Genomic DNA, 171,272 nt, shown 5'->3' on the forward strand with positions numbered 1-171,272 from the left:
GCAAGAGATGCTTTAAAAGAATTATACAAGCACAAAACCATTAACGTTTTGGGAAGTGCCAACAGGGTAGAATAAAAAAAGGGGCTCAATGAGCCCCTTTTCTATGAAAAAAACACTACCTTTGCGCCCTATTTGGATTTAATACCATAGGAGCAAAATGCAGAAAATTAGAAACATCGCGATTATCGCACACGTTGACCACGGAAAAACAACTTTGGTTGACAAGATGATCTTTCAAGGAAACCTTTTCAGAGAAAAAGAAAACACGGGAGATTTAATCCTTGACAACAATGACTTAGAAAGAGAGAGAGGAATTACCATTCTGGCAAAGAACGTTTCAGTTCATTACAAAGATTACAAGATAAATATTATTGATACCCCCGGACATGCCGACTTTGGTGGAGAAGTGGAGCGGGTATTAAATATGGCTGACGGAGTTTTATTGTTAGTTGATGCTTTCGAGGGAACGATGCCGCAAACACGCTTTGTGCTTCAAAAAGCTCTCGCGTTAGGTAAAAAACCGATTGTAGTTGTAAACAAAGTTGACAAAACAAATTGCCGCCCGGACTTCGTGTACGAGCAAGTGTTCGACTTGATGTTCTCGTTGGATGCCACCGAAGAACAATTGGATTTCACGGTTGTTTACGGTAGCGCGAAACAAGGTTGGATGTCCACGGATTGGCGCAAACCGACAACAGACATCACTTCATTGCTGGACGCTATCATCAAAGATATTCCCGCCCCGAAAGTACAGGAAGGGACACCCCAAATGTTAATCACTTCTTTGGAGTATTCTTCATACGTGGGACGGATTGCCATCGGTAAATTAACCCGGGGCACGTTGAAATCCGGTATGCCCGTCACGCTTTGCAAAAGAGACGGCGTCACCAAAATAAAAACCCGTATTAAAGATCTGATGACCTTCGAAGGGATGGGCAAACAGAAAGTGGAAGAAGTTGAATGTGGAGAAATTTGTGCACTCGTGGGAATCGAAGGCTTTGAGATCGGGGACACCATCGCGGACTTCGAGAACCCGGAAGCTCTTGCACCCATCGCCATTGACGAACCGACCATGAGTATGTTGTTCACGATCAATGACTCGCCATTCTTCGGACGGGACGGAAAATTCGTGACTTCCCGCCATATCAAAGACCGTTTAGACCGGGAATTGGAAAAAAACCTTGCTTTACGAATTGAGCCGGGGCAATCAGCCGATTCATTTATTGTATTCGGGCGAGGCGTCCTTCATTTGAGCGTATTGATCGAAACCATGCGCCGCGAAGGTTATGAATTACAAGTCGGACAACCGAAAGTAATCATCAAGGAAATCAACGGCGTGAAATGTGAACCCGTGGAAGAATTAACCATCGACCTCCCGGAAGAGGTTTCCGGTAAAGCCATCGAGATGGTCAACCGCCGCAAAGGAACCATGACAAACATGGAACACCGTGACGAACGGGTACACCTGACTTTTGATATCCCTTCCAGAGGCATCATCGGTTTAAGAAGTAACTTGCTGACCGCTACCGCGGGAGAAGCTGTCATGGCACATCGTCTGAAAGGTTTCGAGCCCTACGCCGGAGATATCGAGATGCGCATCAACGGGTCGCTGATTGCCATGGAAACAGGAGATTCATTTGCCTACGCGATCAACAAATTGCAGGATAGAGGTAAATTCTTCATTACCCCGGGCGACGAAGTATATGCCGGACAAGTAATCGGCGAAAGTTCACGTCAAGACGATATTGTTATCAACGTCTGCAAATCCAAGAAATTAACGAATATGCGTGCCAGCGGTTCGGACGAGAAAACGAACATCGCTCCCCCGGTATTATTCAGCTTGGAAGAAGCACTGGAATATATCAAAGAAGACGAATACGTGGAAGTCACCCCTAAAGCCATGCGTCTTCGCAAGATTTACTTGGACGAAAACGAACGTAAAAGAAGAAGTAAAACGATAGAATAGTTCATAAGGTTTATAAAGTATATAAGTTTTTTCAGTAAGATGCTTGTGGCGGTAAAGACTTTATGAACTTTATAAACCTTATAATTTTACAAACCCACATATGTTGACAAACATCCGTCTGCAATGCCAACAATTGATAAATTCACGATTCGAAACACCGAAAGAACTCGTGACATGGATGGGTGCGATACAAGCTCAAAACTACCCGATGGTAAAATGGGCTATCGGAATAAGACTAAAATCAGGTTCTTTATCTGTCGTTGAAGAGGCTCTACAAAAAGGAGAAATCATCCGTACCCATGTCATGCGTCCCACGTGGCACATTGTCGCGGCAGAAGATTTACGCTGGATGCTGAAACTATGCAAACAACGTAATATAGCAGCATTCAAGTCATGGTGCAGCCAAATAAATATCGGCGAGAAAGAATATCAAAAATGTAAACAGGACATAGAGAAAATTCTTGAAGGCAAGAGCCTAACCAAGGAAGAACTGGAGAAAACTCTTGTGCAAATGAGCCATAGCGGTAATCCCATATTCTTGAAATATTGTTTGAACCGCTCTGAATCGGAAGGTATCATTTGCAGCGGTGTTGATAGGAAACAAAAACCGACTTACGCTCTCTTGGAAGAACGTATTCCCCCCGTAAAAGAGCTACACAAAGAAGAAGCTCTGGCTAAATTAGCTACCTATTATTTCAGAAGCCATTCTCCTGCCAGCCTAGAAGATTTCACTTGGTGGTCCGGTTTGCTCATCTCGGAAGCCAAACAAGCGATAGAAACCATCAAATCGGAGTTGCACGTGGAAAAATACGGCTCTTTCGAGTTACACGTGCATGAATCCTGCTCTAACGCACCTTCCATGCGACCACAACTTCATCTCTTGCCTTCCTATGACGAATACCTCATCAGCTATAAAGAGCGAGGCACAGTGATAGACCCCGTTCACCACCCGAAAGCATTCTCTAACAATGGCATATTCTATCCCGTCATCTTGTATAACGGCAGAATTGTCGGGAATTGGAAAAAGATTGCTCAAAGAAGCCAGATAAAAATAGAAACCACTTTCTTTGAACGTCAACCGAAAATCGAAAAAGCATTGCTTGAGGATGCAATTGAAAGATACCGGGAATTCTACAACACACGGGAATAAGTGCAATTTCACGTGATTGATATCTAAAATTAATTTCATACCTTTACAGAAATATAATTACGTACTAAACCACAAGGCCATGAAAACAGAAAAGGAATCTTCCGATAATGACATCATTGCTTCCACGGAAAAGAAGCTGCGGAATGTACGCACGTGTCTGTATATATTAATCTTGGCCGCAATCGCTAAATTTGCCATGACGGACTTCTACGAGTCCAGTTTCCGCACGTGGCTCAACGTCGCAATACTATTTCTAATCGTTTTCCTTGTACTTGCCGTCGAGAAAGGATTGCGCAAAAAACTCCGTGCAGAAAAAAAGAAAGCAGAGAACAGTGCATACGAACACTCCTCTCTATAATCTCGGCACGGTAAACCAGAACGTGGAACCTCGTCCCTCTTCCGATTTTACACCAATCTGCCCTTTCCATTTCTCCACGATAGTGGAACATATTGAAAGTCCCAGTCCCGTACCTTGTTTGAAAGAATCCAATTTCACGAAACGCTGAAAGATAGACTCCTGTTTCTCCCGCGGTATTCCGGTACCTGTATCCTCGACAAAGAAATACACGTCATTCTCCCGGACTTCATACCCGAAATAAATATGTCCTTTCGCGGTAAATTTCAAGGCATTATTCAAATAATTACATATCACTTGACTCAACCGGTTTTTATCGACAAACAAAAACTGCAATCCGGTATGTTTACTCACAAACTCAACATTCACATTTTCCCTGACTTTCATCTTATACAATGCCTCGATGCCCGACAAAAGTAACTCCAAATCCACTTTCTCCGGGACAAAATCCAACACTCCGGCTTCAATTTTCGACAGATCGAGAATATCGTTTATCAACTGCAACAATAAATCCGTGTTCGTCCGTATCAACTTGATATACTCGTCCCTCTCCTCTTTTTCCACCTCCTCGTCCGTGGTAAGCAACTCGGAAAAACCGACGATAGCATTCAAGGGAGTCCGTATCTCGTGCGACATATTGGCAATAAAAGCAGATTTCAAACGGTCGGACTCTTCGGCCTTCGCCCTCGCCTCCACCAGTACCGTATTATCAATCCAAACCATCATATACCCGAGAGTATTATCAACCTCATCTTTCAGTTCTTTCACGTGAACCGTGAAATAACAGGAAGAAACCCGACGGGAATAAATCCCGTACGCCTCTTTCCATGCCTTGGGTGAGAACACGTAATCCATTACCAGTTGTCCCGTTCCGTCCAGCACTTTCCAACGCTCATCGGAAAGGAAACGAAGAGAATAGAGAGATAGTCCCAACAAGTCTTTTTTGTTCATGATTCCCGTCGCCTCGAGGAAACACTCGTTCACTTCCTGCAAAACCCCTTTAGCGTCAAAAAGGCATATCGCCAAGGATGTATTGCGATAAAGATAACCGAAACGCAATTCACTCTCTTTTTGAAGTATTTCCGAACGATAGTGGGACATGCCAATGCATAAAACATGCGACAACGTGCTGAGATACAATTTATCCTGTTCCGTCCACACCTTCTTTTCCCGCACGAAATCGACACCCACGAATCCCCATGTACGATTGTTCGAATGTAAAGGAGCCACGAGAATAGACTGAATACCCTGATTCGCCAGTATCTGCCACTCCTCCTCCGGTATGCTTCCGCGGGTAGCCTCTAAATCATCCACGGCAAGCAACTCATTCTGCCATACCATGGAATAAAAATTTCCCGAGTTTGCCAAAAGTATATGTTGCAAGTATTCTTTTTGAGGTTCAATACCTTCCGCCACAATCTCGTACGTGTTGTCACAATATTGCCCGGAACGGTCCAGTTCGAATATATACGCCCGGTCGGCATTATATTCCTCCAACATCCGTAACAACATTTGATTCACCGCTTCAGCTTCGGTTTTCTCCTGTAAAAAAGTTTCCAGCGTCTCCGAAACATGAAGCTGGTTCTCCAAAGAACTCTTCAAACTCTCGCTTAACTTCCGTTGCCACTTCAAATAGTTCTTTGTCCGGTAAAAATAGAAACCGATCATTACCGCCAAGACAAAAACCAACGAACCGATCAACGCATTTAGCAGTACTCTCCTGTTCTCTTCCCAGAAAGAAAGAGGAACGTTGAAATAAGTTACCGGTTCTCCCACGACTGCCGGATCCAAGTTATACTTCACGACCAAACTCTTGTTCAGATGCGCCCCGAAATCATCACTGGCATTGTGTAACGGTATATCTTCCGGCTCAGCCCCATGCAACAGTTCGACGGCAATTCCGGCTAACCGTTGCCCGTAATTCATGGACGAATAATAATAACCACCTATAAAATCGTCGCCTTTCCCGCCCCAATCGGAAAGAGAAAACACAGGCTGCCCCACCAGCGCGAGAATGTTGTCGTTCATTCTCTCGAAATCATTCGTCTGTCCGGTAACATCCTGCAACCATGACGCGTACACGATACCCGTGTGTTCCGGTAATTGTCGTAAACGCCGCAACAAAGAATCCGTCGTGAGGAAACGACCGTCCAACGGTATATAATTCAATTCCGGATGCTCTCCCGGGATAAACTTCTGGGCAAGTAAAGAGGCAAATATCCCGTAAAAACAATTATCCCCGATAAGGGCAACATTCTTCGTATCCGGGAACAATCGTTTCATCATATGTATCGTCTTATTCACCCCCACGCGCTCCGTCAATCCTGTCGCGTTATACCGCTTGCACAAATCGGCCGTTGCCACGAAATCATTCGCGGACAAATGTTGTTTGTCACAGTAACGGTCAAAATCCATTCCCCAATCCTTGACCCCGCCAAGCAGTACTTTTACATCCCCCCATTCCCCGGAATAGGCTTTCCGGTAAGCCATCCAAGCCCCGTCGGCTATCAGTACGACAATTTTAGGAGGACGGGAAGCATGATTCCGAATAATCATCCTCATCCTCTCCAACCATATTTCAGAGGAAGAAAACCTGTCGCAATTCAGATACTCGCTATACACTTTAACCCTTCCTTCCACTCTTCCCACCTCGTCACGAAAAGTATTCTCTATCATCTTCGGCCAAGGATAGCGACTACTATACGAACTAATCAATAGAATATATTCATCCTCTTTTTCTTTCTGTTCACCAAAAAGATTCACCGTGAATAACAGGCATAAAACAATAACAATATTTCTCATATTGTAATCCTGATTTGAGATCCGTAATCCACATCGTCCGTGAAAGCTTGATTAAAATTATACTTCCCGGCATAAATCAATGCCGCCCGGATTGTTCCCCCGTGAGTGAACACGCAGACACTCCGGCTTTTCGTTTCTTTCAAATCATCCATGAAACTTGAAACCCGGTTGTATTGTTGTAAAAAACTTTCAGCCCCTCCCGCCGGCATACTTAACCAATCGTCATACCACTCCTGCAACCGGGGATCCTGAATCTCGTCCCAACGCTGTCCTTCCCAACTCCCGAAATTCAATTCTCTCAATCGCTCGTCCAACAGCATATTCTCGTACCCGCAATAAAGAGCCAGTTTACGACACCTTTGCAAAGGACTCGAATAAATAGCGTCAAACTCATGCTTTAATAATGCCAACCGTACACGCTCCGCCTCTTCTTCAAACGAAGAAGCCACATCCACATCCGTATTCCCGTAACACATGCCCGGCACGACATTTACTTTCGTATGTCTTACCAAAATTACTTCCATAATACAATCTTTCACTTTGTAAAAATCGTCTTTTTTTTCCTATCCTGCTAGAATTTTGCCAATTAATTTATATTTTTGATTCGATTAGAAGTAAATCTAACTACAATGAAAAGTTCTATTTTATTTATACTAAGCGTTTGTTACATAGTAATTGTATGTTCATGCCAAAATAATTACAACTTCACGGGATATGCCCACCAGCTTGCCAACGGTAAATGGGGATTCATCAACGAGAAGGGGGAAGAAATCATTTCCTACAAATATGACCACGCTCTTGACTTCCAAGAAGGTTTGGCGGCTGTCAAAATGGGCAGCAAATACGGGTACATCAATATGTCCGGCGATATCGTTATCCCGTTGAAATACGATGCCGCAGAATCTTTCCAAAACAACGTGGCAAAAGTCTATTTCAACCGCTGCCAAGGAATTATCACGACTACCGGCGAAGAAATTATTCCCTGCCTGTATGATGAAATCGAATTTCCGGGAGAAGACACAATTATCAAAGCGAAAAAACTGAATAAATACGGCTATATCACCCTTACCGATCAAACCGTTATTCCCTTCCTGTACGACGACATCGAAGAGTTCGATTCTACAGGTATCGCTCTCGCGAAACGGGAACAAAAATTCGGGTTCATCAACAAAAAAGGGAAAGAAATCCTTCCTTGCCAATACGATAAAATCCGTAAATTCGGTCCGATTCTATACCTCACGACACAAGATTCCCTTCATGGACTTCTCGATATAGACAGGAAAGAAATTCTTCCCTGCCAATATACCTCCCTCACGCTATGCGACGGGAGAGTGAATCTATTCAAGGGCAAACTGATACGCGTGGAACGGGACAATAAATTCGGGCTTATGAGCGGGGACGGCAGGGAACTGACCGAATGTAAATATGACCGGATAGAAGACTTCCAGAATTACGAAACCGCTCCCGTCAAACGAAACGGGAAATACGGGTACATGAATCGTTCCGGAAGAGAAATCGTCCCTGCCGAGTACGAGGATATTCAAGATTTCGGGAACGGACTATTTCGCGTGAAAAAAAGTCAAAAATACGGGCTTGTCGATAGTTCGGGCAACGAATTACTCTCTTGTATTTACGAATCCGTCGGGAAATTGGGAGGTAACCTGTACCGCATTTCTCAAAACAAACACTTCGGCATGGTCAACATCAGGGGTGAAGTCATGCTTCCATGTAAATACAAAGACATCTATTGGCTAAGTCTGGACCTCGGACGCCTGCTCGTCATGGATGACGAATTCATGGTCGGCTTACGAAATAGCGAAGGCAAAGAACTTATTCCTTGCAAGTACACCTATATCGGAGAATTTACCCCCGAGGGATACGCTATTGTCAGGCATCAAAACACAGAGGGCTATATCAACACGGACGGAAAAGAGATTGTTCCCTGCAAGTACAAAACCGTCTACCCGATCGGAGAAGACGGCACCTTGCAAGTTCAACAAACAGACGGACACATTATCCGAATCAAAATAGAGAACTAAATATCAATCCTTAAACTTGATCTTCAAGAATTGAAGACCTTATCAGGCTGAACAAAAGACCAATGTGTGTGTATTATTTTCCACTGATTGGACGGGTTCAATTTATAAACTTCCGTGCAATTCATTCTGAATACCCTACCCTCCCGATGAGCCTCATAGTTATAAGTCAGAACAGCTACTCCCGGAGATACCTGCACAACAGGATTTATCATTTTATACAAGTCGATTTTAATCTTCCCCCTGACATGAGCATAGTATTCTTCCAAGGCTCTTTTACCCTCCAGTTTATTCTCGAAAGCAGGATCGAAATAAACGACATCATCAGAAGACAACTCGATAAACCCGTCGGGATTCCCGTTATTCCATAACTCTAAAGCTTGTTTTTCCAAAGCTATAATTGTAGTCTTAATATCAGTCATAAAATTAATATGTATCTAAAACAAAAATTGATAGCGACACCAGATCACGAGTACTCCCAAGTAAAATACCTGTTCGATAATCAAGACGGAAGCCCCGCAACAATCGCCGGTATAGCCTCCTATCTTTGCCTTAAAGAAGAAGCGTAGAGCAACAGCCGCCAATATAGCGGGAACCACTGCCCAACAGAATGACGCATCTTTTAGAAAAAAGAAGGGAATCATCGTGATAGCCCCCACGAGAACAAAAATAAGTATTCGTACCTTACTGTAAATCACCTTTGTTTTACTCTCTTCTTCCTTGCGGACATAAGATAACGTGTTTATCATTACCGCTGTACACAATTTGGAAAAACAATCGGCGGCTATCACGATAGGAAAAATCATCGCGGGGTCGAAACTCGATAATAAAACATAATACAACATGAAATAAAGCACCAAACCTATGGTCCCGTAACACCCGATATGGGAATCTTTCATAATTGCCAGAATCTTCTCTTTAGAAGTTCCTCCCCCAAAGCCGTCAAAGAAATCTGCTAACCCGTCCTCGTGCAAAGCCCCAGTCAATAATATTCTGGCTATAATCGCCAACACACAAGCCACCCCCAACGGCAACACCTGTGCCGCCAACCACAGCACACCGCCGGTTGTCGCCCCCGTCAAAAATCCCACCAACGGCCAGAACTTAATCACATCCGCAAAATAGCGTTTATCCACGTTGACCAATCTCCATAATGGTAAACGCGTAAACATCATCACTGCCGCCAAAAGAGAACGCATAGTAATTTTAGATTTTAGATTTTAGATTCCAGCCGCACGAACCAACGCTTATTCTGTGATTTCAGATTCCGTGATTCACTCTCATTTTCAATTTTCAACTTTCAATTTTCAATTATTTAAAGTACTTCGTCACCGCCGCAGACTTAAAAGAAGCCATTTCGTTTATCATGTTCACGGCTGAAACCAGTAAAGGATAAGCACAGATTGCCCCGGTTCCCTCCCCCAAGCGTAAACCAAGATTCAACAGAGGTTCCGCCTTCAGGTAATCCAGCACAAGTTTATGCCCGCACTCGTCGCCCTGATGCCCGTAGATACAATAATCCGTCAATGCCGGATACAAAGCCCGTCCCGCCAACACACAATTCGTCATGATAAAACCGTCCACGATAATAATCATCCCCAATTCGGCAGCCCGAAGCATTCCTCCCACGGCAGCCAGCATCTCGAATCCGCCGAAATAACGAAGAATATCTTTAGCAGAACCGTCACCCTTGTAATTCTCCATGCAGCGACGCAAGACATTGTACTTGTGTTCCACACCTTCACGTGACAACCCGCTACCCGCTCCCACGCAATCCGATAAAGGAATCCCCGTCAAGTAAGTCATCCACAGGGAAGAAGTTGAAGTATTCGCGATTCCCATCTCCCCGAAACTCACCACATTCGTCCCCTCAGCATACACCATATCCACGATCTCCGCGCCAATCTCTATTGCCCGGTCAAACTCCTCTTCAGTCATGGCTGCCTCGTGCAAATAATTCGAAGTGATCTTCCGAATCTTCCGGTCAATCAATCCTTCCATAGGCCCAAAATCACAGTTCACCCCACAATCCACCAACTTAATCCCGAAACCGTGTTGACGGGCAAACATATTCACCCCGGCGCCCCCTTTGATGAAATTGGATATCATCTGTGCCGTCACCTCGGGAGCGGAAAAACTAACCCCTTCCGTCACGATACCATGATCTGCGGCAAAAATGATATTCTGCGGTTTTCTCAACTCCGGGGAAAGAGTTTGCTGTATCAAACCGATTTGAGCCGCAACCTTCTCCAACAATCCCAACGACCCTTTCGGTTTCGTCAAATTATTTATCTTATCAATCAAATCAGGCAAAATCGCCTTATCCGTTTCTTTTATAACAAAACTTCTCATACAATTAAAAATTGAAAATTGAAAATTGAAAATGCACGCGCACTTCCGATATTCAATTCGGATTATATTTTATTTACTTCACTCTCATGGCAATACCGGACACCATCAACACCACCTCATCGGCTGCACGACCGATATACTGGTTCACCCATCCCTGCAAATCCGTGAAACGGCGCTGCACGGGATCAACAGCTATTCCCCCCATCCCAATCTCGTTGGTCACGAATATAAACGTCGCCTCTTGCCGGGTAAACCGGTCGAACTCTTCTTTTATCTCTTCCAACGATTTATCCACGTCCGAATCATTATCAAAAAAGAAATTCGTGCTCCACAAAGTCACACAATCAATGACAACCACTCTCCCCCGCACGTCACATTTACTTATAAACTTCTCCTCTTCCAGATTCGTCCATTGCGCTCCCCGGTCTTGTTGATGACGCTTTACCCGCTCTTTAAATTCCTCGTCCCACACCCTTGAAGTAGCCAGATAAACCGGTTTTTCGGACAAATGCAACGCTAATTCTTGTGCGTACCTGCTTTTCCCGGAACGCTGTCCGCCCGTAACCAATATTAGTTTTCTTTTCATCATAGCGACAAATTTCTCTGTTTTTTCAAGAAATTCAAAACATTATTCCGGAAAATATAAAACATTTATTTTCGCCCCCATCCCGGCAAGGAATCCCCCCAAAATCCAAGAGTCACTCCCACCGTATAGCACGCGATATCACTCCACAGGAAACCGAAACCCAAAACCAACCCTCCCAACGTCGTCGCCCGGATAGAGTCTATCCAAGGTGCATGATATAACTGACTAACCTCTATCAAGTAAGAAAAGCTCAACGCAACACCAAAAGACGCACTTTTTTTCAAACTCACGAACAACAACCGGCAACCGAAATACACCATCATCGCCCAAAGCACATCCCCGACATACATTCTCACGAAGTCGATCGAGCAGATACTCGTCTTCCGGGAAAGCAATCCCAACACAACAATCCCCAATGTCAATAATAAATATCTTAACCGCACACTTTTCTCCATATTACATCTTTTCATTTCCTTCCGGGAAACACCGAAAGACTTAACAAGACAACAAATCTCTCTATTTTTTCAAGAAAAGCAAAGTATTACCCCGAAAAATATACAATATTTTCTATAACTTTGACCAAACCAATATCCTGAATCACAATGAACATCACATTTGAAAAACTAGGAAATACACACCAGAAAGAGGTTATGGACATCTTCAATTACTACGTTGAAAACAGTTTCGCGGCCTTTTCCGAAACCCGATTGCCGGACATCTTCTTTGAAAAAATAATGGAGAAAATACAAGACTATCCCGCCTACGCCATAAAAGATTCAGACACGGGAGCCATCGCGGGGTTCTGCTATTTAAGTGCTTATCACCCGTTCCCCACGTTCAAACACACGGCACAAATCAGTTATTTTATCCTCCCCCATTACACGCATGCCGGGGCAGGCAAAATGAGTCTGGATATACTGGAAACCGACGCGAAAAAACGGGGTATCCGGACAATCCTCGCCGACATTTCATCCAAGAATCCTCAAAGCATATCGTTTCACGAGAAATACGGGTTTAAACGTTGCGCGCAACTTGAAAAAGTGGGACATAAATTCGGGGAAGACTTCGACGTCATTATCATGCAGAAAGAACTGTAATCCTTGGGTTATCCCACGGTAATCCTACCTCATGGTGCTTACACCCCACATTTCACCCGCTTACACCTCCACCGGAAAAGGGCAAAATAACGGTGCAACAAGAGAGTTGTAAGCGTGTAAAGGTAGTATTACAGTAGAATCACCCCGGGAATACCGTGAGAAATGAAATTGTTTACTATTTTTGTATCGTGGATAATAAAAAATAGTGATGATTGAACTTATACTCTCCCGACATGGGGAAACACTGGAAAATCAACAACATATCCTGCAAGGACAACTTCCCGGCACACTCTCCCCTTTGGGCAAAGCGCAAGCGGAGAATCTGGCGGAAGACTTAAAGGATGAACAACTTGACGCTGTCGTGTGCAGTGATTTGGCACGAAGCTATGATACCGCACTCGCCGTGGCAAAACATCACGGACTAACACCCTTGCAAACTCCCTTATTACGGGAAATGGATTGGGGGGTATATACCGGGAAGCAATTGGACGATGTCGATTGGCTACATCTTCCCCCCAGCGTGGAATCCGTCGAGGCTCTCTTTCAACGTGCCATCGACTTTATCCATTACCTGCAAGAGAACTTCCCGAATCAACGCATCGTCGCCATCGGTCACGGGGCATTCAACCGGGCTATCATCGCATACCTTGAAGGGAAACGCCCTATCGACATGATAGACCTCCCTATCATGGAAAACACAACCCGGGTTTATTATAAAATATAAACAATAATCGAGAATTGGAAATCCCATTTTCAATTTTCAACTTTCAATTTTCAATTATTATGAGGATATACACGAAAGGAGGAGATAAAGGAACCACCGGAATACACGGGGGTAGCCGGGTAGATAAAGATGACATCCGCATCGAGGCAAACGGAACGCTCGACGAACTGAACGCGTCGCTAGGTGTCATCCGGGCTCTTTTGAACGAAGAGGACGAACGCCAAGAAGTATTAGCGTACCTTCAACGCTCGTTAATGATTGTCATGTCACAAGTGGCAACCCCTTCCGCTATCCGGACACAGAACCCGAACAAACTCCCGGAGGCTCTGGATACATTTTGCGAGCAACAAATTGACCGGATGAATAACGAAATGCAACATCCCTCTACACATTTCGTGCTACCGGGCGGAACCATGATTTCAGCCCAATGCCACGTGGCACGCACCATCGCCCGGAGAGCCGAAAGACGTTTATGGACACTAAACCGTACAGACGAAGTCCCCCCCCTCATCCTCCGCTTCATGAATCGCCTGTCCGATTTACTTTTCACCATGGCACGCTGGGATATGGATAAAGAAGGCTCGGAAGAGGAAAAATGGAAAGCTTTTCTTTACAAGAAAAAAAGCAATTGAAAGTTGAAAATTGAAAATGAAAAGAATCACGGAATAAGCGTCGGTTCGTGCGGCTGGAATCTAAAATCTAAAATTTAAAATCTAAAATTAACACATGTTTCTTCGCTCTATCATGTTTGTCGGTACCTGCTCGGACGCGGGAAAAAGCATCATCAACACGGCATTTTGCCGTATATTCAAACAGGACGGTTATCATCCCGCCCCCTTCAAGGCACAAAACATGTCCTTAAACTCTTTCTCCACCCCCGACGGGTTGGAAATAGGACGAGCCCAAGCCGTACAGGCGGAAGCGTGCAGTATAGCCCCGGAAAGCGACATGAATCCCGTGCTACTGAAACCCACGAATGACCAGAACTCGCAAGTGGTAGTAAACGGGAAGCCCGTCGGCAACATGTCCGCGAAAGCATACTTCATGTCCGACAACAAAGCCGGATTATTCAACGAAGCCTATGCCGCTTACGAGCGTTTGCGTGCCCGGTACAACCCGATAGTACTGGAAGGAGCCGGCAGCATATCCGAATTAAATCTCCGGGAGCGGGATATCACCAACATGCGCATGGCACTGCGCACCGATGCCGCCACCTATTTGGTCGCAGATATCGACCGGGGCGGCGTCTTCGGTTCCGTCTACGGTTCCATCGCCCTACTGTCGGAAGAAGAAAAACGCCAAATGAAAGGAATCATCATCAACAAGTTCCGGGGGGACAGCTCCCTTTTCGACGAAGGACGCCGCTTACTGCACGAATTGACAGGCATACCCGTTGTTGGGGTCATCCCTTACTTCCGGGATATCTATATCGAGGAGGAAGACTCCGTTTCCTTGGAAACCAAACACGCAAAAGCGGAAAGCGGGAAAATCAACGTCGCTATCGTACTGTTGAAAAGGATGTCCAACTTCACGGATTTCAACGTGCTGGAAAGAGATGAGCGATTCCACGCTTATTACACGAACAACACCGACGAAATCCGTAAAGCCGATATCATCATCCTGCCCGGCACCAAAAACACGATATCGGATTTACAAAATATCCGGGCAAACGGCATCGCCGAGGCAATCATTCGTGCCCACAAAGACGGGAAAAAAGTAATCGGCATCTGCGGCGGCTACCAAATGCTGGGCGCCCGCATCGAGGACCCCGACCAGATTGAAGGCGACATACCCGCCATACCGGGCTTGGGTATCCTTCCACTCGTCACGGTCATGGAACCGGAGAAAGTCACACGACAACGCCAATTCAACTTCCGCGATTACCCGGAAACTTGCCAAGGGTACGAAATCCACATGGGACGCACCGTCCTGCTCGACGGGGCATCCGCATCGCCTCTCAACCGGCTACCCGACGAACAGGCGGACGGCTACCTGCTCAGCGACAAATGCTGGGGTACCTACCTTCACGGCATTTTGGACAACAACGTCGTACTGAATGACTTGGCGGCAGGTCTAACCCAAGCCTCGCCTACAACATTCGACTACGCCGAGTTCAAGGAACAACAATATGACAAACTAGCCCGGCACGTGCGAGCGTGTGTTGACATGGACTATATATATTCCACACTTAAAACCAAATAACAATGCTAAACGGACATGGTGACGACCTGTTTCAGACAGGAACAAATATTAAAGCCAATTTCTCCACGAATGTATGGTACGACGCGGACGAGGATATCATCCGCTCCGTCCTCAAGACACAAATCGACACGATATTCCATTACCCGGAACCCGCTGCCGAGTCCTTTGTAAACGAGGTGGCAAATAGCCACAACCTGACTCCGCACAACGTGATTGCCGGGAACGGCGCCACTGAACTGTTTTACCTCATCGCCCACGCTTTCGAGGGGGCAAAGACGATACTACCGGTACCTTCTTTCAGCGAATACGAAGACGCTTGTACATTATACAAACACCAACTCTCATTCATCCCTTTGGAAAACTTCCAACCCATCGCGGGAGATTTGATGTTTATCTGTAACCCGAACAACCCGAACGGGTACATCTGGACGCAAGAACAAATAGAATACATCCTGCAACAATTCCCGGACATGACGCTTGTCGTGGATGAATCGTTCATCAACTTCGCCCCGACAGCAGAAACCTGCGAACCGCTATTGTCCCGCTACCCGAATCTATTGATAATACATTCCATGACCAAGAATTTCGCCATCCCCGGCTTACGCTTGGGCTACATGCTGGGAAATGAAGCCTTGATAGAACGCGTCCGGGCTTTCAAATCCCCGTGGAGCGTCAATTCGCTGGCTATCGAGGTCGGTAAATTCTTACTTAAAAACGGGAAATACCTACTCCCCGACACGAGCCGACTGATGAAACGAAAACAGCAATTGGTCAACCAACTCGACAACCTCCCCGGTTTCATCCCGTTGAATTCAGGTACTTCATTCTTCCTCGTGCACACGAAATTCGACACGAGGCAACTGAAACAACATCTCATCGAACAACACGGGATTCTAATCCGGGACGCCTCCAACTTCCGCGGATTGGATGAACACTACTTCCGGATAAACACCCTCTCCGAAGAGAAAAACCAAATGCTCGTGAACGCGCTAAAAAATTTAGAATTAAAATGAATTCATTTTCAATTTTCAATTTTCAATTTTCAATTATAATCGTTCCCCTCGTCATCGGGTACCTGCTCGACTTACTTTTCGGCGACCCGAGAAAGTTGCCCCATCCCATCGTGGCTTTCGGGAATATCATCGCTTGGTGCGAACGACATTTAAACAAAGGGAACCACCGGAAAACCAAAGGTTGTTTCATCGCTATCGGGTTGCCTCTCGCCACACTCTGCACGGGGGGAGTGCTCGCGTGGGGTTCTTGGCTCATTCATCCCGCCGTCTATTACATCGTTGCCTCCGTTTTCGTCTTCTACGGTCTGGCAAACCATAGCCTTATTCAAGAAGGCGGGGAAGTGATTCGCACGCTCGAAACGCAAGGATTGGAAGCCGGAAGAAAACGCCTTTCATGGATAGTGGGACGCGACACCAGTCAATTGCCCCCGAAAAAGATATACACTGCTGTACTGGAAACGATGGCGGAGAACCTCAGCGACGGAGTCGTCGCACCGCTATTCTTCTACGCCTTGGGCGGCTTTCCCGCCATGATGATGTACAAAATGGTAAACACCCTCGATTCCATGCTCGGGTACAAAGATGCCCGTTACAAGGACTTCGGCTGCTGTTCCGCGCATCTCGACGACATTTTGAATTACATCCCCGCCCGATTGACAGCTCTCCTGATGGCCTTATCCGGCTATCGAAAAGGCATTTTCAGCTTCATTCGAAAATACGCCCGGCAACACGCCAGTCCCAATTCCGGCTACCCCGAATCGGCGATGGCAGGCATCTTGAATTGCCGCTTCGGCGGACCCAACATCTACCACGGTATCCTCGTCGAAAAACCCTATATCGGCAGCAACGACCGGGAACTATCCGGCAGGGATTACAAACGAGCCGCCCGCATCAATCAAACCGTGTGCCTCGTTACCATCTTACTGATTTGCACCATTTATTCCATCATATAAAAGAGGGGGCGCACCCCCTCTCGTCCGTAAGGTCTGTAAGGTCCATAAGGTCTATTAAACCAAAAACTTCAAGAATCTAAGGCTCAACTTTACGGACTTTATGGACCTTATAGACTTTACGGACCTTACAGCCCTATTTCCGTCCCCCCAACTTATCGTCCATATACACAAGATTGTGCCCGTCCAATTTCCGAAGACGCTCCACGATTGTTTGCGCGGTATCTTCCTCCTCCACTTGTTCGTTCACGAATCCATTGATAAAATTCTGGGCGGCTTTATCACCTTCCTTGATAGCGACATCCAACAAATCATCAATCAATTTAGAAACATGGCACTCGTGTTCATAGACATGCTCGAACACCTCCAACGGCGTCCCCCATGCCACGGGTACCACGTCGATTTGCCCAATCTCGATATTTCCACCGCGTTTAATCACGAAATCAATCATCTCGTAAGCGTGCTCCAACTCCTCTTTAGACTGTGCTTTCATCCATGATGCCATCCCGGGATACCCACTCTGGGCGAAATACACGGACATTGACAAATACAAGTTAGAAGACCACATCTCGGCATTCACCTGAGCGTTAAACGCTTTCACTAAATTCTCTTTCATCATATCTCTTTTATTTAAAGTTTATTCTATTCTCCGAATAAAGCTGAACAAAACATATGCCACGCGATGCCCTCTGTCAAAAATACCCGCCACGGGACAAATTGTCATTCCGAATCCCGTAACGCCATATTCAACAATCGTTCCATCCCGCACTCCCCCCAGTAAAAATGGACGTAACTCGCTATTACATTTTTGTAACGGTAAACAGGTGTATCCACCCTTCCCCCTTTAGCATTGTACACTTCTCCCACGCGAACCACCTCTTCCGTCCCCGGTTTCACGCGGGAATAATGAAACTCATGCCCCCGAATCGCCTTACCGTTCAAGACCACTTCCCGGTACCCCAGCTTCAACTTCATGGGTTCCATGGTCGCTTCCCGACTCAAAACCCCAACCATGGGATAAGCGACACCATCCGTTCCGGCAATAGATTCACACAAATACATCATTCCCCCACACTCCGCCAACACACGCCCTCCCGCCTCGCAATAAGCACGAAGAGCCTGTTTCATCTCTTCATTTCCGCTTAATTCGGCAAGAAACAACTCGGGATACCCGCCCGGCAAATAAATCAAATCGGCTTCCGGCAACACGGTATCATGCAACGGGCTAAAAAACACGACCTCCCCCTCTCGCTCCAAAGCCCCGATATTCTCCCGGTACATGAAATTAAAAGCCTCATCCCGCGCGACCGCAATCTTCATCTCTCCCCGTTCCGCGTCCCCGTTCACTCCACATGCCGGGAAATCCGTCGTACAAATCTCCAACAACCGCTCCACGTTCACGGTTTTAGCTATCACCTCCGCCACCCGATTGGCAAACTCGTCAAAACAGCAACTCCCGTCAATCGACAATCCCAAATGACGGGAAGGAATCACAATCCCTTCATCCTTGGGGATATACCCCAGAGCTTCAATCCCGACATCCTCGCAAGCACCCCGCAGGTAAGCGTAATGCGACTCCGACGCCACGAAATTAAAGATAGCCCCGACAACACGAATCCCCGGATAAAAATGCTTGAACCCGTATAACACGGGTGCCACGGAATAAGCCGTCGACTTGGCATTCAACACCAGCACCACGGGAATCCCCAGCAAACCGGCAATCTCAGCACTACTTCCCTTCATCTTATCATACCCGTCAAATAATCCCATGACGCCCTCTGTAACGCACACGTCACATGTCGTCCCGTAACGTGCATATAGCTGCCGCACGTGTTCGGAAGAAGCCATAAAAGTATCCAAATTAACAGCCTCCTCTCCGGCAGCCATCGCGTGATGTTTCGTATCAATATAATCCGGACCGCATTTGAACGGCTGCACTTTCATTCCCCTGTTCCTCAACAATCGCAATAATCCCAACGTGAAAGTCGTTTTCCCACTGCCGGAAGTCGCCGCACCAATCAATACTTGAGGTTTACGCATAATCATCCATCATTTGTTTATTGCAAAGATACAATGCAAATTCAAACCCTAGTATATTTTTCTTGTAACTTACAAAATCTTTTTCAACTTCTCCTTTATTTTTAACGCACAAAACAAACATAGCACAATCATTCATTGAATAGTGAATCATCCCAATAATAGACTATTCCTCACTTGGGAAGGTTAAAAAATACTTATCCTCTATATTTTATATTAAACATCTTCCAAAATATACCTATATAGACATATTTTTGAATATTCTTTATATACCTTTGTAAAAATATTCAATACCGAAAGAGGATGAAAATCAAAAAACAACTAAGCGTGTATGTGCTGTGTCTATTTGCATGTACTTTCTTTTTTACAGGATGTAAAAAAGATGTCTACAACCCCAACAAAAACACCCCGATAGAGGATGCTTTTGACTATGCAACAACAAAAGTTATTCCAATAGCAGTGGACTATGGTATTAAAGGCAACAAAGCCGTATTTGAAGTTTACGACAAGAACCCACTGGAAACTGAAAACGGAGTTTCTAAAAAGAAAGAAGGAGTAAACTCTCTCTTGACAACTTATACCGATGGAAATAGCAAACGCACCGGGAAGATTAATCTACCGATAGCTACTTCCAAGGTTTATCTTTATTCCGAATCATACGGTCTACCGACCTGCGTAGAAATTGATGTCACTGAATCCGGTATAAAGTTTAATTCAGAGGACTATATCGCAAGTTTGAAAAAGAATCAATCCGCAAAACAAGCAAGCAAACAACTTGCCCGAGAAATTGACCCGTATAACCCATATAACGTCAAAACAATAAATTCATGGGATAGTGACGGACTTCCTGATAACCTACTGAAAATCACTACTGACGAATCTTACAGCGCCCAAGGTATTCTTAACCGTATTCAGAGCACATTGCTTCCCGGTAAAAATAACTCACAATATGCCAAACCAACAGAGGAAGTAAATATTAACGTGCTCAAGGATACACGTGTAACTTTAGTATTTGCAGGGGAAGCAGCTCAATACGAAAACACGTTGGGATACTACTATTATGAAACGGGAAAAGCCCCCAAAGATGGCAAAGAATTTATGGAACTACCTAAATACATCGCATTCCCCAAGTGTTCGCTGTGGCCTCCTTTAGAATATGGTATGCGAATGAACTTAAAATACTACGATAAAGATGGTAACGCTACAGAAACTTTTCCCAAAGGTACTACTATCGGATGGTTTATCATCAGTGATGGTTTCAATTATTCAGGAGGTGTAGATTTTTCGGGGAAATCTTACTGGTTCTCAAATAACGAATTCAATATGATGGAGGAGAAACGTTGTGTAAGTTTATATGATACAGAAACCAAAAACATCATCCTTGGATTTGAAGATGGTGATAACAGGAGCGGCGTAGATTACGATTATAAAGACGTTCTCTTTTTCTTAACAAACGAAGACGGCGATATTGATATTTCAGACAAACCGACCACAAAACCGGAGGAATTTCCTCCCGTTACGACTGTTAGAACAGGGACTCTCGCATTTGAAGACTTGTGGCCAAACAAAGGTGATTACGACATGAATGACGTTGTCATTACTTACGAAAGAAGCTTCACTGTCGATGAGAACAATAACGTTACCGAACTTAAAGATATTTACACCCCGGTACACAGAGGCGGACAAATCAAAAGCGGATTCGGGTATCAAATTGGAATTCTCACAGCCAGCGTGTCTGACGTTAAAATTGAAAATGGCGGCAGCAAAGCCGAGAATATTTTTAACAACATGGAATCAGGGCAAACGAATGCCACATTTATCCTTTTTGATGACATGGAACAAGCCGTGAAAAGCGGACCTATTACAGTGACAATAAAAGCAAAAGGATTGACATCCGAAACTATGCAAGATCCCCATTTCTACAATCCATTTATCCGTGTCAGCCCGAATAAAAACGGTAAAAACCCGATACAGGAAGTACACCTCACGAACTATCCCCCTACCGATCTTGCTGATCTGACCTATTTCGGAAGATATCAAGACCATAGTAGCCTCGACGAAGATGGCAATCTTATCGGACCGAATTATTACGTGAGCGACAACGATTATCCTTTCGCCATAGACCTACCGATAACAGATTACGTGGTTCCGACAGAAGCTGTACATATTGACGAGTTTTATCCTAAATTCAAAAGCTGGGCAAGTTCAAAGGGAGAAAAGAACCCGGATTGGTACTTACATCCCGCGAAGAAATAATAAACACCTCTCATAAATTTGTTAAGAAACCGCCCCATTACGAGGCGGTTTCATTTATAATAAACTTACATTAAATCCCTAATTTCTTTCTGATGTCCTTCGGAATCGCGTTCTTGTGTACCAGAATATCCATCGTCTTCAACGCCATATAAGGATAAGAAACGTAGAAATATCCACCGAACTTATTGTATTTATTCCATGAATTCTTCACGATAAAATAAGGGGTTCCATTCTGATCCATTGCCTTGCCGATAACGTGCATACCGTGGTCATCAGTCGTCTGGTAACGATCAAATTCCTCTTGTCGCATCTCTTGGGTAATCTTTTTCTCGGGAGCCGGAGCCAGTTTGAAAGCATCCATCGTCTGTTGTTCTTTAGGTAATTTCTCCCATTTAGCAATTTCAGCCCCGGTCATCTCTCTCGTGTCGGTCGAGGGCACCACCGCCACCCCGGCATCCTTCGTGGCGAATCCTTTCTCGCTCACGTCGGCACCCCAAACAAAGGTATACCCGTTATCAATCGCACTCTCCATAACCCGCATCAACTCGTTCAACGGAATATTGTAAGCCTTATCCCACGACCAATTGTCTTCCACCTCCAAGGCAAACTCCGTGTAGAAAGGATGGTGCGTGAATGAGGTCAGGTTCACGTAATCGTCCATGTTCAAGCCCACCACCTCGTCGGCAAAAGTCCGAGGAGTGTACTCTTTCCCCTTGTACTCGAACTTCTCGGGCTCCTCGCCAAGATAAACATCCAAAATAGCATCAAACCCTTTCTTCCAAGCCGTACTCAAACGTTTATTTCTATTCTCGACCACCGCTTCCACGTACGCTTTCAACACGGCGTCAATCTCCCCGAACACATGATTCGGCTCCCCGTAATTCAAACCCTTGAACACCTCAAGAGGCACAATCCCGTACTTCTTCGCCATGTTAATAACATCCGACGAAGCACCACCCACGGCAAAATTCAACACACCATGCAAACGCACATACTTGTCCGCCTTGTCACTGTAAGCATGCTTCACGAAATAAATAGCCGAAAGATTAACCGAATCTTTTCCCTGTCGCATCATCTCCGACTCCAGAAAAGAAGCCGTAGACCACGACCAACAAGTCCCGGCACGAAACTGATCTTTCACGGAAGTAGCGGGCAATCTCTTAATATCCGTAAACTTATACCCTTCAGGTTTCACGGTATCCTGCTTTACCGTATCTTGCGCGTAAACACCCGCATGGGCAGCAAAGACCAAAACAAATAAAAACAATACAAACTTTTTCATATTCTTATATTATAATGACTATTCTATTTTTTGACAAAAGTAGCCAATAAGTCTGCATTCTGACGTCTACCCCGCAAAATATTTCCACAGATTTCATAAACAACAAATTAGCAGGTTACAAATCAAATACTAACTTGTAACCTGCCAACCTGTAACTTTCGCCTTCGGCGAAACTAAAAAGTATATGACACGGATGCCTGATAATTCCGGGGTTTTCCCAGTACAGTTGTTTTCTCGAAATACTCCTTGTCAAACAAATTATTAATATTCAAAGCCAGATTCACATGCCCTTTAATCGTGTAATATATTCCCGCATCCATCAGCCACAACGCCGGAGTGTAAATTCGTTCCTTGATATCGGAGAACACCTTATCCTTGAAATTTCCGCTTAATTGGAACGACAAGTTCTTCAACACCCCCGTGGGAATCGTGTAATCGGCATACGCGTAAAAAGTTGTACGAGGCACACCTGTTTCACGCACATTCTTATTCTCTTCCTTGTATTTCGAGAATCGTCCGCTCTCCGCTATCTGTCGCAAACGATATTCCGCCCAACTCAATCCCGTCGTAAACCGAAGCGTCGGAAGAGGACGAACCACAATCTCAAAATCAAATCCCTTTGACATACCTCGACCTACTTGCCCTTGAATATTCCTCGTCACGGTGCTGCCGTCGACCACTACAGTAGTATCTCCCAAACTCTTCACGATATTATAGCGACTCGTGTAGAAAACTGAAGCGTTGACATCCACCCATTCATTCAACGTGTAATGCCCCCCGACTTCTGCCGAAATTCCTTTCTCCGGCTTAAACACTTCTCCGCCATCCGTGTCGGGATTGAACTCGTTCCCCTTTCTATCCAAATACATAATATCCGGATTATAGAACTTCACCACCGGATTGAAGAAAGAAGAAGCGGAAGCATAAAATGACAATTCCGGCACAGGGAAATACACCACTCCCGCCCGATACGTGAAAGCGGAAGTCTTCACTTTATTCCATTCCGAACGGTTCTCCTTCTTGTAGTCCTGTTTCCCGTCCAAAACCTTTGCTGTTGCCGTTTTATAGTTATAAAAATCCACGCGTCCGGACAACATCACCTTCCATTGGTCGCTAAATTCCATCACATCATGCAAATACACGGCATGCGTTCTATCGGTTTTCAGACTTGCAGCTGAAATTTTGGAATCCCACCAGCCTTGTACCAGTTGCGGATTCTTCAATGCCAACACAGCACCCAATCCGGGTCCCCACAAATCATCACTCCCGTACCCGTTATACTGTACAAAATCAAACGCGAAATACGACCACCCCAATGTATAATGGTGTTTCACGAATCCGGTCTCCACGTTACCTGTCAATTCCAGCACATTACTCAATTGTTTATGATCCGGGTTAAAGTTCAACGGTTTATTTCGCACCACAGAATCCAGATTTATATAGGTCGTTTTACCTTTCGAGGTATAATACCATTTATAAATAGATTCCTCCGAAGTCCGGTACCCCAATCCTTCCACGCAGCAATAATCCAAATCGCTATGGAAATAAGTAAACCTCTCTCGCAATGTCATGTTCTCGGATATCACGTGAGTGTACCGTGCCGTCACGTCCCATACTTTACGCTTCATCCGATTATTCGCATAATCATTATATATCTCGTGATAATCGGCATAAGGATGCCGTTCTCCGTTCTTCATAAAAGGCCCGGTATCCTTACCGACTTCGTACACATCATAACGCACGGTCGGTGCGGCCCCTATTTCAGTCGTGTACTTATCATCCGCGTAACTGCCACTCACTTCCAATCTCCCTACTTTGCCGACATTCGCACCTAAAACCCCATAAAGGGAGAATCGATTCGCGTTCGTGCGCCGGTAACCGTCGCCCGTGGAATAATGGATATTCGCCCGGTAATCAAGCGGTCCCACCAACTTTCCCCCGAAACCCAATGTAGCCCGTTTTTCTTCCCAACTACCATAACTAATCCGGGCATTAGCTGAAAAATCCGGTGTTACCTTCTTGCGCACGATGTTCAAAACCCCTCCCATGGCAGAATGTCCCGCCAACACCGAAGCGGGTCCTTTTATTAATTCGATGGACTCCACGGATGACAAGTCCCCGTAAGGAACATTCTGGCTAACCGTTCGCTCGTCCCGCATCCCGTCGATCATGATAAGCGCGCTCCCTTGTCCCCGGATAGAGAATCGTTGGAACGCCCCCAGTTGATTTGTCTTGTGAATAATCCCGGGCAAAAACTTCACGGCATCTTCCAGATTCACGATACCTTTACGCTCCAGCATCTGCCCGGAAAGTTTACTTACCGTTATCGGGACAAAGCGCAACGGTACATCCAACCCCAACAAATCGATACGTTTTCTTTTTTCAAGCACACTTACTTCATCGATACGAAAAATCGTATCCGTGATACTTTTCTTTTTGCGCTTGTCTTCATCCTCGGCGAAAAGCGAGCCGACACACGCGAACAGCAATAATGCCAATACAACAACTTTTTTCATACAAACTATATATTAATAATGAATAAAGCATTATTAACATAGTCTTTAGGGTAACATGAGTTTCAAGGTAAAATCCGTATTTTCCCTCTCGCTTTTTCTCCCGAAAGCTATGGTTATCATCGTTCGGCAGGTCTTCTGACTTGTTCCGGATTTTGTTGCCTTCCCGGTGGTTACACCAGTGACATTTGAAGTACAAAATCCCTTGTAAAGGAACTTACAGCTGCGGGTACAGTCCCGGATTCACACCGGATTCCCTATTAAGCGTCGCCTTCATGAGCGAAGGTTCCGCACCAAAACAGGGGCAAAAGTAATATATTTTTCTATATTATGCATTTCTTGCATGACTTTTTTATTTTCTTTACAACACTCAGATTTTCAACACAATCAAAGGAGATGTAATTTCTCTATATCCTATTTTACCACTAATCCCCCTACAAATTATTAATTAATTTTTTCCCCGTTTCATTGTATTTTTTAATGGAATCTGCATACATTCGCGGAGTCTTTGGTGATGTGTTAATATCCAATTAGCGCACAAGAGGGAAGTCGGTTAGAATCCGACACAGTGCCCGCTACTGTGATGCCCGTTTCCCCGGGAGGGGATTCAAAGAAAGGTTCTTGCACCACTGTCCTCGCGGACGGGAAGGTACTTTTCTTAGGCGTAGTCAGGAGACCTGCCAAAGCAAAACAGGTAATAGCGTATTCCCGGGGTCAGGAGTACCATTATGAACTTTTAAACTTAATCTTACATGAAGAAATTTGTAGCGCTGACTACATTATTCGTAGTAGCATTAGCGAGCATCGCTTTTGCAGAAATCACCTTAAAGGGGAAAGTTGTAGATGCCAAAACCGGTAAAGCCCTTGCCGGGGCAAATGTTCGGTTGGTGGGAACAAGCATCGGTATCGCCACGAATAACAAGGGCGAATTCATTCTGGAAAAAATACCCGACGGGACTTACACGCTTCGTGCCAGCTACTCCGGCTACGAGGTCGGTTCCATGAAAGTGAACGGAAACAAAAGTGACATATTATTCCAGTTACTCGCCACCCCGGTAAACTTGAATCAGGTCGTGGTGACGGGAACAGGAACCCACCGCCGATTGAAAGATTCGCCCGTCCCGGTAGAAGTGATTAGCGGGTCGGACTTAAGGCAGGCAGGAGTAAACTCCTTCGAGGACGCCCTCCTGTTGCTGAACCCCGCGTTCAATATTCGCCCCACGGTCATGGGCTCGTACTTCACGCTCAACGGCATGAGTAATAAATACATCTTGATTCTCGTCGACGGGAAGAAAGTGGCGGGAGATGTTTCCAACAATACCGACTTGTCGCGTATCGACATGGGACGGGTGAAACGCGTCGAGATATTGAAAGGTGCGGCTTCCGCCCTCTACGGTTCGGACGCTATCGCCGGGGTAATCAACGTTATCACCGAACAACCGAAAGACCCGATTAGCGTGCAGTCGAAAACCCGTTTCGGGGGAGAATCCAGCTTCTCGCAAAATGCCGGTGTTGATTTGAATTTCGGCAAATTTACTTCCTCCACCTCTTACCAAAGGCGGCAGATGGGCGGATGGCAATTAAACCCCAATGAAATCAGCGGCGACACGGTCATCCCCACGAGAAGCGAATCATCCAGTAAATTCCATTCCAATATTGTTACCCAACACTTCACTTACGCGCCCAACGAGCAATTGAAACTTTGCGCGCAAGGAAGTTATTTCAACCGGGAAGTAAATCGTCCGGTACAAGAAAAGAAAAACGACGGGGCGTACCAATACGACCTCACCTACATGGACTACAATTTCGGCTTGGGCGGAAAATACTTCATGAACGATGGAGCGTACATCTCCCTCGACCTTTACATGGACAATTACGAGTACAACAAACTCTACACGGTTGCCCAACTTGACAAAAAAGACACGACATTCCGGGTTGGGGATGAAGAATTGACCAAGCGCCAAAAATATTACAACGGGAACCTGAAAGGCGTATTCCGGGTGGGCGAATACAACAAACTCACGCTCGGTACGGAATACGCTAACGACTACATGAAAAATCCCGGCAGCCTCGACGAACCGAAAGAAATCTACACGCTCGCCGTGTACGCGCAGGATGAAATCCGTGTATGGAAGAATCTACAAATCCTCCCCGGTTTCCGTTACGTTTACAACGAGATGTTCAAGAACCGCTTCACCCCGAAGATTGCCCTCATGTACACGCTCGGCTCGTTCAACTTCAGAACTTCCTATGCCGCCGGATTCAAAACTCCCAGCATACAGGAACTATATTACGACTACGAGAACCGGGGAGCCATCACCATCGGGAATCCCGACCTGAAACCGGAAAAAGCGAACTATTATAACGTGAACGTGGAGTATACCGGGAAATACCTCAATATTTCCGCGAACGGGTATATCAATGACGTGAAAGACATTATCGAGAAATACGACATCGGTGCCACGGACGAAGATAAAGCCAATGGAATAAAAACCCGTAACGTGTACCACAACCTCGACAAAGCCAGCATCAAAGGTTTCGACATCTCCGTGAACAGTTACCTCGGAGCCGGATTCTCCGCCGCGGGGGCTTACAACTGCGTTTACGCTGCCGACGGGGAAGGACGCCGCCTAAGCGAATCGGTAAGACACGCTGCCACCTTCCGGGGAGGCTGGACACACGAGTGGAACAAATACCGCCTGCACGTGAATGTCAACGGGAGAATACAAGGTTCGAAATACATTTACAAGGTAGACTCCAAAACAGGTAAAATCACCGACACCAGTGCTCCCAAGTACCAACTTTGGAACCTTGCCACCACGCATACTTTCGCACCCGTGGGTAACTTCCTGTTTGAACTGAACGCCGGGATTGACAACCTCTTCGACTGGACGGACGACCGCCCCAACGGCGTGAACTACGCTACCCTGAACCCCGGCAGAACATTCTTCGCCAGTCTTGTAATCCGTTTCACGAAATAAAACCGATATCATGAAAAACATATTAATAGCCTTTCTTTTATTGACAAGCGTATCCGCCTTCGGTCATGGCGAAGGTTTCAAAGAATCCGATATATTCAAAACTCTCGCACCGAATGACAAAATAGCCCTTCTTATGGTTCACTTCGGGACAACACACGACGACACCCGTGTCCTCACCATCGAGGCTATCAATAAAAAAGCGGCAAAGGCATTCCCCGGCATCGAAGTCCGGGAAGCCTACACCTCCCGCATGATTATGCGCCGTTTGAAAGAGAAAGGCATCGTGAAACCGAATCCCGTGGAAGCAATGAACCAACTCATAGCGGACGGCTACACCCACCTCATCATCCAACCCACAAACATCATCGAGGGCATCGAGATGGAAGCCTTGCGTAAGGAAGTGGCTCTCTACCGCGACAAATTCAAAGACATCCGGCTGGGCAACGCCCTGCTCTACACCCCGGAAGACTACAAGGCAACCGTGCAAGCCCTTGCCGCGTCGCTCCGGGGAAAGGCGAAAGGCGATTGTGTCTTCGTGTGCCACGGCACTTACCACCCGGCAAACTCTTCCTACGGGATGCTCGACTACGTGATGAAAGCACAAGGTCACAAGAACTACCACGTGGGAACCATCGAAGGCTATCCCACGATGGATGATGTCATCCGGGAACTGGAAGCCAACAAGGCACGGGAAGTAACCCTCATCCCCTTCATGTTCGTGGCGGGCGACCATGCCAAAAACGATATTGCCGGGGACTGGAAAGAGGAACTGGAAAAGAAAGGTTATAAAGTCAACGTTATCCTCGAGGGGCTGGGACAAAACGAGGCGATACAAGACCTGTTCATCCGTCACGCAAAATTCGCCTCTACCCACAAGCGGGAAGACATCATCGTGAAGAAAAAGAAATACGAGAAGACCGACGATATCGACTAATCACATGATTACAAGATTACTCATCCATATCCACAGGATACTGGGAATCATTCTCTGTATCCTGTGCTTCTCGTGGTTTATCTCCGGAATCGTGATGATATACCATTCGTTTCCCCGTGTAAACCAAGAAGAACGCTTCGCTCGCCAGCAAGCCCTTGACACCGCGTCATTACCCGCCATGCAAGACGTGTTCCGCCGCCTGCCTGCCGATGTCCGCCCGGGCGGTGTCAGCCTCGACAACCCGGAAGGACAAGCCGTGTTCCATTTCGGGAACCGGCGGAAGAGTCATGATTTATACGCCGACACCAACGCCGTGGCACCGACAGTGAATTACGCCCTCTGTGAATGGCGGGCAAAAAACTGGTGCCCGAACAACAACATTACCCGGGTAGACACCCTGCACGCCCTCGACCAATGGATACCGCTTGCCCACAACAAACGGGAACTGCCCGTGTACAAATTCTTTTATGACGGACCGGAAGGATATCAATTGTACATCTCCTCCCGAAGCGGCAATATCTTGCAATTCACGGATTCCGGCAAACGACTCTGGGCATGGTTCGGGGCTATACCCCACTGGGTATATTTCACGGTCATCCGGGAAAACCAGAACTTGTGGACGCGATTCATGTACTGGTCTTGCTACCTCGGGATGTTCATGTGCTGCACGGGATTCATCCTCGGCATTCGTTCCTATTGGCTGAACCGCCGGAAAGGCTTCCTTCGCACCCCCTACAAGAAACCGTGGTTCAAGTGGCATCACATCACGGGCTTCTTCTTCGGGATATTCGTCTTCACGTGGATATTAAGCGGATACATGTCCATGGCACCGCTTCCCTCGTGGCTGTTCGGCGAACAGAAACCCCGGGGCATGACGCGGCAAGGCACGCCGGACAGGGGGACTCCCTCACCCGATACCTACACGCTGGACTATCGCAACGCTATTGCCGCCGTCAGCCGGACACACGGTCCCGTGAAACAAGTGGAATGGACGCATTACGAAGGCATGCCCCTGTATAAATTGAGGACAGAGCGGGAAACCGTTACCCTCGACGCCTCTGCCGACAGCATCCGTCCCTTCCGTATCACGGAAGAAATGGTTTACGCCGCCATCAAACGCCTCACCCGGGATACCGTTCCCTACACGGTGACAAAAATGGAGGAGTACGACAATTACTACATTTCCCGCCGACGCCCGCTGCCGTTACCCGCGTACAAGGTCGAACTCGACAACGAGGCGAAGGATTGTTATTACTATAACCTCGAATCCTTCCAACCCGCGCACTACGACACGAACGGACGCTGGAAACGCTGGCTCTACCGGGGATTGCACACGCTGGATTTCAAGTTCCTCGTCGAACGCCCCGTGTTGTGGACCGTCGTTATCTGGACACTCCTTCTCGGGGGAGCTGCCGTGTCATTCACGGGAATCGTACTCTCGGTGAAATACATCATCCGGTTGTGCAAGAGGCGAAAGAGATAAATTCACCTCTATTAACACTTGCTTGTAAATCACCATAAGACGGCGAGGAAACAGGGGAGTTCTTTTGAAGTTCTTTTGAAGTTCTTTTGGAGTTCTTCTGACGGGGTTAAAAGAACTCCAGAAGATATTTAATAAAACACCAGAATATCATACCTTTTTCCCCGCTGTTTACTCCGGAATTTAGACCGGATTTGATTTGCAATCCAGCCGGTAAAAGTGTAATTTTGCCCAATACTTCAAAATTATGACAATGAACCAAGGAAAAATATACGTCGTCGGCATCGGACCGGGCAGTGAAGAAGACATCACTCCCGCGGTCCGTGCCGCCATCACACGCTCGGATGTGGTTGTCGGGTACAAATATTACTTCAACTTCATCCAATCCGTCATCCACCCGGGTACCGAGTGCATCGACACGGGCATGAAGAAAGAGAAAGACCGTGCCGCGCTCGCTTTCGAGTACGCCGAACAGGGAAAAACCGTTTGCGTCGTCAGCTCCGGCGATGCCGGTATATACGGTATGGCACCCCTTGTTCTCGAGATGAAACGCGAAAAAGCGAGTCCCGTCGAGGTGGAGATACTACCGGGGATAAGTGCCTTCCAGAAAGGAGCCGCACTACTCGGCGCACCCATCGGGCACGACTTCTGTATCATCTCCCTCTCCGACCTCATGACTCCTTGGGAGAAAATCGAACGCCGGATAGAGGCTGCCGCCTCCGCCGACTTCGTGACTGCCATCTACAACCCGAAAAGCGAAGGACGCTACTGGCAACTCCATCGCCTGAAAGAAATCTTCTGCCAATACCGCTCACCGGAAAATCCTGTCGGTTTCGTGCGTCAAGCGGGACGGGATGAACAGGAAATCAAGATTACCACGATAGCCGACTTCGACCCCGAGGAAGTGGATATGTTCACCATCGTGATTATCGGCAACTCGCAATCCTACGCGTGGGACGACAAAATCATCACTCCCCGCGGCTATTACCGGGAACAGGGCACCGATGAAGTGGGCATCGGGCAGGAAATCATGATGCGCAGCTTCCGCACCATCGAATCGGAATTACAAAATAAAGATATACTCCTCGGGCGAAAATGGGCATTGCTGCACGCCATCCACACGACCGCGGACTTCGACATGGAGAATATCCTCTACACGGACGACAACGCCGTGGAAACCCTCCACGCCCTCTTGCACGACGGGAAAACACGCACCATCATTACCGACGTCACCATGGCGGCTTCCGGCATCCGCAAGGGAGCCTTGGAGCGGTTGGGCATCGAGGTGAAATGCTACCTCTCCGACGAACGTGTCGCCGAAATGGCAGCCCGCATGAAAATCACCCGCACGCAAGCAGGCATACGTCTTGCCGCGGAAGAACACCCGGACGCCCTTTACGTCTTCGGCAACGCCCCCACGGCTCTCATGGAGCTATGCAAACTCACGCGCCTCGGCAAAGCACACCCCGCCGGAGTTATCGGCGCACCCGTGGGCTTCGTCAACGTGCGGGAATCCAAACACATGTTGAAATCGTTCACCACCATCCCAAAGCTCATCATCGAGGGGCGCAAGGGCGGAAGCAACCTCGCCGCTACACTCGTCAACGCCATTCTTTGCTTTGACGACGCGGAAGGACTGCGACCGGGAAGGGACGTGTAAACAATTGAAAATGCAGAATTGAAAATTGAAAATGACAATACTGCATTTCTAAATTATAACCGATAATTGAAAATTGCCATGAAGTCTTCCTTCATTTTCAATTTTCAATTTTCAATTTTCAATTATCTTATGAACTTTACAATTATAGGAATTGACGACAACGGGCAACAGGAGTTCTCCCGGGAAATACTCGGGCACATCGCTTCACGTACCGTATTCTCGGGGGGGAAACGTCACCACGGCATCGTGCGCCCGTTCTTGCCGGAAGGTTACCGCTGGATAGATATCACGGTGCCGCTCGACAACGTCTTCCGGCAATACGAGGGTGAGGACGAGATTGTCGTTTTCGCTTCCGGCGACCCGCTTTTCTTCGGCTTCGCCAACACCATACGCAAACGGCTCCCGGAAGCGGGCATCCGGTTATACCCCTACTTCAATTCCTTGCAGATACTGGCACACCGCCTCGTGCTTCCCTACCACGACATGCACGTCGTTTCCCTCACCGGACGACCGTGGCATGAATTTGACCGGGCACTCATCGAGGGACACGAGAAAATCGGTCTGCTTACCGACGAGCAACACTCCCCGGATGCCATTGCCCGCCGGATGCTGGCTTACGGGTACGACAATTACCGGATGCACACGGGCGAAATCCTCGGCAACGAAAACGAACGCGTACGCACCCTCTCGCCGGATGAGGCAATAGGACAACGTTTCGTCGCTCCCAATTGCGTCATCCTGCAACGTACCCACGCGCACCCCCGTCCTTTCGGCATCCCGGAAAGCGAGTTTGAACTACTCGACGGACGCACCCGCATGATTACCAAAATGCCCGTCCGCCTGCTCACGCTCGGCATGCTCGACTTGCGGGAACGCCACACGCTCTGGGACATCGGTTTTTGCACGGGTTCCGTTTCCATCGAGGCAAAACTCCAATTCCCCCACCTTCAGGTGGTAGCCTTCGAGCAACGCCCAGAAGGAGAGCATCTCATGAAAACCAATGCCGCCCGTTTCGGTACGCCCGGCATAGAAGTACACATCGGTGACTTCACTGCGACCGACCTCTCCGGCATCACACCCCCGGATGCCGTATTTATCGGCGGACACGGGGGTAAAATGGAAGAAATCATCTGCCGCCTGAACGAGGTTATCGTCCCCGGCGGCATTATCGTTTTCAACTCGGTATCGCCCGAAAGCAAAGAACTCTTCATCCGCGGTGCCGCCCGACACGGTTTTTCCGTCACGGGAGAACACCGCCTCGCGGTAGATACCCACAACCCGATAGACATTATACAAGTACAAAAAACATCAGCACATGAATAAGATAGCTATTATCATATCCTCAGAACAAGGCTTACAAATCGCCCGCACCATACGGCAAGAACTGCCCGGTACTGAACTTTTCACCAAAGGAGAACAGGCGGATTGTACCGGTATCACGTCCATCACCGCTTTCGTGTCCGAACATTTTTCCCGGTACGATGCCCTCATCTTCATCGGGGCTCTCGGTATATGCGTCCGTGCCATAGCCTCGTCCGTGCAGTCGAAATACACCGACCCGGCAGTCATCAACATCGACACCACGGGGCGACACGTCATTTCCGTCCTGTCGGGACACGTCGGGGGAGCCAACCGACTCACCCGCCGGGTAGCCAACATCTTGGGTGCCGAAGCTGTCATCACGACACAAAGCGACAACACGGGCTTGTGGGCTCTCGACACCCTTGGCAAAGAACAGGGATGGAAAACCGAAACGACCGCACCGATGAACGACATCATCACGGCATTCGTCAACACCCGTCCCACGGCTCTGCTCCTTGACACGCGGGACGAAGGCACCCGTTACCTGGAACGTACCGCGCCGGAACACGTGAAAATATTCTACCATTTCGAGGATATCGACTTCAGCAAATTCCAACTCCTCGTTGCTGTTACCCCGTTCCGGCACGAGAGCCCGATACCCGCATTGTATTACCGCCCGGCAGTACTCCACTTGGGCGTCGGTTGCCGCAAAGAGTGCAATCCCGAGGGAGTAGCGGAAAACATTTTCCACGCACTCGAATCGGCACGACTTTCCCCTCTAGCTCTGGCGAGTGTATCCACGATTGACCTGAAAAAAGACGAGCCCCTCGTTCACGATATTGCCCGAAAAGCCGGAGTTTCACTGCACGTCTACACGGCAAACGAACTCAAAGATATAGAAGTCCCCAATCCCTCGGAGAAAGTAACGGAAGTCACCTCCGTGCCGGGAGTGGCGGAAACCTGCGCATTGAAAAGCGCCTCGAACACCCGGTTATTACTGGAAAAACAAAAGCACAAGCTATCCGAGGGCAACGACTTCACCTTTGCCGTGGCTCTCGACCGGGCGGCAGAACGCCGGGGATTTATCGAAATCGTGGGTGCAGGACCCGGTGACCCGGAACTTATCTCCGTGAAAGGCAAAAACTTCCTTGAAGCGGCAGACCTCATCCTCTACGCCGGAAGCCTCGTGCCCGTGGAACTGACCTATTACGCCAAACCCGGTGCCACCGTGCGCAGTTCCGCCACGATGACACTCGAAGAACAATTCAGCCTCATGAAAGAATTTTACGACAAGGGACTCTTCGTCGTGCGCCTTCACACGGGCGACCCGTGCATATACGGGGCAATACAGGAACAAATGGCATTCTTCGACGAGTACGGCATGGACTACCACATCACACCCGGTATCTCTTCCTTCCTCGCCGCCGCTGCCGCCCTGCAATCGCAATTCACCATACCCGAAAAGGTGCAGACCATCATCCTCACGCGAGGCGAAGGACGCACCCCCATGCCCGAGAAAGAAAAACTGCACATGCTGGCACGCTCGCAAAGCACCATGTGTATTTTCCTCAGTGCCTCCATTGTCGACCAAGTACAAAGCGAACTCCTGCAACACTACCCGCCAACCACTCCCGTGGCAGCATGCTACCACCTCACGTGGAAAGACGAACGCATCTTCCGGGGACAATTGCAAGACCTCGCCCGTATCGTGAAAGAGAACAACCTCACCCTCACCACCATGATTGTCGTCGGCGATGCCATCGACAACCGCGAGGGACTGTCAAAACTATATTCACACCAATTCAAACACCTGTTCAGAAATTAGATAATCATAAATCGTAAATCATAAATCGTAAATATCATGGTCCTCATATTCGGCGGAACAACAGAAGGCAGAACGGCTGTCCGGGTACTCGACGAGGCAGGCTCCCCCTATTACTACTCGACCAAAAGCGACACGCAACAAATCGAGTGTAAACACGGTACCCGTGTTGCCGGGGGCATGGATACAAGCGAGATGCAAGACTTTTGCACCCGCCATGACATCCGGCTTATCGTGGATGCCGCACACCCCTTCGCCTCCCAACTGCACGCCAATATAGCCGCCGTATCCGAACGCTTGGACATCCCCGTCATCCGTTTAGAGCGCCTCTATCCCGAGCGGGACGAATCGCTCGTATGGTGCGACTCGTTCGACGATGCCATAGATTACCTTGAACACCACCACATCCGCAACTTACTCGCCCTTACCGGGGTACAAACCATCGGCAAGATGCGCCGCTATTGGGAAAAGACACCTTGCTGGTTCCGTGTACTCGACCGGGAACAATCACTCGACCTTGCACTTCGGGCAGGATTCCCCCGGGAAAGATTACTCTTCTGGCAGGATAAACAGGACGAGGCGGCTCTATTCCGGGAGATTCAACCGGACGCCATCATCACCAAAGAGAGCGGTGAATCGGGCTTCTACTCCGAAAAGATTATAGCGGCAAAAGCCCTCGGCATCCCCGTACTCGTCATTCGCCGTCCCGCGTTACCCGAAAGTTTTTACACCGTAAACGGGGAACACGGGCTACGCTACCGGGTGGAACGACTCGTGCCGGGATTCTTCCCCCTGCGAAGCGGATTCACGACAGGCTCCTGCGCCACAGCCGCCACGGTAGCCGCCCTGCAAGGACTCCTCACGGGCGAACCGCAACAGCAATCGACAATCACCCTCCCCAACGGTGAAACAATCACCTTTCCCGTTGCCTCCTGCACGTTTGCCCCGAACTCCTGCACTTGCGGCATTACCAAAGACGCGGGAGATGACCCGGACGTCACGAACGGCTACACGATATACGCGGAAATTACCCCGTCCGCCACTCCCGGCGTCCATTTTCTACAAGGCGAAGGAGTCGGCACCGTCACGCTTCCCGGTTTGGGCATACCCGTGGGGGAACCAGCCATCAATACCACTCCCCGTGCCATGATGACACGGGAAGCGGAACGCCTGCTCCGGGAGCATAAGGATATACCCGGCATTGACATCCGTATCTCCGTACCCGGCGGCAAGGAACTCGCCACCAAGACATTCAATCCCCGCCTCGGCATCACGGGCGGTATTTCCATCATCGGCACCTCCGGAGTAGTACGCCCTTTCTCCTCGGAAGCCTTCGTCAAGAGCATCCGCAAAGAAATACAGGTAGCCAAAGCCCTTGGTTGTAACCACATCGTCATCAACTCCGGCGCCAAAAGCGAAAAGACACTCCGCTCCCGCTTCCCCGAACTGCCCGACCAAGCCTTTATCCACTACGGCAACTTCATCGGCGAAACCCTCAAACTGGCAGAAACCGAGTCCATCCCCTCCGTCACCATGGGCATCATGATAGGCAAAGCCGTCAAACTCGCCGAGGGCAACCTCGACACGCATAGCAAACATGTCGTGATGAACAAAGCCTTCATCACCCGCCTCGCCGCCGAAAGCCAATGCCCCCCTTCATCCATTGCCCGCGTTGCCGACATCACCCTCGCCCGCGAACTATGGGACATCTTCGCCTACACGCCCGCTTTCTTCGATACCCTCGTGCAACATTGTTACGCCCACTGCCTTCCCTTGCTCTCGAATATACGTTTGGAAATTATCCTTATTCCCGAATAATAACACGAAAATGTTTCATTATATTGAAACTTCTTACTACCTTTGCACTATGAAACGAAAAATAATAACATACGGAGGTTATTTTGAACGATTTCTTGGAACGTTATCACTTAAGGAGCAGGCAAAATTGGACTATGTATTATCATTACTTGAAACAGAAGACAGATTGCCTATCAAATTTATTAAACTAATTCGTGATGGGTTATATGAACTTCGCATAGAATACCAAAGCAATATATACCGAGTGTTCTTTATTTTCGATAATGATTACATTGTAGTTTTATTTCATGGATTCCAGAAAAAATCACAAAAAACACCAAAAGCAGAAATTGATAAAGCATTTAAAATAAAAGAAGCATATTATGGAGACAAACAATCACAAAATTTCAGATTATAGCGCAGTTTTGGCTCGTAAATATGGAGAAATAGGTTCTCCTAAGCGAGAACAATTTAATGAAGAAGCATACGCTTTCTACACGGGACATATATTAAAAGAAGCAAGAAAAGAAGCTAAAGTCACCCAATCCGAACTAGCTAAAAGAATTAATGCCACGAAATCATATATTTCACGTGTGGAAAATGGTTTAATCATTCCAAGTGTTAGTATCTTTTATAAAATCATCAATGCTCTCGGAATGAGAATTGAGATTATCAAACCTATAGCTTAATACCTATGAAAAACAAAACCAAAATCACCCGGGAAGACTACTTGAAAGCAACGAGGAAAGCCCGAAGGGAAGAAGAGATACGGGAGCATCTCCACCCCGTGAACATCAGCAGGGTTCACAAATCAAAGAAAGTTTACAACCGCAAAAGAAGCAAGGCGGCTCTGAATAAGGAGCTGCCTTATTTTTTACCCTTCCGGCAAGACAGCAGGCATAGCGCTTAACAACTCTTCAATCGTCTGCACCTCTATCACGGGCTTCCCCGGCACGTTAATCCTGAAACCCGAAGTTGTCAAATCACCCGTTTCCACGTACACCTCCGACTCCACGTTCCGGTTTGCCAACATTCCGTTACGCTGCAACGCCTTCCGCACCATGGCATACTTTTGCCCGTGTCCCTGTAAGCGCACACGCGAAGTATATTGATTCTCTATCCGGAACAACCCCGTTTCCATATCAAAAACAATCCCCTTACGGGCAAAAAAACTACTCAAATGTCCCTCCAACGCCAAATCTTCCGGTGTGCCTATCGTGATGCCGTGTTGCTTATCCATCAGCCATATCTTGTCGGCAATCTGCAAGGCGAGTTCCAAATCATGCGTCGAAAGAAATATAGTCTTCCCCGTTTCCCGTGTCAACCGGTGAAGCAACTGCATAATCTCCACCTTACTCGGAAAATCCAAAAATGCCGTCGGCTCATCCAAAAATATCACGGGTGTCTGTTGCGCCAACGCTTTCGCTATCATCACCTTCTGCCGCTCCCCGTCACTCAGCGTGTGTACCATACGGGAAGCCAGATTCTCAATCTTCACCAGCGCTATCGACTCCTCCACTATCCGGCTGTCCTCCTTGTCAAGCGTTCCCCAGAAACCGGTATACGGACTTCTTCCCATCCCTATCAACTCCCGGGCACTCATGTTGCGCACGTCGCATTTCTCGGTCAGCACTACACCTATCGTCTTCGACAACTCCTTGTCTGAATAAGTGCCGAGCTCCCGCCCCATAATAAAAATCTCCCCTCCCAACTTCGGTTGAAACGCCGACAAGGTGCGCAAAAGCGTGGACTTCCCCACTCCATTCGCCCCCAAAAGACAAGTCAACTCCCCCTCGTTTATCTCCGTGCAAATCCCTTGAGCCACCACCTTCGTGTCGCTCTTACTCTTGTACCCGATAGAAAGATTTACCAAACGAACCATAACCCAAATTTAAAATTCAAAATAAACTTGTAACTTGCCAACCTGTAACTTGCAACTCGCCGCAGGCGAACCTCAAATTTCCACCTCATTCCTCTTCCGTTTCCCGAACAACACCGACGCCACCACCGGTGCCCCGACCAATGCCGTCACCGAATTCACGGGCAAAGCCCCCTCGAACCCCGGCAAACGGGCTATCAGATTACAAAGCAACGCCAGCGAAGCCCCCACCAGCATCGAGGTCGGCATCAATACCCGGTGGTCTGAAGTCTGGAATATCGCGCGACACAAGTGAGGCACCGCCAACCCCAAAAAGATAATCGGACCGCAATAAGCCGTAACAATCGCCGTCAACACCCCGGAGCAAGTAATCACCCACACCCGGGCACGATTGATATTCAATCCCAGATTACGGGCGTACCCGTCCCCCAGCATCAACAGATTCAACGACTTAATCAACAAAAAAGACAGCGGGATAATCACCGCCATAATCGTCACGAACAACATCATCTGGTTCCCCGAAACCCGGGCGAAACTACCCAATCCCCAAATCACGTACGCCTTGATATCCTCCTCCACGCTGAAAAACTTCAGCACCCCGATAACGGCATTCGCGATATACCCTATCATCACCCCGATAATCAAGAGAGTAACACTCCCCCGTATCTTCCGGGAAGCGAAAACGATTAATCCCATCACGGACAACGCCCCCACGATAGCCGCGACAGACAGCGCCACCTCCCCGATAAATCCCAGACGACTCAAGGCCACTCCCCCCAGTTTACCGGACAACAACACCACGAAAGCCACCCCCAGACTCGCCCCCGAACTGATACCCAGCACGGAAGGTCCCGCCAGCGGATTACGGAAAATAGTCTGCATCTGCAACCCGCTGATAGAAAGTCCTGCACCCGCCACCAACGCCGTCAACGCCTGCGGCAACCGGGACTTCAAAATTATATTCTGCCAAGCCACCGGTTCCTCCCCGCTACCCGTCAGCACGTTCCAAACCGATGAAAACGGGATAGCCACCGAGCCCAACAACATATTCAATAACAAGAACACCACGATAGACACCGTGATAAAAAACATCCATATCGTATTTCTCCCTCGTCCCATGCACTCTTATTTATTAAGCAAATCGTAATACACCGGTTCATGGTCGGGCAACACACCCGGGTGAAACACCCGAATCATATCGGCAAGCACCACCTCCGGTTCGGCGGGCATACTCTCGTAAAACGGCTTCTCCCGCATGTTACAATAAATGACACGTTTATCCTTAAAAGCCTTGAAATCAGCGTAACGCTCGTCTTGCGCCTTCAACGCCGCATAACAATACTCCCCGGCAAAACTATTCGCGATTCTCCAGTAGTCGGCACTCTCCGCCTGATTGTACACCGTCTCGAAATCCAACGTCACCCCACCCGAACGGGGGTCGTCTTTCAAGAAATAATCCGCCCCCGCGTCATGGAAAAGCTGTGCCAGAAAACTCTTTCCCCCCACGGCATACCACACCCCGCCTCTCAGCTCCCCGCTAAACACCACGGGACGACGTTGCACGTCACCGACCATCGCTTTCAACGAATTATACCGGTTCTCCATCCGGTCAAATTCCAATCCCGCCTTATCCTCCATTCCCAGCAACAACCCCACGAACTTAATCCATTCCGCCTGCCCGAGAGGAGTCATCTCCTTGTACCCGAGATGCGGCACTAGAGGAATCCCGATATCTTTCACGGCATCATACCCCCCGCGTTTAAAAGGCGAAATCAGCATCAGGTCGGGATTCAGGCTCATGATAATCTCGTTATCAAAATTCCCCTCTATCCCGATACGGCGAGTCTTCCCCTCGTCCACCCGCTTCTGCATCTCCCCGTTAAAAAGAAAACGGGTACTCGTGATACCCACCACCCGGTCTATCGCGTCCAGTTTGATAAAATTAGACAACTGCAAAGAAGTCATGCACACCACGCTTCGCACCGGAACCTCCACCACGGGCAACTCTGCCGGGGTTTGCACCTTCTTTCCCCGGGGAATCAAAGCGTACTGGTAACACGTGTGGCTACTCTCCTGCGGGTCTTTGATATTCAACACGGCATACCCGTCCCGGTACTCCAACCAAAACCCTTTAGCGTATTTAATCCGAACCCGGGGAATCGAATCGCTCCCCGCCTGAACGGTCTGTTTCTCGACCGACTTCTTACTCGTTTTCGACTTGCAGCAACAAAACACTCCGCAAGCACACAAAATACACAATAAACGTACTAATCCATTCATCTCTTTTCCTCCGAAAGTATTAATCATTCGTGTCATCTGGCAGGTTTTCTGGCTTGTCATCTTTTCTCCTTCCCGGATTCCAATCCAGTGGTTTTATCGAAAAGATCTGCCCACCTTCGAGGCAGGAAACGACTTTACAGCTGCGGGGACAGCCCCGGAATTTCACCGGATTCCCTTTTCTTCCAACACGGAAGCACCAAGACGCCTGCAAATATATAAATATTATTTTGAGCGTATCCGTTTTTTAACGACTTTTGCACCCGGAATCAGTTCAAAAGGTCCATAAAGTCCATAAGGTCCATAAAGTCGTAAAGTCCCAAACACCAGAAACATCACGACAACTTCGAGAACTGACCTTATGGACCTTATAGACTTTACGGACTTTATAGACTTAATAGACTATGAAAGTAATCAGCATCTCCCTCGGTCCGGGCGATCCGGAGTTAATAACGGTCAAGGCATTAAAAGCCTTGCAGGAAGTTGACGTAATCTATTGCCCCGGCACGAAAAGCAAAGAAGGGACTTTCAAATCGTACTCTCAGGACATCATCCTGTCCCTACCCGTCGAGGCTAGTAAAATCCGAGTCTTCCACGTCCCGATGTCCAAAGACCGCACGTTTGCCAATCGGGCTTACGATGAACTCTGCCTCGAAATCGCAGCACGGGTTGCCGAGGGGAAAACGGTTGCCGTCACTGCCGAAGGCGATTCCGGCTTCTACTCTTCCGGCAACTACATGTTCGAAAAACTCGCCTCCATGCATATCCCCACCTCCGTCATTGCCGGAGTACCCGCATTCATCGCCGCGGGAGCAGTATCGGGACTTCATATCGTGAAACAGGAAGAAAAACTCGTCGTCCTGCCGGGCAAAACAACGCCGGAAGAACTTCACGAACTCACCACCACGAACCACGTTATCGTCATCATGAAATTATCGCAATGCACCGATACCGTCCACGAATTCATCCGTCAACACCCGGATGCCGAATACCACTATTACCAAAACGTGGGTACCGCGAACGAACAACATGAAACCGACCGGAACGCCCTCGTGGAAATCGAATTCCCTTACTTTTCCCTAATGATTATACGACCTGCCAAAAGAATCTCTGTCGGCTAACCCAACAATTGGCACAAATATTGCGTACAAGGAAATCACGAGATGAATGATTGTTTAATCTATGCTAATTTAACTTTATCAATCTGAAATGATTCGACATACACTATATATCGCGTTATTATGCGTCCTGTCGCTTTCCGCCACCGGGCAAGACACGGTCACCGTTGACACCACACCCGTGAAGACCGGATTCTTCCATCGGTTCTACCGTTATTTCGCGGACGCCAACAAAGAGAAAGCCGAAAAGCGATTCGACTTCTCTATTATCGGGGGACCGCATTTTTCGAGCGACACCAAACTGGGGCTCGGACTCGTGGCATCCGGGCTGTACCGTATCGACCGGCACGACAAAACCATATCCCCCTCCAACGTCGCCATCTACGGGGACATCACCACCACGGGTTTCTACCTGCTGGGAATCCGGAACAATAGCATCTTCCCGCGTGACCGTTTCCGGCTCAACGCCAACATGTACTTTTTCTCCTTCCCCAGCGAATTCTGGGGCATCGGTTATGAAGCCGGCAGACATGAAGACCGCAACACCGAATATAAACGACTGGAACAACAAGTCAAACTAGAACTCCTGTGGCGTCTGGCACCCAACCTCTACGTGGGTCCCAACCTCATGTTCCGCAACGTGAACGCGAAAGATTTCGACGACATCAGCTTCCTCAACGGGGCACCCAAGAACGTCACCACCTTCGGGCCCGGAATCATCATCTCGTATGACTCGAGAGATTTTATCCCGAACCCTTACAAGGGAATCTACGTACAACTGGAGCAACAGTTCTTTCCCGGCTTCCTCGGTAACGATCAGGATTTCAAGCGTACCAGCTTCGACTTCCGGTATTATCACAAAGCGTGGAAAGGAGCTATCGTTGCCACGCAATTACAAGGAATATTCAACTACGGGGACACCCCGTGGAGTATGGTTGCCCTGATGGGCGGTTCGTACAGCATGAGAGGTTACTACGAGGGACGCTACCGGGACAATGACCTGATACAGGCGCAAGTAGAACTCCGTCAAAAAATATATAACCGCCACGGCATAACCGCGTGGGCAGGTGCCGGAAACGTGTTTCCGGACATGGACAAGTTTAAATGGAGCCACACCCTGCCCACTTATGGCATCGGCTACCGTTGGGAATTTAAAAACAGAATTAACGTAAGATTGGATTATGGTATCGGCAAAGGCGTCAAAGCATTCTACTTCAATATTAACGAGGCTTTCTAAAGGACTTGTCAACTTCGTGAAAAAGAGCAAAACCCTGTTCTGGCTCTTCATCGTGTTGAACCTTGTCCCCAACTTCTGCCTGATATTCACGGAACCTCTCTCCGCGATCGGGAAGATCATCCTGATCCTTGTTCCCTTGAGCATCTACATGATCGTCTTCTCGCTCTTCAAACGGGCGGGACTCATGCAACTCATACTCATCCCCGTGCTTATCCTGCACGCGTTCCAACTCGTGCTATTCTACCTCTTCGGGGAATCCGTCATTGCCGTGGACATGTTCCTGAACCTGCCCACCACGAACGCATCCGAGGCGGGCGAACTGCTGGGCAACATCTGGCCCTCCATCATCATCGTGTGCGTCCTCTACATCCCGGTCATCGTGCTGGCCTCCATCGCGGTTCATCACAAGGTAGTCCGCCCTGCCGCTTTCCGCCGGAAAATGCTCACGTGGGGACTCGTGCTACTCATCATCGGCTCTGGTCTTACCGCTTACGAGAAAAGACGGGACAACACCTACGAGGTAAAAACAGACCTCTACCCGGCGAACGTGATGTACAACTTCTACTTTGCCTGCAAGAAATGGAACCGCAGCATGGATTACCCCGTCACCTCCAAGGACTTCACGTTCCACGCCACACGGGATACCGCCCATGAACGCCGGGAAATATACGTCCTCGTCATCGGGGAAGCCGGACGTGCCGAGAATTGGAGCTTATGGGGCTATGAACGGGAAACCAACCCGAAGTTGAAAAACGAGGCTAACCTCGTCTTGTACAAAGACGCCATCACGCAATCGAACACCACGCACAAAAGCGTGCCTCTCATCCTGTCTGCCGCCGACGCCTGTCATTACGAGCGCCTGTACACCCAAAAAAGTGTAGTGACCGCATTCAAGGAAGCCGGATTCAAGACCGTGTTCCTTTCCAACCAAGTACCGAACCGCTCGTTTACCGACTATTTCGGCGAGGAAGCTGATTATTACAAAAACATCCGCCCCACCGAGGACGGCGGTTTAATCACGATCAACAATTACGACGAAGCCATGTTACCTTTCATGCAGCATTATATCGACTCGCTGGCAAACGCCAACCTCCTCATCGTGTTCCACACTTACGGTTCACACTTCAATTACAAGGAACGCTACCCGGAAGAGTTCGCTCACTTTACCCCGGCTGACGCCACCGAAATCGAATACAAAAACAAGGCACAACTCGTCAACGCCTACGATAACAGTATCATTTACACGGATCATTTCCTGCACAACGTGATCGAGATATTACGCGCCTCCGGCAGCGACGCCACCATGATTTACTCCCCCGACCACGGGGAAGACCTGCTCGACGACAGCCGGAAACGCTTCCTGCACGCCTCGCCGATCCCAACCTATTATCAGCTACATATCCCGTTCATGATCTGGTTCTCGGACAATTACATCGAGGCACGTCCCAATTTCTATCAAGTGGCACGCTACAACAGCAACGCACCCGTTGCCACGAACCATATTTTCCATACCCTGCTGAACCTTGCCGAGATCAACACCTCGCACTTCGAGCCGGAATTTTCGCTAATCAACCCGGTTTTCAAACGACAACCGCGTATGTACCTCGGTGATCACGACAACCCGATCAATTACTACGAAGTCGGTTTGAAAAAACAAGACAAAGAGATGGTGCAACGGCGAGGCATGGATCACACGGTAAACACTTCCTGCAAAAACTAGGGATATACTCCTGTAAACCAACTGTTACATAACCCCGGCAGGTGACTTTCGGGTGAGTATTGGGCGGGTGTTAGGCGACATCGCCTACTCATCGCCCACGGTTTGCCCACTCTTCGCCCACGATTTAGTAAACAATAGGCTTTTTTAACACCAACGACATGCCTGTCCTCGCGATGATTCACCGGACAATAAATTCGCACGTGCCACAGATTGAGATTAAAGAAGGGGCATTCAAGGGTATGTCAACCGTTCTGTTACAATTTTAACACGGGGACACAATATTGAAAAAATACTTCGTTCCTATTGCCTAAGCAATGCTTATTCACTATTTTTGACCCGGTAATAAAACAACTAACTTATATACAAGAAATGCCGTAACAGGCTTTCAAACAATTAAAAATCCATTCGAAATGAAAGTAGCAGTAGTAGGCGCAACAGGTCTTGTAGGAAGAAAAATGTTGCAGGTTTTGGAAGAAAGGAATTTTCCGGTAACAGAACTGATACCGGTCGCCAGCGAGCGTTCCGTGGGTAAAGAAATCACCTTCAAGGGAAAAAACTATAAAGTCATGGGAATGCAGGACGCTATCGACATGAAACCCCAAATCGCTATTTTCTCCGCCGGGGGGGACACCTCCCTCGAATGGGCTCCCAAGTTTGCCGCCGCGGAAATAACCGTGGTCGACAATTCCTCCGCGTGGAGAATGGACCCCACGAAAAAACTCGTGATACCGGAGATTAACGCCGACACGCTGACCCGGGAAGATAAAATCATAGCCAATCCCAATTGCTCGACGATACAGATGCTGGTCGCCTTGGCTCCCCTGCACAAGAAATACGGAATCAAACGCGTGGTGGTATCCACCTACCAATCCGTCACCGGAAGCGGTCTGAAAGGCATCAACCAGCTAGAAGGCGAACGGGAAGGCAAAGAAGTAAAGAAAGCCTACGCACACCCTATCGACCGCAACTGCCTCCCGCACTGTGACTCATTCACCGAGAACGGGTACACGAAGGAAGAGATGAAACTCGTGAACGAAACGTGCAAAATATTGAACGACGACACGATTAAAGTAACCGCCACAGCCGTGCGGGTTCCCGTCGTGGGCGGACACTCCGAGAGCATCAACCTCGAATTCGAGAAAGACTATGACTTGGACGAGGTTCGCACCCTGTTGGCTCAATCCCCCGGCATCGTCGTGCAAGACGAGCCCATGCAAAATCTCTACCCCATGGCAATCACCGCCAACGAGCGGGACGAGGTCTTCGTGGGACGCCTCCGCCGGGATTTCTCCCAGCCGAACAGCCTCAACCTGTGGGTCGTGTCCGACAACCTCCGCAAGGGTGCCGCCACGAATGCCGTGCAGATAGCGGAATACCTGTACAAGCACCGGCTGTACAGTTAAAAACGAGAGAGATGGTAATTTTAGATTGAAAAATTGCCGATTCCGTGATGAATGAAGCCGGGGTGGTATTCCAGCTCTCCCTCTGTTTATAGAGGGAGTACGGCGAAGCCGGGAGGGAGTTCGTTGAAGTACACGTGATGTCTGTATCTTTTCTTGGGAAAAGTGAGGATTTCAACAAACTCCTCCGTCGGCTGCGCCGCCACCTCCCCTATAAACAGAGGAGGAATTGAGTTACTCACCCCAGCTTCATTCATCACTAAATCCTTCAATCTAAAATCTAAAATCATTAAATCTAAAATTAATCCCCCTCTCCTGTCACCCGTCCCCTCTTGTTCCGGATTTATTATTGTATTCAATATTGAAACAATTAGAAATATAAACTAAAATCCAGAACATGAAATGTAAATTAATCCTTCTACTACTCGTACTTGCATCCTGCATGCAGAACGTCGCGCAAACCGGAACTAACATCACGCTCACCGCAGATGTACAACAGATTCCCGATCAAGGTTTTTCTATCTCGTACATGAGAAGTATCGTGCGAGGGTTTGAATTTGATAAAAACAAGCACGCCGAATGTACCATTGAGGATTTCGATTACCTGTACGTGACTATTCATAACGGCTTTAAAGAAGTCAAACTCATGTATCTCGAAAAAGGGGACAATGTAAACCTGACATTCGACGGAGAGAGTATGGCTAAAAGCCTAATAATCACAGGTATATGCAAACCAATTCAAGATTACCTCGACAACATAAACATTCAATGGACGTCGGACTCAGTCTTCGCCCAAGAGGTCCCGGAATTTATCAACAGCTTGAAAAATCTCGTTGCCGAGAACCAAAAAGGTCTGGACAAACATTTCAATGAAATCAACAAGGTGAACAAAAACTTTATCAAGAGAGAGAAAGCCCGTATCAAATACATGATGGGACTATCCATTCTCGATTACGCACGAGCCCACCCAAGTATGGCAAAACTCCGGGATTACAAACCGGGGCAGGATTACTATGACGCGATACTCGCGTGGATGGACGAAGATCCCGACTTCCTCGACATCCATGAATACCGTACAGTAGTGACAGAAGGTATTGCCTTTGTACTCAGCAATCAAGGACCAATCAGAAGTCCTTACGAGAAAGTAATGCAACAAGTAGAATACATCCAGAAGCATTTCAAAAATGAACAAGTAAAACAAGGTTTGATCAATTTCTTGGTTTGCAGCCACGTGAAAGCGGTAGGAATCACGCATACAAAAGAACTCATCGACTTTTATAATCAACATGTCACTGATAAAGATTTGGTCGCCCAGTTCCAAAAAATTTATGACAGCTGGACAAATGTCGCTCCGGGCAAAGACGCACCCGATTTCCAAGCCATGGACACCACGGGCAAAAAATATTCCCTAAAAGATTTCCGAGGTGAATATGTCTGTCTTTACTTGTGGCCTACGTTCCAACCGAGTATTACCGAATTCGGCTTCCTGCAAAAATTACGCCCGCTATTGGAAGAAAGAAAAGTTCATCTTGTCAGTTTATCTATTGACCAGACTCCCGATTCATGGAGAGAAGCCATCCGGAATAAAGACTTACAAATCGGGACTCATCTTTTCATGGGCTGGGACAAAAATTTCCTGAAAACCTATCATTACAATTCAAACAATATGTACCAATTTGTTTTGATAGATCCCGAAGGCAAAATAATAGAAACCCATGCTCCCCGTCCGTCATCGGGTAAAATGGAGGAATTTATCAAGATTTCCACTCGGAATTAAGCTTTCTTGCGGTCTGGCGTGCAGACCGCAACTTTTTTATTTCAAGAAATTTTTGTTTCTTTGCAGAAATGGATTGAAAAATAGGGATGTGTCAAATCAAGAGAAATTTCTAAAAGGCGTAAACCTGAAAGAAGCGGGTGCATGGAAAGAACTTTACCGTTTTTTCTATGGCGCTTTATGCAATTACGCCACGGGAATTGTCTCCGATGACAGCATCGCGGAAGATATCGTCCAAGAATGTCTTATTTCCGTCTGGAAATCCGAACTCGTGTTTACCGAAGTGAAGGCTCTTTCCGTGTACCTCTATCGTGCCGTGTACAACAACTCGCTCAAGTACCTGCGGGATAAAAAAACAAATGACCGGCGTTTATCCCGGTGGAATAGCGAACAGGAAGAAACGGAAGAAATCTTTTTCTATCAAGCCGTCGAGGAAGAAATGATACGGAAATTACGCGTAGCCATCTCTAAACTTCCCGAACAACGGCAGAATATTCTATTGTTGAGTTCCGACGGATATAGCGTGCAAGAGATTGCCGACCGTTTAGGAATCAGCGTAAATACAGTCAAAACCCAGAAAAAGAGAGCCTACGTGTACTTGAAAGAACAATTAAAAGACAGTTATGTCCTGTTATTCTGGTTAGAAATTCTAGAAAAAAAATAACAAAAAAAACGAAGTGTCTGTCACCCGCGCTTCATCATTTTGGATTTATATATCAAAATGAATAAATATAAAACCAAAAAGCATGAAGTGGGATTTATTACACGAGAAGGCTGAATGGCTTTTCAGAAAGATTACCGGACTCTCGGATACTCCCGTGAATGGCGACGAGAGATTAAAGCACCTCGCTGATAGAATACACGACGGGAAATATATCCTAGAAAAAATACGCCAGCAGGAACGTTTCGATTATACACGAGCCTATCAAAAACTCGTGCACTCTAAAAAAAGATTCTTATTACCCGCTATTTGGAAAGTGGCGGCGGCAATCCTTTTATTAATCGGAACCACGACCGTATTTTATCTTTCGCGACACCCCGAGCCCGTAACATATAACGATGATATATTTGTTACCGCCATCAAACCGGGAGAACGTAAAGCCTATCTGATCAAACATGACGGGGAGGAAATCGAGTTAAAAAGCGAGAGGAAAATCATTCCGGAACGGGGAGCCAATATACAAGTGGATTCCTCCGGACTGAATTACGCCGTGAGCGGCACGGCTGGTTTACAGGAAGAATACTATAACACCCTAGTCGTTCCCCGCGGAGGTGAATACAACCTGACTCTGTCCGACGGGACAAAAGTATGGGTGAATGCCGACTCGGAATTAAGATACCCGGTACAGTTCACCGGAGATACGCGGGAAGTCACGGTAATCGGGGAAGCCTATTTTGATGTACAGAAACAGGCTGACAAACCTTTCATCGTAAAAACCGAATTAGGAAATATTACCGTACTCGGAACTCAGTTTAATATATCAAGTTACCCGGAAAAAGAACGGTTAATCACAACTCTGGTAACAGGGAAGATATCCTGTAGCCTACCGGGCGGGAAAAATATCATTCTCTCACCCGACCAGCAACTCTCGGTCAATAAAGACGGGACTACAGCATTAAAAGAGGTCGATACACACTATTTTACTTGCTGGAAAGACGGCATCTTTCAATTTGAAAACGCTAAACTGGAAGACATCATGGATCAACTCGCCAGATGGTATGATATTCACGTATTCTACACGAGCGAAAACGTCAAGCATCTCCACTTTTCCGGAGATTTAAGCCGATTCAAGAATATCGATACCTTTATCGAGATGTTCGAGAAAAGTTCGGATGCTAAACTAACACTAAAAGGAAGGACTCTCATTGTCGGAATGTGATAAAAAACAAACCGGACTCAGCGCCAACTAAAATCCGGTCTGTTTAATGATTAATTTATACAACTAAAGATTACAAAATTATGAAAAAAAAGGGAAGAATCATGCACCTCCTTGCAAGTTTCCTGTTTTTATCTATCCTGCTATTGGGCTCTTTATCATCTGACGCTCAAAACAAAGTAGTGAACATGAATTACAAGGATGCATCTTTTGTGGAAGTCATCAACGCTTTCCGTCAACAAACCGGCGTAAAGTTTCTCTACAACCTTGAAAAGGTCAAAAACAAACGTTGCAAAGACTTGATTTTAAAAAATGTTCCGGTAGACAAAGCCATCGGAATCGTGTTAGAGCATTTCGGTTTTACCTATTCCATGGTCGAGGGGGTCGTCGTGGTGAAGGAACTTCCGCGGGAAGGCACGAAAATACAAACCATCAAAGGGAAAGTCGCGGACGAAAACGGAGACCCGTTACCGGGAGTTACCGTCCTTATCAAAGGCACACACACGGGTGTTGCCACTGACGTGAACGGTAACTTCACGCTTACCCTCACAGAGAAGAAAGAAAGAATTCTCGTGTTCAGCTTTATCGGGATGCAGACAAAGGAAGTAAAATGCACCGGGAACGAGGTTCTGCAAGTCACGATGCTGGCAGACGCCACGCAACTCGACGAAGTCGTGGTCCAAATGGGGTACAATAGCTTGCCGCGCAAAGACATGGTGGGCTCATACAACACGCTGAAAGCCGACGACATCATGATGCAGGCATACTCTTCTATCGACCAGATGTTGCAGGGAAGAGTCCCGGGCATGATGGTCATTAACACTTCATCCCGCGTGGGGCGCAACCCGAAAATCACGATCCGGGGAACATCCACGATCTTGGGAAATACCGATCCGTTATGGGTTGTCGACGGTATCATCCAACCGGACCCGCTTCCTTTTAACTCAAGCAATGCCCTGACAAGCGATCTGGCAGACCTCGTGGGGAATCAAATTTCTTGGTTAAACCCGGCGGATATCGAAACCATCACTGTATTAAAAGATGCTTCCGCAACCGCCATATACGGTTCCAAAGCATCTAACGGGGTTATCGTGATCACCACGAAAAAAGGAAATGCCGAACGTACTAGCATACGGTATAGCGCCAATTTCTCTTTCCGTGCCCGCCCGAATTATGACATGTTTGATTACATGAACTCCAAAGAGCGTATTCAATTCAGTAAAGAAGCTTACGATGCGGGGGCCAGATACGCTAATGATCCTCTCCCGCAGATATACACCTACGAGGGATTAATGCGTATGTTCAACGAGCGGTCGATCACGGAAGAATACTTCGAAGAACGTATGGCTTACTTGGAAACCGTCAACACGGACTGGTTTGACCTGCTAACCCGCAACTCTTTCAGTAATAATCACAACCTGAGTATTTCGGGAGGTTCTCAAAAAGTCACTTACAACGCGTCATTCGGGTACACGTCCGACCACGGCGTGGAAATAGGGAATGATATGACCAGATTCTCCGCCCGGTTAAACGTGAATGTAAGATTATTAAAAACACTACAAGTCGATTTCAACATCAACGGCTCATTTGGAAATAATAAAGGTTACGGGCCGGGAGTCAATCCTATCGGATATGCGACGACTACCAGCCGTGCCCTTCCCGCGTACGAAAACGGGAAGCAGGCATTTTACAAGAGGTATCAAAACTACTCTTGGGTAGACGGACAACAAGAATTGGGATTCAATATTATGAATGAAATCGATAATAGTTATTCCAAGAATAAAAATTCCCGTTTTGACGTTTCCGTCAACGCGAATTGGGACATCACACCTTGGCTAAAATACCAATTCGTGGGTAGCATCGCAGATAACCATGCTAATGGCGAATCATTCGCGGGAGAGAAAACGAATTATATCACGGCCAAATACAGGGGGTACGAGTACGGGACAGAGAAGAACGGATCTGAGAAATACAAGGCAGCTATCCTTCCATTCGGGGGTGAATTCCTCTCGAATCACAACCGCACGATCTCCTATAACATGCAACACAAATTGTTATTTTCCAAAACGTTCAACGAGATACACCGTGTAAATGCCATGGCGGGGTTGGAAATACGCTCGGATGAAAACAAAAGTGAAACGAACACCGTGTGGGGATATGTTCCGGAACGCGGGGAAAAAATCATACGTCCTAATTCATACTCGTATTGGACTCCTATCGGTATGTCCAAACCCACGGATTCAAAAATATTAGACTACTTGTACGAGGGAGGCTGGCAGACCAACAACATGACAAGCAATGCCATGTCCTATTTTGCGACTTTGGCCTATTCACTCATGGAGCGCTACGTGCTGAATGCAAACATTCGGGCAGATGCATCCAATCGCTTCGGACAAGATGTGAATAAACAATTCGACCCGATGTATTCTTTCGGTATATCATGGAGAATCGGGGAAGAAGAATTTATCAAAGATAAAACCTCGTGGCTGAACCAGATGAACATACGGGCTACCTACGGAATACAAGGCAACGTGGTAACATCCGTCAGCCCGGACTTGATCGTCAAACAAGACGGAGTGTTGAATATTTACAACGAATACATACTCGGCATAAGCAGTTTGCCTAATCCCCTGTTAAAATGGGAAAACACGAAAACATGGAATTTAGGTATCGATCTCCAATTATTCAAAGGCATCACGATGAATCTGGAATATTACGGTCGACGGTCGAATGCCATCATCAGCCAGGATATTCCCAACGAATACGGACAAAAAAGTATGCAATTGAACGGGGGACGCATCGATAATCACGGGATAGAGTATTCCATAAATCTAACCCCTTTCAGTCGTAAAGATTTCGCGTGGACAGTGGGTATCAACGCTTCTAAAAACTGGAACAAATCGAAGACCGATGACGTCACGATTAAGGTGGATCAAATTAGCAAGAATGATTTCTTAAGTGGCGGAAATGGAAACCGGTTATTAAAAAAGGGTTATCCGCTAACCGCGTTCTGGTCTTATAAATTCACGGGATTATCACCCGAAACCGGGTATCCTACATTTGACATAGGAGAATTCGAAGAGGGGGATAACACGATAGACCCGACCACATTTCTCGTGTACTCCGGTCAACGCCAGCCCTATTTTACGGGGGGATTGAATACACGAATCCGTTACAAAGATTTCACTCTTGGTGCTGATTTTGTATTGTTGCTCGGTGGCAAACAACGCTTGACCAGCCCGTACAGCAGTTTTACAAATCAGGGTTCAAAGATTCCCGATCCGTATGACAATTTACCCAAAGACCTGAACAAACGCTGGAAGAAATCGGGGGACGAAAAACACACGAATATCCCGGCTCTCTTCACGAGCGAAGACGTGAATGAACTGAACATACTACTTCCGGACGGAGAAAAAGCATCCATGTATGAAATGTGGGCAAGTTCGGACGCACTAGTCGTAAGTTCCTCTTTCTTGCGCTGTACACAACTCTCCTTGAACTGGAACTTGAACCGGGCATGGTGTGCAAAATTCGGGGCGACCTCTCTCTCTGTCAATGCCAGCGTGAATAACCTCTTTGTTATTGCCAGCAAAAAGTTCAACGGCTTCGACCCCGAACTGGATAGAAGTATACAACCGAAGATTTTTTCTTTCGGTCTTAGTGTCGGATTTTAAATCTATAAACGATGAAACAAAGAATTATATATTTTATCGCCATCCTGATGTTCTCATCTTGCAGCGATTTCCTCGAACCAAAATCCAAAAGCGAGTTTGTACCTAAAGACGTCAGCTCGATGAATGAACTACTGTTGGGTACAGCTTACCCGCGTTGGGATACAAAAGGATTCAACGTTTTCCTGAATATTCTTGACGACGACGTGACGTGCGCACCCTATCAACCGACGACAAGCGGACAAAACCGAAAAGTTTGGCAAGCGGCTTACACTTGGCAACCTGATATGTTCACCATATTTGAAGACGAAGGACTTTCTCCCGACGCAACAAATATATACCAGACTTATTATACCAAAATATTGGGAGCGAATGCCGTATTAGATTATATCGACGATTTAAGTGATGAATCGGATATGAGAAATCTCGTTACCGCCCAGTCGCATGCTCTACGCGGTTATTATTATTTTACACTGGTAAATATTTTCGGGGTTCCCTATAACGAAAACAAAGACGGTCTGGGAGTCCCCTTGAAACTAACAAGCGGAATTGAAGATCGCACCTTTACCAGAAATACCGTGCAAGAAGTCTACGAACAAGTGTTGAAAGACCTTCTGGAAGCCGAACGCCTCTATAAATTAATACCGGAAAGCGAACAGTGGAAAAATGACTATAAGACCAGCTTACCCATGGTACAATTACTGTTATCAAGAGTCTACCTGTACATGGAAGAATGGCAGAAGTCGGCAGATTACGCACAATTGGTCATCGCCAACCCGAACTTCAGCCTGTTTGATTTGAATAATATCATCACAGAGAACGACGAAGGTGAGCGAGTTTACACGAACTTTCATTCATTTTCCTCTCCAGAAGTCATCTGGCTTTACGGGAATACTGAAGATGTCACGTATTTCGTTCGTCATTACAGCGGAGAGGATGCAAATGACCCGACCAGCCACAGTTACTTCAGAGCCTCGGATGAATTGTTGGAGTCTTTCAAAGAAACGACAGGAGATCTCCGGGCAGAACGTTACATCATTAGGGAGTATAACCCCACTTACGTAAATGGAGAAGCCTATTATATTCCCCAAGCTTTCGGGAAAATCAGCGTAAGTTCCTATTATCGACCGGGTTCAAATATTTTCGCCAGAAGTTTCCGGCTATCGGAAGCCTACTTGAATCTAAGTGAAGCCACTGCCATGCTATACAAAGAAAAAGGTGATAATAATGCCTTGACACAATCTTTGCAAGCATTGAACACCCTTCGGAAATATCGTTTCGAAGACTACACGGACGAACACATTTCCGATTCGGATAAATTGATATCTTTCATTCAAAGAGAAAGAAGGAGAGAACTGTGTTTCGAGGATCATCGTTGGTTCGACTTGCGTCGCTGGGGAATGAAATCCATACAACATACTTGGATTGGCGATCCGAATAGTTCAATATCCTATACATTAGAGGAAAAAGACCGTGGTTACACGCTCCCACTCCCCAAAGCAGCCTTGGAACAAAACAAGAGTCTGGTGCAAAATCCCCTTGCTCCCGCTCCCAGAACAAATTAAATAGTAATCCGATAATACGCGTACTATGAAACAAAGAACATTTATATTAACCCTCATGGGGATTATCATTACCCTCATGGCTTGCTATAGCGAGGATGACTTGACTCCCTCCGGCAACTATTCCGTTACCAAGTTTACCTTTCCGCAAGGCAATAACGCTTGGGACATGGATATCAAAGATATTCACGATAAATACAACGTGTATCTAATCTACAAGGAAGTTACATTTGTTGATTTAAACCGTCAATGGCAATCTTTAGGAACAGGTGACCAATTCACGGGAGATTCCTTGACGAACGAACAAGTTCCCGTATACGTGGATTTTCTAAAGAATCACTTTTTTGCTTTTATTAGCCCGGGAATAGCCCAGAAAGCTCTGCCCGTGAAAATTTACATGTTACACAATTTCAAGAAAGTAACGTCTGACGATGGTACCGGTGGAACGGGCACCGGTGGAACAGGCACTGGCGGGACAGGTACCGGTGGAACAGGTACCGGTGGAACAGGTACCGGCGGAACAGGCACCGGCGGAACAGGCACCGGCGGAACAGGCACCGGTGGAACAGGCACTGGTGGAACAGGCACCGGTGGAACAGGCACCGGTGGAACAGGCACCGGTGGAACGGGTACCGGTGGAACGGGTACCGGTGGAACGGGCGGTACTACGGATCCAAACTTTGTTCCTTTAAAAATAGACGGATTTGATTATTGGGCAATCAGTTTTACCAATGACGAAATGAGCAATATGGATCCTTATTCCAAGAAGGTAAAAAGAAATATATTTTTCCGTACCTTCATCGAAAATGCCATTCGCAAAGGAAGCATCACGGAACCCGCTGAATTTAAAGACGGAATGGATTACAAAACAAATTTCAACACCAATAAACCTAAAGATCCGAACTATTATTTAACCAGAGGATTTTTGGATATATTCAAAGAACAGGATCTATCCCCAAGAACACCCTTCTTTATCGGAGAATACACAGGGATAGGCTATGAAAATCCGGATATATACCCGTACGCGGATTTTGTTTATTACATACGTGCAGCAATGTGGTATACCCCGGATGAGTTTGAAGCATATTATCCTACAGCAAAATATCCGTTAATCAAAAAAAGATACGATATAGTGATTAACCATCTGAAGAATAATTATGGTATCGACATTCAACAAATTGCAAAAGGACCTCAAGAATAATTTATAAAAGAATTGTCCCAAAGTCCGGATTATCCCAAAGTGAAAGATATCCTGCTGATATTACCTGTTGTCGAGGGATATCTTTCACTTTACCGATTCAATCTCTTTTCCCTACAAAAGTTTACACCTCATTACGCTTTCGACCTATGAAAAACAAATTAAGATTTCTAGTTATAGCAATACTATTCCCTTTATTACTTTGCGCGCAAAAAGCAGATTCTTTAAAACACGCATGGAACAAAACTTTTTCTTCCTCTGTAGAAATTGTCAATCAATACAAACAGAACCAACAGGGATTAAGCCCGGAAGCATCAATACGCAACACTTGCTACATGATACTTAAAAGCGGAGAGTACATCATGTACCAAAAAGGGAATGTCGATGGAATGAACATACTATTACAACCAATCTCCCTGCCCGAACTGGAGCACCCGGTAGTAATACAATTCATGGAAAAAGAAAACACGCTTCCATTTGTCGATTACTATTTCATGATCAAAGAATTAAAGAGCGGAATCCCTTTCGATAATGCCAGAGATGGACTCACCTTCACAACAGAATTTAAAAGTCGTTCGTTAAATCGTTCCGATTACAATAAATTGGAAATGATCTTCAAAAGTTCAAATGAACACTTGAAATCAATCTATCTGGAAAAGTTTAAAGCCCTATTCCGCAACTATGGATGCACAGACAATATGTACAAACTCAAACCTGTCATTCAAAATTATATTCCGGACTCTCCTCAAAAAAATGAAGTATTAAACCTGTACTATCGCTACGAGAAAATACGGACAGGACAACCCGCACCGACTCCTGTATTAAAAGACGCCACAGGCAAAGAATACAATTTTAAAGATTTCTCTGGCAAAGTTATTGTTGTCGACGTGTGGGCTACATGGTGTTGCGTGTGCATCGAAAAAATGCCCGCATTCATGCAACTACGGGATGAGTTCAAAAATAATGACAACGTGGTATTCCTGACCGTATCCATTGATCGTAAAAGCGCTCGCACCAAATGGCTAAAGGCTACAGAGGACAACAACATGACCGGAATGTTAAACCTGATTCCCGATCAAGATGAAGAATCTGCTTTTGAATCTGCTTATTGTATTCCCAGCGTTCCGCGTTACCTTGTTATAGACAGAAACGGGAAAATCGTAGATGCCTACGCCCCCTCCCCCGGTATTGAATTAAAAGAAATGATAACCAATACCTTGAACAAACCGCAAATAGGTACCCGATGGGAAAACCTTTCTTTTTCGGAAGCCTTGATAAAATCCAAAGACACGGGCAAAAAACTATTTATAGACTGTTACACGAAAACCTGTGGCCCCTGTAAATACATGGTAAAAGCCATATTCCCGTTAAAAGAAGTCGGAGAATATTTTAACACGAACTACGTGTGTATCATGAAAGACATGGAAGAAGGCGACGGAATTGAAATCGGTAAAAAATACAACGTGCAAGTCTATCCCACGTACCTGATACTAAATGCGGACGGTAGCATCTATTGCCGTCTGGACGGGGGAGCTGTATCCAACCCGAAAGAAGACTTCGTGCAGAAATTAAAAGATGCTATCGAATTGGCCGAATTAAATAAAAAATACCTCGACGACACAAGAGATCAAGCATTCTTAGAAAAATATATCGCTTTTCTGCAAACACATGATAGAGCCCGGCTCCAAAAAGTAACGAGTGAAACCATGCCGAAAATGGGAGTAAAGAAATTATGTGAGCCTAAAAACTGGAACTTAATAAAAAACGAAATAACCGACATTGACACTCCTCTATTCCGCTACTTGTTAAACAATCGAAAGAGTTTTGCTAAAAAGATAGGGCAAAAGGAAGTGGAAGAAAAAATCATGTCCGCCTACCAGAATGAATTCCGCGTATTCAAGATGATGGGTATCGACTACGAAAAACGTATGGCAGACTTAAAACAACTGGAAAAAGATTCTTATAATGGAGCCGTGACATTAAGATATAGTATGCTATTTCGCCATATTATAGACAACAAAATCGAAAATCGGGTAAATGAACTACTAAACGTATTACAACACGGGATTCAACGTCTTGTTTCTCCGGAGGATCAAATGGCGGTATTGAGAGAACTAAACGGCTTCGAACAATTGGCAACCTCGCGACAAAAAACAGAGGCTTGTCAATATCTTAAAGACATCAGCAAAGGTCTTCCATCTAACAACACAGGATACATAGACAGAATAGTAAAGCGCTTTTCTCAAAATTAAAAAAGGAACAAACTTCTCTATTCAAAACACCGGGAACAATTCATCATAATTTGAATTGTTCCTTTATTATTTCATCCAAAATCACTTCCTGCACCCCGGGGATCTGCTCCTGTACACTACACACGTGACAAGCATACGCCATATCTATAGAACAAGGATAAACATACAAAGGCAATTCCCTCATTCCCTCTGACAATGAAATTTTCCCATCTGAAAACCGTACGACAAAACTATTCAACGGGCGGGTTAATCCCGTACCGGTATATTTAAGGAAACTCTCCTTGACCGACCAGTAATCGTAGAACAATTTATCTTGTTCAACCCCAGAGGCAACTTCCAATTCCCGTACTTCTTGCGCGTGAAAAAAACGCCCGGCGACTTCCATTCTCGCCTTCGACCGCTTTTCAATATCCACACCGATCTCCCCGTCGGAAACGGCACAGACCACGTAAACCCCCGAATGAGAAATATTAAAAAAAACATCCTCCCGCTCCGCAACAAAAGGCTTTCCTTTCTCCCCCCGGGCAAACCGATAACTCCCGAAAGGCATTCTGAAATATTTCCTTAACGCGAAAACAGTTAAGGCTTCGCCAAGTACCCGACGTATAGCAACACCCTTATTTCTAAAGCTCCCCGCTTCAACCAAACACTCTTCCGACACTTTATCTTGCAAAGAAGTGAACACCTCGTCATACATTTCATCTGACGGAACCCGGATAAATAATACTTTTATCATGATGCAAAGTTAGAAAAGATATAAATAACACCTCCCTCCAATGAACAAATATTCCAGAAAACCTAATAAACACGGGACTCTTAACGTTATTTTAAAATACAACGAAGAAAAATTTAAGAAAATATTCACATTTATGGTCGAAAAACTTGTTTATATCATTTTTATCTTCTACTTTTGAAACATCAAATTAACGTTTAGATAACATTTCAAAAACGCAAGGTCATGGAAGCAAAAAAAACATCCCGTTCCAATTTGGAAAACAAGCGGTTCATTTTCCGCGAGATAGGGCTTGTTATAGCTCTTGCAGTCGTGTTTTTTGCCTTTGAGACAAAATTCTACCAAGAAGAAACAAAAGAAATCATTCTCGTGGATACAGAGACCATTGAAGATGACGTTCTTCCGATAGTAGTACCTCAACAAGCATCCAGACCGTTACCCAAGATCAAAATGATGCCGATCGATTATATCGACATCGTGAACGAGGAATTGGAATTGGATGATCCGGACATCATTGACGTTACCGAAAGTCAAAACGGCTCGATAAACGGCATCGAAGGTATAGAAGATCAATATTCGACCGGTACGGGAGATGAAGAATTTGATGAAACTATACCATTTCTTAACCCGGAGCTCATGCCCAAATTTAACGGAGATTTAAACAAATGGCTTAGGAAAAACTTAAATTACCCGGAAAGAGCAAGAGAAAGCGGAGTTCAAGGAAAAATATTTATTGAATTTATTGTTGAAAAAGACGGTAGCATTACTGCGGCAAAAGTGTTAAGATCCGTTCATCCGGACTTGGATCGCGAAGCACTTCGAGTGGTAAACTCCATGCCGAAATGGAAACCGGGAATGCAAAGAGATAAGACCGTAAGGGTGAAATTTACTATCCCTATCACATTCCGCATCAGTTACTAGAAACATACAGTGATTTACATACAATACGAACATCCCGAAAAAGGACAATCCAAGTGGTTGTCCTTTTTTACTTCTCTTTATTCATGAAGCTAAATCTAACATTTTCAATAAAAAAGAGCGAAAAAGTTTGCATTTGCCACTAAATTTTATTATCTTTACAGATACATTACGCGAGAGTTACAGAATCTAAACAGCAAGAATATGGAAATCAAAAAAACACCCAAGGCAAACCTCGAGGGGAAGAAAGGTATCTTTTTCGAGATCGGTTTGGTCGTTGCTCTAGGTATTCTACTTTGCGCTTTCAACTGGAAGGCGACCACCGAAGTAGAAGAAGGTTTCAATACCGTGATAGATACACCTATGGATGAAGAAATCATCCCGATCACTCATTCGTACTTAAAACCTCCCCCACCCCCTCCACCAGCCCCTAAATTAACCGATCTGATCGAGATCGTTGACCAAGAACTGGACATTGACGACGAATTAGAAATCGAAGATGCCGAAGCAGACGTGGAGAATCAGACAAATTATTCTTATACCGAAAACGGAAACGGATACGATGACGACGGGTACGAACCTGACATCTTCGTAATAGTGGAGGATATGCCCACATTCCCGGGAGACATTAACAAATGGTTAAGCCGAAACGTGAAATATCCGGTTATCGCTCAAGAAAACAATATTCAAGGTAAAGTAAGCGTACAATTCGTGATCGAGAGAGACGGAAGCATCACCGACGTGAAAGTATTGAGGTCTGTCGATCCTTCATTGGACAAAGAAGCCGTTCGCGTGATAAAATCCATGCCCAAATGGAAACCCGGCAAACAAAGAGGTAAAGCCGTAAGAGTATCTTACACGGTACCGATCAATTTCAGATTACAATAAAATCCAATACCTTCTGGAAAAGAGACTATCAGTATTGACAGTCTCTTTTATTTAAGAATATTTAAAGGAAAATCAATCCTATATTTAACATTTTCTTCAAAAAAAAGAAGAGAACTATTGTGGTTTATACCGAATTTGATTATTTTTACCGACGCAAATTGAAGAAATATAGAGCTTATAATATTAAACTAATAACATGGAAATCAAAAAAACACCTAAGGCAGACCTAGAAGGAAAGAAAGGTATTTTCTTCGAGATCGGTCTGGTAGTGGCTCTAGGTATTCTACTTTGCGCTTTCAACTGGAAAGCCAACACGAAAGTAGAAGAAGGTTTCGTTACCGTAGCCGAAGAGCCCGTGGAAGAGGAAATCATTCCAATTACCCAACAGATGATGAAACCGCCTCCACCTCCTCCTCCAGCTCCCAAGTTAACAGACTTGATCGAGATCGTTGACCAAGAATTGGATATCGATGAAGAACTGGAAATCGAAGACGTGGAAGCTAACGTGGAAAACCGCACTGATTATAGCTATGACTATGACGGAACCGGTTATGATGAAGGGGATTACGGTGAGGAAGATATTTTCCAAGTAGTAGAGGATATGCCCACGTTCCCGGGAGATATTAATAAATGGTTAGGTAAAAACGTGAAATACCCGGTTATTGCACAAGAAAACAATATCCAAGGTAGAGTTACCGTACAATTCGTGATCGAGAGAGACGGTAGCATCACTGACGTGAAAGTATTGAGAGGTGTTGACCCTTCTCTGGATAAAGAAGCCGTTCGCGTGGTAAAATCCATGCCGAAATGGAAACCCGGAAAACAGAGAGGTAAACCCGTACGAGTATCTTACACTGTACCTATCAACTTCAGATTACAGTAAGAAAGACACTTTAAACTAATAAAGGGGCTGTCGTTCATCGTCAGCCCTTTCTTTTCCTTATATATGAGCGATTATTTTTACACGAAAAAAGAAGCAGAAAAAGCAATTCTTGTAGGCGTAGCACTACAATCAGAAAATATCAGCTACGATACCATGTGCGAATACTTGGACGAACTCGCTTTTCTGGCAGAGACAGCAGGAGCGGAAACCGTGAAAATATTCACACAAAATTTGGATAAACCGGTAACGGCAACTTTCGTAGGGAAGGGTAAGCTGGAAGAAATCAAAAACTATGTTGAAGAAAACGACATTGACTTGATTATTTTCGACGATGAACTCAGCCCGACACAACTCCGGAATATCGAACGGGAATTAAAAGGCAGGAAAGTCCTCGACCGCACGAACCTGATCCTTGACATTTTCGCTAAAAGAGCCCGTACCGCAGAAGCAAGAGCCCAAGTGGAACTTGCCCAGTACCAGTATTTACTCCCGCGACTGACAGGTATGTGGACTCACTTGGAAAGACAAAAAGGAGGTATCGGTCTACGCGGTCCCGGGGAAACGGAAATAGAGACCGACCGACGCATCATCCGGGACAAAATTACCCGCTTGAAAGAACAACTGGAAAAGATCGACAAACAAATGGTCACGCAGCGCAAGAACCGGGGTAAACTGGTACGTGTGGCTCTCGTGGGATATACCAATGTCGGCAAATCCACCTTGATGAATCTTTTAAGCAAATCGGAAGTGTTCGCGGAGAACAAACTCTTCGCCACGCTCGATACAACCGTCCGGAAAATCGCTATAAAGAACGTACCGTTTCTTTTAGCCGACACGGTAGGATTTATTCGTAAACTTCCTCATCATCTGGTAGAGTCCTTTAAATCGACTCTGGACGAAGTGAGAGAAGCCGATGTGATTCTCCATGTAGTAGACATATCACACCCTCAATTCGAAGATCAGGTAAGGATTGTGAATGAAACTTTGAGCGAACTCATAGATACCCCGAAACCAACGATCACCGTGTTCAATAAAATAGACGCCTTTACCTACACGAAAAAGGACGAAGACGACCTGACACCCATTGAGCGCAAAAATTACAGTCTGGATGACCTGAAACAAATGTGGATGTCCAAGCAGGGTGGGGAAACAGTCTATATCTCGGCAAAGGGGAAAGAGAACATTGATGAACTAAAGGAAAAACTATACGATATCGTGAAAGATATCCATTCCGCACGTTTCCCTTTCAACGATTTCCTGTATCAAGAATACGAAGAAGAATAGTTCGGGCAACTGTTTTAACCGTAAAACCCTTATAATTTATAAAGTCCATAAGATCAGCACAAAGCGGCTATCTTATGGACTTTACAGCTTTGCCAACCATAACAATTCCAGACTTTTTTGACTAATTCACTTCTTTTACGAAAAAGTAAATCAACATATTTGGTTTTTCGGCTAACTTTTTGTATATTAGAGGTAAAAGCTTAACTAAGACAATTAAGTTATGGAAGTAAAGAAATCATCTAAAGCGAGTCTCGAAAACAAAAAGGGTATCTTCTTCGAGATAGGTCTAATCCTAGCATTAGCCTCTCTACTCTTTGCTTTCGAATGGAGAACTAACGTGAAGGTTGAAGAAGGCTTCATAACGGTCGCGGAAGAGCCGCTGGAAGAGGAGATTATTCCCATCACCCAACAATCACTGATGAGACCACCCCCTCCCCCTCCTCCCGCTCCAAGGCTGACTGACCTTATGCAGATTGTTGACGAAGAATTGGATATAGATGACATGCTGGAAATCGAAGATGCCGAATCTAATGTCGGGAATCAAAACTCATACGGTAACAATTATTCCGGAAGTAGCATGGGAGACTATGATAGCTATGGAGATGGTGAGTACACGGGAGAATCGGATATATTTGTGGTCGTGGAGGATATGCCCAGATTCCCCGGCGGAGATGTACAGGCTTGGCTGTCGAAACATGTCAAATATCCGATTATAGCTCAAGAGAACAATATTCAAGGTAGAGTAGTCGTGCAATTCGTTATCGAAAAGGACGGCAGCATCACGGATGTAAGAGTCATCAGGGCTGTCGACCCATCACTCGATAAAGAAGCTGTGCGGGTTATTCAAACCATGCCGAAATGGATCCCGGGGAAACAAAGAGGCAAAGCCGTAAGAGTTTCCTACACGGTACCCATTAATTTTAAACTACAATAAAAGAGAGGCTGCATCGCAGCCTCTCTTCGTTTATAAAGTTTATAAACCTTTCTATTTCACCGTAATCAAGAAATAATTCTTTTTCCCGCTCTGCAAGAGGATGAACTTATCATCTATCAAGTACTCGGGAGTAACAATCAATTCCTGATCCTGCACTTTCTCTTTATTAATACTAATAGCATTTCCTTTTAGAGCGCGCCTAGCCTCTCCCTTGGAAGGCATCATGGAAGTCTTTTCCGCCATCAAGTCCACAATATGGATACCAGCCTCCAGATCGGCTCTCTCGACATCAAATTGAGGCACCCCCTCGAACACGGACAATAAAGTATCTTCATCCAATCTCTTCAAAGCATCTGAAGTAGCATTGCCGAAAAGGATTTGTGATGCTTCCAATGCAGACTCGTAGGCTTCTTCATCGTGAATCAAACAAGTCACCTCTTTCGCCAATACCTTCTGCAATTTTCTCAAATGCGGAGCCTCTTGATGTTCGGCAATCAGCGCATCAATTTCAGCCGGAGGCAATATCGTGAATATTTTAATATATTTAGCGGCATCCTCATCCGTACTGTTCAACCAGAACTGGTAGAACTTGTAAGGAGAAGTCCGTTTCGGATCTAACCAGATGTTACCCGATTCCGTCTTACCAAACTTCTTTCCGTCACTTTTGGTCATCAACGGCCACGTGAATCCGTAAGCCTCACCCCCGTCCTTGCGGCGGATCAACTCACCCCCGGTTGTGATATTTCCCCACTGATCGGAACCTCCTACTTGTAACAAACAATTATAATTCCGACGTAAATAAAGGAAATCATATCCCTGCACCAATTGATAGGTAAATTCAGTAAAAGACAATCCTTGTGTAGAATCAGCACTCAACCGTTTTTTCACGGACTCTTTTGACATCATATAGTTTACGGTAATATGTTTTCCCACCTCCCGGATAAAATCAAGGAAAGAGAAATTCTTCATCCAATCGTAATTATTCACCATAATCGCGGCGTTGGATGCATCCGAGTTGAAATCAATAAACTTGGATAATTGAGCTTTGATCCCCGCCATATTCTTTTGGATCGTTTCTTCATCAAGCAGATTACGTTCCAAGGATTTGCCGCTAGGATCACCGATCATTCCAGTGGCTCCCCCGATAACAAAGATGGGTTTGTGACCTGCCATTTGCAAATGCTTCATCATCATCACCGAAACCAGATGCCCGATATGTAATGAATCAGCCGTCGGATCGATCCCCACGTAAGCAGTCGTTAACTCTTTTGCAAGTTGCTCTTCAGTACCCGGGATGATACTATGAACCATCCCTCTCCATCTTAGTTCTTCTACAAAATTCATCGATTCTTAAATTTATATGTTCGTATTCGTTCCAAATTATTTAAAAGCGCTCTCGTAAACGCCATTCGCGAAGTTAACAAAAGGTTGATACAATAGACTATCACTTTTTGTTTTTACCGAGATAAATTCATAACGATTGTCCATCGCATTCACGATAAAAAGAATCACGCATACCACGATTGCCGATTTCAACACGCCCATCACGATCCCGAACAGTTTATTAAACAACCCGAGCGAAACCATATCAATCAACTTCGTGAGCAATTTCCCCAACAAATGAATCACGATAATAACCAGCAAGAAGGTAACCGCAAAAGCGATATAATAGGCATACGACTCCGGCATCGCTATAAAGTCTTTTAAAAAATCCTCCATGTTCACGGCGTATCTCAAAGAGATAAAAACCCCCAAGACCAACGCGAACAACGTTGACATCTCAACTATCAATCCTCGACTAAACCCTTTATAAGCCCCGTATACTAACGGGAGCAATATTATCACATCAATGTAATTCACTGTTAATTATTTAATCACATCATTTCAGCACCCAAAGATAAGGAATTGTCTACTCTTACACGAGTATTCAAACCAAAATTATTCAACAAAAATATACCCGCGTTCAATTTTCGGCAGTTTATGTCTTTAAACTGACAAATTCTTACTATTTTCGCAGGATATTTATGCCAGAATCTAAATTTGATAATTATGTATAGAACACATACTTGTGGGCAATTAAGGATAGAAAACGCGGGAGAGAGCGTTTGTCTTAGCGGATGGGTACAAAAGGTAAGAAAACTGGGAGCCATGACTTTCGTGGATCTACGTGATCGTTACGGCATTACCCAATTGGTGGTTGAAGAGTCCGCACCCGAAGAAATTAAAAACAACGTGGCTAAACTCGGACGGGAATACGTGATTCAGGTAAGAGGAACCGTGATCGAGCGAGCCAGCAAAAACAATAAAATCCCGACGGGAGATATCGAGATATCCGTGAACGAGCTTACCGTGCTGAGCGAGTCGGAAACTCCTCCTTTCACGATAGAAGACCAAACAGACGGCGGTGATGAACTCCGTATGAAATATCGTTACTTGGACTTACGCCGTCCTATTGTACGCAAGAACATCGAATTACGCCACCGGATGGCGCAACTGGTAAGAAATTACCTGAGCAACCAGAATTTTATCGAGGTAGAAACTCCCGTGCTTGTAAAAAGCACACCGGAAGGCGCACGTGATTTCGTGGTACCTTCCCGTATGAACCAAGGTCAATTTTACGCTTTGCCGCAAAGTCCGCAGACGCTAAAACAACTGCTGATGGTTTCCGGTTTCGACCGTTATTTCCAGATCGTGAAATGTTTCCGGGATGAAGACCTCCGCGCAGACCGTCAACCCGAATTCACGCAAATTGACTGTGAGATGTCGTTCGTGGAACAAGAGGATATTCTGGATACATTCGAGGGATTGATCAAGCATTTGTTCAAAGAAATCCGGAACGTGGATATTCCCGCGCTACCGAGAATGACGTGGATTGACGCCATGGAGCAATACGGCTGTGACAAACCCGATATCCGTTTTGACATGAAATTCGTCGATTTGACAAACGTGGCAAAGGGAAAAGACTTTGCCGTGTTCAACGAGGCGGAATACATCGGGGCGATCTGTGCGCCGAAATGTGCCGGATACACCCGCAAACAAGTGGACGAATTGACGGAATTCGTGAAACGCCCGCAAACAGGTGCAAAAGGATTGGTTTACGTGCGTTACAACGAAGACGGCACATTCAAATCATCCATCGACAAATTCTATACCCCGGAAGATCTGAAGACTTGGGCGGATGCTTGCAAAGCAGAACCGGGCGACTTACTGTTGATTCTCGTCGGACCGAAATTCAAGACGTTGGCTCAACTTTGCGATTTACGCTTGGAAATGGGTTCCCGCCTCGGTTTAAGAGATAAGGATGTATTCAAACCTCTGTGGGTGGTAGACTTCCCGTTATTGGAATGGGACGAAGAAACCCAGCGTTTCTACGCGATGCATCACCCGTTCACCTCCCCAAAACCGGAAGACATTTCCTTGATGACAACCGACCCGGGTAAGGTTAGGGCAAACGCCTATGATATGGTAATCAACGGCGTGGAAGTCGGTGGTGGTTCTATCCGTATCCACGACTCTGCACTACAATCCAAAATGTTTGATTGCTTGGGAATCTCGCACGAGACAGCGCAAGAACAATTCGGTTTCCTCATGGGTGCGTTCAAATACGGGGCTCCTCCTCACGGCGGTATCGCTTTCGGGTTTGACCGTCTTGCTTCCATGTTCGCCGGACTCGATTCAATCCGCGACGTTATCGCTTTCCCGAAGAACAACTCCGGTCGTGACGTCATGCTTGACGCTCCCTCCGAGATCGCGAAAGAACAATTCGATGAACTAGGCATTCAATTGAAAACAAATTAATTTACGATTACAAAAGCGTTGGCTTGCGGACGAGAAATCTAAAATCATAAATCTTTAAATCTAAAATTGATAAGGTGTTTTTTAAAGACGTCATAGGACATGAAGAGATAAAGCAACGACTGATATCTTCCCTGCAATCGGGAAGAGTCAGTCATGCTCAACTTTTTGCCGGGGAAACGGGAGCGGGTTCACTGGCTTTGGCCTTGGCTTTCACACAATACCTGTTTTGCACGGGAGACAAACACGAAGATGCCTGCGGTGTCTGTCCCGAATGCAAAAAAATGCAGAAGTTGATTCACCCGGATCTGCATTTTGTGTATCCTGTTGTAAAATCCACGAGGATAAAAACACCTATCAGCGACGAGTATATCAACGAATGGCGAAAACTCTTGCTCGAAAGTCCCTATATAGACCTTGAAAAATGGTTAAGTGCCATGGGAGCGGACGAGAACGCCCAAGCCATGATATACACGGAGGAAAGCGGCAACATTCTCCGCAAACTAAACTTGAAATCATTTGAATCGGAATACAAGGTGATGCTCATCTGGTTACCCGAAAAAATGAAAGCGGAATGTTCCAACAAACTACTCAAGATACTGGAAGAGCCTTACCCGAACACGCTTTTCCTGTTAATAGCGGAACACGCGGAAGAGATTATCAACACGATCCTCTCCCGCACGCAGCGAATCAATATTCCGCCATTAACACAACAAGATATCGCGGAACAACTGGTACTGCAAAAACGACTGGTTCGGGAATCCGCCGAGGAGGTGGCACACGTGGCTTCCGGGAGTTGGCTGAAAGCACTCCGGATGTTGAACGAAACTGACGAAACGATATATAACCAAGAGAAATTCGTACAGATGATGCGCTTGTGCTGGGAGCGCAAGATGCTTCCTGTCAACGAATTTGTCAACGAATTGGCCTCTCTTGGGAGAGAGAAACAAAAAAGTTTTCTAATCCATTGCACCCGGATGTTACGGGAGAATTTTGTCCGGAACTTTGGGATAGAAAAAATTGTATACATGACAGAAAGAGAGAAGACTTTCTCCACGAAATTCTCTCCTTACGTGCATGAAGGAAATATCATTCCTCTTTTCGAAGAATTCGAGAAAGCATACAGCGACATCATTCGAAACGGGAACGGGAAAATTATCCTCACGGATCTTTGTATCAAAGTGATGCAAAACATCAGACCGTGACGGGAGAACTAAAAAATAAAAGATAAAAACTAAAAATTGAAGCATTGGAAAAACGAAAATATTTACTCGAAAGACAGAAGTCCACTCATTTTCAATTTTCAATTTTCAATTTTCAATTAATACACTATGAGCGAAATAACTGAAGATAAACAAGAAAACATTGAAAATAAAGATATAAAGCAGCACCCCACGGTTGTTCCGGTAATTGACCATCGCCTGTTGGCAGGAAAACTTACCGTCTACAACTGGATGCAGGACATTCCGGAAGGTTGTACCCCATCCGATATCGTGGAAGTAAGATTCAAAAACACGCGCAAGGGCTTCTTCTTGAACAACAGCAACTTGAAACTGAATATCGGGGACATCGTGGCGGTTGAAGCGGCTCTCGGGCACGATATCGGAATCGTATCGCTCACGGGTGAACTCGTGAAAGAGCAAATGCAGTTGAAAAGGGTTGACTTGGAGCGCAATCCCTTGAAAAAAGTATACCGGAAAGCCAAACCGCACGACATCGAGAAATGGCAACAAGCCATCGCGTTGGAACACGATACCATGATCCGGTCGCGAATCATCGCCGCAGACCTCAATCTTGACATGAAGATCGGGGACGTGGAGTACCAAGGAGACAAGACCAAAGCGATATTCTACTACATTGCCAACGACCGGGTGGATTTCCGGAAGTTAATCAAGATTCTGGCGGAAACATTCCATATCCGCATCGAGATGAAACAGATCGGTGCACGTCAGGAAGCCGGACGTATTGGTGGTATCGGTTCATGCGGGCGTAAACTATGCTGTTCGACATTTATCACGAATTTCATTTCCGTATCCACATCCGCGGCGAGATATCAGGATATTTCATTGAATCCCCAAAAACTCGCGGGACAATGCGGCAAATTAAAATGCTGTCTTAATTACGAGGTGGATGCCTACATTGACGAACAAAAGGACTTCCCCTCGTCCAATGTATGGTTGAACACGGGCGAAGGTATGCTCTATCACCAGAAAACAGATATTTTCGGACGGAATATGTCCTACTCCTTTGACAAAGAAGGACGCGGCGCACTGATCAAATTACCCGTGGCACGAGTAAAAGAGATCATCGCCTTGAACAAGAAAGGGATCATTCCGGCGAAAGCACTTGAAATCGACAAGAACGAAGCGGTAAATATCAAATATACCGACGGTGTCGGCGAGGAGAGCTTGAATCGCTTCGACGAAAAGAAAGAGCAAGGTGGCAGACGCCGTAATAGAAACAGGAACCGGAGAAATCCTCAAAAAGAAAATAACAACGAGGAAAACAAACCGAGAGAAAAAGACGTAAATGCCTCCGGGGAAAAAGCCGAAAAGAAGACTTTGACCAAGAACGATAACAGACCCGGCAACAGGCAAGACAATCGCCAAGGCAACAATCGTCCGAACAACCGTCAAGGTAACAATCGGAATCCCCGAAGACAAGGAAGTAATCAAAATAACAGACCGGAAAACAAAAACAATAATAAACCGGAGAATAAAGAAAACAACAAACCAGCTGAACAATGAACAACTATAGACCATTCGCGGGCATGACTCCCGCAGTAAAGGTTATCATCATTATAAACGTCATCATATTCCTATTGATCAACACGGTAGGACAGAAACTGAATTTAGATTTGGTGAACATACTCGGTATGCACCTGCCGCAATCCCCGGATTTCAAGATATACCAGTATATCACGCACATGTTCACGCAACAGGGGCTCGCGCACCTTTTCTTCAACATGTTTGCCGTGTTCATGTTCGGTCGTATTCTTGAATCCGTGTGGGGTACCAAACGATTCGTGATTTACTATTTCGTTACCGGTTTGGGTGCCGCGGCACTCCATTCACTGGTAAGCTGGTACGGGGTTCATAACATGCAGGAACAATTCTATGCCTTTCAAAGCACTCCCGAACCGGGACTATTGGCCGAGTTCGTCCGGGCGCACGTGAGCAACCCGAAATTCGTGTCATACGCGATGCAGATCGTGGATCAGTGGAATCAATATCCCTCGAACCCCCAGTTCGCACAAATGGGTGAAGAAATATTCAGGAATATCATACAGGCATACCAGAATACTCCGACAATCGGGGCTTCCGGTGCCGTATTCGGTATATTGTTAGCGTTCGGAATGTTATTCCCGAACACGGAACTCTTCCTGATGTTCATCCCGATTCCGATCAAGGCAAAATATTTCGTGCTCCTTTACGGTGCAGCCGAATTATTCTTCGGGCTTCAAAATTCAGTAGGGGACAACGTGGCACATTTCGCTCACCTCGGTGGTATGTTATTCGGATTCTTCCTGATCCTCTATTGGCGGAAACACAGTAAACGATTTTATTAGAAATAAACGGATATGTATAACAACTCGTATGGTTCGAACTTTTCAGAAGGAATTTGGGGCGGGATAAAAAGCTCGTTCAGACAGGGTTCTGCTCTGACCAGACTTATCTATATCAATATAGGAGTCTTTATCATCATCAAGCTGATTGCCGTCGTGATCACCTTGACAGGAGGAAAAAACGTCGACGCCATGCTATTGCCTTACATGGGAGTTCCTGCCCTACCGGAAAATCTTCTCCATACCCCGTGGACCATCATCACCTACATGTTCACCCAGTTCGGATTTATCCATCTACTGTTCAACATGCTATGGTTATACTGGTTCGGGTCTATTTTCCTGAATTATTTCTCCGGCTCGAAACTCACGGGAGTATATCTTCTGGGGGGTATCAGCGGGGCAATCGTGTATATCGCCGCTTATGCCATATTTCCGGCATTTGAAGTCGAACGGTTCTACTCGTGGGCTATCGGAGCTTCAGCCTCCGTCATGGCTATCGTGTTTGCCGTCTGTACCTATCTCCCGAATCACAAGATATACGTCTTCCTGATCGGTCCCGTGAAGTTAATTCATCTGGCCATTTTCACGGCAGTAATTGACCTTATCAGTATCCCGTCGGGAAACGCGGGGGGACATATCGCCCATTTGGGAGGTGCCATATTCGGCTATTTGTTCACGCTGTCCATGCGTCGCAACTTTGACCTCACGGGCGGTCTTATGTCACTCCTCGACAAACTGGGTAAACTTTTCAGTAAACCGAAAAAGAAAATGCATGTCAAATACAAAAAGAAAGTATCCGATATGAACGACATAGAATACAACGAGTACAAGAAACAAAAAGACATCCGCATCAACGATATTCTGGATAAAATCTCCAAACACGGCTACGAAAGCCTGACAAAAGAAGAAAAAGAGATTCTGTTCAAATCAAAAAATTGAAAGTTGAAAATTGAAAATTGAAAATGACAGGTCACCGCACCTCCTCTGTTTATAGAGAAGGTGGCTGCGAAGCAGACGGAGGAGTTCAATCTAAAATTTAAAATTTAAAATCATAAATTAATTTGGTTCGTCTATTTAACACGGTTATGAGGATCATCACGATTGCGGCAATGATCGGCTTGCTGGGAAGCTATACTTCCCCGTATGTAAACCCGAACACGTTTTATCCTTCGTCACTACTGGGACTCGCTTACCATTACCTGTTAATAGCAAATATCATATTATTCCTCTATTGGCTCTTCCGGTGGAAGAAGATCGCCATTCTTTCTTTTTTAGTCATCGCTTCCGGGTACCCGTTTATCACAACTTACTATGCCTTAAACCCCAAAGTAGCACCGGACGCACCTCACGATCTTTCCATCTTGACTTACAACATCCGGCAAATGAACGCGAATAACTGGATGCAAGAAAAAGACGCACCAAAAAAAATCATGGATTACATCAACAACAGCGATGCAGACATCGTGTGTATACAGGAATTTCCCAACCGGGACGCTTCTTTCCAGAAATTTCCGGAATACAAATACCGCTATCGCAACAAGGATGTTGCCTTAATCTCCCGTTATCCTATCATCCATAAAGGAATAATCAAATTCCCTCCCGGCAATGCCGCCGCTTGTATTTACGCGGACATCGACGTGAAAGGTGACACCGTCCGGGTATACGCCATTCATTTGGAATCCTATCGTCTTGGCAACAAAGAAGAACAAATCTATAAAAACCTGACCAGCGGTAACACGGAAAACGCCACGCAAGGTGTCAAAAAGATATCCTCACGCCTCGTTCACGCGAACCGCAATCGAGCCAACCAAGCCGTTGAAATCAAAGCCCACATGCAACAATCCCCTTACCCCGTGATCATATGCGGCGACTTCAACGACACGCCTCTCTCCTATGCCTATCATACTTTATCCACCGGAATGACCGATAGCTTCAACGAAAAAGGACGTGGCCTCGGGAACACTTACATCGGGGAATTCCCCTCGTTCCGTATCGACCACATCCTGCACACACCATCATTCAAAACAGTATCCTATACCCGGGATACTGTCAGGTATTCAGACCATTACCCCGTGAAAACGAAACTAAAATACGCCCCTTCGCATAAATAACAGCAAGAAATTATCATGTAATAAAACTTTCGTTATATCATATTTTAACTAAATTCTGTGGTTGTAACCGCAGAATTTATATGAATTTTGCGGTTACAACCACAGAATTTCATATATTTGTTCAAAAGAAAGTTTATATGATAAACAGGGAAATCTACAATTCAATACTCGCCGATTTTAAAAGAAAAAAAGTTATTGTACTTCTAGGTGCAAGACAAGTCGGAAAAACAACATTACTGGAAGGACTATCTTCCAAAGAAAAGAAATGCTTATTCTTAAATTGTGACAACCTTGACGACAAGTTGTTGTTAGAGGAAAAAACATCGACAGAACTCAAGTTATTGTTATCATCTTACGAGATCATTTTTATCGATGAAGCCCAAAGAGTAAAAAATATAGGTCTGACCATTAAAATGATCGGTGATTTAAAACTAGCCGGACAAGTGATTGTTACAGGTTCTTCTTCTCTTGATATGGCAAATGAAATAAATGAACCGGCGACAGGACGTATCATAGAATATCAACTATTCCCATTCTCGTTATCCGAACTTGCAGCTCATACATCCGAAAGAGAAGAACAACGTTTATTGGAACAAAGAATGATTTACGGTCTTTATCCTGAAGTTATTAACGAACCGACCGATGCCAAACGAACTCTAGTAACTCTTGCCAACAATTATCTCTACAAAGACCTTTTCACTTACAAGGGAATGAAGAAGCCTGACATCTTGCAAAAATTAGTCAGGGCTTTAGCATTGCAACTAGGTAGTGAAGTATCATATAACGAATTAAGTAATTTATTAGGAGTGGACAGGGAAACCGTGGAAAACTACATCAATCTCCTTGAAAAATGCTTTGTTGTCTTTAGACTGGATTCATTCAATCGTAACCTTAGAAACGAAATAAAAAAAGGGAAGAAAGTATATTTTTACGATAATGGAATCAGGAATGCTGTCATTTCTAATTTTGCACCATTGGAACTACGGAATGACGTGGGTGCGCTTTGGGAAAATCTAATGGTATGCGAAAGAGTAAAACGTAATTCTTATTCCAAAAACTTTGCCATTCCATATTTTTGGCGTACCCATGACCAAAAAGAAATTGATCTAGTAGAAGACCAAGACGGGATATTAACAACCTTCGAATTTAAATGGAACACTAAAAGTAAAAACTCCATACCGAAAATCTTTGCAGAGACTTATCCCAACTCAATTTTTAAAGTTATAACACCTGACAACTTTTGGGAATTTGTCAAATAAACGGGATAACCGATAACTTCAACGAAAAAGGACGTGGCCTCGGGAATACTTACATCAGGGAATTCCCCTCGTTCCGTATCGCCACATCCTGCACACACCATCATTCAAAACAGTATCCTATACCCGGGATACTGTCAGGTATTCAGACCACTATCCGATTCGAAGTGATCTGAAATTCAGATAAAGCACGCTACTTTCTATAAACCTTCCATATATTGCTGTATCATCCGTTGCATATATTGCATCTGCATTTGATCAGAAATTCCGGCACTTACCACGAAAGCCTGGTTCAAACATTGCTTGGCTTTTTCCACGTTATCCATATTCTGGAAACATTGAGCCAGTATTATCAAAAAGCGGGTATGCATTTGCGCATCCATATCTTTCTTTTCCAGAGCCTTCGTGATCCAATCAATGGATTTCGTGTAAGCATTCTTTGACAACTGCCCGTTGTAAGCCATCGACAAATCCTCCAGCGCCTGCCCGTAATCTCCCGCCTCAACTTGATCTCCTTTTCCGGCAAAATATTTATCCATATTCTCGAAGAACTTCGCCTCGTCATGCCGGTATAAATAATAAGTTGCGTCCGCCAGCAACGTGATCGCATCCAGCACGCTCAATGAACCGAACGAAATTTCGGAATACACCGGTTTCAAATCCTTGTTCACCCGATCCAAACGATCCTTGTAAGCCAAATCACCTTTCTTACATAACTGAACAATATACCCGTTATTCAAAGCGATTAAGTAACCCGCGACCTCTTTATTTTTCGTCACTTGAACGAATTTGTCATAATTGGCGACAACAAAATCGAATACCGGATCCTCTTTAGAAGTCTGCGGGTGATATAACATCAATATCTGAAAGTCCTTCTCATTAATCATATTCTCCAACTTCTTGTTCTTCAAGTAAGCCGGGAAAAGACTCTCGATCCGGGTCGCCCATTTCTGCCGATCATATTCCTCCTGTGTCGGCAAGAAAAGAGGTGCATCCAATAACAATTGCTGATGCAAATCCAAATCGTTCTTTTTCTTCTTGAACTTCTCGTACATTTGTATGAAACTCAACTCTTCGCCTCTCGCAATCTTCGCTTCTTTCAGGAGGGCTGCTGCCTCCATTGCTCCTTGCGCCCGCCTCAACTCTTTGCCTTCGCCATTGATAAATACCATCGTGGGCAAAACCTTCACATCGTATTTCTTCGTCACCTCGCTATTCTCCTTCGCCTCCACGTTTACCTGCACGCAAACAAAATGAGCGTTAAAATAATCGCCCACCTCCGGCAACGTGAATATCCGTGTAGCCATCGCCTTGCAAGGTCCGCACCAGTCCGCATAAAAATCAACGAACAAATCCTTTTTCTCTTCCTTCGCCTTCTTCAAAGCCTCGTCAAAAGAGCCCTTGAACATCACCATCTGGGCAGACAAATTCCCTAGCGTCCCGATCAGGAACGCTAACATATAAAATAATTTCACCATAAACTCCGATTTAATTTATAAAAGAATTATTATTCAAGATTTTATGACCGTGACAGACCGTCCCGTCACGAATCATAAATCTCAAAATCAAACTATTTATCCACTATAAAAGTATACACCTTTTCCAATACAGCACGCTGCCCCTCGTTCTCAATCTCTATTGACACCACGTACCTTCCAGCGGGAGCTTTGCAATCAAACGCAACATTCATACGTCCTCCCCCCATAATGGTCAACGATTGACGAAATAATTCAGCATTTCCCGGGTTATCGTTTTTCACGTTCGCGATAGCATACGACAAAGGTTCTGTCCCCAACACACTTTCAATAGGCTGGGTTACCCACGGGGATTGATATTTAATCCGATTTTCAAGTTTAACGATTTCACTTTTCATCATCGCTTCACTTTCAAATCCCAACTCTTGGGCAACCTTATCAACTGTATTCTCTTCAATATCTGCTATTTGCTTCCCAAATGCCCTATATTCAGCATAAAGATCATTATACGAGGCATTCAATTCCGCCATTTGTCTCTCAAGCTCGTCATATTCCTCATCACTAATACCCGGGTCATACATCTGATCCTCCAAATCATATATTTGATCCATGAGGGCATCCAATTCATCTTCCATTGCAATTTCCTGCTTTTCGAGTTCTTCGATCTCCGCGAGTAAAGACGACATACCTTTTTCATAATCAGCGCTATATTTATCCAGAGTACTTTTAACGTCATAAATATGCAAACTGTCTATAGCATACGCTGCATTTTTTATGTCCAGATATCCGACTTCGACATCGTTACAAGCGAAGAAGCCCAACGAACATCCGACTAATAATATATACCATATTTTTTTCATCATCTATTCATTAAAAAGTTATTTAGATCAAAGTCATAATTCAAAGATTGTACTACTCCATTATTGGTTTGAATATTCGACGAGGCGACGACCTCTGGCTTTGCCTCTATGTTATTCTTGATAGCAATATACAAATGGAAGGCTCCCGCGTGTTCCATTCCTTGATACGGATCTTGCAATTTCCACAAGAAAAGTTCGCCCCGCAAACTTTCGCAAACGGCTCCTTCTTCTTCTGTTATTTTTTGCCCGATAACCAACCGCCTTCCCGAGGGAATATCTTCCGTCATAATCCTTTTAGGCACAATCAAGGCTTCCAAAAGCTTTTTACAGTCAGCCGCATCAATATCGCTTATGCGGGTATAACCTTTCTTCAGCAAGTAACGACAAATAACATGATTCGTAATCCCGAAAAAAGTAATCTGCTTGTACTCACCGGTACCATCAAAAAATGATTTCATACCCGCGTACTCGATCATTACTCTCGTGGAGTCCCAATCATAACCGTCCGTGTGGAAATAATCCCACATGGAACAATCGTGTACACCCTCTGCCAATCTTCCATCGATATATTCGTATTTCGTGCAGGAACAAAATACCATGGCTACCACGATAATTATTCCCTTGCATATACTTTTTATTGTTGACGCCATAACCAATAACTATTTTGTTTCATTAATGTGTTTTTCTCGAAAGAGTTACGAGCGACAGGGAGGTAAAGCGCCCCATCTTTCACGTCAGCATCTGTCAGACTCTTGTACGCAGAAGACAATTCCTCCCGGAAATATCCGTTTCGTACGATATCATAATAGCGCTGCCCTTCACCAAAAAGTTCCCGTTCCCGTTCATGGAATATCTCTTTCCGTAGTTCTTCAATATCTGCAGTACCGCTACCCTCGTATCCCTCGAGTCCTGCCCTTACACGAATTGCATCCAAATCATCCTTTGCCGGCTTCGCCATATTCAACCGAGCCCGGCATTCAGCCCGAAGCAAAATCAAATCCGCCAAACGCCAAACAACCCGATCTCCTTCCATTACCAGTAAAGGCGCAATCCCTTCATTGTGTTCAATCACACTCTGATCCGTTGAATAATATGGCTCATTCCATTTATTTATAAAGGCATATTCAGAATAAATCGGTTTCTCTACAATATCTTGTACTTCATCATCCCATACAGTTTCTGTACCTACCTGCTGTTGACCTAAATCCTTCCAGAACTCCTTTCTCCGGGCATCCGCCTCTTCCGGAAAGATTCTTTTCACGGTAGCAACCAACATTTTTTTCTGTCCGGGATCTTCTATATCCGTGAAATTAGTTGGAGAATAAGGATAGTTAATCAATGCTTGCCCGGGGTAAATAGGATAAAAACTCACTTGCGCCTTTCGGTCGTCATCCTGATTATTTACAGCAATACTAAAAATAGTTTCATCACTTTTTCTAACAGATCCTAACGTGTTCTTTATCATATCTGCCACGGTCAGTTCCAATTTATATACCCCGACTTTTCCATCAATCACGAGAGACGCGTGTTCCTCCGCCTTTCTCCAGTATTCCTCCTTGCCGTACAATCCGCCCATCCACGCGTAAATATTGGCAAGCAAAGTATGAACCGTTCCCAGACTGGCGTATTGTTTAGAAGTTACAGCATCGCCATGTGCATCCGTCAATTTATCATACGTGGGAAGTATTAATGCTTTTTCAGCAGCCTTTAAGGCTTGTGCGAACAAGGAATCGACAGGACTTTTGCCAACAGCCTCGGTAGATTCCGTCGGCTGGGCCAAGGGGGCATCTCCCCAGTTTTGAGCCACGTTGAAATAGGCAAACGCTTTTATAAAATTAGCTTGAGCGATCCAGTAATCAGCCCTCTCTTCCGAAATATTCTCGAAACGGAACCTATTTTCTTCAAGCATATTCGCGAGATAAATCGCGTTGTAATTCTGCGACCAACTCAACATATACATCTTGCTCATAAAACTCTGGGGCTCGAGTTCCCGATAGCCTTCATTGTCCGCAAGGCTGTCACACTGTAACCCACACCATCCAAAAGGATGGACGATCGAAGAAGCACAAATATTTTTCTCGAATCCGAACATGGATATCAACGTACTTTCCAAGTCTTGCTCGCTCTTAAAGAAATTCAAGTAAGTAACAGACTTCTCGGATTCGATATCCAGCCAATCGTCACAAGCAAAAAGCGGTAAAAAGAATAAAATGATAAATATTTTTTTCATAATCTCTCTTTTTTAGAAATTAACAGTCAAACCTATAGTGAATTTCCTTGGCAACGGATAAGTCTGCAACATATCTATACCACTTGTAATATCCACCGTTTCAGGATCCAAACCAGAATAATTCGTGATTAAAAACAAATTTTCCATTGTCAAGAAAACACGCACACCACTAAGCCCGATCTTTTTGGCAATCCGGTCATGTAAATTGTAACCAAGCGTCAATTGTTTCAAACGAATAAAATTCACGCTCTCGATATTTTTATCAAACCCACCGTCAAACTGGAATGCAAGGCTAGAGTAGTACTGATAGCCGGGAAAATCATAATTACTACGACCGTTTCCATTCCACATATCATATTTCCGAACATCATTTAGCAATGGAGCTTCATCCCCATACGAAACGCTTGCGCGCTGATATTTTGCTTGATTCACGATATGGCGTCCCAGGGAATACACGAAGAAAACATTCAAATCAAGTTGTTTCCATCGAATCTCATTGGAAAAACCGCCATGGGCTAACGGGAGAGGCGTCTCCGCGTAATACCTGTCATCTTCATCAATTGTTCCGTCACTATTTAAATCCAATATCTTACGTGTTCCTTGAAAAAAGATTCCATACCCCCCATTCGTGTTCAAGGGTTTAGGCATACCACCTTCCTTATCAATATAATACACGGGCACCTCATCCGCTGCGTTATAGAACCCGTCTGTTTTAAACACCCGGATTCGATATAACGGCTTACCTAATACATTGTTCTCAAAATCATAACCATCTATCGTTTTATCCAAACGATTCCAGTTACGCGAAACGTTGAACTTCATTCTCCACTTCACGGCTGTTTCCCGGAAAATGTCTGCAGTAAGTTCCAACTCGATACCCTGGTTAGACGTAGCCAATGCATTTTGCCACTGGAAAGTATGAAAATATATATCTCCCGGAAGTTTTACATTATTCAGTTGTCCCTTCGTACGGCGATAATAATAATCAAGAGTAAACTTCAGCCGGTAATTCAGAAAACTCATATCCAACCCCACGTCATATTGATCGGTTTCTTCCCAGGTCAATTTCCGGTTTATCACACCGCCGTTTTGATCGGGCACGATACCGACATTACCGTAAAAAGTATTCTGGCTACCCCCCATTAAACCATGCGCCAAATAGCGTTGATTAAATTTTTGACCCGATCTTCCCCAGCTGGCACGAATCTTCCCGATACTCAACCAATATAGAGGTTTCACGAAAGATTCATCCGAGAATATCCATCCGATAGCGAAAGAAGGGAAAGTCGCCCAACGTACTTTCTCCCCGAACACGGAAGAACCATCCCGGCGAACAGTGGCTTCAAACATATACTTTTCTTTATAATTATAGGTCAAACGTCCGAAATAACTATTCAAATGTTCTTCCTCGAAATCAGACGAGTAATTGAATGCCGATATCCACTCCTGAGTTTTCGATCCCGCATCCGCATCGTCAACCAATCCTTGTTGGTTTCCCCAAGTACCTTGAACATAGTGGGTATAATCATTCGGTCCTTTTTGGGCGCGACCCGAATTAGTATAGTACTGGTTCTTCAGGAACGACAACCCCAATAAAACACTGAAATTATGATTTTGCTTCAAGGTAAGAGAATAATTCAATAAATTCTCGTTCTGTAAAGCGATATTTCTGGATATCGCACCTTCCGATTTCGACCAGTGGTGTCTTTCGTCATTCGTGCTCGGCTCAAATTGATTCATGTTTTGCTGGCTATAGTCAATTCCACCCGTGATACGCAAAGAAAGATTCTTGATAATCTCGTAATTCAGTACCATATTATAGCGCGCGGAATAATCATGATTTTTCTGTTCCACGCTATTCGCCCTGCCCAACAATTCTTCCACTACATTCCCGTTACTAGGAAGTAAAGAGGACGTCTTCATCGGATCAACCGTCATCCCTTCAATCTTAGCACCCCCTTTGGCTCCCCCCTTGCTTCTATTGGAATACCCCAAGGCGATTTGATTATCCACCGTCAATCGTTTCGTCGGGTGAGCCGAAATATTGGTCATCACGTTAAGACGCTCGAAATCGCTGCCATACATGATACCTTCTTCTTTAAAATAACCGGCACCGATCATATAAGTGACCTTATCTCCTCCCCCGCTCGCCTGTATATTCACGTTGTATACATTCGCCGTGTGATAACTATACCTCCACCAGTCCGTAGAATTATTATAAAAACTATTCAAACTATCCTGCAACACGAATGAAGTATTCGCACCTTTTTGCGTCCCGTAAAACCAGTCATAATAAGGTTGGTTACTTTCATTCTTTGCCGCGAAGTTATACACTTCCCCGAAAGACGAAGGCATTCTCCATGTCCCGTCAGCAGCCTGGTAAGGGGTTCTCGTGTTACGCAATCCTTGAAGATGGTACCAACGTTCCAATTGTCCCCCGCTCTGCTCCGGTGTCCGAGGCAACCAAGATGCAGAATAAGAAGCGTTCACCATAAATTTTGCCTGTCCGGAACGTCCTTTTTTCGTGGTAATCAAAATCACCCCGTTACCCGCACGGGAACCGTAAATAGCGGATGAAGCGGCATCTTTCAAAACCTCGATAGACTCTATCATTGAAGGATCCAAAGATGACAATGTGTTCGTTCCCGTGACAGGTGAAGTAAAAGCTTGCATCGGGACTCCGTCAACTACATATAGCGGGGTGCCGTATGCCCTGTCGGCTCCCTCCGCGTCTTTTCCATGGGCATCTTTCACGAAGAAAGAATTGTATCCCCGGATAGCCACAATTGACCCACCGCCACCGGGAGCCCCGGAAATATTATTCACTTCCACACCCGCCATGTGCCCTTGCAGCAAACTCTCGAAACTATGCGTGGGTAATTCTTTAATATCGTCCGCTTTAATAGAAGAAATTGAACTGATCACCGTCCGTTTCTTCTGTTGCCCGTAAGCGATTACCTGTACTTCATCCAGTCCGGCAACATCCTCCTTCAGGATTACCCGGATAGAATCCCGCATACTTTCCGTGAAAGCGATTTGCTGTGGCTTGAAACCCACGAACGAGAACTCCAACGTTCCCTTCGTGATCGGCAAATGCAACGCAAACTTACCGTTCTGGGCAGTTGCAGTACCTACCGTGGTTCCCATGAGTTTTACCGTCACGCCCGGCAAAGGCTGTTGCTTCTCGTCCAATACCACCCCCGAAACCAGTAAGCCCTTTTGCCCGGAAGCCGTCGTTTGCACGGACGGGCGCACGACAACCACGTTTTCCTCGATCTCGAAACGATAATTTTTCCCGAAAACGAGGGGAAGCACCTCTTTCAAGAGCTTAGCCGTCACGTCCACGGTCACCTTTTGATTCGCATCGACCTCCCGGTTGCTAAAAAGGAAATCTTTACCAGTTTGTTTTCTCAATTCTTTAACGACATCCCCCAGCGGCATATCTTTCACGTGGAGAGTGACCTTGTTATCTTGGGCGTTTGCCGGCACCGCCGCTATGCACAAGCCGCAAAACAACAAAACCCAAAACGCTCTCGTCACCCGAAAAGACCGCAAACAGAAACTCCGGGGAGCCTTTTGTTGCATGGTTTGATTTTTTTCCATAACTTTGTATTAATAGTTTAACATCACTAATCCCGAATCCTACTTCGGATTAGTTTCTTGAACAAGACGGTATCTGCGCTAACAGATGCCGTTTTTCCTTATAATGAAGCTGTCACCGTCACCGTGCGACCGGAAACCGTGAAGCAAACATCCGTCGTTTTCTCTATCATATCCAATGTCTGCCGGATAGAATTATCTCTCCAAACCGCTCCCGTGAACTCGTAAGACTTCAACTCCTCGCTCGCCCAGAACACCTGCAAGTCGTACCACCGTTCCAGTTGCAACAATATCTCTTCCAACGGCATTCTTTCAAAATAGAATCGTCCATTAATCCACGTGATATAATCCTCCGGATTTACCTCTCGCACACGGATATTTCCCCCCGACAAAGCCGCCTGTTGACGAGGTTGTAATACAACAGCCGTATCGGACATCATTCCCGCGACCTTCACGCTCCCTTCCACCAATGTCGTGAAAATTTGCCCGTTCTCCGGATAAGCATTGATATTAAATTCCGTTCCCAATACCTCTATCATAGCATCCCCGTGCACATCCACCCGGAACGGGCGTGTCGTATCCCGTTGCACCTCAAAATATCCCTCGCCTTTCAAGAATACCTTTCTTTCCCCCGAAGCAAATTCTATCGGAAAACGCAACTCGGAATCAGCATTCAATCGTACCCGACTGCCGTCATTTAACACCAGCGTGTATTCTCCTCCCCTCGGAACGATAATCGTGTGATAAGACAACTTGGGATTCTCAGCCTTCACCGTGTTGTACATCAACGTTCCCAACGTATCTACCGCTAAAGCGATCCCATCCTCCCGCCGGATCGTGTCCACGTGAGGTTTTGACAACTCCACCTTTGTCCCCCCGTCCAGCACCAAGTAAGCCCCGTGCAGACCGGTAGTGTCCGCGATAGTATTCTCCGCGACAAGTTTCGGCATCTGCCCATCCTCCCGGTACAACAAAAACAATATTCCCAATGCTAACGGAAGCATCAACACGGCGGCATACCTCGCGAAACGAAGTATTTTCCGCTTCCTCGTCTTCTGCCTTAAATCATCCTGTATCTTTTCCCATATCCGCTCGTGATTCGCCTCCAGTCGGGTTTCTCTCAAACGAAGCAATTCCTTTTTCACGTGGGCATATTCATCCTTTCCCAACTCCTTTCGCAGTTCATCCCACCTTACCGCTTCCCCTTTCGTAAGGAAGCGGCATAGTATATTTTCAATATGAACAGTATTCTCTTCTTTCATTTCTTCATCTTATATCCCATTAACAAGATGAGAAGAAAAAAGGGTGAAAGAAAAAGATATTTTTTTCAGAATAAAATCAAATTATATTTACCTCATCACGATGAACACCTCTATTTCAATAGAATAGTCAAAAGTACAATCAATACTTTTCCCGGAATATTCAAATCGGAACGTAATTTTTTATACCCGAAACGCACTTGTGTCTTTACCGTGTTGATCGAAACACTCAACTGGTCAGCTACCTCCTGATACTTCAACCCTTCCACACAACTAAGAATAAATATTTCCCGACATTTCTCCGGTAATCGGTCAATCGCTTCCAACAACTGCCGCCGCAATTCTTCCAGTTCATCGTCGTCTTCCCAACAAAATTCATCCTCGTCGGAATGTAAAACCGCCTGCCGATATTTTTCCTCCACTCGCTCACGCACTTTCTGGTTAATGCATATATTTCTTACCGTTCGTTGAAGATAACCGTAAATCGACTCCGAGTAAGACAACTTCTCCCGCATCGTCCAAAAACGCACGAAAGCCTCCTGCACCAAATCTTCCGCCACGTCCTGATCCCGGCAAAAACCCATGGCATAAGCATACAACATATCCACGTACGTTTTAAAAAAATACTCAAACGCACATTTATCACCTTGCTGCATTCGTGAAAAATAATCCCGTTCCTTCTCTACTGTACTCATTTACGCCAATTTTGGAAGGCAAATGTAACAATAATAAGCAAATCACGAAACACATTTCCAAATATAAATACCAATCAACATGTCAAAGAACTTCTCCAATACAAAGATACTACCCGCCTTACCCTTTCTCCAACCATTTTTCATAAAGAGTCCACGTGTTTTCATAAACACCCCCGTTCAAGACATGAACACACCTTCAAGCAATCTATATCCCGTACCGAATCCGGCCTAATCAGTACACACGCCTACACCACACTCTGAACATTCCCGCATCAAAAACACTCCCAAGCGCCTTTGATGCGGGAGTGATTCGAAAGTGATGCGTGTTTGACACGGGAATTCCACGGGTTCTCTTCGGATTCTGCCCGAATCCTAATATACCACATACCCCCGCAACCACCTATCAACTAACCGAAAAGAAAAATCCCGAACATAAAGGTCATCTTTCCCCTAAAGTAAGCTCCTTCATTCAATGTTCTACCGTTATTGATTCGCCATAGATATACCCCGAAGCATCTCTACACTGTATATACAACAAACGCACAACCACATTACAACTCAAGTATTACCCATTTACATCACGACATTAGGCGGAATAAACCAAATGTAAATCAAAAGTTTACTTCACCACCCGGAAAATTCATATCCAAGAATTTTCTATTTTCAATAATTTATCTATATTTGCATCCGCAAACGGGGAATTAGCTCAGTTGGCTAGAGCGTTTGAATGGCATTCAAAAGGTCGTCGGTTCGATTCCGATATTCTCCACAAATAGGGTTTAAAATACTGAAAATCAACAAATTGCACTTTAAGTACTGTTTTCGGATTTTTCTGTTCTCTTTTTAGGTTTTGGAACGACATTAAAAAAACAGGAAAAAATGGAAATAAGAATTGCTAAAAAAACAAATTGATTGAATCCAAAAAATAGAACGAGGATTCAAAGCGTGTAAAATCAAAGAAGAAAAATACATTCTTGCTGAAAGATTAATCAAAGAGATTACAACTAAATTAAAAATTCCCGCTTCTTATATATTACTTAGGTTGTAAATTCCATTCTCCCGTTTTCGTGTCAAACACCCATTTCAAGCACTTCATATCCTTATTCCATTCCGGCTCTATCTCTTCGACGCACAATCCAAACATCTCAACAACACGTTTCCTCTACCCGCATTCCCGATCAACCTCTTCCTAATCTTCTTCGCCATAACCTGCAATTGTTCGTAACTCTCGAACTCATCTTCCGGCGAAATCGACACCTTCCCCAAATACTCCAACACGAACAAAAGCACCGTGTTATTATCACCCATGCTATCCTCGGTACACCTAACGGGTACACTGCCGCCAAGATCACACATAATACGATAACTGAATACCAAAAGCGATAAATAAAAAATGGGGCAGGTCACCATCACGGCCCTACCCCTATAAACTGAAATTTTCAAAAAATTGTCACGGAAATTGTAACAATATCTTTATATGTAACGTATGCTCTTACTTGTAAAGAGCCTCCGGTCTCTTTTCTTAAATCGTTTGCTCGATGAAATAAAAAAAGAACGCTAATAGCATACCGGAGGCTAACCCTTCTTATGCAACTAGCGTTCTTTATTTCATTCGAGCACTACAAATATAAGTATTAATTCTTTCGGTTGTAACAAATTGTTGTTATTTTTTTCTACTTTATCGTAAACCACTGTAATAAAATGACATCCTAAAATCAAGAATCAGAGTTCATCCATTATCTTCCAATCAAAGTCACCATAGCCTAACTATACACAAAATTCCATATCATAATAAAAGCATCAACTTCCAACAATGGAATCATGAAAATTAACAATCGTAACAGGAACAAATGATACAAACATCTTTTCTCGGAATTATTGTATCCCCGGGTATCGCGGTAATGACGCGAGATAGCTCTATCTTGTCGCAAATCAAGCCGCACAGCATATAATTGAGAATATTCTTATCTTATTTTCAAATTTAATTCTTATATTTGTGACTTCATAAGCCATGATTTTTTGGTTTAGTTAAACGCCGATCCTCGCACGGGAGAAACCCCACACACAATACTTTTCAGTTTCTCCCGTGCATTCTTATAATACATAACTCCTCGCGCATCTGCTTCCCAATCACCCGTATAGACATATCGACCTGTCTGAATCTAAAATTGGCACAGAATATGCTGCAATTATTTCCCGTAAAACCTAAAACAACAACAAAATGGAAGTTATTGCAGCACGTTCGATGAACGCTCTCTACATGTATCTGGACTTCGCTTTCCTGCTTTTCTTGGGTGCAACCCTTGTTTACACCAAAAGATACCTTGCCATTATCGTGGGGTTACTTGCCGGAGTGCTCTATTTTATAGTCGATTATGGCTATTTCTATCTTTATTTGGGTACCCGTTCGGTAGAAGGAGCTGATCCCTTTTGGTTTTTGCTCTGGTTAAGCATGAGTTACGGTTTCACGAACTTCGTGTGGCTCTGGCTTTGGCTCGACCGGGATAAAAGGGCTCTCGAATGGTCGATACTCATCATCGCCTCATGGTTCACCTGCTCGCTTCTCAGCCAGAACTTCGGGGGCGGGTTCGCCCCGATATCCATATCGCGGGGAACCGGAGCGTATCACGGTATTATGGCATTAATCCTATTTGTCGGCTACGCCATACTCTGCATACATAACATAAAGACCAAAGACGAAAGCCAAAAAATCAACATCGTCTGGATACTCGCCATTGGCATTCTAGTGCAATTCGCGTGGGAGTTCGTGCTTCTGGTAACGGGTATACGCAATCCCAGCTTCATGACCATTGTAGTAAATTCACTTCTGGAAACCAATCTCGGTTTACCCTACATGTACTTTATCCATCGGGCTGTAAACAAACGTTACCATGAAGATCTGACGAAAAGAACAAATACGCTTGCCGCGTAAAATACAATTTCGTAATTTAGCCAAAAATAAACGAACGAAGTTATGGCACAGGAGAGCACGGAGGAGAACCGGAAACTAACAAAGAAAATCAGGCCTTACAAGATCATATACCCCATCGTCATCGGTTTGGCGGTGGTATCCTACATGCTATACCGGGAATTCGACCCGAAAGCATTCGACATGATCACCTTCACGTGGAACACCGTGTTCTGGCTGTTCGTGGCTGTGCTCTGCATGGCAATCCGGGATTTCGGGTACGTGGTACGAATCAAAGTACTTTCGGGCGATAAACTCACGTGGATACAATCACTCCGCATCATCTTCCTGTGGGAATTTACCTCGGCGGTCACCCCCTCTGCCATCGGGGGAACCAGCCTCGCCATCCTCTTCGTGCACAAGGAAGGTATCGGCGTCGGGAAAAGCTCGGCAATGGTCATGGCAACCTCCTTTCTCGACGAACTGTACTTTATCATCATGTTCCCGATCATCCTTTTATGCGTGAACCATCAAGCCTTGTGGTATATGCCCGACACGACCAAGGCGGTCGCGGACAGCTTGATCGCTTTCGCGGCCATCGGTTACGGGGTGAAATTAGCCTACCTCCTCATATTGAGTTACGGGTTATTCAAAAATCCCCGGGGCCTCAAATGGTTGATCATGAAATTATTCAAATGGCGGATTCTTCGCAAATGGCGTCACGATGCCAACGAGGCGGGAACCGACATTATTCGTAATTCCCGTGAATTGCGGAAGATGCCCTTCTCCTTCTGGTTAAAAACCTTCGGGGCTACATTCTTCTCGTGGACTGCCCGTTACTGGGTTGTGAACGCCATTCTTGTAGCTTTTTGGTTCGGACGCTATGATTGGGCGCAACATTTTCTTATCTTTGCACGACAACTTGTCATGTGGATCATGATGTTGGTCAGCCCTACACCGGGAGGTAGTGGTTTCGCGGAATTTGTTTTCTCCAAGTATCTCGGGGAATTTCTACCGAGCGCGGGAGTTGCCATCGCGATGGCCATTCTCTGGAGACTCATCAGCTACTACCCTTACCTGTTTATAGGAGCGTTTATCGTACCCAAGTGGGTTGCCCGCAGTTTCGGGAAATCCGCCAAGCAAACGAAAAAATAAACAATTAAAGAGGAGAATAAACCATGGGACTATTTAAACAACCGGAATACAGACGCTTCAATCTGAAACCCCGTTACTGGGACCCCGAAGCGGAAGCCCGTAAAGAACGGGAGAAACGTATCCGTGCCGAACTGGGGCTCGCTGAAAACGGAACGGAATACGTCCCCGACGTGCGTGCCGGATTACAACGGGAATTTAATAAAAAGAGAGCTACACGTCCAAAGGCTGGATTAGGATACTCCACACGTTTGTTTCTCATATTAATTATCCTGCTCATGGTTGCTTTTTATCTGGTGACCTACAAGTTGGATGTAATCATGAAATTCTTCTAGGAGCGCAGGTATGGCAGATGTTATTCAATTATTACCCGATTCAGTGGCAAACCAGATTGCCGCGGGAGAAGTCGTGCAACGTCCGGCTTCCGTCGTGAAAGAATTGATGGAAAATTCCATTGACGCGGGAGCGACAAAGGTTCAGGTAATATTAAAGAACGCGGGAAAAGGATTCATTCAAATCATCGACGACGGCAAAGGAATGTCGCCGAGAGATTCCCGTATGGCATTCGAACGACACGCCACCTCCAAAATCTCTTGCGCCCAAGACTTATTTAACATACGCACCATGGGGTTCCGCGGAGAAGCCCTTGCCTCTATCGCTTCGGTGGCAGAAGTGGAATTACGTACTCGTCGGGAAGAAGACGAGCTGGGAACTTATCTTTTTGTCGCCGATTCCGAGTTAAAGAATCAGGAAAGCATCAGTTGTCCCCGCGGAACGAATATGCTCGTGAAAAACTTGTTTTACACGATCCCCGCCCGCCGGAAATTTCTGAAATCGGACAACACCGAATTGCGTAACATCACGACCGAATTTCTGCGGGTAGCCCTTGCCACGCCCGAAGTGGCATTCACCTTGACAAACAACGGGAATGAAATATATAATCTTCCCGCATCCGGACTACGGCAACGTATCGTGAACGCCTTCGGCAAGGCGATCAATTCCAAACTACTCTCCGTGAATTGCGAAACCGGTATTATCACCATCAACGGTTTTATCTGCGTGCCGCAGCATGCCCGTAAAACTTACGGGGAACAATATTTCTTCGTGAACGACCGCTTCATGAAGCACAACTTCTTCCACAAGGCACTCACGGAAGCCTACGCGGGACTAATCAGCGCAGACATGATCCCCTCGTATTTCTTGTATTTCACGGTAGACCCGTCTATTATAGACGTCAATATACACCCGACCAAAACCGAAATTAAATTTCAGGACGAGAGTGCTATTTTCCAGATTATCCTTGCCAGTGTCAAGGAAGCATTGGGAAAATTCAACGTGATCCCGACCATCGATTTTGATACGGCGGACAAAGTGGACTTCGTGCTACCCGACACCCCAATCGTGCCGAAAGTACCGAAAGTAAGCTATAACCCGAACTATAACCCGTTTAACTACTCCACCTCCATTTCAAAAGAGGATTCGGATTTCGAACAAAAAGCGAGAACGAGCGGAAGCAGCGGGGGCGGTAGCCAACGGGAGTACGAGCACCACCGCAAAGAACAGGTGCCCGCTAATTGGGACGCCCTCTTTGCCGGACTGGAGGATAAACAGGAAGAAATCCAAACCGAAATCCCGGAAATGGCGGAAAAACAGGAAGAGCACGAGGGCGTCATCTCATTCGTGCAAATGAAAGGTCGTTACATCGTGACCCCTGTTCATTCCGGCCTCATGTTTATCGATCAGAAACGGGCACACGAACGCATCCTGTTCGAGCGTTACAAGGAAACATTGTCCCACCAAGCCGCGGGAGGACAGAAAAGCCTGTTTCCCGAAACACTGGAATTATCGGCAGAAGATTTCATGCTCGTGAAAGACATTCTCGACGATCTCATGCTTTTAGGATTCGAGCTGGGAGAATTCGGGAAAAATTGTTATGCCATATATTCTACACCTCCCGACTTATCGACCTCACGAGGGAAAGAAGTTCTGATGAGCCTGATCGAGCATTACAAGAACACGGAAGGTTCCATCCGGGACAAGATGCGGGAACGAATCGCCCTCTCTTTGGCAAAAGCCGCCGCACTGGACTATAACACCCCGCTGGACAGACAAGAAATGAGTGATCTTTTTGACAACCTCTTCTCTTGCCGACACCCGAATTACACGGCCGACGGCAAAACTATCATCCACATCCTGAAAAACGAGGATGTGACCCAGTGGTTCAAATAAAAATCACTTGCTACTTTTCAGATAAGCGCGCAATACCTTCGCCGTTTCGGGATTCGATGGACGGGACATATCTGAATCGATAATCCGCCCGTCGGGACTGATCAGTATAAACCGCGGGATCCCCCGTATCATGTAAAAGTCCATAAAGGAACGATCGCTTCCCATGTACAATTGCACCTCGCCCTTCGGATTCTCCCGTACTCGTTTCTCCCACATGGCACGGTCTTTATCACAGGCAACGGCAATAAACACGATATTCTCGTTCTCGAACTCTTTTTCCAACTTCTCCCAATAAACATTTTCCGCCCGACAGGGTACTCCCCATGTCGCCCACACGTTGATAAAGAGATATTTCCCCCGGAAATCATCCAGTCTGAAAGCCTGCCCCGCCATATCCGTGAACACGAAATTCATAGCCGGTCTACCGGACACGATCTTCATACATCGCTCGTACCCGTCATAGAAACGCTTCCGCATCTTCACGTCTTTCACGTACGTGTCATACGTTCTCAAGATCGTTCCCATGTGTTCGTCCACTCCCGCACCCAACAAATAATTATAAGCGTAATGATCGATCAGAAATTCTATCAACGTACTGTTTGTCAGATTGTGAATCACGTAATCGAATTGTGCCGTCACCCGTTTGTAAGCGTCATACTCCTTCAACCGGGAGGTGCTGATTACCGAAACCAAAGAAGCCATACCCTCTTGGTATTCTTTCAATACCAACAATTTCTCGTCTTCCTTTATAAACCCTTTGACACTGTCAAGATAGGACGTATCGAGTTGATAATCCTTATTCCCCGTGCTCCACGCGTGATACAACGGATAATTTTCCAACACCGTGTAAGCCGAAAATTTTATCCGGTTACGCTCCATCTCCTTGAAAGCCTCGTCAAACTCCATCGTATCCAGATAATAAATCTGTTCTGCCACATGCTCCTTCAGTTGTTGCAAAAACTCTTCCCCATCCAACTCGTACTCGAAGGACTTATTCCTCGATTCCAGACTGTTCAAATAAATTGTTTTGGAAGCCCCGGTGCCCTCGAAACGCGTATTTCCTTTCGCGTGGTCACCGTACACATAAACGACCAATGATTTCCCATCCTCTATAAATAAAGGAATCCGGTCTTTCCCGTACCTCAAAGTGGCATACCCGTTTTCGCCCTCTTGCATGACCAATTTGGCATACCCCATCTCGTTCACGTCTATCACACGCTCGCTTCCGTTCATCACTAACTCCGGTTTCATCCCGGAAGTACCGACCAAATTCAACTCCATGACAGTTTTGCGGGTATTACAACACCACATCAAACAAATCATCACCAACAATATACCACCAATTTTACCCATCATCTAGCCTGCCTAGTTTACAATTTGCTAAATTAATAATAACTTCTTTTAACCTCGATTAATATTTAAACTTTAACTTTTTATTAACATTCGGCACCTTGTTATTTGTATTAAGTCTAAATAGTTTTACAGTTTATTAAAACAAGCAACAACATGAACAAAATGGACAAAAAACAAGCTTTGCATTACCATGCCATGGGACGACCGGGAAAGATAGAAGTCATTCCCACTAAGCCACATAGCACTCAATATGACCTTTCATTAGCCTATTCCCCGGGGGTAGCCGAGCCCTGTCTGGAAATCCAGAAGAACCAGACCGACGCTTACAAATATACCGCCAAAAGTAATCTCGTGGCAGTCATTTCCAACGGAACCGCCGTACTCGGCTTGGGGGATATCGGGGCACTCTCCGGTAAACCCGTTATGGAAGGAAAAGGTCTGTTATTTAAAATATTCGCCGACATCGATGTATTCGATATCGAGGTAGACACGAAAGACGTTGACAAATTCATCGAAACGGTCAAAATGATTGCCCCGACCTTCGGTGGAATCAACTTGGAAGACATCAAAGCTCCCGAGTGTTTCGAAATCGAACGCCGCCTAAAAGAGGAACTGGATATCCCCGTGATGCACGACGACCAGCACGGCACGGCAATCATCTCGGCTGCCGGCCTACTCAACGCGCTTGAACTGAACGGCAAAAAGATAGACACCGTCCGCGTGGTTGTCAATGGCGCCGGAGCCGCGGCAATCTCGTGTGCCCGCCTGTACAAAGCTCTCGGGGTAAAGAAAGAGAACATGCTCATGTGCGACAGCAAAGGAGTCATCTACTCCGGCAGAGCGGGACTCAATGCCGAGAAAGAAGAATTCGCCGTGGAAACTTCCGCACGCACATTGCAAGAGGCTCTCGTCGGGGCTGACATGTTCCTCGGACTTTCCGTGGCAGATATTCTGTCAGAGGAAATGATCCAAAGCATGGCAAAAGACCCGATCGTCTTCGCCTTGGCAAACCCGAATCCGGAAATCAGCTACGAGAAAGCCATTCACAGCCGCCCCGATATCATTTTCGCCACCGGACGTTCGGACTACCCGAACCAGATCAACAACGTACTCGGCTTCCCGTATATCTTCCGGGGTGCACTCGACGTGCAAGCCCGGGGAATCAACGAGGAGATGAAATTAGCTGCCACTTACGCACTGGCAAAACTGACCAAAGAACCCGTGCCCGAGAACGTGAAAATGGCGTACAACGATCCTTCACTGGCATTCGACAGGAATTACATCATCCCGAAGCCTTTGGACGGCCGTCTTATCAGCCGGATTGCACCCGCCGTGGCAAAAGCCGCCATCGAATCGGGTGTTGCACGCAAGGAAATCACCGACTGGGAAACCTATCAGGATCAACTGGAAAAGAGAATGGGACAGGACGAACGTTTGATGCGGAGAATGACACGCAAGGCAAAAACAAATCCCAAACGCATCGTTTTCGCGGAAGGAGCCGACATCAAAACCCTCATGGCGGTACAGGAAATCCTCTCCGAACAGATAGCACACCCGATACTCATCGGCTCCCGCGAAGAGATCAAAGCCCTGCAAAAGCAATACAAACTGGAACTGCCGGAATTCACGATATTCGATCCCGCCCGGGAAACCGAAAGAATAACCCGTTACACCCAGCTTTACTACGAGAAAAGACAACGTAAAGGAGTGACTCTGGAACAAGCCAGAACAGGCATGAAAAACCCGAACTTCATCGGACTCATGATGGTGGAATCCGGTGATGCCGACGGCTTCATTTCCGGTGTTCATTCCGACTATCATGACGTGCTTCGCGCAGCAAAGGATATCATCGGGTTACGGGCTTGCTGCAAATATGCCGTGGGTATGCATATCGTCACGAACAAAAAAGGAACCTATTTTCTGGCTGATACCACGGTAAACAGTCACCCGTCAGCCGACACGCTGGAATGTGTAACCGTCCTGACTTACGAGGCGGTGAAACAATTCAACGTGGAACCCGTGGTGGCACTCACCTCCTATTCTAACTTCGGCGAGTACAAACTGGGAAGCCCGGCACAGATACAAGAAGCCGTGGAAGTCCTGCAACGCAAATACCCGGAGATACTCGTGGACGGGGAGATGTCCGCTTCCGTTGCCTTCAACAAAGAGCTGCGACAAGCCCGCTACCCCTTCTCCCCGTTAGCAGACAAGGATGTAAACACCATTATTTTCCCGAACCTCAGTTCCGGTAGCATCGCCTTGGGCGTACTGCAAGAACTCGGCAACAACGAGATCATCGGTCCCGTGCTATTGGGCTTGAACAAACCCGTGCATATCTTACAAATGGGATGCAGCGTAAGGGACATCGTTTACATGACTACCCTCGCCGTCACCGATGCCCAAAAGGAAACACCGGTGGATATGTGCAGAATTTAATGATTTATGATTTTAGATTTACGATTTATGATTGAAGGAAATACTTGAATCATAAATCGTAAATCTAAAATCACAAATTACTTCACCGGAATCTTCTCTATCCTCCTCTGGTGGCGACCGCCTTCAAAACCGGTAGCAAGAAATGTATCTATTATCGCCTGTGCTTCCTCGTAAGCGATAAAGCGGGCGGGGATACTCACCACGTTAGCGTTATTATGCTGGCGTGCCAAAGCGGCAAGTTCCGTGTTCCAGCATAAAGCGCAACGGATTCCCTGATGCTTGTTCACGGTCATGGAAATACCGTTACCACTTCCACACAACACGATCCCTTTCTCGTGTTCTCCCGCTTCCACGGCAAAAGCCAACGGGTGTGCCGTATCCGGGTAATCCATACTCTCGGTGGAGTGTGTCCCGTAATCTTTTACTTCATGTCCTTTCTCCCGAAGATATTTCACTAATCTCTCTTTGTACTCGTAACCCGCGTGGTCACATGCTATCCCTATTTTCATCTTATTTAAAATTAACGCTACCCCGGTAGCCATATTATACATTCCCTACAAAGGTAAAAAATAGTCACAAATTAACAGGTTGCAAACCACAAGTTTTTTATCGAACTTGTAACCTGCAACCTGTCAACCTGTAACTTAAGAAGGGTTCCTCAAGAACCCTTCTTAATATCATCAAAGAATCAATTTATATCCTTTTCCGTGAACATTGATGATCTCCACTGACGGATCTTTCTTCAAATGCTTACGCAACTTCGTGATATAAACATCCATACTTCTGGCATTAAAGTAATTGTCATCAGCCCAAATATTTTTCAAAGCATAGTTTCTCTCCAGCACTTTATTTACATTCAAGCACAATAAACGGAGCAACTCTGATTCTTTTGTAGTCAGCTTTTGTTCTTCTTCGCCGTCAAACAAAGTTTGTTTCTTGGAATTGAAGGTCAATTTACCAATTTTAAAGATTTCCTGCTCGTCTTCAGGTTTCAACCCGGTTGATCTTCTCAACACGGCCTCGATACGAAGCAACAACTCTTCCATACTGAAAGGTTTGCTCATATAATCGTCGGCACCCAGTTTGAATCCTTCCAACACGTCCTCTTTCATTGATTTAGCTGTCAAGAAAATAATTGGAATTTCGCTATTAATCTGCCTTACTTCTTTCGCTAATGTAAATCCATCTTTTTTAGGCATCATCACGTCGAAAATGCAAATATCAAACGGTTCGTTCAAGAACGTTTCATACGCGATTTCTCCATCCTCACATAAAATAGTTTCAAAACCTTTAGCTCTTAAATACTCTTTAAGAAGCATACCCAGATTGGTGTCATCCTCTGCCAATAAAATTTTAATTTTCTCATCCATAGCTATGTTGTTTTTAATAATTCGTGTTGATTTTCATTATTCTCTTTTCTAATTTGTCTGAAAAAATATACGAAATTAGAAAAATAAGGTTCTCTTTATCTTTTGCTTTTTTACAGTTAATGGTAAAATAATATCAAAACAGCTACCCTTTTCCGGGGAACTTTCCACATCAATCCTTCCACCGTGAGCCTCAACAATTTTCTTCACGTATGACAGTCCCAAGCCGAAACCTTTCACGTCATGCAAATTTCCTGTTGACACCCGGTAGAATCGTTCGAAGATTAGCTTCTGATCTTTCTTAGCAATTCCTATGCCATTATCGATCACACTTATTACAATTTCTTTATCTTTATTACGTGTATAGATGGTAATTTCCGGTGGTTTTACACAATATTTAATAGCGTTATCCACCAAATTGGAAATCACGTTTGTTACATGTACCTCATCCGCCAGCACCTCATCCTGCTCCGCCTCCAAATAAGCCGAAAACTTTCCGCCTTTATCTTCCACGCGCAAACTGAATTTAGGCAACAAATCCTCTATCAGTTGATTCATATTAATATTCTTCAACTTCAGCTTCATCCGGGTTTCCGTGAATAAAGCGGTCTGTAACACACGCTCGACTTGGAAGGTCAGACGCTTGCTCTCGTCGCGGATAATCGTCGCTATCCTATCGACCGAATCCGGAGTATTCGTCACCGCACCGTCTTTCAACATCTGGGATGCTAAAGAGATCGTGGCAATCGGCGTTTTGAACTCGTGTGTCATATTATTAATAAAATCATTCTTGATCACTGACAACTTTTTCTGCCGTACAATGACAATTAGGCAGAACACCCCACAAAAGACAATCACGATCGTGATAATCAATCCCGGCAATATCATCCAGAGCGAACCCGCCGTGTCGGAAGAAGCATCCGGGAATTTCAAGTACAACACGGCAGAATTTACCTCACCCGGGAATATCTTCCGGTTAAAAGTGACATCGGACGCCTGACTCAAAAAATTGGCGGAACTCAATATAAACTTACCATTCTCTTTTATACCGAACTCGAAACGGGAGCGCACACCCGCATCTTTCAACGTATTACCGATAAAACCGTACAGGTTGTCCAAATCCACCCGACCTTCAATCTGATGTTTATCCTCTTTCCCCTCGGGCACTAATTTGTAATCTTCTCCCGTGCGTTCCTTAAGCGCTTGCCGCAATTTCAAAATAGAAGTTTCCAGATTATCCTCTTTAAACTTACTTCCCACGAAATCGCTTATATCCTGCACGTCAGAATCGTCGTCCACCGAAACTAAAGTTGACCCCAACATCAACGCGACATCATTCTTTGACGCCACCAAACGCTTGGGATCGATATACGTGGGTGCATTCAGCACGAGTCCCGACTTTTTTGCCTGCAACAAATTCTGATCCTGCACAAATCTCCCCGACTCTTCTTTCTGGCGGATATAATCGACGACTTCATCCATGGCACGGTTCACCGTGAAAAAGAATTGCTCTCTTTTCACATCGTAAGCCGTCTGGAAGTAACTCGCTTGGAGAATAACCAACCCCAGCAAAGAAATGCCAAACACAATCCCTAATATGATTATCTGTTGCTTTCTCATACATGCAAATTTAACAATTCGATTTTAACAATTAGCACGCTTAATAAAATTTAACTAAACTATAACTATTTGACATTCTATCAATTTTTATCAAATTCATAAAACAACGCCATTTTCAGCACTCGTACTTAACATTTAACATTTGTGAAACTTCTAAAAACTCTCAACGGTTCAACAACTTACACTTAAAAAAGTGTTGCTTGCCAATCATCTTTCCTTCTATCTTTTCTTAAATGCTTATAAGCCAAATCCGTGACCTCTCTACCTCTGGGTGTCCGCTTCAAAAATCCTTCCTTGATCAAAAATGGCTCGTACACCTCTTCCAATGTACCCGGATCTTCACTCACCGCCGTGGCAATCGTGGTCAATCCCACGGGACCTCCCTTGAATTTATCGATAATCGTCAACAATATCTTATTATCCATATCGTCCAACCCGAACTTATCGATATTCAACGCTTCCAAAGCATACGTGGTAATCTCGTGATCCACCACCCCGTTCCCTTTCACCATCGCGAAGTCACGCACCCGACGTAACAAAGCGTTCGCTATACGAGGCGTACCCCGGCTACGGGTTGCGATTTCTTTGGATGCCTGACTCGTGATCTTTGTCCTCAATATGGCGGCAGAGCGCTCCACGATTCCGGTCAACACGTCCAGATCATAATACTCCAAATGGCTGTTAATCCCGAAACGAGCCCTTAACGGGGCTGTCAGCAACCCGCTACGAGTTGTCGCCCCAATCAGGGTAAACGGACTCAATTGAATTTGCACCGAACGAGCCGCGGGCCCCTTATCAATCATGATATCGATCTTGAAATCCTCCATGGCCGAGTACAAATATTCCTCCACGATCGGACTCAACCGATGAATTTCATCAATAAACAACACGTCATTCGGTTCCAGATTGGTCAGCAACCCGGCCAAATCTCCCGGCTTATCCAACACCGGACCGGAAGTAATCTTTATCCCCACACCCAACTCGTTGGCTATAATTGCCGACAGAGTTGTTTTTCCCAACCCGGGAGGTCCATGCAACAGGACATGATCAAGCGATTCACCCCGCATCTTGGCAGCCTGCACGAAAATCTCCAAGTTCTCAACAATTTTCTTCTGTCCCCGAAAATCACCGAAACTCAGAGGCCGTAACGCTTTCTCCAGCTCCTTCTCACCATCAGGTACGCTCCCGTTTCTTATATCAAAACTTCCCATGAAACTAATCCATTTAAGATTTACGATTGTCTTTGCAAATTCGATTGGTAAATGTACAACAAAACAATTGAAAATGGAAAATTGAAAATGGAAAATGAAATTACCCGATCGGAAATCACAGAATCAGTAAATCTTAAATCTTAAAGCTTAAATCATAAATAGCGTTAGCATGCGCACAGGCTACCGTTCTCTTTTTCTTGCAAAAAACTCCTTCACCAAATCCCCGCACTCTTCCGCCAGCACGCCTCCGCTGACTTTCGTCTTCGGGTGCAACACCGAAGGGGTAAGCCGGGCATATCCCCGGTGCGGATCGGCAGCCCCGTAAACCAATTCGCCTAATTGCGCCCACGCCAACGCCCCACCGCACATCACACAAGGCTCCATAGTCACGTAAAGCGTACAGTCATTCAAATATTTTCCGCCTAACATAGATGTTGCCGACGTTATTGCCAACATTTCGGCGTGCGCCGTCACGTCATTCAGCCGTTCGGTTTGATTATGTGCCCGTGCTATCACCCGATCCTTGCATACCACCACGGCACCCACGGGAATTTCCCCTTCCTCTTCCGCCAGTTTGGCCTCTTCCAAAGCTTTCCGCATAAACATCTCGTGCTTATCCATCATACCTATATATTATATCATTTTTTATTCCGAATTTTTACCCATGCGATCCACGTGTAAACCATAAGCACGCCAAGCACCCCTATCGTCGCGACCAACGCGAATATCAACCACCAATTCGTTTCCTCCTGCTTTTGACTCATGGCCTCGATCTCTTGAAGCAACTTCCGATTCTTGTAATTCTGCAACACGTTCCTGTAACGCCCCTCCTCGTTCAACACTTGATACAGATCCATTATCGAATCATGCCGACGGAAAGCCTCGTGCAATTCCGCCTTTCCTTCCAGATGTGCATAATACTCGCACAACTGCTCCAACACATCCATCTGCGCCCGCAGACTTTCCGGCGTCTCCGCCTCTCTTCGACTTACTTGTTCAAGATGCTCCAAAGCCTCCGCCTGTTCCCCGTTATCCCATAAACAACGGGCATAATTCAAATGGTTTTTGAAACTCACTTTGGGTGTCCTTAAGCCTTTCTCCCGGGCATATTGATCATATAAATCTATCGCGGACTTAAAATAAACCAAGGCGGAATCACGCGTTTCCTCCTTCAAAAAAGAGTCGGCAATTCGCCCCAACAACGTATTACGCAGCCCCGGTCGTTTTTCCTCTCTCAATGCCTCTTTCAATATTACCCTAGCCTCCGCGTGTCTTCCCAATCCGGTATAAGCCTCAGCCACCTGTATCCCGTAACGCCCGAGGCCGGCCGTATCCGGCAAATTCTTCAAAACCGCCCCGTACAAACGCAACGCCTCATCGTAACGTCCCAATCTCTTCAAGCTCGCCGCCATTTGCTCGAAAAAGGGACGCACATCTTTTTTATACCTCACTTTTCCCAACAACCGATAAGCCTCTTCATAACAAGTATATTGCTCTTCAAACTCCTCCAACACCCCGTAAAGCGTTGCCTTAAAACACCACATCTCAATCTCCTCCTTCGTGTCCCCCATCCCCCGGTACATCGTTATCGCTTTCTCGATAGCGCCAAATGCCCGTTCAATATCTATCGCCTTGTAAAACCGTGCTTTTAAAAAATAGAACTCCGCCTCTTCCTCCTGTACAAACACCACCTTTGAATTTGCCCTGCCTATAAAATGAATCGCCTCTTCCACGCAATCATCTCGCAACACGAGAGTCCCGTACAGTCGCACCAGTTCCAAAGTCGCTCTGTTCTTCACCTCCCGTGACCCGAGCCGGTTTGCCTCCTGCAAATACTCCTTCGCTTTTTTAAGTTGTTCCGTCTTCATGGAATAATTCGTTCCCGCCACCAATAACACTTTTGCCCGCAGAAACTTAGGCAACTTCGCGGAAGACTCAACCAATGAATCAAACACAGGCGTCATCATGACAGAGTTCTTCAACTCGTCACACAACTCCTCCATTTTAGCTTTCTCGCTTCTCCGGCACCCTTGCAAGATCAAGAAAACAAACAGACCTATAAGCAACAAAATGCCATTTCGTCTCATACTGTATTATTTTCGTAACGGCTACAGACTACTGTCTTCGCGCATCAATACACACGACCGGTATTCATCAGGCTAACCTTTTTACCTGCAAATCCGTAACATCTTATACGGGTGGTAAAAATCTGCATTTTCCTTGACTGATGCAAATTTTCGTCCCTGTTTTTTCATTTTGATATAATTTTATACGTATCTTTATCTGTCAATTAAGTAATCTATTCATTAAAATAACAATTGCTATGCAGACAATTGATAATTACAACTTTAAGAACAAGCGGGCACTTATCCGCGTGGACTTCAACGTGCCGTTAAATGACAAATTCGAGATCACCGACGATACCCGCATGCGGGCAGCCGTTCCCACGATCAAAAAAGTGTTGGCAGGCGGTGGTTCCGTCATCTTGATGTCCCACCTCGGACGCCCGAAAAACGGACCCGAAGACAAATTTTCACTAAAACATATCTTGAAACATCTGGAAGAATTACTGGGTGTTCCCGTGAAATTCGCGGATGACTGCATCGGCGAAAGCGCGAAAGAGCAGGCTGCCGCGCTAAAACCCGGCGAAGTACTCTTGTTGGAAAACCTCCGTTTCTACAAAGAAGAGGAGAAAGGCGACGAAGGCTTTGCTCAAAAACTGGCTTCCCTCGGCGACGTGTGGATCAACGATGCATTCGGAACCGCCCACCGCGCTCATGCTTCGACTGCCGTTATCGCCAAGTTCTTCCCGAATGACAAACTATTCGGTTACGTGATGAAGGGAGAATTGGAAAGTGTTGACAGAGTGATGCACAATCCCGTTCGCCCGTTCACCGCTATCATGGGTGGTTCAAAAGTATCTTCCAAGATCGACATCATCATGAACTTAATGGATAAGGTCGACAACCTCATCCTCGGTGGCGGAATGACCTACACGTTCAAGAAAGCCTTGGGCGGTCATATCGGAACCTCTATCTGCGAAGATGACAAACTCGACTTGGCTCTTGAAATCATGAAAATTGCCAAAGAAAAAGGTGTAAACCTCGTGTTAGCTACCGACACTGTCGCCGGCGATGCTTTCAGCAACGACGCCAACACACAATTGGTATCTTCCATGGAAATACCCGACGGCTGGGAAGGCTTGGACATCGGTCCGGAAACCATCGCCACGTTCTCGAAAATCATCGAGGAATCCAAAACCATCCTTTGGAACGGTCCCGTGGGAGTTTTCGAAATGCCTAAATTCGCCGTGGGAACGAAAGCAATCGCTGACGCCATCGTGAAAGCTACCGCCAAAGGCGCCTTCACGCTCATCGGCGGCGGTGATTCCGTAGCTGCCATCAACCAATTCGGGCTTGCCGACAAAGTGAGTTACGTATCCACCGGAGGCGGTGCATTGCTCGAATACATCGAAGGAAAAGAATTACCGGGTATTACCGCAATCCGCGGGAAATAATCCCAAGTAAAATACTCAAAGAAATAAAACAGGGGCTGTCAATTCATTTTTGAACAGCCCCTGCTTTTCACTCTAACAAAGAATACGACTATCCGATTAAAAATAATCTAATATCACCTATTATTTTAACTCCTTCTGCAACAATTCCCCCAGCACCGGATCAGAGGGGCGGCGGGAAGAAGCGTCCCAAACCTTTCCGTCAGGATCCAAGATAATGAAGCGGGGAATACCATTGACAGCCATACGTTGCATGAAAGGATGCTTACGGGAGCGGGTGCACAATAATTGTACCCCGGTCATGCCTTTTTGTTTCATGAAAGCCCGCCATGTATCTGCATTGGAATCCAAAGAAATAGACACCCAAGCCAAGGGAAGAGAAGCTAAACGTTGCTCCAAACGTTTGACATAGGCGATTTCCGCCACGCAGGGATTACAACCGGTAGACCAAAGGTCAATAAAGACGTACCTGCCTTTGAAGTCGGACAGATAGACGGTATCCCCCTTTTCGTTGGGGAATCCGTAGTCACTCAAATCCACACCTTCCATGGCGGGATAAGTACTTTCGGCCAACCGCTCGGCGTAAGCCTTCAATTGCTCCTTCCCGTCTTTAGACTTCACAATTTCGGTTGCTTTTTTCAGCCGTTCCCCAAAGTCTTTGACGTTTCCCCGCAGCACTTCTCTCCAAAGTGCCCCCAGCAAATAAGCTTCCCGCAACTCCTCGTTTTTTATAGCGGCAGCCATATCGTTCAAATAGCTCTCGCGGGAACCTATTTTGATCTTTCCGGTTTGCACTTGGGCAAACAACCATTCTTGAAAAACGGGAAACCAATCCCCGGCAAACACCAATTCAGGTAGCCAATCGATATTCAAAAGAGGATCGCTGTAATCGGTATCAACCTCCGGGGCGGCAAAAGCCTTCCCGAAAGCCTTCGAGAGATCAATCATCATATACATATCTCGCAACAACTGGTACTGGGCAATCCCTTGCACGACTTTTTGTTCTTCCGGCAAAAGTCCGGAGGCTTCGACTTGTTCCACGCGCCCTTGATAAGCACGAACCAATGCTTCCGCGTACCCCCGGGAGTACTCCTTCAAACCGGAGGTTTTCGGTTGATACTCGTCGGTAAACAAGCGTGACAACAAATTATTGATTCCGGCGTGTGTACCTCCGAACTTATCCTCACGAGAGAAATCCACCTCGAGCTTTGCACCCGGTGTCAAGAAAACGGTATTGGAAACAGTTTGCCTGCCCAAGGAAAGAGAAACAATCATCGGCTCCTTGACGGTCAGGGATTCACGATAATCCCCCTGTACCTTAGCTTCCAGTAATCGTTGGGACATCCCCATTTGCCGTTGGATAACCAACATCACCGGATTTTTCCCTTCCACTCGTCCCGAAACGACAGCCAAGGTATCTTGCGCCCGCGTAACACCCCAGCAGGTGAAGGACAACAATAACATCATCAATATTTTTCTCATACCTATCATATATAAATCAATTATCGATTCGACCGGAACGATATTTAGCGAATGTTTCCTTTACAGCCTTTTTCAAAGGTTCATTATCCATCGCCTCAACCATTTCATTCTCCATGCCTATATAGCGGTCTACCTGTTTCCGGCTCCCTTCCTTAACAATAAAATCCAAGAAAGGAGCCTGCCACAGGAAAGCACGAGGCAAATCCCGCAAACTCTTTTCCATGATATCGAGCAAAACATCGATATCATGATTATTACGGGCTTCCACGTAGCGAAGAGATAAAACAATCTCCTCCTTTTTCTCGAAATCAACGGAAGCAATCTGTCTTTTTATCAAGGCAACCGACTCTGAAACCGGAACGTTAGCTTTAAGGGCCGCCAATCTTTGAAAATAACTATCATATATTCTCTTATCCACGATCTCTTTCCCCACCTGTTTGTCAAATTCAGTCTTGTGGGCTATCAAATAAGCAAATCTCTCGTCCTCAAAAGTGATCTCATCTTGGTCGTAAAGATACCAGTATTGGGACAAACACCTCTCCGCATCAGAGAGTTGTTTAAACTCTTCCCCGGTGATATGTTTCAGTTCGGCATTTCTTTTCGCATCCTTCAAGGCTACACGATAAGAGGGAAGTTGTTCCTTGCTCAAATTCCCTTGCCGATAGAGTTCGTCCAAATAAAATTGGGAAGTTTCCTCTTTCGCACCCCGCTTCACGCATTCCAGAAAATCCGTCCCTTTCCGCGCACCCACGATACGATGTTGCAAAGTGCCGTCGGGACGGAGAATCAAAAAGGTGGGATAAGCGGTGATACGAAATTTTCCCCGTAACCGAGGCCCTTCCCCCTTCTCCATATCATACTTGACATTAATAAACTGATCATTGAAAAATTCGCCCATCTCGGGCAAAACGAACACCGTGTTCAACATATGTTTACAGGGACCACACCAACTGGTATAACAATCCATGAAAACCAGTTTGTTTTCCGCTTTCGCTTTATCCAAAGCCTCCTGAAAAGTTAGGTTTTGGAACTGTACTCCTTTCTCTTGCGCGTTCAGTTGAATGAACCACAAAACGATACCACACAATATAACTATCCTCTTCATGATATTTTCTTGTTAAGTTATTTTCCTATTTATCCAATTCCCTCTCCAGCAACGCTTTCAACGCCGGTTCGGAAGGACGTGGAGCGTCTATCATAATCACATTGCCTTCCCGGTCGAAGACCATGAAACGGGGAATGCCTTTAATCTTGTAATCCTTCACAATCTGGCTCCACCCGTCGGCAAAAAGTTGTACGCCTTCCAGCCCTTCCTTGTCGAGAGCTTCCAGCCATTTTTGGTGGTCTTTCTTCTCGTCCACGGAAACCCCGATGAAAACGACATCTTTCCCGTGCATCTCTTTTTCCAATTTTATCAAAGCGGGAATCTCTTTCCGGCAAGGTCCGCACCACGTCGCCCAAACATCAACCACCACGATTTTTCCCTTGAAATCAGACAAGGAAACCATTTTACCATTCCGGTCGGGATAAGTGAAATTTGCCGCCTTGTCACCCTTGTTCCCCACGTAAAGTTTTGCACTGAGTTCATCCATACGCCGGTGATGACTCTCGGTGGTCAGATAACGTGCAAAGTAAGTGACAATTTCATCGTATTTCTCGTACGTCTTTGCCCGCCCGGCATGACGCAACACAATTTCTGCCTTCAACAAATCACAAGGCACCCACCTCAATTGATCGGCAATCGTACTCTTTCGATTTTCCAGCTGTAACGCAAGGGTTGTATATTTTTCTAGATAATCGGTCCCATAAGGTTGTTTCAGCAAATCCGCATTTTTCAATTTATCTTTCGTTACCAAAGTTTTATAATAAACCGGATACTCATCCAAAGTCGGCCGACACCCTTTCCTCACCACCCGATCAATCTTGATTGCGGTCAAGGCGCGCAAGGCAAAATATTCAACATCATAATCCACAGTCTGCTTTAGCAATTCCGCAAACGAACGATTCCGACAATGAATCTTTGACTTAAAAGCCTCGGCCTGAGGCAAAAATTCCATATAATACGGGAATAATTCCTTATAAGTAAAGAAAATATAATCCATGTGCTCCACCCTACGACGGACAGGCTCAAACAAGCCTTCCCATTCGGCAAGCAACAGGTTTTCAGGAGAATTACGAGAGGTAATAACGAGAGAATCCTCCAGAATATTGACCTCCGCGTTCATCCCTGCCTCCAAGTAAACACGAATACGCTCACTCGTTTTCTCCCCTCCCACGGTATAAAAACCGGGAGTGACAACTTCCACGGCAAAACCATACCAACCGTTCGCGCCGACACGGGTTTTGCTAATCAAAGTCTCGCCCCCGTCTACCGCTTCATACAAACCGACTTCCTGCATTTTGTCGCGACTGACCAATCCCTTCACTTCCGCGAAAACACTCTGCTCCCGTGATTGAATACGCCGTTTCCCCTTCTCTCCCGCCCAAAGCCCCGGACAGAGAAAAGCACAACACGACAAAAGTGCCAATAATACACCAATCCTTCTCATGATAATCAAACTTTTATGAGTCCGTAAAGTCTATAAAGTCCGTAAAATCACAGATGTCCTTCGGACTATATTTATCGGCAGCTTCACCGCCGTAAGCAAAGTGTCCCGCAGGGCTCCATCGACCTTACGGACCTTATAAACTTTATGGACCTTATAGACTCATTTTTTCAATTCCATTTCCAACATCTTTTTCAAAGCCGGGTTCGAGGGACGAGGGGCATCGAACGACGCCACGTTTCCTTTACGGTCAATCACGATAAAACGAGGAATCCCGTTAATACGGTAATCCTTGGTTATCTTACTCCAACCGTTGGCAAACACCTGAATACCACCTAAATTCTCGCTTTCAATAAAATCGAGCCATTTCTGTTTATTTTTGGCTTCATCCACCGATACGCCCAAGAAAACGACATCGGTTCCTTTCATCTCCTCCTCGAGTTTTTTCAAATGAGGAATCTCTTGCTTACAAGGTCCGCACCATGTCGCCCATACATCGATCAACACGACCTTTCCCTTAAAATCGGACAAGGACACATTCTTGCCCCGCACATCCGGATAGGTGAAATCAGCAGCTATCCCCCCGGAACGGGTTTGGTATAGTTTAGTTCCGACAGCCTCGGCACGGGTCTTTAAAGAAGGTGATAGCCAATATTTCCCGAATTTATTCATCCCATCGAGATACTCCTCGTAAGTACGATATTGTGAGAAAAAACGGTCAACAACAAACTCCCCTTTCAACCGATCATTAGGCAAAGCCTCCAAACAGGCTTGCTCGTAAGCCGCCTTGTCGGAAGGAGCGACATTTTTTTGATTCGCGGCAAAAATCGCGTACAACCGCAACATAGTAGTCCCGTTCGGAAAGGCCAGCACGCTCTCGTCAGCAAACTTCTCGGGATTCACAATCTGGTTATAATATGCCGGGTAATCGGATGCTTTCGGATGTTTCGTGCGAGGCGTGTAGAGAAACACTATACCGTAATAATCCGCCGAATAATCTATCCACTCTTTAAGGAGCGCATCGAAAACTTTATTACCGCTCTTCACGTTTACTTTGAATGCCGGCAACCCATCGACAAATTTCTCGTACTCGGGGAAAAAATCTTCATAGGTAGAAATAATCTTCTGAAAGAACACACTTTTCAACCAAATATTATAAGCATATTCTTGCCACTTATACAATTGCACGTTCTCTTTTGTATTCTTACCCGTCAAAGTAGCTTTATTCTCCCGCAACTCGATGTTAATCTCTTCTCCTCCTTTCACGTAAACAGGGAAATTCATCTTCTCGTCTTCTCCCAACACGTAAAAACCGGGCTTTTTCGGTTTCACCAGAAAACCGAAACTGCCATCGGGTTCCACTTTAGCCACAGCGCATACCACGGGTGCACCATCAATGGTTTCGTATAATTTGACTTGCAGCAACCACCGATCCGCGACCTTTCCTTTAATTGCCGTAAACTCTTGGGCAACAAGCATCCGGGTGCAACAAAGCACCAACATCAAAACGAATATCTTTTTCATCTTTTTAAAACATTTATTTCTCTAAAAACAGACAACTATTTTCAATCAATCTCCGACCGAATTCGTTGAATATCAAATCCGGCATTCTTCAGCACGTGTTGTACAAGAATATAGCGTGCTTGCACCAAAGGATACTTCTCGTATTTTGCCTTGAACTCCTCCTCGCTATAATCCAACATGGCATCCAAGTAAGCGGCAAAATCCTCTACGGCAGTCGGAACAAAATAGGCCAATTTATCACCGACTTTACCTTGTGTCAAACCCAACAAACCAAAATTCTCGGGACAATACAATTCCAGATTTGCTTTGTACTCATCGTAATTACCCAATTTCCCCTCCACGAAAGTAAGCATCATTTCAGCGGAACTAAGTTTAGTTTCCCATTTTTTCCGCTCTGCCTCGGTTAAATTCTCATTTTTCAACTGCTCCAGCGCCTCCTCCTTTTGTTGTTCATACTGCAATTTCATGTTTGCATACACTTGCAGATTATTCACACTGGTAAGCCAAGAAACATAGGAAGGTACAAACGTTTCGTAATTCACCCCCCAACACTCTTTCGCTACCGCGGGAGATGCTGAAGTGTTGTTTTCAAAAGCATTAATAACAATATCTTGATAAGTAGACAAATTTTCTTGTAAAGCCACATAACACACCTCATGCAAAAAAGTCCGTTGGATAAGAGAATCCGCATTCTTTTGCTCAAAACAGTTCAAGGCAAAACCGAGTACCCCGAATCCCCGGTACACGTACAAAGGCTTCTTCGCTCTCTCCATATCTTGCACGATCAGGACGGCAGGCACGTGCACGTCCGCTCCCTCGATCCATGCAAACAATTTCTCATCCATCAATTCCAACAAAGGAAGCATAGCCTTCTTGCTCTCGGGAGTCGACACATCCGCGGGAGTGTAAGTGATTTTCGTTTGAATATTATTTGATTCCGTCATGTCATAACTTAACCGAAGCACCTCGTAATAAAGTTTCGGGTTTCCGTTCTCGTCTTTCCAACCCCGATCTTCAGAGCCGATCGTATCCTTGTAAAACACAGCCTTATTGTACTTTTCATACAAGTGATAAATCGCTTCATCCACCTCGTCCATATTCTCCGTCGGGGTAATCACGTACCAATCTTTCACCTCCGTGGGGGGCAACGCATCCTCCTCTGAACACGCCAAAAACATCCCCAGCAACAAAATACAAATAAACCTTTTCATAATGTTTCCTCCTCTTTTTCTTCTTCAAGTACAAAATTTGCAGACACCCCTCTCCGCTCCGGATTTTCCATGTTCCCGTCGCAAAAAGTGATTACACTCTGCGGTATCGGAATCATCCACGACCCCATGCTATTCTCGCTATATGCTTCAAGAGTTGTTTCTCCAACCTTTTCAGCCACGGCCACCCCCTTGTCGTTGGTTGTAATTTGATAACAAACATGTTCTATCGGCTTTTTATCCGGGTAAACCGAGTTCACCGCGTAACGGCGAAGGTCAAACCAACGATGTCCCTCGAAACACAACTCCTTGCGCCGTTCCAAACGCACGAAATCCACCAATTCCTTTCCCCCGCCGGGAATCGTCGGCATCACTTTGTAACGAGACCGGAGCAACTCCTTCAGCGTGTTGGCTGCATCACCCTGTCCCAAACAAGCCTGTGCCTCCGCCTTATTCAAAAGCACCTCGCCATAACGCAACCACCCCGCGGAAGCTGCAGGACTTCCCGTGTTCGTGCACACCACGGTATCCATACTCACCGGATCATATTCGGCAAAAGTCATACTCGCCTTATACTTCCTCGGTACCAAATTTTTCTTGTAACGGGTGCGACTGAAAAAACGATTCAATCGATAATCATTCTCGTCAAACAAAGATTCAAACGTGGCAGAACAAGCCCACGACCAAGCATTCTGCTTCACCTCCTGTGTCTGGATCATGATAACTTCTCCCGTTTCCAACAAATGGTCTATATCAATCTTGTTAACCGTTTCTATTTCAGCATCCTCCCCATGAATCCAATACATCACGTACGGTCCGTGGGAAAATATCGTTTCCACGGATTCTATCGTGGCAAAAGATTCGGCAACAGGCAACGAACCAAGTTCCCTTACCCCAAAACCTTCTATCTTATCTGCCGCCTCAATACAATCCTCATACCGCTCCATGTACAAATAAACCCGGCTCAACAAAGCGTAACAAGCCTCGGCACTCGCGATGCGTTTCGACTTACTTGGCGCACTCATCCGTTCAAAGAATTTAATAGCGGTCTTCAAATCGGAAACGATCGTTTCATAAACTTCACCTACCGTGTGGCGGGAATAATACATATCAATCACCTCCTCCGACAACTTCAATGGCACTCCCCATTTGGCATTCGGGTTAGCCTTCTCGTAAGGCGCACCGTATATATTGGTCAACATGAAATAATACCAAGCCCTCAAAAAATAGGTTTCTCCTCCCACTTGATTCAATACCTCCTCTTCCCCTATTTTATTTTTCTCCCTCTGTCTGGGAATCTCCGATATAATAGAATTTAAGACAGCAATACGCTTGTAAAAATCCTCCCACACGGGATCGATATACGATGTACCCAGTATATTCATATTCGGGTCATCCGCCCAACGATAGAATCCGGACATAGTCTGCCAAGGTCTGTTATAAGTGTCTTTCTCTTTAGGATCGGGCGCCTCTTTAAGATCATCATCCATCAAATGAATATACGTCATGAAATCTTTCATCTGCGTGTTGTTCCACGCCTGAGCGACATACTCTCCACCCGGTCTTACAGTCACAGCGGGATCCTGATACCCGCTTCCCAACAACAATTCCTGCAAATCCGCTGCCGTTTCTATATAAGAAAGACTCTGCGAGTACTCGTTCAAGAAATCCTTACATCCCCCGCTTAGCCAGCAAAGGAGCACCGTAAACCACAAAATACTGTATCTTTTCATCATACATCCATTTTAAAAAACAACATTCAAACTAAACGAATACTTCGGTCGAATCGAAATATTTACCACGCTGGAAGTCCCCGATTGTTCCGGCGTCTGCCCTTTCAACTCCTTGCTCGCCCAAGTGTGCAAATTAGAGCCGGACAAAGACAAATACCCGGAAGACATTCCCAACTTTTTCAACAACTCCTTGGGTAACAAATACCGCAAAGTAAGAGATTGCAAACGCACGTAATTACCACTCGCCACTCTAATATCCGAGTCATCATACATCGAATATATGGTAGCATTCCCGCTCGGTTCCCAATGATTTCTATACTCGTTTTTATACCACCACCCTTTATCTTGTCCACCGTCAATAGACAATGCCGGTATATCCGTTATCTTCTCGTCACCCGGATTTCTCCAGCGATTCACGAACTCCCGACGCAAATTCTGCATCGGTTTCGGTGACACGGCGCTATATTCCCCGGAAGCGATACGCAACAATCGAATCTTGTTCCCGAAACTATACGTGAAATTAACAGACAACGTGAAACTCCGGTAACCGAAATAGTTACTAACCCCACCTTGAATCACGGGCACCCGGCTTCCGGACTCATCCAAAACCGCCAACCACACGTCCTTCTTACTCAAATTCTTGTACTTTTCATGCAATTCATCAGCCCGGTCCGCTTCCAAGCCTTTGAACGTAGGCTTTCCCTCACCGTCCAAGCCCGCGTATTTATAAGAAAAGAACGTATTCAAAGGTGTTCCCGCCAACTGAACGGAACCACTCAAAAATTGTGACAACGACAATTCATCTTGCAAAGTTTTATCATTTTTACGCAATTGGTCGTTCAACAACTTATTCAACGTCTGCCCGATCTGGGGATCAAACCTCCACACGAACCCTCTCTTTCCGTTAGACGATACCGACTGGTTTATCGGGACAAAATTCAACGTCAACTCGATACCCTTATTCTCAACATTACCGGAATTAACCACGTAAGAATTTACCCCGTTCACGTTACACACGGTTTTCGACAGGAACGCGTCAATCGTTTTCTTGTAAAACCATGAAACAGAACCTTGAATCTTGTCTTTCAACAAACTGAAATCCAAGCCGGCGTTAAAAGAGTGTGTCTTTTCCCATTTCAAATCGGGATTCGGGAACTTGCTAATCGTCGAAGTATATCCACCCTTAGAGTTACTATATCCACCTTTATTGATAATCAAACGCGTAGGCTGATCATTCGACATATTTCCTTGGATACCGTATGACACACGCAATGCCAAATTATTGATCCAATTCACGTTCCGAACAATATCCTCCGTCATGTTCCAGCGTCCGGAAAACGACCACACGGGAAGCAACTTCTCGTTACTACGGCTACCGAAAGCATTAGACCAATCCGCGCGGGTATTCACGTTAAAAATATACCGGTCTTTGTAACTATACGTCAACGTGAGATAAGCCGACATCGTGTTTGTCAACGATTTAGTATATTTCGGGTGATTGGAAACACTCCACTCGTAGAATTTCGGGTATTTCTCATAATCACCATCGGCAAATCCGGCAAAACTCATCCCGCGGTCTTTATAATACCCCCGTTCCGTGTTCGCCTCTTTCCGGTAAGTCGATGACGACAACTCGTAACCGACAGAAGCATTCGTGAAATGGTCGTTATCCTTATCCCAATACCGGCTATAATCCGTTTGCAAACGAAGCATATAAGAACTATTACGCGTAGCATTGGTTTTCAGCTCTCCCCCGAAAGGGCACAAACTCTCGGACAACTTATTGCTCTTGTTCTTCAATTGAAGAATATAATTGGAATTTTCCCCGTACCAAGTTTCATCATCAGAAGTACCCATGGAATAAGAAGCCGTACCGACCAATTTCCACGCCTCCGACACCCGGTATTGCAACTGCGCATTCACGCTCGCACTCTTTTGGGCTATCTTGTATTCAGACTCCTCCATCTCCCGAATGATATTAAACGGCTGATTATTCTTTTGGTACGTGTACAATGCACCCGTTTCCCAACGCAAAGGGATAGCACGGGTCATATTATAAGCATAATTCATAATTCCCAATTCACTCGGATTATATAACTTATCCTGCACGTTACCGGATATCCCGAATTGCATCTGGAATTTATTATGCTGCACCGTTACCCGCACACTTGCCGTGTAGCGTTCGTTCTTTTCCCCGCGAATCTCCCCTTGGTCGTTCGCGTACCCAAATGAAGCGTAATATTTCGCGCTGGTACTTCCCCCGCTGATACTCAACGAATGGTTGTGCGAAAAAGCATCCCGACACAAGATATCAAACCAATCCGTGTTCAACGTTTCATAATAAGCCGAACGTTTTTGAAACTCTTCAAAACTGATCGCACCGTATTTATAATGATCCAAATAAGCCTGCTCGTAACCGATCCAATCCGTGAAACTGTTATACGTTCCGGTATAACGCACCCCCCGCTCCATCAACTCGCGGGAAACATCCACTCTCTCCTTGGAATTCATCAAGTTCAACCCCTTGTCCGTGTACCTTGGGCGAGTCGAAAAACTTCCCGTCAACGAATAAGATAACTTGGGAGGTCCCACCTTCCCTTTTTTCGTGGTAATAACGATCACCCCGTTAGCAGCCCGCACGCCATACAATGCCGTTGCCGCGGCATCCTTCAACACGTCGATCTGCTCCACGTCGTCCGGGTTCAACCCGGCAATAGCATTACCCAACAAATTCACGAAATCGAGGTCGTTCAACTGTTGCGGATCAATGTTCACCGGATCCTGTTGAATAATCCCGTCTACCACCCACAACGGCTCCTGATTCCCGAGGACAGAAGAAGTTCCGCGTATTCTCAACTTCGGGGTAGCCCCCACCTGACCGCTATTCTGCATAAAAGTCATTCCGGGGATACGCCCCTCCAGCATCTGGTCAAGACGGTTTATACCCGGCACATCAATATCATCCATTTTAAGCGAAGTCACCGCCGCCGTCAAATGCCGCCTGTCAATCTGTTGGTAACCGGTAATAACGACATCTTCCAACTCGTTCACCTTCTCTCTCAACACCACCCGCAAACTATCCGTCTTCTCGTTAAAACTCACCTTCTGGCTCTCGAACCCCACGAAAGAAAACTCCAACGTACCCTTCGTCACCGGAAGCACCAACTCGAATCGCCCCCGGTGATCCGTGGAAGTCCCCATCGTCACGGAAGCCCCCGAGGACAACTTCACCGTAACCCCCGGCAACACTTCTTTCGTACTCTCGTCAACAACCGTACCGAAAATCCGCTTACCCTTCTTCTCGTCCTTTTTCTCGTCTTCCTGCTGAATCACGATCAGATCCCTGCGAAACTTATACGTCAACCCCGTGCCTTCCAACACCTTCTTCAACACGTTCTCCACCGTTTCGTTCTCGACACGCAAAGACAATTGCCCCAACTGATCCGTCTGCTCCGTGTTGAACACGAAATAAAGATTCGTCTGGCGTTGAATCTCATCGAACAATGTCCGTACTGCCACATCCTTCAAATTCAAGCTGACTCGTTCCTGTTGAGCAAATGAATTTGCCGAAACAGAGAAAGTAAAAGCGCACATTAAAATCCAAAAAAATTTCATCACTCTTTCAATTTTTTTTCTCGTACCACAGGGTAATCGAAAACATAATCGTTTTTTTTTCATACATTTGTCGTAATATAAATTAAACACTCAATAAACCCTCACGGTTCCAAGGCGAGGTTTATTGTTTAAATGAGAATGAAACGGAGGGTTTGCCGACCTTCCGTTTTATCTTGAAACACAAACTGTTTTCCCGTTTATAGTAAACACGACACCCGTCGCGTCCGTAATCGCGTGCAAAATCTCGTCTATCTGCTCGTAACGCTTCATATGCCCCGAGAAATGCAACCGCTTCGCGCTCTCCGATTGGAAAAACACTTCCACGTCATACCATGCCGAAAGTGTTTCCATAATACTTTCCAAAGACTCCCGCTCGAAAACAAACATCCCTTTCCTCCACAACGTGTACAAATCCGTATCCACTTCCCGCACATCTACCTTTCCCGAGCCCCGGTCATAGAAAGCCATCTCACTAGGCTTCAACACGTATTCCCGCTCGGAACCCCGCACGGTCACCCCCACCTTTCCCTCGACCAACACCGTGCGCACCCCGTCCTCAGAACTCGTGTTCACGTTAAATTCCGTCCCGTACACCCGTGCCGTCATCTCGTCCGTGACAACAAAAAACGGTCGTTCCGCGTCCTTCGCCACCTCGAAATAAGCCTCGCCTTCCAGATACACCCGCCGTTCTTCCCCCTCGAAAGCCACCGGATATTTCAGTTTTGTCGCGGAATTTAAATACACCCGTGTCCCGTCAGCCAACTGCAATTTAAACTCCCCTCCCTTGGGCACTCGCAATATATTCGTGTCAACCCGAGTATTCCCCGCGGAATCCGAGTACACCAACTCCCCGGCTGCCTGCTTCACGACTAATTTTTCTCCCACTTGAATCATTTTCTCCTGCTTCCCCTTCAGAACCACTTTCTTCCCGTCGGCAAGTTCCAGAATCACGTCTGTCTTCCGCAATACAGGCAAAGACTTTTGCGCCACCAACGGCTGCTTCTCCTTCCGCCCGGAAGAAATTCCCCACCAAATCCCCCCGACAATCAAGGGTATCATAATAACAGCCGCGTATCTCACCCACGTGCCTATCCTCCGTCTACGACCTAATCCCCGTCCCTCGCGAAAACGCTCCCACGCCCGCTCCGTATCCACTCGTCGAAACACCCCATACTCCTCGGCAAACCGAGTGTCATTATGCAATCTCTCGAAAAGAACCCGGTGTTCCTCCCTTTCTTCCAACCAACTATCCAGCCGTATTTTCTCCCCCGGGGACAACGTCCCGGAAAAATACTTCCGAAGCAAACAACTTATTTCATTTTTATTGGCACTGCTCATGGCGTAATTTCTTATTTACACCAAATACGACCGAGGGTACAAAAAGAGGGTATCCGAATCAAATTATTTTTACCGCGTTCAATAAAAAATACAAATCACCCAATCTTTTCTTCAAATAATGCATCGCGTTTTTCTTGTACGATTTCACGGTAAGTACCGACAATTCCAGCAATCGCGCGATCTCCTCGTTTTTCTTCCCCTCCAGATGCAACTCGAAAACCGCACGGCTCCTTTCCGGCAATCCCTGCACTGCCAAATGCAATTCCCGGTACATCTCCTCCTCCACCAAATCCATCTCCTCCCATTCCTTCCCTTCCCGCAAAGCGACAGCCACGTACTGCTCTACCACCTTCTGGTGTTTCAAATAATCCAGACAACGATTCGACACGGCATTATACAAAAACGCCTTCAACCCGACAAACGAATTGAACTCCTTATCACCCTCCCACATACTCACGAATACTTCCTGAACGACGTCCTCCGCCACATCCTGCCGTTGCACCCGCCTCATGGCATACACTACAAGGTAATTATAAAACCGCCGGAACAACTCATGATAAGCTCTTTCCTGCTTCCCGTTTACCTGTCGTACAAAAACATCATCAACGTCAGCCATGACACTCCGGATAAATAAAACATCACTTCAACGTTACAAATATATAACCTTTTTTCTATCTTTTAGACTCCACCTTCACATTTCAGGCATATAAAACAATCATCACCAATGTTTAATTTCCCCCTACCATTTCATAGAAAAAATCTCAAGCAACTGTTTCCGTTCCAAAGGTTTCGCCAAAAAGGCGTTGCATCCGGCATCCATGGCGCTGATTCTGTCAGAATCAAACGCGTTTGCCGTGAGAGCGATAATGGGTATTTCCGCGTCAAACTCTCGTATTTTCCGAGTTGCTTCCAGTCCGCCCATGACAGGCATTTTCATATCCATAAAAATAAGGTCGAACTTCTCGTCACGACTCATCTTTACAGCCTCAACTCCATTCAGCGCACGAACAACATGATACCCCTTAAGAATCTGTCGCACCAGCAAATAATTACTATCATTATCTTCAGCTACCAAAATTTTCAGTTCCCGTGATTTATCCAAAGAAGAATGTTTTTCCGAAAATTGCGTGATAACCGGATCACCATTCTCCTCCATGGATATGGCACAAGGCACCCACGCCCAGAAAGTCGAGCCGACACCGGGAGTAGAAGAACACCCTATCTCTCCCCCCGCACCCTCGACGATAGCCTTGGAAATAGCCAGTCCCAACCCGGTCCCCTGCGCGAACTCGTTCAACTTCTGGAACCGACCGAACAATCTATCCTGCAACTCCCGGGGGACTCCGACACCGGAATCCTCGACATACACCCGGATGCCTCCCCTCTCGATAGAGTATCCCATTTTAATATATCCCGACCGCGTACATTTCACGGCATTGGAAAGGAAATTCATCCACACCTGTTTAAGCCGGTTCCTGTCCAGAAATATCCAACAGTCCGGTCCGGGCTCCAATAAAAATTCGACATCAGGATTCGTGATCTTCTGCGAAATCATCATGTACAACTCATTACACACCTTCGTCACGTTGAAATTCTCTCTCCTACGCTCAAGAACACCCGATTCAATCTTGGAGAGATCAAGAATATCATTAATCAATCGCAACAACAACTCATTATTAGACCGGATAACATTCATGTACTCCTCTTTTTCCGCCGGATCGTCACAATCCACCATCAACCCGGAAAACCCGACAATGGCATTCAACGGCGTACGTATCTCGTGACTCATGTTAGCAAGAAAAGCCGATTTAAGCCGATCGGAAAGTTCGGCTTTCTCTTTCAGTTCCTTTAACTCCCGTGCCACGTTCTCCGATTTCGTGTTATTAAACTTGATTCCGGTATAACGAAGTACACGCCCTCTTTTATCCCTTTCGACCTGCACGCCGGTCACCAGCAAAGTCTGCCACTCCTTATCCCACCTCGTCTTGGAGCGGTATTTAAAAGCGAACTCTCTATCTACCCCCCGGAGCATACAATCGATATTTTCACGAACATGCTCTATATCATCCGGGTGGGTTACATTCAGATACTCCTCGGGAGTGATTGCCTTTTCCGAGAGGAAATCATTTACCGGATCGTTAAACGCCCGGAACTGCTTGCTCTCGACATCAAAATCCCAATAAGACATCCCGACAGTCTTAAAAGTAAGTTCTATCCTGTAATTCCTTCTTCTGAGTTCTTCATCCAACTGGTGAAGTTTGGAAATATTCTGTCTGAATCCCGTGAATCGCACAATATTACCCTCTTCGTCCCGTTCGAAAGGAACACCCGTAACACTGAAATATTGCCATGTTTCATCGTACTTGGTTTGCATGCGACAAGTAAAATCAATCGTAAGATCTTCTCCGGACAACATCGACTGGATAGCATCATTGAAAACAGAACAATCTTCCGGGTGGACTACCTCCATGTATTCGGAAACAGTCACAAGCTTATCACTGGCATAATCATTAATCGGGTCATTATAGGCTTCAAACTTCCGTGTCCGTATATCAAAATCCCAATGAACAATACTATTGAATTGCATCGCCAACTCCCGCTTCGCGAGCAAATCCTGTGTTCTCTTTACCATCCGCACTTTATCCGTCACATCCATTTGCGTTCCGACAATCAACCGCTTTCCGAAATGCTCCATCGACAATCGCATCCGGCTCTCGTAATAACGGTATTGTCCCTCCCGCTCGTCATAGAAACGCACCGTTATCTGCCCTTGTTGAATTTCTTTATCTATCAATCGGGAAAAAAGTTGCATCAACGGGACATGATCCTGAGGATGCAATTTCACCAGTAACTCGGCAAGAGTCACACCATCTTCCACGATAGCCTTGCCATATAAAGTACCGAATACCTTCTTATCCACATCATACACCCAAGACGACATATTAGCCGTATCCATCGCCATCTCCATATCCTTCTTGCTCTCTTCCGTGTGAAACTCGGCTTCCTTCACGGCAGTAACATCATTCGTGAGTAATATATGCCCTATAATACTTCCCTTCTTGTTCCGCACCGCGACAATCCGCACCGCGTAAATCATGGTATCCCGATTTTTACTCTTGAAATAGGCATTGCTATTTATCTTGTCGAAGTCATACTCGAACTCCAGTTCAATCTCCTCTCCTCCCCGGACTTTTGCCTCCAACACTTCATCCATATAAGGACTATTGAAAAGATTAACCGTACCGACCACGGTATTCCGGTCGTCAACACCATATATACGCAAGGCACTATCATTTATAAAACGCAATATCCCCCGTGCATCATAAATCTCAACCCCCATGGGTAAATCAATACATACACTTTCCGTGAACAAAAACTGTTCATCCATTAATTCGGACACTTCCTCTTCAAAAGACAAATTACCATCCTCCCGAGAAGGCATTTCACGTTCTTTCATTATTCCTCTATTTTCGCCGGCACAACAGATGTGCTATATGTTTACACTCAAAATTCCTTCCATCCCCTTACGACAAGGATATCTATCGTGCAAAGATAGAACAAAATAGGATAAATTCAGTCAATCACGAGTGATAATTATGAAAGATTACCTTCTCCAATTTACAAGACAATTACCCCCATACAAGATATTCCATTTTTAGCACCCGACTTTTCTATTTTTTATCCTTATCTTTGTCCCGTCAATTAAAACATATTATTCTTCGATTTATGGATTTCAGCATCAATATAAAAGAAATATTCACCGCCTTCATGGTACTCTTTGCTATTATCGATATCACGGGTTCCACCCCAATCGTCATCGGTCTTAACAGTACCGGGAAAAAAGTCAACGCAGCCCAAGCGTCAGGAATATCTCTGGTTATATTTATCGCTTTCTTTTTTGCCGGGGACGGGTTATTGAGATTATTCAACATCGACATACCTTCTTTCGCGCTGGCGGGAGCGTTAGTACTTTTCGTGCTTGCCATAGAAATGACTTTCAACATCGAAATATTTCAAAACGACGGTCCCGAAGGAGCAACCACATTCATCCCCGTCGTGTTCCCGCTTATCGCCGGGGCAGGAGCCTTGGCAACAACCTTAACCCTCAAAGCCGAATGTAGCCCCTTGAGCATCATCATCGCCATCATCCTCAACATGCTCGTCGTCTACGTCGTCCTGCGCAACGTCTACCTCGTGGAGCGCGTCTTGGGTAAAAGTGGTGTCTACATCCTGCGAAAATTCTTCGGCATCATCCTGCTTGCCATGTCCGTGAAAATTTTCACCTCCAATCTTAATATTCTACTGGAATCCCTGCACTAATCAAAAACAAGAAATCCCTGTTTCCCCGAAAAAACATTACATTTAACATCTTTTAATATCAAAATCGGAGAAAAAGTGCTCCAATTTATATTTTAATAGAAAAAGGAAGCTACTAATTCCCGTGAAAACACGTCTATCACAATGCCGTTCCCTTCGACGGGACAAAAAATCTACCCGGGTCAACACCTTCCAAAGCAAGCAGATGAACTTTTTTAGCAATACCTCCCGCGTATCCGGTCAAACTGCCATTACAACCGACAACACGATGACACGGTATAATAATACTGATCGGGTTATGCCCCACGGCACCTCCCACCGCTTGAGCCGACATATTCCGTACCCCCTTTTGCCGGGCAATTTCTTCCGCGATATCCTTGTAAGTTATCACTTTACCGTAAGGAATTTCCCTTAATATTTCCCACACGGCAAGACGAAAAGGCGTGCTATCCAAATGCAAATCGGGAGTGAAACCGGGCTCTTTACCGCCGAAATAACAATCCAACCACTCTTTTGTCCGCACGAAAACAGGCAAAGACTTCTCTTCATGCTCTGCCGACAAGGTATCGGCAAAGTATTTCTGACCGTCAAACCATAGTCCTGTCAGACTATCGCCATCACTGGCAATCGTTATTCCACCCGCGGGCGAAAGATATTTACAAGTGTATTGCATAGCGTTATAGATTAAAAAAACATCTGATACTTACAAAAGTAAAGATTAATTCTTAACAAACAAATTTCTAATTTTTTTCCAATACTTATCACCCTTTGTAACTTTTCACTACCTTTAAACGTCCCATTAAAAAATAATAATCATGAAAAAAATTACATTCATCCTCTTCATGTTCTGCTTCGCCATCACCGGAGCCATCGCGCAAGAACAAATCACGATTTCCCGTTTCCAAGGAGAAAAAATCACCGGGATTGAAGTCCACGGGGCATTCAAAGTTACCGCCAGACAAGGCGAATCCACCGGGGCATCGGTCACCATTCCCGCCCGACTGGAAAAGCAACTAAACTTCACGCTAAAACAGGACGGGATACTACTCATTACCTTTGAAGGTAAAATCAAAGGAAAAAACAACGAGAAATTCACCGCCGAAGTCAACCTGTCCGCGTTAGAAAATGTCGAATTGACCGGAGCCTCCTCCCTCACTTTAACGGGAGAAATCACCGCGAACAACTTCAAGGCGAAAATTGTCGGCGCTTCCGCCATGAAGTCAACCGACCCCATCCGCGTAAATCAAGAAGCAGAAATACACTTGGCAGGAGCGTCAAAAATATCCGGTGAACTCACCGCCCCCGTGATAGCTTTCAGAATATCGGGAGCCAGCAACCTCACCCTCGCGGGCAAAAGCACGGAAGGCAACATTGAAGTAAACGGAGCCTCTCGCGCGAACCTTGACAACTTCCGGATCGACAATGCCACCATCGAAGCCTCAGGCTCCTCCCACGTCAACATCAACGTCGTGAAAGAACTCAGCGCCAAAGCCTCCGGGGTATCCTCGATCACGTACTCCGGCAACCCGAAAATCATAAAACTCGACGCCACGGGAGTATCCAAAATAAAGAAAGACAATTAAGTCGTTACTCCGGGTGACACACGCACACCGAATCGGAAACATCCTTCCCGTCGGCACCCGCCGCAAACACGTAAACGACAAGCTCGTCTGCCTCGACATTTCTCGGGAAATCCACGCTCGTGCCGATAGCCTCTCCCCGTGTACCCAATTCCACCACGCGGCAACGCTTGTTCCGTACACCAGCCACCACGCCATAAATTTTATCATCCAAGAAACAATCGATCAATTCGAGTTGCTCCCCCGGGGAGGTGAAATGCACCTTCCGGTTCTCCGCGTCCACCTCGGCACTAACCGATGGCGGTACCAACTGCCCGGCTGCCACCCGCAATTTCCGGTAATCGATCTCGCCACGGAACTCCCGTCCGGCTTTCTTGCGCACACTGATCGGTTTCTCCGGGTCAACCCTCTCCACTTCCACGGCATTCGTCACGTTCGCGCTCACGAACCCGTTGAATCCCTCCGGATAGCCGTTTCCCCCGGGAAATCCTAAGCGAATGGCGACCATCAACCATCGTTTTCTTTCTGTCGTCGTGGCGAAGGCTATCGACTGCCGTTTCTGCACCTCCCCGTTCGGCTTACGCTTCAACCCCGCACTCTTGCAATAGTTCTTCCCGTTCTTCCGCACGTAGCCAATCACGTTCCCGTATTTCCCCCGTATTTTTCCTACCGGATTCACAAATTCTGCCATACTCTTTCTGTTTTAAAATTTTTCCTGTCAAATATAAATATTTCCTACCAAAACTATGCCAAGATTAGGCAAATACATACATTAATTTATCACTAATCCCGTATGAATTCCGGTTCAATCCCGTATAAAACGCTATTAGTTCCCTATTAAAACGCTATTAAAACCCTATATAGTAATAGCGTTTTAATAGCTTATTATTTGGATTACTAAAATATTTTAAGTACTATTGCACCGGAATTGATACGGAATTAATACTTAAATCATATAGGTATGGATAAGACTTCACCAATACTTCTTGCTCTACTTGCCAACGGTCCCGTCAGAATGGACGGGGTGACACTCTACCGCCACGGGAATGGCGTGCGGACGTGTAAATCCAAACGGGGACCCAAGAAATCCCGCTCGGAAGGGGAAGAACAGTCTTCCAACCAATTCACCGAAGTTCGGAAGATGTGGCGGGTGTACCGACGCACCACGGGAGGGCTACCCGTGTGGAAAATCTGGGCAAAGGAAACTCATGCCGCCAAAAGCGACTCGGCATTCCACTCCGTGAACGGCGGATGCCTCCGCCCAGGCAAAGGCGTGTGGGCGTTCCCGACATTCCGTTTCTCCATGGGAACCTTGGAAGCCCCGGTGATTACCGATGTAGCACGAGATGGCTGGACGGTAACTCTCCGCTGGGAAAATGACGCCGACCGACCGAAAGCAAGCGCCTCGGATCAAGTGTACCTCGGGTATTTCTACAACACGCAACCCCGTTCCCCGCAAATGATTACCTGCCATAACGCGCACCGCGGTGACGGGGAGGTAACCATGGAAATCCCCGCGGCAGGACAACCGGACGGAACGCCACTGCATCTATATTTGTTCTTCGGCAACGAGAACCCGGATCGCTTTTCACCGAGCGAATACGCGGGCATCTAGCTGTTTTTGCCCCGGTAATTTGCAGACAGGTAATCGAGAAGAATTTGGACTTGGTTGCGACGCGAGTATTGTTTTATCTTGTCCCAATCTCGCGGAAGCACCTCCTTATTCTTCCATATCTGATAACATTTCATGATCATATTTTTAATCCCCTCTTTATCGGCGTCGTCAACGATAAACCCGGCTTTTGTTTCGGCAAGTAGCGGGGCAACCACATCGTTAGGGTCGTACAAAGCTAAAATAGGTTTATTCGTGGCAAGATAATCGAACAATTTACCGGAATACACTCCTTTCCGCCCGGAGCTATGCACCATCACGAGTGTATCAACGTCAGTCGTGGATATCCTGATCGCTTCTTCATGAGGCACAGCCTTACATTGAATCACGTTCGACGATATCCTGCCGGGCACATCAACATTCCTGTGATTTCCAACTATTTTAATCCGACTGTTTTCGGGTAGTCTTCCCTCCTCGATTAATTCGGAAAAGGCGTTAAACAGATTATCCGGAATAGCCATTCCATAAAACCTACCTATATAGCCCATCGTGAATTGGGATTGAAAATTCACTTCATGACACTCCTCGTAATCATATCCGTTTCTCACTTCCAAAAACCGCTCGTGTGAACACATCGTCTTAAAATCATCAATAAGGGGCTTCGACACGGACAATACCAAATCTGCCTTCTCGAGTATTTTACGTTCATAAAACGAGAGCCGTTTCGCGTATATCTTGGAATAGACAGGATGTTTTGACATTTCATCACGCATGTCAGCAACCCAAAAGAATTTGTATCCTCTCTTTAACAATTTCATCACGAGTGCGTGAGGAGTCAAAGGCCCGTAAGAACTCAATACCACATCGAAATCATTTCTTTGAAATAATTCTTCTATTTTTTTATAGGCCTTGGCACGCCAAATACAGGGTCCCTTCAAAAATATTCTTGCTTCTAAAGCCCTAACCACTCGTCTTGGAGTCCATTTTTTATTTAACTGTATTTGTTTAAGCAAATACGCCGGAGTCATCATCGGATCTTTAATATAGTAAACTTCACAGCCATTCCACAAGGCGGTTTCATCACATTCTCCCTCGGTCACGACCGTTACCGAATGCCCCGCTTCATGAAAATATTTAGCGAACGAGTTAATTCGAAAAGAGGCAATTCGATTGTAAGGATAAAAATGCTTTGTGATAATTAGAATATTCATAGTCAATTTCATTTTCATGGATTCGTTCGCGGGGATGACACCAACGGTTTCAACAGCCTCACGTAATTAATCCCCGCGATATATGAAAGAGGCAGATAGACAACAACCGATATCAAAAATCCCGAGAGAAGAACCGGGAAATCACGGGTAACTCCCGTTAAATTTACCGCACAACTCCCTAAAAAACACGAGAAGACAGACACGAATAGAATTTTGGACATGGATTTCCATGGCATCAATCCCGAAAGCCCGGTGTTCAGGAGCCGTGCCGTACTTACCATTAAAACCACAAGACAAAAGACCGTGGTTGCCGTTGCAATGATAGCAATCGCAGACAAAGACGGAAAAAAGGTAACGCAAAGAAAATCAAGCCCTAGCAATAGTACCGCCGTGACCAAGTGGGCGTTGGCAAATATCTTGCCTTTGCCTAACGCGAACATTATCGGTCCGTACGGCACGATACGCACCAAATTTACTATCGTGACAATCCGGAATAAACCGGCAGCTTCACGATAAGCGGTCCCGTATAACACTCCCATTATTTCCGGGGCAAAAATACAACAATAGACGGTAAACGGATATATTACCGACGCAGACTTGAGCACCACGTTTTTCCAAAGGACCAGATATTGCCCGCTACCGGAACCGTCCTTTGTCATCCGGGAAAATTCCGGTAATAAAATACCGGAAACGGCACCAATCATTATCCCCGCTACCGGAAGTTCCTTGTAACCGTTCGCGAACATGGCGAACTCTTCCACCCCAAGGTAACGGCTCACGAAAAATTGGCTCGCGGAACCAATGACAAATCCATACAAACTCGAAGAAAACACCGGCATCGAGAATCGCAATATATCCGCGGTTGTCAAATCCGTTCTTCCCCGTGTTACATTCTTAAAGGGCAATGACAAGAGTCGCATACCAACGAGAAAGGAGCCAAAAGAAGCGAGCACCAACCCGATAACTGCCCCGGGAACCCCGGTATTGAAAACAATCACGGGTATCACGGAACAAAGTACGCTGAAAGCGCAACTCAACAGCACGTACACCAGCACAACACGTGCCCTCCCGTACACGGTCAATACGCGCTCGACGCCCAATACCTGCATCAATAGCAAGGGAGTTATGGCAAAATATTTCAAATTATCGGTTAGCAACGGGTTGCCAAGTAATTCGGCTATCCGTGATGCCCCCGTGAACAAGGTGACTGAAAAGACGGAAGAAAGTCCCCAGAATAACACGCCGAGTTTGCGAATCACCGCCTGCCCTTCTTCTACCGGGACACGTGCAAGAAAGTAAGAATACGCACCGGGAAGCCCGAAGGAAAAGATCATCAACAAAGTCGAGTAAATATAAATCACCTGACGATACGTGCCATACTCGACAGCAGTCATGTATCGGCTAAGGATAGCCGATATGACCAATGTCATGCATAATGACAAGGCATTAGCCAGCGCCAACCATAACGCTTGCGCCGTTCTACTGTTATCCGCCACGAAACTCCTACACATCATGTTTCAATTCACGAGCATGTATACAGTTATAAACTACAGTATCTAAATGTCTTACAATATCCCTTCACATACAATCAACATAAAGTTGCATGGTTGAAGAACAAACATACAAACGTAATAAATTATCCGAGATATGCAAAAAATATGAAGTTGCATGGTTGAATAATAAATATATAACGTAACAAATTATCCGAGATATACAAAAACATGGCGCATGTACCGACATTTTAGGTATCTTTGTCTTATTGTCACAAAAAAATAAACGGATTTCCAAGGAGAAAAGGAGTTGTTCGAGGGACTGGCGATAGAGGCGTTGGAAAAGGATTGGGTGCGCAGACCGGTGTTACATCTCGATCTGAATATCGGGAAATAAGATTCTCCGGACAGCTTGGATAAAATCTTGAACGAGGCTCTGATGAAATGGAAAATAATCTACGGTACCGAAGTTGGGGAAAGTACTCTCGCCTTGCGCTTCAAGGGAGTCGTGGAGCGCGCGTGCATGCAATCTGGAGAACGTGTTGTTCATCGTTTTCAAACTGGTGGGATTCTACACGAAAACGGAATACCGTACCTCCGAGGGACGAGTGGATTTAGTGGTAAAAGCAGCAGATTATATCTACGTGATGGAATTTAAATTGAACGGTACGGCGGAAGAAGCACTACAACAAATCGACGACAAACGTTACGCCCTGCCTTTTGAAACGGACAGCCGTAAATTGTTCAAAATCGGGGTGAATTTCAGTGCCAAAACCCGGAATATCGAAAAGTGGATCGTGATTCCGGCGAAATAGTATCCGGAGCACTTTTTCACCGGGCAAATACGCGGGAGTATAAAAAAGAGAAAGGACAAGAAAATTATTCTTATCCCTGCCCTAAATGTTTTCACAACGGAATAATCCTTATTGTGATTTGCTTAAATTAGTATCGCAAACATAGAAAAAATAAACGAAATACCATAGGATTTTTAAAGAAATATTTATAGTTTTGAAGAAATTCAAACAGTATGGTCATGGGGGAAAAAATTTTAGGACTGGATTTAGGAACTAACAGTATCGGCTGGGCTCTAATAAACGGTAATATTGATAACGAGGACAAAATACAATTAAAGGAAATAGAAGCCGCCGGCAGTCGCATTATTCCGATGGATGCCGCCATATTGGGGGACTTCAATAAAGGAAATTCAACATCACAAACCGCTGAACGTACCCGCTATAGAGGCGTACGCCGTTTACGAGAGAGGCATTTATTAAGACGTGAACGTTTACACCGTGTTTTAGATTTACTGGGATTTTTACCTGAACATTACACGAATCATTTGGATCGTCACGGGAAATTCTCAACAGGCATTGAATGTAAACTTCCGTGGAAACCGGATGAAAACGGAATACATGAATTTATTTTCAAAGATTCTTTCAATGAAATGTTATTTGATTTTGCCACCCATGCACCTGAATTAGTCGCGGGCAATAAAAAAGTTCCTTATGATTGGACGCTATACTATTTGCGCAAAAAGGCTCTAACACAAAAAATCAAGAAAGAGGAACTGGCATGGATACTACTAAATTTTAACCAAAAACGAGGCTACTATCAACTCCGGGGAGAGGAAGAAAAAGAAAATTCCTCTAAACTGGAAGAATTTTACGCGCTTAAAGTCGTAAAAGTAGAAGACAGCGGAGAAAAAAAAGGAAAAGACTCGTGGTATAACATTCATCTGGAGAATGGCATGATATATCGCCGGACAAGTGCCACTCCTTTAGAGTGGGAAGGCAAAATAAAAGAATTCATCGTAACAACAGATATAGACGCGGAGGGAAACCCTAAAAAAGACAAAGAAGGGAATATAAAAAGATCTTTTAGAGCACCGAAAGAAGAGGATTGGACGCTTTCAAAAAAAAGAACCGAGGCTGATATCGAGAAGAGTGGTGAAACCGTGGGCAGATATATTTACGATACCTTGTTACAGAATCCTTCTCAAAAAATACGCGGGAAACTGCTACACACGATCGAGCGTAAATATTACAGGGATGAACTTCAACAGATACTGAAGGCACAAATCAAATTTCACCCGGAATTACAGAACAAAGAATTATATACTACCTGTATTCAAGAACTTTATCCCAACAACGAGGCACATCGCAATAATATTGCCGCAAGAGATTTTATTCACCTTTTCATGAATGACATTATCTTTTATCAACGCCCGTTGAAAAGTAAAAAGTCGCTCATTGAAAATTGCCCGTACGAGCAGAATACTTTCGTTGACACGGAAACAGGAGAAATCAAGACCTCCCCGATCAAGTGTATCGCCAAATCCCACCCGTTATTCCAAGAATTTCGCCTGTGGCAATTTATCTCCAACATCCGTATTTACCAGAAAGAAGGCGAAAATGCAGGGGTTGATATAGATGTCACCCGACAATTATTGCCCACAGAAGAAGATTACGCCGAATTGTTCTCGTGGTTAAATGACAAAAAAGAGATCGACCAAAAGAATTTTTTGAAATATCCGGCATTTCACTTGAAAAACAAAGCCGCCAATTACAGATGGAATTATGTCGAAGAAAAAACTTATCCTTGCAATGAAACCCATGCCCAAATCTTGGCTTATCTCGAGAAAGCACACGTAGCTCCCACCTTCCTCACGAGGGAAAAAGAAGAAGCCTTGTGGCATATTTTATACTCGGTGGAGGATAAACAAGAAATTGAAAAAGCTCTTCGGTCGTTTGCCCGTAAAAATAATTTGAATGCCGAATTCGCGGACGTATTTAAAAAGTTCCCTCCTTTCAAAAAAGAATACGGAGCCTATTCAGCCAAAGCTATCAAGAAATTACTTCCTTTGATGCGAAGCGGAAAGTACTGGAACGAAACTGCTATTGATGCCCAAACCAAGACTCGAATTGACAAAATAATTGCCGGAGAGTACGACGACAATATACGAAACCGGGTTCGGGAGAAAGCGATTAACCTAACCTCCATCAATGACTTCCATTCGTTGCCCACGTGGTTGACGTGTTATATCGTTTACAATCGTCACTCGGAAATGAAAGATATCACCCGGTGGAAGACTCCCGCGGATATAGACGATTACTTGCAATCATTCAAGCAACATTCATTGCGTAATCCGATCGTGGAACAAGTGATCACGGAGACATTACGCACGGTTCGAGATATTTGGAAACAAGCAGGTCGGATTGATGAAATTCACGTCGAGCTTGGACGAGAGATGAAGAATCCGTCCGGCAAGCGTGCCGACATAACACGACAGATTTTGGAAAATGAAAACACGAACTTACGCGTCAAAATGTTGTTGACGGAATTTATAAATCCGGAATTCGAGATTGAAAATGTTCGTCCTTATTCTCCAAGCCAACAAGATATTTTGCGTATTTACGAGGATACCGTGTTAAATAGTACTCCCGAATTACCGGAAGATATTTCTTCCATATTGGACAAATTCAAACAAGGTGACACGAAAAGGTACCCCTCCCGTTCTGAAATCTTACGTTACAAGCTGTGGTTGGAACAAAAATATGTATCCCCGTATACAGGTGAGGTAATACCACTTGGCAAATTGTTCACTCCCGCTTATGAAATAGAACATATCATCCCGCAAGCACGTTATTTTGATGATTCGTTCAGCAACAAGGTGATTTGTGAAGCGGAAGTGAATAAATTAAAAAGTAATTGCTTGGGGTACGAGTTTATCAAAAAACATCCCGGGGAAAAGGTGTACCTCGGTTCCGGGAAAACGGTTGAAATTTTCTCCGTTGAAGCCTACGAGCGTTTCGCGCGTGAACACTATTCGCGTAACCGTGGTAAAATGAAGAAACTGCTCATGGAGGATATTCCCGAGCAATTCATTGCCCGCCAATTGAATGACAGCCGCTATATCAGTAAAGTAGTAACATCTTTGCTCTCGAATATCGTGCGGGAAGAAGGAGAAGAAGAGGCTCTTTCCAAAAATGTCATTGTTTGCACGGGCGGCGTTACAGACCGACTGAAGAAGGATTGGGGGGTTAATGATGTTTGGAACAAAATTATTCTACCCCGTTTTGTTCGGTTGAATGAAATAACGGGGTGCTCTCGATTTACATCCGTGAGCGCAAACGGACATATTATTCCTTCAATCCCCCTCGAATTGCAGAAAGGTTTCAATAAAAAGCGTATCGACCATCGCCACCACGCTATGGATGCTATCGTCATCGCATGCGCGAATCGTAATATCGTGAATTACCTGAATAACCAGTCGGCAAGCAACAAAGCAAAGGTTGCCCGCCATGACTTGCAATCGTTACTCTGTACCAAATATAAAACTGACGATAAAGGTAATTATAAATGGATTCTCAACAAGCCTTGGGAAACATTCACGCGAGATATGCAGACGGCATTGCAAAACATCATTGTCAGTTTCAAGCAGAATCTGCGTGTCATAAATAAAACGACAAATCACTACCTGCATTACGAAAACGGGAAAAAAGTATCTACCAGTCAGACGAAGGGAACAAGTTGGGCTATCCGCAAACCGATGCATAAAGAAACCGTCTTCGGAGAAGTGAATCTGCGCAAAATAAAAACGGTTTCACTGAAGGAGGCTATCAAGCAACCACAAACGATCGTGGAAAAAGACTTAAAAAAGAAATTAATAGCCATGCTCGAACTAGGTTATGATAGCGGGAAGATAAAGAAGTATTTTGAAGATAATCGTGATGTCTGGCAAGACATTAATCTTTCAAAGATTGAAGTTTACTATTTCACGCGAGAAACAAAGGACAGGTATTTTGCCACTCGCAAACCATTGGATACGACATTTACCCGAAAGAAAATAATAGAAGAAATAACGGATACTGGTATTCAGAAAATCCTGCTCCGCCATTTAGAGGAAAATAATGATGATCCCAATTTAGCGTTTTCGCCTGACGGGATTGATGCCATGAATCGGGATATAAAGCGGCTTAACGACGGGACGCACCATCAACCTATTTATAAAGTAAGATGGTACGAGAAAGCTGATAAATTTGCCGTCGGACAATCGGGAAATAAAAGTTCAAAATTCGTGGAAGCCGCTAAAGGTACCAATCTATTCTTCGCGATCTATGAAACGGAAAGTGTTGATCCAGAAACCGGCACGTTTGCACGCAAAAGAACGTACGCAACAATCCCGTTAAATACGGTTATTGACCGGCAAAAGAAAGGATTGTCGCCCGCTCCCGAGGACGCAAATGGGGATAGCCCGAAATATATTCTTTCGCCCAATGATTTGATATATTTACCCACGGCGAAGGAGGTGAGTGATGGAGAGATTCATTTCCCGATAGATCGGGAGCGGGTGTATAAAACGGTGTCAGCCACCGGTAACCGATGTTTCTTTATCAAAGCGGAAGTTGCAAAAAGCATTGTAGATAAAATGGAATTTTCTTCTATGAATAAAATGGAACGAGCAATCACTCGAGAAGAGGAAATGATAAAAGAAATCTGTCTTCCCCTCAAAATAGATCGTCTGGGAAATATTATAAAAATAGGAGACTTTAAACCGGAATAGCCATGCAAGAGGAAAATAAAAGTCAAATTCTTCTTTATCAAACAGAAGATGGAGCAGCCAAAATAGAAGTGATCCTTTCCGAGGACACGGTTTGGCTGAGTATTGATCAAATGGCGGAATTATTTCAACGCAATAAATCCACGATATCCAGACATATAAAAAACGTATTGGAGAGTGGCGAATTAAAAACAGAGGCAGTTGTTGCAAAAAATGCAACAACTGCCTCTGACTTGAAAACATATCAAGTTTCTTATTACAATCTTGATATGATTATCAGCGTGGGGTATCGGGTAAATTCCCACCGGGGCGTACAATTCCGTATATGGGCCACGCAAGTGTTGAAAGAATATTTAGTAAAAGGATTTGCACTCAATGACGATTTGTTGAAGAGAGCGGGAGGAGGCAATTATTTTGATGAATTGCTCGCACGTATTCGTGACATCCGTTCATCGGAAAAACTATTCTACCGGAAAGTTCTTGAAATTTATGCACTCAGCATAGATTATGACCCGCGTACGGAAATGACCCGATTGTTTTTTGCCACGATACAGAACAAGATGCATTTCTCGGTTCACGGGCACACGGCAGCTGAAATTATTTATAACCGAGCAGACGCGGAGAAAGATTTCATGGGCTTGACCACGTGGACAGGAATGATACCAAAACGAAGTGACGCCGAGTACGCCAAAAATTATCTGACCGAAGAAGAACTGGATATCTTGAACCGAATCGTTAGCCTCTTTCTCGATTTCGCGGAATTGCAAGCTAAAAGTCATACACCCATGTACATGAAAGACTGGATGCAAAAACTGGATGATTTTCTTAAACTTTCCGGGAAGGAACTATTGACACACGCCGGAAGCATCTCGGCAGAAATAGCAAAACTGAAAGCTGATACCGAATACGACAAATTCAAGCAACGAACGGATTCGCAATTATCTCCCGTGGAGATACATTTTATCGAGAACTTTGAAAGAGAGAGGAAAAATCTAAAACAATAAACGGCACTCACAGAAATATTTACACCATGATCAAGAAAACTCTCTATTTTGGCAATCCCGTATATCTTTCTTTACGAAACGGGCAACTAGTCATCAAATTGCCCGAAGTTGAAAAAAGCACATCTCTTCCCGAAACTCTAAAAAAACAAGCTGAAACAACCCGGGCTATCGAGGATATAGGCATTGTAATACTGGACAACAAACAAATCACCATTACATCCGGGGTCATTGAAGCTTTACTGGAAAACAATTGTGCGCTTATCACTTGCGACAGTAAAAGTATGCCTGTAGGTCTTATGTTGCCACTTTATGGTAATACAACACAAAATGAACGTTTCCGTGAACAATTAGACGCCTCTGTACCTCTAAAGAAACAGCTTTGGCAACAAACCATTCAAACCAAAATAAATAATCAAGCAACCGTATTAAGCCTTTGCACTCACGAGGAAATAAAATGTATGCGTGTTTGGGCAAATAACGTACGAAGCGGCGACCCGGACAATTTAGAAGCTCGAGCCGCGGCATATTACTGGAAATTATTATTTAGCAACATAAAAGGATTCACTCGCGAACGTGAAGGTATTCCTCCCAACAATCTATTGAATTACGGTTATGCAATCTTACGTGCCATCGTGGCACGAGGACTTGTCACAAGCGGCTTGTTACCGACTCTAGGGATTCATCATCATAATCGCTATAACGCTTATTGCCTTGCTGATGATATCATGGAACCCTACCGACCTTACGTGGACGAACTGGTATTTCAATTAACGAACGCACACGATATACCTATTGAGTTAACAAAAGAATTAAAAGCATCTTTGCTCACGATCCCAACTTTAGAAGTTGTTATTAATGGTAGACGTAGCCCTCTAATGGTAGCTGTAGGCCAAACAACAGCTTCACTTTATAAATGTTTTTGCGGGGAAAGCCGTAAAATAGTTTATCCCGAACGATAGTAGCATGGATCGTTTCAGTGAATATCGTATTATGTGGATACTTGTTTTCTTCGACTTGCCAACAGATACTAAAAAAGATAAAAGAGCATATTTCGATTTCCGGAAAAATTTACAACGGGATGGTTTTACTATGTTTCAATTTTCTATCTATATCCGCCATTGCGCTAGCATGGAAAATGCAGAAGTCCATATTAAAAGAGTGAAATCCTTTCTTCCTGAATTTGGAAAAGTAGGAATTATGTGCATCACAGATAAACAATTTGGAAGTATTGAATTATTTTATGGACATAAACCACAAGCACCCGATTCTCCCGGCCAACAATTGGAATTATTTTAAAACAATAAATCCCACTTTTATGTGAGATTTATTGTAAGGATTCTATCCCTTTTTTCTTTCCTATTTCAAGATATAAATCTTTGTTATTCAAACAATAACAAAGATTGAGTTGTTTCCAATAGGTCAAAGATACTAATTTGTAAGCAAATCACAACAAACCACCTTCACTAATTTTCTCCGGAATAGTTGTTTCCAATAGGTCAAAGATACTAATTTGTAAGCAAATCACAACTCAAACCCGAAACAGGCGATAAAGGATTTGGTTGTTTCCAATAGGTCAAAGATACTAATTTGTAAGCAAATCACAACTCAATTGCAATAACGTAATCACGGCTCTCCGTTGTTTCCAATAGGTCAAAGATACAAATAAAATCCGAGAAGCTCACTCCTTTTGGAGGAATATTTTCAATCATGGAGCAATTTGACTCCACATTGTCATCTGTAATCGACTCGACACTCGGTCTAAGGTGTAGCTCGTTCGGTTATCAGTACAGTGAAATCGTCCGTTCCCTCATGAGTATCTACTTCTGTGGTGGCTCATGCATTGAGGATGTCACTACTCATTTGATGAACCATCTCTCGCTCCATCCGACACTTCGTACTTGTAGTTCTGATACTATCCTCAGAGCGATAAAGGAACTGACGCAAGGAAACATCTCATACACATCAGATACGGGTAAGAACTACGATTTCAACACGGCTGACACACTCAATACCTTACTGCTCAATTGTATGTTTGCATCCGGCCAACTGAAAGAGGGCGAGATGTATGATGTTGATTTCGACCATCAGTTCATAGAGACTGAGAAGTATGATGCAAAGCCTACATACAAGAAGTTCCTTGGTTATCGCCCTGGCGTGGCGGTTATTGACGACTTGATTGTTGGCATTGAGAATAGCGATGGTAACACCAACGTTCGTTTTCATCAGAAGGACACGCTGAAGAGATTCTTTGAGAGATTTGAGCAGAACGGACTTACAATCAATCGTTTCAGAGCTGATTGTGGATCATGTTCCGAGGAAATCGTGGAGGAAATAGAGAAACACAGCAAATCCTTCTATATCCGCGCAAACCGCTGCAGTTCGCTCTACAATGACATCTTTGCTCTTAGAGGCTGGAAGACTGAGGAAATCAATGGCATTGAGTTCGAATTGAACTCTATTCTTGTTGAGAAGTGGAAGGGTAAAGCATACCGACTTGTGATTCAAAGACAGAAACGGATGGACGGTGTGCTGGATCTTTGGGAAGGAGAATACACATACCGTTGTATCCTGACTAACGACTATGAATCTTCCACAAGAGAAATTGTCGAGTTCTATAACCTTCGTGGAGGAAAGGAACGTATCTTCGATGATATGAACAATGGTTTCGGGTGGGACAGATTGCCCAAATCCTTCATGGCAGAGAACACTGTGTTCCTTCTTCTTACGGCACTTATCCGTAATTTCTACAAGGCCATTATCCACAGACTTGACGTAAAGAGGTTCGGACTCAATGCAACAAGTCGCATAAAAGCGTTTGTCTTCAGGTTTGTCTCTGTACCAGCCAAGTGGATCAGAACATCAAGGCGGTATGTGCTGAATATCTATACCTGTAATAATGCTTACGCAGATATTTTTCAGACTGATTTTGGATAACGCCTACAACTTATGGGTATGATACTGCGTATTGCCTCAAGTCGCATAGTGGGGCAAGGGGATATTGTGGGCAGAAGTGGGTATTTCAGCCTCAATTTATCTGCTAATTCAGTGATGAGAGGACGTTTAGACGCAAGAAGGACGCTGAAGAGCTTAGTTGCGGATTTGAGGTTAACATAACAGCCTGATTCAGACTGCAAAGTTAATTTCAAATCGTCGCACCTCAAAAATGCTCACAACAAATTGAATTTCAATAATTTCAAAGTACTCTTATGATTTTTTAGTGGACACTAATGTTCAAACAATTCTTTAGATTCAGCTCTCTGATAGACAAGACACAAAAGTAAGCAGAATACTATATTGGCATGTCTTCTCAAAAAACTTAAATGTTTCATGCTACTTAAAAATTTGGTTGATTCAGACTTTATCATGCGGTATTTACCCTATATGGATGCAAAATTACCCGTGTTGCTTTGGCTGTAACAGTAAAATTCGGCTGAAACGGATAAATTTATATCTGAACCGCCCAAATAGGCGGTTTATTTTGAAAAACAGATTTTCTAAATGGTATTTCGGCAAACATAAAGTGCAACTCCATCCGTTTCAACATTCATTTTCATCACTTCAATGGTGATTTTATCCGTTTCAGTCGGTTTTATCCTATCAACTAAAGATGTAAATCCCTATTTTTGCGGAATATGAAGTAACTTTGTATCTGATATGGCCAACGAGAATATAAAAATAATGAATTGGAAGAACGGTCTGTTGTTATCAACCGTTTCCTATATGCTCTACCTCATTCTGTGGTTTATACTCGATGATGAAACCGCCGGCCAATTACCGGAGATGGCAATAGCCGATTATATCATCGATTATCTGTTGTGTATGCTGTTTACCTACATCTCTTTAGGATTTTCCTTTTTGGTCTTTAGGGTATTGCCATTTAGGACATCTTATGTGTGGGTGATTGTCTATGCTTCCTGCCTTTTTACCCTGAACAACGTTGTCGCATTCGGCATGATTTCTTTGTTCAACTTCTTATGGGGTGAAAACGGCAACGGGCTTCTTGACGAGCTCCTCAACATGAAAGGCGCATATACTTTTGCCATGATTTCCACATTCTTGTCAAGCGTCTATGCCAACACGTTCTATCTTCAGTCTTACATCAAGGCACGCAACGAGAAACAGGCACTTGAAATGGCACTGATGAAAGAAAAGGAGATAGCCTTGCAGTCACAGCTCAATTCCCTGAAACTGCAAATCAATCCGCATTTCATGTTCAACAACTTCAACAATCTGCTGGAGCTGATTGAGGAGGATAGCGGACTTGCCGGAAAATTCCTGAGCAATCTGTCGAAAGTATACCGATACATCATCACCAACTTGGACCGAAACCTGATACCTGTCGCGGACGAAATCAAGTTTCTTGATTCATACTTGTACTTGATGAAAGTGCGCCACGACGAAGGTGTCATTGCAAAAGTAAGTCCGGGCGTCAGACAATGCAAAGGTTTTCTTCCACCGGCTGTATTGCAGCTTCTTGTGGAAAACGCAATAAAACATAACAGCTTTTCATCTGAACATCCGCTGGTCATCGACATAAAGCTGTCCGATGATTATATAACAGTCAGCAATCTTAAGTCACCTTTGATGTCCCCAATCGAATCAACCGGTTTAGGACTTAAAAATATCACAGAACGATACGCTTTGCTTTGTGATAAAAAGGTCAAGATAGAGAATGCCGAAAACTTCTATTCGGTAAGTCTGCCCATCATAAAAAACACCATCCCCTATGAACATACTGATTCTTGAAGACGAGCCACGCAATGCCAAATGCCTCATAAGGCTGCTGAACGACATTGACAGAACATTTATTGTCGAAGGCCCTCTTGCCAGCATCAAAGAGACGGTCGAATTCTTTCAATCCGGCAAAACCACAAACCTCATTCTGGCGGATATCCGTTTGACTGACGGTTTGAGTTTCGAAGCTCTAAAATATGCCCCGGCAACCATACCCATCATATTTACCACCGCATACGACGAATATGCGGTACAAGCATTCAAGTTCAACAGTTTCGACTATCTTCTGAAACCGTTGGATTCGGATGAACTTGAAGCGGCCATTGACAAGGCGGCCAAAGCCGGTAAGAATTACACCGACGAAAACCTACAGCAGCTTTTCGATGCCTTACAGAAGAACAAGTTCCGTTATCGGGAGCGTTTCTTGCTTCCTTACCGTGACGGATATAAGACCGTGCGCGTTTCGGACATCAACCACATCGAAACAGAAAACAAGATTGTATATCTCCGTCTTAACAACGGCACTTCCGAAGTGGTCAATGTGTCAATGGATGAACTTGAACACCAACTGAATCCCGACTATTTCTTCCGGGCAAACCGCCAATATATTATCAATGTAGAGCACGTTTTGTTCCTCGGTAATTATTTTGGAGGAAAGTTGATTGTCCGTTTGAAAGGTTATCCGAAAACGGAAATACAAGTGAGTAAGGAAAAGGCGCAGAGGCTTAAGGAATGGATTGACAGGTAATTATTAACATGTGCGTAAAGTGAAATTATGTTCGTTTAGATTTGATTCTTACAAAATTTGCATTTGGCTCATCCTCTTTTAAACAAGTTATATCATTATCGGATTCACTTTCATCGTTTCTAAATTAAGGAACAGCCCGTGATGTTCCAACATCCCGTTACGGAACATCTTCCAAAGGATATTGCATCCGAGTTGTGCCAGTGTGGAGTTGATGAACAAGTCCTGCTTTTCCAACGCCTCCGCCAAGGAGCAGCTCGGTCCTGAATCCGCCTCCTTCACCCTCGCGTATTTCACGAACCGGGTAATGACCTTCAACGAATCGACAGTCTTGTACAACTCGGAAGCGGGCTGTTTTATTTTCTTGGGTATGGTTCCCAACACAACCTGACCCGTACTTTGTGTGTTCCCGAAATCCATCCAGTAAAGCGGTGTTTCGTAATCACGGTAATTCGAGGTGGGCACGGCTTTCAATACGTTCCATAAGTCAAGCCGTGACTTGATGTTGTCGGTACAGGTGACGGTGATATTCGCCATGTCATCCCGTCTGGCATCTTTCAGCACGGTCGGGAAAATATCCGGTACCGCTTTCCAGTCATTGCCGAAGAAATTGTTCACTCGGGTAATCAGGCATTGCGCCTTGTTCAGTCCAAGGTCGGAACAGCCGAAAAGCTGGCGACCGATGTTGGCATCCGTCACTATGTCCGGGTCATAAAGTGTTACGAACAATCCCGGATGTCCGAGTGCCCGCAATGTCACGTCCAGCCGTGCCAGACAGGTCAATACCTGCGAGCCGGTTCCTCCCGCGCCGATCAGGTTCACCGTGACCGGGTGCTGCGGGTTCAGCAGATAGTTATCTATGTAGTGTACTCTTTTCATTTCAATATATCTTTCAATTTCAAGTTATTCAAAGGTTTCAGTTCGTCGAGGTTGAAAGGCTTGTCCTTTGCGGCCTTTGTCACCAATATCAGGTTTGATCTGGTCGGGTTGCCCCCTCCGCCCAGGTGTGAAAACTCCGTCAGCCAGAACTTCTTCTCCCAATACTCCAACAGGTTTTTGTAGGTCAAATCTCTCGGCTTGTCTATTTTAGCGGAACCCAGACAGACATTTGCCCCTGTCACGTTGAAGAACGGTGCGGCATAAAGCTCCGTCTTTTCCGTCAGTTTCTTGTCCTTGTAAGCATATATACTCAACGAACTGCCACCTGCCACGTAAATGACTCCCGGCAGGTTGTATTTTGCATTCTCTACTTGAAGGGATTCCTTGAAAAACATCATCCGTTTCTGTGGGGAGTTGTACCAGATATACCTCTCACTGCCCTTGCGCGGGTCGCACCACAGCATATTGGGCGGAATCCTTCCGTATGGCGTGGTGCTGTGGCTTTCGGAATAACCGCGCACCAGTTCGTTCATGAAATCCACCGTGACGGGCCGGCCTTCTCCCATCATTCCGTTATCGTCTATATCCCTTATCTCAACAAAATAGTTGTTGTCAGAGGCATAAGAGTTGTCTTTCTCGCCTGAATAGGCAATCAACGCCGCCCTCGGATGGAGCAGCGTCCTCAATTTTTGGGTAAGTTCATTCGTTTCCAACATAATTCAACTGATTAAAGATATGAATTCGTCCGCCCACCGAAAGAACCGTTCCGGGTAATCGTCCATGCTGAACAGTTCTTCGGTATCGGGCGACAGGTCAAGGGCAGTCACCGGAGTGATGTCGTAGGTCTCCCTGCTACAGGAATTGTAATAGTCAACGAGATAGTCGGATACAATGTCGTTGATGTCATACACGACCCTTATCTGCTGTTGCAGGTACATCGGGTGGAAGTCCGGATTCTCCGAGTAATAGGCGTCATAAGCGTATTGCATGATGCCCCGTGCAGGCGTCAGAAACGGGAGACCCCGTTTCATCGCATCGACCAAAGGCTGTTCAAACCCGTTTTGGGGTTCGTATGTATCCAGTGCTTTCGGCAGGTTCTTGTAGTAGGATTTCGATTCCACCCGTTTGAGCAGCCTGCCGATTTTCCCTTCCTGATAGGAGTCCAGCAGTTTCATGCGTTCTTTCCACTCCTCCGGGTCGCTGCCGTCATCCTCCGAAAGCATTTCAAACAAAAAGTCCGATTCTTCGTAATCCACGAATGTATCAATGCCGTTTGCTTTCATCAGTTTATGGATAAAGGTAATGGCAATCCTCCTTAAAATGGGATTGAGCGATTCCAGAAACTTCACCGGGAAGTAGTACAGCGTGAAACTTCCCCACTTGTGGTATTTCCACAGCCGGAAGAAAAGCCTGCCGGCTTCCTGCTCGATGTTGACATGCAGTTCGTCACCGACAAGCGTGTTCATTTCATCGTACAGATTGGCGATGCCTTCCCCGATACTGTTTCCTGGCATGTGTACGCCCTCCTTCTGCAATAGCAGGGAATACCTGAAATACGAATCACGCAGGAATTCGTAGTTATCCCGCGTGATTACGTTTATACTGTTGCATTCGCCGCTGTCGTAACAATCCACGGTAAGATTATTCTGTGCCAGCGGTATGAAGGCTGTGCTTAGAAAAGAATTACGGCCCCGCTTGGAGCCGCAATCCGTTCTTCCCTGTTCACGCCGTACCGTACATTCCTCCGCGTCTGGCCGATGATGAGCCTCGCCAGCTGCCTTGACTGTTGTTCGTCCAATGGTACACATGGTTTCCTTTTCTTGTTGTTCTTTTTCTTTCGTTCCTTCTTCATGCTTCCTATCCTTTGGTCCCGATGGTGGTCTTGAACTCGTACACGGCTTTGTCGTCCTTGATGACCGGTCCGTGTACCGTTGCCGTTGTCAGCTCCGGGTAGAAGTTGGAGTAATAGCTCATGACCATTTCGGGGCTGTCCGACGGGTTGGGATCATCGAGCGTTACCATTCCGCTGCCTTTCTTGAATGTGAATGAGCGTGCCATTCCTGTTACTTCGAGTGCCATAATCTTATACTGCTTGATATTGTGAGACATGATTTTCTAACATGGACTGCGGAAAATCGGGATATTCCTCGTAATCCTCCGGACGGTAATTGGGTTCATCCTCTCCGGCGTGATAATGTGGGGAGAGTTCTTCAGGGTGCTGTACCGGCTCCTGCCAATGTGTCCCATGGTATCCCCCGTGTGCGGGTTGTGGAGCCTGTTGCGGTACTGGCTGCTGTCCCATATAGGGTTGCGGTTGTGGCTGGGCGTAATATTGTGCCGGTCCCTGCGGCGGTTGTTGCGGTGGCCACATTGTCTGCTGTTGCTGAGGATTGGCTGCCGGTCTCTGCTGTCCGCCAGGAGCCTGAGCCGCCATCGGTCTCTGTGCCTGCGGTTGCTGAGGATACTGTGGAGCCTGCCGCGGTTGTTGGACTGGTGCGGCTGCCGGTTGTGCCTGCGGCTGTTGTGGCTGCGGAGCCGGTTCTTCCATCAGTTCAAACAGACTGCCCTTGTTCATCGCCTTTGTCTGTTCCGCCACCATCTCGTCAATCTTCTTCTGGTCCTGCGGTTTGGCGTAAAGACGTGCCTGTCCGAGTGCGGTAACCGCCTCCTTGTGGTTCTTGGCAGCGATCAGTTCCTCCGCTTTCTTGAAATGTTTCTCGTACTTCTCCCGCTTCTCCTTTTCCTCCTTCGTCTCCTTCGCTTTGGTCTCCTTTGCCGCCTTGCTCTCGGACGCTGCCTTCTCAGCCTGCGCCTCGAACTGCGCCATGTTGGAAATCAGTCCGGTAGTCTTCTGTATAGGACGTGCTACGGCTTGTAGGAAGCCTGCGTCCAGTTCCTGCGGATGCCCGCTGACGGTCAGTGGTACGAGGTGGTTCTGGGCTTCGTCCTTCAGCCCGTTCGACTTCGGCAGTAAGGATACTGTCAGTTGTCCGTTCGCTTTGCGGATGACAAGCGTGAGATCCACGCCTTCGGTCATCATCTGGTGGATTGCTGTAAAAAACATAATTTGATGTATTAAAAGTTATTACTGGGTTTTATTCTTCACTGAACAGTTTGGCCAGCAGCCTGTTCCTGTCGGGATGGCGGCTGATTTCCAGAATCGGGTTCAACAGGGTGGAGATGTGTACCGGCCCTGTCGTCCCCCGTGGCGGGAACTTGACGGCAGGTTCGGGTTCCACCGTCCTTTTTCTTCTCGTTACCGGCATGGGCATCCTCATGGGAGCCGGCGGTGCGCTTGTTGCAAATGCTTGGTTCATGTCTCTTTATTTTTTTTAATTGTGAATATTCGGGCTTTGGCAGCCCGTGAACTACAAGGGCCCGACGGCAGATGCCTTCGGTAAGGCAAGGTTTTCGGGAAAAATACCGCAAGCCTCCGGCGAGGATGATTTTTTCCGAAACCGCAAGGCTTGACCTTGCCGTCCGAACAAAGGCATTTGCCAACTTTGCCCGGTAGTTTCCGGTATGCCAAGTCTGTGTTTTCATCCCTTTTCCTTTTATTCCTGTCGTTATGGTTTCCGGTTCCACAGAGGGCGGAAAACAAAAAGAGCCGTCCCGGAAGACAGCTCTGTTCTGTAAGGTTCCACTTGATTTTGTATGGCAGTTATGTTTCATGGTCAAATATTGTCAGGATACCAGAAAACTGAGTATGCAGAAAAGTATGGCCGCAGCCACCAGAAGGCAAGCTATCCGGTACAGGAACCTGAAGAATCCCCTAAAACACACGATGGCTACCGCAGCCCACACGGGGGATATGCCCCGTGTGTACATATAACTGAACACGATGAAGGCTGCAAAGCCCAATGCGATGGTCCGTACCCATCTGTTCGCTTGAATCTTGTCGATATATTCCCTTGTTTTCATGACATTCCGGTATTAACGGGTGAAACAGTCTTTTCCAATTTCAAGGGCCGGGATGCGTACCGCCTCCACAGGCAAGGTTTTCGGAGGAAAATACCGGAGCGGCGCGAGGATGATTTTCCCCGAAACCCGGAGGGCCTGACCTTGCCGGTGGAAAAAGGCGGTGCGCTACCTTTGCCCGCGAATTGGAATGACGGTGTTATTTTTTCTTTCCGTTCCCGGTTTTCGGGAACGAGAATACCGTGTTGTATTCCGCATCGAAGGTGACGGCGGCATCGAACGGTACACCTTTCTTTCCCTTGAACCCCTTGATGAGTCTGGTGGTGCCGGAGGAGAAAAGCTGTTCCATGTGGGTGTCGGTCAGTTCCTTGTTCAGAATACGGCGGAACACCAGCAGCCCGCACCCGTCATGGTCGCACCTGGCCACTTTGGAACGGAGGATGATTTTTCCCGTCTTGCACTTGGGGCAGGTGAATGCCCTTTCCTGCATCGCCGGAAAATCCAGACGCAGGATCTCTTCGGTTGCCCTGCGGGTGTAATCCAGGATGGACTGCATGAAGGTTTCCGTATCGAGGGTATGCCTCTCCACCTGCGCCAGGGTCTTCTCCCAGCTTCCCGTCAGTTCCACGTCCGCCACACGCATGTCCTTCACCGCCTCATAGATATACATCCCTTTTTCGGTCGGGATGATGCTTTTGCCGGAGCGGGCGATATAGTCACGTTTGATAAGGGTGGTAATGATGGCGGCACGGGTGGCGGGTGTGCCTATGCCCAATTCCTTGATAGCCTCCTTTGCCTGTTCGTCCGTGATGTTTTTCCCGCAGGTCTCCATCGCCGCCAGCAGGGTGGCCTCCGTGTACAGCGGCTTGGGTAGGGTCTTCTTCTGCGCCATCCCGTGTCCCATGACCGGAACAGTCTCGCCTTCGGCAAACTCCGCCGTCCCCCCGTCACGTTCCGGCTCGTCCTTCTCCCTGTCCTCCTTTCTGGCGAACACGCCGCGCCAGCCCGGTCTGACAATGGAGGAAGAGCGGGAACGGAACGCCATTCCCTCGCAGGCACATTCCATGACCAAAAGTTCCTTCTCGCAGGGTGGCGAGAATGCTTCCAGCATCCTTCCGGCTATCAGGGTGTAAACGGTAGATTCCGCCTCGGACAACCCTTCGGGTGAAATGCCCGTGATAATCAGGGCATGGTGGTCGGTCACTTTCGTGTCATCCACGCTGCGGGTATTCAGATCGGACATGTCGAAAGACTGTCCGTATTCCCTGAATTCCGGCATGGAAACCACTTTTCCCAGCAAGGAAGGAATGTGCCGCATGACATCCTCCGGGATATGGCGGCTTCCCGTCCTCGGATAAGAAATAAGCTTCTTTTCATACAAGGATTGGGCGATGGAGAGGGTCTTCTCCGCTGTCAGGTCATAATGGACGTTGCAATCTTTCTGGAGCGTGGTCAGGTCGTACAGAAGCGGGGCCTGTTGGAAAGTCCTCTTGTGTTCCGACCCAGTGACTGTCGCCACAGAACCGGAAGTGATTTTCCGGTATGCCGCCTCTGCCGCATCCTTTTCCTTGAACTCTTCCGTGTGGATGAACATGCGGTGCGCGTCCTGCCGTTTCAGCGTGAGGTGCAGCTGCCAGTAAGGGGTGGAGACGAAATTCCGGTTCTCCTTGAAGCGGGCACAGACCATGGCGAGCGTCGGGGTCTGTACACGTCCTATGGAGTTGTTCGCCGAGCCGGAGGCTACCGCCAGGGCACGGCTCGCGTTCATGCCCACCAGCCAGTCCGCCTTTGCCCGGCAGTCGGCGGCGGCATACAGGCTGTCGTAGTCGCTGCCGTCCCGGAGGTTCGCCAAACCCTCGCGGATGGCCTCGTCGGTGAGAGAGGAGATCCACAGGCGTTTGAACGGTTTGGTATAGCCTAAGTAGGAATATATCCAGCGGAAGATAAGTTCCCCTTCACGGGCACAGTCGGTAGCCACGATGATGCTGTCGCACCGGTCGAACACGCTGTCGATGATTTTCAGTTGTTTGGCGGCGGCGATGTCCGTCACCATCCCTTTGTCCGTCCTGACCTGGCGGGACACCAGACGGAACGGGTCCGGCAGCATCGGGAGGTTTTCGGCGGAGGTTTTCGTGTAGCCATACGCACCGGGCATGGCGAGCGACACCAGGTGTCCCAACGCCCACGTGACCATATACCCGTTACCTGTACAGTAGCCGTCTTTCTTGTCGGTAGCCCCGACCACACGGGCTATATCCATGCCGACACTCGGTTTTTCTGCAATGATTGCTTTCATGTTCGGATAAAATTTAAGCCGTTCCCCGCTACCGGAACCGGAAAACGGGAAACGGCGGTTTGACATTTTTTACTTGTTATAATGGATGAGCGTTTGTCAGGCCACCGGCTTGACACCGAGGATTTCAATCAGTGCCCCGTCGTCCTTGCGCACCAGTTGCAGGGTGGCGTCCATCACCACGTCCACGCCCAGCAGCACGAGGCTGAGTGACATCACTCCTGTCTTTTCTCCCTTGAGCAACGTATCAAGTTCCCCCGACATTTCCAGCTCGTCCTTCAGGATCCCGATTCCCGCGAGTTCTTCCCAGTTCACGTCTTCCGCCTTGAATGGCGTGTTGTTTTTATTGTTTACGTTCATATTTCTGTTTTTTTGATTTGACATTCATTCTGATTCACGCTCAGGCAATGCTTGCCCCCTTGGACTTGCGGCCAGCCTGTTCCTGTCCCTGCTTCTGGGCGTTCGCCACCACGTTGCGCTGCGATGCGTCACGCTTGCGGTCCGGGTTCTCGTTATAGAAGTCCAGCCTGCCCTGGTTGAAGTTCGCCTTGACATACTGCGAGATGGTCTTTCCATCGTAGCCTTTGATGCCCTCGACCAGTACCGCCTTGCCGCTCTGGAGGTCGGCACGCTGGTTTCTCGTCAGTTTTACGTCCCATACCTTTTCCGGTATCTTGAACTCGGCACGCTGCTCGAAGCCGTCCGGCGTGCGTGAGTAGCTCAGGCGTCCCGTTTCCAAATCCGCCTTGATGAAGGAGGAGAACTCCTCGCCCTTGCGGTTCACCATGTCGTTGAGGAAGATGACTTTGCCCTCGCGCAGTTGTTGCTGTTCCTCGGCGGTGATTTTCACGCCGCCTATTTCATTCGGGATGTAAATTTCACGCGCTCCCTCCGGGGAATCGGGATTGTAGCGTGTGTAGGAAGGTCTGCCCGTGGCCTCGTCCAGCTTGACATACGAGGAGAACAACTCACCGTCCTTGCGCTCCATACCCTCCACGAAGATGGCCTTGCCCGCGTTGAGGTCTTCAATCTGCTGCTTGGTAAGTTCCACTCCGCCCAGCGACTGTCGGTTGAAGAGTTTGTCGTTCTCGAAGATGTATTCGATGCCCCTGCGTTCGGCGTTGACCTGGATGTGGGCGTCGAACTCCTTGCCGTTATTGGAAATCATGCCTTCGATGAACACTTTCTTGCCTTCCCGCAGGTCGTTGATTTCCTGGTCGGTCAGTTTCACACCTTTGATTTCTTGCGGGATGTAGGCGTTTTCCGCGCGCATGGCGACCACCTCGTTGGTGAGCTTGTCGATGCTGATGAAAGAAGGGATGTATTCGCCGTTGCGCCCTTTCAGTTCCACCACACGCCCCATGTTGCCTGTCTCCAACAGGTTCTTCTTGTCCTCTTCGGAGAAGATGTGACCGAAGTACGGGCGTTCGAGTTCGGGTTTCTGGCGGATGCCGTGGATACCTAATACGATAGGGCCTCCCACGGACTGCTGGAATGACAGTCGTGCATCGGTACGTAATACGGCGGAGCCGAAATTCATGCTGATGGGTACCACCTGGTTGGTCTTGTAGCCCCTGAGCATCTGGTCAAGGAGACCGCGCTCCATGAGGTATTCACGGGAAAGTCCGAAATTCTTCAGTTCCTCCCAGTTGATCATGGACTCGTTGTAGCGGTACTTGGGTTGCTGCGTGCCGTCACCTTGGGTGGCCTGCTGCTGTGTCTCATTTTTCTTTGCCATTTCTTCTTGATTTTGATTGTTGATACTTTGGTTTTCCTTGTCGCGTGGAACGATTTCGTATTTTTTGAGGAAGTCTTCCACGGCTTTTGTCTGCTTTCCGGCGGCGAGGTCTTCGATGGCCTGCTTCACTTCCGGGCTGTCCAGCGTATCCGCCTTGACGGAGAGGATGCCGAAACGGGTCGGGTCTTTGAGCTGGCTCCAGAAGTTTTTCACGAAATTCTCGAACATGTTGGCGTACCGGTCGATTTTCAGGAAGGAGTTGCTGTGTTCCTTGTCTGCCGGAACGGTGCTGTATTTCCCGTCCTTTCCGATTTTTGACACCGCCTGTAAAATCAGTTCCATCTTGTCGAGTATGAACACGATGTCACTCATCTGTTCGTTCTCGCTCACTTGCGGCTTCAGGGGTTCGTCCCTCACATTTTTCTTTGCCATAACTTTGAGTTTTTAGAGTTGATAACTACTATTGTCACCGCAAATATATATAGCAAAATTTGATAAATAATTGATTTTTAATTAGTTGAACTACATATTACATCATTTGTCATCACGTTTCACCGCAGGGTGACAGCACGAAAACGAAAAAGGGAAAAAACAGAGGGAAAAGGGCGGGCCACAAGGTACGGGAAGGCAGAGAGAAACCGAAGCAGGGAAAGGGACGAAGAGGGAAAAAGAAAACCTATATTATGCAGAGTTGAGAGCGAGCTGCTTTTGTCCCTACTTCCTTGTATTTCTCATAAGACAGGCGACCGAAAGGAAAAGGATTTATGATAGGATAGATGTTCCAATTGGGACGGTCTGAATTTTATAAAGTACTCCCGTCAGGTTTTGTCTTGACCTTGTTCTATGCGTCGTAGGTCGCTTCGCTTGCTAAGTCCCGACCTTTTCACCCAACTCGGACGGCGATACCGGAACGTTTTTTCGAAGAAAAATTACCGCAGGGAATTTTTTGTACGAAAACCGGAGGCCTGAACGTGAAAGGTATCGTCCTCCGAGTTACCTTCTCAGAGGGACTTAGTGAGTGAAGCGTGACTTAGGATGGTAGTTTATGGAAGAATATGGAAAAATTACCCTTTGAACGAAAATGCGCATCTTTTTAGTGCAATGGTAATCATTTTTTGAGTACCTTTGCACTAAAATTACGCATTATGACAATACGTGAATGGATTAGAGATAGAGAGATAAGTGGATTTCCAACTTTTTCGGTTGAAGAAATTAGGTTGGCATTGCCACATTATTCAGAGCAGGTCATTAAAAATGATTTGTTCCGTATATCATCACAAGGTATAATATATCCGGTCTATAAAGGTTTCTACGTTATTATTCCTCCTCATTATGCTGCCAAAAGAATGGTACCACCGATATATTACATAGATCAGTTGATGTCGTATCTAAACAAGCCTTATTATATTAGTCTCTTAAATGCGGCAGAAATTCATGGTGCAGCTCATCAACGTCCACAGAAATTTTCTGTAATGTCGGTATTTCCAAAGTCTTCTGTTTCGCAATCAAAGAACAATACACTTGTTTGGGTATACCGCAAGGAAATTCCAACAGATTTTTTGTTATCAAAAAATTCTGAAACAGGAGTGATATATTATTCGAATGCAGAATTGACAGCTCTTGACATTGTACAATATGAGCAATATATAGGTGGACTTTCAAGAGCATCTACTATATTGGAAGAACTTACAGAAAAATTAGATTTTCGTGGTGCTTCCAATAAGTTGTTTGGTTATACATCAATCGCAACTATACAACGACTGGGATATATACTGGATGAAGTTCTAAATGCAGCAGAAATTGCAGATACGCTATATATGGAATTGACTTCATATGTAAAGCGTTTCAAATATATTCCTCTAACTATAAATAAACCAAAAGATTGCGCGGAAAGGAATAACCGTTGGAAAATTTTTGTAAATACGATAATAGAAACTGACGAAATATGATAAACAGAACAGCCATCACTCAATGGAATAAGATAGTTCCATGGAATGACAACGCACAAGTAGAGCAAGACCTCATTATATCACGTGCGTTAGTCGCTATTTTTAGCGATGAGTTTCTTGCTTCACAATTAGCATTCAGGGGAGGAACTGCACTCCATAAACTATATCTGACGCCACAGCCCAGATATAGTGAAGATATTGACTTAGTTCAAATTACTCCCGGACCGATAAAGCCAATAATGTTCAGACTTGGGGAAGTTTTGGATTTTTTGCCGGATAGAGTAACAAAACAAAAACGATATAATAACACGATGTTGTTTCGTATGGAATCGGAAATACCTCCCACAATTCCTCTACGCTTAAAAATCGAGATAAACTGTTTTGAGCATTTTAATGAACTTGGATTAGTCAAAATACCATTTGAAATGGAAAATAGTTGGTTCTCAGGCAAGTGCGGAGTAACAACATATCGTTTAAATGAACTGTTGGGAACAAAACTGAGAGCCTTGTACCAAAGGAAAAAGGGGCGAGACCTTTTTGACTTGTATGTCGCTTTGTCTGAAGCATCAGTTGATGTCGAAGAAATTATGCGTTGTTACCACCGTTATATGTCTTTTGTTGTTCAACAACCACCGACATACAAACAGTTCATTAATAATATGGAAGAGAAGATGTCTGACTCTGAGTTCTTAGGAGATACACAAAATCTTATCCGTCCGGAGAGGGAGTTCAATCCTCAGTTGGGGTACGACCTTGTTCGCTCTCAATTAATAGACAGATTGCAAAAATAGCATATCAATAAAAGTAACACCTGAAAAAGAAATATTGCCGGTATCTAAATTTGCCATATAACGATTTAATCTTTGATTTTTGCGGAAAACCTGCGAGAATTGATTTTTAATCCGTCAAATACAGATTTTAGCTTTCTGATTTTGGAGATTTCAGAATGAGCAGACGGAAATAAAATATGAGCGAAGAAAGTGTAAAAGGTAATCAGATTTTGAGTACTTCTGCGCTTTTTTCGCTCAACACAAACTGCGAAACGATTTTTCAAGTGTGTATGCTCCAGCCGTGAAACGGTCCACCAATCATTACAGCAAATGACCGATCCGGCTTGCCGTGATAGAGAAGCCCTCCGACAACGCCCCTTGTCCCGTCTTTCGCCACTTCAGCGAAACCGAATGAATATGGTGCGAAATCGGTGTACAGTTCGATTTCATACCTGCCATTGGAGTTGACCTCCCATTGCTTGAGCCGTTCAATACATTTGCTCAACGTTTCATCACCGATGCTTTTCGCATACTTGACGGTATTCTCGTAGTGTTCCTGACATTTGATTTTCATGTCTGATGTTTTTAAGTTGTTTGTAACAATTCTTCGTATATCCCGAAACCAATGCATCCGGCTATGATGAAATCCTCCTTACCTTTATCCGCCAGTGATTTTAAATTTTCCAAGCTGTCGCAGTAGAAGAATATCTCATCGTCCTTTTCGTTGTCGGAATCCATCGCCAGCGCAATCCTCACTTCTTCCGTTTCCAGCGTGTCGCACCACCGGATAGTGCAGTCCGCATAATGAGGTTCACGTCCCTGCTCACAGTAGAATTTCAGGAAATGGCTACCTATTTCCTTCTTGACTTCATCCGCCTTTTTCCAGATACTATCATCCACGATTTCAAATCCGAGTCCTTCCACCAGCAGGCATGTTCCCTTGTCATATACCATCATGGTGCGCTTTCCCATGTGTTTTTCGCGTATTTCCGCCCAATTCGGCAAGTCCCAACGCTCCACGGTCCAGATCCCTCGGTAATCCTTCGGGATGGAATTGTATTCGCTTAATGTTATCTTTCTCATAGCAGGTAGTTTTAGTTTGTTACAAAAGTCACCTTGTGAGTCTTGCACGGTTTCCCGAATGCCGGACGTGGGTTGAACTCCGTGCATGATTCCCAATCCACACTCATCGTGTAGCCGTTCGGGAAATTCTCGCCGATGAACCGGCTTATCATTTCCAAATCCTCGTTCGGCAGGAACAATTCTTCCTCGATGCCGTACTCCAATGCGAAAATCGCCCATTCAGGAATGTTATCCCAAACGAGCGTCTGTCTGTTTTTCTTGTGCATAATGTCAATGTTTATTGCGGTGATACCATAAGGCTGTTGATGATTCCTTCCAGTTCCGTTTCCCATTTGTCCGTACCGTCCATGACCGACGGATAGGTCAGTTGCTGCCACTGCCGGTAATCAAACAGTTTCATTCTCAGCGGATAGTAGTCGAACAATTTCCGGTTGCCAAAAAATACTCTCAGGTGGTTGGTTCCCACCTCCATCAGTTTCAGACCATAATTGTCAAGAATCTCATGGAATCTTTTCATCGGTGTAAAGTTGCTTCTCTTTTTCATGTCATTTCTGTTTTTTATTGTTTGAATTTTATTTCAGCAGCACATTCTGTACAGGTCATCATCGGTCAGTGTACATAGTTCCTCATCCGTGCAGTAACCGTCAATCTCCTCGCTCGCTTCCATCGCTTCATAAATGCCGTTATGCATATCGTTCACCAGCTCATCGCACAGGCTTTTTACTGACACCCTGAAAATGTCATTACCGACTTGGATTTCCCGAACTGGATAAGCCACTCCTTTCCAGTAGGTCTTTTCTATGGCTATTTCATCGGTACATCCCTCCATGCGTTCCAAGTATTCCTTGATGATGTCCCCATGACAAGGATTCGGCTTGCAGAAACACCCCAATGTCTTGCCCTGCAATTCTCCGATTCGTCTGCGGAACTTTTCATCCGTACTTAAACGATAGTAGAAATACTTCCTGTAACGGTCCAGCGTGCCGCCCCTTGTCATTGTCGCTTCCAGCCTGAACGGATTTCCGAAATAACCGTCTTTCCCTTGTCCCGCTCTTCCTATATATACATCACAGGATTCCTTGCGGATATTGACCACTCTTGTATTGCTCATAACTTGTTTTTTAGTTAAACAATTCCGACCGGCGAGCCGGTATTTTATTTCTTGCCTGCCTTACCGTTCCGTGCCGGATTGTGCAAGGCTTTTCGGGAAAATACCGCAAGCGGAGCGCGGAAGATTTCCCCGAAAACCCGTAGGGCTCGACCTTGCTCAATCCAAAAGGCACGGGACGACCTTTGCAGGCTAAAATAAAAAAGCGGCCTTTCAATGGCTATTCATTATCCTTGTCATTTTCTTCCTGTGGTATCAGGTGTTTCAAATCAGGGTCGTTCTTTATACGGGTCATCTCATCTTCGATTATCCGCACCACGTCCGCTTTTATCTGGGAATAGTTCCGGTCTATCTGCTGTTGCATGATGTCGTTGCCGTCCGCATCCTTGAACTCGTTGATGACGGGTATTTTCTTGTAGGCTTTGGTTTCCGCTGCTACCTTCTCATTATCGACAATAATGCGGGCATGGAAAATCTTCTGGTCAATCTCTTCCCCGAAGTTATCCGCTACGCTGCCCACGAATGTACCCTGTGAGAGGTTGGCTATTTTCGATGCCGGAATGAGCGAATCCATCTGCGTGTTGATGGAGGTGGAGGTGTCCTGCCGGTTGATGGAAATGGACTGCCGCTGTTGGAGTATCTTACCGAAGCGTTCCGAAAGGTTCTTAGCCGTTTCTCCCACGACCTGACCGCTGAAGATGTTGCCCACCGTATTTTGGATTACCTTCGCTTCTTTTTCACCGTAGTCACGGGTCAGCTGAGAGAAGTCCTGGAAGCCGAGACATACCGCCACCTTGTTGCTTCGTGCGGTGGCAATGAGATTGTCAATACCGCGAAAGTAAATCGTGGGCAGCTCGTCTATGATGATGGAAGACTTCAGTTGTCCCTTCTTGTTCACCAATTTTACGATACGGCTGTTGTACAGTCCGAGGGCGGCTGAATAGATGTTCTGCCTGTCGGGATTGTTACCGACACACAGGATTTTAGGGTGTTCGGGATTGTTCAGGTCGAGCGTGAAATCATCACCGGTCATCACCCAGTAAAGCTGCGGGGAAATCATCCTTGAAAGCGGGATTTTTGCCGAAGCGATCTGGCCTTGCAACTGGTCTTGTGCGCCCCCTTGCCAGGCGTCCATGAACGGGGAAAGGTAGTTTTCCAAAGACGGATACGAGGTAAGAATTGTGAAAATATCGGCATACGGCTTGTTCAGAAATTCTATCGCGTGAGGGAACGTGCAGTATTTTCCGTCCTGGTAGATGCGCAAATACCATATAATAGCCGCCAAAAGAATAATCGGGGATTCCACGAAGAAATCGCCCTGTTTCTGTATATCGGGTAAGTCAAGGGCATTGCTGCCCCCTTCTCCCCTAAGAACCGTACGTGAGAGTTTCCCCTCATACGGCTCAAGCAACTCAATATTTCTATTTGTTGTTAGAAATCGGCTCATACTTTCAACATTTTCGTTTATTTCGCTTGTAGCAGTTGTTGTGGACAAGTTGCCGTACAATCGAACCACCAACAGATATTTCGTTGACGTTCCATGCTTTTGTACAGTCTATTTCCTTGCCACATAACGGACAAATCCGGTTCTGCTTGTTCCATAAATATAAGAGAGACTTACGTCCTTTGAGAGATTCCAGCATTTGTTGCTCCTTACGCTGAGAGAAATAATCATCGTATTCCGGGTCAAAAGGATTTGCCTCTCCCTTGACTTGCTTGTACGGAGTATAATGTATATCCGACAATCTTTTAAGGGTCAGGTAGTTCACTTTCATACTTTTCGTTTCATATTTCCACGCAAACGTCCATTTGCGTCCCCGAATTTCATGCCAATACCTGTCTGCGACCCAAGACTTGCGTTTCTTAGGGTGACGACGTAAGGCCCATTTCTTCGTGAGATTATAAATGTGGTAGTCGCAACCATGAAAAGCATCGGTCGATGCACCATATCGGTAATAGTTACCCCATCCTGTGATTACAGGATTGAGCATTCGTATCAGCGATTCCTGCTTACACATCTTATGTCCTTTGACTATGTCACTGATTTTTGCCCTAAAGCGTTTCTGTGCGTCTTTGGACGGAGATGTGTATAGCTTTTTGCCGAACTTCCTTACATTGAAACCCAAGAAATCAAATCCGTCATATATGTTCGTAATAGTAGTTTTCTCTTCGGATAAGGTAAGACCTCTTTCTTTGAGAAATTCTATCACTATTGGTTTGACTTCGTTTTCCAATAGTTCCTTATCTCGGCCTGTGATTATAAAGTCGTCAGCATAGCGAATAAGATTTACCTTGTAATGGAATGTCTTGTTGTTACGCCATAGTCTTTTGAATCTTTTAGCCAAGAGCGGCTGAAGCCCGTCAAGTACCATGTTTGCAAGTGTCGGTGATATGATACCTCCTTGTGGCGTACCCTCTTCTGTCGGGAATAGTTTTCCGTTGAACACAGCTCCACATTTCAACCATTTTCTGAGTATTGTCTTATCCATAGGGATATTCTCAATGAGCCAGTCGTGGCTGATGTGGTCGAAACAGCCTTTTATATCTCCCTCCAAAATCCATTCGGGAGAATGTTGGCGGTTTAAAACCGTATCAATCTGACGGATTGCGTCCATTGTCCTGCGCTTCTTTCGGAAGCCGTAGGAGAAACGGTCGCCTGTCGTTTCGGCTATCGGTTCCAATGCCATGAGATATAAAGCCTGCATCGCCCTGTCTTTCATGGTCGGTATTCCCAACGGTCGGAGTTTACCGTTCTTTTTCTTGATGTGAACCCTACGGAGTGGCTGCGGATTGTAGCCACGGCGTTTCAGTTCACTGATTGCTTTGTACTTGCGCTTGGGAGAGTCCCAAAGCTGTTTATCTACTCCAGACGTTTTCTTCCCTTTGTTGGAAGTAACCCTCTTTACAGCCAATGCCTTGGCGTAAAAAGAGTGAGTGAGCATCCATTGCAAGGCTTTCACCTTGTTATGTCTGCCTTCTTTCTGAGCCTTTACAATACGCGCTTGAAGCTTTCGGACATAGGCTTCGCACTTGGACCAGTTCATACCGTCCCAAGTCAGATTCCTGTTGTCAGCAGGCGCACACGATGTCTTAGTTTCGTTCATTTGCTTTCCTCCTTTTGAAAGTTCTAAAAGTTATCTTGTAAAGAGTTACCATATACGGAAGTCTGCCCACTTTCGTGTCGGATGATGTTATCCACAATCAGCCCGTGATGTCGATTCAATCCGTATCCTCCCCATTACAGGGAGGCGTTCGCTTTCTCCGTTATCTCATACCTGCACCCCTTTCGGCTTGCCTTGCGGTTCGCTTACTCGCGTTGTTACGAGAGAGATACAGGCTTGCCCTGTTCCACGTAATTGACAAAAGGATAGTTTAGGTTCTGTCAAGTCCACCGGCAGTGCCATGTCCGTGTAACCCCAACATGGGCAGGGGTTATCCGACTGCTTACCTTTTGGTGAGAGCTAAAGTATCTTCCGCTCCTTCAAACCTCACGATGGCTAAAGACAGTTCACTTATGTTAACCATGCTATCCAGCCTCGCCACTCGGCAGTATGATACTAACCGCCCTTGACGTTCCCTCACGGTTCAGTCTTGTCCTTTCGGAGAGTGTACTTTGTCCTATAAGCTTGGCACAACCCATCACTGGAGATGCACCTTATAGTAGGCTACCGCTGACGGAACAGCGGGTTAAATCATGCAACTAATATCACTGTTTAACAATCAATTACGCGACTTTACAGGTCACACCCAGGTCTTGTTCAAATTGAGCATAATCGTGTAGGCAGATTCGTAGGCATCCGAGATGTCCGCCATGAATTTCGGGTTGATGGGATTGCACCTGTGCGAACGTCGCGGATCATCGAAATTGATGACATAAAATTCCGGCTTCACTTTGTAATTCTGAGTGTGTTTAAGTAGATGGTTATAAGCAATTTCGGACAAATCTGGAAACTTATAATCGTAAATATACATGGCGAAGGATTTTTCAATCTGCTGTTTTATGTAGTTGTTTACCACTGCGTAGCTCTTACCCGAGCCGGGAGTTCCAAGCACGATGGACGCACGAAAAACATTTACAACATTAATCCATCCGTTCCATTCCCTGCCTTGATAGACGAACTTTGTCGGCAGGTTGACGGAATACTCGTTCTCCATGAGCCGTGTCTCCTGCATGAAACTCTCGTTGGCGGTATTGAATACATCTTCCATGAGGTTGTGTTTCAGCATCCGGCTTATCCACACGCCGGACATCAACAACAGGATATACCCGGCTGTAAGTGTTGCCGTGTACAAGGTGGCATTGACCATCGGACTGAACGGCAGGTCGAGCATCCACCAGTTCATGAAAAACAGCACCAATCCGGCAAGGAAAGAGGCATATATTTTCTGCCATGTCATCTTCTGATTCTTTACGCCTTTTGTTCCCAAACACGAGAGGGCAAGGAATATGACGGCAAATACTTTTGTGATGAGCAGGTTGCTGAAAAGCCCCGCTGTCCTCTGGAAATTCAGGAGTATCCTGTCGACTACCCCGATATTGATACCCATATCCACGAATGAACGGTAGCAGTACCAATAGACGTGGATGACAATAAACACGATGGATATGGCACGCATGAACTCCATGACCTTGGCCAGTCCCCTCAAATCATCTTCTTGTTGCATAATGAATATAGTTTTAATGGTTTATAAAATCTGTAATCAGGATATTCCGCGGGAACGGCGTTTCTTTTTCTTCTTGCGTTGCAGCCTGCGGGCAAGCGCCTCTTCCTGCGGGTCGGGACCGTTGGCGTCAATGCCGAAGATTCCGAAAGCCTGTTCGATGGAGCTTTCCATTTCGGAGGAGAAAACGCCTTGCCGATTAAGAGCAGGCATTGGCATATCCAAGTCAGGCATATTGGTCGGACTGTTAAACAGCCGCTCAAAAGCGTTTGCCGAAAACTCTTTTCCAAGTCGGGAACCGTTATATACCTCACGGTTCTTATGGTCGATGAAAGTTGCGCCATAGATACGTCCTTCATCATTTTCACGGAATACCACATCAATACCTTTCCCGGCGAGCAAACGGGTGAACTCCTCCTTGTTTCCACGGCATCCGTGCATGGCAAGCGCCACTTCGTTCCGTATCTTCGGTTGCCATTTCTTGTTCTTGTATTCACGGGCGTTGTACCCGATACGCTTTTCCAATCCCTCGTAGCCGTAGCGTTTTTCGATAAGAGAAGATTTGACGGGCGTACATATCGGCTTGCCACTATCATCGGTCATCGTATAGACAATTCCATTATAGGGTGTTCCTTCAAATTCGCCTTTTACTTGTTTCGCCTCGATATTGAAACAGGAGAGCAAGGCGCTGTACTCGCCGAAAGACTGGAAACGATAAGTGGAGAATACACTCTTGACGATATTGGAAACCTGCCGCTTCACATCACCATTTTGGTAGTCAGCCTTTTTCAGATACGGCTCCAATAGTTCCTTGCGCTTGTCATCCACCTGTTTCAACCCGAATTTCTTTTCCAGTTCCCGGCAGGCTTTCATCGAGCGGTTCCACTCGTAGGCGTCGTCTATCTTTTCACCTTTTTCGTTCACGCAGGTGGAAACGATATGGATATGCCTCCGGTCTATGTCCTCGTGCATATATACAATGTAAGGCTGGTTGCCATAGCCCATTCGCTGCATATACTCCCTGGCCAGTTCCGTGAATTGCAAATCCGTGAGCCGGTCGTCCAAAGAAGGGTTCAACGATATATGCAGGACTGGCTTTTCTGTATTCTTGTTGGCAAGCAGGTAGTTGTCAAACGCCCACAGGGTCTGTTGCATGACACGCTCCGTGTTCCCCGACACATTGGCAATCATGCGGTTCCCGTAAATGATGCGGGCTGTATTGTCGTTCACTTTCTGCAGGTTGTAGATGATTGCACCGTAGAGCGAAGCACCTCTGTTGATTTTAGCCACCATTTTCCTCCTCCTTCCGTTGTTTTATCAGATAGTTTTCTTCAAACTCACGGGTCAGCATGATAATCCGCTTGCTCAGCAACACTAAGTCTATTGTTGCTTTTTCCAGATTACGGAGCAGGACGAAAGCCCGTTTCTCCCCGAAATTTGTCTTTACGGCTTTCACCGTCTGGTTGTAGTTGTTGCCGATACTCTGGAATTGGTGGTAGAAATTGGTCAGGCGGATATAATAATCCATCGTCGCCTTGTCTATTCTCACCACCTTGATTTCCTTGCCGAAAATCATTGTCTTGATAAACTTGGAGCGTTCTTTCAATCCTGATTTTTGGAATTGAATATCAAAACGTCCGTTCTCTTCCGAGTTCAACCGTACCACATAACGATGCACGGCAGGGTCGGATTTTGGTTTCCTGCCTGCGCTTTTTCTTGAGTTTTTCTTCTTGTTTTCTTCCATACGCATTGATATTTTCAGTTTCTAATCTTCCGGCCCCGGATTCACGACTTTGGAGTGAATCCTCCCCGAGCCGTCAGGCGAGTGGCAAGTTGTTTTGAGTGCCCGAATTTATTTCGGGTGCCTCAAAACACAACTTGCTATGTTCGCTTGAACATGAATTTTCCTTCCGTCAAATTGTGTTTGACCCTCCGGCCTCATTCTTCGGCTTCGGGAAAGCCCCGCAGCGGTGTCCGTTCCGTTGTCGGTGCAAAGTTACGGCGGTATATACTACTGTAAAATAGTGAGTTATATGTAACGTGATGACAAACGATGACACAGGTCGTCACCTCCCTTGAAACATGGTGCCGGTATGAAAAAATACCCTTTTATTTGCAGCGTGAACGGATGAAACCGCACTTCCGATAATGGTATAATGGTCATATTGTTTGATGCTTCCGTTATCGGTCCGGATAGTGGAAGCAATGTCGGATATGACAGTTATCGGAATGTCATGACCAACAGACCGACCATTAACGGAAAGATGCTATAACGGATAAGTTACCGGTCGGAATAACGGATGAAGCATATCGTGGTCGGTTGGAAGGAAGCGTTCACGGATTGACGGATGAAACAGATATATATTCAATAACCCATTAAAAGAAAAGATTATGAGCAAAGAGCCTTTATTCGTTGCAGTCAGCAACCAAAAGGGAGGGGTCGGGAAATCGGCCTTGACGGTAGTGCTTTCCAGCTACCTCCATTTCGAGAAAAACCTGAACGTGGCAATCATTGATTGTGATTCTCCACAGCACAGCCTCGTGCGCATGAGAGAACGGGATAAAAAAGCCATTGCCAACAGTGCCTATTTTCAACAATTGTTACAGCAGCAATGGAATCGCGTACCAAAGAAAGCTTATCCGATTGTCGGGTCTACTTCGGAAAAGGCAAGGGAAGCCGCGGACGAGCTTGCCGCAAGCGGTGACTATGATCTGATTTTTGTGGATTTGCCCGGAACAGTGGAATCCACGGGGGTGTTCCGCACCATCGTCAATATGGATTATGTCCTGACTCCCACCACTCCCGATCTTATCATCATGCAGAGCACGCTCGCTTTTTCCACGACGGTTCTTGATTATGTCAAGAACACGAAAGATGTGCCGCTCAAGGATATTCTCTTCTTCTGGAACAAGTTGAAAAAACGTACCAACGTGGAAATTTACAAATCCTATGCAGAGGTCATGAGGGAACTGCATCTGACTGTCCTTGACACCAAACTTCCCGATTTATGCCGTTACGAGAAGGAAATCACACATGCAAAACGTGATTTTTTCCGCTGCACCCTGCTGCCTCCGCCTCCCAAGCAATTGGAAGGAAGCGGTCTGAAGGAACTGGCGGAGGAGCTTATTGTCAAACTTAAATTGGAACACGCATGACAAAGAAAAAGGTGGAAGTGAATGAGGATATCCTCAAGAATATCATTGTCGGGGATATTCCTGTATTCGGCAGGGCGCAACCCATGAACGAGAATACGGAACAACCCGGACAGGAATCCGTACCCGTCAAAAATACGGGACCGGCTCCAGCTACGGAACCGGTTGAGATACAGTCTGAGAAAACGTCCCCTGTAAAACCTCGAAAAAAGAAAGATGAAGCGGGTAGCTATAGAGACAAGTATCTGGTAAACATTCCGGCATCTAACCGTTCCCATGTCTATATAAATCGCGAGGTGGCCGAATGTATCAAGCGCATCCTTCCGGTCATTGCCCCGGACATGAGCATATCGGGGTATATAAGCAATATCCTCGTTGACCATATCCAGCAGCATTGGGAGGAAATCAGCGAATTGTATAACAAAGAATATTACAAACCATTAAAACCATTTTAGTCATGACACAGATTATCTTTCACATTGCGGCCATTGCCTGCATCGTTTACACAGTTTGCCGTTTCGGATTGTTCATTCACAAAAGAATGCGCAAGAACAAAAACATCGGAAAGCACGTCCACGTTCCTCCGCCCGAAACTTCCGGCAAAGCGGAACCGGATACCTGGGAAGACACCGCTTGTACATCTGCCTTAAAGGATGTCATCAACACGTCTTCAATTCAAATCGTTGAAGATCCATCGTATCGAACGACATATCTGGTAAATCACCCTATAGGTAATCGAATCCAGGTTTACATAAACAGGGACAGCTATGCCTACATCAAACGTTTTTTGGCAGTTGTCGCTCCGGAGACATCCATGTCAGGATATGTAAGCACAATCATTGATGAGCATCTGACAAAATATGAGGATGAGATGTCTGAATTATACACGGAAGCCATAAATAAACCCCTGTAGCCATGGAAGCAAAAATTTATTTCACGATAAAACTCGTGTGTGCGGTTTTCATATTCCGGCAACTGTGGATATTCATCTTCAATCGGGAAATGTATGGCATTTGGGAGAAAGCCTACCGCTTGATGCGCATAGTCCGCATCAATCTATGGAAATACCGGAAGAAACGTTCGGAACAAAAAGCGCGTGAGGCCAATAAAAAGGCAAGGCGAAGGGAAAAGACCGACGCACACAACAGGCATACGGCACAGCCGTCTTCTGCTGTTACTGAAGATGTAATCGGCAAGACAAAAATTGTCTATCTCGAAGACCCGGAAGTGGCGAGAAAAACTCCGACACGTTCCGAACCTATGGAAAAAGAGTCGATAGAGGAGGATGAGGAAATCGGTCCGGATGATGTAATACAGGAAGAAAAAGGTCTCACCAAAGAGGAAAAAGAAGAATTGATGGCTCCTGTGGATGCTGAACCTGACCCGGATTTTGACACAGCCATGACCTTTGAGGATATAAACAATGTGGCAGAGGTGCTGATATCTGAAAATCCGGATGAAGAGAAAGCCATACGTGCAGCCACTACCATACATCACAAGATGCACGATACGGTTATACTATCTTTTCTCACGGACAAGTTGAGTAATCAGGAAAAGGTAAACCGCCTGGTCAGCGAATGTCTGGATGAATCGGGCAGACCGTTGGCAAAACGAAAGACCGCATCCAAGAAGGTGGAGGCTTTCAACATAGATAAATTCGTTTAATTGTTTCTTTTTGCTGTCATAGTTTTTGAAGGCATGTCGATGTGATATCGGTGTGCCTTTTCATTTTCAGAGAATATCATCGGATAAAATTCAAATAATCATATCGTTATCATAATGGCAGGATTCGTACCTTTGCAAAAAATGAATGATTATGGCAGTGACAAAAGCGATATTGGAGAAATGGATGGTGGAGCAGAAACGCCACCGCCTTTTCGACAAACAGGTGCAGATGGCCCGTGAACTGGGATTGAACCCTGGCAAGCTCGGAAAGATAGATAACCACAAGCAGGATCACGAAAAGAAAAGCCAAAAAGCGACAAGAAAAAGATGAGTCCTACAAAATGTTCTTCCCGTTTCCGAATACTGCTGTTCCCCGTTACGGCGGGCAATTACCACTTGCAACCCCAAACTGAACCCGAAGCCGAGCATATAAATCGCCAAGAACCATATTCCGGCAATGGCGGATGCGCCCAGTTCCACATCACCCACATGCCCCAAGAACAAGGCATCGGTAATATTTATCAGTTGTTCGATAAGGATGCTCATCATTACAGGAAAAGCGATGAGCCAAATTTTCTTATAGGTATAATCCATTTGTTCAAACCAATATGATACAATAAGCCATGCCGCTTGGACAGCACAACAATCTTGTAGATTTACAATTAGGGATAATGACAAGGCAGTAATAGACAAACTTAAACGATAAGCCTGTCTATTGCTGAATAGCGTTAATCGAGGGCGCTATTCGCCCGGCGTAGCTATATGCACAACTGCCATTTCATATTGTTGAACAACTATTCTTTTTCTGTTAGGGCTACAAAGATAGCGTTTTTCCCTGAATTTGTATCTGTAAACTATCAATTAGCAGTTTTAGGAGAAACTATATTTTTGTGCTATACCTATTATATAATATGCAAATCAGCCCCCCGGAAAGAAAGATAGCTGGCAGAATAAACCAATAGTTGTTACTTATCAGAAACTTGGCTATCCAAAAAGAAGGGAGAAATGAAAATACATATTGGGTACTATCTGTAATGACAAAAGGTATGATCAATCCCACCATAACCAAAGCAGATACTTTTGCAAGTGCCATACCTTCCACTTTATTCCCCGCGTATGCTAAAATAATCATAGCAGCCACAACGCTTAGTATTGTAGCCAATATGGATATGATAAATGTAGTCCATAATGACATATCTGATACGGAACAGAAAGAAAGCAGCACGAAAGAAACAATGGCTGCAAATAAAACAGGAATAATCAATCTTGATATAAGATAACCCTTCTTCCCAAGTGGGGTGATTGTGATATACCTGTTGATTTTCATATCTGTTTCATCCAATACCACCAAGACCGAAGCGAAGCAAATCATGTAAGGACACATAATTGCAAGGAATAAATCCAATATCGGATAATATAGACTGAAATCCTTTAGCATCGGATAATGCTGTACAATTAAGGGGAAAACAAACCTATATATTGCCGCTAATAGTAACGGAATACATATTATTGCAGATAACATACCATCTGAGAATATGTTTCTGATAAACATTTTGAAAGAAATAATATTCTGATTCATAATTATATCGTCATCATTTTTTTTACTGACAGACAAGAAAAAATATACATCGCAATGCACCAAATGCTTATTGCCATTAGAGATATGACACTGATATTTCCAGACATAAGTTCTATCAGACTTATACTTGGATGTAATAGCATAACTCCCGATTTATAGCCCATTGTATAAACAGATATGGGAGCTACGGATATTATTAAAGTGGGAACCATAATCAGCATAAAGTTATTCATGGTTGAAATGAAAGCGGAAAGTGATATTCCAACCAGTGTGAATAATGCTGAACCTAACATAATTCCAACAGCAAGATGTATGTAAGAATGTTCCATGCCTGAGAACAATGCGATGAGAACTCCACTTAGCAAAGAAATTAGTCCAATGGAAATTACCTTTGACAAAATGTATGCGTGTATCGATATGGGCGAAACAGCTAATGCCTGCATTACTTTTTCGCTTTTCTCGAATAATATGATTGCTCCCATAAACATTAATCCAATCAGCACGGGGTCTGAAAATATAAGGGTAGTTGTGCATAGTTCTTTCCACTGCATAGGAAGAATGCGCAATACAGCAATATACACCAGTGTAAATAGCGTATATAGGGCATAAAAACCATATTTGTATTGTTGCCGAATATCGCCAAGTATTAAACCTTTAAGTTTCATAGTAATTTCCTCCCTGTTATTTCTGAGAATATATGGTCTAATGTCGGCTCATTGCTATGTATTGACAATAAGGCATTAGCTTGAATCAGAGATTGCAGCTTTTTGTCTGTACTTATTTTGTCAAGTGCGATTGTAGTATTCAATTCTTGTTGATTCTCCAAATATGAATATGTCACTTCATTATAACGCCTTGACATGATAAGATTATGAGGAGTGTCCATAGCTTTAATGTTGCCATCGACAATAAATGCCACACGGTCACAAAGTTCGGTCGCATCGTGCATATTGTGAGTAGTCAGAATGATTGTCACTCCTTTATTTTTAAGCTCACGAATAATGTCTTTCATCACTTGGGAGTTTGAGGGGTCTAAACCTGATGTTGGCTCATCCAAAAATAACACTTTGGGTTGATGAATGATTGACCGGGCAAAGTTTAATCTGGATTTCATTCCTTTAGAAAAACCTGCCACTTTCTTGTTGGCATGTTGTGACAGTCCGACCATTTCTAATAGTTGTTCGGCAGGAATAAGCTTGCTGTCATATAAAGAGCCAAAGAATTTTAAGTTCTCCAATGCGGTGAATTTCTCATAAAAACTAGGAAATTCAAAATCGACACCAATACTCTCATAGAAATGGTCAGGCTTATTTCTAATTTCATTATTATTAATAGAAACACTCCCCTTATATTTAGGGAGCATACCTATTAATATCTTTTGAAGAGTGCTTTTTCCTGCTCCAGAAGGTCCTAAAAAGCCAAATATTTCTCCGCTTCTTACTTGAAAATTCATATTCTCAATAAATGGTAGTTGAGAATAACTAAACGATAAGTTTTTTACTGTAATCATAATTTTTAATTTTTATATTTTATGACTAAATTAGTCTATATGGTCATATTGTGAATTCAGAGCATCGCCATGTAGCATATTTGCACATAGTCAGTTGATATTATATAATCTTATTGTGTTGGATTAGTCTTTAAGTAGTTGCTTTACTATTCCCCTAACTATAAACTTGAAAACTTCATTGTAAATATCTGTTCCAATTGTTTTCTCGTTTAGAATAGTCAAGAATGCAGCTCTTAAAGCCCCTGCAAATACCTTTGTGTCAATTGATTTACTTTCTGGAATAAATTTCAGCACTTCGTTTGCCAGCATGACATCATCATCTACGTGTTGTGAAAGTACTTCTTGAGGGAGCTTTCTACTTAGATATTCCACGTCACTATTCACAAAGACAGATACAAAGTATGGCTTGTTGTTGATTAGCAAGTCAGATATAATATCTGTCAATGTATCAACCGTAATATTATCGGTATGCTTATTTATGGCATTAAGAAATTCTTTTTCCAATTTCTTATGATAGTCTATTATTGTATCAAAAAAAAGAAGTTCTTTTGATGTATAGAATAGATAAAATGCTCCTTTAGAAATATTAGCATATTTAACAAGCTCATCTACAGAAGTTTTACGTACCCCTTGTTGCTGGATAAATAGCAAAGCTCCTTCTTTGAGTTTATCCTTTATAAGCTTCCTTTCGTTGTCATCAAATGCTTTTGCCATACCGTGTGACTATTTTATTATTATTGGTCACTGCAAACATAAGCGTTATTTTTGAATTGACAAAGAAATATCAGTTTATTTTTCCCCAGAAAGTTACTTCATATCAACTTGCAGTTATATCTTTCGACACAAATTAGTCAGTGTAAAGTCCAATGTGATTGCCCGCAGGGTCAGCAAATACGGCAAAATACCATTTCCCATCGGCTTGAATTTTAGTCTTGGGATAACTATGCTGCCACCTTGCTTCATTACTTGCCGGATTGACCTGTCAATGTCTTCACAGTTAAAGTGAATTAATACACCATGCTCTGAGGGTTTGAAGTTCGGTGCATAAGATATAGTACCTACCGTTTGTCCGTCCTGCACGAAACAAGCCATTTTCTCGTTATTATATTCGGCTACCATAAGTTCAACTCCCAAGATTGTTTGATAGAAATTTACTGATTGGTAGAAGTAGGTAACGGGAATTTCAAAGAATGCGATTAAATTTTTCACGTTCTTTTTCTTTTAGTTGCTATTTTGTCCTGCGCTAAGACAGTGCAAAATTACGATTGGCATAAGGAACTGGATAGAACGAAGGGGACATTTTAGAGGGTGCAACTTCACACGTTGTTGCCCCCTCCCTGTTGTTAACTTTCACTGACAGTGAAAGTTTTAGATTTTCTTTCCGATATAAAATACATAGCCATAAAAGCCTTTATACTTATTGTATAATGCTTCTTCAAGATGCTGAAACTCTATGAGTTTCTTTACGGTTTCATTATGGGGATATTTTTTCAGCATTAGTTTACGGGCTTCACTCAAAGGCTGATAGTAATGTTCCGTCCAGCATTTTTCCGGCAACACAAATGAAGCAACTGGGAGATAGCCAGCTCTCTGCATTTGTGCGACTTTAACAGGAATTGTATCTATCTCTTGATACCCCTGCATCCAAAAATCGTGTATTTCAGCCGGACGCTTTTCTGTAAACCATGAACTTTCCGAAACTGCAATATACCCATTAGGTTTCAAATAATCACGCCATTCATTTATACCTCTCTCAAAGCCGATATTATAAATAGCACCTTCCGACCATATCAAGTCTAAAGATTCTTTTTCAAAAGGTAGATTGTCCATTGAGCCGACAATCCCCTTTACTCTATTTTGCAAATTCAGCTTTAAGGCATCAAGATTAAACTTGTCAATAAACCCTGAAAAGAAATCAAGTCCTGTAATAGTTCCTGATACATTTTGTGCCAAAACCATAGTTTGACCTCCCGTTCCACAACCAATGTCTGCAATCTGCGCAGTATCACTCAGATTATCAATGAAACTTAAAGCCTTTAATGTAACATCAGGACTTCCCGGACCTTGCCTTTTTGTATTAAGAAAAAAATCACAAATTAAATTTACATCAAACCCGTAAATTGTGTTGTTATTGTTATTCATTTTTATTGTATATATTGTGTACAGGGAAAATATGATGATACCTTACCTATACACAGATTAAAATTATAATATAAGCACACGAAAATAACCCCCGAAAAGAATTATCCGAGAGTAAACGTAAAGAACAATCTACATTAGAAATGCAGATTGCTTACAACACAATATCCGATTGGTTTGTTTTCTTCATGCGAGCGAAGGTAGTGAATTATTTTATGCCATGCAAATTCAGCTTTGAATTTAGGTCGAGTATGCCTGGGCATTTCAGCCCAAACCTACTCGACCCAATCGTAAAAAGCTTATTTTCAATGATTTGTGTTTATAGAAATAGAATGGTATCTTTGAACTGAAGATAAAGGCAGACACAATCCCGACAAGGGAAGCCAAATGTCCTTTGAAAAAAGTACCTAATTCGTATCCATCAAAAGATTGAGGTACGCTAAAATATTGATTTTAAGACTTGTGAACTGCTCGATTCAAGTCCCGAGCGGAACCGAGGAAAGTGCCGCTTCCACAGCTTATAGAGCACATCTATTTCAAGCGGTTCAAGCGTGAGAAACCGGAAACGGTCAAGCCGCTGAAACAGATTCTGAAGGAAATGGAGACCAAGAAGAAGCTGCAAAAAGAGAAAAAGGAGGAACGGAGGAAACAGCGTGCCCTCTCTTCCGATTCCGCAGCAGAGTAAACAGCGTTCACATGACATGAAGCGAAGTCTGAAAGCCGTCCGGTTTTCAGGCTTCGCTTTTTTGGTGATTCGAACCAATTGTCGCTTTTTCATTCCTCATGAAGAGTGCCCGTTTTTATTTTCTGTTTTTCCCATCCTTCCCTGCCCAAAATCCTCTTTTTTATCGTTTGGAAAATCCTTGCTGATGTAACGTGATGACATACGATGACACGCATCGTAAGGTTTGTAAATCAATGAATTAAACGCTATATATTCGCTGTCGAAATGATTTTTTGTTTCACCAATTAAAATTTTCGACACATGAAAAAAAGATTCTTTTCGGCAGCTTTCATGCTGCTTGCGACAGTCGGGGCTTTCGCCCAGGGTAACGGTATCGGCGGCATTACGGAAGCCACCAACATGGTCACTTCCTACTTCGACCCCGGCACCAAGTTGATTTACGCCATCGGAGCCGTCGTCGGCCTGATCGGGGGCGTGAAGGTCTATTCCAAGTTCTCCTCGGGCGACCCTGACACCTCGAAGACCGCCGCGAGCTGGTTCGGCGCATGTATCTTCCTTATCGTGGCCGCTACCATCTTACGCTCATTCTTCCTGTAACATGGCGAAGTATCCGGTCAACAAGGGGATAGGCCGCAGCCCGGAGTTCAAAGGGCTCAAGAGTCAGTACCTGTTCATCTTCGCGGGCGGGCTGCTCGCCCTGTTCGTGGTGTTCGTCATCATGTACATGGTGGGTATCGACCAGTGGGTCTGCATCGGTTTCGGTGTCGTTTCCGCTTCGGTGCTTGTCTGGGCGACATTCCGAATGAACGCGAAGTACGGCGAATGGGGGCTTATGAAACTCCACGCGCTGCGTAGCCATCCCCGCTACATCATCAACCGGAGGAAGTTCCTTCGGTTGATTTCTCCAACCGCAAAAAAAGGAAAAGTATGAGAAATGTAATGAAAACAGCAACGCTGGAAAGCAAATTCCCGTTGCTCTCGGTGGAGCACGGATGCATCGTCAGCAAGGACGCGGACATTACCGTGGCTTACAAGGTGGAGCTGCCTGAACTCTTCACGCTCACGAAGGCGGAATACGAGGCCGTCCACTCGACCTGGGCGAAAGCGGTCAAGGTGCTGCCGAACTACAGCATCGTGCACAAGCAGGACTTCTTTATCGAGGAAAGCTACCGTCCCGACATTTGCAAGGACGACCTGAGTTTTCTCAGCCGCAGCTTCGAGCGGCATTTCAACGAACGCCCGTATTTGCAGCACACCTGCTACCTGTTCCTGACCAAGACGACTAAGGAACGCAACCGCACGACCAGCAGCTTCAACGCCCTCACGCGGAATTTCATCATCCCGAAGGAAATGACGGACAGGGAGACCATCACCCGTTTCATGGAGAGCTGTGAGCAGTTCGAGCGTATCGTCAACGACAGCGGTCTCCTTCGCATGACACGCCTGACGGATGAGGAAATCACGGGAACGGACACCTCTGCGGGAATCATCGAGAAATACTTCTCGCTCTCGCAGGAGGACACCGCCTGCTTGCAGGACCTGTCACTCGGTGCCGGGGAGATGAAGATAGGCGACAACTACCTCTGCCTGCACACCCTTTCCGACCCGGAGGACCTGCCCTCAAACGTGGCTACCGATTGCCGCTACGAACGGTTGTCCACCGACCGGAGCGACTGCCGCCTCTCCTTCGCCGCGCCGATAGGCATCCTGCTCACATGCAACCATGTCGTGAACCAGTACCTCTTCATCGACGATTCGGCGGAGAGCCTGCGCAAGTTCGAGCAGACCGCGAGGAACATGCACTCGCTTTCCCGTTACAGCCGTTCCAACCAGATCAACCGCGAATGGATCGAGGAATACCTGAACGAGGCGCACAGCAAGGGGCTGACTTCTATCCGGGCACACTGCAACGTCATGGCATGGAGCGACGACCGGGAGAAACTCAAACGCATCAAGAACGATGTCGGCAGCCAGCTGGCACTCATGGAGGCGAAGCCGCGCCACAACACGGTAGATGTCCCGACGCTGTTCTGGGCGGCGATACCCGGCAATGCCGGTGATTTCCCGTTCGAGGAGAGTTTCCACACCTTCATCGAGCAGGCGTTGTGCCTGTTCATCGGGGAAACGTCCTACAAGGATTCGCTATCGCCGTTCGGCATCCGCATGGTGGACCGGCTGACGGGCAAGCCCGTTCATCTGGATATTTCCGACCTGCCGATGAAGAACGGTACAATCACGAATAGGAATAAATTTATACTCGGACCCTCCGGTTCGGGCAAGTCTTTCTTCACCAACCACATGGTGCGCCAATATTATGAACAAGGGACCCACGTGCTTTTGGTGGATACCGGAAATTCCTATCAGGGACTGTGCAACCTTATCCACGCGAGGACACACGGCGAGGACGGCATCTACTTTACCTACAAGGAGGAAGACCCGATTGCCTTCAACCCTTTCTACGTGGAGGACGGCGTGTTCGACATCGAGAAAAAGGAATCCATCAAGACGCTCATCCTGACCCTTTGGAAACGTGACGACGAACCGCCCACGAGAGCCGAGGAGGTGGCACTGTCCAATGCCGTGAACCTCTTTTTGGCGAATATCCGCAAGGACAGGAGCATCAAGCCCTCCTTCAATAGTTTTTACGAGTTCATCCGTGACGAGTATCAGGACATCCTGAAGGAAAAGCGCACCCGCGAGAAGGATTTCGATGTATTCAACTTCCTGAACGTGCTTGAACCTTACTACCGGGGCGGCGAGTATGACTACCTTCTGAACAGCGACAAGCAGCTTGATTTACTCGGTAAACGTTTCATTGTATTTGAGTTAGACAATATCAAGGGTGCGCCCGTCAAGGCTGCGTAAGTAACAATCCCATTAGCAAGGGATTAGGTAAGTGTACAT

At 45.6% G+C, this 171,272-nt stretch carries 140 protein-coding genes, 1 tRNA gene, 7 pseudogenes and 3 riboswitches (1 of these 151 only partly in view); of the genes and pseudogenes, 74 read left to right on the forward strand and 74 right to left on the reverse strand.

Annotation, left to right across the window (positions count from 1 at the left end):
• The 4 genes from ACK8P8_RS18185 to ACK8P8_RS18200 all read left to right on the forward strand — a co-directional run.
• On the forward strand, nucleotides 1-75 hold the final stretch of the coding sequence (locus ACK8P8_RS18185; RefSeq protein WP_099290854.1) for a class II fructose-bisphosphate aldolase. The gene continues 921 nt to the left of window position 1, outside the view; only the last 75 of its 996 coding nucleotides appear in the window; the start codon falls outside the window, past its left edge; it ends in the stop codon at nucleotides 73-75.
• A gap of 82 nt (nucleotides 76-157) precedes the next feature.
• Nucleotides 158-1,966, forward strand: a complete 1,809-nt coding sequence (gene typA, locus ACK8P8_RS18190; protein WP_099290855.1) for a translational GTPase TypA — start codon at nucleotides 158-160, stop codon at nucleotides 1,964-1,966.
• Nucleotides 1,967-2,066: 100 nt separating this feature from the next.
• Complete coding sequence (locus ACK8P8_RS18195; protein ID WP_303180293.1) at nucleotides 2,067-3,116, forward strand: winged helix DNA-binding domain-containing protein; 1,050 nt, start codon at nucleotides 2,067-2,069, stop codon at nucleotides 3,114-3,116.
• Nucleotides 3,117-3,195: 79 nt separating this feature from the next.
• A complete protein-coding gene (locus ACK8P8_RS18200; RefSeq protein WP_227215682.1) occupies nucleotides 3,196-3,474 on the forward strand; it encodes a hypothetical protein in 279 nt (92 codons plus the stop codon).
• Here ACK8P8_RS18200 and ACK8P8_RS18205 read toward each other — a convergent pair.
• Nucleotides 3,469-6,273 (reverse strand): GAF domain-containing sensor histidine kinase, encoded by a 2,805-nt coding sequence (locus tag ACK8P8_RS18205; RefSeq protein WP_227215683.1) that lies wholly within the window; start codon nucleotides 6,271-6,273, stop codon nucleotides 3,469-3,471. The two genes, ACK8P8_RS18200 and ACK8P8_RS18205, sit on opposite strands and share 6 nt — an antisense overlap.
• On the reverse strand, nucleotides 6,270-6,797 hold the full coding sequence (cobC, locus tag ACK8P8_RS18210) for an alpha-ribazole phosphatase (RefSeq protein ID WP_303180297.1): 528 nt from the start codon (nucleotides 6,795-6,797) through the stop codon (nucleotides 6,270-6,272). Before cobC ends, ACK8P8_RS18205 begins: the two co-directional genes overlap by 4 nt.
• 105 nt (nucleotides 6,798-6,902) lie before the next feature.
• Here cobC and ACK8P8_RS18215 point away from each other — a divergent pair, with 105 nt between their 5' ends.
• A complete protein-coding gene (locus ACK8P8_RS18215; RefSeq protein ID WP_410026133.1) occupies nucleotides 6,903-8,312 on the forward strand; it encodes a WG repeat-containing protein in 1,410 nt (469 codons plus the stop codon).
• Between the two features lie 23 nt (nucleotides 8,313-8,335).
• On the opposite strand, the gene ACK8P8_RS18220 is transcribed toward ACK8P8_RS18215, so the two are convergent.
• The 5 genes from ACK8P8_RS18220 to ACK8P8_RS18240 all read right to left on the reverse strand — a co-directional run bounded on the left by ACK8P8_RS18220 (nucleotide 8,336) and on the right by ACK8P8_RS18240 (nucleotide 11,702).
• Complete coding sequence (locus ACK8P8_RS18220) at nucleotides 8,336-8,731, reverse strand: YybH family protein (protein WP_227215686.1); 396 nt, start codon at nucleotides 8,729-8,731, stop codon at nucleotides 8,336-8,338.
• Nucleotides 8,732-8,746: 15 nt separating this feature from the next.
• Nucleotides 8,747-9,508 carry an adenosylcobinamide-GDP ribazoletransferase gene (gene cobS, locus ACK8P8_RS18225; RefSeq protein WP_099290860.1) on the reverse strand — a complete coding sequence of 254 codons (762 nt, stop codon included), beginning with the start codon at nucleotides 9,506-9,508 and terminating at the stop codon, nucleotides 8,747-8,749.
• Between the two features lie 112 nt (nucleotides 9,509-9,620).
• On the reverse strand, nucleotides 9,621-10,661 hold the full coding sequence (cobT, locus tag ACK8P8_RS18230; RefSeq protein WP_186974522.1) for a nicotinate-nucleotide--dimethylbenzimidazole phosphoribosyltransferase: 1,041 nt from the start codon (nucleotides 10,659-10,661) through the stop codon (nucleotides 9,621-9,623).
• Nucleotides 10,662-10,734: 73 nt separating this feature from the next.
• Complete coding sequence (locus tag ACK8P8_RS18235; RefSeq protein ID WP_227215819.1) at nucleotides 10,735-11,247, reverse strand: bifunctional adenosylcobinamide kinase/adenosylcobinamide-phosphate guanylyltransferase; 513 nt, start codon at nucleotides 11,245-11,247, stop codon at nucleotides 10,735-10,737.
• A 65-nt stretch (nucleotides 11,248-11,312) separates the two neighbouring features.
• Entirely contained in the window at nucleotides 11,313-11,702 is a 390-nt protein-coding gene (locus tag ACK8P8_RS18240; protein ID WP_227215687.1) for a ribosomal maturation YjgA family protein, read from the reverse strand.
• 147 nt (nucleotides 11,703-11,849) lie between these two features.
• Between ACK8P8_RS18240 and ACK8P8_RS18245 the strand changes: the two genes are divergently transcribed.
• The 6 genes from ACK8P8_RS18245 (at nucleotide 11,850) to cbiB (ending at nucleotide 17,236) form a co-directional block, all read left to right on the forward strand.
• The gene (locus ACK8P8_RS18245) at nucleotides 11,850-12,344 is read left to right on the forward strand and encodes a GNAT family N-acetyltransferase (RefSeq protein ID WP_186974523.1); all 495 of its coding nucleotides are present in this window, start codon (nucleotides 11,850-11,852) and stop codon (nucleotides 12,342-12,344) included.
• Nucleotides 12,345-12,546: 202 nt separating this feature from the next.
• Nucleotides 12,547-13,068, forward strand: a complete 522-nt coding sequence (locus ACK8P8_RS18250) for a histidine phosphatase family protein (RefSeq protein ID WP_186974968.1) — start codon at nucleotides 12,547-12,549, stop codon at nucleotides 13,066-13,068.
• A 59-nt stretch (nucleotides 13,069-13,127) separates the two neighbouring features.
• The gene (locus ACK8P8_RS18255) at nucleotides 13,128-13,700 is read left to right on the forward strand and encodes a cob(I)yrinic acid a,c-diamide adenosyltransferase (protein ID WP_227215688.1); all 573 of its coding nucleotides are present in this window, start codon (nucleotides 13,128-13,130) and stop codon (nucleotides 13,698-13,700) included.
• A gap of 94 nt (nucleotides 13,701-13,794) precedes the next feature.
• Nucleotides 13,795-15,270, forward strand: coding sequence for a cobyric acid synthase (locus ACK8P8_RS18260; protein WP_227215689.1), 1,476 nt, complete (start codon nucleotides 13,795-13,797; stop codon nucleotides 15,268-15,270).
• Between the two features lie 2 nt (nucleotides 15,271-15,272).
• On the forward strand, nucleotides 15,273-16,283 hold the full coding sequence (locus ACK8P8_RS18265) for a pyridoxal phosphate-dependent aminotransferase (RefSeq protein WP_227215690.1): 1,011 nt from the start codon (nucleotides 15,273-15,275) through the stop codon (nucleotides 16,281-16,283).
• Nucleotides 16,280-17,236 carry an adenosylcobinamide-phosphate synthase CbiB gene (cbiB, locus tag ACK8P8_RS18270; protein WP_227215691.1) on the forward strand — a complete coding sequence of 319 codons (957 nt, stop codon included), beginning with the start codon at nucleotides 16,280-16,282 and terminating at the stop codon, nucleotides 17,234-17,236. The genes ACK8P8_RS18265 and cbiB overlap by 4 nt, the downstream gene beginning before the upstream one ends.
• A gap of 133 nt (nucleotides 17,237-17,369) precedes the next feature.
• Here cbiB and ACK8P8_RS18275 read toward each other — a convergent pair whose 3' ends face one another.
• Both ACK8P8_RS18275 and ACK8P8_RS18280 read right to left on the reverse strand, forming a co-directional pair.
• Entirely contained in the window at nucleotides 17,370-17,852 is a 483-nt protein-coding gene (locus ACK8P8_RS18275) for a ferritin (protein WP_186974528.1), read from the reverse strand.
• Nucleotides 17,853-17,953: 101 nt separating this feature from the next.
• The gene (locus ACK8P8_RS18280; RefSeq protein ID WP_227215692.1) at nucleotides 17,954-19,273 is read right to left on the reverse strand and encodes a cobyrinic acid a,c-diamide synthase CobB; all 1,320 of its coding nucleotides are present in this window, start codon (nucleotides 19,271-19,273) and stop codon (nucleotides 17,954-17,956) included.
• Between the two features lie 300 nt (nucleotides 19,274-19,573).
• On the opposite strand from ACK8P8_RS18280, the gene ACK8P8_RS18285 reads away from it, so the two are divergent.
• Entirely contained in the window at nucleotides 19,574-21,526 is a 1,953-nt protein-coding gene (locus tag ACK8P8_RS18285) for an LruC domain-containing protein (RefSeq protein WP_227215693.1), read from the forward strand.
• Between the two features lie 70 nt (nucleotides 21,527-21,596).
• Here the strand turns inward: ACK8P8_RS18285 and ACK8P8_RS18290 are convergent, their stop codons facing one another.
• Nucleotides 21,597-22,808 (reverse strand): C1 family peptidase, encoded by a 1,212-nt coding sequence (locus tag ACK8P8_RS18290; RefSeq protein ID WP_227215694.1) that lies wholly within the window; start codon nucleotides 22,806-22,808, stop codon nucleotides 21,597-21,599.
• A gap of 173 nt (nucleotides 22,809-22,981) precedes the next feature.
• Entirely contained in the window at nucleotides 22,982-25,324 is a 2,343-nt protein-coding gene (locus ACK8P8_RS18295; RefSeq protein WP_227215695.1) for a TonB-dependent receptor, read from the reverse strand.
• 108 nt (nucleotides 25,325-25,432) lie between these two features.
• A riboswitch (cobalamin riboswitch) is annotated at nucleotides 25,433-25,634 on the reverse strand.
• A 179-nt stretch (nucleotides 25,635-25,813) separates the two neighbouring features.
• Nucleotides 25,814-26,020, forward strand: a riboswitch (cobalamin riboswitch).
• Between the two features lie 53 nt (nucleotides 26,021-26,073).
• On the opposite strand from ACK8P8_RS18295, the gene ACK8P8_RS18300 reads away from it, so the two are divergent.
• The 10 genes from ACK8P8_RS18300 to ACK8P8_RS18345 all read left to right on the forward strand — a co-directional run bounded on the left by ACK8P8_RS18300 (nucleotide 26,074) and on the right by ACK8P8_RS18345 (nucleotide 38,207).
• Nucleotides 26,074-28,302 (forward strand): TonB-dependent receptor, encoded by a 2,229-nt coding sequence (locus tag ACK8P8_RS18300; RefSeq protein ID WP_410026134.1) that lies wholly within the window; start codon nucleotides 26,074-26,076, stop codon nucleotides 28,300-28,302.
• A gap of 10 nt (nucleotides 28,303-28,312) precedes the next feature.
• Entirely contained in the window at nucleotides 28,313-29,236 is a 924-nt protein-coding gene (locus ACK8P8_RS18305) for a sirohydrochlorin cobaltochelatase (RefSeq protein WP_410026135.1), read from the forward strand.
• Nucleotides 29,237-29,240: 4 nt separating this feature from the next.
• Complete coding sequence (locus tag ACK8P8_RS18310) at nucleotides 29,241-30,719, forward strand: PepSY domain-containing protein (protein ID WP_410026136.1); 1,479 nt, start codon at nucleotides 29,241-29,243, stop codon at nucleotides 30,717-30,719.
• A 250-nt stretch (nucleotides 30,720-30,969) separates the two neighbouring features.
• A complete protein-coding gene (gene cobJ, locus ACK8P8_RS18315) occupies nucleotides 30,970-32,376 on the forward strand; it encodes a precorrin-3B C(17)-methyltransferase (protein WP_369859800.1) in 1,407 nt (468 codons plus the stop codon).
• A 129-nt stretch (nucleotides 32,377-32,505) separates the two neighbouring features.
• Nucleotides 32,506-33,699, forward strand: a complete 1,194-nt coding sequence (cbiE, locus tag ACK8P8_RS18320) for a precorrin-6y C5,15-methyltransferase (decarboxylating) subunit CbiE (RefSeq protein WP_369859799.1) — start codon at nucleotides 32,506-32,508, stop codon at nucleotides 33,697-33,699.
• Nucleotides 33,692-35,503 carry a precorrin-4 C(11)-methyltransferase gene (cobM, locus tag ACK8P8_RS18325; protein WP_369859798.1) on the forward strand — a complete coding sequence of 604 codons (1,812 nt, stop codon included), beginning with the start codon at nucleotides 33,692-33,694 and terminating at the stop codon, nucleotides 35,501-35,503. Before cbiE ends, cobM begins: the two co-directional genes overlap by 8 nt.
• Nucleotides 35,504-35,539: 36 nt before the next feature.
• Nucleotides 35,540-37,318 (forward strand): cobalt-precorrin-5B (C(1))-methyltransferase CbiD, encoded by a 1,779-nt coding sequence (gene cbiD, locus ACK8P8_RS18330; protein WP_369859797.1) that lies wholly within the window; start codon nucleotides 35,540-35,542, stop codon nucleotides 37,316-37,318.
• A 49-nt stretch (nucleotides 37,319-37,367) separates the two neighbouring features.
• Nucleotides 37,368-37,715 (forward strand): type II toxin-antitoxin system RelE/ParE family toxin, encoded by a 348-nt coding sequence (locus ACK8P8_RS18335; RefSeq protein WP_369859796.1) that lies wholly within the window; start codon nucleotides 37,368-37,370, stop codon nucleotides 37,713-37,715.
• The gene (locus tag ACK8P8_RS18340; RefSeq protein WP_369859795.1) at nucleotides 37,681-37,986 is read left to right on the forward strand and encodes a helix-turn-helix domain-containing protein; all 306 of its coding nucleotides are present in this window, start codon (nucleotides 37,681-37,683) and stop codon (nucleotides 37,984-37,986) included. The genes ACK8P8_RS18335 and ACK8P8_RS18340 overlap by 35 nt, the downstream gene beginning before the upstream one ends.
• Nucleotides 37,987-37,991: 5 nt before the next feature.
• Entirely contained in the window at nucleotides 37,992-38,207 is a 216-nt protein-coding gene (locus ACK8P8_RS18345; RefSeq protein ID WP_099290881.1) for a hypothetical protein, read from the forward strand.
• On the opposite strand, the gene ACK8P8_RS18350 is transcribed toward ACK8P8_RS18345, so the two are convergent.
• The 3 genes from ACK8P8_RS18350 to ACK8P8_RS18360 form a co-directional block, all read right to left on the reverse strand.
• Nucleotides 38,172-39,179 (reverse strand): ABC transporter ATP-binding protein, encoded by a 1,008-nt coding sequence (locus tag ACK8P8_RS18350; protein WP_369859793.1) that lies wholly within the window; start codon nucleotides 39,177-39,179, stop codon nucleotides 38,172-38,174. The genes ACK8P8_RS18345 and ACK8P8_RS18350 overlap by 36 nt on opposite strands.
• Nucleotides 39,180-39,251: 72 nt before the next feature.
• Nucleotides 39,252-40,268, reverse strand: coding sequence for an iron chelate uptake ABC transporter family permease subunit (locus ACK8P8_RS18355; RefSeq protein ID WP_369859854.1), 1,017 nt, complete (start codon nucleotides 40,266-40,268; stop codon nucleotides 39,252-39,254).
• A 33-nt stretch (nucleotides 40,269-40,301) separates the two neighbouring features.
• Nucleotides 40,302-41,456 (reverse strand): ABC transporter substrate-binding protein, encoded by a 1,155-nt coding sequence (locus tag ACK8P8_RS18360; protein ID WP_369859853.1) that lies wholly within the window; start codon nucleotides 41,454-41,456, stop codon nucleotides 40,302-40,304.
• A 21-nt stretch (nucleotides 41,457-41,477) separates the two neighbouring features.
• A riboswitch (cobalamin riboswitch) is annotated at nucleotides 41,478-41,672 on the reverse strand.
• Between the two features lie 185 nt (nucleotides 41,673-41,857).
• Here ACK8P8_RS18360 and cobI point away from each other — a divergent pair.
• The 4 genes from cobI to ACK8P8_RS18380 all read left to right on the forward strand — a co-directional run bounded on the left by cobI (nucleotide 41,858) and on the right by ACK8P8_RS18380 (nucleotide 46,931).
• Nucleotides 41,858-42,574 carry a precorrin-2 C(20)-methyltransferase gene (gene cobI, locus ACK8P8_RS18365; protein WP_369859792.1) on the forward strand — a complete coding sequence of 239 codons (717 nt, stop codon included), beginning with the start codon at nucleotides 41,858-41,860 and terminating at the stop codon, nucleotides 42,572-42,574.
• 88 nt (nucleotides 42,575-42,662) lie between these two features.
• Entirely contained in the window at nucleotides 42,663-43,808 is a 1,146-nt protein-coding gene (locus ACK8P8_RS18370) for a BamA/TamA family outer membrane protein (protein ID WP_303178822.1), read from the forward strand.
• Nucleotides 43,809-43,824: 16 nt separating this feature from the next.
• On the forward strand, nucleotides 43,825-45,528 hold the full coding sequence (locus ACK8P8_RS18375; RefSeq protein ID WP_369859791.1) for a phosphoethanolamine transferase family protein: 1,704 nt from the start codon (nucleotides 43,825-43,827) through the stop codon (nucleotides 45,526-45,528).
• Between the two features lie 410 nt (nucleotides 45,529-45,938).
• Entirely contained in the window at nucleotides 45,939-46,931 is a 993-nt protein-coding gene (locus tag ACK8P8_RS18380; protein ID WP_369859790.1) for an aspartate-semialdehyde dehydrogenase, read from the forward strand.
• Nucleotides 46,932-47,017: 86 nt separating this feature from the next.
• Here ACK8P8_RS18380 and ACK8P8_RS18385 read toward each other — a convergent pair whose 3' ends face one another.
• On the reverse strand, nucleotides 47,018-47,287 hold the full coding sequence (locus ACK8P8_RS18385; protein ID WP_099290888.1) for a hypothetical protein: 270 nt from the start codon (nucleotides 47,285-47,287) through the stop codon (nucleotides 47,018-47,020).
• A gap of 38 nt (nucleotides 47,288-47,325) precedes the next feature.
• Here ACK8P8_RS18385 and ACK8P8_RS18390 point away from each other — a divergent pair, with 38 nt between their 5' ends.
• The 7 genes from ACK8P8_RS18390 (at nucleotide 47,326) to ACK8P8_RS18420 (ending at nucleotide 59,262) form a co-directional block, all read left to right on the forward strand.
• Entirely contained in the window at nucleotides 47,326-48,705 is a 1,380-nt protein-coding gene (locus tag ACK8P8_RS18390) for a TlpA family protein disulfide reductase (protein WP_369859788.1), read from the forward strand.
• 88 nt (nucleotides 48,706-48,793) lie between these two features.
• Complete coding sequence (locus ACK8P8_RS18395) at nucleotides 48,794-49,366, forward strand: RNA polymerase sigma factor (protein ID WP_369859787.1); 573 nt, start codon at nucleotides 48,794-48,796, stop codon at nucleotides 49,364-49,366.
• An 82-nt stretch (nucleotides 49,367-49,448) separates the two neighbouring features.
• On the forward strand, nucleotides 49,449-50,582 hold the full coding sequence (locus ACK8P8_RS18400) for a FecR family protein (protein ID WP_369859786.1): 1,134 nt from the start codon (nucleotides 49,449-49,451) through the stop codon (nucleotides 50,580-50,582).
• An 80-nt stretch (nucleotides 50,583-50,662) separates the two neighbouring features.
• Entirely contained in the window at nucleotides 50,663-54,253 is a 3,591-nt protein-coding gene (locus ACK8P8_RS18405) for a SusC/RagA family TonB-linked outer membrane protein (RefSeq protein WP_369859785.1), read from the forward strand.
• An 11-nt stretch (nucleotides 54,254-54,264) separates the two neighbouring features.
• Complete coding sequence (locus ACK8P8_RS18410; RefSeq protein WP_369859784.1) at nucleotides 54,265-55,815, forward strand: RagB/SusD family nutrient uptake outer membrane protein; 1,551 nt, start codon at nucleotides 54,265-54,267, stop codon at nucleotides 55,813-55,815.
• A 25-nt stretch (nucleotides 55,816-55,840) separates the two neighbouring features.
• On the forward strand, nucleotides 55,841-57,013 hold the full coding sequence (locus ACK8P8_RS18415) for a zinc-binding metallopeptidase (protein ID WP_410026137.1): 1,173 nt from the start codon (nucleotides 55,841-55,843) through the stop codon (nucleotides 57,011-57,013).
• 332 nt (nucleotides 57,014-57,345) lie between these two features.
• Nucleotides 57,346-59,262, forward strand: coding sequence for a redoxin family protein (locus ACK8P8_RS18420; protein ID WP_369859782.1), 1,917 nt, complete (start codon nucleotides 57,346-57,348; stop codon nucleotides 59,260-59,262).
• A gap of 43 nt (nucleotides 59,263-59,305) precedes the next feature.
• On the opposite strand, the gene ACK8P8_RS18425 is transcribed toward ACK8P8_RS18420, so the two are convergent.
• Nucleotides 59,306-59,998, reverse strand: a complete 693-nt coding sequence (locus tag ACK8P8_RS18425; RefSeq protein WP_369859781.1) for a 4'-phosphopantetheinyl transferase family protein — start codon at nucleotides 59,996-59,998, stop codon at nucleotides 59,306-59,308.
• Between the two features lie 222 nt (nucleotides 59,999-60,220).
• Here ACK8P8_RS18425 and ACK8P8_RS18430 point away from each other — a divergent pair, with 222 nt between their 5' ends.
• The 5 genes from ACK8P8_RS18430 (at nucleotide 60,221) to ACK8P8_RS18450 (ending at nucleotide 64,902) form a co-directional block, all read left to right on the forward strand.
• On the forward strand, nucleotides 60,221-60,916 hold the full coding sequence (locus ACK8P8_RS18430; protein ID WP_369859780.1) for an energy transducer TonB: 696 nt from the start codon (nucleotides 60,221-60,223) through the stop codon (nucleotides 60,914-60,916).
• A 201-nt stretch (nucleotides 60,917-61,117) separates the two neighbouring features.
• A complete protein-coding gene (locus ACK8P8_RS18435; protein WP_369859779.1) occupies nucleotides 61,118-61,801 on the forward strand; it encodes an energy transducer TonB in 684 nt (227 codons plus the stop codon).
• A gap of 196 nt (nucleotides 61,802-61,997) precedes the next feature.
• Entirely contained in the window at nucleotides 61,998-62,684 is a 687-nt protein-coding gene (locus tag ACK8P8_RS18440) for an energy transducer TonB (protein ID WP_099290899.1), read from the forward strand.
• A 63-nt stretch (nucleotides 62,685-62,747) separates the two neighbouring features.
• Nucleotides 62,748-63,968, forward strand: a complete 1,221-nt coding sequence (hflX, locus tag ACK8P8_RS18445) for a GTPase HflX (RefSeq protein ID WP_099290900.1) — start codon at nucleotides 62,748-62,750, stop codon at nucleotides 63,966-63,968.
• A 220-nt stretch (nucleotides 63,969-64,188) separates the two neighbouring features.
• Nucleotides 64,189-64,902, forward strand: coding sequence for an energy transducer TonB (locus ACK8P8_RS18450; protein ID WP_186974554.1), 714 nt, complete (start codon nucleotides 64,189-64,191; stop codon nucleotides 64,900-64,902).
• Between the two features lie 51 nt (nucleotides 64,903-64,953).
• Here the strand turns inward: ACK8P8_RS18450 and tyrS are convergent, their stop codons facing one another.
• Together tyrS and ACK8P8_RS18460 are read right to left on the reverse strand one after the other, a co-directional pair.
• On the reverse strand, nucleotides 64,954-66,246 hold the full coding sequence (gene tyrS / locus ACK8P8_RS18455) for a tyrosine--tRNA ligase (protein WP_369859778.1): 1,293 nt from the start codon (nucleotides 66,244-66,246) through the stop codon (nucleotides 64,954-64,956).
• A gap of 36 nt (nucleotides 66,247-66,282) precedes the next feature.
• Nucleotides 66,283-66,762, reverse strand: a complete 480-nt coding sequence (locus ACK8P8_RS18460) for a CvpA family protein (protein WP_099290903.1) — start codon at nucleotides 66,760-66,762, stop codon at nucleotides 66,283-66,285.
• 189 nt (nucleotides 66,763-66,951) lie between these two features.
• On the opposite strand from ACK8P8_RS18460, the gene aspS reads away from it, so the two are divergent.
• From aspS to ACK8P8_RS18495, 7 genes are all read left to right on the forward strand, one after another.
• Nucleotides 66,952-68,700, forward strand: coding sequence for an aspartate--tRNA ligase (aspS, locus tag ACK8P8_RS18465; RefSeq protein ID WP_303178849.1), 1,749 nt, complete (start codon nucleotides 66,952-66,954; stop codon nucleotides 68,698-68,700).
• A gap of 74 nt (nucleotides 68,701-68,774) precedes the next feature.
• Nucleotides 68,775-69,902, forward strand: a complete 1,128-nt coding sequence (locus ACK8P8_RS18470) for a DNA polymerase III subunit (protein WP_369859777.1) — start codon at nucleotides 68,775-68,777, stop codon at nucleotides 69,900-69,902.
• Between the two features lie 126 nt (nucleotides 69,903-70,028).
• Nucleotides 70,029-71,444 (forward strand): PSP1 domain-containing protein, encoded by a 1,416-nt coding sequence (locus ACK8P8_RS18475; RefSeq protein ID WP_369859776.1) that lies wholly within the window; start codon nucleotides 70,029-70,031, stop codon nucleotides 71,442-71,444.
• A complete protein-coding gene (locus tag ACK8P8_RS18480; RefSeq protein ID WP_369859774.1) occupies nucleotides 71,441-72,265 on the forward strand; it encodes a rhomboid family intramembrane serine protease in 825 nt (274 codons plus the stop codon). Before ACK8P8_RS18475 ends, ACK8P8_RS18480 begins: the two co-directional genes overlap by 4 nt.
• Before the next feature lie 12 nt (nucleotides 72,266-72,277).
• Nucleotides 72,278-73,201 carry a rhomboid family intramembrane serine protease gene (locus ACK8P8_RS18485; RefSeq protein WP_369859773.1) on the forward strand — a complete coding sequence of 308 codons (924 nt, stop codon included), beginning with the start codon at nucleotides 72,278-72,280 and terminating at the stop codon, nucleotides 73,199-73,201.
• Between the two features lie 146 nt (nucleotides 73,202-73,347).
• The gene (locus ACK8P8_RS18490) at nucleotides 73,348-74,373 is read left to right on the forward strand and encodes an endonuclease/exonuclease/phosphatase family protein (protein ID WP_369859772.1); all 1,026 of its coding nucleotides are present in this window, start codon (nucleotides 73,348-73,350) and stop codon (nucleotides 74,371-74,373) included.
• Between the two features lie 80 nt (nucleotides 74,374-74,453).
• On the forward strand, nucleotides 74,454-75,632 hold the full coding sequence (locus ACK8P8_RS18495) for an ATP-binding protein (RefSeq protein WP_410026138.1): 1,179 nt from the start codon (nucleotides 74,454-74,456) through the stop codon (nucleotides 75,630-75,632).
• A 197-nt stretch (nucleotides 75,633-75,829) separates the two neighbouring features.
• Here the strand turns inward: ACK8P8_RS18495 and ACK8P8_RS18500 are convergent, their stop codons facing one another.
• From ACK8P8_RS18500 to ACK8P8_RS18530, 7 genes are all read right to left on the reverse strand, one after another.
• Complete coding sequence (locus ACK8P8_RS18500; protein ID WP_369859770.1) at nucleotides 75,830-77,107, reverse strand: thioredoxin family protein; 1,278 nt, start codon at nucleotides 77,105-77,107, stop codon at nucleotides 75,830-75,832.
• Between the two features lie 92 nt (nucleotides 77,108-77,199).
• Nucleotides 77,200-77,967: a hypothetical protein gene (locus tag ACK8P8_RS18505; protein ID WP_369859769.1), complete on the reverse strand. Its 768-nt coding sequence runs from the start codon at nucleotides 77,965-77,967 to the stop codon at nucleotides 77,200-77,202.
• Nucleotides 77,964-78,614 (reverse strand): hypothetical protein, encoded by a 651-nt coding sequence (locus ACK8P8_RS18510; protein ID WP_369859768.1) that lies wholly within the window; start codon nucleotides 78,612-78,614, stop codon nucleotides 77,964-77,966. Before ACK8P8_RS18510 ends, ACK8P8_RS18505 begins: the two co-directional genes overlap by 4 nt.
• On the reverse strand, nucleotides 78,599-80,194 hold the full coding sequence (locus ACK8P8_RS18515) for a RagB/SusD family nutrient uptake outer membrane protein (RefSeq protein ID WP_369859767.1): 1,596 nt from the start codon (nucleotides 80,192-80,194) through the stop codon (nucleotides 78,599-78,601). Before ACK8P8_RS18515 ends, ACK8P8_RS18510 begins: the two co-directional genes overlap by 16 nt.
• A 12-nt stretch (nucleotides 80,195-80,206) precedes the next feature.
• Nucleotides 80,207-83,797, reverse strand: coding sequence for a SusC/RagA family TonB-linked outer membrane protein (locus tag ACK8P8_RS18520; RefSeq protein ID WP_410026139.1), 3,591 nt, complete (start codon nucleotides 83,795-83,797; stop codon nucleotides 80,207-80,209).
• A gap of 98 nt (nucleotides 83,798-83,895) precedes the next feature.
• A complete protein-coding gene (locus ACK8P8_RS18525) occupies nucleotides 83,896-85,056 on the reverse strand; it encodes a FecR family protein (protein WP_369859765.1) in 1,161 nt (386 codons plus the stop codon).
• Nucleotides 85,057-85,166: 110 nt separating this feature from the next.
• Nucleotides 85,167-85,748 carry an RNA polymerase sigma-70 factor gene (locus tag ACK8P8_RS18530; protein ID WP_369859764.1) on the reverse strand — a complete coding sequence of 194 codons (582 nt, stop codon included), beginning with the start codon at nucleotides 85,746-85,748 and terminating at the stop codon, nucleotides 85,167-85,169.
• 695 nt (nucleotides 85,749-86,443) lie between these two features.
• Between ACK8P8_RS18530 and ACK8P8_RS18535 the strand changes: the two genes are divergently transcribed.
• Nucleotides 86,444-86,517: transfer RNA gene (locus ACK8P8_RS18535), tRNA-Ala, on the forward strand.
• 347 nt (nucleotides 86,518-86,864) lie between these two features.
• Here ACK8P8_RS18535 and ACK8P8_RS18540 read toward each other — a convergent pair.
• Entirely contained in the window at nucleotides 86,865-87,104 is a 240-nt protein-coding gene (locus ACK8P8_RS18540) for a hypothetical protein (RefSeq protein ID WP_369859763.1), read from the reverse strand.
• Nucleotides 87,105-87,969: 865 nt separating this feature from the next.
• Between ACK8P8_RS18540 and ACK8P8_RS18545 the strand changes: the two genes are divergently transcribed.
• From ACK8P8_RS18545 to mutL, 4 genes are read left to right on the forward strand one after another with little or no spacing between them, the layout of a single operon-like run.
• Nucleotides 87,970-88,680: a hypothetical protein gene (locus ACK8P8_RS18545; protein ID WP_369859762.1), complete on the forward strand. Its 711-nt coding sequence runs from the start codon at nucleotides 87,970-87,972 to the stop codon at nucleotides 88,678-88,680.
• Nucleotides 88,681-88,722: 42 nt separating this feature from the next.
• Complete coding sequence (locus tag ACK8P8_RS18550) at nucleotides 88,723-89,811, forward strand: lysylphosphatidylglycerol synthase transmembrane domain-containing protein (protein WP_292267913.1); 1,089 nt, start codon at nucleotides 88,723-88,725, stop codon at nucleotides 89,809-89,811.
• A gap of 23 nt (nucleotides 89,812-89,834) precedes the next feature.
• Nucleotides 89,835-90,143, forward strand: coding sequence for a hypothetical protein (locus tag ACK8P8_RS18555; protein ID WP_099290919.1), 309 nt, complete (start codon nucleotides 89,835-89,837; stop codon nucleotides 90,141-90,143).
• Between the two features lie 10 nt (nucleotides 90,144-90,153).
• Complete coding sequence (gene mutL, locus ACK8P8_RS18560; protein ID WP_369859761.1) at nucleotides 90,154-92,037, forward strand: DNA mismatch repair endonuclease MutL; 1,884 nt, start codon at nucleotides 90,154-90,156, stop codon at nucleotides 92,035-92,037.
• 3 nt (nucleotides 92,038-92,040) lie between these two features.
• Here the strand turns inward: mutL and ACK8P8_RS18565 are convergent, their stop codons facing one another.
• Nucleotides 92,041-93,393 (reverse strand): redoxin family protein, encoded by a 1,353-nt coding sequence (locus tag ACK8P8_RS18565; protein WP_099290921.1) that lies wholly within the window; start codon nucleotides 93,391-93,393, stop codon nucleotides 92,041-92,043.
• A gap of 150 nt (nucleotides 93,394-93,543) precedes the next feature.
• Between ACK8P8_RS18565 and ACK8P8_RS18570 the strand changes: the two genes are divergently transcribed.
• Nucleotides 93,544-95,826, forward strand: a complete 2,283-nt coding sequence (locus tag ACK8P8_RS18570; RefSeq protein WP_099290922.1) for an NADP-dependent malic enzyme — start codon at nucleotides 93,544-93,546, stop codon at nucleotides 95,824-95,826.
• A 77-nt stretch (nucleotides 95,827-95,903) separates the two neighbouring features.
• On the opposite strand, the gene rpiB is transcribed toward ACK8P8_RS18570, so the two are convergent.
• From rpiB to ACK8P8_RS18600, 6 genes are all read right to left on the reverse strand, one after another.
• Nucleotides 95,904-96,335 carry a ribose 5-phosphate isomerase B gene (gene rpiB, locus ACK8P8_RS18575; RefSeq protein WP_186974566.1) on the reverse strand — a complete coding sequence of 144 codons (432 nt, stop codon included), beginning with the start codon at nucleotides 96,333-96,335 and terminating at the stop codon, nucleotides 95,904-95,906.
• 171 nt (nucleotides 96,336-96,506) lie between these two features.
• On the reverse strand, nucleotides 96,507-97,196 hold the full coding sequence (gene rprY, locus ACK8P8_RS18580; RefSeq protein ID WP_099290923.1) for a response regulator transcription factor RprY: 690 nt from the start codon (nucleotides 97,194-97,196) through the stop codon (nucleotides 96,507-96,509).
• A 75-nt stretch (nucleotides 97,197-97,271) separates the two neighbouring features.
• Nucleotides 97,272-98,813: a sensor histidine kinase gene (locus ACK8P8_RS18585; RefSeq protein WP_099290924.1), complete on the reverse strand. Its 1,542-nt coding sequence runs from the start codon at nucleotides 98,811-98,813 to the stop codon at nucleotides 97,272-97,274.
• A gap of 185 nt (nucleotides 98,814-98,998) precedes the next feature.
• On the reverse strand, nucleotides 98,999-100,024 hold the full coding sequence (gene ruvB / locus ACK8P8_RS18590; RefSeq protein ID WP_099290925.1) for a Holliday junction branch migration DNA helicase RuvB: 1,026 nt from the start codon (nucleotides 100,022-100,024) through the stop codon (nucleotides 98,999-99,001).
• A 180-nt stretch (nucleotides 100,025-100,204) separates the two neighbouring features.
• The gene (locus ACK8P8_RS18595; protein ID WP_099291815.1) at nucleotides 100,205-100,645 is read right to left on the reverse strand and encodes a nucleoside deaminase; all 441 of its coding nucleotides are present in this window, start codon (nucleotides 100,643-100,645) and stop codon (nucleotides 100,205-100,207) included.
• A gap of 17 nt (nucleotides 100,646-100,662) precedes the next feature.
• Nucleotides 100,663-102,111 (reverse strand): tetratricopeptide repeat protein, encoded by a 1,449-nt coding sequence (locus ACK8P8_RS18600; RefSeq protein WP_369859760.1) that lies wholly within the window; start codon nucleotides 102,109-102,111, stop codon nucleotides 100,663-100,665.
• Nucleotides 102,112-102,347: 236 nt separating this feature from the next.
• Between ACK8P8_RS18600 and ACK8P8_RS18605 the strand changes: the two genes are divergently transcribed.
• On the forward strand, nucleotides 102,348-103,541 hold the full coding sequence (locus ACK8P8_RS18605; protein WP_186974568.1) for a phosphoglycerate kinase: 1,194 nt from the start codon (nucleotides 102,348-102,350) through the stop codon (nucleotides 103,539-103,541).
• 120 nt (nucleotides 103,542-103,661) lie between these two features.
• On the opposite strand, the gene ACK8P8_RS18610 is transcribed toward ACK8P8_RS18605, so the two are convergent.
• The 10 genes from ACK8P8_RS18610 to ACK8P8_RS18655 form a co-directional block, all read right to left on the reverse strand.
• Nucleotides 103,662-105,020: a TlpA family protein disulfide reductase gene (locus ACK8P8_RS18610; protein WP_369859759.1), complete on the reverse strand. Its 1,359-nt coding sequence runs from the start codon at nucleotides 105,018-105,020 to the stop codon at nucleotides 103,662-103,664.
• Between the two features lie 16 nt (nucleotides 105,021-105,036).
• Nucleotides 105,037-106,125, reverse strand: a complete 1,089-nt coding sequence (locus ACK8P8_RS18615) for a thioredoxin family protein (protein WP_369859758.1) — start codon at nucleotides 106,123-106,125, stop codon at nucleotides 105,037-105,039.
• 25 nt (nucleotides 106,126-106,150) lie between these two features.
• Entirely contained in the window at nucleotides 106,151-107,569 is a 1,419-nt protein-coding gene (locus ACK8P8_RS18620) for a TlpA family protein disulfide reductase (protein ID WP_369859757.1), read from the reverse strand.
• Between the two features lie 159 nt (nucleotides 107,570-107,728).
• Complete coding sequence (locus ACK8P8_RS18625; protein WP_369859756.1) at nucleotides 107,729-109,090, reverse strand: TlpA family protein disulfide reductase; 1,362 nt, start codon at nucleotides 109,088-109,090, stop codon at nucleotides 107,729-107,731.
• A gap of 41 nt (nucleotides 109,091-109,131) precedes the next feature.
• Entirely contained in the window at nucleotides 109,132-110,301 is a 1,170-nt protein-coding gene (locus tag ACK8P8_RS18630; protein ID WP_369859755.1) for a hypothetical protein, read from the reverse strand.
• Nucleotides 110,298-112,034: a RagB/SusD family nutrient uptake outer membrane protein gene (locus tag ACK8P8_RS18635; protein ID WP_369859754.1), complete on the reverse strand. Its 1,737-nt coding sequence runs from the start codon at nucleotides 112,032-112,034 to the stop codon at nucleotides 110,298-110,300. The genes ACK8P8_RS18630 and ACK8P8_RS18635 overlap by 4 nt, the downstream gene beginning before the upstream one ends.
• A gap of 9 nt (nucleotides 112,035-112,043) precedes the next feature.
• On the reverse strand, nucleotides 112,044-115,646 hold the full coding sequence (locus ACK8P8_RS18640; RefSeq protein ID WP_410026140.1) for a SusC/RagA family TonB-linked outer membrane protein: 3,603 nt from the start codon (nucleotides 115,644-115,646) through the stop codon (nucleotides 112,044-112,046).
• 168 nt (nucleotides 115,647-115,814) lie between these two features.
• Complete coding sequence (locus ACK8P8_RS18645) at nucleotides 115,815-116,984, reverse strand: FecR family protein (protein WP_410026141.1); 1,170 nt, start codon at nucleotides 116,982-116,984, stop codon at nucleotides 115,815-115,817.
• A gap of 58 nt (nucleotides 116,985-117,042) precedes the next feature.
• Complete coding sequence (locus tag ACK8P8_RS18650; RefSeq protein WP_303178913.1) at nucleotides 117,043-117,600, reverse strand: RNA polymerase sigma-70 factor; 558 nt, start codon at nucleotides 117,598-117,600, stop codon at nucleotides 117,043-117,045.
• Nucleotides 117,601-117,723: 123 nt separating this feature from the next.
• Entirely contained in the window at nucleotides 117,724-120,441 is a 2,718-nt protein-coding gene (locus ACK8P8_RS18655; RefSeq protein WP_186974575.1) for a response regulator, read from the reverse strand.
• Between the two features lie 269 nt (nucleotides 120,442-120,710).
• Between ACK8P8_RS18655 and ACK8P8_RS18660 the strand changes: the two genes are divergently transcribed.
• A complete protein-coding gene (locus ACK8P8_RS18660; RefSeq protein WP_099290938.1) occupies nucleotides 120,711-121,304 on the forward strand; it encodes a MarC family protein in 594 nt (197 codons plus the stop codon).
• 136 nt (nucleotides 121,305-121,440) lie between these two features.
• Here the strand turns inward: ACK8P8_RS18660 and ACK8P8_RS18665 are convergent, their stop codons facing one another.
• Nucleotides 121,441-121,974, reverse strand: a complete 534-nt coding sequence (locus ACK8P8_RS18665; RefSeq protein ID WP_369859750.1) for a methylated-DNA--[protein]-cysteine S-methyltransferase — start codon at nucleotides 121,972-121,974, stop codon at nucleotides 121,441-121,443.
• A 142-nt stretch (nucleotides 121,975-122,116) separates the two neighbouring features.
• Between ACK8P8_RS18665 and ACK8P8_RS18670 the strand changes: the two genes are divergently transcribed.
• Nucleotides 122,117-122,884, forward strand: coding sequence for a head GIN domain-containing protein (locus tag ACK8P8_RS18670; RefSeq protein WP_369859749.1), 768 nt, complete (start codon nucleotides 122,117-122,119; stop codon nucleotides 122,882-122,884).
• A 4-nt stretch (nucleotides 122,885-122,888) separates the two neighbouring features.
• Here ACK8P8_RS18670 and ACK8P8_RS18675 read toward each other — a convergent pair whose 3' ends face one another.
• A complete protein-coding gene (locus tag ACK8P8_RS18675; protein ID WP_186974579.1) occupies nucleotides 122,889-123,572 on the reverse strand; it encodes a hypothetical protein in 684 nt (227 codons plus the stop codon).
• Between the two features lie 270 nt (nucleotides 123,573-123,842).
• Here ACK8P8_RS18675 and ACK8P8_RS18680 point away from each other — a divergent pair, with 270 nt between their 5' ends.
• Entirely contained in the window at nucleotides 123,843-124,496 is a 654-nt protein-coding gene (locus ACK8P8_RS18680; protein WP_369859747.1) for a hypothetical protein, read from the forward strand.
• On the opposite strand, the gene ACK8P8_RS18685 is transcribed toward ACK8P8_RS18680, so the two are convergent.
• Nucleotides 124,493-125,704 carry a glycosyltransferase gene (locus tag ACK8P8_RS18685; protein ID WP_369859746.1) on the reverse strand — a complete coding sequence of 404 codons (1,212 nt, stop codon included), beginning with the start codon at nucleotides 125,702-125,704 and terminating at the stop codon, nucleotides 124,493-124,495. The genes ACK8P8_RS18680 and ACK8P8_RS18685 overlap by 4 nt on opposite strands.
• A 14-nt stretch (nucleotides 125,705-125,718) precedes the next feature.
• On the reverse strand, nucleotides 125,719-127,218 hold the full coding sequence (locus tag ACK8P8_RS18690; RefSeq protein ID WP_369859745.1) for an oligosaccharide flippase family protein: 1,500 nt from the start codon (nucleotides 127,216-127,218) through the stop codon (nucleotides 125,719-125,721).
• A 509-nt stretch (nucleotides 127,219-127,727) separates the two neighbouring features.
• On the opposite strand from ACK8P8_RS18690, the pseudogene ACK8P8_RS18695 reads away from it, so the two are divergent.
• The 8 genes and pseudogenes from ACK8P8_RS18695 to ACK8P8_RS18730 form a co-directional block, all read left to right on the forward strand.
• Nucleotides 127,728-128,009, forward strand: a pseudogene (locus ACK8P8_RS18695) (PD-(D/E)XK nuclease domain-containing protein); the annotation flags it as partial.
• 218 nt (nucleotides 128,010-128,227) lie between these two features.
• The gene (cas9, locus tag ACK8P8_RS18700; RefSeq protein WP_369859744.1) at nucleotides 128,228-132,757 is read left to right on the forward strand and encodes a type II CRISPR RNA-guided endonuclease Cas9; all 4,530 of its coding nucleotides are present in this window, start codon (nucleotides 128,228-128,230) and stop codon (nucleotides 132,755-132,757) included.
• A 2-nt stretch (nucleotides 132,758-132,759) separates the two neighbouring features.
• The gene (locus ACK8P8_RS18705; protein WP_186974583.1) at nucleotides 132,760-133,758 is read left to right on the forward strand and encodes a virulence RhuM family protein; all 999 of its coding nucleotides are present in this window, start codon (nucleotides 132,760-132,762) and stop codon (nucleotides 133,756-133,758) included.
• Nucleotides 133,759-133,784: 26 nt separating this feature from the next.
• A complete protein-coding gene (cas1, locus tag ACK8P8_RS18710) occupies nucleotides 133,785-134,717 on the forward strand; it encodes a type II CRISPR-associated endonuclease Cas1 (RefSeq protein ID WP_186974584.1) in 933 nt (310 codons plus the stop codon).
• Between the two features lie 4 nt (nucleotides 134,718-134,721).
• Nucleotides 134,722-135,054, forward strand: coding sequence for a CRISPR-associated endonuclease Cas2 (gene cas2 / locus ACK8P8_RS18715; RefSeq protein WP_099290946.1), 333 nt, complete (start codon nucleotides 134,722-134,724; stop codon nucleotides 135,052-135,054).
• Between the two features lie 360 nt (nucleotides 135,055-135,414).
• A complete protein-coding gene (locus tag ACK8P8_RS18720; RefSeq protein WP_410026142.1) occupies nucleotides 135,415-136,692 on the forward strand; it encodes an IS1380-like element IS613 family transposase in 1,278 nt (425 codons plus the stop codon).
• Between the two features lie 720 nt (nucleotides 136,693-137,412).
• Nucleotides 137,413-138,504 carry a sensor histidine kinase gene (locus ACK8P8_RS18725; protein ID WP_054350165.1) on the forward strand — a complete coding sequence of 364 codons (1,092 nt, stop codon included), beginning with the start codon at nucleotides 137,413-137,415 and terminating at the stop codon, nucleotides 138,502-138,504.
• Nucleotides 138,485-139,240, forward strand: a complete 756-nt coding sequence (locus ACK8P8_RS18730; protein ID WP_119961671.1) for a LytR/AlgR family response regulator transcription factor — start codon at nucleotides 138,485-138,487, stop codon at nucleotides 139,238-139,240. The genes ACK8P8_RS18725 and ACK8P8_RS18730 overlap by 20 nt, the downstream gene beginning before the upstream one ends.
• 87 nt (nucleotides 139,241-139,327) lie before the next feature.
• Here ACK8P8_RS18730 and ACK8P8_RS18735 read toward each other — a convergent pair whose 3' ends face one another.
• The 10 genes from ACK8P8_RS18735 to ACK8P8_RS18780 form a co-directional block, all read right to left on the reverse strand.
• The gene (locus ACK8P8_RS18735) at nucleotides 139,328-140,116 is read right to left on the reverse strand and encodes a PRTRC system ThiF family protein (RefSeq protein WP_008766689.1); all 789 of its coding nucleotides are present in this window, start codon (nucleotides 140,114-140,116) and stop codon (nucleotides 139,328-139,330) included.
• Entirely contained in the window at nucleotides 140,113-140,832 is a 720-nt protein-coding gene (locus tag ACK8P8_RS18740; RefSeq protein WP_008766688.1) for a prokaryotic E2 ligase family D protein, read from the reverse strand. Before ACK8P8_RS18740 ends, ACK8P8_RS18735 begins: the two co-directional genes overlap by 4 nt.
• Before the next feature lie 3 nt (nucleotides 140,833-140,835).
• Nucleotides 140,836-141,924 (reverse strand): hypothetical protein, encoded by a 1,089-nt coding sequence (locus ACK8P8_RS18745; protein WP_008766687.1) that lies wholly within the window; start codon nucleotides 141,922-141,924, stop codon nucleotides 140,836-140,838.
• 49 nt (nucleotides 141,925-141,973) lie between these two features.
• The gene (locus ACK8P8_RS18750; protein WP_008766686.1) at nucleotides 141,974-142,195 is read right to left on the reverse strand and encodes a PRTRC system protein C; all 222 of its coding nucleotides are present in this window, start codon (nucleotides 142,193-142,195) and stop codon (nucleotides 141,974-141,976) included.
• A 4-nt stretch (nucleotides 142,196-142,199) separates the two neighbouring features.
• Nucleotides 142,200-143,180 carry a PRTRC system protein E gene (locus ACK8P8_RS18755; RefSeq protein ID WP_008766685.1) on the reverse strand — a complete coding sequence of 327 codons (981 nt, stop codon included), beginning with the start codon at nucleotides 143,178-143,180 and terminating at the stop codon, nucleotides 142,200-142,202.
• A 31-nt stretch (nucleotides 143,181-143,211) separates the two neighbouring features.
• Complete coding sequence (locus tag ACK8P8_RS18760) at nucleotides 143,212-143,433, reverse strand: hypothetical protein (RefSeq protein ID WP_025076690.1); 222 nt, start codon at nucleotides 143,431-143,433, stop codon at nucleotides 143,212-143,214.
• A 367-nt stretch (nucleotides 143,434-143,800) separates the two neighbouring features.
• On the reverse strand, nucleotides 143,801-144,037 hold the full coding sequence (locus tag ACK8P8_RS18765) for a hypothetical protein (RefSeq protein ID WP_008766683.1): 237 nt from the start codon (nucleotides 144,035-144,037) through the stop codon (nucleotides 143,801-143,803).
• A 196-nt stretch (nucleotides 144,038-144,233) separates the two neighbouring features.
• Nucleotides 144,234-146,330, reverse strand: coding sequence for a type IA DNA topoisomerase (locus ACK8P8_RS18770; RefSeq protein WP_032585083.1), 2,097 nt, complete (start codon nucleotides 146,328-146,330; stop codon nucleotides 144,234-144,236).
• Between the two features lie 96 nt (nucleotides 146,331-146,426).
• A complete protein-coding gene (locus ACK8P8_RS18775; protein WP_008766681.1) occupies nucleotides 146,427-146,687 on the reverse strand; it encodes a DUF4099 domain-containing protein in 261 nt (86 codons plus the stop codon).
• 40 nt (nucleotides 146,688-146,727) lie between these two features.
• On the reverse strand, nucleotides 146,728-148,497 hold the full coding sequence (locus ACK8P8_RS18780; protein WP_008766680.1) for a DUF3945 domain-containing protein: 1,770 nt from the start codon (nucleotides 148,495-148,497) through the stop codon (nucleotides 146,728-146,730).
• Between the two features lie 713 nt (nucleotides 148,498-149,210).
• Between ACK8P8_RS18780 and ACK8P8_RS18785 the strand changes: the two genes are divergently transcribed.
• Nucleotides 149,211-150,014 (forward strand): type IV toxin-antitoxin system AbiEi family antitoxin domain-containing protein, encoded by an 804-nt coding sequence (locus ACK8P8_RS18785; protein ID WP_008766679.1) that lies wholly within the window; start codon nucleotides 149,211-149,213, stop codon nucleotides 150,012-150,014.
• Entirely contained in the window at nucleotides 150,011-150,805 is a 795-nt protein-coding gene (locus ACK8P8_RS18790) for a nucleotidyl transferase AbiEii/AbiGii toxin family protein (protein ID WP_008766678.1), read from the forward strand. Before ACK8P8_RS18785 ends, ACK8P8_RS18790 begins: the two co-directional genes overlap by 4 nt.
• Before the next feature lie 259 nt (nucleotides 150,806-151,064).
• Here ACK8P8_RS18790 and ACK8P8_RS18795 read toward each other — a convergent pair whose 3' ends face one another.
• The 10 genes and pseudogenes from ACK8P8_RS18795 to mobA form a co-directional block, all read right to left on the reverse strand.
• Nucleotides 151,065-151,358 carry a DUF4120 family protein gene (locus tag ACK8P8_RS18795; protein ID WP_008766677.1) on the reverse strand — a complete coding sequence of 98 codons (294 nt, stop codon included), beginning with the start codon at nucleotides 151,356-151,358 and terminating at the stop codon, nucleotides 151,065-151,067.
• Between the two features lie 11 nt (nucleotides 151,359-151,369).
• The gene (locus ACK8P8_RS18800; RefSeq protein ID WP_008766676.1) at nucleotides 151,370-151,867 is read right to left on the reverse strand and encodes a hypothetical protein; all 498 of its coding nucleotides are present in this window, start codon (nucleotides 151,865-151,867) and stop codon (nucleotides 151,370-151,372) included.
• Nucleotides 151,868-151,878: 11 nt separating this feature from the next.
• Nucleotides 151,879-152,133 (reverse strand): DUF6926 domain-containing protein, encoded by a 255-nt coding sequence (locus ACK8P8_RS18805; protein WP_008766675.1) that lies wholly within the window; start codon nucleotides 152,131-152,133, stop codon nucleotides 151,879-151,881.
• Between the two features lie 11 nt (nucleotides 152,134-152,144).
• Nucleotides 152,145-152,411, reverse strand: coding sequence for a hypothetical protein (locus ACK8P8_RS18810; RefSeq protein WP_008766674.1), 267 nt, complete (start codon nucleotides 152,409-152,411; stop codon nucleotides 152,145-152,147).
• Nucleotides 152,412-152,444: 33 nt separating this feature from the next.
• A complete protein-coding gene (locus ACK8P8_RS18815; protein ID WP_008766673.1) occupies nucleotides 152,445-152,978 on the reverse strand; it encodes a DUF4326 domain-containing protein in 534 nt (177 codons plus the stop codon).
• Between the two features lie 217 nt (nucleotides 152,979-153,195).
• A pseudogene (locus ACK8P8_RS18820) lies at nucleotides 153,196-154,305 on the reverse strand (TraM recognition domain-containing protein); the annotation flags it as partial.
• 121 nt (nucleotides 154,306-154,426) lie between these two features.
• The gene (gene ltrA / locus ACK8P8_RS18825; RefSeq protein ID WP_005647985.1) at nucleotides 154,427-156,079 is read right to left on the reverse strand and encodes a group II intron reverse transcriptase/maturase; all 1,653 of its coding nucleotides are present in this window, start codon (nucleotides 156,077-156,079) and stop codon (nucleotides 154,427-154,429) included.
• Between the two features lie 640 nt (nucleotides 156,080-156,719).
• Nucleotides 156,720-157,640 (reverse strand): annotated as a pseudogene (locus ACK8P8_RS18830) (YWFCY domain-containing protein); the annotation flags it as partial.
• Between the two features lie 36 nt (nucleotides 157,641-157,676).
• Complete coding sequence (gene mobB / locus ACK8P8_RS18835; RefSeq protein ID WP_032560423.1) at nucleotides 157,677-158,930, reverse strand: conjugal transfer protein MobB; 1,254 nt, start codon at nucleotides 158,928-158,930, stop codon at nucleotides 157,677-157,679.
• Entirely contained in the window at nucleotides 158,920-159,387 is a 468-nt protein-coding gene (gene mobA / locus ACK8P8_RS18840) for a conjugal transfer protein MobA (protein ID WP_032560424.1), read from the reverse strand. The genes mobB and mobA overlap by 11 nt, the downstream gene beginning before the upstream one ends.
• Before the next feature lie 641 nt (nucleotides 159,388-160,028).
• Between mobA and ACK8P8_RS18845 the strand changes: the two genes are divergently transcribed.
• The 5 genes from ACK8P8_RS18845 (at nucleotide 160,029) to ACK8P8_RS18865 (ending at nucleotide 162,786) form a co-directional block, all read left to right on the forward strand.
• Entirely contained in the window at nucleotides 160,029-160,793 is a 765-nt protein-coding gene (locus tag ACK8P8_RS18845; RefSeq protein WP_008766669.1) for a ParA family protein, read from the forward strand.
• Nucleotides 160,790-161,245 (forward strand): DUF3408 domain-containing protein, encoded by a 456-nt coding sequence (locus ACK8P8_RS18850; RefSeq protein WP_008766668.1) that lies wholly within the window; start codon nucleotides 160,790-160,792, stop codon nucleotides 161,243-161,245. The genes ACK8P8_RS18845 and ACK8P8_RS18850 overlap by 4 nt, the downstream gene beginning before the upstream one ends.
• Before the next feature lie 2 nt (nucleotides 161,246-161,247).
• Nucleotides 161,248-161,703, forward strand: a complete 456-nt coding sequence (locus ACK8P8_RS18855) for a DUF3408 domain-containing protein (RefSeq protein ID WP_016270787.1) — start codon at nucleotides 161,248-161,250, stop codon at nucleotides 161,701-161,703.
• A 2-nt stretch (nucleotides 161,704-161,705) separates the two neighbouring features.
• Nucleotides 161,706-162,455, forward strand: a complete 750-nt coding sequence (locus ACK8P8_RS18860) for a DUF4122 family protein (RefSeq protein WP_008766666.1) — start codon at nucleotides 161,706-161,708, stop codon at nucleotides 162,453-162,455.
• A gap of 151 nt (nucleotides 162,456-162,606) precedes the next feature.
• Entirely contained in the window at nucleotides 162,607-162,786 is a 180-nt protein-coding gene (locus ACK8P8_RS18865) for a hypothetical protein (RefSeq protein WP_008766665.1), read from the forward strand.
• On the opposite strand, the pseudogene ACK8P8_RS18870 reads toward ACK8P8_RS18865, so the two are convergent.
• The 7 genes and pseudogenes from ACK8P8_RS18870 to ACK8P8_RS18900 form a co-directional block, all read right to left on the reverse strand.
• A pseudogene (locus ACK8P8_RS18870) lies at nucleotides 162,771-163,049 on the reverse strand (MATE family efflux transporter); the annotation flags it as partial. The gene ACK8P8_RS18865 and the pseudogene ACK8P8_RS18870 overlap by 16 nt on opposite strands.
• Before the next feature lie 286 nt (nucleotides 163,050-163,335).
• Complete coding sequence (locus ACK8P8_RS18875) at nucleotides 163,336-164,034, reverse strand: Rv2686c family ABC transporter permease subunit (protein WP_008766663.1); 699 nt, start codon at nucleotides 164,032-164,034, stop codon at nucleotides 163,336-163,338.
• Between the two features lie 2 nt (nucleotides 164,035-164,036).
• Entirely contained in the window at nucleotides 164,037-164,699 is a 663-nt protein-coding gene (locus tag ACK8P8_RS18880) for a fluoroquinolone export ABC transporter permease subunit (RefSeq protein ID WP_016270785.1), read from the reverse strand.
• The gene (locus tag ACK8P8_RS18885) at nucleotides 164,696-165,544 is read right to left on the reverse strand and encodes an ABC transporter ATP-binding protein (protein ID WP_016270784.1); all 849 of its coding nucleotides are present in this window, start codon (nucleotides 165,542-165,544) and stop codon (nucleotides 164,696-164,698) included. The genes ACK8P8_RS18880 and ACK8P8_RS18885 overlap by 4 nt, the downstream gene beginning before the upstream one ends.
• Before the next feature lie 123 nt (nucleotides 165,545-165,667).
• The gene (locus ACK8P8_RS18890) at nucleotides 165,668-166,258 is read right to left on the reverse strand and encodes a TetR/AcrR family transcriptional regulator (RefSeq protein ID WP_008766657.1); all 591 of its coding nucleotides are present in this window, start codon (nucleotides 166,256-166,258) and stop codon (nucleotides 165,668-165,670) included.
• A gap of 133 nt (nucleotides 166,259-166,391) precedes the next feature.
• Nucleotides 166,392-166,753, reverse strand: a pseudogene (locus ACK8P8_RS18895) (VOC family protein).
• A gap of 159 nt (nucleotides 166,754-166,912) precedes the next feature.
• A complete protein-coding gene (locus tag ACK8P8_RS18900) occupies nucleotides 166,913-167,686 on the reverse strand; it encodes a class I SAM-dependent methyltransferase (protein WP_016270783.1) in 774 nt (257 codons plus the stop codon).
• Between the two features lie 481 nt (nucleotides 167,687-168,167).
• On the opposite strand from ACK8P8_RS18900, the pseudogene ACK8P8_RS18905 reads away from it, so the two are divergent.
• The 4 genes and pseudogenes from ACK8P8_RS18905 to ACK8P8_RS18920 all read left to right on the forward strand — a co-directional run.
• Nucleotides 168,168-168,368: pseudogene (locus ACK8P8_RS18905) on the forward strand (hypothetical protein); the annotation flags it as partial.
• Nucleotides 168,369-168,668: 300 nt separating this feature from the next.
• Nucleotides 168,669-168,965, forward strand: coding sequence for a DUF4134 domain-containing protein (locus tag ACK8P8_RS18910; protein ID WP_008766654.1), 297 nt, complete (start codon nucleotides 168,669-168,671; stop codon nucleotides 168,963-168,965).
• Nucleotide 168,966: 1 nt separating this feature from the next.
• Complete coding sequence (locus tag ACK8P8_RS18915; RefSeq protein ID WP_032841196.1) at nucleotides 168,967-169,299, forward strand: DUF4133 domain-containing protein; 333 nt, start codon at nucleotides 168,967-168,969, stop codon at nucleotides 169,297-169,299.
• Nucleotides 169,296-171,209, forward strand: a pseudogene (locus tag ACK8P8_RS18920) (TraG family conjugative transposon ATPase); the annotation flags it as partial. The gene ACK8P8_RS18915 and the pseudogene ACK8P8_RS18920, both read left to right, overlap by 4 nt.
• Nucleotides 171,210-171,272: the final 63 nt, after the last annotated feature.

Origin of the sequence: Butyricimonas muris, from assembly GCF_046365375.1 — a bacterium.
Lineage (GTDB): Bacteria > Bacteroidota > Bacteroidia > Bacteroidales > Marinifilaceae > Butyricimonas > Butyricimonas muris.

Coding starts and splice junctions, on each gene's coding strand:
- ACK8P8_RS18215 (WP_410026133.1), top strand. CDS start 6,903: ATGAAAAGTTCTATTTTATTTATACTAAGCGTTTGTTACATAGTAATT.
- ACK8P8_RS18240 (WP_227215687.1), bottom strand. CDS start 11,702: ATGGAGAAAAGTGTGCGGTTAAGATATTTATTATTGACATTGGGGATT.
- ACK8P8_RS18390 (WP_369859788.1), top strand. CDS start 47,326: ATGAAATGTAAATTAATCCTTCTACTACTCGTACTTGCATCCTGCATG.
- ACK8P8_RS18545 (WP_369859762.1), top strand. CDS start 87,970: ATGGAAGTTATTGCAGCACGTTCGATGAACGCTCTCTACATGTATCTG.
- ACK8P8_RS18505 (WP_369859769.1), bottom strand. CDS start 77,967: ATGATGAAAAAAATATGGTATATATTATTAGTCGGATGTTCGTTGGGC.
- ACK8P8_RS18620 (WP_369859757.1), bottom strand. CDS start 107,569: ATGAGAAGGATTGGTGTATTATTGGCACTTTTGTCGTGTTGTGCTTTT.
- rpiB (WP_186974566.1), bottom strand. CDS start 96,335: ATGAAAATAGGGATAGCATGTGACCACGCGGGTTACGAGTACAAAGAG.
- ACK8P8_RS18500 (WP_369859770.1), bottom strand. CDS start 77,107: ATGGTGAAATTATTTTATATGTTAGCGTTCCTGATCGGGACGCTAGGG.
- ACK8P8_RS18815 (WP_008766673.1), bottom strand. CDS start 152,978: ATGAGCAATACAAGAGTGGTCAATATCCGCAAGGAATCCTGTGATGTA.
- ACK8P8_RS18435 (WP_369859779.1), top strand. CDS start 61,118: ATGGAAATCAAAAAAACACCCAAGGCAAACCTCGAGGGGAAGAAAGGT.
- ACK8P8_RS18415 (WP_410026137.1), top strand. CDS start 55,841: ATGAAACAAAGAACATTTATATTAACCCTCATGGGGATTATCATTACC.
- typA (WP_099290855.1), top strand. CDS start 158: ATGCAGAAAATTAGAAACATCGCGATTATCGCACACGTTGACCACGGA.
- ACK8P8_RS18550 (WP_292267913.1), top strand. CDS start 88,723: ATGGCACAGGAGAGCACGGAGGAGAACCGGAAACTAACAAAGAAAATC.
- ACK8P8_RS18565 (WP_099290921.1), bottom strand. CDS start 93,393: ATGATGGGTAAAATTGGTGGTATATTGTTGGTGATGATTTGTTTGATG.
- ACK8P8_RS18760 (WP_025076690.1), bottom strand. CDS start 143,433: ATGAACCAAGCATTTGCAACAAGCGCACCGCCGGCTCCCATGAGGATG.
- ACK8P8_RS18865 (WP_008766665.1), top strand. CDS start 162,607: ATGGCAGTGACAAAAGCGATATTGGAGAAATGGATGGTGGAGCAGAAA.
- ACK8P8_RS18220 (WP_227215686.1), bottom strand. CDS start 8,731: ATGACTGATATTAAGACTACAATTATAGCTTTGGAAAAACAAGCTTTA.
- ACK8P8_RS18555 (WP_099290919.1), top strand. CDS start 89,835: ATGGGACTATTTAAACAACCGGAATACAGACGCTTCAATCTGAAACCC.
- ACK8P8_RS18915 (WP_032841196.1), top strand. CDS start 168,967: ATGGCGAAGTATCCGGTCAACAAGGGGATAGGCCGCAGCCCGGAGTTC.
- ACK8P8_RS18725 (WP_054350165.1), top strand. CDS start 137,413: ATGGCCAACGAGAATATAAAAATAATGAATTGGAAGAACGGTCTGTTG.
- rprY (WP_099290923.1), bottom strand. CDS start 97,196: ATGGATGAGAAAATTAAAATTTTATTGGCAGAGGATGACACCAATCTG.
- ruvB (WP_099290925.1), bottom strand. CDS start 100,024: ATGGGAAGTTTTGATATAAGAAACGGGAGCGTACCTGATGGTGAGAAG.
- ACK8P8_RS18745 (WP_008766687.1), bottom strand. CDS start 141,924: ATGTGTACCATTGGACGAACAACAGTCAAGGCAGCTGGCGAGGCTCAT.
- ACK8P8_RS18675 (WP_186974579.1), bottom strand. CDS start 123,572: ATGGCAGAATTTGTGAATCCGGTAGGAAAAATACGGGGGAAATACGGG.
- ACK8P8_RS18440 (WP_099290899.1), top strand. CDS start 61,998: ATGGAAATCAAAAAAACACCTAAGGCAGACCTAGAAGGAAAGAAAGGT.
- cas1 (WP_186974584.1), top strand. CDS start 133,785: ATGATCAAGAAAACTCTCTATTTTGGCAATCCCGTATATCTTTCTTTA.
- ACK8P8_RS18755 (WP_008766685.1), bottom strand. CDS start 143,180: ATGTTTTTTACAGCAATCCACCAGATGATGACCGAAGGCGTGGATCTC.
- ACK8P8_RS18780 (WP_008766680.1), bottom strand. CDS start 148,497: ATGGCAAAGAAAAATGTGAGGGACGAACCCCTGAAGCCGCAAGTGAGC.
- ACK8P8_RS18540 (WP_369859763.1), bottom strand. CDS start 87,104: ATGTGTGATCTTGGCGGCAGTGTACCCGTTAGGTGTACCGAGGATAGC.
- ACK8P8_RS18765 (WP_008766683.1), bottom strand. CDS start 144,037: ATGAAAACAAGGGAATATATCGACAAGATTCAAGCGAACAGATGGGTA.
- ACK8P8_RS18645 (WP_410026141.1), bottom strand. CDS start 116,984: ATGAGCAGTGCCAATAAAAATGAAATAAGTTGTTTGCTTCGGAAGTAT.
- ACK8P8_RS18495 (WP_410026138.1), top strand. CDS start 74,454: ATGAATTTTGCGGTTACAACCACAGAATTTCATATATTTGTTCAAAAG.
- ACK8P8_RS18855 (WP_016270787.1), top strand. CDS start 161,248: ATGACACAGATTATCTTTCACATTGCGGCCATTGCCTGCATCGTTTAC.
- ACK8P8_RS18850 (WP_008766668.1), top strand. CDS start 160,790: ATGACAAAGAAAAAGGTGGAAGTGAATGAGGATATCCTCAAGAATATC.
- ACK8P8_RS18280 (WP_227215692.1), bottom strand. CDS start 19,273: ATGCGTAAACCTCAAGTATTGATTGGTGCGGCGACTTCCGGCAGTGGG.
- ACK8P8_RS18885 (WP_016270784.1), bottom strand. CDS start 165,544: ATGATTACAGTAAAAAACTTATCGTTTAGTTATTCTCAACTACCATTT.
- ACK8P8_RS18605 (WP_186974568.1), top strand. CDS start 102,348: ATGCAGACAATTGATAATTACAACTTTAAGAACAAGCGGGCACTTATC.
- ACK8P8_RS18770 (WP_032585083.1), bottom strand. CDS start 146,330: ATGAAAGCAATCATTGCAGAAAAACCGAGTGTCGGCATGGATATAGCC.
- ACK8P8_RS18345 (WP_099290881.1), top strand. CDS start 37,992: ATGAAAAACAAAACCAAAATCACCCGGGAAGACTACTTGAAAGCAACG.
- cas2 (WP_099290946.1), top strand. CDS start 134,722: ATGGATCGTTTCAGTGAATATCGTATTATGTGGATACTTGTTTTCTTC.
- ACK8P8_RS18845 (WP_008766669.1), top strand. CDS start 160,029: ATGAGCAAAGAGCCTTTATTCGTTGCAGTCAGCAACCAAAAGGGAGGG.
- mutL (WP_369859761.1), top strand. CDS start 90,154: ATGGCAGATGTTATTCAATTATTACCCGATTCAGTGGCAAACCAGATT.
- ACK8P8_RS18405 (WP_369859785.1), top strand. CDS start 50,663: ATGAAAAAAAAGGGAAGAATCATGCACCTCCTTGCAAGTTTCCTGTTT.
- ACK8P8_RS18655 (WP_186974575.1), bottom strand. CDS start 120,441: ATGAAAGAACGTGAAATGCCTTCTCGGGAGGATGGTAATTTGTCTTTT.
- aspS (WP_303178849.1), top strand. CDS start 66,952: ATGTATAGAACACATACTTGTGGGCAATTAAGGATAGAAAACGCGGGA.
- ACK8P8_RS18400 (WP_369859786.1), top strand. CDS start 49,449: ATGAAGTGGGATTTATTACACGAGAAGGCTGAATGGCTTTTCAGAAAG.
- ACK8P8_RS18910 (WP_008766654.1), top strand. CDS start 168,669: ATGAAAAAAAGATTCTTTTCGGCAGCTTTCATGCTGCTTGCGACAGTC.
- ACK8P8_RS18625 (WP_369859756.1), bottom strand. CDS start 109,090: ATGAAAAAGATATTCGTTTTGATGTTGGTGCTTTGTTGCACCCGGATG.
- ACK8P8_RS18275 (WP_186974528.1), bottom strand. CDS start 17,852: ATGATGAAAGAGAATTTAGTGAAAGCGTTTAACGCTCAGGTGAATGCC.
- hflX (WP_099290900.1), top strand. CDS start 62,748: ATGAGCGATTATTTTTACACGAAAAAAGAAGCAGAAAAAGCAATTCTT.
- cobC (WP_303180297.1), bottom strand. CDS start 6,797: ATGGAAGTAATTTTGGTAAGACATACGAAAGTAAATGTCGTGCCGGGC.
- ACK8P8_RS18235 (WP_227215819.1), bottom strand. CDS start 11,247: ATGAAAAGAAAACTAATATTGGTTACGGGCGGACAGCGTTCCGGGAAA.
- ACK8P8_RS18285 (WP_227215693.1), top strand. CDS start 19,574: ATGAAAATCAAAAAACAACTAAGCGTGTATGTGCTGTGTCTATTTGCA.
- ACK8P8_RS18480 (WP_369859774.1), top strand. CDS start 71,441: ATGAACAACTATAGACCATTCGCGGGCATGACTCCCGCAGTAAAGGTT.
- ACK8P8_RS18685 (WP_369859746.1), bottom strand. CDS start 125,704: ATGAATATTCTAATTATCACAAAGCATTTTTATCCTTACAATCGAATT.
- ACK8P8_RS18340 (WP_369859795.1), top strand. CDS start 37,681: ATGGAGACAAACAATCACAAAATTTCAGATTATAGCGCAGTTTTGGCT.
- ACK8P8_RS18530 (WP_369859764.1), bottom strand. CDS start 85,748: ATGAGTACAGTAGAGAAGGAACGGGATTATTTTTCACGAATGCAGCAA.
- ACK8P8_RS18650 (WP_303178913.1), bottom strand. CDS start 117,600: ATGGCTGACGTTGATGATGTTTTTGTACGACAGGTAAACGGGAAGCAG.
- ACK8P8_RS18485 (WP_369859773.1), top strand. CDS start 72,278: ATGTATAACAACTCGTATGGTTCGAACTTTTCAGAAGGAATTTGGGGC.
- ACK8P8_RS18260 (WP_227215689.1), top strand. CDS start 13,795: ATGTTTCTTCGCTCTATCATGTTTGTCGGTACCTGCTCGGACGCGGGA.
- ACK8P8_RS18350 (WP_369859793.1), bottom strand. CDS start 39,179: ATGGTTCGTTTGGTAAATCTTTCTATCGGGTACAAGAGTAAGAGCGAC.
- cobT (WP_186974522.1), bottom strand. CDS start 10,661: ATGAGAAGTTTTGTTATAAAAGAAACGGATAAGGCGATTTTGCCTGAT.
- ACK8P8_RS18520 (WP_410026139.1), bottom strand. CDS start 83,797: ATGGAAAAAAATCAAACCATGCAACAAAAGGCTCCCCGGAGTTTCTGT.
- ACK8P8_RS18775 (WP_008766681.1), bottom strand. CDS start 146,687: ATGAACGTAAACAATAAAAACAACACGCCATTCAAGGCGGAAGACGTG.
- ACK8P8_RS18430 (WP_369859780.1), top strand. CDS start 60,221: ATGGAAGCAAAAAAAACATCCCGTTCCAATTTGGAAAACAAGCGGTTC.
- ACK8P8_RS18790 (WP_008766678.1), top strand. CDS start 150,011: ATGATAAACAGAACAGCCATCACTCAATGGAATAAGATAGTTCCATGG.
- ACK8P8_RS18450 (WP_186974554.1), top strand. CDS start 64,189: ATGGAAGTAAAGAAATCATCTAAAGCGAGTCTCGAAAACAAAAAGGGT.
- ACK8P8_RS18660 (WP_099290938.1), top strand. CDS start 120,711: ATGGATTTCAGCATCAATATAAAAGAAATATTCACCGCCTTCATGGTA.
- ACK8P8_RS18570 (WP_099290922.1), top strand. CDS start 93,544: ATGAACAAAATGGACAAAAAACAAGCTTTGCATTACCATGCCATGGGA.
- ACK8P8_RS18615 (WP_369859758.1), bottom strand. CDS start 106,125: ATGAAGAGGATAGTTATATTGTGTGGTATCGTTTTGTGGTTCATTCAA.
- ACK8P8_RS18680 (WP_369859747.1), top strand. CDS start 123,843: ATGGATAAGACTTCACCAATACTTCTTGCTCTACTTGCCAACGGTCCC.
- ACK8P8_RS18730 (WP_119961671.1), top strand. CDS start 138,485: ATGAACATACTGATTCTTGAAGACGAGCCACGCAATGCCAAATGCCTC.
- mobA (WP_032560424.1), bottom strand. CDS start 159,387: ATGCGTATGGAAGAAAACAAGAAGAAAAACTCAAGAAAAAGCGCAGGC.
- ACK8P8_RS18735 (WP_008766689.1), bottom strand. CDS start 140,116: ATGAAAAGAGTACACTACATAGATAACTATCTGCTGAACCCGCAGCAC.
- ACK8P8_RS18355 (WP_369859854.1), bottom strand. CDS start 40,268: ATGTTTTTTATCACGGTGTCTATCGTGGTGTTCTTGTTATTGAATATG.
- ACK8P8_RS18610 (WP_369859759.1), bottom strand. CDS start 105,020: ATGAGAAAAATATTGATGATGTTATTGTTGTCCTTCACCTGCTGGGGT.
- ACK8P8_RS18245 (WP_186974523.1), top strand. CDS start 11,850: ATGAACATCACATTTGAAAAACTAGGAAATACACACCAGAAAGAGGTT.
- ACK8P8_RS18490 (WP_369859772.1), top strand. CDS start 73,348: ATGAGGATCATCACGATTGCGGCAATGATCGGCTTGCTGGGAAGCTAT.
- ACK8P8_RS18200 (WP_227215682.1), top strand. CDS start 3,196: ATGAAAACAGAAAAGGAATCTTCCGATAATGACATCATTGCTTCCACG.
- ACK8P8_RS18310 (WP_410026136.1), top strand. CDS start 29,241: ATGATTACAAGATTACTCATCCATATCCACAGGATACTGGGAATCATT.
- ACK8P8_RS18800 (WP_008766676.1), bottom strand. CDS start 151,867: ATGAGAAAGATAACATTAAGCGAATACAATTCCATCCCGAAGGATTAC.
- ACK8P8_RS18360 (WP_369859853.1), bottom strand. CDS start 41,456: ATGAATGGATTAGTACGTTTATTGTGTATTTTGTGTGCTTGCGGAGTG.
- ACK8P8_RS18510 (WP_369859768.1), bottom strand. CDS start 78,614: ATGGCGTCAACAATAAAAAGTATATGCAAGGGAATAATTATCGTGGTA.
- ACK8P8_RS18810 (WP_008766674.1), bottom strand. CDS start 152,411: ATGAAAAAGAGAAGCAACTTTACACCGATGAAAAGATTCCATGAGATT.
- ACK8P8_RS18785 (WP_008766679.1), top strand. CDS start 149,211: ATGACAATACGTGAATGGATTAGAGATAGAGAGATAAGTGGATTTCCA.
- ACK8P8_RS18295 (WP_227215695.1), bottom strand. CDS start 25,324: ATGAAAAAAGTTGTTGTATTGGCATTATTGCTGTTCGCGTGTGTCGGC.
- ACK8P8_RS18740 (WP_008766688.1), bottom strand. CDS start 140,832: ATGTTGGAAACGAATGAACTTACCCAAAAATTGAGGACGCTGCTCCAT.
- ACK8P8_RS18205 (WP_227215683.1), bottom strand. CDS start 6,273: ATGAGAAATATTGTTATTGTTTTATGCCTGTTATTCACGGTGAATCTT.
- ACK8P8_RS18805 (WP_008766675.1), bottom strand. CDS start 152,133: ATGCACAAGAAAAACAGACAGACGCTCGTTTGGGATAACATTCCTGAA.
- ACK8P8_RS18300 (WP_410026134.1), top strand. CDS start 26,074: ATGAAGAAATTTGTAGCGCTGACTACATTATTCGTAGTAGCATTAGCG.
- ACK8P8_RS18690 (WP_369859745.1), bottom strand. CDS start 127,218: ATGATGTGTAGGAGTTTCGTGGCGGATAACAGTAGAACGGCGCAAGCG.
- ACK8P8_RS18705 (WP_186974583.1), top strand. CDS start 132,760: ATGCAAGAGGAAAATAAAAGTCAAATTCTTCTTTATCAAACAGAAGAT.
- cobS (WP_099290860.1), bottom strand. CDS start 9,508: ATGCGTTCTCTTTTGGCGGCAGTGATGATGTTTACGCGTTTACCATTA.
- ACK8P8_RS18425 (WP_369859781.1), bottom strand. CDS start 59,998: ATGATAAAAGTATTATTTATCCGGGTTCCGTCAGATGAAATGTATGAC.
- ACK8P8_RS18475 (WP_369859776.1), top strand. CDS start 70,029: ATGAGCGAAATAACTGAAGATAAACAAGAAAACATTGAAAATAAAGAT.
- ACK8P8_RS18380 (WP_369859790.1), top strand. CDS start 45,939: ATGAAAGTAGCAGTAGTAGGCGCAACAGGTCTTGTAGGAAGAAAAATG.
- ACK8P8_RS18890 (WP_008766657.1), bottom strand. CDS start 166,258: ATGGCAAAAGCATTTGATGACAACGAAAGGAAGCTTATAAAGGATAAA.
- ACK8P8_RS18525 (WP_369859765.1), bottom strand. CDS start 85,056: ATGAAAGAAGAGAATACTGTTCATATTGAAAATATACTATGCCGCTTC.
- ACK8P8_RS18880 (WP_016270785.1), bottom strand. CDS start 164,699: ATGAAACTTAAAGGTTTAATACTTGGCGATATTCGGCAACAATACAAA.
- ACK8P8_RS18290 (WP_227215694.1), bottom strand. CDS start 22,808: ATGAAAAAGTTTGTATTGTTTTTATTTGTTTTGGTCTTTGCTGCCCAT.
- cobJ (WP_369859800.1), top strand. CDS start 30,970: ATGAACCAAGGAAAAATATACGTCGTCGGCATCGGACCGGGCAGTGAA.
- ACK8P8_RS18515 (WP_369859767.1), bottom strand. CDS start 80,194: ATGAAAAAAATATTTATCATTTTATTCTTTTTACCGCTTTTTGCTTGT.
- ACK8P8_RS18630 (WP_369859755.1), bottom strand. CDS start 110,301: ATGAAAAGGTTTATTTGTATTTTGTTGCTGGGGATGTTTTTGGCGTGT.
- ltrA (WP_005647985.1), bottom strand. CDS start 156,079: ATGAACGAAACTAAGACATCGTGTGCGCCTGCTGACAACAGGAATCTG.
- ACK8P8_RS18670 (WP_369859749.1), top strand. CDS start 122,117: ATGAAAAAAATTACATTCATCCTCTTCATGTTCTGCTTCGCCATCACC.
- ACK8P8_RS18600 (WP_369859760.1), bottom strand. CDS start 102,111: ATGAGACGAAATGGCATTTTGTTGCTTATAGGTCTGTTTGTTTTCTTG.
- ACK8P8_RS18370 (WP_303178822.1), top strand. CDS start 42,663: ATGATTCGACATACACTATATATCGCGTTATTATGCGTCCTGTCGCTT.
- ACK8P8_RS18195 (WP_303180293.1), top strand. CDS start 2,067: ATGTTGACAAACATCCGTCTGCAATGCCAACAATTGATAAATTCACGA.
- ACK8P8_RS18305 (WP_410026135.1), top strand. CDS start 28,313: ATGAAAAACATATTAATAGCCTTTCTTTTATTGACAAGCGTATCCGCC.
- cbiB (WP_227215691.1), top strand. CDS start 16,280: ATGAATTCATTTTCAATTTTCAATTTTCAATTTTCAATTATAATCGTT.
- ACK8P8_RS18255 (WP_227215688.1), top strand. CDS start 13,128: ATGAGGATATACACGAAAGGAGGAGATAAAGGAACCACCGGAATACAC.
- ACK8P8_RS18335 (WP_369859796.1), top strand. CDS start 37,368: ATGAAACGAAAAATAATAACATACGGAGGTTATTTTGAACGATTTCTT.
- ACK8P8_RS18265 (WP_227215690.1), top strand. CDS start 15,273: ATGCTAAACGGACATGGTGACGACCTGTTTCAGACAGGAACAAATATT.
- ACK8P8_RS18665 (WP_369859750.1), bottom strand. CDS start 121,974: ATGCAATACACTTGTAAATATCTTTCGCCCGCGGGTGGAATAACGATT.
- cobI (WP_369859792.1), top strand. CDS start 41,858: ATGAAAGTAATCAGCATCTCCCTCGGTCCGGGCGATCCGGAGTTAATA.
- cbiD (WP_369859797.1), top strand. CDS start 35,540: ATGGTCCTCATATTCGGCGGAACAACAGAAGGCAGAACGGCTGTCCGG.
- mobB (WP_032560423.1), bottom strand. CDS start 158,930: ATGGTGGCTAAAATCAACAGAGGTGCTTCGCTCTACGGTGCAATCATC.
- ACK8P8_RS18635 (WP_369859754.1), bottom strand. CDS start 112,034: ATGATGAAAAGATACAGTATTTTGTGGTTTACGGTGCTCCTTTGCTGG.
- ACK8P8_RS18750 (WP_008766686.1), bottom strand. CDS start 142,195: ATGGCACTCGAAGTAACAGGAATGGCACGCTCATTCACATTCAAGAAA.
- ACK8P8_RS18860 (WP_008766666.1), top strand. CDS start 161,706: ATGGAAGCAAAAATTTATTTCACGATAAAACTCGTGTGTGCGGTTTTC.
- cbiE (WP_369859799.1), top strand. CDS start 32,506: ATGAACTTTACAATTATAGGAATTGACGACAACGGGCAACAGGAGTTC.
- tyrS (WP_369859778.1), bottom strand. CDS start 66,246: ATGAATTTTGTAGAAGAACTAAGATGGAGAGGGATGGTTCATAGTATC.
- ACK8P8_RS18585 (WP_099290924.1), bottom strand. CDS start 98,813: ATGAGAAAGCAACAGATAATCATATTAGGGATTGTGTTTGGCATTTCT.
- ACK8P8_RS18875 (WP_008766663.1), bottom strand. CDS start 164,034: ATGAATCAGAATATTATTTCTTTCAAAATGTTTATCAGAAACATATTC.
- cobM (WP_369859798.1), top strand. CDS start 33,692: ATGAATAAGATAGCTATTATCATATCCTCAGAACAAGGCTTACAAATC.
- ACK8P8_RS18420 (WP_369859782.1), top strand. CDS start 57,346: ATGATACTTAAAAGCGGAGAGTACATCATGTACCAAAAAGGGAATGTC.
- ACK8P8_RS18640 (WP_410026140.1), bottom strand. CDS start 115,646: ATGAAATTTTTTTGGATTTTAATGTGCGCTTTTACTTTCTCTGTTTCG.
- ACK8P8_RS18410 (WP_369859784.1), top strand. CDS start 54,265: ATGAAACAAAGAATTATATATTTTATCGCCATCCTGATGTTCTCATCT.
- ACK8P8_RS18595 (WP_099291815.1), bottom strand. CDS start 100,645: ATGGATAAGCACGAGATGTTTATGCGGAAAGCTTTGGAAGAGGCCAAA.
- ACK8P8_RS18900 (WP_016270783.1), bottom strand. CDS start 167,686: ATGAATAACAATAACAACACAATTTACGGGTTTGATGTAAATTTAATT.
- ACK8P8_RS18795 (WP_008766677.1), bottom strand. CDS start 151,358: ATGAAAATCAAATGTCAGGAACACTACGAGAATACCGTCAAGTATGCG.
- cas9 (WP_369859744.1), top strand. CDS start 128,228: ATGGGGGAAAAAATTTTAGGACTGGATTTAGGAACTAACAGTATCGGC.